Source organism: Pseudomonas sp. OE 28.3 (genome assembly GCF_014268205.2).
Taxonomy (GTDB): Bacteria; Pseudomonadota; Gammaproteobacteria; order Pseudomonadales; family Pseudomonadaceae; genus Aquipseudomonas; species Aquipseudomonas edaphica.
Genome location: NZ_CP077082.1, coordinates 3,316,086 through 3,546,771 on the forward strand (window position 1 = coordinate 3,316,086; position 230,686 = coordinate 3,546,771).

The 230,686-nt window shown below is 58.9% G+C and carries 198 protein-coding genes, 1 tRNA gene and 4 pseudogenes (2 of these 203 only partly in view); 109 read left to right on the forward strand and 94 right to left on the reverse strand.

The genetic code is table 11. From position 1 onward, the window contains the following. Together HU759_RS14905 and HU759_RS14910 are read left to right on the forward strand one after the other, a co-directional pair. Positions 1–620: the 3' portion of a glycerate kinase gene (locus tag HU759_RS14905; protein WP_186616903.1), read on the forward strand. It extends 526 nt beyond the left edge of the window; only the last 620 of its 1,146 coding nucleotides appear in the window; its start codon lies beyond the left edge, outside the window; the stop codon is at positions 618–620. A gap of 81 nt (positions 621–701) precedes the next feature. After that, complete coding sequence (locus HU759_RS14910) at positions 702–1,214, forward strand: GNAT family N-acetyltransferase (RefSeq protein WP_017135604.1); 513 nt, start codon at positions 702–704, stop codon at positions 1,212–1,214. On the opposite strand, the gene HU759_RS14915 is transcribed toward HU759_RS14910, so the two are convergent. Next, positions 1,211–1,903: an aspartate/glutamate racemase family protein gene (locus HU759_RS14915; protein ID WP_017135605.1), complete on the reverse strand. Its 693-nt coding sequence runs from the start codon at positions 1,901–1,903 to the stop codon at positions 1,211–1,213. The genes HU759_RS14910 and HU759_RS14915 overlap by 4 nt on opposite strands. 171 nt (positions 1,904–2,074) lie before the next feature. Between HU759_RS14915 and HU759_RS14920 the strand changes: the two genes are divergently transcribed. The 6 genes from HU759_RS14920 to xylB all read left to right on the forward strand — a co-directional run bounded on the left by HU759_RS14920 (position 2,075) and on the right by xylB (position 8,735). Then, positions 2,075–2,569, forward strand: a complete 495-nt coding sequence (locus HU759_RS14920; protein WP_169985987.1) for a hypothetical protein — start codon at positions 2,075–2,077, stop codon at positions 2,567–2,569. A 215-nt stretch (positions 2,570–2,784) separates the two neighbouring features. After that, entirely contained in the window at positions 2,785–4,317 is a 1,533-nt protein-coding gene (locus HU759_RS14925; RefSeq protein ID WP_138449494.1) for a sugar ABC transporter ATP-binding protein, read from the forward strand. Then, the gene (locus tag HU759_RS14930) at positions 4,310–5,287 is read left to right on the forward strand and encodes a sugar ABC transporter permease (RefSeq protein WP_017135608.1); all 978 of its coding nucleotides are present in this window, start codon (positions 4,310–4,312) and stop codon (positions 5,285–5,287) included. The genes HU759_RS14925 and HU759_RS14930 overlap by 8 nt, the downstream gene beginning before the upstream one ends. A gap of 33 nt (positions 5,288–5,320) precedes the next feature. Then, positions 5,321–6,253, forward strand: coding sequence for an ABC transporter substrate-binding protein (locus tag HU759_RS14935; RefSeq protein WP_186616902.1), 933 nt, complete (start codon positions 5,321–5,323; stop codon positions 6,251–6,253). Positions 6,254–6,271: 18 nt separating this feature from the next. Further along, positions 6,272–7,273 carry a LacI family DNA-binding transcriptional regulator gene (locus HU759_RS14940; RefSeq protein WP_186616901.1) on the forward strand — a complete coding sequence of 334 codons (1,002 nt, stop codon included), beginning with the start codon at positions 6,272–6,274 and terminating at the stop codon, positions 7,271–7,273. A 7-nt stretch (positions 7,274–7,280) separates the two neighbouring features. Further along, positions 7,281–8,735 (forward strand): xylulokinase, encoded by a 1,455-nt coding sequence (xylB, locus tag HU759_RS14945; RefSeq protein ID WP_186616900.1) that lies wholly within the window; start codon positions 7,281–7,283, stop codon positions 8,733–8,735. 214 nt (positions 8,736–8,949) lie between these two features. On the opposite strand, the gene HU759_RS14950 is transcribed toward xylB, so the two are convergent. The 3 genes from HU759_RS14950 to HU759_RS14960 all read right to left on the reverse strand — a co-directional run bounded on the left by HU759_RS14950 (position 8,950) and on the right by HU759_RS14960 (position 11,078). Then, the gene (locus HU759_RS14950) at positions 8,950–9,408 is read right to left on the reverse strand and encodes a transposase (protein ID WP_170037187.1); all 459 of its coding nucleotides are present in this window, start codon (positions 9,406–9,408) and stop codon (positions 8,950–8,952) included. Between the two features lie 270 nt (positions 9,409–9,678). After that, positions 9,679–10,536 carry an NmrA family NAD(P)-binding protein gene (locus HU759_RS14955; RefSeq protein WP_186616899.1) on the reverse strand — a complete coding sequence of 286 codons (858 nt, stop codon included), beginning with the start codon at positions 10,534–10,536 and terminating at the stop codon, positions 9,679–9,681. Positions 10,537–10,637: 101 nt separating this feature from the next. Further along, positions 10,638–11,078 (reverse strand): Lrp/AsnC family transcriptional regulator, encoded by a 441-nt coding sequence (locus tag HU759_RS14960; RefSeq protein ID WP_186616898.1) that lies wholly within the window; start codon positions 11,076–11,078, stop codon positions 10,638–10,640. Between the two features lie 109 nt (positions 11,079–11,187). On the opposite strand from HU759_RS14960, the gene HU759_RS14965 reads away from it, so the two are divergent. Further along, complete coding sequence (locus HU759_RS14965) at positions 11,188–12,093, forward strand: DMT family transporter (protein WP_138449487.1); 906 nt, start codon at positions 11,188–11,190, stop codon at positions 12,091–12,093. Here HU759_RS14965 and HU759_RS14970 read toward each other — a convergent pair. Next, a complete protein-coding gene (locus HU759_RS14970; protein ID WP_186616897.1) occupies positions 12,071–14,050 on the reverse strand; it encodes a U32 family peptidase in 1,980 nt (659 codons plus the stop codon). The genes HU759_RS14965 and HU759_RS14970 overlap by 23 nt on opposite strands. A 195-nt stretch (positions 14,051–14,245) precedes the next feature. Beyond that, complete coding sequence (locus tag HU759_RS14975) at positions 14,246–14,626, reverse strand: RidA family protein (protein WP_017135617.1); 381 nt, start codon at positions 14,624–14,626, stop codon at positions 14,246–14,248. Between the two features lie 148 nt (positions 14,627–14,774). On the opposite strand from HU759_RS14975, the gene HU759_RS14980 reads away from it, so the two are divergent. After that, positions 14,775–15,572: a hypothetical protein gene (locus tag HU759_RS14980; RefSeq protein ID WP_186616896.1), complete on the forward strand. Its 798-nt coding sequence runs from the start codon at positions 14,775–14,777 to the stop codon at positions 15,570–15,572. Between the two features lie 78 nt (positions 15,573–15,650). Here the strand turns inward: HU759_RS14980 and HU759_RS14985 are convergent, their stop codons facing one another. Then, entirely contained in the window at positions 15,651–16,973 is a 1,323-nt protein-coding gene (locus tag HU759_RS14985; protein WP_176992218.1) for an OprD family porin, read from the reverse strand. A 702-nt stretch (positions 16,974–17,675) separates the two neighbouring features. On the opposite strand from HU759_RS14985, the gene HU759_RS14990 reads away from it, so the two are divergent. After that, positions 17,676–18,311 carry a hypothetical protein gene (locus tag HU759_RS14990; RefSeq protein ID WP_138453387.1) on the forward strand — a complete coding sequence of 212 codons (636 nt, stop codon included), beginning with the start codon at positions 17,676–17,678 and terminating at the stop codon, positions 18,309–18,311. Positions 18,312–18,369: 58 nt separating this feature from the next. Here the strand turns inward: HU759_RS14990 and HU759_RS14995 are convergent, their stop codons facing one another. Next, a complete protein-coding gene (locus tag HU759_RS14995; RefSeq protein WP_017135623.1) occupies positions 18,370–19,239 on the reverse strand; it encodes an oxaloacetate decarboxylase in 870 nt (289 codons plus the stop codon). A 280-nt stretch (positions 19,240–19,519) separates the two neighbouring features. On the opposite strand from HU759_RS14995, the gene HU759_RS15000 reads away from it, so the two are divergent. Next, positions 19,520–20,461, forward strand: coding sequence for a cupin (locus HU759_RS15000; protein WP_169986001.1), 942 nt, complete (start codon positions 19,520–19,522; stop codon positions 20,459–20,461). A gap of 137 nt (positions 20,462–20,598) precedes the next feature. Here HU759_RS15000 and HU759_RS15005 read toward each other — a convergent pair whose 3' ends face one another. The 4 genes from HU759_RS15005 to HU759_RS15020 all read right to left on the reverse strand — a co-directional run bounded on the left by HU759_RS15005 (position 20,599) and on the right by HU759_RS15020 (position 27,404). Beyond that, a complete protein-coding gene (locus tag HU759_RS15005; protein WP_186616895.1) occupies positions 20,599–21,495 on the reverse strand; it encodes a LysR family transcriptional regulator in 897 nt (298 codons plus the stop codon). 37 nt (positions 21,496–21,532) lie between these two features. Further along, a complete protein-coding gene (locus HU759_RS15010) occupies positions 21,533–24,607 on the reverse strand; it encodes an efflux RND transporter permease subunit (RefSeq protein ID WP_099549768.1) in 3,075 nt (1,024 codons plus the stop codon). Between the two features lie 9 nt (positions 24,608–24,616). Then, on the reverse strand, positions 24,617–25,729 hold the full coding sequence (locus HU759_RS15015; protein WP_170037736.1) for an efflux RND transporter periplasmic adaptor subunit: 1,113 nt from the start codon (positions 25,727–25,729) through the stop codon (positions 24,617–24,619). A gap of 94 nt (positions 25,730–25,823) precedes the next feature. Next, positions 25,824–27,404, reverse strand: coding sequence for an efflux transporter outer membrane subunit (locus HU759_RS15020; RefSeq protein WP_186616894.1), 1,581 nt, complete (start codon positions 27,402–27,404; stop codon positions 25,824–25,826). Between the two features lie 257 nt (positions 27,405–27,661). Between HU759_RS15020 and HU759_RS15025 the strand changes: the two genes are divergently transcribed. From HU759_RS15025 to HU759_RS15055, 7 genes are all read left to right on the forward strand, one after another. Then, positions 27,662–28,633, forward strand: a complete 972-nt coding sequence (locus HU759_RS15025) for an ABC transporter substrate-binding protein (protein ID WP_170037214.1) — start codon at positions 27,662–27,664, stop codon at positions 28,631–28,633. Further along, on the forward strand, positions 28,630–29,937 hold the full coding sequence (locus HU759_RS15030; protein WP_186616893.1) for an LLM class flavin-dependent oxidoreductase: 1,308 nt from the start codon (positions 28,630–28,632) through the stop codon (positions 29,935–29,937). The genes HU759_RS15025 and HU759_RS15030 overlap by 4 nt, the downstream gene beginning before the upstream one ends. A 172-nt stretch (positions 29,938–30,109) precedes the next feature. After that, entirely contained in the window at positions 30,110–30,508 is a 399-nt protein-coding gene (locus HU759_RS15035) for a cytidine deaminase (RefSeq protein ID WP_026013575.1), read from the forward strand. 54 nt (positions 30,509–30,562) lie between these two features. Further along, positions 30,563–31,828: a NupC/NupG family nucleoside CNT transporter gene (locus HU759_RS15040; RefSeq protein WP_186616892.1), complete on the forward strand. Its 1,266-nt coding sequence runs from the start codon at positions 30,563–30,565 to the stop codon at positions 31,826–31,828. A 10-nt stretch (positions 31,829–31,838) separates the two neighbouring features. Next, positions 31,839–33,146 carry a thymidine phosphorylase gene (gene deoA, locus HU759_RS15045; protein ID WP_017135631.1) on the forward strand — a complete coding sequence of 436 codons (1,308 nt, stop codon included), beginning with the start codon at positions 31,839–31,841 and terminating at the stop codon, positions 33,144–33,146. After that, positions 33,143–34,372, forward strand: coding sequence for a phosphopentomutase (locus tag HU759_RS15050; RefSeq protein ID WP_170037220.1), 1,230 nt, complete (start codon positions 33,143–33,145; stop codon positions 34,370–34,372). The genes deoA and HU759_RS15050 overlap by 4 nt, the downstream gene beginning before the upstream one ends. A 68-nt stretch (positions 34,373–34,440) precedes the next feature. Continuing rightward, the gene (locus tag HU759_RS15055; protein ID WP_170037223.1) at positions 34,441–35,049 is read left to right on the forward strand and encodes a dTMP kinase; all 609 of its coding nucleotides are present in this window, start codon (positions 34,441–34,443) and stop codon (positions 35,047–35,049) included. A 97-nt stretch (positions 35,050–35,146) separates the two neighbouring features. On the opposite strand, the gene HU759_RS15060 is transcribed toward HU759_RS15055, so the two are convergent. The 5 genes and pseudogenes from HU759_RS15060 to HU759_RS15080 form a co-directional block, all read right to left on the reverse strand. Then, positions 35,147–36,190 carry a hypothetical protein gene (locus tag HU759_RS15060; protein ID WP_346274608.1) on the reverse strand — a complete coding sequence of 348 codons (1,044 nt, stop codon included), beginning with the start codon at positions 36,188–36,190 and terminating at the stop codon, positions 35,147–35,149. Positions 36,191–36,356: 166 nt separating this feature from the next. Next, positions 36,357–37,244, reverse strand: a complete 888-nt coding sequence (locus tag HU759_RS15065; RefSeq protein WP_138453791.1) for a nitrilase family protein — start codon at positions 37,242–37,244, stop codon at positions 36,357–36,359. Positions 37,245–37,339: 95 nt separating this feature from the next. Then, the gene (locus tag HU759_RS15070; protein WP_170037229.1) at positions 37,340–39,301 is read right to left on the reverse strand and encodes an FAD-dependent oxidoreductase; all 1,962 of its coding nucleotides are present in this window, start codon (positions 39,299–39,301) and stop codon (positions 37,340–37,342) included. A 513-nt stretch (positions 39,302–39,814) separates the two neighbouring features. Then, positions 39,815–40,516: a VIT family protein gene (locus HU759_RS15075; protein WP_138453478.1), complete on the reverse strand. Its 702-nt coding sequence runs from the start codon at positions 40,514–40,516 to the stop codon at positions 39,815–39,817. Next, a pseudogene (locus tag HU759_RS15080) lies at positions 40,513–40,935 on the reverse strand (FAD:protein FMN transferase); the annotation flags it as partial. The gene HU759_RS15075 and the pseudogene HU759_RS15080, both read right to left, overlap by 4 nt. Positions 40,936–41,010: 75 nt before the next feature. On the opposite strand from HU759_RS15080, the gene HU759_RS15085 reads away from it, so the two are divergent. Continuing rightward, complete coding sequence (locus tag HU759_RS15085) at positions 41,011–41,622, forward strand: hypothetical protein (RefSeq protein WP_225932986.1); 612 nt, start codon at positions 41,011–41,013, stop codon at positions 41,620–41,622. Positions 41,623–41,718: 96 nt separating this feature from the next. Beyond that, entirely contained in the window at positions 41,719–42,642 is a 924-nt protein-coding gene (locus tag HU759_RS15090) for a universal stress protein (protein ID WP_186616890.1), read from the forward strand. A 117-nt stretch (positions 42,643–42,759) separates the two neighbouring features. Here HU759_RS15090 and HU759_RS15095 read toward each other — a convergent pair whose 3' ends face one another. Next, positions 42,760–43,329, reverse strand: coding sequence for a GNAT family N-acetyltransferase (locus HU759_RS15095; RefSeq protein WP_128589179.1), 570 nt, complete (start codon positions 43,327–43,329; stop codon positions 42,760–42,762). A gap of 194 nt (positions 43,330–43,523) precedes the next feature. On the opposite strand from HU759_RS15095, the gene HU759_RS15100 reads away from it, so the two are divergent. Further along, entirely contained in the window at positions 43,524–44,732 is a 1,209-nt protein-coding gene (locus HU759_RS15100) for an acetate/propionate family kinase (protein WP_170037232.1), read from the forward strand. 948 nt (positions 44,733–45,680) lie between these two features. Here the strand turns inward: HU759_RS15100 and HU759_RS15105 are convergent. Continuing rightward, a complete protein-coding gene (locus HU759_RS15105) occupies positions 45,681–46,331 on the reverse strand; it encodes a response regulator transcription factor (RefSeq protein ID WP_170037235.1) in 651 nt (216 codons plus the stop codon). Positions 46,332–46,642: 311 nt separating this feature from the next. Here HU759_RS15105 and HU759_RS15110 point away from each other — a divergent pair, with 311 nt between their 5' ends. The 7 genes from HU759_RS15110 (at position 46,643) to HU759_RS15140 (ending at position 57,417) form a co-directional block, all read left to right on the forward strand. Continuing rightward, positions 46,643–47,203, forward strand: a complete 561-nt coding sequence (locus HU759_RS15110; RefSeq protein ID WP_133714348.1) for a fimbrial protein — start codon at positions 46,643–46,645, stop codon at positions 47,201–47,203. 25 nt (positions 47,204–47,228) lie between these two features. Beyond that, a complete protein-coding gene (locus tag HU759_RS15115; protein ID WP_138451070.1) occupies positions 47,229–47,975 on the forward strand; it encodes a fimbria/pilus periplasmic chaperone in 747 nt (248 codons plus the stop codon). A gap of 260 nt (positions 47,976–48,235) precedes the next feature. Next, positions 48,236–50,728 (forward strand): fimbria/pilus outer membrane usher protein, encoded by a 2,493-nt coding sequence (locus tag HU759_RS15120; RefSeq protein ID WP_225932987.1) that lies wholly within the window; start codon positions 48,236–48,238, stop codon positions 50,726–50,728. Then, positions 50,725–51,426 carry a fimbria/pilus periplasmic chaperone gene (locus HU759_RS15125; protein WP_138451073.1) on the forward strand — a complete coding sequence of 234 codons (702 nt, stop codon included), beginning with the start codon at positions 50,725–50,727 and terminating at the stop codon, positions 51,424–51,426. Before HU759_RS15120 ends, HU759_RS15125 begins: the two co-directional genes overlap by 4 nt. A 97-nt stretch (positions 51,427–51,523) precedes the next feature. After that, a complete protein-coding gene (locus HU759_RS15130) occupies positions 51,524–53,095 on the forward strand; it encodes a ShlB/FhaC/HecB family hemolysin secretion/activation protein (protein ID WP_225933060.1) in 1,572 nt (523 codons plus the stop codon). A 72-nt stretch (positions 53,096–53,167) separates the two neighbouring features. Further along, the gene (locus HU759_RS15135) at positions 53,168–56,185 is read left to right on the forward strand and encodes a filamentous hemagglutinin N-terminal domain-containing protein (protein WP_170037244.1); all 3,018 of its coding nucleotides are present in this window, start codon (positions 53,168–53,170) and stop codon (positions 56,183–56,185) included. Positions 56,186–56,424: 239 nt separating this feature from the next. After that, positions 56,425–57,417: a fimbrial protein gene (locus HU759_RS15140; RefSeq protein ID WP_225933061.1), complete on the forward strand. Its 993-nt coding sequence runs from the start codon at positions 56,425–56,427 to the stop codon at positions 57,415–57,417. A gap of 69 nt (positions 57,418–57,486) precedes the next feature. On the opposite strand, the gene HU759_RS15145 is transcribed toward HU759_RS15140, so the two are convergent. Continuing rightward, positions 57,487–58,248 carry a hypothetical protein gene (locus tag HU759_RS15145; RefSeq protein WP_170037247.1) on the reverse strand — a complete coding sequence of 254 codons (762 nt, stop codon included), beginning with the start codon at positions 58,246–58,248 and terminating at the stop codon, positions 57,487–57,489. A 236-nt stretch (positions 58,249–58,484) separates the two neighbouring features. Between HU759_RS15145 and HU759_RS15150 the strand changes: the two genes are divergently transcribed. The 4 genes from HU759_RS15150 (at position 58,485) to HU759_RS15165 (ending at position 62,823) form a co-directional block, all read left to right on the forward strand. Beyond that, positions 58,485–59,408, forward strand: a complete 924-nt coding sequence (locus tag HU759_RS15150) for an ABC transporter ATP-binding protein (RefSeq protein ID WP_170037250.1) — start codon at positions 58,485–58,487, stop codon at positions 59,406–59,408. Continuing rightward, positions 59,405–60,139, forward strand: a complete 735-nt coding sequence (locus HU759_RS15155; protein WP_170037253.1) for an ABC transporter permease subunit — start codon at positions 59,405–59,407, stop codon at positions 60,137–60,139. The genes HU759_RS15150 and HU759_RS15155 overlap by 4 nt, the downstream gene beginning before the upstream one ends. Before the next feature lie 4 nt (positions 60,140–60,143). After that, complete coding sequence (locus tag HU759_RS15160) at positions 60,144–61,961, forward strand: Gldg family protein (protein ID WP_186616886.1); 1,818 nt, start codon at positions 60,144–60,146, stop codon at positions 61,959–61,961. A gap of 112 nt (positions 61,962–62,073) precedes the next feature. Continuing rightward, positions 62,074–62,823, forward strand: coding sequence for a glucose 1-dehydrogenase (locus tag HU759_RS15165; RefSeq protein ID WP_104912356.1), 750 nt, complete (start codon positions 62,074–62,076; stop codon positions 62,821–62,823). Here HU759_RS15165 and HU759_RS15170 read toward each other — a convergent pair. Next, the gene (locus HU759_RS15170; RefSeq protein ID WP_138450855.1) at positions 62,820–63,740 is read right to left on the reverse strand and encodes an AraC family transcriptional regulator; all 921 of its coding nucleotides are present in this window, start codon (positions 63,738–63,740) and stop codon (positions 62,820–62,822) included. The two genes, HU759_RS15165 and HU759_RS15170, sit on opposite strands and share 4 nt — an antisense overlap. A gap of 86 nt (positions 63,741–63,826) precedes the next feature. On the opposite strand from HU759_RS15170, the gene HU759_RS15175 reads away from it, so the two are divergent. Further along, a complete protein-coding gene (locus tag HU759_RS15175) occupies positions 63,827–65,302 on the forward strand; it encodes an aldehyde dehydrogenase family protein (protein ID WP_138450857.1) in 1,476 nt (491 codons plus the stop codon). 449 nt (positions 65,303–65,751) lie between these two features. Then, complete coding sequence (locus HU759_RS15180) at positions 65,752–66,381, forward strand: response regulator transcription factor (protein WP_186354667.1); 630 nt, start codon at positions 65,752–65,754, stop codon at positions 66,379–66,381. 11 nt (positions 66,382–66,392) lie between these two features. On the opposite strand, the gene HU759_RS15185 is transcribed toward HU759_RS15180, so the two are convergent. After that, positions 66,393–70,025 (reverse strand): transporter substrate-binding domain-containing protein, encoded by a 3,633-nt coding sequence (locus tag HU759_RS15185; RefSeq protein WP_170037259.1) that lies wholly within the window; start codon positions 70,023–70,025, stop codon positions 66,393–66,395. Between the two features lie 101 nt (positions 70,026–70,126). Then, positions 70,127–70,972 carry an EAL domain-containing protein gene (locus tag HU759_RS15190; RefSeq protein WP_138453511.1) on the reverse strand — a complete coding sequence of 282 codons (846 nt, stop codon included), beginning with the start codon at positions 70,970–70,972 and terminating at the stop codon, positions 70,127–70,129. A 294-nt stretch (positions 70,973–71,266) separates the two neighbouring features. On the opposite strand from HU759_RS15190, the gene HU759_RS15195 reads away from it, so the two are divergent. Together HU759_RS15195 and HU759_RS15200 are read left to right on the forward strand one after the other, a co-directional pair. Continuing rightward, positions 71,267–74,404 carry a hybrid sensor histidine kinase/response regulator gene (locus tag HU759_RS15195; RefSeq protein WP_225933062.1) on the forward strand — a complete coding sequence of 1,046 codons (3,138 nt, stop codon included), beginning with the start codon at positions 71,267–71,269 and terminating at the stop codon, positions 74,402–74,404. A gap of 1,487 nt (positions 74,405–75,891) precedes the next feature. Further along, a complete protein-coding gene (locus HU759_RS15200) occupies positions 75,892–76,770 on the forward strand; it encodes a fimbrial protein (RefSeq protein WP_170037265.1) in 879 nt (292 codons plus the stop codon). Between the two features lie 151 nt (positions 76,771–76,921). On the opposite strand, the gene HU759_RS15205 is transcribed toward HU759_RS15200, so the two are convergent. From HU759_RS15205 to HU759_RS15230, 6 genes are all read right to left on the reverse strand, one after another. Continuing rightward, positions 76,922–78,355, reverse strand: a complete 1,434-nt coding sequence (locus tag HU759_RS15205; RefSeq protein WP_170037268.1) for an efflux transporter outer membrane subunit — start codon at positions 78,353–78,355, stop codon at positions 76,922–76,924. Positions 78,356–78,374: 19 nt separating this feature from the next. Continuing rightward, positions 78,375–81,467, reverse strand: coding sequence for a MexW/MexI family multidrug efflux RND transporter permease subunit (locus HU759_RS15210; RefSeq protein ID WP_186616884.1), 3,093 nt, complete (start codon positions 81,465–81,467; stop codon positions 78,375–78,377). An 18-nt stretch (positions 81,468–81,485) separates the two neighbouring features. Next, positions 81,486–82,601: an efflux RND transporter periplasmic adaptor subunit gene (locus tag HU759_RS15215; RefSeq protein WP_170037275.1), complete on the reverse strand. Its 1,116-nt coding sequence runs from the start codon at positions 82,599–82,601 to the stop codon at positions 81,486–81,488. Positions 82,602–82,663: 62 nt separating this feature from the next. Next, positions 82,664–83,881 (reverse strand): MFS transporter, encoded by a 1,218-nt coding sequence (locus HU759_RS15220; RefSeq protein WP_170037278.1) that lies wholly within the window; start codon positions 83,879–83,881, stop codon positions 82,664–82,666. 223 nt (positions 83,882–84,104) lie between these two features. Further along, positions 84,105–85,397, reverse strand: a complete 1,293-nt coding sequence (locus HU759_RS15225; protein ID WP_186616883.1) for a filamentous hemagglutinin N-terminal domain-containing protein — start codon at positions 85,395–85,397, stop codon at positions 84,105–84,107. A gap of 111 nt (positions 85,398–85,508) precedes the next feature. Beyond that, positions 85,509–87,218: a ShlB/FhaC/HecB family hemolysin secretion/activation protein gene (locus HU759_RS15230; RefSeq protein ID WP_170037284.1), complete on the reverse strand. Its 1,710-nt coding sequence runs from the start codon at positions 87,216–87,218 to the stop codon at positions 85,509–85,511. Positions 87,219–87,309: 91 nt separating this feature from the next. Here HU759_RS15230 and HU759_RS15235 point away from each other — a divergent pair, with 91 nt between their 5' ends. Together HU759_RS15235 and HU759_RS29975 are read left to right on the forward strand one after the other, a co-directional pair. Beyond that, on the forward strand, positions 87,310–87,711 hold the full coding sequence (locus tag HU759_RS15235; RefSeq protein WP_262378164.1) for a P1 family peptidase: 402 nt from the start codon (positions 87,310–87,312) through the stop codon (positions 87,709–87,711). Next, positions 87,665–87,910 carry a P1 family peptidase gene (locus HU759_RS29975; RefSeq protein WP_253201687.1) on the forward strand — a complete coding sequence of 82 codons (246 nt, stop codon included), beginning with the start codon at positions 87,665–87,667 and terminating at the stop codon, positions 87,908–87,910. Before HU759_RS15235 ends, HU759_RS29975 begins: the two co-directional genes overlap by 47 nt. A 34-nt stretch (positions 87,911–87,944) precedes the next feature. Here HU759_RS29975 and HU759_RS15240 read toward each other — a convergent pair whose 3' ends face one another. After that, positions 87,945–88,157 carry a hypothetical protein gene (locus tag HU759_RS15240; RefSeq protein WP_170037287.1) on the reverse strand — a complete coding sequence of 71 codons (213 nt, stop codon included), beginning with the start codon at positions 88,155–88,157 and terminating at the stop codon, positions 87,945–87,947. A 222-nt stretch (positions 88,158–88,379) separates the two neighbouring features. Beyond that, positions 88,380–88,691 carry a hypothetical protein gene (locus HU759_RS15245; protein WP_170037290.1) on the reverse strand — a complete coding sequence of 104 codons (312 nt, stop codon included), beginning with the start codon at positions 88,689–88,691 and terminating at the stop codon, positions 88,380–88,382. Positions 88,692–89,569: 878 nt separating this feature from the next. Between HU759_RS15245 and HU759_RS15250 the strand changes: the two genes are divergently transcribed. The 10 genes and pseudogenes from HU759_RS15250 to HU759_RS15295 all read left to right on the forward strand — a co-directional run bounded on the left by HU759_RS15250 (position 89,570) and on the right by HU759_RS15295 (position 98,398). Next, entirely contained in the window at positions 89,570–89,866 is a 297-nt protein-coding gene (locus HU759_RS15250; RefSeq protein WP_170037293.1) for a response regulator, read from the forward strand. 30 nt (positions 89,867–89,896) lie between these two features. Continuing rightward, entirely contained in the window at positions 89,897–90,892 is a 996-nt protein-coding gene (locus HU759_RS15255; RefSeq protein WP_170037296.1) for a fimbrial protein, read from the forward strand. A 278-nt stretch (positions 90,893–91,170) separates the two neighbouring features. Beyond that, a complete protein-coding gene (locus tag HU759_RS15260) occupies positions 91,171–91,707 on the forward strand; it encodes a CS1 type fimbrial major subunit (RefSeq protein ID WP_170037299.1) in 537 nt (178 codons plus the stop codon). Between the two features lie 155 nt (positions 91,708–91,862). Continuing rightward, on the forward strand, positions 91,863–94,040 hold the full coding sequence (locus tag HU759_RS15265; protein ID WP_202884312.1) for a TcfC E-set like domain-containing protein: 2,178 nt from the start codon (positions 91,863–91,865) through the stop codon (positions 94,038–94,040). A gap of 25 nt (positions 94,041–94,065) precedes the next feature. Further along, positions 94,066–94,740 (forward strand): pilus assembly protein, encoded by a 675-nt coding sequence (locus HU759_RS15270; protein WP_170037302.1) that lies wholly within the window; start codon positions 94,066–94,068, stop codon positions 94,738–94,740. Continuing rightward, positions 94,740–95,789 (forward strand): hypothetical protein, encoded by a 1,050-nt coding sequence (locus HU759_RS15275; protein WP_170037305.1) that lies wholly within the window; start codon positions 94,740–94,742, stop codon positions 95,787–95,789. Before HU759_RS15270 ends, HU759_RS15275 begins: the two co-directional genes overlap by 1 nt. Positions 95,790–95,802: 13 nt before the next feature. Continuing rightward, positions 95,803–96,291 (forward strand): hypothetical protein, encoded by a 489-nt coding sequence (locus HU759_RS15280; protein ID WP_170037308.1) that lies wholly within the window; start codon positions 95,803–95,805, stop codon positions 96,289–96,291. 3 nt (positions 96,292–96,294) lie between these two features. Further along, the gene (locus HU759_RS15285; RefSeq protein ID WP_170037311.1) at positions 96,295–96,840 is read left to right on the forward strand and encodes a hypothetical protein; all 546 of its coding nucleotides are present in this window, start codon (positions 96,295–96,297) and stop codon (positions 96,838–96,840) included. A 10-nt stretch (positions 96,841–96,850) separates the two neighbouring features. Continuing rightward, a complete protein-coding gene (locus tag HU759_RS15290) occupies positions 96,851–97,573 on the forward strand; it encodes a hypothetical protein (RefSeq protein ID WP_202884311.1) in 723 nt (240 codons plus the stop codon). Between the two features lie 107 nt (positions 97,574–97,680). Continuing rightward, positions 97,681–98,398, forward strand: a pseudogene (locus HU759_RS15295) (SDR family oxidoreductase). Here HU759_RS15295 and HU759_RS30035 read toward each other — a convergent pair. The 3 genes from HU759_RS30035 to HU759_RS15305 form a co-directional block, all read right to left on the reverse strand. Continuing rightward, positions 98,395–98,634: a helix-turn-helix domain-containing protein gene (locus HU759_RS30035; protein ID WP_346274579.1), complete on the reverse strand. Its 240-nt coding sequence runs from the start codon at positions 98,632–98,634 to the stop codon at positions 98,395–98,397. The pseudogene HU759_RS15295 and the gene HU759_RS30035 overlap by 4 nt on opposite strands. Then, positions 98,595–99,224 carry a cupin domain-containing protein gene (locus HU759_RS15300; RefSeq protein ID WP_346274580.1) on the reverse strand — a complete coding sequence of 210 codons (630 nt, stop codon included), beginning with the start codon at positions 99,222–99,224 and terminating at the stop codon, positions 98,595–98,597. The genes HU759_RS30035 and HU759_RS15300 overlap by 40 nt, the downstream gene beginning before the upstream one ends. Positions 99,225–99,285: 61 nt before the next feature. Beyond that, positions 99,286–99,612: a hypothetical protein gene (locus HU759_RS15305; protein WP_170037314.1), complete on the reverse strand. Its 327-nt coding sequence runs from the start codon at positions 99,610–99,612 to the stop codon at positions 99,286–99,288. A gap of 123 nt (positions 99,613–99,735) precedes the next feature. On the opposite strand from HU759_RS15305, the gene HU759_RS15310 reads away from it, so the two are divergent. Next, positions 99,736–100,845: a P1 family peptidase gene (locus tag HU759_RS15310; protein WP_170037317.1), complete on the forward strand. Its 1,110-nt coding sequence runs from the start codon at positions 99,736–99,738 to the stop codon at positions 100,843–100,845. On the opposite strand, the gene HU759_RS15315 is transcribed toward HU759_RS15310, so the two are convergent. Further along, the gene (locus tag HU759_RS15315; protein ID WP_186616983.1) at positions 100,836–101,618 is read right to left on the reverse strand and encodes a helix-turn-helix transcriptional regulator; all 783 of its coding nucleotides are present in this window, start codon (positions 101,616–101,618) and stop codon (positions 100,836–100,838) included. The genes HU759_RS15310 and HU759_RS15315 overlap by 10 nt on opposite strands. Before the next feature lie 307 nt (positions 101,619–101,925). On the opposite strand from HU759_RS15315, the gene HU759_RS15320 reads away from it, so the two are divergent. The 6 genes from HU759_RS15320 to HU759_RS15345 all read left to right on the forward strand — a co-directional run bounded on the left by HU759_RS15320 (position 101,926) and on the right by HU759_RS15345 (position 109,254). Further along, positions 101,926–102,519, forward strand: coding sequence for a fimbrial protein (locus HU759_RS15320; protein ID WP_170037320.1), 594 nt, complete (start codon positions 101,926–101,928; stop codon positions 102,517–102,519). A gap of 54 nt (positions 102,520–102,573) precedes the next feature. Next, positions 102,574–103,293, forward strand: coding sequence for a molecular chaperone (locus tag HU759_RS15325; RefSeq protein ID WP_170037323.1), 720 nt, complete (start codon positions 102,574–102,576; stop codon positions 103,291–103,293). Between the two features lie 189 nt (positions 103,294–103,482). Continuing rightward, positions 103,483–105,873 carry a fimbria/pilus outer membrane usher protein gene (locus HU759_RS15330; protein WP_225932988.1) on the forward strand — a complete coding sequence of 797 codons (2,391 nt, stop codon included), beginning with the start codon at positions 103,483–103,485 and terminating at the stop codon, positions 105,871–105,873. 3 nt (positions 105,874–105,876) lie between these two features. Beyond that, complete coding sequence (locus tag HU759_RS15335; protein ID WP_170037329.1) at positions 105,877–106,902, forward strand: fimbrial protein; 1,026 nt, start codon at positions 105,877–105,879, stop codon at positions 106,900–106,902. 372 nt (positions 106,903–107,274) lie between these two features. Beyond that, complete coding sequence (locus HU759_RS15340; protein WP_170037332.1) at positions 107,275–108,090, forward strand: carbon-nitrogen hydrolase family protein; 816 nt, start codon at positions 107,275–107,277, stop codon at positions 108,088–108,090. A 63-nt stretch (positions 108,091–108,153) separates the two neighbouring features. Next, entirely contained in the window at positions 108,154–109,254 is a 1,101-nt protein-coding gene (locus tag HU759_RS15345; RefSeq protein WP_170037335.1) for a polyamine ABC transporter substrate-binding protein, read from the forward strand. A 134-nt stretch (positions 109,255–109,388) separates the two neighbouring features. Here HU759_RS15345 and HU759_RS15350 read toward each other — a convergent pair whose 3' ends face one another. Further along, a complete protein-coding gene (locus HU759_RS15350; protein ID WP_186616882.1) occupies positions 109,389–110,387 on the reverse strand; it encodes a fimbrial protein in 999 nt (332 codons plus the stop codon). 1,498 nt (positions 110,388–111,885) lie between these two features. Here HU759_RS15350 and HU759_RS15355 point away from each other — a divergent pair. Next, positions 111,886–112,047, forward strand: a complete 162-nt coding sequence (locus tag HU759_RS15355) for a hypothetical protein (RefSeq protein WP_170037375.1) — start codon at positions 111,886–111,888, stop codon at positions 112,045–112,047. Positions 112,048–112,358: 311 nt separating this feature from the next. Here HU759_RS15355 and HU759_RS15360 read toward each other — a convergent pair whose 3' ends face one another. The 3 genes from HU759_RS15360 to deoC all read right to left on the reverse strand — a co-directional run bounded on the left by HU759_RS15360 (position 112,359) and on the right by deoC (position 114,129). Beyond that, a complete protein-coding gene (locus tag HU759_RS15360) occupies positions 112,359–112,613 on the reverse strand; it encodes a hypothetical protein (protein ID WP_170037378.1) in 255 nt (84 codons plus the stop codon). A gap of 238 nt (positions 112,614–112,851) precedes the next feature. After that, positions 112,852–113,367, reverse strand: coding sequence for a cupin domain-containing protein (locus HU759_RS15365; RefSeq protein WP_170037381.1), 516 nt, complete (start codon positions 113,365–113,367; stop codon positions 112,852–112,854). A 78-nt stretch (positions 113,368–113,445) separates the two neighbouring features. Next, positions 113,446–114,129 (reverse strand): deoxyribose-phosphate aldolase, encoded by a 684-nt coding sequence (deoC, locus tag HU759_RS15370; RefSeq protein ID WP_186616881.1) that lies wholly within the window; start codon positions 114,127–114,129, stop codon positions 113,446–113,448. A 127-nt stretch (positions 114,130–114,256) separates the two neighbouring features. Here deoC and deoR point away from each other — a divergent pair, with 127 nt between their 5' ends. Further along, positions 114,257–115,015: a DNA-binding transcriptional repressor DeoR gene (gene deoR / locus HU759_RS15375; protein ID WP_017135707.1), complete on the forward strand. Its 759-nt coding sequence runs from the start codon at positions 114,257–114,259 to the stop codon at positions 115,013–115,015. Here the strand turns inward: deoR and HU759_RS15380 are convergent. The 3 genes from HU759_RS15380 to rbsK are packed head-to-tail and all read right to left on the reverse strand — an operon-like array spanning position 115,012 to position 118,332. Beyond that, positions 115,012–116,058, reverse strand: coding sequence for an aldose 1-epimerase family protein (locus tag HU759_RS15380; RefSeq protein WP_169986100.1), 1,047 nt, complete (start codon positions 116,056–116,058; stop codon positions 115,012–115,014). The two genes, deoR and HU759_RS15380, sit on opposite strands and share 4 nt — an antisense overlap. After that, positions 116,055–117,383: an L-fucose:H+ symporter permease gene (gene fucP, locus HU759_RS15385; RefSeq protein ID WP_099549755.1), complete on the reverse strand. Its 1,329-nt coding sequence runs from the start codon at positions 117,381–117,383 to the stop codon at positions 116,055–116,057. Before fucP ends, HU759_RS15380 begins: the two co-directional genes overlap by 4 nt. A 28-nt stretch (positions 117,384–117,411) precedes the next feature. Then, positions 117,412–118,332: a ribokinase gene (rbsK, locus tag HU759_RS15390; protein WP_186616880.1), complete on the reverse strand. Its 921-nt coding sequence runs from the start codon at positions 118,330–118,332 to the stop codon at positions 117,412–117,414. Between the two features lie 207 nt (positions 118,333–118,539). Here rbsK and HU759_RS15395 point away from each other — a divergent pair, with 207 nt between their 5' ends. Both HU759_RS15395 and HU759_RS15400 read left to right on the forward strand, forming a co-directional pair. Beyond that, positions 118,540–119,736, forward strand: a complete 1,197-nt coding sequence (locus HU759_RS15395; protein WP_017135711.1) for a multidrug effflux MFS transporter — start codon at positions 118,540–118,542, stop codon at positions 119,734–119,736. A 94-nt stretch (positions 119,737–119,830) separates the two neighbouring features. After that, entirely contained in the window at positions 119,831–120,688 is an 858-nt protein-coding gene (locus tag HU759_RS15400) for a glucose 1-dehydrogenase (protein ID WP_099549754.1), read from the forward strand. Positions 120,689–120,884: 196 nt separating this feature from the next. Here the strand turns inward: HU759_RS15400 and HU759_RS15405 are convergent, their stop codons facing one another. Both HU759_RS15405 and HU759_RS15410 read right to left on the reverse strand, forming a co-directional pair. Then, a complete protein-coding gene (locus HU759_RS15405; RefSeq protein ID WP_186616879.1) occupies positions 120,885–121,799 on the reverse strand; it encodes a tyrosine-type recombinase/integrase in 915 nt (304 codons plus the stop codon). Between the two features lie 121 nt (positions 121,800–121,920). After that, positions 121,921–122,739: a hypothetical protein gene (locus HU759_RS15410; protein WP_186616878.1), complete on the reverse strand. Its 819-nt coding sequence runs from the start codon at positions 122,737–122,739 to the stop codon at positions 121,921–121,923. 468 nt (positions 122,740–123,207) lie between these two features. Here HU759_RS15410 and arnC point away from each other — a divergent pair, with 468 nt between their 5' ends. The 13 genes and pseudogenes from arnC to HU759_RS15475 all read left to right on the forward strand — a co-directional run. Beyond that, on the forward strand, positions 123,208–124,242 hold the full coding sequence (gene arnC / locus HU759_RS15415) for an undecaprenyl-phosphate 4-deoxy-4-formamido-L-arabinose transferase (protein WP_099549751.1): 1,035 nt from the start codon (positions 123,208–123,210) through the stop codon (positions 124,240–124,242). Beyond that, complete coding sequence (gene arnA / locus HU759_RS15420) at positions 124,239–126,230, forward strand: bifunctional UDP-4-amino-4-deoxy-L-arabinose formyltransferase/UDP-glucuronic acid oxidase ArnA (RefSeq protein WP_017135715.1); 1,992 nt, start codon at positions 124,239–124,241, stop codon at positions 126,228–126,230. The genes arnC and arnA overlap by 4 nt, the downstream gene beginning before the upstream one ends. Continuing rightward, the gene (gene arnD / locus HU759_RS15425) at positions 126,230–127,114 is read left to right on the forward strand and encodes a 4-deoxy-4-formamido-L-arabinose-phosphoundecaprenol deformylase (protein WP_099549750.1); all 885 of its coding nucleotides are present in this window, start codon (positions 126,230–126,232) and stop codon (positions 127,112–127,114) included. Before arnA ends, arnD begins: the two co-directional genes overlap by 1 nt. Next, positions 127,111–128,766, forward strand: coding sequence for a lipid IV(A) 4-amino-4-deoxy-L-arabinosyltransferase (arnT, locus tag HU759_RS15430; protein WP_017135716.1), 1,656 nt, complete (start codon positions 127,111–127,113; stop codon positions 128,764–128,766). The genes arnD and arnT overlap by 4 nt, the downstream gene beginning before the upstream one ends. Then, a complete protein-coding gene (gene arnE, locus HU759_RS15435) occupies positions 128,763–129,110 on the forward strand; it encodes a 4-amino-4-deoxy-L-arabinose-phosphoundecaprenol flippase subunit ArnE (protein WP_017135717.1) in 348 nt (115 codons plus the stop codon). Before arnT ends, arnE begins: the two co-directional genes overlap by 4 nt. Next, positions 129,107–129,520 (forward strand): 4-amino-4-deoxy-L-arabinose-phosphoundecaprenol flippase subunit ArnF, encoded by a 414-nt coding sequence (gene arnF, locus HU759_RS15440; protein ID WP_017135718.1) that lies wholly within the window; start codon positions 129,107–129,109, stop codon positions 129,518–129,520. Before arnE ends, arnF begins: the two co-directional genes overlap by 4 nt. Further along, positions 129,517–130,896 (forward strand): UDP-glucose/GDP-mannose dehydrogenase family protein, encoded by a 1,380-nt coding sequence (locus HU759_RS15445; RefSeq protein ID WP_017135719.1) that lies wholly within the window; start codon positions 129,517–129,519, stop codon positions 130,894–130,896. Before arnF ends, HU759_RS15445 begins: the two co-directional genes overlap by 4 nt. A gap of 4 nt (positions 130,897–130,900) precedes the next feature. After that, positions 130,901–132,523, forward strand: coding sequence for a phospholipid carrier-dependent glycosyltransferase (locus tag HU759_RS15450; protein ID WP_186616876.1), 1,623 nt, complete (start codon positions 130,901–130,903; stop codon positions 132,521–132,523). Between the two features lie 267 nt (positions 132,524–132,790). Next, entirely contained in the window at positions 132,791–132,979 is a 189-nt protein-coding gene (locus HU759_RS15455) for a type VI secretion system contractile sheath small subunit (RefSeq protein WP_256349256.1), read from the forward strand. 164 nt (positions 132,980–133,143) lie between these two features. Continuing rightward, complete coding sequence (locus HU759_RS15460; RefSeq protein ID WP_186616874.1) at positions 133,144–133,857, forward strand: HPP family protein; 714 nt, start codon at positions 133,144–133,146, stop codon at positions 133,855–133,857. 117 nt (positions 133,858–133,974) lie between these two features. Then, positions 133,975–135,078, forward strand: coding sequence for an enoyl-CoA hydratase/isomerase family protein (locus HU759_RS15465; protein WP_170037419.1), 1,104 nt, complete (start codon positions 133,975–133,977; stop codon positions 135,076–135,078). Between the two features lie 3 nt (positions 135,079–135,081). Beyond that, complete coding sequence (locus HU759_RS15470) at positions 135,082–136,233, forward strand: acyl-CoA dehydrogenase family protein (RefSeq protein ID WP_099549746.1); 1,152 nt, start codon at positions 135,082–135,084, stop codon at positions 136,231–136,233. Between the two features lie 107 nt (positions 136,234–136,340). Next, positions 136,341–136,682: pseudogene (locus HU759_RS15475) on the forward strand (acyl-CoA dehydrogenase family protein); the annotation flags it as partial. Between the two features lie 146 nt (positions 136,683–136,828). Here HU759_RS15475 and HU759_RS15480 read toward each other — a convergent pair. From HU759_RS15480 to HU759_RS15500, 5 genes are read right to left on the reverse strand one after another with little or no spacing between them, the layout of a single operon-like run. Then, positions 136,829–137,602: an enoyl-CoA hydratase gene (locus HU759_RS15480; RefSeq protein ID WP_017138783.1), complete on the reverse strand. Its 774-nt coding sequence runs from the start codon at positions 137,600–137,602 to the stop codon at positions 136,829–136,831. 11 nt (positions 137,603–137,613) lie between these two features. After that, complete coding sequence (locus tag HU759_RS15485; protein WP_017138784.1) at positions 137,614–138,741, reverse strand: acyl-CoA dehydrogenase; 1,128 nt, start codon at positions 138,739–138,741, stop codon at positions 137,614–137,616. A 9-nt stretch (positions 138,742–138,750) separates the two neighbouring features. After that, positions 138,751–139,935: an acetyl-CoA C-acyltransferase gene (locus HU759_RS15490; protein WP_186616873.1), complete on the reverse strand. Its 1,185-nt coding sequence runs from the start codon at positions 139,933–139,935 to the stop codon at positions 138,751–138,753. A gap of 12 nt (positions 139,936–139,947) precedes the next feature. Next, on the reverse strand, positions 139,948–140,715 hold the full coding sequence (locus HU759_RS15495) for an SDR family NAD(P)-dependent oxidoreductase (protein WP_099549743.1): 768 nt from the start codon (positions 140,713–140,715) through the stop codon (positions 139,948–139,950). A 21-nt stretch (positions 140,716–140,736) separates the two neighbouring features. Beyond that, entirely contained in the window at positions 140,737–142,383 is a 1,647-nt protein-coding gene (locus HU759_RS15500; protein ID WP_017138788.1) for an AMP-binding protein, read from the reverse strand. Positions 142,384–142,610: 227 nt separating this feature from the next. Between HU759_RS15500 and HU759_RS15505 the strand changes: the two genes are divergently transcribed. From HU759_RS15505 to HU759_RS15520, 4 genes are all read left to right on the forward strand, one after another. Further along, complete coding sequence (locus HU759_RS15505; RefSeq protein WP_099549742.1) at positions 142,611–143,504, forward strand: bestrophin family protein; 894 nt, start codon at positions 142,611–142,613, stop codon at positions 143,502–143,504. A 78-nt stretch (positions 143,505–143,582) separates the two neighbouring features. Then, positions 143,583–144,641 (forward strand): HEAT repeat domain-containing protein, encoded by a 1,059-nt coding sequence (locus tag HU759_RS15510; RefSeq protein WP_017138790.1) that lies wholly within the window; start codon positions 143,583–143,585, stop codon positions 144,639–144,641. 243 nt (positions 144,642–144,884) lie between these two features. Beyond that, positions 144,885–146,387: an ATPase domain-containing protein gene (locus HU759_RS15515; RefSeq protein ID WP_017138791.1), complete on the forward strand. Its 1,503-nt coding sequence runs from the start codon at positions 144,885–144,887 to the stop codon at positions 146,385–146,387. Beyond that, positions 146,384–148,054 carry an ATP-binding protein gene (locus HU759_RS15520; protein ID WP_170037425.1) on the forward strand — a complete coding sequence of 557 codons (1,671 nt, stop codon included), beginning with the start codon at positions 146,384–146,386 and terminating at the stop codon, positions 148,052–148,054. The genes HU759_RS15515 and HU759_RS15520 overlap by 4 nt, the downstream gene beginning before the upstream one ends. 26 nt (positions 148,055–148,080) lie before the next feature. On the opposite strand, the gene HU759_RS15525 is transcribed toward HU759_RS15520, so the two are convergent. From HU759_RS15525 to HU759_RS15545, 5 genes are all read right to left on the reverse strand, one after another. Then, positions 148,081–148,458 carry a response regulator gene (locus HU759_RS15525; protein ID WP_003217591.1) on the reverse strand — a complete coding sequence of 126 codons (378 nt, stop codon included), beginning with the start codon at positions 148,456–148,458 and terminating at the stop codon, positions 148,081–148,083. A gap of 78 nt (positions 148,459–148,536) precedes the next feature. Next, entirely contained in the window at positions 148,537–149,730 is a 1,194-nt protein-coding gene (locus tag HU759_RS15530) for a hybrid sensor histidine kinase/response regulator (protein WP_017138793.1), read from the reverse strand. Beyond that, complete coding sequence (locus HU759_RS15535; RefSeq protein WP_017138794.1) at positions 149,724–150,323, reverse strand: chemotaxis protein CheB; 600 nt, start codon at positions 150,321–150,323, stop codon at positions 149,724–149,726. Before HU759_RS15535 ends, HU759_RS15530 begins: the two co-directional genes overlap by 7 nt. Next, complete coding sequence (locus tag HU759_RS15540; RefSeq protein WP_026013819.1) at positions 150,320–151,135, reverse strand: protein-glutamate O-methyltransferase CheR; 816 nt, start codon at positions 151,133–151,135, stop codon at positions 150,320–150,322. The genes HU759_RS15535 and HU759_RS15540 overlap by 4 nt, the downstream gene beginning before the upstream one ends. A 15-nt stretch (positions 151,136–151,150) precedes the next feature. Next, entirely contained in the window at positions 151,151–154,648 is a 3,498-nt protein-coding gene (locus tag HU759_RS15545) for a response regulator (protein WP_176992196.1), read from the reverse strand. Positions 154,649–154,913: 265 nt separating this feature from the next. Between HU759_RS15545 and HU759_RS15550 the strand changes: the two genes are divergently transcribed. The 3 genes from HU759_RS15550 to HU759_RS15560 all read left to right on the forward strand — a co-directional run bounded on the left by HU759_RS15550 (position 154,914) and on the right by HU759_RS15560 (position 160,692). Continuing rightward, on the forward strand, positions 154,914–158,429 hold the full coding sequence (locus tag HU759_RS15550) for a hypothetical protein (RefSeq protein WP_186616872.1): 3,516 nt from the start codon (positions 154,914–154,916) through the stop codon (positions 158,427–158,429). A 212-nt stretch (positions 158,430–158,641) separates the two neighbouring features. After that, positions 158,642–159,007: a response regulator gene (locus tag HU759_RS15555; RefSeq protein ID WP_170037434.1), complete on the forward strand. Its 366-nt coding sequence runs from the start codon at positions 158,642–158,644 to the stop codon at positions 159,005–159,007. A gap of 284 nt (positions 159,008–159,291) precedes the next feature. Then, positions 159,292–160,692: a DUF1254 domain-containing protein gene (locus tag HU759_RS15560; RefSeq protein WP_099549738.1), complete on the forward strand. Its 1,401-nt coding sequence runs from the start codon at positions 159,292–159,294 to the stop codon at positions 160,690–160,692. Between the two features lie 97 nt (positions 160,693–160,789). On the opposite strand, the gene HU759_RS15565 is transcribed toward HU759_RS15560, so the two are convergent. Both HU759_RS15565 and HU759_RS15570 read right to left on the reverse strand, forming a co-directional pair. Then, positions 160,790–161,458: a DUF3313 domain-containing protein gene (locus HU759_RS15565; protein ID WP_099549737.1), complete on the reverse strand. Its 669-nt coding sequence runs from the start codon at positions 161,456–161,458 to the stop codon at positions 160,790–160,792. Positions 161,459–161,674: 216 nt separating this feature from the next. Next, entirely contained in the window at positions 161,675–162,673 is a 999-nt protein-coding gene (locus HU759_RS15570) for a succinylglutamate desuccinylase/aspartoacylase family protein (RefSeq protein WP_176992192.1), read from the reverse strand. A gap of 84 nt (positions 162,674–162,757) precedes the next feature. Between HU759_RS15570 and HU759_RS15575 the strand changes: the two are divergent. Further along, positions 162,758–163,303, forward strand: a pseudogene (locus tag HU759_RS15575) (TetR family transcriptional regulator C-terminal domain-containing protein); the annotation flags it as partial. Here HU759_RS15575 and HU759_RS29860 read toward each other — a convergent pair. From HU759_RS29860 to lpxO, 6 genes are all read right to left on the reverse strand, one after another. Next, entirely contained in the window at positions 163,259–164,257 is a 999-nt protein-coding gene (locus HU759_RS29860; RefSeq protein WP_186616871.1) for a DMT family transporter, read from the reverse strand. The pseudogene HU759_RS15575 and the gene HU759_RS29860 sit on opposite strands and share 45 nt — an antisense overlap. Beyond that, positions 164,254–164,952 carry an ABC transporter permease subunit gene (locus HU759_RS15580; protein ID WP_017138806.1) on the reverse strand — a complete coding sequence of 233 codons (699 nt, stop codon included), beginning with the start codon at positions 164,950–164,952 and terminating at the stop codon, positions 164,254–164,256. The genes HU759_RS29860 and HU759_RS15580 overlap by 4 nt, the downstream gene beginning before the upstream one ends. A 7-nt stretch (positions 164,953–164,959) precedes the next feature. Continuing rightward, positions 164,960–165,664: an ABC transporter permease subunit gene (locus tag HU759_RS15585; RefSeq protein WP_017138807.1), complete on the reverse strand. Its 705-nt coding sequence runs from the start codon at positions 165,662–165,664 to the stop codon at positions 164,960–164,962. Further along, entirely contained in the window at positions 165,664–166,518 is an 855-nt protein-coding gene (locus HU759_RS15590; protein ID WP_177033117.1) for a transporter substrate-binding domain-containing protein, read from the reverse strand. Before HU759_RS15590 ends, HU759_RS15585 begins: the two co-directional genes overlap by 1 nt. A 24-nt stretch (positions 166,519–166,542) precedes the next feature. Continuing rightward, positions 166,543–168,537, reverse strand: a complete 1,995-nt coding sequence (locus HU759_RS30010) for an aminotransferase class I/II-fold pyridoxal phosphate-dependent enzyme (RefSeq protein WP_186616870.1) — start codon at positions 168,535–168,537, stop codon at positions 166,543–166,545. A gap of 322 nt (positions 168,538–168,859) precedes the next feature. Next, positions 168,860–169,759, reverse strand: coding sequence for a lipid A hydroxylase LpxO (gene lpxO, locus HU759_RS15600; protein WP_017138809.1), 900 nt, complete (start codon positions 169,757–169,759; stop codon positions 168,860–168,862). A 363-nt stretch (positions 169,760–170,122) separates the two neighbouring features. Here lpxO and HU759_RS15605 point away from each other — a divergent pair, with 363 nt between their 5' ends. Beyond that, positions 170,123–170,509 (forward strand): TIGR03067 domain-containing protein, encoded by a 387-nt coding sequence (locus HU759_RS15605; protein WP_017138810.1) that lies wholly within the window; start codon positions 170,123–170,125, stop codon positions 170,507–170,509. A gap of 141 nt (positions 170,510–170,650) precedes the next feature. Here the strand turns inward: HU759_RS15605 and HU759_RS15610 are convergent, their stop codons facing one another. Further along, positions 170,651–171,463, reverse strand: a complete 813-nt coding sequence (locus tag HU759_RS15610) for a class I SAM-dependent methyltransferase (protein WP_017138811.1) — start codon at positions 171,461–171,463, stop codon at positions 170,651–170,653. Positions 171,464–171,617: 154 nt separating this feature from the next. Between HU759_RS15610 and HU759_RS15615 the strand changes: the two genes are divergently transcribed. The 3 genes from HU759_RS15615 to HU759_RS15625 all read left to right on the forward strand — a co-directional run bounded on the left by HU759_RS15615 (position 171,618) and on the right by HU759_RS15625 (position 176,083). Next, positions 171,618–172,856, forward strand: a complete 1,239-nt coding sequence (locus HU759_RS15615) for an MFS transporter (protein ID WP_186616982.1) — start codon at positions 171,618–171,620, stop codon at positions 172,854–172,856. Positions 172,857–172,998: 142 nt separating this feature from the next. Further along, positions 172,999–174,585 (forward strand): ABC-F family ATPase, encoded by a 1,587-nt coding sequence (locus HU759_RS15620; protein WP_074854431.1) that lies wholly within the window; start codon positions 172,999–173,001, stop codon positions 174,583–174,585. Between the two features lie 322 nt (positions 174,586–174,907). Further along, positions 174,908–176,083: an MFS transporter gene (locus HU759_RS15625; protein WP_186616869.1), complete on the forward strand. Its 1,176-nt coding sequence runs from the start codon at positions 174,908–174,910 to the stop codon at positions 176,081–176,083. Here the strand turns inward: HU759_RS15625 and HU759_RS15630 are convergent. The 3 genes from HU759_RS15630 to HU759_RS15640 form a co-directional block, all read right to left on the reverse strand. Then, the gene (locus HU759_RS15630) at positions 176,077–177,114 is read right to left on the reverse strand and encodes a dienelactone hydrolase (protein WP_017138815.1); all 1,038 of its coding nucleotides are present in this window, start codon (positions 177,112–177,114) and stop codon (positions 176,077–176,079) included. The two genes, HU759_RS15625 and HU759_RS15630, sit on opposite strands and share 7 nt — an antisense overlap. Before the next feature lie 241 nt (positions 177,115–177,355). Continuing rightward, positions 177,356–177,967 carry an FMN-dependent NADH-azoreductase gene (locus tag HU759_RS15635; protein WP_017138816.1) on the reverse strand — a complete coding sequence of 204 codons (612 nt, stop codon included), beginning with the start codon at positions 177,965–177,967 and terminating at the stop codon, positions 177,356–177,358. Positions 177,968–178,096: 129 nt separating this feature from the next. Further along, entirely contained in the window at positions 178,097–179,023 is a 927-nt protein-coding gene (locus HU759_RS15640; RefSeq protein WP_169986125.1) for an AraC family transcriptional regulator, read from the reverse strand. Between the two features lie 157 nt (positions 179,024–179,180). Between HU759_RS15640 and HU759_RS15645 the strand changes: the two genes are divergently transcribed. The 3 genes from HU759_RS15645 (at position 179,181) to HU759_RS15655 (ending at position 181,932) form a co-directional block, all read left to right on the forward strand. Continuing rightward, the gene (locus HU759_RS15645) at positions 179,181–180,560 is read left to right on the forward strand and encodes an NAD-dependent succinate-semialdehyde dehydrogenase (RefSeq protein WP_186616868.1); all 1,380 of its coding nucleotides are present in this window, start codon (positions 179,181–179,183) and stop codon (positions 180,558–180,560) included. Between the two features lie 113 nt (positions 180,561–180,673). Next, positions 180,674–181,582 carry a LysR substrate-binding domain-containing protein gene (locus tag HU759_RS15650; protein ID WP_017138819.1) on the forward strand — a complete coding sequence of 303 codons (909 nt, stop codon included), beginning with the start codon at positions 180,674–180,676 and terminating at the stop codon, positions 181,580–181,582. Beyond that, a complete protein-coding gene (locus HU759_RS15655) occupies positions 181,579–181,932 on the forward strand; it encodes an MmcQ/YjbR family DNA-binding protein (protein WP_017138820.1) in 354 nt (117 codons plus the stop codon). Before HU759_RS15650 ends, HU759_RS15655 begins: the two co-directional genes overlap by 4 nt. Before the next feature lie 4 nt (positions 181,933–181,936). On the opposite strand, the gene HU759_RS15660 is transcribed toward HU759_RS15655, so the two are convergent. The 3 genes from HU759_RS15660 to HU759_RS15670 all read right to left on the reverse strand — a co-directional run bounded on the left by HU759_RS15660 (position 181,937) and on the right by HU759_RS15670 (position 184,555). Next, positions 181,937–183,223, reverse strand: a complete 1,287-nt coding sequence (locus tag HU759_RS15660) for an amidase (protein WP_186616866.1) — start codon at positions 183,221–183,223, stop codon at positions 181,937–181,939. 121 nt (positions 183,224–183,344) lie between these two features. Continuing rightward, complete coding sequence (locus HU759_RS15665) at positions 183,345–183,728, reverse strand: DUF1294 domain-containing protein (protein ID WP_017138822.1); 384 nt, start codon at positions 183,726–183,728, stop codon at positions 183,345–183,347. Beyond that, positions 183,725–184,555 carry an undecaprenyl-diphosphate phosphatase gene (locus HU759_RS15670; protein WP_169986132.1) on the reverse strand — a complete coding sequence of 277 codons (831 nt, stop codon included), beginning with the start codon at positions 184,553–184,555 and terminating at the stop codon, positions 183,725–183,727. The genes HU759_RS15665 and HU759_RS15670 overlap by 4 nt, the downstream gene beginning before the upstream one ends. A gap of 224 nt (positions 184,556–184,779) precedes the next feature. Between HU759_RS15670 and HU759_RS15675 the strand changes: the two genes are divergently transcribed. The 3 genes from HU759_RS15675 to HU759_RS15685 all read left to right on the forward strand — a co-directional run bounded on the left by HU759_RS15675 (position 184,780) and on the right by HU759_RS15685 (position 187,695). Further along, positions 184,780–186,414 carry a methyl-accepting chemotaxis protein gene (locus tag HU759_RS15675; protein WP_099549726.1) on the forward strand — a complete coding sequence of 545 codons (1,635 nt, stop codon included), beginning with the start codon at positions 184,780–184,782 and terminating at the stop codon, positions 186,412–186,414. 175 nt (positions 186,415–186,589) lie between these two features. Beyond that, positions 186,590–187,153, forward strand: coding sequence for a nicotinamide riboside transporter PnuC (gene pnuC / locus HU759_RS15680; RefSeq protein WP_017138825.1), 564 nt, complete (start codon positions 186,590–186,592; stop codon positions 187,151–187,153). Continuing rightward, positions 187,150–187,695: an AAA family ATPase gene (locus HU759_RS15685; protein ID WP_186616981.1), complete on the forward strand. Its 546-nt coding sequence runs from the start codon at positions 187,150–187,152 to the stop codon at positions 187,693–187,695. The genes pnuC and HU759_RS15685 overlap by 4 nt, the downstream gene beginning before the upstream one ends. Positions 187,696–187,707: 12 nt before the next feature. On the opposite strand, the gene ggt is transcribed toward HU759_RS15685, so the two are convergent. Further along, positions 187,708–189,432, reverse strand: coding sequence for a gamma-glutamyltransferase (ggt, locus tag HU759_RS15690; RefSeq protein ID WP_170037464.1), 1,725 nt, complete (start codon positions 189,430–189,432; stop codon positions 187,708–187,710). 159 nt (positions 189,433–189,591) lie between these two features. On the opposite strand from ggt, the gene HU759_RS15695 reads away from it, so the two are divergent. Continuing rightward, positions 189,592–190,239 (forward strand): TetR/AcrR family transcriptional regulator, encoded by a 648-nt coding sequence (locus HU759_RS15695; protein ID WP_170037467.1) that lies wholly within the window; start codon positions 189,592–189,594, stop codon positions 190,237–190,239. Between the two features lie 349 nt (positions 190,240–190,588). Here the strand turns inward: HU759_RS15695 and HU759_RS15700 are convergent, their stop codons facing one another. The 3 genes from HU759_RS15700 to HU759_RS15710 all read right to left on the reverse strand — a co-directional run bounded on the left by HU759_RS15700 (position 190,589) and on the right by HU759_RS15710 (position 191,883). Then, on the reverse strand, positions 190,589–190,900 hold the full coding sequence (locus HU759_RS15700; RefSeq protein WP_017138829.1) for an AzlD domain-containing protein: 312 nt from the start codon (positions 190,898–190,900) through the stop codon (positions 190,589–190,591). Continuing rightward, positions 190,897–191,592 (reverse strand): AzlC family ABC transporter permease, encoded by a 696-nt coding sequence (locus HU759_RS15705; RefSeq protein WP_017138830.1) that lies wholly within the window; start codon positions 191,590–191,592, stop codon positions 190,897–190,899. Before HU759_RS15705 ends, HU759_RS15700 begins: the two co-directional genes overlap by 4 nt. A 75-nt stretch (positions 191,593–191,667) precedes the next feature. Next, complete coding sequence (locus HU759_RS15710) at positions 191,668–191,883, reverse strand: hypothetical protein (protein WP_017138831.1); 216 nt, start codon at positions 191,881–191,883, stop codon at positions 191,668–191,670. A 179-nt stretch (positions 191,884–192,062) separates the two neighbouring features. On the opposite strand from HU759_RS15710, the gene HU759_RS15715 reads away from it, so the two are divergent. The 10 genes from HU759_RS15715 (at position 192,063) to HU759_RS15760 (ending at position 201,262) form a co-directional block, all read left to right on the forward strand. Then, positions 192,063–192,419: a metalloregulator ArsR/SmtB family transcription factor gene (locus tag HU759_RS15715; RefSeq protein ID WP_138454111.1), complete on the forward strand. Its 357-nt coding sequence runs from the start codon at positions 192,063–192,065 to the stop codon at positions 192,417–192,419. Positions 192,420–192,438: 19 nt separating this feature from the next. Further along, positions 192,439–193,722, forward strand: a complete 1,284-nt coding sequence (locus HU759_RS15720) for an arsenic transporter (RefSeq protein WP_170037470.1) — start codon at positions 192,439–192,441, stop codon at positions 193,720–193,722. A gap of 13 nt (positions 193,723–193,735) precedes the next feature. Further along, the gene (locus HU759_RS15725) at positions 193,736–194,206 is read left to right on the forward strand and encodes an arsenate reductase ArsC (RefSeq protein WP_170037474.1); all 471 of its coding nucleotides are present in this window, start codon (positions 193,736–193,738) and stop codon (positions 194,204–194,206) included. 12 nt (positions 194,207–194,218) lie between these two features. After that, complete coding sequence (gene arsH, locus HU759_RS15730; RefSeq protein ID WP_170037494.1) at positions 194,219–194,905, forward strand: arsenical resistance protein ArsH; 687 nt, start codon at positions 194,219–194,221, stop codon at positions 194,903–194,905. A 48-nt stretch (positions 194,906–194,953) separates the two neighbouring features. Then, entirely contained in the window at positions 194,954–195,748 is a 795-nt protein-coding gene (locus HU759_RS15735) for an AraC family transcriptional regulator (RefSeq protein ID WP_170037497.1), read from the forward strand. 72 nt (positions 195,749–195,820) lie between these two features. Beyond that, a complete protein-coding gene (locus HU759_RS15740; protein WP_170037500.1) occupies positions 195,821–196,432 on the forward strand; it encodes a LysE family transporter in 612 nt (203 codons plus the stop codon). Positions 196,433–196,750: 318 nt separating this feature from the next. Continuing rightward, a complete protein-coding gene (locus HU759_RS15745; protein WP_099549718.1) occupies positions 196,751–197,059 on the forward strand; it encodes a hypothetical protein in 309 nt (102 codons plus the stop codon). Positions 197,060–197,294: 235 nt separating this feature from the next. Continuing rightward, a complete protein-coding gene (mgtA, locus tag HU759_RS15750; protein WP_170037503.1) occupies positions 197,295–200,009 on the forward strand; it encodes a magnesium-translocating P-type ATPase in 2,715 nt (904 codons plus the stop codon). Positions 200,010–200,074: 65 nt separating this feature from the next. After that, entirely contained in the window at positions 200,075–200,422 is a 348-nt protein-coding gene (locus HU759_RS15755) for a DUF2493 domain-containing protein (protein WP_026013827.1), read from the forward strand. An 18-nt stretch (positions 200,423–200,440) separates the two neighbouring features. Further along, a complete protein-coding gene (locus HU759_RS15760) occupies positions 200,441–201,262 on the forward strand; it encodes a hypothetical protein (protein WP_170037506.1) in 822 nt (273 codons plus the stop codon). Here HU759_RS15760 and HU759_RS15765 read toward each other — a convergent pair. Next, positions 201,259–201,975, reverse strand: a complete 717-nt coding sequence (locus HU759_RS15765) for a tellurite resistance TerB family protein (RefSeq protein WP_186616864.1) — start codon at positions 201,973–201,975, stop codon at positions 201,259–201,261. The two genes, HU759_RS15760 and HU759_RS15765, sit on opposite strands and share 4 nt — an antisense overlap. 122 nt (positions 201,976–202,097) lie before the next feature. On the opposite strand from HU759_RS15765, the gene HU759_RS15770 reads away from it, so the two are divergent. Next, positions 202,098–202,625, forward strand: a complete 528-nt coding sequence (locus tag HU759_RS15770) for a DinB family protein (RefSeq protein WP_170037512.1) — start codon at positions 202,098–202,100, stop codon at positions 202,623–202,625. Between the two features lie 2 nt (positions 202,626–202,627). Here the strand turns inward: HU759_RS15770 and HU759_RS15775 are convergent, their stop codons facing one another. Further along, positions 202,628–203,086, reverse strand: a complete 459-nt coding sequence (locus tag HU759_RS15775; RefSeq protein WP_017138845.1) for a GFA family protein — start codon at positions 203,084–203,086, stop codon at positions 202,628–202,630. Between the two features lie 184 nt (positions 203,087–203,270). Between HU759_RS15775 and HU759_RS15780 the strand changes: the two genes are divergently transcribed. Then, positions 203,271–203,552, forward strand: coding sequence for a hypothetical protein (locus tag HU759_RS15780; RefSeq protein ID WP_017138846.1), 282 nt, complete (start codon positions 203,271–203,273; stop codon positions 203,550–203,552). A 65-nt stretch (positions 203,553–203,617) separates the two neighbouring features. Here HU759_RS15780 and HU759_RS15785 read toward each other — a convergent pair whose 3' ends face one another. The 4 genes from HU759_RS15785 to HU759_RS15800 form a co-directional block, all read right to left on the reverse strand. Further along, on the reverse strand, positions 203,618–204,853 hold the full coding sequence (locus tag HU759_RS15785; RefSeq protein ID WP_170037515.1) for a cytochrome c: 1,236 nt from the start codon (positions 204,851–204,853) through the stop codon (positions 203,618–203,620). Positions 204,854–204,855: 2 nt separating this feature from the next. Further along, positions 204,856–205,395, reverse strand: coding sequence for a (2Fe-2S)-binding protein (locus tag HU759_RS15790; protein ID WP_017138848.1), 540 nt, complete (start codon positions 205,393–205,395; stop codon positions 204,856–204,858). Beyond that, positions 205,388–208,219 (reverse strand): xanthine dehydrogenase family protein molybdopterin-binding subunit, encoded by a 2,832-nt coding sequence (locus tag HU759_RS15795; RefSeq protein WP_186616862.1) that lies wholly within the window; start codon positions 208,217–208,219, stop codon positions 205,388–205,390. The genes HU759_RS15790 and HU759_RS15795 overlap by 8 nt, the downstream gene beginning before the upstream one ends. A gap of 376 nt (positions 208,220–208,595) precedes the next feature. After that, a tRNA-Leu gene (locus HU759_RS15800) sits at positions 208,596–208,682 on the reverse strand. 263 nt (positions 208,683–208,945) lie between these two features. Between HU759_RS15800 and HU759_RS15805 the strand changes: the two genes are divergently transcribed. Continuing rightward, positions 208,946–209,356 carry a VOC family protein gene (locus HU759_RS15805; protein ID WP_017138850.1) on the forward strand — a complete coding sequence of 137 codons (411 nt, stop codon included), beginning with the start codon at positions 208,946–208,948 and terminating at the stop codon, positions 209,354–209,356. A 20-nt stretch (positions 209,357–209,376) separates the two neighbouring features. Here HU759_RS15805 and HU759_RS15810 read toward each other — a convergent pair whose 3' ends face one another. The 12 genes from HU759_RS15810 to HU759_RS15865 form a co-directional block, all read right to left on the reverse strand. Then, entirely contained in the window at positions 209,377–209,922 is a 546-nt protein-coding gene (locus tag HU759_RS15810) for a GNAT family N-acetyltransferase (RefSeq protein ID WP_170037522.1), read from the reverse strand. Positions 209,923–210,003: 81 nt separating this feature from the next. Continuing rightward, entirely contained in the window at positions 210,004–210,423 is a 420-nt protein-coding gene (locus tag HU759_RS15815; RefSeq protein ID WP_017138852.1) for a hypothetical protein, read from the reverse strand. 35 nt (positions 210,424–210,458) lie between these two features. After that, entirely contained in the window at positions 210,459–211,583 is a 1,125-nt protein-coding gene (locus HU759_RS15820) for a fimbrial protein (RefSeq protein WP_099549708.1), read from the reverse strand. Next, on the reverse strand, positions 211,580–214,165 hold the full coding sequence (locus HU759_RS15825; RefSeq protein ID WP_225932990.1) for a fimbria/pilus outer membrane usher protein: 2,586 nt from the start codon (positions 214,163–214,165) through the stop codon (positions 211,580–211,582). Before HU759_RS15825 ends, HU759_RS15820 begins: the two co-directional genes overlap by 4 nt. A 33-nt stretch (positions 214,166–214,198) precedes the next feature. Beyond that, entirely contained in the window at positions 214,199–214,945 is a 747-nt protein-coding gene (locus tag HU759_RS15830) for a fimbria/pilus periplasmic chaperone (RefSeq protein WP_017138855.1), read from the reverse strand. A gap of 74 nt (positions 214,946–215,019) precedes the next feature. Continuing rightward, complete coding sequence (locus HU759_RS15835; protein WP_017138856.1) at positions 215,020–215,568, reverse strand: fimbrial protein; 549 nt, start codon at positions 215,566–215,568, stop codon at positions 215,020–215,022. 285 nt (positions 215,569–215,853) lie between these two features. After that, positions 215,854–218,145, reverse strand: a complete 2,292-nt coding sequence (locus HU759_RS15840) for a transporter substrate-binding domain-containing protein (RefSeq protein WP_169986157.1) — start codon at positions 218,143–218,145, stop codon at positions 215,854–215,856. Continuing rightward, complete coding sequence (locus HU759_RS15845; protein WP_225932991.1) at positions 218,145–220,511, reverse strand: ATP-binding protein; 2,367 nt, start codon at positions 220,509–220,511, stop codon at positions 218,145–218,147. The genes HU759_RS15840 and HU759_RS15845 overlap by 1 nt, the downstream gene beginning before the upstream one ends. Before the next feature lie 20 nt (positions 220,512–220,531). Beyond that, positions 220,532–221,197 carry a response regulator transcription factor gene (locus tag HU759_RS15850; RefSeq protein ID WP_017138859.1) on the reverse strand — a complete coding sequence of 222 codons (666 nt, stop codon included), beginning with the start codon at positions 221,195–221,197 and terminating at the stop codon, positions 220,532–220,534. Between the two features lie 134 nt (positions 221,198–221,331). Continuing rightward, positions 221,332–221,997: a response regulator transcription factor gene (locus tag HU759_RS15855; protein WP_170037525.1), complete on the reverse strand. Its 666-nt coding sequence runs from the start codon at positions 221,995–221,997 to the stop codon at positions 221,332–221,334. A gap of 234 nt (positions 221,998–222,231) precedes the next feature. Further along, positions 222,232–223,569: an EAL domain-containing protein gene (locus HU759_RS15860; protein ID WP_017138861.1), complete on the reverse strand. Its 1,338-nt coding sequence runs from the start codon at positions 223,567–223,569 to the stop codon at positions 222,232–222,234. Between the two features lie 90 nt (positions 223,570–223,659). Continuing rightward, complete coding sequence (locus HU759_RS15865) at positions 223,660–225,378, reverse strand: hydrogenase maturation protein (protein WP_170037527.1); 1,719 nt, start codon at positions 225,376–225,378, stop codon at positions 223,660–223,662. A gap of 211 nt (positions 225,379–225,589) precedes the next feature. Between HU759_RS15865 and HU759_RS15870 the strand changes: the two genes are divergently transcribed. Genes HU759_RS15870 through HU759_RS15880 form a run of 3 tightly spaced genes read left to right on the forward strand, consistent with a single transcriptional unit; the run spans position 225,590 to position 227,164 of the window. Continuing rightward, entirely contained in the window at positions 225,590–226,204 is a 615-nt protein-coding gene (locus tag HU759_RS15870) for a 2OG-Fe(II) oxygenase (protein WP_170037530.1), read from the forward strand. Continuing rightward, positions 226,197–226,466, forward strand: a complete 270-nt coding sequence (locus HU759_RS15875) for a metal-binding protein (protein ID WP_099549701.1) — start codon at positions 226,197–226,199, stop codon at positions 226,464–226,466. The genes HU759_RS15870 and HU759_RS15875 overlap by 8 nt, the downstream gene beginning before the upstream one ends. Next, complete coding sequence (locus tag HU759_RS15880) at positions 226,463–227,164, forward strand: 2OG-Fe(II) oxygenase (protein WP_170037533.1); 702 nt, start codon at positions 226,463–226,465, stop codon at positions 227,162–227,164. Before HU759_RS15875 ends, HU759_RS15880 begins: the two co-directional genes overlap by 4 nt. Positions 227,165–227,170: 6 nt before the next feature. On the opposite strand, the gene HU759_RS15885 is transcribed toward HU759_RS15880, so the two are convergent. Then, positions 227,171–228,040, reverse strand: a complete 870-nt coding sequence (locus tag HU759_RS15885; RefSeq protein ID WP_170037536.1) for an alpha/beta fold hydrolase — start codon at positions 228,038–228,040, stop codon at positions 227,171–227,173. Between the two features lie 228 nt (positions 228,041–228,268). Between HU759_RS15885 and HU759_RS15890 the strand changes: the two genes are divergently transcribed. Further along, entirely contained in the window at positions 228,269–228,874 is a 606-nt protein-coding gene (locus HU759_RS15890) for a cysteine hydrolase (RefSeq protein WP_170037539.1), read from the forward strand. Between the two features lie 48 nt (positions 228,875–228,922). On the opposite strand, the gene HU759_RS15895 is transcribed toward HU759_RS15890, so the two are convergent. Both HU759_RS15895 and treS read right to left on the reverse strand, forming a co-directional pair. Further along, a complete protein-coding gene (locus HU759_RS15895) occupies positions 228,923–229,315 on the reverse strand; it encodes a tautomerase family protein (RefSeq protein ID WP_169986173.1) in 393 nt (130 codons plus the stop codon). Positions 229,316–229,500: 185 nt separating this feature from the next. After that, positions 229,501–230,686, reverse strand: partial view of a maltose alpha-D-glucosyltransferase gene (gene treS, locus HU759_RS15900; protein WP_170037542.1) — the 3' portion only. It continues 881 nt past the right edge of the window; the window shows 1,186 of its 2,067 coding nt (coding positions 882–2,067); its start codon lies beyond the right edge, outside the window — the gene reads right to left on this strand; the stop codon is at positions 229,501–229,503.

Genomic DNA, 230,686 nt, shown 5'->3' on the forward strand with positions numbered 1-230,686 from the left:
TGGAACACCTAGACCCACGTTTGGCCCAGGTGCGTTTTGAAATCGCGGCCGACGTCAACAATCCACTGTGCGGGCCGCAGGGCGCCTCTGCCATTTTCGGCCCACAAAAAGGCGCCAACCCACAGCAAGTCGAACAGCTTGACGCGGCGCTTGGGCACTTTGCCGATCACTGCGCCCAGGTGCTGCCCAAAGACGTGCGCGATGAACCGGGCAGCGGCGCGGCAGGCGGTTTGGGGTTTGCCGCCAAGGCCTTTCTCGGCGCACAGTTTCGTGCAGGCGTGGAGGTGGTCGCCGAGCTGGTCGGCCTGGACTCGGCCGTGCGTGGTGCGGACCTGGTCATCACTGGCGAAGGCCGCTTCGACGCCCAGACCTTGCGCGGCAAAACACCTTTTGGTGTGGCACGGATTGCTCAACGTCATGGCGTGCCGGTCATCGTGATTGCCGGCACCTTGGGCGAAGGCTATGAGCAAATGTACGCCCATGGTGTTGACGCCGCCTTCGCCTTGCCGTCAGGCCCGATGAGCCTGGAACAGGCTTGCAGCGAGGCGCCGCGTCTGTTGCGCGAGCGCGCGGCGGACATAGCGCGGGTATGGCGCACAGCGTTCAGCCAGCGCAGTTAACAAGCCAGCTCCCACCCTAGCCAGCATGCAACCTTGCCGCCTACACTGGCCGGCCACTTGTCTTTCATAGGATGAAACGCAATGCACACACCTGAACCCCATATCGTGATCCAGCGGTTTACCGAAGCCCACCTCGAAGGCGTCGCTGCGCTCTATAACGAACCGGCCGTGTGCCGTCAGGTGCTGCAAATGCCTTACCAATCGGTGGAGGCCTGGCGCAACAAGCTGGCGTTGGATAATGAGCGGCGGCTACAGCTGGTGGCGGTGCATGGCGGCGAGGTCATCGGCCAGCTTGGCCTGGAGCAGACCCTGCGGGTGCGGCGCAGCCATGTCGGCTCGTTCGGCATGGGCGTGGCCACGGCCTGGCAGGGCAAGGGTGTAGGTTCCAGGTTGTTGGCGGCCGCGCTGGACGTGGCGGACAACTGGATGAACCTGCACCGCGTGGAACTCACGGTGTACGCCGACAATCAAGCCGCGCAAGGCCTGTACCGAAAGTTCGGCTTCGAAGTCGAAGGCCTGTTGCGCGATTACGCTTTGCGTGATGGCAAGTTTGTCGACACCGTCAGCATGGCACGCCTGCGCCAATCGGCCTAATCCGCCAGTGCAAACGCCACCGCAGCCTGCGCATGCAGCTCGGTGGTGTCCAGCAACGGCAGGTGGCTGTGTTGTGGCTTGATCAGCAGGCCGATTTCCGTACAGCCAAGAATGATCGCCTGGGCACCCTGTGCCGCCAATGACTCGATCACGCGTTGATAAACCTGGCGCGAAGCCTCGCTGATCACCCCGACACACAACTCCTCATAAATGATCCGGTGCACGGCCTCACGCTCGCGCGCGTCGGGCACGAGTACGGTCAAGCCCTGCGCGGCCAGGCGGGCCTTGAGAAAGTCCTGCTCCATGGTGAACGCGGTGCCCAGCAGGCCGACCGTCAGGGTGCCGGCTTCGACCGCTGCCGCTCCCGCTGCATCGGCAATATGCAGGAACGGAATCGATACGGCCGCCTCGATACGCGGCGCCACCAAATGCATGGTGTTGGTACACAGCACCACACAGTCGGCGCCACCCGCTTGCAGGCGGCGCGCGGCGTCTTCGAGGATCAGCGCGGTGTCATCCCAGCGCCCGGCGTGCTGGGCTTGTTCCACCGGACCGAAGTCCACGCTGTACATCAACAGTTGCGCCGAGCGCAGCGGCCCGAGCTGGTCGCGCACCCGCTGGTTGATGATGCGGTAATACTCGGCGCTGGACTCCCAGCTCATGCCGCCGATAAGGCCGATGGTGCGCATGCGATGCTCCGGAACAGAAATGTTACCTCACCTTACCCACAGGCCACGGATTAGTCATACGCAGTTGCCGGCGAAATTACCGGTGCAGTTGCGCAGGCGTTAATCAAACGGTCAGCCGCCGCATCTGCCATGATCACCGCTCGCAACCTGGTTAACCCAAGGAAAATGGCAATGGACGATGTACAGCAACTGGGCGAGATGCTTCGTCATTACGCCGACAGCGAAGCGCATAAAAAACAGCAATTTGACCTGCAGTCAGCGCGCTGGGCACAAAAGCTCGGTGAGTTGTTCGGGCAGATCGAACAGTGGCTGGAACCGGTCAAGCGCGTTGGTTTGCTCGAGGTTCAGCGTGAAGCCTACGTCGCCAGCGGCCCGGGCCTGCCGGCCGAGAGTTCGACCTTCAAGACCGAAAAACTCACCGTGCATATCACCGGCAAGCCCGTGGAGTTTGTCCCGGAAGTGATGGGGGCCGGTGGTTTGATATCGGTGTCGGTGATGGGCCTTACCGCTGCTCGGCACGGCAGTGTGTCGCTGGTGTTGCCGGCCGATAAAAACGATTGGCTGTGGAAGAAAACCAATGGTTTGAAAGACCCGGACACCTTTGCCTTCGATGCCAACTTCCTGGCCACGCAACTGCAGAGCCTGATCCCGCGTGAGCGCGGCTGAAGGCTATTGGCTCGACCCGGTCAAATGTGGGCGTGGAGCGTCGGCGTGATCGGGTAATCATTTTCGGGCGCGCAGGGCGAATTTCTTCGTTTTGCGCTTGATGAAACGTTTAATCAAACAAAAAAATGCACGCGCAAGCGCTTGCGTACGGAAATGCATCTGGCATAGAGTCGGCAACACTCGATTACAAAAATAATAAATCCAGGAGCTCATCCATGAGCCTTGAACCCTTGCTTGAGATGCAGGGCATCAGCAAAACCTTTAATGGTTTGCGCGTGCTCAAGAATGTCGGCCTGAAGGTTTACCCCGGTGAAATCCACGCCTTGATGGGTGAGAACGGCGCCGGTAAGTCAACCTTGATGAAAATCCTTTCCGGCGCTTACCAGGCCGACCCCGGCGGCGAAATCCGCATCGACGGCCAGCCCGTCGCCACCTTCGACCCCGCCACAGCCAAGACCCTCGGCATCGCCGTGATCTACCAGGAACTGAGCCTGTGCCCAAACCTCAGCGTGGCCGAGAACATCTACCTGGGCCGCGAACTGCGGCGTGGCTGGACCATCGACCGCAAAGGTATGCAGGAAGGTTGCATCGAAGTGTTGCAACGCCTGGGCGCCGAGTTCAAACCCGCCACGCCCGTCAGCAACCTGTCGATTGCCGAGCGCCAATTGGTTGAAATCGCCCGCGCCCTGCATGCCCACGCACGCATTCTGGTGATGGACGAGCCGACCACGCCGCTGTCATCGCGCGAAACCGACCGCCTGTTTGCCTTGATCAAACAACTGCGCAGCCAGGGTCTGGCGATCATCTATATCAGCCACCGCATGGCCGAGATCTACGAGCTGTCGGACCGGGTGTCGGTGCTGCGCGACGGCCAGTACATCGGCGAACTGACCCGCGATGCGCTGTCGGCCGAAGTGCTGGTGAAGATGATGGTCGGCCGCGATCTGTCAGGCTTCTACAAGAAGGAACACGCCGCGTACAACCCCGGCAACGTGGTGATGCGTGTGCGCGACATGGCCGACGGCAAACGCGTGCGCCAGTGCAGTTTTGACCTGCATGCCGGTGAAGTGCTGGGCATTGCCGGGCTGGTCGGGGCAGGGCGCACGGAACTGGCACGGCTGATCTTCGGCGCCGACCCGCGCACTTGCGGCACCCTGGAAGTGGTCGGCAAGACCGTCACCCAACTGCGAAACCCGGCGGATGCGATTCGCGCAGGTGTCGTCTACCTCACCGAAGACCGCAAGGCTCAAGGCCTGTTCCTGGACATGAGCGTGGCCGACAACATCAACGTGTGCGCCTGTGTGCCGGATGCGCATGCCGGTGGCGTGCTGGACCGTGGGCACGCGGCGCAACGTGCCAATGATGCGATCAAGTCACTGTCGATTCGCGTGGCGTCGGGCAAGGTCAATGTCGGCGCACTGTCCGGCGGCAATCAACAAAAGGTGCTGTTGGCGCGGCTGCTGGAGGTCAAGCCGCATGTGCTGATCCTCGACGAGCCGACTCGCGGCGTGGACATCGGCTCCAAGTCCGAGATCTACCGCATCATCAATCAACTGGCGCTGGCCGGTGTGGGCATTGTGGTGATCTCCAGCGAGCTGCCGGAAATCATCGGCACCTGCGACCGTGTGCTGATCATGCGCGAAGGCCAGTTAGTGGCCGAAGTCGGCGGGGCTTCGGGCCACGTCATTTCCCAGGAACGAATTATCGACCTCGCCACTGGTGGCGATCAGGTGGCTGCCCATGGCTGATTCAATGATTGCAACAACTGGCAAGGCCGAACGCGTGCGTGAGCTGATGCGCACCGTCGGCATGCTGCCCGTGCTGGTCTTGCTGTTGGTGGGCTTTGCCCTGGCCAGCGAAAACTTCCTTACGGTGCAGAACCTGTCGATCATCACCCAGCAAGCCTCGGTGAATGTGGTGTTGGCGGCGGGCATGACCTTTGTGATCCTGACGGCGGGTATTGACCTGTCGGTGGGCGCGATTCTGGCGGCGTCTGCAGTGGTGGCCTTGCAGGCATCGATGTCGCCGCAGTTCGGGATGTTCGGGATTGCGGCGGGCATTGGTTTTGGCCTGTTGCTGGGCTTGGTCAACGGCGGGCTGATCGCTTTCATGCGGCTGCCGCCGTTTATCGTCACCCTGGGTGCGCTGACCGCCATGCGTGGCCTGGCGCGGTTATTGGCCGATGACAAGACCGTGTTCAACCCCGACCTGCCGTTTGCGTTTATCGGCAATGACTCCGTGCTCGGCGTGCCGTGGCTGGTGATCATCGCCGTGGCTGTGGTGCTGCTGTCCTGGTTCATATTGCGCCGCACCGTGATGGGCGTGCAGATCTATTCGGTGGGCGGCAACCCGGAGGCGGCGCGGCTGTCGGGCATCAAGGTGTGGAAAGTGCTGTTGTTTGTGTATGCCATGTCCGGCGCGCTGGCTGGGCTTGGCGCCGTGATGAGCGCCTCGCGGCTGTTCGCCGCCAACGGCCTGCAACTGGGGCAATCCTATGAGCTGGATGCCATTGCCGCGGTGATCCTGGGTGGCACCAGTTTTACCGGCGGCGTGGGCACCATCGGCGGCACGCTGATCGGCGCACTGATTATCGCGGTACTCACCAACGGCCTGGTGCTGCTGGGGGTATCGGATATCTGGCAGTACATCATCAAGGGCATCGTGATCATCGGCGCGGTGGCGCTGGATCGCTATCGCCAGTCCGGCGCACGAACCTGATACACCTCAACAACAATCACAAGAGAGACCGGTATGAACTTCAAACGTATCTTTCCCGTTATGGCCTTGGCTGCCCTGATGTCCCATGGCGTAGAGGCCCGCGAACTCAAAGCCCTGGGCATCAGCATGGGCTCGCTCGGCAACCCGTATTTCGTGACCCTGGCCGACGGCGCCACTGCGCGGGCCAAAGAGCTGAACCCTGCTGTGAAGGTCACCTCGGTGTCGGCCGACTATGACTTGAGCAAGCAGTTTTCCCAGATCGACAACTTCATCTCATCCAAGGTTGACCTGATCCTGCTCAATGCCGTCGACCCATCGGCCATGGCCTCGGCGATCAAGAAAGCCAGGGATGCGGGCATTGTGGTAGTGGCGGTGGATGTCGACGCCAAAGGCGTAAACGCCACGGTGCAAACTGACAATGTCGAAGCTGGCAAGCTGGCCTGCCAGTTCCTGGTGGACAAGCTGGCGGGCAAGGGCAATGTGATTATCCAGAACGGCCCGCAAGTGACCGCCGTGACCGACCGCGTCAAAGGCTGCAAAGCGGCATTGGCCGCTGCACCGGACATCAAGGTGCTGTCCGATGACCAGGACGGCAAAGGCTCACGCGAAGGTGGCTTGAATGTGATGCAGGGTTACCTCACGCGTTTCCCGAAAATCGACGGCTTGTTCGCGATCAATGACCCACAAGCCATCGGCAGCGACCTGGCGGCCAAACAGCTCAAGCGCAGCGGCATCATTATTACTTCGGTGGACGGTGCGCCGGATATCGAAAACGCGCTGAAGACCGACACCCAAATCCAGGCCTCTGCCAGCCAGGACCCTTGGGCCATGGCCCAGACTGCCGTCAACGTCGGCAATGACATTCTCAATGACAAAGCCCCGGCCGAAGCGGTTACCCTGCTCACGCCAAAACTGATCACCCGCGACAACGTTGCGACGTACAGCGGCTGGTCGAGTAAACATTGAGTTAAAGGGGAAAGCGTTGTGGTCACCATGGATGACGTGGCAAGCCGGGCCGGGGTGTCCACCTCGACCGTGTCCCACGTGTTGAACGGCACTCGCAAGGTCAGCCCGGCCACGGTGCAGGCGGTGCAGCGTGCGATCCAGGCGTTGGGCTATATCCCCAATACCCTGGCGCGCTCGCTGGCGCGTTCGAGCACCAATACCATTGGCGTGGCGATCTCGGCGCTGTCCAACCATTACTTCAGCGAAACCGTGCAAGCGATTGAAACCGAGTGCGTGCGCCACGGCTACATGATGCTGTTTGCCGACCCGCACGACGACCCGGAGCAGGAATTGCGGGTGGTCACGGCGCTGCATCACCGGCGGGTCGACGGGATTTTATTGGCGCCGTCGACCGGCTCCAGCGCGTTGGAATATCTGCAGGCCAACGAGATGCCGACGGTGCTGGTGGACCGCATGATGAGCGAGCAGTTTGATCAGGTTGGGGTGGAGAACACCCAGTCCACCCAGGCGCTGGTCGCACACTTGATTGAACATGGGCACCGGCGCATCGGCTTTATTGCCGGGCGCGAAGGGCTGAGCACTACCGATGAACGCGTGGCCGGTTACCGTGCGGCTTTACAAGCAGCGGGGCTGGTGTTCGACCCACAGTTACTGGTCAACGGTGGTTCCAACAGCGCGCCTGCGCGACAAGCAACCGCGCAGTTGTTGGCGTTACCGGTGCCACCCACGGCAATCATGGCCGGCAATAACCTGATGACGCTGGGCGCCATGCACGCTCTGCGTGACGCGCGCATCGAGGTGCCAGGCCAGATGGCCCTGGTGGGCTTTGATGATTTTGACTGGGCGGACTTCTTCGTGCCACGCCTGACCCTGATCGCCCAGCCGGTCAAGGAACTGGGCGCCCGCGCGGTGCATATGCTGCTGCAACGCATGGCCACGCCCGGCGCACCCACCCAAAGCGTGCGCCTGGCGCCGAGCCTGCAACGGCGTGACTCCTGTGGCTGTATTGAAGTGGAATAATCTACGTATGCGCAACCCTGTTTCCCTCGGCATAGACCTCGGCACGTCAGAGCTCAAGGCGATTTTGATGGACGTCGACGGCAGCGTGCTGGCCCACGTCGGTGTGCGCCTTGGCGTTTCACGGCGCCACAGCGGCTGGTCCGAACAGGCCCCCGAAGAGTGGTGGCAAGCCTGTTTGCAAGCGCTGGCGCAGCTGCGCGAGCATGCGGCGTTTGCCCGTGTGGCGTGCATCGGCCTGTCCGGGCAGATGCATGGCGCGGTATTGCTGGGCAAGGATGATCGTGTGCTGTACCCGGCTATCCTGTGGGATGACGCACGCGCGGTGGCCCAGGCCGCGCAACTGGGCAGCGGGTTTGCCGAACCCACCGGCAGCCTGCCAATGGCCGGGCTGACGGCGCCCAAACTGCTGTGGCTGCAACAGCATGAACCCGAGGTATTCAAGGCGATTGAGTGTGTGCTGTCGCCCAAGGATTACCTGCGGCTACGCCTGACAGGCGAGCGCATCAGCGATATGTCGGATGCCGCCGGCACCCTGTGGCTGGACGTCGCGCAGCGCGAATGGTTTGCGCCGATGCTCCACGCCACCGGCCTGACGTTGGCACACATGCCCCGGCTGGTGGAGGGCGGTGCGGCGAGCGGTGTACTGAATGTAAGCGGGTTGGGCCTGTCGCCCGAGGTGGTGATTGCCGGTGGTGGCGGCGATAACCCGGTGGCGGCGGTCGGCATCGGTGCGGTCAATGCCGGTGACGGCTTTATCACCTTGGGCACCAGCGCGGCCATCGTCGCCATCACCGACCACGCCGCCGGCAACCCGGCCAGTGCCGTGCACAGTTTCTGCCACGCCTTGCCCAACCGCTGGTACACCATGGGCGCCATGCTCGCCGGGGCCAGTTGCTTGCGCTGGGTGACGCGCTTGACCGGCCAGCCGGATGAACAAACATTGCTGGATCAGGTGCAGGCGCAGTTGCCCATCGAGCAGCCGGTGCCGCTGTCGACGCCGTTGTTTCTGCCGTACCTGGCCGGTGAACGCACGCCGCACAACGACCCGTTATTGCGCGGTGGGTTTATGAACCTGGGGCATGACTGCACCCCGGCGATGCTCGGTTATGCGGTGATGGAGGGCGTAGGTTTCGGCTTGCTCGATGCGCTGCGTGCGGTGCAATCGACCGGTGCCGACGTGACCGCCTGCGCCTTGGTCGGCGGCGGGGCCCGGAGTGCGTATTGGGCGCAGTTGCTGGCCAATATCCTCCAGCGGGAGATCTTCACGCTGCACGGCAGTGAATTGAGCGCGTCTGTGGGGGCGGCGAAGCTGGGGTTTATGGCGATTGGCATAGACCTGTTGGCGGCAGGGATGAGGGTGAAAATGCGCTACATCCCGGATATCCGGCAACAAATGACGCTGAAGGCCCGATACTGCAAATTCCAAGGCTTGCTGACTGCTGCAAAAGCGTTGCACGACTAACACTGCGAACACAGCTCTTGTGGCGAGCAGGCTTGCCCTGCGCTGGGGCGCGAAGCGGCCCCTATACCTGACGATGCAATACACCTGGAAATACGCGGTGACTGTTTTGGGGCTGCTGCGCAGCCCAACGCAGGGCAAGCCTGCTCGCCACAACAAGCCTGCTCGCCACAGGGAGCCTGTTTGCTAGAACAGGTCGGTGCATCCAGTAAGCTTTTTATAACCAGGCCGCATCCCATAACGGATAATCGCCAATGTGTTCCACCAGCCCGGCTCTTAGCGGGTTAGCAATGATATAGCGGGCCATTTTCAGAACATCTTCATCGGCTCGAACGGCGCGGTCATGGTAACCACGCTGCCAGAACCTTTCTCGACTGCCTCGGGCTCGATTGATGCTGAGTGTGCTGCGCGACTTGGTCTGGCGCATCACATCGCGCAGAGTTGAGTTGTTCAGGTCGAACAACCAATGAAAATGATCCGGCATCACCACCCACGCCAGTGAGTTGACCTGGCCCGCTTCGTGAGTTCGTTTAAATTCTGCGACCAACAAACGGCCTAGCTGGAAATCTCGAAACAAGGGCAGACGCTGATGTACCACGGCAGTGACCAAATAAGCACGACCGGTTTCTGAATAGCGGCCACGACGTAACAGATGGGAGTTGGGTTGAGGAGACACGCCGTTGTTCCTTGCATGAATAAGAGACTTTGACGCTAGCAGCGCAATTGGCCCAGCCCGGGAGACTTGCGTGTCCCGATATTTCTACCCCCATCCCCCTGTGTTGAATTGGCGTGTTGTGGCGAGCAGGCTTGCCCTGCGTTGGGGCGCGAAGCGGCCCCTGCATCTGACGATGCAATACACCTGGAAATACGCGGTGACTGTTTTAGGGCTGCTGCGCAGCCCAACGCAGGGCAAGCCTGCTCGCCACGGGAAGCCTGTTTGCAATACTCAGTGGGTGTTATCCACCAGCTCGCGCAGTACGGTCAGCAACGATGTTTCCCCCTTAAGCACCTGCTCATGCTCAAAACAGATCCAGCCTTCATTGAATCCATCGACCATGCGCATACGTGGCAGTGGGTTCTGAGCGCCCTGGGCGCGCAACAAGGCTTCCCAGGTGTCACGCGCCACCCCTTCAGCGTGCACGTCGCGGCCGAGCACCTGTGACAAGCCTTGGGCGATGTCGTTGGGGCTGACCCATTGGCCTTCCAGTTCAACCACCCGATGGCCGGCCCACGCCTGTTGCAGCAACTGCGCGGCGAGGGTGCCGATATCCGCCGTGGCGATCATCGGCACCGACTTGTCCAGAGGTTGCAGAAAGCTGTGGATCACGCCGGTTTCCCGCGCAGCAATCAGGTCGTACGCCGCATTTTCCATAAACCACGCGGGGCGCAGGAAGGTGACCGGGAGGTCCAGCGCGCTCAGGGCCTGTTCCATCAGGGTGCGTTGGGTCAGCAAGTTGACCTCAGTAGCCTGGGCACCGATGGTCGAGAGGCACAGCACCTTGTTCGGCGCAGCTGCCTGCAACGCCTGGCTGACTGCGGCAATCACCGCACGGGCTTCGGGAAAACCCGGCTGCGGATCAAACCCGGGAGGCGGCAGGATAAACACGCCGGTTGCGCCCATGAACGCTTCGGTTAATGCCTGTGCGTCGTCCATCTGCGCAAACACTACTTCGCAACCTTGATCGGCCCAAAAAGCTGCTTTGCCCGCATCGCGAATCACCGCGCGCACCGGCTGGCCAGCTTTGATGAGGTTACGCGCGAGTGCGCCGCCGACTTTGCCGGTAATACCCGTAATCACATACATGAGCTTTATACCTGTGGTTTCCATTGAGTGGAGCCCAGCATAAAGATCGGCCAGTGATGACAGAATAGCGATTGCGTCACTGCTTTAATGACGCAAAATCACTAATCGGCGAGAGGCGGCAAACGGCGTTTTACCGGGGTTTTCTTGACGATGGCCGTGTTGGTTTCGGCATAGGCGTTGAGGCGGTCGAGCAAGCTGTCGAGCTGGTCCATGGTGCGCACATGCAGGCGCGCGATAAAGCAGTCGTCACCGGTGACCTTGTCGCATTCGGTGAACTCGGGTATCGCCTGGATCTGGCGCTCCACCTCCTGCAACTTGCCGGGCAGGGGGCGGATACGCACGATGGCTTGCAGCAGGTAGCCGAAGTGTTTGGGGTCAATATCAACCGTGTAGTGGGTGAGCACGCCGCGCTCTTCAAGGCGTCGCAAGCGCTCGCCGACACTGGGCGATGACAGCCCGGTAATGCCCGCCAAGGTCTTGAGCGACAGGCGCGAGTCGTCCATCAAGGCGCTGATCAGTTGCTGGTCGATGGTGTCAATCATGCTGCCTGCCTAATAACAAAAGGTGAATAAAGGGTTTTGCCTTTTTTAGTCGCTGGAGCCGCTGACCAGCAGATTGCCATAATTGCGCCTCACTTGAGGAGCTTTCATCGTGGACACATCTATCCGTCGCGGGTCGTGGGAAATGGTCGCCGCCATGCTGATCTCGGGCACCATTGGCTGGTTTGTATTGGTCTCTGGTGTATCGGTGATCGAGGTGGTGTTCTGGCGCTGCGTGATCGGCGCACTGGCCTTGTTGCTGGTCTGCGCATTGTTGGGTTATCTGCGCCTGGAATTGCTCACCTGGGCCAAGTTCGGCTTGGCGATGCTCAGTGGCGTGGCCATCGTCGGCAACTGGCTGCTGTTGTTCGAATCCTATTCCCACGCCTCAATTGCCATCAGCACGGCGGTCTACAACGTGCAGCCGTTTATGTTGGTGATGCTGGCCGCGGTATTTCTCGGTGAGAAAATCACCGTGCAGAAAATGGCGTGGTTGAGCGTCGCGTTCCTCGGCATGTTGGCGATTGTCACCGCCCATGGTGAGCAGCAAAGCGGTGGCGAGGCTTACCTTGCGGGTATTGCGCTGGCCTTGGGGGCGGCATTTTTGTATGCGATTGCCGCGCTGATCATCAAGCGCCTGAAGGAAGTGCCGCCGCATTTGATGGCGTTGATCCAGGTGACAACCGGCGCACTGTTACTCGCGCCGCTGGTGCCCTGGAACAGCCTGCCGGTGTCAACCAATGCGTGGGCTGCACTGGTGACGCTTGGGGTGGTACACACCGGTTTGATGTACGTGTTGTTGTACGGCGCGATCCAGAAACTGCCCACCGCCATCACCGGGGCACTGTCGTTTATCTATCCGATTGCGGCGATTTTTGTTGACTGGATTGCGTTCGGCCATCGCCTGGGCTGGCTGCAATGGCTGGGCGTGGCCGCAATCCTGCTGGCGGCAGCGGGGTTGCAGCGGGGCTGGTGGTGGCCCCGCGCCCCAAGGGCTAGTGCGTGCCCTGAAAGATGATGTTTTCCGGGTTGAAATGCTCCACCTTACTGCCCGGCTGCGGCAGCCCAAGGATATGCCCCTTGATCTTGCCCACCACGTGCATCTCGCATGGCTTGCAGTCGAACTTGAGGGTCAGCACTTCGTCGCCGTGAATCAACTGCATCGGCGCCACCTTGGTTTTCACGCCGGTCACACCCTTGGCCTGTTTAGGGCACAGGTTGAACGAGAAACGCAGGCAGTGCTTGGTGATCATCACCGGCACCTCGCCGGTTTCTTCGTGGGCTTCGAAGGCCGCGTCGATCAGCTTGACGCCGTGACGGTGATAAAAATCACGGGCCTTCTGGTTGTAGACGTTGGCCAGGAACGACAGGTGCGCTTCCGGGTAGACCGGCGGCGGTGAGGTTTCAGCTTTGCGCCCGCCACGCGGGTGCGCGGCAACGCGTGCGGCAGTCAGTGCTTCGATCACTTCACGGCGCAAGGCCTTGAGCTGCGAGTTGGGGATGAAGAACGCCTGCGGCGCATCCAGCTCGATGTGCGTGGCGTGGTACTCGGTGGTGCCGAGTTGGCCAAGCAGGTCGCGCAGGGTGTCGAGCGCCTGTTCCGGCTTGTTGGCCACGCCAAACGGGCCGGGCAGGGTGACGCTGGCGCTGATGCCTTCTTCGCTGGTGGCGGTGACTTCAAGCTGGTCTTCACGCAGACGTGCCACCCAGGCCAGGCCGATGCGGCGCTCGGCGGAGGTTTTGAGCAGCGCTTGTTGCCAGTTATGGTCGAGGTTGCGGTTCAGCGGATGGTTCGGGCGCAGTTGATGCAATCCGGCCGGCATTTCATTCGGCTCGACGCGGTAGCGATAGCGCTTCTCACCGTCCTCCTCAAATTCGCCTTTAGGCTCGGCGATATTGGCGCGGAACCCCACGACCTCGCGTTTGACCAGCACATTGAGGCCGTCGCCATTGGACAGCGGCTCATAGGTGACCACCTGCAAGTCGCGCTTGCCGGCTTTTTCCACCACACCCACCGGCAGGCCGGTAAAGGTTGGGGTATCGAAGGCGCCGATGTCGACCTTGCGGTCGGTGACAAAATAGTCGGTGCTGCCACGGTGGAAGGTTTTTTCCGGGTCGGGCAGGAAGAAGTGCGCGGTACGGCCGCTGGAGGCACGGGCCAGGTCCGTGCGGTCTTCGAGCACATCATCAAGGCGCTGGCGGTAATAGGCGGTGATGTTCTTCACATAGCCCATGTCCTTGTAGCGACCTTCGATCTTGAACGAACGCACGCCGGCTTCGACCAGGGCGCGGATGTTGGCGCTCTGGTTATTGTCTTTCATCGACAGCAGGTGCTTTTCAAAGGCCACGACGCGGCCCTGGTCATCTTTCAAGGTGTATGGCAGGCGGCAGGCCTGGGAGCAGTCGCCACGGTTGGCGCTGCGGCCATTTTGTGCGTGGGAGATATTGCACTGCCCGGAGAACGCCACGCACAACGCACCGTGAATGAAGAACTCGATGGCGGCATCGGTCTCGTCGGCGATGGCGCGGATCTCTTGCAGGTTCAGCTCACGGGCCAATACCAACTGCGAGAAACCGGCCTGGTCGAGAAACTTGGCGCGGGCCAGGGTGCGGATATCGGTCTGGGTGCTGGCATGCAGCTCGATGGGCGGAATATCCAGCTCCATCACGCCCAGGTCTTGCACGATCAAGGCATCGACCCCGGCGTCGTAGAGCTGATGGATCAGCTTGCGCGCAGGCTCCAGCTCGTTGTCATGCAGGATGGTGTTGATGGTGGTGAACACGCGGGCGTGGTAACGGCGGGCGAATTCGACCAATTGAGCGATATCGCTCACCTCATTACACGCATTATGGCGTGCGCCGAAGCTTGGGCCGCCGATGTAGATGGCGTCGGCGCCATGCAAGATAGCCTCGCGCGCGATGGCGACATCACGGGCAGGGCTGAGCAATTCCAGGTGGTGCTTGGGCAAGGACATAGTTTTTTTAGTCAGGCTTGTCACGGTTGAGGCGCGCATTGTAGCTGTGAAATGACTGACCGGCATCTACCGCAGGGCTGTCATGTAGGAACTGGCTTGCCTGCGATGCAGGCAACCCGGTACATCAGGCATACCGAGGTGATGCCATCGCAGGCAAGCCAGCTCCCACAGTGGATGTGTGCTGAGGCTTGGAACTCAGGCTTTGGCGGCCATCGCGGTGACTTCCACACGCATGCCTTCTACCGCCAAGGCAGCCACGCCAACGGCGGCACGAACAGGCCAGGGCTTGGCGAAAAAGCGTTTGTAGACTTCGTTGAATGCCGCGCGGTCAGCCATGTCGGTGAGGTAGATGGTCAGGTGCATCACCCGGTCCATGGAGCTGCCGGCTTTCTCCAGCGCGACCTTCAGCGCTTGCAGGGTGCATTCGCTTTGCAGGGTGATATCGCCCAGTTCCAGGCTGCCGTCGGCGTGCGTCGGGATTTGGGTGGAAACCAGGATGCCATTGAAGCCGATGACGTCGCTGGAGATGGAGTCGGCATCCGGGTCGGGGGTGAAGGACAGGTCGTGGTTGGCCATGGGCGCCTCATAAAAGTTTGAACGAACGTTGGCGCGCAGTTTAAACACAGGGGACGGCAAGGTCACGGCGTCCGTTGCGGTGGTCGTTCACAACGTTGATGGGTAAGCTGGTGTGCTAAACAACGTTAAGTGAACGGAAGCACACCTAATGGCAAAAGAACTGATGACGGTGGCAGTGTGTTGGGACATGGATGCGAAGGTGTCAGCCAGCTTTGCCCATAGCGACAGAGAACTCTTCTATTTTTGCGATTGTTGCCTCGAAGAAGTTGTAGCTTCAATTTCGAAAAGGAATAACTTTTTTTTCAAAGCCCTGAATTCACACGAGCCGGGCTGCGCCCACGAAAAGGAGAAAACTCAAGCGTCCGACGTTCCTGTGCAACTCACTCCAAGACCTGCCCATATAGCGCCGCCGTTGATTCCCAGTCATCTGGGCAAACTGGCCAAGCGACGTAAAGGAGCCAAGCCTTCGCAGATGCAAAAGCAGGCTTTGGTAGCGCAGGTAAGTAAGGCGCCTGCCATGCACCCGGGCACATTGGCCGAAGTGGTCGACGCATGGTCCGCAATGTCAGTGAGTAAACATCAGCAAGTGCCGTTATCGATCGCCGGGCAACAACTGACTTACTTCGATGCTTTCGCTCAGATGAACGCATCCCAAAAGAACATTGCGCTGCTGGGATGTGATCAGAAGGTCATGTATGCCCAAGCGACTGCCACTGCCCTGGACAAAGCCATCTTGGTCGTGACTTGGCTGAAGTTCGAGACAGCCAATAAGCCCGTGCCCATCCGTGTGAAAATCAAACCCAATGACCCTGTGGCTGAAGGCTGGACCAGTGGCCAGCACGTGAGATTATTCCTGCATGGTCCTGTTCCTACGCTCAATGCTCAGCAGACTTACTATGAAATGCAGCCGTCCACCGATTACAGCGGGTTCATTGTCAGGTCGTGAGACGTTTGAAAACGTGCTGCACAGCCCCAGACCGGTCTGCGCGGGCCACGAAACCATCGGCCCGCGCATCCAAGTCACTTACAACAGAGTAAACGGATAGTCGACGATCACCCGCAGCTCATTCAACTTGCCGTCGCGTTGGTCGGCGTTGGATGAAACCATGGCGTCACGCACACGAAACGACAGGTTCTTCGCCGGGCCGCTTTGCAGTACGTATTTGGCTTCCACATCGGTCTCGTGGTGGTCGCCGTCGGCGCCATAGTCGCCGGCGTAGGCACTGTTGGTCGGGGTGTGGGTGCCGTTGATGTCCGAGCCGTTGACGTAGCGGGTCATGAAGCTCAGGCCCGGTACGCCGTAGCTGGCCATGTTCAGGTCATAACGAATGCCCCACGACTGTTCACCCGGCCCGTTGAAGTCGCCCCACTGGATCGAGTTGGCCAGGAACACCGAGTCGCCGCCTTCGCCCGCGCCGTTGTTGCCGGTACCGATGTAGTCGAACGGCGTGTCGCCGTGGACTTTCTGGAACGACAGCGTCAGGGTATGCGCCGCCAGGAACGAGTAGGCCGCCGCCACCGAGTAGGTGGTGTTGTTGATGGCCCCGGCCTTGGCGCTGCCGGTGTCGAGGGTGCGGTACAGGTTGCCGTCCAGCGCGAGTGACTGGTCATGCCCCAGTGGGATCACGTAGTTGAGGTTGGTGTAGTACTGGCGCCAGATGTCTTCCAGCTCACCGGCATACAGGGTCGCGCTCAACGATGGGGTAAAGGTGTATTTGCCGCCGACAAAACTTGCGCTGTTGGCCGCTACGTTGGCGTAGGTCGCGTAGATATCGTGGTCATGGTTGCTGGTCATGCCGCTGTTGGTGCTGGTGAAGTGCCCGGCTTCCAGGTCCAGGCCTGCGATTTCGCTGCTGGTCAGGTCAAACCCGGTCGCGGTCTGCGGCAGAATGCGCGTGCCGCCGGTGGCGAATACCGGCGCGGTGGGTTGCATGTCACCGAATTTAAGCTGGGTTTTGGAAACCTTGATCTTTACCGCAGCGCCCACTGAGCCATAGCCATTTTCCGGGTCGCCATTGCGGTTGGTCGGTAATTCACCGGTGCCGGCATCGGCGTGGGTGGCGTCGAGTTTCATCGCGCCGTAGGCGTAGGCATCCACGCCAAAACCGATGGTGCCCTGGGTAAAGCCCGAGGCGTAGTTGAGCATCGCGCCTTGGGTCCAGTCGCGGTTGTCGGCCTTACCACTTTGGCGGTCGCGGTCAAAGTAATAGTTGCGCAACAGCCCGGTAATGCTACTGCCGTCGATAAAGCCTTTGGAATCGGCCTGGTCGCTGACCGACTCGGCGAGGGCCGCTTGGCTGATACTGGCGCACACCGCCAGCGTTAACAGGCTCCACTGTTTGATCATGTTGTTAGTTCCCCGGAATAATTAACGCGTGCACAGAAACACCGCATGCTTGGATAGCGCTTAAGGTTGTATGGCAGATGTTTCAGGTGAGCGTAATGCTGTTTTTATTGTGCTCGACGTGGTTGTCGAAGCTGATTTTTATCATATTTTTCGAGGGCTGCAGCGGTGCCGAGGATTAAACTCGATTAATTAAACTTCACCTCTTTTAATGTCCCATGGGTGTAGCGTTGACAGGGTCTTAGCCGCTCTGCTTCGACAAAACCTTTGGTTTGCCGCCGCAGGCTCTGCGGCGGATTTTTTAAGCTGATATCAATAAATATATATCCATGTTGATACTTCTAAGTCGCCATCAGTAGTGGCGATATGCTTGCGCGCGCCTAATTATTTTGTTTGTAACAAGACTGTTGCACTTACGCTCCAATAATCCTTCCCAGAGTGGCGTGAAAGACACACTGCGAGAAGGTGGACGTGGGAAATCCCAACGCCAATTACTGACGCAAGGCGCAACACCATCACTGTGGCGAGGGAGCTTGCTCCCGCTGGACTGCGCAGCAGGCCCGTTTTTCAGGGACGCTTCGCGCCCCAGCGGGAGCAAGCTCCCTCGCCACAATGGTTGCCTGTTTTACTTGGGTTGCAGTTGCGGCGCAGAACCCATGCCCTATCATGGCGCCCATCATCCTCTCTGAAAGGACCAGAGGCCTCATGAAAAAAGCGTCATGTATCCTGCTCGCTACCGTTTTATTGGGGCTTAGTGCCTCAGCGCTGGCGGCCGAAGGTTTTATTGGCACCGGCATCAATACAGGGAACGGTTATGAGCCGGACGGCCACGGCGGCCTTAGAGGTACCGGGGGAAACCTGGGCGGTGACTACGCGCTGCAAGAAGATGGATCACTCAGGGGCACCGGTAAAAATATGGGCAAAGGCTATATTCCCGCCGATGACGGTGGCCTCAAAGGCATCGGCTACAACAATGGCCGCGGGTTCAGCCCGGACGGTTCGGGCGGGTACAAGGGCACAGGTTTTAACTCAGGTGAGGATTACCGGTCTGACGGCAAAGGCTATTTCCGTGGCGACGGCAAGGCCTCAGGCGCCAGCTGGCGCTCCGATGGCAACGGCGGGTATGAGGGCACCGGCGAGTACCGCAAGCGTGGGTACAAGTCCGATGGTCGGGGCGGCTATGTAGGCACCGGCAAGAACGAGGGCAGGGGGCTTGAGTCCGATGGTCGCGGTGGCTTTATCGGCACCGGCTTGAATGCGGGGGGCGGCTGGGAGCCGGATGGAGACGGTGGCTACAAAGGCACGGGCAATAATCGCGGGGAACGCTGGAGGATTGATTGAAGCAGCCCTCACCGTGAGTATCCGGTGCTGATTGCAACAATCAGCACCGTTGCGGCAATTACTCTTTAACGTCCATGAACTCTTCAGCCCACGCCACATAACTTTCCGGCAACGTGTAGGTATGGGTCAGCTCCGTAGCGCTGAGGTTGGACGTGCTGCTGGTCAGCTTGCGCTGGGCGCGCAGGCTGTCGTAAGTGGCCTTGATCGACGCAAAGTAGGCGCCGTGGCCGGCCACCACGATGCGCACGCCCAGGGCCGCCAGACGCTCACTGTCATTGAGCTGCGGGTTGCCGTAGGTCACCAGCATCAACGGCACCGTCAGGTTGGCGGCGATCTGCTCAAGGTGGTCGAAGTCTTTGACGCCAACCATGCAGATGCCGTCGGCGCCGGCTTTCTCATAGGCCTTGGTGCGTGCGATCACATCTTCGGTCGGCAGCACACCGGCGTTGGTGCGCGCGATGATCGACAGTTCAGGGTCGACACGCGCTTCAAGCGCCGCCTTCACTTTGCCGATCCCTTCTTCGACGGAAATCAGGTCGGTGGATTTGCGCCCGAACTGCGCCGGCAACAGTGTGTCTTCAATGGTCAGCGCGGCCACACCGGCACGCTCAAGCTCTTCGACGGTGCGCATCACGTTCAAGGCGTTGCCGTAACCGTGGTCGGCGTCAGCAATAAACGGCAGTTGGGCGACGCGGCCGATGCGGGTGGCCTGTTCAACGAACTCACTCAGTGTGATCAACGCAAAATCGGGGGCTGCAAGTACCTGCAACGAGGCGACCGAACCACCGAGGATACCGACTTCAAACCCCAGGTCGGCGGCGATGCGCGCGGACATGGGGTCGAAGACGGAGGCGGTTTCAACGCAGATTTGTTTTGCAAGCAGTTCACGGAAGTTGCGGCGCAACGCTGAGTGAGAAATCTTTGGCATGTTCTTTCCTGGCTTTGGTCATCGTCATGTGACGATCAATGTCTATTCGTGGTGGCGCCAAGATTACCACGCAGAGGAACCTGGGATTATGACGTTTGAGCATGAGACAGGCGCCGAACACATGGATCATCGGTTCACGCTCAGGCGCTGGACAGGCCGATTGCACCGTCGCGGGGCAAAGCCGCCCCATCCTGCACAACTGCTGTGCCGGCGGAGTGCTTAATCTCTACAAACGCGATGCCTATAGTGGATTCAAACCCGCCCAAGCCTGAGGTGAACCATGAACAGCGAGTTCAAACCCGACCTGACCGATACAGTGCCAAACGAGCAAGTGGACGCCGAGTACTTCGAGTACAGCAAGGCGGCCAACCCGATCAGCGCCAACCTGATTACCCGGATTCCCTACCACAGCTTCCCGGCCTCGCTCTACGACAGCGGCGCCTCGCGGGTGGTCGCGCTGGACCTCAGCCAAGCGCTGGGCTGTGAAGGCCCGGCGACCGGGCCAGGGTTGTGCGCCAATTTTATCCGGTTGAACGCCGGTGACGCCCTGGACCTGCACCCCAATGCGACCTCACAGGTGTTTTATGTCATCGCAGGCGAAGGCCGCGTGGTGCAGGGCGAACATGAGATCCAATGGTCGAGCGGTTGCTTTATCGCGCTGCCTGGCCTGCAGCCTGCGCGTTTCAGTGCGTCACAGGATGCACGCCTGTACTACGTGCATGATGAACCGCTGTTGCGCTACCTGGGCGTGACCCGCAGCACTGATCGCTTCGTGCCGACGCTGTACCCCGCCGCGCTGGCCAACCAGAAGCTGCGGGAAGCCGCGGATGACCCCCGCGCCCAGGACCGCAGCCGCATCAGCATTTTGCTGGGCAACCGCAATTTCCCCCAGACCCGAACCGTCACGCATGTGCTCTGGGCCATGTACGGCATTCTGCCGGCGGGCTCGATCCAGAAGCCGCACCGGCACCAGTCGATTGCGCTGGACTTCATTATCGACTGCCCCAAGGGCTGTTACTCATTGGTGGGCACTGAGCTGGACGCTGATGGCCAGATACGTAATCCGGTGCGGGTGGACTGGTCGCCGGGGCTGGCGTTCGTGACACCGCCGGGTTACTGGCATGCGCACTTCAATGAGTCAGACACCGAGGCATTCCTGATCCCTATCCAGGATGCAGGGCTGCAAACCTACCTGCGGGCGCTGGATATCCGCTTCAGCTGACAGTACTCGGTCAAAATGTGGGAGCTGGCTTGCCTGCGATTGCATCAACTCGGTATGCCTGATGTACCGAGGTGCTAGCATCGCAGGCAAGCCAGCTCCCACAGGTTTTGCTTTAGTGCCAGCCGCTCAGGTCGGCCTTATTTCCAATAGGGCGTTTCACCCAGCTGCTCGACGACAAAGTCGATAAAACAGCGCACCTTGGACGACACGATCCGCTTGGGCGGGTAGACAAACCACACCGCAAACGCCTGTTCAGCCCCCAGAATGCTCCAGTGCGGCAACCAGACCTGCAACTCACCCGCCTCAACGCTTTTGCTCACCAGCCAATCAGGCAGCAAGGCAAAGCCCAGGCCTTGGCGTGCAGCGAGCAACTGCGCGTCCAGGTCGTTGATGCGGATACAGTCGCCGTATACCAGCGGCAAGACTTCACCACCGGCCTCGAAGGCAACATCATGCGTGCTCAGGATGGCGGGCAGGCCGGACAGGTCTGCCGGAGTCGCTGGGGCCGCGTACTGCTCACAAAACCCCGGGCTGGCCACCAGCAGGTACTTTCCCGCGCAGATCTTGCGCGCCTTGAGCGTGGAGTCGGGCAGGGCGCCAATCCGAATGGCCAGGTCAACGCCTGAATGAATCAGGTTGACTTGGGCGTTATCCAGCACCAATTCCAGCTTGATTTGCGGGTAGCGCGCCAGGAACACGTTCAAGACCGGCAGGATATGGTGCCGGGCAAACGCCGGTGGCAAATTGAGCTTGAGCACCCCACGGGGTTGCTGGTTGAGCGCCGAGGTCGCCGCCTTGGCTTGCTCCAGCTCATCCAGCACACGGCGGGCGTGCAGCAGAAACGTCTGGCCGCCTTCGGTCAGGTGCAGCGTGCGTGTCGAGCGGTTGAACAGGGCGATGCCCAAGTCCTGCTCAAGATCCTTCACATAGCGCGAGACGGTAGACGCCTTGATGCCCAGTCGCTCAGCCGCCCGGGAGAAATTATTGCCTTCGGCGGCCTCGACAAAGGCGGTTAGCGCAGCGAAATAATCCAAGTGCCGCCTCGGTGGTCAGCGTGGGTGAGCGCTCAGGTTACCGGCTGTGGTCAGGCACCGCCACGGGCACGGATCCCGGTTGTTCGACGTCCTTATGATGGGTTTCACCAATAAACATATACATCGCCGGCACCATAAACAGCGTCAGCAACGTGCCGATCGACAGCCCGCTGAAGATCACCAGGCCCATATCATGCCGCCCCGCAGCGCCAGCGCCCGACGCCCACACCAAGGGCACCACGCCCAACACCATGGCGGCGGTGGTCATCAGGATCGGCCGCAGCCGCACCGCCGCCGCTTCTTCAATCGCCTCACGCTTGCTGTGACCAGCGCGCTGCAATTCGTTGGCAAACTGCACGATCAGGATGCCGTGCTTGGTGATCAGCCCCAGCAACGTCACCAAACCGACCTGGGTGTACACGTTGATCGAGGCGTAGCCCATGGTGATAAAGGCCAGGGCGCCGAACAGGGCAGGCGGCACCGAGAACAGAATCACCACCGGGTCGCGAAAGCTCTCGAACTGGAACGCCAGCGCCAGGTAAACGATCAGGATCGAAAACAACAACAGCCCGACGAAGCCGCCAGACTCCTGAATGAACTGGCGCGACTCGCCGGAGAAATCCGAGGTGTAGCCCGACGGTGCCACGTTGGTGAGGATGGTATTGAGCTTGGCCAGCAACTCGCCCTGGGCCACGCCGCTGACGCCCGATAGCGTTGCCGAGTTGAGTTGCTGGAAGTGGTTGATCGATTCCGGCTGGGTCGAGGTCTCGATGTGCGCCACCGTGCGCGCCTGGATCATGCTGCCCGATGGCGTGCGGATGTAGTAATCGAGAATCTGGTCCGGGTTGAGGCGGTCGACTTGCAGCACCTGGGGAATGACTTTGTAGGAGCGCCCGGCGGTGGAGAAGTAGTTCACATAATTGCCGCCGAGTGCCGCCGACAGCGCGGCACCTACATCGGCTTGGGTCATGCCCAGCGCGGCGATTTTTTCGCGGTCCACCACCAGCTTGGCTTGAGGTTTGTCGAGTTTCAAATCCATGTCGGAGAACCAGAACAGCTGCTGTTTCTGTGCCTCGGCCATCACCGCCTGCGCCACTTCGTTGAGGTTTTCCACCGAATCGGTGGTGGTGATCACAAACTGCACCGGCAGCCCTTGGGCGCCCGGCAGCGACGGCAGCGGGAAGGCGGCAATGGTGGCGCCCGGCACCTGGTTCCACTTTTGCTGCAAATCCAGAATCAGTTGGGCCTGGGAGCGTGTGCGCTCATCCCAGGTTTTAAGCAGCACGCCGCCCAGGCCCTGGTTGAGCGCGGGCAGGCCGGTGAGCTGGAACATCTGCGCGTATTCCGGCTCTTTATTGGCGATCTGGAAGGCCTGGTCGGCAATCCGCTCCATCTGCTGCGGTGAGGCGGTGGGTGGGCCTTTGATCTGCATAAACACCAGCCCTTGGTCCTCGGTGGGCGACAGTTCACTCTTGGCCGTCATGCCACTGGCGGCCACCAGCAAGAACAGCACAAAACCAAAGGTCACCAGCACCGGCCAGATATTCAGGCCGCCCGCCAGCACGCGGTGGTAACGCTTGCGCAACCAATCAAAATAGTCATCGAGCTTGCGCGCGAAACGACCTTCCTCCTGCCCTGGTTTGAACAACTTGGAGGTCATCATCGGTGAAAGGGTCAACGCCACCACGGCCGACACGGTCACAGCGCCCGCCAGCGAGAAACAGAACTCCTTGAACAATGCGCCCGTCAGCCCGCTGCGCAGCCCGATCGGCACATAGGCGGCAATCAGCACCACAGTCATCGCGATGATCGGCCCGCCCAACTCCCGCGCCGCCACCAGCGCGGCCTCCAGCACGCCTTTGCCTTCTTCCTTGATGTGCCGGTCGACGTTTTCCACCACGATAATCGCGTCGTCCACCACCAGGCCGATGGCCAATACCAGTGCGAGCAAGGTCAGCAGGTTGATCGAATAGCCCAGCAGGTACATCACAAAGAAGGTGCCGACCAACGACAACGGGATCGCCACCAACGGCACGATCACCGCGCGGAACGAGCCGAGGAACAGGTAGATCACCACCGACACAATGATCATGGCTTCGACCAGGGTCTTCACCACCTCGTAAATCGAGGTGTTAATAAACGCGGTGGAGTCATACACAATTTCGCCGCGCACGCCGGCCGGCAGTTGCGATTGCAACTCGGGGAAGGCTTCGCGCACGCTGCTGGCGACGGTGAGGATATTCGCGGTGGGCGCCGCCTTGATGCCAATAAACACCGAGCGCTTGCCGGAAAACGCCACGCTGCTGTCATAGTTCTCGGCGCCAAGGGTGACGGTGGCCACATCCTCCAGGTACACCAGCGCATCGCCTTTCTGCTTGATCACCAGCCGCTTGAACTCATCCACTGTGTGCAAATCGGTGCCGGCGGTGAGGTCGACCGTCACGGTTTGCCCGCGTGTCGAACCAACGGCCGACAGGTAGTTATTGTTGGCCAGCGCCGTGGACACGTCCTGCGCGGTGACGTTATGCGCCGCCAGTTTGTCCGGGTCCAGCCAGGCGCGCAGGGCGAACTGGCGCCCGCCGAGGATCTCGGCGGTTTGCACGCCCTGGATCGAGTCCAGCTTGGGCTTGACCACCCGCACCAGGTAGTCGGTGATGTTATTGGTCGGCAGCGTGTCGCTGTAAAAACCCAGGTACATGGCGTCGGTGGTCTGCCCCACGGCAATGGTCAGCACCGGCTCCTGGGCTTGCGCCGGCAACTGGTTCTTGACCGAGTTGACCTGTGTGTTGATCTCGGTAAGGGCTTTGCTGGCGTCGTAGTTCAGCCGCAGCGTGGCGGTGATGGTGGAGATGCCGGTGATGCTCGACGAAGCCAGGTAGTCGATGCCCTGGGCCTGGGCAATCGCCGATTCCAGCGGTTGGGTAATAAAACCGGCGACCGTGGAGGCGTCGGCGCCGTAGTAGGAGGTGGTGATGGTGACCACGGTATTTTCGGTGCGCGGCCATTGATTCACCGGCAGTTCAAAAATCGAGCGCAGCCCCAGGATCAGAATGAACAGCGACACGACGATGGCCCACACCGGTCGCTGGATAAAGGTATCGGTAAGCTTCATGGGACACCTTTAATGTTCTTGGGGCGTCGGCGCCGGGTCGTTCAGCGGCGCGGCGCTGTTGTCGACCTTCACCGGCGAGCCGTTCTTGAGCTTCATCTGGCCGCTGGTGATCAACAGATCGCCTTCCTTGACGCCGGACAGGATCGCGACCTGATCGCCGCGAGTCGGCCCGGTCTTGATAAAGGTCTGTTGCGCGGTGAGCACCTCGTCACCCTTGTCATTCTTGCTCGAGGTGGCAATGAACACCGTGGTGCCATACGGGTTGTAGGTCACCGACGTTTGCGGGACGGTGAGGTAGCGTTGGGTGGCGCCCGAGCTGACCACGGCACGGGCAAACATGCCGGGCACCAGGTTTTGCTTGGGGTTCTCCACGGTTGCTTCAACGGTAATGTTGCGCGTGGTGGCATCGAACTGGGTGTCGATGGTGCTGATGCGGCCCTTGAACGTCTGGTTGGACAGGCCGTCAGCCGTTACCGCGACGCTTTGGCCAATGGCGATGGCTTCCATCTGCGTCTGCGGTACGCTGAAGTCGATATAGACAGGATCAAACGTCTGCAACGTGGCGATCTTGTCGCCGGGGTTGAGGTATTGGCCGGGGTTGACGCTGGTGATACCGATGCGCCCGGCAAACGGTGCGCGAATGGTCTTTTTCGCCACCAGCGCACGCTGCTGCTCGGCGGCGGCAAGCTTGGCCTTCAAGTCGGCGGTGTCGCTGTCGACCTGGGCCTGGGAGATTGCGTTGACCGCCAGTTGCGCCTTGTCGCGCTTGAGCACGATGACGGCGAGGTCGGCTGTGGCCTCGAGCGAGTGCAGTTGCGCGATGTCGGAGTCGGCATTCAACTGCACCAGCAGTGCCTGGGCTTCGACATCCTGGCCGGGTTTGAACCCGATGGTGCGCACGATGCCGCCCACTTCCGTGGTCACATCTACGCCGCGCACTGCCTTCATCGAGCCCACCGCCGAGACGCTGGGTTGCCAATCGCTGAATGGCACCTGCATCGCCGTCACCACCGCTGCAGGCAAGGGCTGTTTGGACTGGGCGATCAGCGCCGAGATCTGCACGAACTTCACCCCGGCAATGATCGCGACAATCACCAGCACCACCACGATCATGATCAGCATCGGCCGCCACAGTCGCCGCTTGCGCGGGCCATTGGGGGCCGGTGGCGGGGCAGAGACAGGGGTGACTTCAGCCATGGGGTTTCTCGCTGTTGATTCAGTTGAGCCGCGCGGCATCGGCCGGCGCGGCTTTGCTCTTGGCCGGCATGATTTCCTGCCACGACGGCAGGCCGAAGCGATCCGGGCTGCCCTTGGTATCCGGGTTCACATCCGTACGGTTCCACCAACCGCCACCCAGGGCCTGGAAGAGGGCGGTGGTGTCGCTGTAGCGGGCGGCCTGGGCCTTGACGCGTGACAGTGCTGTGTTTTGATAGGTCTGCTGGGCCGTGAGCAGGTTGATATAGGCCACCGCGCCGAGACGGAACTGGGCCTGGACCAGATCCAGGTTGGCCTGCGCGGAGCGCTCGGCCACGACCTGCTGGTTGAGCGCGTCGGCGTCGGCTTCCAGCGCCCGCAGTGCGTTGGCCACGTCCTGGAAGGCGGTTACCACCGTGCCGCGATAACGCGCCGCCGACTCGTCGTAAGCGGCCACGGCTGCGCGTTTGCGGTGTTCGAGTGCGCCAGCGTCAAAGATCGGCTGGGTGATTGAACCCGCCAGGCTCCACACGCCAGAGCCCGATGAAAACAGCTTGGTCCCGCTTGCCACCGTGGAACCCAGCGAGCCGGTAATGCTGAACTGCGGCAACTGGTTGGCGACAGCCACGCCGATATTGGCACTGGCCTGATGCAGTTGAGCCTCGGCTGAACGCACATCCGGGCGCTGGCCCACAATGGCCGACGGCAGGCTCACCGGCATTTCTTCGGGCAGCTGCAAGGACGCCAGGTTGAAGCGTTCGCCCTGGTCCTGATTCGGGAAGCGCCCCAGGTAGGCCATCAACTGATTGCGTGTCTGCGCCAATTGCTTTTGCAACGGCGGCAAGGTCGCACGGGTTTGCGCCAGTGCGGTTTGCTGGGTCAGCACGTCGGAATCGCCAATCGCCCCCAAACGCCGCTGGGCTTGCAGCAGGTCAAGCTGGCCGCCCTGCAGGCGGATGATTTCCTCGGTAGACGCGATTTGATCACGCACAGACGCGAGGCTGATGGCGGTATTGACCACATTGGCAGTCAGGGTCAGGTAAGTCGCCTCCAGCTGGAAGCGCTGGTATTCGGCCTGCGCCGTGGTCGACTCGATTTGCCGGCGCGTACCGCCGAATACATCCGGGGCATAGGAGACGCTCAGCGACGCAGAACTGACGGTGAGTATCGGCGATTCCGGCACACCGGAGGTGACCCCCGAGACTTTCTCACGGGCCTTCTGCACATTGCCGCTCACCGACGGGAACAAGGAGGCCTGGTCGGCGTAGACCAACTCGTTGGCCTGGCGCAACGCGGCTTGCGCGGCGCTCACATCCGGGCTGGCCTTCAAGGCTTCTTCGACCAATGCGTTCAAGGCGGGCGAACGAAACAGCGTCCACCACTGGCCAGGAATATCCATCCCGGCGATCAGCCGCTGCGCGGCGCCACCGGTGTCGATATCGGCCTGGGCGGTGGTGGTGAGTTTTTCTTTTGAATAGTCGGCGTTCGCGGCCACATCGGGTCGGGCGAAATCCGGCCCGACGGTGCAGCCGGCGAGGGCCAGGCACAGGAGGCTAAGCGGAGCGAGAACGTGTGATACACGCTGCCGAGGCTGCTCTTTCATGTTGACTCTATTAATCAGTTGGCTAACTGTTTTTTGTTGAGCAATGACTGCAGGTGCATCAGGGACGCTGGACTCAAACCAGTGTAGGTGGTGCCGGGCGCTATGCAATGTCGGTACCTGAGTTTCGGCGGAACCGATGGCTATAAAATGCATATTCCGCATTCTTGTAGAATTAGGATATGCATAATCAGTATTTTACACTGGATGATCAGTCCCTCATCTTCTCCCTCCCTATAAACAGGCTTCTGGAGAAAAACGTGCGTTACCTGACAACACTGACGGCCGGGATGACCGCCGCCTTGCTATGCCTGACTGCGCACGCGCAAACGCTGGTGGTAGGCGACCAAAGCTACAACGCCCAGGCCGTGATGGAAGCAGCGGGGGTGCTCAACGACCTGCCCTACACCCTGGAATGGAAACAATTCACCGCCGGCTCGCCCGTCGCCGAAGCGCTGAATGCCAACAGCCTGGACATCGGCCTGCTGGGGGATGCGCCGGTGTTGTTCCTGGGGGCACTCGGCGCGCCGATCAAAGTGATTGGCATCAGCCGACAGAACCTCGAAGGCGTGGCGATTCTGGTTAGAAAAGACTCCTCGATCCACAGCCTTGCCGACCTTGCCGGCAAGCGCGCGGCCATCTGGAAAGGCTCCTGGAGCCAGCAACTGCTGCTGACGGCGCTGGACAAAGCCGGCGTGCCACATGACTCGCTGGAGCTGCGGTACCTCAGCGCGCTGGATGCTTCCCATGCGTTGGAAGGCGGCTCGGTTGATGTGATCGCCACCTGGGAACCCTACGTTACCCAACAGGAACGCCAAGGCGCACGGGTGCTGGCAACGGCTGAGGGGTTGATACCTGCGCAGAGCTTTATTGCCGCCAACACCAAGGCCTTGGAGAGCAAACGCGCACCCATCAGCGACTTTCTGCAGCGCTTGAAGAAGGCCCGCGACTGGACACGCCAAAGCCCGGCCAATGCCGATGCGTATGCGGATGCCTGGGCCAAACGTACCCGCGCCGATGCCGACATCGCCCGCGCCTGGTTTGCCCGCGCGCGCACCACGGTTGAGCCGGTCACGGCCCAGTCACCGGTGGAAGCGCAAAAGACCGTGGACTTTTTTGCCAGCCAAGGCCTGGTCAAGTCCTATTCGGCGGCCAGCCTGTTCGACGATTCATTCGCGGCCGCCTTGCAACCCGCCGTGGCCAAAACGCTTCAAGGAACACTGAACAAATGACTAAAAGACAGCTGAAACTTGGCGCCCTGACGATGGGCTGCGGCGGCCCCGGCCGCCATAACCTATGGCTTGACCCCGAGTTACCGGCCGATGCCAGCGTCAACGTCGACTGGTACATCGACATTGCCCGCCAGGCGGAGGCCGCACTGTTCGACTTGATGTTCATCGTCGACAGCCAGTTCATCACGCCCGGCTCGCCGTCCCACTACCTCAATCGCCTGGAGCCGCTGACCCTGTTATCGGCATTGGCCGTCAGCACACGGCATATCGGTTTGGTCGGCACACTGACAACGTCCTACAACTCGCCCTACAACGTGGCACGGCGCTTGGCCTCCCTGGACCTGATCAGCAAAGGCCGCGCCGGCTGGAACGTGGTCACCAGCGGTGACGCTGGCACCGCCGGCAACTACAGCCGTGACGAGCATTACGACTACGACACCCGCTACGGCCGCGCCGCCGAACATGTCCAGGTGGTACAGGGCTTGTGGAATTCCTATGAGGATGACGCCTTCGTGCGCGACCGTGCGACGGGCCAGTTTCTCGACCCCAGCAAACTGCACAGCCTGAACCACAAGGGCGAGCACTTTTCAGTGGTCGGCCCGCTGAATATCCAGCGCTCGCCCCAAGGCCAGCCGGTGATCTTCCAGGCCGGTGACTCGGAACAAGGCCGCGACCTGGGCGCCGCCACCGCCGATGTGATCTTCACTCACGCCGCCAGCATCGAGCAGGGCCGGGCGTTTTACCGGGATATAAAGGGCAGGGCGCTGCAACACGGGCGCGACCCGGAGCAGTTACTGGTGATGCCCGGCGCGGAAATCTATGTAGGCGATACCGACGAGCATGCGCGTGAAATCGAGCAGTATTACCATCAGGCTGACCATAGTTTTGAGCTGGCACTGAAGGAGTTTGGGCGTAATTTCGGCTGGCATGATTTCAGCCAATACGATTTGGATGCGCCGTTTCCCCAGGAGAGCCTGGAAGCTGCACGCAGCAGCTTTTTTACCAATGCCAAGCGCATTGCTGATCAGGCGCGGGAGAAGGGGTTTACCTTGCGTCAGGCGGTGGAATTTGGTCGGCAACTGCGGCCGGGGGCGTTTGTGGGGACGGCGGATACTGTCGCGCAGAAAATGGCCGATTGGCTGGAGGCGCGGGCGGTGGATGGGTTCAATATTTACATTGGGCATCCGGGGCAGTTCACGCGGTTTACGCAGGAAGTCATACCGTTGCTGCAAGAGCGCGGGGTTTATCGCACGGCGTATGAAGGCACGACGTTGCGCGAGAGTTTGGGGTTGGGAGTTGCATAGAGGGCGTTTGGCGCGTGTGGCCTGTTGCAACTATCGGCGCAGGCCAAGCCCACTTTCGCTCACGGCTAAAAATAAAGATTGAGTATTCACATCAAATGTTATTTTAATAACACCCATAAGAGCGTCACGACCTTCCTGGACGTGCTCGCAAGAAAATGGGATGCCCCTGTAAATGACAATTGAACAGCGTTTGATGGAAGAGGCCAAGCGGGCGGCCGAGCGTACGTATTCACCTTATTCCAGGTTTCCGGTCGGCGCGGCATTGCTGACCGCCGATGGTGAGGTCGTACTGGGCTGCAACGTGGAGAACATCTCCTACGGGCTGACCAATTGTGCCGAACGCAGCGCCTTGTTCAGTGCCATCAGCCAGGGCCATGCGCCGGGCAGTTTCAGGGCCATCGCGGTTTACGCACCCAACGTTTCACTGATAAGCCCTTGCGGTGCCTGCCGCCAGGTGATGCTGGAGTTGATGGCCAAGGATGCAGTGGTGATTTGCCAGGGCAGTGACCCTGCCACCACGCGTACCTGGACCCTGGCGCAATTGTTGCCGGGCGCCTTCGACGCTTTCTAACCCTGGGCAGGCCAATTGGCCTGTGTCCGCTCGGTCCATTATTGAGACGCCTGCATGATCAGTCTTGTCGGAATAGCGACCCTTATTGTCATTGCCATTGCTTTATCCCACCAGCGACGCTCGATCAACTGGCGCACGGTTTCGGTCGCCTTTGTGATCCAGGTCCTGATCGGCGCTTTTGCGCTGTACGTGCCCTGGGGCCAGACGGTGCTCGCCGCGCTGTCGGGCGCGGTAGCCTCCCTGCAGCTCTACGCCAACAAAGGCATCGAGTTTCTGTTCGGCGGTTTGAGTTCTCCGCATATGTTTGAAGTGTTCGGAAATGGCGGGTTTGTATTCGCTATCCGGGTGTTGCCGATGATTGTGTTCTTCGGCAGCTTTATCTCGGTGCTGTATTACATCGGCGTGATGGGCTGGATTATCCGGTTGGTGGGCGGCGGCCTGCGTCTGCTGCTGGGCACCAGTCGCGTCGAGTCGATGGTGGTGACGTCGGCGATTTTCATCGGCCAGTCGGAGGTGCCGCTGGTGGTACGGCCGTTCATTGCCAAGCTGACGCGCTCTGAGTTGTTCGCGGTGATGGTCGGCGGTTTTGCCGCGGTAGCAGGTTCGGTGCTGCTCGGTTACGCCGGGCTTGGGGTGGAACTCAAATACCTGATCGCCGCATGTTTCATGTCGGCGCCGGGGGCGTTGTTGATGGCCAAGCTTATGGAGCCTGAAACCGAAGCGGCGCGCACCGACGAGGTGATTGAAGAGCTGGGGCAGGCCGAGAATCGGCCGACCAATATCATCGACGCGGCTGCCGAGGGCGCGCAGGTCGGCTTGCGCCTGGCGTTGGCGGTGGGCGCGATGCTGCTTTCGTTTATCGCGCTGATCGCCTTGTTCAACGGGCTGCTCGGTTGGGCGGGCAACTGGTTTGGCTACCCGCAGCTGACCTTGCAACTGGTGCTCGGGCACGTGTTGGCGCCGATCGCTTTTCTGCTCGGGGTGCCGTGGCATGAGGCAGTGCTGGCCGGCGGTTTTATCGGGGAAAAACTGGTGCTCAACGAGTTCGTCGCCTATGCCGACCTGGCCAACTACCTGACCGCGGACAAGGCCGCCGCAGCCGGGGTGCCGCTGTTGTCGGCACACGCCCAAGTGATCGTCACCTTCGCCCTGTGCGGTTTTGCCAACCTGTCCTCGATTGCCATCCAACTGGGCGGCCTCACGGGTATCGCCCCGCAAAGGCGTCAAGAACTGGCGCGGCTGGGCCTGCGGGCCATGATCGGCGGTACGCTTTCGAACCTGATGAGCGCGGCGATTGTCGGCTTTTTCATTTCGCTGTAAGGAGCACAGTATGTGGTTGCCACAAGAAGTGATTCGCCGTAAGCGCGACGGGCATGCCCTGGCCGCTATCGACATTCAACGGTTCGTCGCCGGCATTGCCGACGGTAGCCTTAGCGATGGGCAAGTGGCGGCGTTCGCCATGGCGGTGTTCATCAAGGGCATGGACGTGAGCGAACGCATCGCCTTGACCGAGGCAATGCGCGATTCCGGCCAAATACTGAAGTGGGAGCTGCCAGGGCCGATTGTCGACAAGCATTCCACCGGCGGCGTCGGCGACATGATCAGCTTGTTGCTCGCGCCCTTGCTGGCGGCCTGTGGCTGTTACGTGCCGATGATCTCCGGGCGCGGCCTGGGGCATACCGGCGGCACCCTAGACAAGCTCGAAAGCATCCCCGGCTACGACTGCCAACCCAGCACCGAACGCCTGCGCGCGGTGGTGGCTGAAGTCGGCTGCGCGATCATCGGCCAGACCGCCAACCTGGCACCCGCGGACAAGCGCTTGTACGTGATCCGCGATGTGACTGGCTCGGTGGAGTCGATAGACCTGATCACCGCGTCGATCCTCGGCAAGAAGCTCGCCGCCGGCCTCGATGTGTTGATCATGGATGTAAAGACCGGCAACGGCGCCTTTATGGCTGAACCTGAGCAGGCGCGAGCTCTGGCCGCCAGCATCGTCGCAGTGGCCAACGGCGCCGGAGTCAACACCCGTGCCCTGATCACCGACATGGACCAGCCGCTGGCCCGCAGTGCCGGCAATGCCCTGGAAGTGGCTGAAGCGGTGGCTCTGCTCAAAGGCGAAGTGCGCAGTGAACGCCTGTGGGCGGTGACGTTGGCGCTGGCCACACAGGCACTGACGATGGCCGGCCTGGCGAGGGACGAGGCCCAGGCCCGTGATCAATTGCTTCAAGCCTGGCAGAGCGGCGCGGCCTTGCAGCGATTTGAGCAGATGGTTGTTGCGCTGGGCGGCCCGCAGGGTTTTACCGACAAACCCGATGAACATTTACCCAAGGCGGTCGTGTCGGTGCCGGTGTGGGCCGAGGAGGAGGGCTGTGTCACCGAGATCGACACCCGCGCCGTGGGGTTGGCGGTGGTGACATTGGGCGGTGGACGCAGCCATCCGGACGACGTGCTGGACCTGTCCGTGGGCTTCAGCGAGTTGGCCTTCGTCGGCGAACAGGTGAATGCAAAACGGCCCCTGGGCTGGGTTCACGCGCGCACCCAAGAGCAGGCCGGGCAGGGCGCATCCGCCTTGCGCGCAGCGTATCGGCTGGGCGGTGAACGCCTGGCCTCGCGCGAATTGATCCAGGCAATCCTATGAGCAAGGCCATCGTATTAGTGCTGGATTCATTGGGCATCGGCGCGAGTGCCGACGCCGCGCTGTTTGGCGATACCGGCGCCGACACCTTGCGCCATATCGCCGAAGCCTGTGCCCGTGGTGAGGCCGATGGGCCATTGCGACGGGGACCTTTGAACCTGCCGAACCTGGGCCAGCTGGGATTGGGCGCCGCAGCGGCGGCCAGTGGTAATGGCCCGCTGCCAGGCAACTGGGGCGACGCGACACCGATCGGCGCCTTTGGCCATGCGCGCGAGCAATCATCCGGCAAGGACACGCCGTCCGGGCATTGGGAAATGATGGGCGTGCCAGTGTTGTTTGACTGGGGTTATTTCGAGCAGCCGACCGAGTCCTTTCCACCCCAACTGCTGGCCGACCTGATCGAGCGGGCAGGGTTGCCGGGCATCCTGGGCAATTGCCATGCCTCGGGCACCACGGTGCTGGACGATTTGGGTGAATTACACATCCGCAGCCAGCAGCCGATTTGCTACACCTCGGCCGACAGCGTGATGCAGATCGCCGCCCATGAAAGCCACTTCGGCCTTGAAGCACTGTATCGAGTGTGTGAAATCGCCCGTACTTTATGTGATGAATACACGGTCGGCAGGATCATTGCCCGACCGTTCACCGGCGAGCACGCGGGCCAGTTCCGGCGCACCGGCAATCGCCGCGACTACACCGTGCCGCCACCGTCAGCAACGCTGCTTGATCGCCTCTGCGACGTCGGCGGCACCGTGCACGCGGTGGGCAAGATTGGCGATATTTTCGCTCACCGAGGCATCAGCCGGTTGTACAAGGCCGATGGCAACGACGCGCTGTTCGATGCCACACTCAACGCCTACCGGGAAGCACCCGACAACAGCCTGGTGTTTGCCAACTTCGTCGACTTCGACATGCTCTACGGGCACCGCCGAGACCTGGCCGGCTACGCTGCCGCGCTGGAAGCCTTCGACCGCAGGCTGCCGGAATTACTGGCATTGATGGACCCGCAAACGTTGTTGATCATCAGCGCCGACCACGGCTGCGACCCCTCGCGCCCGGGCAGCGACCATACCCGTGAGCATGTGCCCGTACTGGCTTATGGTGCAGGCGTGGCGGCGGGGTGGTTGGGCGAGCGAGCCAGCTTTGCCGATATCGGCCAGAGCCTGGCGGTGCACCTGGGGTTGGAGCCGTTGGCATGGGGCACGTCTTTTTTGCTGCGTGAGCCATAGCATCGACAAGCGTCATCGGCTTCAAACTACGTTAAGGTGCTCATCACTTATCCATCATTACGTGAAGCATGAATCGTCCATTATTTGTCTCCCTGGATGGGCCTAAAGGCACGGGGAAAACCACGCTGTTGGAAGCCGTTACCCAAGCACTGCGGGCAGACAACAAAAAGGTGATCCGTCTTTGCGAGAGAAAAAGCGATCCCTACAGGGCTGAAACCATGGCCCTGGTCAACGCACACGCCAGAAACCCCACCGATGATTCGGAGTGGAGAGTGTGTGAGCGCTTTGCGGATAGTCGGCTCTGGATTTCCCGCCACGTGCTGACTAAACAGCCGCCCGACAGCATTATCCTGATAGACCGTTGGTACCCCTCAGATGCCGCGTTTCGCCGGACAGTCCCGTTCGCAGACATACTGCAGTTAAACCTGGACCGACACGTACGAGTGCCAGACCTGCATGTGGGCGTTATCACTGACCCCGAGATTTCATGGTCAAGGGCAGCGCAACGACGGCGCGGGTTGGGCAGTACGTTGATCCATACGCTGCAGGAGCATGTCGAATGTACCCAGGCGTTTTTGCGAGCGGCGGGTGATCAGGGCTGGGTTTTGTGCCGTAATGAAGGGGCGATTGAACAGGCGACGGGGCAGGTGGTTGCTGAGATTTATGCTGTTCTTTGAGGTGTTTTTTTGTGGCGATCCGGTTGGTTGATGCCTCTGTTTCCACCAGAGATGCAGATGGGCGAGCCTCACTAAGATACTCGCCCATCTGCATGGATTAATCCGCGATCAGTAAGCCGATGGCAGGAACAATCAACGCCGTACTGATCGCCATCGACAGCACATTACCAATATACGGATGCAGGTAACTCGGCAACCGGCCCGCAATCGCGCACGCCAACGGCGGCGCAATCAGCGCGCCCAGCACCGCGCTGAGCACAATGACCGTCATGCTACCGCCATAGGTCAACACAGCAGCAGGCACCACCGACACCAAGGGCACATAGGTCGGATACCAACCGCGCTTACGCCATTGCTGTCGCCACAGCAGGATGCCCAGCAGTGAGGTCAGCGCCTGGCCTGCCACCAGATGCAGTACCCAGCCCGACCCATAGGCGGGGCTTAGCGGATTTAAGGAGTAGGCCAGCAGCACCCCAGCGAGCAACCCCAGACTGGCCCACTCATTGCCGAAAAAAGGCGCTTCGGAAAAGTCTGCCAGTACACGACGTAACGTCCAGCGTAGGCCGTAATCGGGTGTTTTCAGAGGTGCAGCGGGAGGAACGCCGGCCTTGGCCTCAGGTGCACGACTAACCAGCACCGGTACTGCACGACACAGTAAAAACGCCACGACGCTACCTAGGGCCATGCCCAATACATTGCCAATCACCACCGGCAAGCCCAACGGGATGCATAAGAAGTTGACCATCAACAGGCAGCTTGGCGTCACCAGGAGCGCGCCGAGCAGGGCACCATTGAGCGTGACCTTCCAACCCCCGCCAAACAACAGCACCATGGCCGCCGGCAGTGATACAAAGGCGGCGAACGTCGGTTGCCAAGCGTCGGCCGTCAGGGTCCAGCCCCAGAGTGCATTGCTCAACAACAGCCCCAGCAATGAGCTGGTCACCAACCAAGGCCAAAGCCCCGTGCCGTAGGCGATGCCGAAACCTTGCCAACCTTGGGCATAACGACTGGTCCAGTAACCGAAAGCGCCACCGAGCAACAAGCCGATTGACGCAAACTCGTGTTTGTAAAACGCCACTTCACTGATATCGCCGACCACCCAGCGCAACCACGCGGTCGGTGCGGGCAGGCTGGCCATCATGTCGTTGTAACTGGGCCAGAGTACTGGCGCCGAAGTGGAGTAAGCCACTGACAATCCCGTGAGCGACACGACCAGGGTGAGTGAGGCCAGGATCAGGATGAAAAGGTGGCGAACCGATGAGTCAGACGACGTTTTTGTTGGTTTGACGTCCATATTCCCACCCCCGTCAGCGTGGCAGGCACGGGTGATGGCGATAGCCGAGCATGCTGTCATAGAGGTCCGCCCGACGATCGCGCTGCAGGTCGTTCAGGCTGTTCCAGATCGGTGCGCTGCGGGCGCTGGAGAGGTCGATGTCCGCGTAAATAATCGCTTGCTCGTTGGGTGAGGCGACCTTGCCGATAGGCCAGCCATTGGTGCCGGCAATCAACGAGCAGCCGAGGTAACGCGCGTCCTGTTCTTCACCGATGCGGTTGGCGGCCGCAATAAACACGTTGTTGACGTGGGCGGCAGTCATGGTCAAGTACGAGGCCATGCATTTGCCGGCTTCGTCGAACAACGGCGGCGGCGTCCACACCCAGTTGTTCAGGCTGCAAATAATATCGGCGCCTTGCTGGGTCAATATGCGTGGCACTTCGGGGAACCAGATGTCCCAGCAGATCAGCAAGCCAATGCGGCCGATGGGTGTTTCGAACACTGGGAAACCGAGGTTGCCGGGAGTGAACCAAAGCTTTTCCTTGTTCCACAGGTGGGCCTTGCGGTACTTACCGATCAGGCCCTCTGGCCCCAGCAGCACAGCCGTATCGAACAGTTGCATGCCGTCACGTTCAGCCAGACCGGCCACCAGATACACCTGGTGAAACTGTGCAAAATCCATCCAGGCCTGGATGCTGGGGCCGTCTGGAACGGATTCGGAATGGAGATACGCATCCTGGCGACTGTTGAATAAATACCCGGTGTTGGCCAACTCGGGTAGCACTATCAGGTTGGCGCCATTGTTCACCGCTTGCAGCGCAAGGCTGAGGCTGGTCTCCAGGTTGGTGGGGCGGTTTTGTGTGCCAACTTGCGGATCGAATTGCACAACGGCGACGCGTACGGGACTTGTAGAGTCGTTCATGTTTTAGACCTCTTTTTATTGTTATGAGCCCACCTGTAGGGGTGGGCGTTTAATAGGAAGTCTTTTTTGCTTGTGCGTCAGTAGGTTGTTTCCGTTTAAAACGTAGGCCGTTGCTGTATTGGCGATTGCCCCTGATAGCGTGGGTAATCGTCCAGGCTAAACCCTCCATTGAAGGCTGCTTGGGTGGTGTGGCAGAGGTTGATCACCGCATCGACGGCGCCACGCAGGCAAGGTTCGGTCCAGCCGGCATCCACCGAGAAGGATTCTCCCGCCAGATACAGCCCGGAAACAGGGCTGTAGTCGCGGTTGTACTGCATCAAGCTGACCGCGTCGTAATAAGTGCCTGCGCGATACAGCTTTGCGCAGCCCAGCGCGTTCTTGTCAGTCATCCAGCGTTGAACGACGGCGTTTTTTGTGTCGATGTAAGGCGATATCGGCGTTTTGATATTGGCGCTGCGCAACAAGATACGGTCCAGTTCCGTGATGCATTTCTTGATCAGCGTTTGATCGTCAAAGGCGGCCAGTTTGGTGGCGTCATCCTCCCAGGTGTAACTGAGCAAAATGCAGTCATAGGGATAGGTGTCGTGGTAGCGGTAGGTGTACACATCGTGGATAAAACTGTCGGTGACCATGATCTGCGGGATCTTTTTGTTTTTCGACAGAAAGCTCTTTTTCAACGGCGCGTAGACCTTGCAGCTGGTTTCCCAGTGAGCGGTTTTGTAAGCGTTGGTGACGGTGTACGGCAGCATGGCCTGATTGAAGTTCTCCAGTTGAATATGGGTTTCGATGATCCAGGACGGCAGCGTCATGATCACGGCGTCGAAGTCTTCATGGCGTTCGGTTTTGCCGGTGGCACTGCTGGCGCGCCAGTCGTAAGTCACACGGATTTGGCCGTTTTCCAGCTTGGTCAGTCGTGTCACCGAGCTGTCGGTGAGAAAACCTGCGCCGCGTTGCCGGCTGTGATCATAAAAGGACTGGCCGTTGACGTTGGTTTCCATAAACAGCAGACACTCATCCAGCGCAGCCAGGCCAAGGTAACGCGGCGCTTCGAACGTCAAGTCACTGCAGTCTTTGAGAGTGGTTTCCCCCAAATACGGTGACGGCGCGGGGTTGCCGTTAACGCCAACACGCCCATGCACCAGCTGCAGTTGACTGCTGAAACCAAAGATCGCCGTGCGTAAAGGGTAGAGGCAGCACACGTCATAAAACGCGCCCCAACTGCCATCGCCGATACCGATTGAATAGAAAAGGGTGGACTCTTCCGGGGTCATGCCGAGCCCGCCGAAATCGCCGGGAGTCGATGGCTTCCACGCAATACTTGCCAGTGTCACCAAGTCACGAAAGGACAGCTTCTGGTAGCGAGTGACGATGGCGGACCATAGGGATTCCCACTGCGGTGTGCCATAGCTCTGCGCGACTTGTCGGGTCATCTGATCAGCGAATTGGCGCCATTTGGCATACACCTGCTGCAATTGTTCTGTGGGGGGCGGTGTGTGGCCTTGAGGGTTTTTCCAGATCAGCATTTGCGGCTCAGGCTGCCCCTCAAGCAACCCTTCACGCAGGTAAATACCGGTGCTGCGCACATGCGGTGTGCCTGGGTTGGGGAAATCGGATAGCCGCAGTTCAAAGAGTTTGCAGTAGTAGGCCAGCAGGGATTGGCCGTCTAAAGGCGATTCACCGACCTGATTGAAAAGTGGCATGCGCATGGCACCCATCTCAAAAGGTGTCTGCCCCAGCAGGGGTGATTGGCCTAAGTTGAGCACCGATAGATGGCGCCCACCAATGCGATGGGACTGTTCCAGTAAGGTGACGTTAGTGAACCCGCAGCGAAGCAACTCACGCGCAGCAGTTAACCCGGTGACGCCAGCGCCGACGATGCAGATCTTGTAGTCGGGTTGGGTCGCTTTGGCGATGCCAAATTCCTGCTCGACCAATTTCCGATAGTTGAAGCACAAGTCTGGCGGACTGGGGAAACGGCCTCGCCAAGAGGATGTGTCATGTGTCGGAAGGTGCTTGGCGGCGAAGGCGGGGTAGTCGTAGGTGGATCCGATGGTCATGGCTCACGCTCCAGAGTCTGCTCGGTCGGGTGAAGGGACCGTTGGCAATGGCGGGTGAATGTAGTGAAGCGAGGAGGCGGTGGGGTGGTAGATCTTTGTGGTGACCGCTAGTTGGGTTAATGATGAAGGCCGAGTAGCTCTCGAAGTCGGTTCGCGTCCAATCAAGCAAACAGCGATTGTTCGCGAAGCTCCAGTTGTGTATGTGTGACTCATAGTTTAGATCGATAAACGTGCAGCGTGACGACTTTTGTTGTCGGCGAGTATTTATTTTAGGTTTCTGTTAATCAGATTAAGTATTGCTTTAATGTGCCTGAATAAAACCAAGTGACGAAGTCAAAAAATGGAATAAGTAATGGAGTCGCGATGGCTTTTTTACCGTACTGCTGGCATTGATTTGGGGGATGTTCGTCGTTCGGGTGGCGCTGAAGTTTTTAGGCTGAGAAATGCCTTCAAGGCGGCACGTCGCAGCGCTGGAACTCCAGGCCCCGTCTTCGCGCCCAAAAAACGCGCTAACTAAACTACCGCCCCGAACAGCGCCCCCACGGCTGCCGTAATGCCCATGGCCAACGCCCCCCAAAGGGTTACCCGCCAAGCGCCGATCCCTATTTTTGCCCCCCCGGCTTTGGCTGCAATGGCGCCAAGGCCAGCAAGAAATACCAGCGACATGCCGGATATCCACGGCACAACACTGTGGGACGGGGCGACGAAAATGACCGCCAGTGGCAGGGCGGCGCCGAGCACGAAACTGGCGGCCGAGGCGAGGGCGGCTTGCAGCGGTTTGGCCGTGAGTGCTTCGCTGATGCCTAGCTCGTCTCGGGCGTGTGCACCCAGTGCATCGCGTGCCATTAATTGATCGGCCACCTGATGGGCCAGTTCGGGGGATACCCCCCGTCGCATGTAAATGTGGGCAAGCTCGCTGTGTTCGGCTTTCGGGTTGCTAGCCAGTTCGGCCCGTTCCCGCGACAAGTCAGCCTGTTCGGTATCGGCCTGGGAGTGCACGGAAACGTATTCACCCGCCGCCATGGACATGGCTCCTGCCACCAGCCCGGCCATGCCGGTGACGATCAGCGTGGAGTGGGTGGCGTTGGCAGCGGCGACGCCGATCAACAAGCTGGCGGTGGAGACGATCCCGTCATTGGCGCCCAGTACCGCGGCGCGAAGCCAGCCGATACGGTCGCTGCGGTGTAGCTCGGTGTGCCTGTGCATGAATTTCATGGGTTAGCGCGACTCAGGTTATTGACGGGGTTGGATCCTTCGGCTTCAGCCTGCGCTTGCAGTTTGCCGCCGACAATCGATATTTCCTTTAGCTCTTCACCGTTGCGCACCACGAACAGTGCGTCCATCCCGCGCTCCTGCGCCAAGCGTGGGCCTTCTATTTCTCCCAGCACCATCAATGCCGTGGCCCAGGCATCGGCGAGCATGCACGAACCCGCCACGACGGTGACCGCTGCAAGTGCGTTGCGCAACGGTGCACCGGTAACGGGGTTCATGGTGTGGGCGCAGAATTGCCCATGCACCTCCACCCAGTGGCGGTAATCCCCGGACGTGGCGATGGCGGCATCGATGAGTTCCATTGCGGCCATGACTTCCCGTACGCCCCGGCAGGGTTTTTCAATGGCCACGACCCAGGGTTGGGCAGGATCGAGCGGGGTGGGGCACCTATTCCCATTGGTTTGGAAACCAAACTCCAGCGCATGGACGTACTGCACATGGTCGGATTGCACAGTGCCATCGAAAAGGCCAGTGGGCTGTTGGGTAAAATCGCCCGGCCCAGCACGGCAACCGATTTGTTAACCCTGTCGTTGGGGATGATACTTGGCTTGCTGATCGGTCTGATTCAGGTACTCGCGTATGGCGCATCGGTGGGGTTAGGCAACGCAGGTGGCCTGTTGGTCTCGGGCATTATTGTGTCGTCACTGGTCTCGCGGGTTCGATTTTTCGGCAATACACCCAATGCTGCTCGCAACATTCTTGAAGACATGGGGCTGATCTTTTTTGTCGCCATCGTCGGCGTCAACGCGGGAGCAAACCTGGTCTCGCAACTAAACGGAATGATTGCGTTGAAAATCTTTCTGTTGGGGTTTGTCGCTTGCACGATTCCGCCCTTTATCGTCTGGGCTGTCGGTTTCCATATATTCAAGATCAACCCGGCGATCCTGATGGGCGGTGTTGCAGGCGCACGCAGCCATTCGGGCCCTGCGCGCGAGGCCGCCAAGGAAGTGCAGAGCAGCGTTCCCTGGATCGGCTTTCCTGTGGCTTATGCCGTGTCGGGCATATTGCTGACGGTCTTTGGTTACTTTGCGATGGTACTGGCTCACTAGCGGTTCGACTCCTGCGCCCGGATAACTGACAAGGATCAAGTTATCCGGGCCAGAAACGCTCAGTCTGGAGTCTTATTCATGCAGCCGAGGTGCACCATGTCCTATACACAGCGCTTACTGTTGATTGCCCCGGCTGCCATCATCCGAACGGCAGCGTTCGACCGGGCGAATGCGTTGGCTAAAGCCATGCAGCTACCGTTGCATATCGTCGCATTTGATTATCTACAAGCCTTGGCGGTAGCGGGACTGTTCGCTCCCGAACAAATAAACCAGGCAAGGGATGGGTATCTGCAGACCCGTGGCCAGTGGCTGGAGAAGCAAGCCGAGCAGGCACGCCAGCAGGGCATTCATGCCACAAGTGAAGTGATCTGGATTAAACACCCATACGAAGAAATCCTGCAATTTGTCAACGAGACACAACTGGCCCTGATTATCAAAGATGCCGAGGAAGAGTCTGTGTTGAAGCGCATCTTCTTCACACCGCTGGACTGGCAGCTGCTGCGCAATTGCCCCGCGCCGGTTCATCTGGTGACCAACAGTCTCAACCCACTCCCACGCAATGTGCTTGCTATCGTTGATCTGTTGCGCAGCGAAGAACAAGACATTGTGTTTAACGACCAGATCGTCGACGCCGCCGTGAAGTTGGCCGACCAGTGTGATGCCAGACTTGAGTTGGTCCACGTGTATGACTGGACGGCTGTATACGCCCAAGACATGGGCTATGGCGCGCTACCGTTGGCCACCGGGATTTATGAAGCGTTGGGCGTGGCCCAGCGTGAGGCGTTCGCGGCCCTGTGCGAGCGGCATGGTGTACCTGTGGAATGTCGCCACTTCATCGAGGGCATGCCACTGATGAACATCTGTGAGTTCGCCACCGACCATCATACCGACGTCATCGTGATGGGAACCGTGCAGCATAGAGGGCTGAAAAAACTCTTGGGAACCACCGCCGAACAGCTCTTGCATCAGGCGCCGTGCAGTGTGCTGGCGGTAAAGCCCGGGCGAGTATTGCAGTCATGAATGCTACTTGACCCGGGGCGTCGTTGTGCTGGACGGTGCCATGGACGATGCAATCACCTTGGCCGGCAAGGACTTGCCGACCAACCCGCTCTTTGCAGCGACGACCGGCTTGAATGCTCAGTTCAGCGCTAATCGATACACGACTTGCGTCGCATCCAGCGGGTCGCGATGACTGTCAAAGCCCAGTTCTTGCGCCAAACCGCGCATGTGAGTGTTCACGGCTGAGTCCATCGACATCATGGACTCAAAACCATTGAGGCGTGCCGCATCGATCAAGTGTTGCATCAGCCGTTTGCCCAGGCCTTTGTTTTGCCATTGATCGGCAACTACTACCGCCGATTCGCACTGAGTGTCGCCCTCGGCCGAGGCATAACGCGCGACGCCGATCTCGATCAAGTGCCCACCGTCCATGAACAGTGCGACATACGCCATCTGTTGCGGGCTGTTGACGGCCATCAATTGATTCATGAGGGCGTTACCCGGCTCAGTGATGCTGCATAGAAAGCGAAAATGCCGTGACTCGGGAGAAAGGTTCTTGATGAAGGCGAATTCGCGCTCTCGATCTTTGGCTTCCAACGGGCGAATGAGTACATGGGTACCGTCCTTCAAAGGATCGATCCAGTGATCGGTTTGAACGTCCGACACGGTGGGGGTGCTGTTTGAGGCGTTATGGGGTAGGGCGGTCATGGTGAGATTCCTCGTCAATCGTAAATACCACTGAAGCGAAGCTGCCTCTCTTGTGTACCCCTCGGATGTCGGGTGTTTCTGATCCAGGTCAAGACTGCCAGCTTATTGGCGATCAGACTGACCATTGGTTGTTCGAGCGTGCCGTTGTCAGGCGTTGGCGGCTTGGGTAAGAGGGTTCATTCACGAGGTGCTTCATGACTGACGATTCACACCATGTGCTGCTGGTCCTGAATGCGGGGTCGTCGGGTATCAAATTTTCGCTTTACCAGACGGACATTGTTACCTGGCGCGGACCTGAATGCCTGGGCAGCGGGAGTTTCAACGTTCATCAGGATACCGAGCACCTGATCTTCAAGCGCACGGGCGCCCAAACCCGAAAGGAAGAACAGTGGCCACGCAACGCCGCCACGCCGCCAGGCGGAACCTTGTTCAATCTGATGGACTGGATTGAGCGTCATTACGCTTGGCAAATCTGTGCAGCGGCCCATCGTGTGGTTCATGGCGGAGATCGTATTGAGGTGGCGCAACGGGTCGACGACTCGGTGATGGCTGAACTCCAAGCGCTTATCCCGATGGCGCCCCTTCATCAGGCCCAGTGCCTGGCGCCAATCATCTACCTGGCGCATGAGCACCCAGGCCTGGCGCAGTTCGTGTGTTTCGACACTGCATTCCACCACACCCTCGACACGGTGGAAGTGACCTACGGACTGCCCCGGGCGTTGACCGCGCAAGGCCTGCGCCGCTATGGCTTTCATGGTTTGTCCTACGAATACATCGCCAGTATTCTGCCCCGATACGACAAACGAGCGGCGAAGGGCAAGACCATCGTCGCCCACCTGGGCAACGGTGCCAGCCTGTGCGCGATGCATAACTGTGTCAGTCAGGCAACGAGCATGGGCTTCTCCACACTGGACGGGGTACTCATGGGCACTCGGCCTGGGCATCTCGACCCGGGCATCCTGCTCTACTTGATGCGTGAACGCGGCATGAGCGTATCGTCCCTGGAACACCTGCTGTATCACGAATGCGGGCTCCTGGGTGTGTCAGGGGGAATCTCCAGCGACATGCATGTATTGCAGGCCAGTGAAGCGCCTGAAGCCAAAGAGGCGGTTGCTTTGTTCGTACGCAGCGTTGTGCGTGAGATTGGAGCGTATGCGGCCGTATTGGGCGGGGTAGATGCGTTGGTATTTACGGGAGGCGTCGGTGAAAACGCCACCCCGGTGCGCACCTCGATTCTTGACGGTTGCCAATGGCTGGGGGTGCAGCGCGATAAGAGTGAGGCAAATAAGTTATCAGGCTGCCTGTCGATGCCTGGCAGCCCTGTGTCGGCCTGGGTCATACCCACTGACGAAAATCTGATCATGGCCCGACATGCCTTGCGACGGCTGCACAACCTTTCCTGAATCCTTACCAGGAATTGCTTCCGAGGACTAATGTGTTGTCCTTAAGGAGTGGACGTAATGGATATGGATAGCCTGATACATAATTTTACAAGTGGGCGATGTCATTTGTTCATGGGCGATCCTTACATCAATCAATGCCTGAGTTTTTCTACGAGTTGTGGAGCCTGATGTTCACAGATTTATGTTCATGAGGGCCTCTGGCTTATCTGTAGAAGACTCCTAGGGATTGTCGGCCGCCTCAAGCACCGAGGTGCTGACAGCAGCGCTTTGCACGATGGAATCAAGAAGGTGTTTTGGCTGGACGGATACGATCAATCCGCTGGAACACCTGGCCTTTCTCGATCCCGGCAACTGTTATCCGGTTGATGATGGTGAGTGCAGGCGTGTGGAACGTGGTTGCTTCGTGTCTTGATGGTCGATGTTCATTGACCCTCGGTATCAGGCTCACGCATGTTGAAGGTCACCCGATAAAGTATGCGAGCGCTAGCCTTAAATCGCCTGAACAGCGAAATTCTCTTACGTTGCGTACGGAGGGCACTATGGCTGTGTTTACGTTTGGTCATCCACCGCACGTCTTTTGATATTTGAAAATGCGAAAAAACGAATACGTTCTCGGTTTATTCTTGCGTAAGCGCAATAAGATATAAATCTATATACAGTCAGGGTAAAGACGCCCGATGCACTTCCCGTTTTCTTCTAAAAAAATTAAAGCAAAAGCCACAGTAACGAGTGGCTTTGTCTTTTCTGTGATGTAAAAAATAGGCACTTTGGCGTTTTTCTTTGTTTTGCGAGATTTTAATTGCGGCAACACTTGAAAACGCGTTGGCCGGTACGGCCTTCACATCAGTAATCGCTTGGAGCTATTATTTGCACATCGTGAAATGAGCTGCGGATCCAAATTGCAGATGCGCGGTTTAAAATTGATAAATACTGATCATGGACTCGCTGTTAGAGTATCGTTAAAGTCTTCGCGATATGGCCGCCTCTGCGCGCCGCGTCAATCATACCAAGCAGATTGGAAGTATTGAACTTATATAATAGTCTGAGTTTGTAAGCGCTCGCAGTCTTATGGCTGATCATTAAAAGCTTAGCTATCTCCTGATTGTTCATTCCCTTTGCCAAAAGTGCCAGGATATCGGTTTCGCGCCTTGTCAGCGTTACTGGCTTTGTTGAGTGCGATGAGTAGTTGTGATTAATGGCCTGTTGCATTTTTTGTGTGATATATGGGAAGTGACTCTTGCCTCTTAGCAAGTCTTTGATAGCACATTGTATTTCACTCAGTTCAGCAGTTTTTGAGACAAAGCCGGAGGCGCCGGCTTTCAAACAGCGGATTAAATAATTCTCGGCATCATAGGCAGTGAATGCGAGTATTTTGCTTGAGCAATTACCCAAGGTCAGTAAAGAGATCACGTCCAACCCGTGTATTTTTGGCAGGTCGAGTTCCAGGATGAGCATGTGCGGCTCAAGCCTGTACACCATGTGCAGAGCTTCTTGCCCATTTTCAGTTTCGGCGACGACAGTGTGGCCACTCTGTTCCAGAAGTCTCTTGACCGAATAACGCATCAACGCATGGCGGTCTGCGATAACAATGGTGCTCATTCGTAAAGTCCTTTTCCGAGTAACGTGCCCGATGCTATAGGGGGCGAGCCCATCGCAAGTAAGGCAGGCCTCATTCGATGATGGCAGCACTTAGTTAAATATGGTTTTGGAGGTGCTGGCAAAAAAATTATCGTCAGTGCGAAATGTCTTTAGCCATTGTAGGAAAGATCTATAAATAAACCGCAAGAAAGTCCTGTATCGTCGTTTCGGTCTTCTGGTAGTTATATTGGAAGGTGCATGTCGAGATAGTTGCGCCTTAATGGGGTGTCTGCTAGTTGAGCGGTGGCAAACTTAATTAATAAGGATATGGTATGAAAAGTGTTTCTTTGAAGAAACTGATTGCATCTAGTTTTCTTTGCGCATTGGTTGCGCCTTCGCTGGCCTATGCGGCGGATGGGATTGTAAACTTCTCGGGCAGCATCACAGATGTGACCTGTGACATTAACGGCCAGGGGCCAGGCGACGGCAACGTGACCAATGTGGAACTTGGCCGGATCGCGCCAGGTACATTTGCCGCGATTGGCAACGCGTCACCGTTTGTGCCGTTCAAGCTGCAATTGTCGGGTGCGCAATGCACTAACGACGCCAAGGTTTCGATCGATTTCGATCAAGTTGAGAACATCGATTCGGTCACCGGTAATCTCAAGCTGATTGGCAGTGCACCTGCAACAGGCGTGCAGATTCAAGTATTCAACGATACGGCCAATGGCAAGAAAATCCAGCTGGGCCAAAGAGAAACAACGCCTCAGGTGGCAGTGGTCAAAGGCAATACTGCGACCTTGTCCTACAAAGCGTCTTACGTATCGACCGCGCCTGCTGTCACTCCGGGTTCTGGCATTTCGTTCGTACGCTACACGCTGGCCTATCAATAACCGCTGACGATGCAGGAGGTGGTTCATGGCGCCGATAGCGCGTACGTATTCTCTCGCCATCGGCGCTGTGTTCCTCGGGCTGTTTGTGCAAGCGTCCCAGGCAGCCATTGTGGTGCAAGGCACTCGAGTCATTTTCCCTGCCGGTGTGGATGACGTGACGGTCAGGTTGGCAAATACCAGTAGTGAGCCAGTACTGGTGCAAAGCTGGGTGGATGATGGACATGCAGAAATGGCCCCTGAGGATGTTCAGGTTCCCTTTGTTGTCGCGCCTGCGGTCAGCCGGATTGACCCCAGTGGTGGCGCGGTGTTGAGGATCAGTCGAACCCAATCCATTGCTGTCACCGACCGCGAATCGCTGTTCTGGCTCAATGTGCTGGAAACTCCGCCGCGCAGGGCTTCGGATGATGCGGTGTTGCAGTTTGCCTTCAGGACGCGACTCAAGCTGCTTTACCGCCCGACCGCGCTTGCATCGGGCGTAGACGCTGCTCCCGAGCAGCTCAAATGGACGGTTGTAGCGACGCCCAAAAGCACGGGTGCGACGAACCTGGAGGTGGCGAATCCGACGCCGTATTACGTGTCCTTCGGCCATGTCGAAGTTGACTGCGATGGCCAGGCGTTTCCCGTCAAAACCGGGATGGTTGCACCGTTCGGCAAGACAGTGCTCACAACCTCAACCCGCTTTAACTGCCACGCTAGTGGGCCAAAAGTGCGTTACGAAGCCATCAATGACTATGGCGCAAGGCGGATGTTCGAGCAGCCCGTAGACAAATAACGCCACAGGCCTCGCGCTTCTTTCCGGTTCCGGCACACAGCCGTGGCATGGGACTGACTATGTTTTTACCTGTTCGATTTCGACCGAGAGCATTCGGTGGTCTGGCTATGCCATGGGCGAATGAAAGTCGTCCTTGGGCACTGTTTTTATTCATTGCCGTCCTGTTGGGAGGGCAACTTCAGGCATGGGCTCAGGATGTGCCAACGGCAACGCCTGTCACGCCCAGCCAGCTTGATGAACCGATCATTTTCGATTCACAGATGTTAATGCAAGGAGCGTCCGGCATGGCCATTGATACCACCCGTTTTGAACAGCCGGACCGCAATGTTCCTGGGACTTATCGCTTGGATATCCTGATCAACGGCCAATGGCGTGCGATCCAGGAGGTCGAGTTACGGGCAGTCGCCGGGCTTGCGGATGCACAACCATGCTATAGCGCCGAACTACTCATGCGTGTTGGCATAGACCTTGAGCGTAGTCGCAGAGGACGTGGCAGCGATCAACAGAGCGCGGTCGTCCCGCAAGGACTGACCTGCGACAAGCTTGAGCGTTTCGTGCCGGGCGCTGCCATCAGTGTTGACCTGCCCGAACAGAAACTGCGCATCACCGTTGCGCAGTACTACCTGCAACGGCCCGCCACCAGCACCTATGTCGACCCGTCCAGTTGGGACAGTGGCGTAACAGCCGGCTTGCTGAACTACGACGCCAACCTGTTCAGCGCTCAGAGCCAAGGGCGCCGAGACACGCATGCTTATTCAGGGTTGAACATGGGCCTGAACCTGGGGGGTATCAGGCTGCGGCATAACGCCAGCCTGACCTGGTCGCCCACATTGGGTGGGCGTTACCAGCGCGGTTACGCCTATGGTCAGGTCGACCTCACGGGCTGGAAGTCGCAGTTGCTGTTCGGCGAGAGCACTACCAGTGGTGAGTTGTTCGATGCGGTGTCGTTTCGCGGCGTCCAGCTCGAAAGCGACGACCGCATGTTGCCTGATACGCAGCGCTACTACGCCCCAGTGGTACGTGGCACCGCGACCTCCAATGCCAAGGTTTCGATCTATCAGCGTGGGTACCTGGTCTACGAAACAACTGTAGCGCCCGGCTCCTTTGAAATCGCCGACTTGCAAGCAGCGAGTTTTGGTGGCGACCTGCGGGTAACAGTCACCGAAGCCGATGGTCGCGAACACGGGTTCGTCGTGCCATTTGCTACGACGGTGCAATTACTCCGCCCAGGCTCAACGCGCTACAGCCTGGTGGCCGGTCAGTTGGTGGATCCCGGTTTGCACGGCCGACCTCCGCTTGTCTTGCAAGGCACCCTGCAACGCGGCCTGGACAACAACCTGACCGGTTACGGCGGCACCGCACTGACCCCCGGCTATGTATCCGGCTTGGCAGGCATGGCGCTTAATACCCGGTTCGGCGGTTTCGCCGCCGACCTTACTGCAGCCAGCACCGAACTCCCCGCAGGGCAGACCCAGCAGGGTTCCAGTTTGCGCCTGTCGTACAGCAAGAACCTGCCCAATAGCCGCACGAATTTCTCGTTACTCGCCTATCGCTATTCAACCTCAGGGTACTTGGGGCTTCACGATGCGGTAGCGCTTCAGGATCGGATGCGCAACGAGTCCGGGCGCGCCACCGACTTCGCCCGTGTACGCGCTCGGTTCGACGCCAATATCAGCCAGGGGCTGGGCACCGATGGAGGCAACGTATATCTCAACACTTCCTCAAGCCAGTACTGGCAGCAAGCGGGGCGGACCCTCAGTTTCTCCATGGGCTACAGCAATCAGTGGCGCGGTAATTTCTACTCGATCGCGGCCCAGCGTAGTCATAGCGCATCGCCAGGTGGGCTGCGACATGCAAGGGATCAAGACGACACGCAGCTCACCTTCACGCTGTCGATTCCCTTGGGCCGCGATGGGCATGGCGGTGCGGTGATCAACAGTTATGCCAGCCATGACCGTCGCTCAGGCCGGCAGATGTCTACCGGTATATCCGGCGCCTTCAGTGAGCGCGGCGATGCGTCCTATGCCGTTTCGGTCGCCCATGCCGACCGGCAGCGCGGTGCCTCCAGCAATGCCAGCGTCAACTACCGCCTGCCTCAAGGTGCGTTCGGTGCAAGTCTTTCTCAGGGGGCGGATTATCACCAGCAGTCACTCAGTGCATCGGGCGCCGTAGTCCTGCACCCGGGCGGCATGACGCTTGCGCAAACCCTTGGCGAAACGGTAGGTGTGGTCAAGGCGCTTGACGCTGAAGGCGCAAGGGTCGGTTACACAGGGGCGAGCGTTGGTAAAGATGGCTACGCGATCGTCTCTAGCCTGAGCCCTTATCAACTCAACCAGGTTGATGTCGACCCGCAAGGCGTACCCAATGACATAGAGCTACAGGTCAGTTCACGCAGCGTTGCGCCTCGCGCAGGCGCCGTGGTGATGCTGGATTTTCCGACGCGTAGATCCCGCCCGCTGTTGATCGACAGCCGACGCAGCAATGGCCAACGCCTACCGTTTGCTGCCTCAGCCATTGATGTGCAGAGCGGCCAAGTGATTGGTGCGGTGGGGCAGGGCAGCCGGCTGGTGGTACGCAGTGACAAGGATCGTGGCTCGATTCGCGTGGAGTGGGGCAGCGATGCCGACCAGCAATGCCAAGTGGATTATGCGTTGCCCGAGCGCCACGCCCGCGAAGGCAGCGCGTTCGAGTTGCTCAATCTGGTGTGTCACGACATAGACGCCCGGCCTGCAGGTAAGGAGCGCGGGTTGTGAGGTCGCTTTATGCCGTGTGCCTGCTGATTTGCGCGCATGCCAGTAGCAGCCAGGCAGCGTTGACGGTGACGGGAACTCGCTTCGTCTACGCAGCCGATGCACGTGCGCTGACGGTACGAATCAGTAATGGCGGCGAAGCGCCGATCCTGGCCCAGAGCTGGTTGGACCGTGGCCAGATCAATCAAGACCCCTCAGGCCTGTCCGTGCCGTTCGTAGTCAGCCGTCCGTTGTTGCGCTTGGACCCTGGGCAGCGCAGTGCGCTTGAAGTCCGCTACACCGGCGAAGCGCTGCCCGCCGACCGCGAGTCGCTGTTTTGGCTGAACTTCCTTGAAGTGTCACCGCTGCCGCCACGCAGTACGCATCTGCTGCGGCTTTCGTATCGGTTGCGCATGAAGCTGCTGTTCAGGCCGGTGGGGCTGGCGGGTAGCGCGGAAGAGGCGGGCCGACAGTTGACTTGGCGCGCACACCGCAAGGTCCTTGAGGCCTGCAATAAGGCACCGTTTTTTGTCTCGCTCACTGCGCAGCGACTGGAGCCGGGAGCCGCTGACGAGGTTCAGCGCAGCGCCACGATTGCGCCATTTACCTGCGCGGATTTCCCCCTTACAGGGGCGTCGGCGACACCCACTTTTATCCATTACCAATTTGTTGCAGACAGGGGAGGAATGATCGATGCACGGGCGCCGGTTCACCATGATTAACGGTTTCGCGACGAGGCCTTTGCTCGCCGTCGGTGTCGCGCTGGCGCTCTCTGGCGTGCCCTCGGTGTGGGCACAAGTACCCAGTGCGGGGCAGGTGATGCGTGACATTGAATCTCTGGCACCGGCACCCCTGCCTTCTGCGCCGGTGCAGGTGGATATGCCCCCGCCTTCAGCACCGTCTCAGGCAACGCCTGGCGGCGGTATGCAGTTGCAAGTGAAAGGTTTCGAGATCGACGGCAACCGGGTCTTCAATCGCGAGCAATTGCTTGAACTGCTGGCCGATTTGCCGGGCCAGTCGTTGGACCTCGCCGGGCTACGCGCCGCTGCACAACGCATCACACAGTATTACCAGGGCCACGGGTATGCACTGGCGCGGGCTTTTTTGCCCGCCCAGGACATCGATCAAGGCATCGTGCTTATCCAGGTGCTGGAGGGGTATTACGGCCGCATCGAGTTGAACAATCGCTCCCGCGTGATCGATGCTGTGTTGCAGCAACCTTTGTCGGCATTGCGTCCGGGTGGAGCGGTCTACGACTCAGATCTGGAGCAAAGCCTGTTGTTGCTCAGCGATCTTCCAGGCGTGGCAGTAAAGGGCACCTTGCGCCCCGGATCGCTGCCCGGCAGCACCGACTTGGTGGTCGATGCCGAACCTGGCCCCTTGTACGCCGGCACCTTGGAAGCCGACAACTACGGCGACCGCTACACCGGCGAATATCGCCTTGGCGCCAGCCTGGTTTTAAACAACCCGCTGCGCCTGGGTGATGCCCTCACCATGCGCCTGCTGCAAAGCGATCAGCACCAACGTTACTACCGCTTCGGCTACAGCCTGCCCGTGGGCCCGTGGTCGACCACCCTTGGCACCTCTTATTCGCGCATGAGCTACCAACTGGGCAAGGACGTAGAAGTGCTAGAAGCAAAAGGCCAAGCCACCGTGCGCAGCCTCTTTGCTTTGCAACCCTTGATTCGCAGCCGCACCTTCAACCTCAGCGCGCAATTGCAGTTCGACGACAAGCAACTGCAAGACGATATCGACCTGTTCGACCTGCGCAGCCCCAAGCATGTGGAATTGTGGACCCTGGGTATCAATGCCAGTGGCCAGGACCGCTGGCTGGGCGGTGGGCAAAGTTTTGCCTCGCTCAGCTACAGCGCCGGGCGCCTGGGTATCGGCGAAGCCATCGATCGCACCATGGATAGGCTAAGCGCCGGCGCCGCGGGGCATTTCACACGCGCAAATCTGAGCCTCGGCCGATTGCAGTACCTGAGCCCGCGCTGGCAGCTGTACAGCCAATTGAATGCGCAGTGGGCGGGTAACAACCTCGACAGCTCCGAGAAGTTTGGCCTTGGTGGCCCCAATGGTGTTCGTGCCTACGCGTTGGGTGCCGGCAGTGGTGACCAGGGCTGGCAGGCCAGCACCGAGCTGCGCTATCTGGCGGCGCCGGGCGTGCAGTTGAGCGGCTTCGCCGACCGGGGCGTGATCACGGTCAGCAAGCAACCCTGGACCGCGCAAAGCAATCAGCGATCACTCACGGCCGCAGGGGTTAGCGCCAGTTGGCGCGGCGCCGGGCAACAGCTCAGCGTCACCGCAGCATGGCCCGTCCACGGCACTGAGCAGAACGACGCACCGCATCAGGACCCGCGCGTGTGGTTCAGCGCCATTCAGTATTTCTAAGCACATTCGTGCCTGGAAGCAGTACCGCCTTGCAACGCTATGCAAGGCGTCATTAAGGAAGAGGAAATTCATGTGAACAAGGTTTACTCACTGGTCTGGAACCACGCGATGAGCTGCTGGAAGGTTGCTCACGAAGGAGCTCGCCGGCATTGCAAGACTGGCGCCAAATGTTCGGCCATCGGCACGCTGGCGTTGTTGGGCGCTGCACCGGCATTCGCTTTGCCGTTAGGCGGTACGGTAGTCTCCGGCAAGGGCGACATATTGGGATTCGAATCCAACTCGCAAATGTCGATCAACCAGCACAGCGACAAGTTGATTACCAACTGGACGGACTTCAGCGTTGCCGCAGGACAAAAGGTGGTATTCAACCAACCGAGCGCCACTTCCATTGCGCTCAACAGGGTAATCGGTACTAACGTCAGTAGCATCAAGGGGCAAGTGGACGCCAATGGTCGCGTGTTTCTGGTCAACCCCAACGGGATCGTGGTCGGTCAAGGCGCACAGATCAATGTCGGAAGCTTGATTGCTACCACCAAGGACATCAAAGACGCGGATTTCCTCGCTGGCAAATACACCTTCAGCGGTGTTTCCAATGCAGAAATCAGCAACAGCGGCACGATCAACGCGCAGCAGGGCGGCAGTATTGCGCTACTTGGCAACCAGGTGCGCAACGATGGCGTTATCCAGGCCCAGATGGGCCAGGTTGCGTTGGGCGCTGGGAATGATTTCACGGTCAATTTCGACGGCAACCAACTGCTCAATCTTCAGGTCACCGGTGATGCGATCAACGCCCTGGCGCAAAACGGCGGCTTGCTCAAGGCCGACGGTGGCCAGGTGCTGATGACCGGTAAAAGCGCCAATGCGATGTTGCAAACGGTGGTGAATAACCAGGGCGCCATCGAAGCCAAAACCTTGAGCGGCAAAGCTGGCCGTATCACGCTGGATGGCGGCGATGCAGGTACGGTCAAGGTCGGCGGTTCGCTGCAGGCTCACGCCCAAAATACCTATGGCAGCGGTGGCATGATCGAGGCCAAGGGCGCCACGGTCGAGACCCAACTGGGAACCCAGGTCAATACACTGGCCACCAATGGTCAGACCGGTACGTTTAAAGTCAGCGCCAAGACAGTCCAGATTCAGCCAACTGCAGCATCAGCGGGGAAGACCGCCTACTCCGACACGTTGTCGCGCAACTTGATCAGCACCAATATTGAGCTGGTCAGTACCGACGGTGATTTGAACCTGGCTGGGCCGATAGCCTGGAACAGCGCCAATGGTCTGACCTTGAGCGCGACCGGGAACGTCAACCTCGACGGTAACGTGGATGCGACCGGTAGCGGTGCGCGTGTAGCGCTCAACGCCGGTGGTGATGTGAACGTAAACAGTAAGGTTTCACTGACCGGGCTCTTCAGCGACCTCACATTGAATCACGTAGGGGATTCGGTATTAGGCACGGGCGGTCAGTTGACCTTGTCTGGCGCAGGGGCGACGTACGCCTCCAATGGTGATCGATACACCGTGATCCAGAACCTTGCGCAGTTACAGAACATCAACGCGAACCTCAACGGCCATTACGTGCTGGGTAATAACATCGTTGGCCGCGAGGCTCAATTCAAGGCGATTGGCGATAAATCCGTCTTCGGAGGTGTTTTCGATGGTTTGGGCAACACAGTGAGCAACTTGTGGGTCTCCAGCACCGGCAGTAACAGCGGGCTGTTTGCGGTCTCCTCAGGCACGATCAGCAACCTGACACTGGCGAGTGCGACTATCAATAATGGTGGGTCGCAAGCCTATGGGTTTGCAGCGATCGGAGGGCTGGTGGGGCTGAACGTCGGTACATTGTCCAACGTGACTGCCCGCAACCTCTTGGTCAACGCTGGCAGCAGCGGGGCGAACAGCGTCGGTGGGGTTGTTGGGCAAAACTACGGTGGCACAATCAAAAATGCCGTGTCCAGTGGGCGCGTGGCGGGCAACGCGTATACGCACGCCATCGGCGGTATAGCCGGTGAAAACGTTACGACCTCAGCCGGTACGGCACGGTTAGACCATGTGGTTTCAAATACCGTGGTGGGCGGCGCCATGCAGCGAGACGCCATGGGTGGCGTTGGCGGGCTGGTGGGTGCCAACCAGGGTGGCGTCATCACTGATGCCATCAGTACCGGTTCGACAAATGGCAACGGCGCCGGCGTCAATGTTGGCGGCCTGGTGGGTTTCAACTCCAGCGGTTTGCTTGAGCGCACGGAGTCATCGGGTGAGGTACGCGGCACCGGTGCCGGTAATGTGGGCGGTCTGGTAGGCTTCAGCAAAAACGGCGACATCATCCAGTCAACCTCTACCAGCAAAGTTACAGGGTCCGGCGCCATCGGTACCGGAGGCTTGGTGGGAACTAGCCAGAATAGCAGGCTCAAAGAGGTCAAGGCTGGCGGCGATGTATGGGATAGCGCTGGGGAGAATGTTGGTGGTTTGGTGGGGAATAATATTTCCGGCACCATTGATACAGCACAAGCCTTGGGCACTGTCACAGGCGGGCGCAATGCTCGGGTTGGCGGTCTGGTGGGGAACAACTATGAGGGCACCATCAGTCATTCTGTGGCTCGCGGAAAAACCAGCGGGTCGATTTCAAGTCAGGTGGGAGGCCTGATAGGGGCCAATGCTGGCGAGTTGCAATCGGTTGAAGCCAGTGGCGCGGTGGTGGGTGGGGAAAGCAGCTATGTCGGCGGCCTTGTCGGCACCCACGGCAGCAACTTCAGCAGCCATATTGAATCGGCCATGGCCAGTGGCACCGTTCAGGGGGGCGTGCGTGCAATTGTGGGCGGCTTGGTCGGTTTAAACCAGAGCTCTATCACCAACTCATCGGCAACTGGCGGGGTCAGTGGTGGCACCAATGCCACCCTGGGGGGCTTGGTCGGCATGAACGCCGGAAACGTTCGCCTGTCTGTCGCCACTGGGAAGCTCACCGTGTTATCGCCTTATTATGGCCAGACCTTTGGTGGCTTGGTCGGGGCTAACTTCGGTGATATGGCATTCAATGGCGTCTCCGGAGAGGCTGCGCTTGTGCCTTTGTATGGCATAAATTTTGGCTCCATTCGTTGATCGTTAACCTTTCCTTCTAATCCCAGACGGCCTGACGCAGGTGATGCGTCAGGCCGTCTGTTGACTCTGCGATGCCTGATATGAATTCAATACTAAATGTTCGGCGTTCAAGGTCGGCCATAGCGTGCGTCGGCATATGGCTGTTTATATATGGCGTGGCGGCTGAAGCCGGGACGTTGGTCGACAGTGTTGCGACGTCTTGCACATTCAGCAACGGTATGGGCAGGCCGTGGTCACAAGTGACACCTTTGACGAGTAATACGCCCATTGGCTCGGTGTTATGGGAGCGCGCTGTAGCGCTGAATGCCAACTACAACTTTGCCCCGGCTGCCGGCATTGCCCATGAGTTGGTTTCTATGGCCTATTGGGGACCCGGTACACCGCTGACAGACGGAATTGCCCCCACCAACATTGACGGCATTGGCCTGAAAATATATGTGAACTCATCGGACGGTCAACGTCGACCGCTGCTGCAAACGCCACTGCCGATCGCGATGGAGAAAGAGCGCGTTCAATATGATTCGTCCGCAGCGCAAACGCGTGGTTCAACGATGGTTACCAACTACATGCAACAGTTGATTCTAACGGTCGCATCCAGCCAACTTCCTGCCGGAAAACTGATCGTCGATCGCGTTGCCGGCAGTTCTCAACTCATGCTTTATGCGGTGGATCTACCCAGGGGCAAAGCTGCTTTTGGCAGTAGTGTGGAGGTACCTACAGACAACATACCGATTGGCATCTGTCGCGCGCCTTACCTGCTGATGGGGCCCGCTGCTATCAATATGGGGAATGGTGGCCCGATTGAAATTCCAAATACCTGTGACGTGCAAACCTACCAGACGATACCGGTGCAACTGGGGCGCATGAGCCTGAACGATTTTCCTCAGGTGGGTGCGACTTCAATGCCTGTGCACTTCGCCATCGAGTTGAGCCAATGCGCGGCCAACGCCAAGCCAGAGATTACATTCACTGACAAGTACGGGCCGCCTGCGGACCCCACGATACTGACTCTTGAACCCTCTGCGACCAGTGCCCAGGGTTTTGGGATAGTCATGATCAATGAGTTGACGCATCAGGTGGTTCGTTATGACGGCGCTGCTTATCCGATGAAACGGGCTGGTGATGGAGCCAAAATACCGTTGAGCGCACATTACGTTCGCCAGGGGCATGATGAGACGTTGAAAGCGGGCGCCGCGAATGGAGCGGCGGAGTTTACCTTTACTTTTCCTTGATGGAATACAGCAGGTGACGGATGTCGATTCTTTAAATAACCAATACGCTTTGTTGTCTTGCTGGAATTTTCATCTGTCGAGAAGTGCATCGAGTTGTTCTTCTGCTGCCTGTAAGGAACTGATGCTGGCCAGTAATTCATCCTCACGCTGGTTTAGTGCCTGTTCGCGGATGAGTAATTGCTGCTCTCGTTGTTCGAGTTCGCGTTGAAGCTCATCGAGCTTTACATATTTGCCCAGTAATATTTCCTTGTGGTGGGTGATGCTGGCGACAAGTGATTTTATGTTCGCGTCAATCTTTGACGAAGTTGTCTGTACGTTGCATGTTGCTACCGACTCAACCGTCACACTGCTCGCCTCGCGGATTGCCAGGGGCGCGCAACTGCTCGTGTCTTTCGACTGCAGGGGCAGGGCACTGGCCTCGGACGGTGGGTCGTAATGCAAGAGATTCATGAGCCACGCGTCACTGATCTTGAGGCTGTAGTGAGTATTTACAGCGCTGCACTCAATGTCGGTGTCGGTCAGGTCCATCAATGCATAAGTATTTTCGGTTTGTCTTGGAACGGTCGCGCAGGCATCGCGCAAAACATCCTTCAGTACTTGAGCCGCCGCCGTAAGTATCTCAGGCGGGGCATCGCACATGCGCAGCGTTTGGTCCTCGCCTTCAAGATACGTCAGGTAAATCTTCACCAGTTCGTCGCCCGATTTTTCATTGAGGCTATAAACCAGAAACTGTCGATGGAGACCGGTGGCGGTGAAACCGCACAGGACCACGGCGTTGAGCAATTGACCATGGGCATCGGGTATTTCAAGCGTTCGCAATAACATGAGCAATCCGGCTCCGTGAGGCTGAAGGGGGTAGCGGTGAGGTGAGCAGAATAGCCAGCTGGACCTAATAGCGTTGTCAGATAAATCCTACTCGCCAATGGACAGTTCGATTCGCGCCAAGGAACAATCGGATTCACCGCTGATGAGGTTTCAGGATCCGTACCCTATCGATAAGGTGCGTCGCGAAACGAAGCGTGCACTCTCAGACGCTTCGCCGCGTCTGAGCAGGTAACTGGGAAACCATGATCGATATAACGCATTTGACCAAACGTTTCGGCAAAGCCCTGGCAGTAAACGATGTGTCTTTCAAGGCCACCTCGGGTGAGGTGCTGGGGATGCTCGGCCCCAACGGCGCGGGAAAGTCCACCACCCTGCGTATGCTCACCGGGTTCATGTCGCCCACCTCAGGCACCGCCAACTTTTTCGGTTTTGATATACGCCGTCAGACGCGCCACGCTCAACGTCTGATCGGCTACGTTCCTGAAACAGCGGCTTGCTATAACGAAATGTCCGTCGCGAGTTTTTTAGGTTTTATTGCTCAAGTGCGCGGCTTGCGTGGGCGCGAAAAGACGGCGCGGGTCACGTCCATGCTTGAGCAATTCGAGCTGATGGAAGTACGTGGCCAGACCATCGATACCCTGTCCAAGGGGTTCCAGCGCCGCGTCGGATTGGCGCAAGCGATCCTGCATGATCCCAAGATACTGATCCTCGATGAGCCCACCGATGGTCTGGACCCGAATCAGAAGTACCGCGTGCGCGAGCAAATCAAGGAGTTGGCCCGCGACAAAATCGTCATCATTTCTACCCACATCCTCGAAGAGGTCACCGCATTGTGCAGCCGCGTGCTGGTTATGGATAAAGGTCGGCTGTTGGTCGACAGCACCCCGCTGGAATTGGAAAGTCGTTCGCGCTATCACCAGGCAGTGACGTTGTACGCCACCCGGCCTCTGGATGTAATGACACTGGGCATGCTGCCAGGCGTTTCAGGCATAGAGGCGGGGCCTGAACCCTATAGCGTGCGGGTGCTGGCACGCGCTGGAGCGGTGATATTACCGGCTATCAATTCGCTGATTGTGAGTCGCGGCTGGGATGTGCCACGCCAGGAAGTCGAGCGAGGCTCTCTGGGGGAGGTCTTCCGGCTGCTGACCCGGGAGCAACAACCATGAGGACGTTCTGGCCGGTGTTCAAGCGCGAACTGTGCAGTTATTTCCTCACTCCCGTCGCGTATGTGTTTACCCTCTTGCTACTGCTGCTCAGCGGTATCAGCACTTTTTACCTGGGCGACTTCTACCAGCGTAACCAGGCCGACCTGGCACCGTTCTTCGACTATCTGCCGTGGCTATATGCGTTGCTGCTGCCGACCCTTGCCATGCGCATGTGGTCCATCGAGCGGCAGAGCGGATCAATCGAGTTGTTGATGTGCCTGGCCGTGGGTACGGCTGAGGCGGTTGTGGCCAAGTTCCTCGCTGCCTGGGCGGTCAGCGGGTTGGCGCTGGCGTTGACGTTTCCACTGGTGATTACAGTCAACTACCTGGGGGCGCCGGACAACGGCGTCATCCTTTGTGGCTATCTGGCCAGTTGGTTACTGGCTGGCAGTTGCCTGGCCATTGGCGGGTGCCTGTCGGCATTGACCAAGAACCCACTGATTGCCTTCCTTACCGCAATGGCGCTATGTCTGGCATTCATGGCCTGTGGCTTCCCGGTGGTATTGGATGTCTTGCATGGTTGGTCAAGTTTGCCCTGGCTCGATGGCGTGGCTTCGTTGAGTTTCCTCACACATTTCGAGGGACTATGCCGAGGTGTGATCGACCCACAGGACGTGTTGTATTTTTTCAGCCAGATCATAGGCTGGCTCGCCGCTACCGTGATTGCGGTTGAATTGAAAAAGGCAGTGTGACGCCATGTCATTCAAATCGATGACACGTACCTGCTTGCGCCTCGTGGTCATTATCGCTGGGTTCGTGGCGGTCAACTTCGAGTTGGCACCACGTATGGCGTCCATGCGGTTGGACCTTACCGAGCAGCAGCTTTACACCCTCAGCCCGGGGTCGCGTCAGATCATTCAGGCCGTGTTGGAACCCACCGATCTGTACTTCTACTTTTCCAGCCAGGCCGCCAGGGACCTTACGGTCATGCGCGGTTACGCGGTGCGTATCAAAGCATTGCTGCGTGAATATGAGCGTGTGTCAAATGGCCGACTACGGGTGCACATTATTGACCCTGCTCCGTTTTCAGCAGACGAAGCCCGCGCAGTCGAACTTGGTTTGCAACCAGCCCCCATCGGCAAGGCGGGTGCGGCGGTTTACTTTGGTTTGACCATCGTCGACGCACAGGCGCACCACGCCAGCATCGGTTTCTTTGCGCTTGAACAACAAACGTTCCTTGAGTACGACATCAGCCGCACATTGCAGACGTTGACTCGGTCTGCGCGGCCAGTGATTGGCCTGATGTCTTCGTTGCCGTTGGCAGGTGGCTTCGATGTGCAGTCGGGGCGAACGCGACAGCCTTGGCGGATCATGCAGGAGATCGACAATGCGTTTGAAGTGCGCGAGCTGGCGTCCGATGTCGACACCATCGACAGTGCACTCAATGTCCTGATGCTCGTGCATCCCAAGCACTTATCTGCGCCCACGCTGCGCGCCATTGATCAGTTTGTGCTGCGCGGCGGGCGTTTGCTGGTGTTCGTCGACCCCTATAGTGAGCAGGATCGCGGCGATTATTATTTTGGGATACCCAGCAAAGACAAGTCTTCCGACCTCGCGCTTTTGTTCAAGGCGTGGGGCATCAAGCTTCTACCTGATCGCATGTTGGGCGACGGCCGCTACGGTCAGTTTGTGGCAATGGCCCAAGGCGCAGAGCCGGTCTGGCAACCGACCGCCCTGGGGCTGTCACCCTCTGCGATGAATGAAAAGGATGTGATTACTGCTGGTATTGGCAGCCTTAACCTCACAACCGCCGGTATCTTGAGCGCCGTGCCGGGTGCAACAACTACTCTGACACCGCTGCTGCACAGTTCGGAGCAGGCCATGCCCTACAAGACGGCGCTTCTGAATCATCTGGAAAGTCCCGACGCGCTGTCCAAGAGCTTCAAGGCTACAGGCGAGCGTTATCTGATTGCGGTACGCCTGCAGGGGGCGGCACGCTCGGCTTTTCTGGACTCTCCCGGAGCGCTTACCTACGCGCAGAATATCAACGTCGTGGTGGTGGCAGACACAGACGTATTGAGCGACAACCTGTGGGCGGATGTGCAGCAGCAAGGGGATCGTGCAGTCACGGTGCCATGGGCTGACAATGCGGTGCTGGTGCTCAATGCGCTGGACAGCCTGTCCGGGTCGGATGCCTTGATCAGCTTACGCTCACGGGGACATTACAGCCGAACGTTCACTGTGGTCGAAGAGTTGCAGCAGCAATTCCGCGAGCGTTATCGCAGCATGAGCGGTGAGCTGCAGGGAAAGCTCGATGAAGCTGAAAAACATCTCGCGCCTTTGGCCGCAGAGCAGGGGCGAGATATGCCTCTGACGGCGGAACAGCAAACCGCCCTTGCACAATTTAACGCTGAAAAAGCGGGCGTTGAAATGCAGATGCGCCTTGTAGCGCGAGAACTGACCCTTCATGTTGAGCATCTAGGCCTGCTGCTCAAGGCGCTCAACATCCTGGCAATCCCATTGCTGCTTTCACTGATCTGCTTTTGCATATTCTTATGGCGCGGGCGATCGTGATGAAGGCAGGACGATTACTAAGCTTTTCTGGAGCATTGGCTATTAACCGGTTCACGGCATCCCCTTAAGCTGGATTCACTGAGTTTCAACCAGCAATAGAAAGGAAGTGAACATGAAAAGGTTGCACAAGAAAGTCGCGCTGGTGACCGGCGCTTCCAAGGGCATTGGCGCGGCCATTGCCAAACAATTGGCCCAGGATGGCGCCACCGTCATCGTTAACTACGCCAACAGCCGCGAGGACGCTGACCGGGTGGTTGAACATATCCTGCAAACCGGCGCCAGGGCACATGCAGTGCAGGCAGATGTCTCCAACAGCGCCGACCTCAAGGTGCTGTTCAAGACCATCGTGCATGAGCATGGTCACCTCGATATTTTGGTCAACAATGCCGGTGTCTACTCGACCAGCGCCTTGGCCGACATTACTGAGGCGGAGTTTCATCGCCAGTTCAACCTCAACGTCCTGGGACTGATCCAGTGTACCCAGGCAGCAGTTGAAGTGTTCAACCCTAAGGGCGGCAGCATCGTCAACATCAGCTCCAGCGTCACCTCGTTCACACCGGCCAATTCGGCGGTGTACACCGCCTCCAAGGCTGCGGTTGACGCCATCACCCGTACCCTGGCCAATGAATTGGGGCCCAGAAATATCCGTGTCAACTCAGTGAATCCCGGACTGGTTGTCACCGAGGGTGTGCACGCCAGTGGCTTTTTCGAAGAGGCGTTCCGGCAAAAAATTGAAGCTATTACACCGCTGGGGCGCATCGGTCAGCCCGAGGATATTGCACCCGCCGTCGCCTTCCTGGCGTCGTCGGATGCAGGCTGGATCACCGGTGAAACCCTGATAATCGGCGGCGGCCTGCACTAAACCTGGGCGGCGTGCTCGCGCACATAGTGGCGGGGCGACTGCAACATGACGCGCTTGAATGCCGTGCTGAATGCGCTTTCGGACTCATAACCCAATGAGAACGCGATGGTGGACACCGAGTCATCGGAGTTCTTCAACCGATCACTGGCCAGCAACATGCGCCAGTACGTCAGATACTCCATGGGTGCTGCGCCGACCACCTGTTTGAAGCGCAGCGCGAAGGCCGAGCGCGACATGGTTGCCAGTTGCGCCAGTTCCTGGACGCTCCAGCGATGGGCCGGGTCGGCGTGCATCGCGCTAAGGGCAACACTGAGGTTGCGGTCGGCCAGGCCGTAAAACCAGCCGATGCCGCTGCTTTCCAGGGTCGCCAAGTGAGTGCGCAAAACTTCGACCAGCATCAGGTGCGCCAAGTGTTCGTTCATCAGCGAGCGGCCTGGGCGCTTCTGCTGCAGCTCCGAGGTGAAGCGCTCAAGAGCCCAGCGTAGGAGCGATGCCTGGGGCTCATTGGCCTGCACGTGAACCAGCGAGGGCAGGCTGCTGAGCAGTAACTGGGTAGGCACGCCGCTGAAGTCAAAGCGGCCACCGACCAACTGCGTGTCATTGCCGCCGTAATGCAAGGCCAGTTCGTCCGCCGCGAGGGTTTGAAAGTGACCGTCGGAGTTCATCACCGGCTGGGACATATCACTGTAGAGCGAAAAAGGCATGCCACGGGTCATCAGGAAACAATCACCCTGGTGCAGGCGCTGCGGCTGCTGTTCGCCATCCACTTGCAACCAGCAACTGCCCTTGACCACCGCGGTGAACTTGATGCCCTCACGTTCAGGGAAAGTGAAGGCCCAATCACCGCCCAAGGAGAGCGTGGCTGAGTGGTAATTACGGATTCTCAGCAAGGAAAGAACGTCGGACAGAGGATCCATATATCACCTGGGTGGACGGAAAATAAAGTAATCGGGATTTTATAACAGAGCTCATCCAGATTTCACGTTTAAATATGAGGTACACCATGCAAATCAATTTCGATAAGTCTTATGGCCCACTGATAAATGGGGTGTTTGAAACTGACGATAAAGCGCGCTCTTTTGCTGCGGTCGACCCTGCCACGGGCAGGCACTTAGCCTACATCCGCTATTGTGACGCCAAGGATGTCGATCGCGCTGTAAAGGCTGCGCATGCAGCGTTTCCCGCCTGGCGTGCCCTGGGTCAGCAAATGCGCGCGCGCCTGATGAACCTGCTGGCTGACGAGATCGAAGAGCACAGCGAACGCCTGGCCATGATCGATGCCCATGACGTGGGGCGCTGCATCAGCGAAGTACGCAAGGATTACCTGACCGCCGTCCGACACTATCGCTATTTCGCCTCGGTGATCATGGCTCATGAAGACACTGGTCGGGAAATCGACGGTGGTTACGCCATCGCCAAGCGTGAGCCTTTGGGCGTATGCGGGCAGATCATTCCCTGGAACGCGCCGGCGATCATGGCCGCGTTCAAGCTCGCACCGGCACTGGTCGCCGGTAATACCGTCGTGCTCAAGCCTGATGAAAATGCTTCGTTGTCGACGCTGGAGTTGGGCAAGCTGATCCAGAAGATCTTTCCCGCCGGTGTGGTGAACATGGTCACTGGGCGGGGTGACATCGTCGGTGCAGCGTTGAGCGAGCATCCTTTGATCAGGAAGCTATCGTTCACCGGCAGTACCGAAGTCGGCCGTACGGTAGCAGGTGTCGCAGCCCGACGTCTTGTGCCCTCAACACTCGAACTGGGTGGCAAGAGCGCCAATATCGTGTTTCCGGACATCGACGACATCGATGCGGTGGTCGACAACACCACCTTCGCCGCCATTCATAACAATGGGCAGTCGTGCCTGGCGGGCACGCGTTTGTTCGTGCATGCATCGATTGCCGAACAGTTTCAGGAAAAACTGATAGCCGCGTTCAAGCGCGTGAGAGTCGGATCACCCTTGGCTGAAGAATCACGGGTCAGTTGCTTGGTCAATGCGCAACAAGGTGAGCGCGTGTTGAGCTACATCATCATGGGCCTGGAGGAGGGCGCCAAACTGCTCGCAGGTGGTGGTCGAGCATCGGTTCCAGGTTGCGAGCACGGTTACTTCATACAACCAACGTTATTACTGGCACGTAACGATATGAGCATCTGTCAGGAAGAGATTTTTGGCCCGGTGCTTTCGCTGATCGTGTGGGACGACTATGAAACGATGATCGCCCAGGCCAATGGAACTGAATACGGTTTGGCCGCCGGGATCTACACAAGCAACCTGCAGCACGCTATGGAGACCGCTGCGCGGCTGGAGGCAGGGTCGGTGTGGATCAATCGCTACTCGAACATTACCGATGGGACGGCGTTTGGCGGGTATAAAAACAGTGGTATAGGCCGTGAGTTTTGTCGGGAGACGCTGAATGCTTATACACAGATAAAAACCATCACGATGCAGGCGCGTGCACCGCTGAGCTGGTTTACAGGCGTGTAGATAAACGGGGGCCGCGTGCAGTCAGATGGTGCGCGCGGACCCGATAGCATGATTTTACCGATTATCTTTGGTTCGATTGGTTGGAAGATGTGTTCAGTAGAGAGAGGGCACAAACAGCGTCTGACGCCAAGAAAGCTTTCTGGTCAACTATACTGTTGTAGGAATTATCCTGCCTGCGCAAAGGATATATCTATGGTGGCATAGAGATTCTTGCGGTTTGCGCTGCGAATAAGTTGAGTATGATTGCCGCCTCTTGCTAGCGTCCTCGGCGACGGCGCCTCAACAGCAGGTTGCCGAGTGTTCGCAATAACTTATGCGTTTCTCGGTACGTCATGCCGCAAAACGCAGATTGCTTCGAATACTTTGGGTTGCGATTAGCTGCTCAGTTGTTCCCTTGCATAGACTATACCGTCATCGCTACTCAAATCGAACTTCAGGAATAATTAATCATGGGCACCATAGTCATCGTCGACGACCACCCCCTGATGCGCATGGCTGTGCGCGTGATGCTCGAGCAGGAAGGGCATTCGATTGTCGCCGAGGTCGACAACGGTGTAGATGCGGTAGAAGCCATCCGCAAACTGCTCCCGGACATGATCGTTCTTGACTTGAGCATCCCGAGAATGGACGGCCTGTCAGTCATTGCGCACCTCAAAGCTATCGGTATTTCTACCCGAGTGCTGATCCTTACCTCCGGCGACACTCGAAACTTCGCTATGCGTTCGTTGCAGGCTGGTGCAGCGGGTTTTGTCTGCAAGGATGACAACCTGGACGAACTGGTCGGTGCGGTGAAGGCCGTGTTGTCGGGTTACAGCTATTTTCCGGCCAACACCATTCACCAGTTACGCGACAATACCCAGGCCGCCAGCGAGGAAAGCCTGCTGATTGCACAATTGTCCGATCGTGAGATCACCGTGTTGAAGCTGCTGGCTCGCGGCATGGGCAATCAGGCCATCGCCGATGAGTTGATGATCAATCACAAGACTGTGAGCACGTACAAAATTCGACTTCAACGCAAGCTGAGTGTAGAAAACCTGATTGCTCTGGGTGAGCTGGCCAAGCGCAATGGCTTGGCGTAGTCGCTTTCTGCCTAGGGTTCGAGCATGTGTTGAATACGCCGTAACTCCTTCTTCACCTGCCTGACCTGCGCCGGTACGTCCTCGGCGCCGGTTCGGCAGCCATGCTCCAGTTCCTTGCACAACTCAAGCAGATAATCATTGCACATTAATGCCGCGCTACCCCTCAAACGGTGAGCCAGCTGCGCAATGCCAGCGAGGTCCCGTGTCTCACTAAAGTCACGCAATTGCTCGATATCCTGTTGATTGCTGCGCATCAATTCAGCTTGCAGTTGTTGAATGATTGCCGGGTTGCCACCGGTAATCGGCTTGAGCAGGTTCATGTCGAATTCAGGCCGATGCTGCGCCGGTTTGCTGACTTTGTAGCCTGGCTTATCCGCAGGCTCCAGTAATGCCAGGCGCTGTTCGAGGATGGCCAGGCTGATCGGTTTGATCAGGCAGTCGCCCATGCCGGCGTTAAGACAACGGTCCATTTCTTCCTGCTGGGCGTCGGCTGTCAGCCCCAGAATCGTCAATGCACCGCTGTCGCGTTGCTGTTCTTCCTTGCGGATTGCCAGTGTCAGTTCTACTCCGTCCATGACCGGCATGTGGTAATCCGTGATAAGCCAGTCAACCGCAAACGCACGCCACGCCTCCAATGCCTCCAGTCCATTGCTGGCTTCAATCACTTTGCAGCCCAGGTACTCCAGCTGTGCGCGCAACATTTGACGGTTCAAGGTGTTGTCGTCTGCGATCAGCACTCGCATGGCCCAGCTTGGAGTGGCCTCGGAGGACGCGGGCAGCGGCAGTTTTTCTTCAGGCAGCGGTTCCAGAAGCTTGAGCTTGAGGGTTACGTTGACCGTTGTGCCTTGCCCCAGCGTGCTGGTCAGATCCAGACGGCCACCCATCATTTCACACAGCGAACGCGACACCACCAACCCGAGCCCGCTGCCGCCATGGACCGAGAGGTCTGACTGAGTCACTTGCGCGAAGGGGCGAAACAGCGTTTGCCGATCTGCCTCACTGATGCCTATACCCGTGTCATGCACTTGCAGATGCATGTTGAGTGTTTGCCCATTCACCACGCGGCATACCAAGCGGATGACGATACGGCCGCGTTCCGTGAACTTGATCGCATTGCTCACCAGATTGGACAGTACTTGTTTGAAGCGCAGAGGGTCGATGGAGACGTCCAGGGTGGTGCCGGCGTCGATTTCCAGAATCAGGTCCAGTTTCTTCTTTCTCGCCAGCCCTTCGAATACCCGCGCCACCATCTCCACCAGATTCTTGAGGTTGGCCCGGCGTGGGGAGAAGCTCAAATGCCCGGATTCAATGCGTACGATATCCAGCGTATTGCCCAACAGCTCAAGCAGGTTCTTGGCGGCCGTGTAGGCCACGTCGATGTTCACTCGATCCAGTACGCCGTGGTCGGCGCGTTTGAGCGCCAACTCCAATGTGCCGATTACCGCGCTCATGGGCGTGCGGATCTCGTGGCTCATGGTCGCAAGAAATTGGGTTTTGGCGCGGCTGGCCTCGTCGGCCTGGGTTTTGGCCTGCTGCAGTTGTTCGATCAGGTGATGATGTTGCGAGACGTCTTGCCAGCCGCAGATCACCCCTGCGATCGTGCCATTAGAATCACGAAACGGCTGAATCCAATGCTCGATGAAGTGGGATTGTCCCTCGATGGTGATCTGCAGTTGCTGTTCGATGGCATTGCCATCCTCCATGGCTTGCAGGTAACTCTGGTGGAGCGAGGGCGCCAGTTCGATATCGCCATGGTTCGTTTGCAAAGCAGTTTTACCCAGCACCTGGGATTGGCACAGTTTCATGACGTGCTCATAGCTGCGGCTGCATGACAGCAGGCGTCCTTCGCGGTCGCGTACATACACGGGAACGGGCATGGCATGGTTCAAGGTTTGCAGAAACTCCAGCTGATCATTCAGGGCTTTTTCAGCTGCGACCCGGCGCCGGATCTGACGGCGCAGTTGCACGATTCGGATGATCGAAATCAGCAGCACCAGCAATGCGCAGCAGATGATCTGCAGGATGACCAGTTTGTAGTCGCGCCAGTTCTGGCCACTCATGGCCGCATTAGCGCGCCAGCGAATGGTGATTGCATTAAGCTCGTCAGGTGGGATGCTCAGCAGAGCTTTATCCATGATCGACTGCAGCTCGGTTTCGCCACGGCGCATGGCGAAGTTGGCGGTGGCCGCCTGGCCGTCGACGACACCGGCCACGCGCAGTTCTTTTTCATAGAGGCGCGCGGTGTAGTAACGAGCCATGGACAGGGTCATCAACACAGCGTCGGCGTCGCCATTGACCACCATGCGCATGGCCTCAAGGTTGTTTGTTGGGGTAATCAACTGCACCGTGGGAAAGCCTTTGCGAATGCTGTCGATCAATACATGCCCCTGGACAATGGCCAGGCGCTTGCCGGCCAAAGCATTGAGACTCGAACGCTCTCGGCCCGATTCAGCAGTCGACGCGACCAGCGCAAACGAGCTGGTTGCGAATGGATGGCTGAAACGGAAATGGTTCAGCCGCTCCGGGCTGGCCGTCAACACGGCTAAATCAGTATCGCCGTCGCGTAAAGCGTCCTGAATGCCTTCAAAACTGGAGGCGCGTTGAATCTCGAACTTGAGCCCGGTGCGTTGGGTGATGATCTCGAACAAATCGGATATCACACCGTTGAAGCGGCCCTTGGCGTCGAAAAATGCCGAGGGTGCCATGTCATCGTTAATCATGAAGCGCGCCACTGGGTGCTGGGCCAGCCAGCGTTTTTCCTGGGCGTTCAGATGCACATTATCGTCCGGCATTACCGTGCCGCCGCCGGTCCAGCGCTTGATCAGGTAGCTCATGCGCAGTTGGCCGAATGTGGTCAGCGAGGCATTTAGAATGCGTAGCAGGCGTTGATCTTCCTGCTTGAGCAGAAACCCATAGCCGCCTGCGTCGACTTTCACAAACTGGATAAATTTGAGATAGCTGAAAAAGCTATGGTTGACCAGGTAGTGGGTGGTTACCGAGTCGCCCAAAAACACGTCGATGTTCTGGAACGCGACGGCGGCCAAGGCTTGCGCGGTGGTGTCGTAGGTAAAAAACTGTGCATGAGGATAGCGGTCGGTCAGTAGCGCGTATGGCAGGTAGTCCTTGGAGACTGCTACGGTTAGCCCATTGAGATCTGAGGGAACCGCAATGTCGCTGTCCTGGCGTTGATAGAGTACGGGGGCATTGACGCTGTACGGCAGCGTCACCACCGTGTCAGAAGAGTCGCGATCATAGTCGCTGGACCGGCTGATCAAGTCGATTTCGCCGGCTCGCAAGGCGGCCATCGCTTGCCCACGGTCAGCAAACCCGACGACTTTGATATCCAGGCCCAGTTGTTGCTTGAGCATTGTCGCCACGTCAGCGCTGATGCCCTCGTAATCACCGTTGCCGTAGACCATGTCGAAGGGCAGGGTGAACGGTGCGACCACGCCCAGGCTGAGGGCACGCCGTTGGCGCAACCAGGCCCAGTCGGCTTCCGGTAATTGCAGCTTTTGTGGTTCCTGACTCACTTGGCTAAGCAAGTGCAGGGGCTGTTGCGGCATGGGTATCGTTGCGGCAGCGCCGTACGATACCGCCGGCAGCAGTACGGTGAAGAAAGCCACGAAGGCTTTGAGCGTGGACATGAAACGTATACCTGACTGCAAAATGCAAAGTACGCCGCGCTGGCCGGCTCAAGGTCGGCCACGGACGTGGCGGGTGGGGGAGTAAACGCTGTGAATGGGGTTCAGACTGACGTCAGCACTACCTGTGAGTCCGCAATGTATTCAAGGATGTAAGGCAGCAGCGCGGTATCCGCCATCGGCGGGGCGATGGCATATCCCTGCACAATGGATACGCCCAGGGTTTTGAGCCGCTTGAGCTGGGCCGGGGTCTCGACACCCTCGATCACCAGCGACACACCCAGGCTGGCTGCCAGGCTGACGGTATGGGCGACAATGGCGGTGCAGGCCGAGTGCGTGTCGAGTTTGTGTACGAAACCGGCGTCGAGTTTGAGCTCGGTGAAAGGCACATCACACAAGCGCTCCAGTGACGAGAAACCGGTGCCAAAGTCATCCATGGACAAACCGCAGCCCAGCAGCTTGAGTTGCAACAGGTTGTTCATGGCGACACTGCACGGATTGAGCGTGCCGGTTTCGGTGATCTCGAGGATGATGCTTTGGGCAGGGCACTCATGTGCACGCAGCAGCACTTTAATCGCCTGGCTCAGTATGGGGTTGCTGAGTTGAGACGGCTGAAGGTTGAATGACATCGTCAATGGCAGGTTCAGGCTGGCCAGTTTCTGGCGCAGGATCAGCCCTTGCTCGAAGAGGCGCAGGAACAGCTCATCCATCAGGTCGTGATGCTCCAGTGCTTGCAGGAAATACCCGGGCGTCAGAAGGCCTTTCTCGGGGTGCCGCCAGCGCGCGAGCACTTCCAAGCCGCAAATCGTGCCCGTTTTCAGCGAAAGCTGAGGTTGGTAGAAACCCACAAACGCGTGATCCGCCAACCCTTGGCGCAGCGCCTGTGCGTCTGGCTCTAGAAACTTTGGGGGGGCTGCCTGACTGAGGCTGAGTACGGCTGAGGTTTTCATGTAATGCCCTGCAAGGGATGACCATGAGTCAATTTTGCAGGATGTGAGTAACCATAAACGTCAGCTCTTTCGAGCGGATACGTAGGACTAATCTTACTGACTAATGAAAAGCCTATAGACTCACCCGAGTAGACGGTTGTTCGGTAACCGCACCTGAACTTTCAAAGGCCAGAAGTCCGCTTATGAACACTGCAAATGGCATCGCTTATGCGCTATAGGCAATCGAGCGTTGGCAAGCTTGAAAAAGTCTCGCTTCGGTTGGGTTTCGGCTTGTTGGTGTCTTTTTTGTTACTAGTGTTCTTCGCCGTGGCCGGGTATTGGGTGACCTACAAGGTCATTCGCGGGGAAGTGCTCAAAGTCGATTATCACTTTATGCGTTTTGTGGGCCGAGCCTACGACCATGAAATATTTCTGCTACGGGCCATCAAAGCCAGCAGCCAATTGGAATACAAGCCGGTATTTAGCCCTGGAGCCTATGTGGTCAACCAGACCATCCAGGGCAACATGCGTATTTATGAAGGCCAGGCATCCCAGGTAGCGACGACGTTTTCCGCGGCACTACCCATCAAAGCCGCTGATGCGAATGATGGGGTGCGGGATCAACAACTGCAACTTGGGGTTGCGCTGGCGAATGTGTATGGCGACTTCTGGAGCGGTTCAACCTTCGCGTCGCCGCAAATGTTCGTGTTTGATCTGTCGAGCGATTTCGACATCGCGATTCCTGCGATCAGCCCCCAGTCTCAACCAGGCCAGCGGAATTTTTCCCAGGTATTGGATGAGGTCAAGCAATCCGCGCGTCAGCTACCGCCCTTGAGCAGTGACTTGTTGGTGCGCTGGCGGCCTAGTCATTTCTTTTTGGGCGGTGAAGACATTCAACAAATACTGGGCTATGTCTCAGGTCGCATCGAAGAGGATCAGTGGGCGCGAAAGGGCCCACCCAGGGAATTGATTGCCGCTACCTTGCTGTATTGGGACGAATTTGACGCACCCGGGGTAAGGATAGAAAAGCAGTTTTTTGATCTGCCGTTGTACAGCAACGTCGACATCGCCGCGCCGGACGGCACGCGTGTAGTGGGGGGCAAGTCGCCACAGATCTACCAGTATGAAAGCGGCTTCCATTTCACTACCTCAGGGCTACTGATCAAGCGCAGTGCCGGGGACATGGGCGCTTGGCAGGCCCTGTATCGTATCCCCTACAAACAACTGATCCTGGATGCACGTTGGCAGTTGCTAGGACTGCTCGGCTTGCTGGGCTTATGCATCATCAGTGGCTGGTCGGTCATCCGATGGTATCGACGGCGCATCGTGGTGCCAGCGAGTAATGACTTTCGGGAGTTATTGGTCAACCATGACTTCAACCTGTCTTTGTTGCAAACGGTGCCGCTGGCTTTGTGTGTGGTCAAGGGGCCGCAGATCGAACTGGTGACGCAGAACAGTTTGTATACGCAATGGTTGGGCGAGCCGACCGAGTTTGCACAAATGATGGCGCTATGGCCGCTGTTTGAGCAGGATAAACCCCTTACCGGTGAAGGCTGCCTGCTGCTCGATCAGCGGGTCTTGCATGTGCGCTATACACCCACCGAGTATCTTGGCGACAGCGTGTTGCTGTGTACCTTCACTGATATTTCTTCCCACCGCGAAGCATCCGCATCGTTGCTACTCGCCCGCCAGGCGGCGGATGCGGCGAATGAGCAGAAAAGCAACTTCGTCGCCACCCTGAGCCATGAACTACGCACGCCGTTGTACGGTGTGCTGGGCACGCTTGAACTGCTGGGCATGACCTCTCTGGATGAACGCCAACGTGGTTATCTGCGTACAATCGATAGCTCATCCGCGGTATTGATGCATTTGATCAGCGATGTGCTCGACCTGTCCAAGATCGAAGCGGGCCAGCTGGTTCTGGAGTCCGTGGCGTTCCAGCCTCTGGAAATGCTTGAAGAAACCGTGCGCGGGTTCTCGGCGGTGGCGGCGAACAAAGGGCTGGCGCTTTACTGCTGCGTTGACCCGCGCGTGCCGAACCTTGTGCAGGGTGACCGCCTGCGTATCCAGCAGATCGTAGGCAACCTGCTCAATAACGCGATCAAGTTCACCCAGAGCGGGCATGTCGCAGTCTTCCTGTCGCCTATCGGAGTCTGCGCAGGCGAAGTGAGCCTGCAATGGTGCGTGATCGATAGCGGCCCAGGGATGTCCGAAGCGGTGCAGGCGCAACTGTTCGAGCGCTTTTACCAGGCTGACAGCAAGCATCACACCGTCGCCGGCACCGGGCTCGGGCTGCCTATCTGCTCCCATCTCAGCCAGATGATGGGGGGCGCATTGAGCGTGAACAGTGTGCTAGGCGAGGGCAGTACCTTCATATTCGAGTTGGCCCTGGAAATTCTAGAGGCCCGTCAATCTTCACTGCCGCAGTTATTAGGCAAGTGCATCGATGTTCGCACCCCCTATGCAACCTTGTCCGATAACCTTTGCGCCTGGCTGGAGTGGCACGGGGCACACACTACCGTGATGGGCGATGATGCTCGCGGAGCGCCTGATGCCGTGTTGACGGTCATGCCGCAAGAGGTTGAGGTGGCAAGCTCAGGCGCGATTAATGTCTTCGCCCAGCATGATTTCAGTAGTACGCCCCAGTTTATCGGCCAGGACGTGGTGGTGAACCAGAACAGCGTCGGGTCCATTTGCCGTGCGTTGGTGATGGCGATCACTGGCGAATCGGAGGCACCGTTACCGCAACCACCGGTGACGCATCTGCAACTGGAGCTGAATGTGCTGGTGGCCGAAGACAACCCGGTCAACCAGGTGCTGATGAAAGAGCAACTGGAACGTATCGGCTGTACGGTGGATGTCGTGCCCGATGGCGTCCAGGCGTTGCTGCAGTTGGAGTTGAAGGCTTACGACGTACTGCTGACGGATGTGAACATGCCGCTCATTGACGGCTATGAACTTGCCGATACATTGCGCCAGCGCGATGTGGATATGCCGATTATCGGCGTCACCGCCAATGCGCTGCGCGAGGAGGGCGAGCATTGCATCCGCGTGGGCATGAACAGTTGGTTATCCAAACCGATGGATATCCAAGGGCTTTATCTGTGTTTGCGCAGTGTGCTTGATCCTACGTTGGTCCAGGCTTCCAAGGGTGCTGCACAGGTAAACGATCTAGACGAGATAAATGTGCCGGAGCGCATGCTAGAGCTATTTCTTGAGACCATTTCCCAGGATTTGGGCGAGCTTAAGAGGCTGGGGCCGGGGCAGCGCAGTCATCAGGTAACCCTGTTACTGCACCGGATCCGGGGAGCGTTGGCTGTAGGCAAGGCGAAAACCCTGATTCGGCTGTGCCGCGACTTGGAGGCACTGGTCACCCGGAATGGGTTGACCCACACACATGAAGATGTCGCGGTATTTGTTCGGCGGGTCGAAGTAGCCATCGCTGGTTTATAAGCGTGCCATGTCGTTATGGATAAAAGGGAATAGAGGGGATAATGCTCGCCAACTTTTCTAAGCGATAACTCAGCGTAAAGTTGGCCTGGCCGGTAACCGTGCCTGGAGTGACCTTTGGTCCTGTTTGAATATATCTTGCACGAAGAGGGATTTTAAATGTGGGCACCCCAGGTCGTATGTCGCCAGATTTCCACTGGTTAGCACTGCGGTAGAGTCAGGGCCGAATTTGACGATGCCCTTTTCATTACTCATCTGAATGCCGAGTCCCGATGTACTCGATTGCGGACGCAATGATAATATGTCAGAGAAATTTCCGGGAGTTGAAACGTCCGTCAATGTGACATACGAACCGACGCCAACCCCTGGATCTCCTCCTGAGCAAGTCAGGTTTATGGAAAATAATACGGGGGCGGAACGGGCATCAACTCCGTTGAAAGCGGTGGTAGATATTTACCCAGATCTATCCGAGGTACGGGGTTAGAGAGTGAGCACTTGGGTACAGCTGCTGCCGAACTGACGCCAGCGACCGATACGGCCTATTGGTTGGAGCACGGACAGTAGTACACGACTTCGACATTTGATGCGATCGACAACTTGCCTTGCTGGATCGAGCCTGTCTTTATAAGCTCCACCCAAATGGTTTGGGTGTCAGCAAAGCTAGTAATATACTTGCCCAGTTCAGCGCGATTGCCAGGTTCTATGATTTCGGTGTAACCGTTTGGAATGGTTGGCCCTTCCAGATCGCCCACCACCTTATACCAATGCTAGGAATATTGGTTGAGTAAGTACCTTGCCCATAGGAAGATAGGGTGCTGTTATTCATATTCACATATATATTGATCTGCCCTGATAGGGTTGCCGTAACATCGGCAGATGTGATGATGGGGGGGGCGATTTTCATATGGTTTGCCCTATTTGAATGTTGCTTGATACATTCGGCGTCGTTGGTAGTTGAATGGCGGAGCTTGCGGGTATGTACACTCCGTCCGCTGTTGCTCTAGTTGAAAGTGTTAATTGCTGTAGGAAAATAATAGTACGTGTCATTAGGTTGGTCTATAAGTCTCGATAGTTTTAATTGTTCGGCCTTTAAATGGGTTGGGGATGTGGGGATATTCACTTTCCGGTGTAAGATATTTCTACGAATCTTAAGGGGTTTTCGCGTTTATGCAAAGGATAGAAGATGCTATCAAAGCTTATAAATAAGAACTTCTCCCGCGGCGCTGGCTTGTAGGATAAGTCGCGCAAATCAAGAGATTTGTCGTAGCCTGGAGGTGGCTTTTACTGATTGAGCAGGTGATTGATCGTGTTAGGCTAGCTAATGATTAATTTTTAACCCGGGTAGGCTAAATTTGAATTTTCAGTCGAGATATAAACTAGGTGGGGTTTCGAAAAAACAATTCGCCTATGCGGCTCTTGCGGTGTTGACTGCTGTTTGTAGTAGAGAGTGCAGTGCGGTTACATGCGATGCAACGGGGGACTCTACAAATATGGCTATTGTCAGCCCTGCAGCGATTCCTAGTGTCATGGCACAAAATAGTGATGTTTGGAGGCCGGCGAACCCGACAACCATCACCCTGAGATGTTGGGCAGAAAGGACCACATATTCTGATGAATATATATACTTTTATTTAAACCCAAAGGCGGTGGAACTAGGGTCTGAGGTGGGCTTGGGTATAGAGTTTATGGGGCAATATTATAGATATCCAGAAACCAAAAAAATCAAAACAGACCTAATGGTCCCCAGGTGTTTCAGAGCTACCGGATGTCCAGAAAGTACTTACTCTGCGGTCCTGACCTATTCGGTATTCTTATATAAGAAAACGCTACCTGCAACGCTGAAAACAGGAAATCTATCCACGACTAATAATGTGATTGCATTTCAATTCGACGGTGCTGGTGGCCTAGGCTCCCCTAGGACAGTGGCGCCAACACTGAGCGGAATTAGCGGGCTCAAATACGAGCCCTGTGAGTCAAGGCTGTCAATCAGTCCTAATAATATTGACTTCGGGAAAGTATATCTTAATAACTCAAAGCAGGGTGAGGTGGTTAAAAGTGTTGCATTTACTATCACTGAAAATCGCGCGTGCAGTTCAGCCTATGGTGTGAACTTGTCGATAAATGCTATTGATGGCGTTGTGCAGGATTTGAATGTGTTAGTGCCGGATAGCAATAAGTCGGTTGGGATAAGTGTTTTTGATGTTTCGGCGAATAAGCTAATAAATTATGGTTCCCCATTTATTTTTTCGAATAAAGAAAGTGCTTTGTCCAGCTCTAAAGAGTATGAGGCTCAGTTGAAGTGGGTCTCGCCTGCAGCCAAGGTCGGGAAGTTTGCTGCAGGTGTAGTGGTTAATATCATCTATAATTAGCTTTCCGGTATCACTTGAAAAATGTCTGTAGGTGACTAACTCGTATGCTTCTCTATCAGTATTTTTCCTAAAGCTAATAACGTACGGTTAATACGACTATTCGCTCACCAGGATGAAAGCTGCCAACCAGGATGGGTGGCAGCAGATTCTCTCAGTTCGATACGCTTGATTGAGGTGCAAGCCAGCCGCCACCCAGCGCTTTATAAAGCTGCACTACATCGAGATACGACGCGGTCTCCGCCTGCGTCAGCGCGTCCTGAGCATTCAGTTGCGTACGCTGCGCGTCCAGCTCTACCAGATACGCCGCACTACCTGCTTCATAACGCGCATGTGCCAGTCGAGCCGCACGCTCACTTTGCGCGGTAGCCTCAGCCAGGCTGCGAACCCGTTGCTGCGACAGGCTATAGGTCGTAAGCGCGCCCTCGGTTTCCTCAATCGCATTCAGCACCACTTGCTCATAACGCGCCTGACTACCCACCTCTCGCGCCTGCGCCCCGCGCTGCCTTGCCTTGACACTGGCCAGGTGCAGCGCCGGCCAACTGACCGAAGGCATCACGCTGAACGCGCGGCTGCCGCTGTCGCCCAAATCCCCACCGCGCAAGGCCACAAAGCCGAGAAAGCCGCCCAGGTCGATCCGTGGGTAAAGCTCGGCCGTCACCGCGCCAATGTCCGCATTCGACGCCGCCAAAGCGCGTTCGGCGCTGGCGACATCGGGACGCTGGCGCAGCAAGTCGCTTATCTGGCCAATCGGCAAGCGTGTGACCAGTGCCGGCAAGGGTTTCAGGTCGGTCAGCGCTTGCAGCTCATTGGGACGCGAGCCCGTGAGTACGGCGAGTCGATAACGGCTGAGCGCTTGACGGGTTTCCAGACTCGGCAATGTGGCTTGCACCCGTGCGCGCTCGGCCAGGGCGCTGGCCAACTCGTCGGCGGTGCCGCGCCCGGCATTCACGCGGCCCTGGACCAGCGCCACGGTTTTTTCCTGATTACTCAGGTTGGCCTGGGCCACCGCTAACTGCCGTTGCGCGCCGCGCAGTTCAAAGTAGTGACGCGCCACGTCGGCGGTCACTACGATGCGGGTTTGTGCCAGGTCCGCCGCGACGGCCTCGGCGCGTGCCGAAGAGGCCTGCGACAGGCGCTGCAGCCGGCCGAACAGGTCCAGCTCCCACTGCGCATCCAGGCCGGCCTGATAGGTCTTGGCCAGGTTGCGCTCACCGCTCGGGCCGGGGTTGGCTTGGGACAGGCTACGGGAATAAGCCCCGCTGGCGGTCACCGTTGGCAGTTGGTCCAACTGACGCTGATCCAGCACCGCGCGCGCCTCCAGCAAACGGGCCTGGGCGATGCGCAGGTCATGGTTACGCGCCAGCGCTTGATCGATCAGCGCATCCAGTTGTGGGTCCTGGAATTGTCGCCACCAATCCTGTTGCACGCGGGTGCTGCTATACAGCGCGGTATCGGGGCTTTGAGTCAGCTCTACTACGGGCTCGTTACTGGCCCGGTAGTCCGGGCCAACGGTACAGCCCGTCATCCAGGCCGAGCAAACCAGCAGCGCGAGCGGGCGAATCACGAAGGTATTGATAGGATGCATGTGTGTCTCCTTACACCGACTAAGCCGTGGCGGCGTCGGCTGCATCGGCAGCGGCCAGCGCACGGGCGCGCGGTGTGGTGGCCGCCATACGATGGTCGACGGCAATGAATGAATACATGGTCGGCAAAACCAGCAAAGTGAACAGCGTACCCACCAACATGCCCACCACGATCACCAGGCCCAGGTCATAACGGCTATGGGCACCGGCACCGGAGGCGAACAGCAGGGGAATCAAGCCCGCCACCATCGCCGCCGTGGTCATCAGGATCGGCCGCAAGCGCATCTTCGCCGAGTGCAGAATCGCCTCACGCCGGTCCAGGCCCTGCTTGACCTGCATCTCATTGGCGAACTCCACCATCAGGATGCCGTGCTTGCTGATCAGGCCGATCAGGGTCACCAGGCCGATCTGCGTGTAGATATTGATGGTCGCCATGCCCAGGGCCAGTGGAATCAATGCACCGCAAATCGACATCGGCACGCTGATCAGAATGATCAACGGGTCACGCAGGCTTTCATACTGCGCAGCGAGTACCAGGTAGATCACGATGATCGCGAACAGGAACGCCATGACCAGCGCGCCGCTTTCCTGATGGTATTGGCGTGCATCCGAGAGCCAGTCGTAGGTGAAACCCGGCGGCAGCAGTTTGGCTCGCGCCTCGAGGAACTTCACTGCATCGCCCATGGCCACGCCTGGGTTGGGGATCGCCTGGAAGATCGCCGAATTGAGCTGGTCGAACTGGGTCAATTGATTGGGCTCGACTCCGGTGGAGACGCTGACCAGATTGGACAGCGGTACTTGCCCACCCGTGGCGCTGGTCACATAAAAGCGCGACAGCGCTTCGGGCGTTAGCCGTTCACCGCGCAGGCTCTGCGGGATCACATCGTAGGAGCGGCCGTCCATGGCAAAGCGGTTGACGTAGTTTTCGCCTACCAGCACCGCCAGGGTGTCGCCCAGATCCTTCATGGTCACGCCCAGGCTATTGGCCTTGGTGCGGTCGACTTTGATTTTGATCACCGAGTTGTTGTAGTCCAGGTCGCTGTCGACCACCATGAACAAGCCGCTTTCACGTGCGGCGTGCTTGAGTGCTTCCATCGCCTCATAGACCAGGCTGTAGTCACCGGCACTCTTGATCACCATCTGCACCGGTAATCCACCGGTCGAGCCCGGCAATGAAGGTAGCTGGAAGGCAAAGACGCTGCTGCCCTCGATGGTGTTGGCGCGACTTTGCATATCGTTCTGAATCTGGTCGGCATTACGCTCGCGTTTTTCCCAATCGACGAAGTTGACCCCGCCGATGCTGTTGGATACGCCGTTGCTGCCGTTGATCAACCACAGGTTGCTCTGCTCCGGCAAGGTCACCATGACGTCGTTCCATTGCTTGCCGAACTTCTCGACGTAGTCGATGTTGGCATTCTGCGGCGATTTGATGGCCGTCAGGACGGTGGACTGGTCTTCGGTGGGCGCCAGTTCGGTTTGGGCAAGGCTGTACAGCCACGGCACGCTGATCAACACAATGACCGCAATCGTGAACGTGACCCAACGGTGATGCAGCGACAGATCCAACACGCGTCCGTAAGCGCTGCCGAGGCGATGGAAGAAGCTCTCGGCCTTGCGGGCCATCCAGCCTTCGTTCATCTGGCTGTTGAGCAGCAGTGAGCTCATCACCGGCGACAGCGTCAGCGCGATGATGCCGGAGACCACCACCGAGCCGGCCAAGGTGAAGGCGAACTCTTTGAACAGCGAGCCGGTCAGCCCACCCATGAGGCCGATGGGGGCATACACCGCCGCCAGTGTCAGGGTCATCGCAATCACCGGCGCTGCCACCTCACGTGCGCCCAGCAGGGCTGCATAAGTGGGAGACTTGCCTTCTTCGATATGACGGTGAACGTTCTCCACCACAATGATCGCGTCATCCACCACCAGGCCGATGGCCAATACCATCGCCAGCAAGGTCAGCAAGTTAATACTGAACCCGAACATCGACATGAACGCGGCTGCACCCAGCATCGAGAGGGGAATGGTGACCACCGGAATAATCACCGCCCGCGCCGAACCCAGGCTTAGGAATATCACCAGCACCACGATGGCGATGGCTTCGCCCAGCGTACCGAGTACTTCATCAATCGATGCGCTGATAAAACGTGCCAGCTCAAACGGCACAGCGACTTTCACGTCTGGCGGCAGGTTGGCGCGGATGCCCGGCAGCAGTTCGTTGAGTTTCTTGACGATCACCAGTGGGTTGGCATTGGGGGCGGCATTCAAACCGAAAAACACCGCTTGCACGCCGTCCATGGTGGCGCTGGTGTCGGTCGACGCCGCGCCCAGTTCCACCGTGGCGATATCGTTCAGGTGTACCACCCCGGCAGGGCTGGACTTGACCACCAACTGGCGAAACTCGGCGACATCGACCAGGTCGGTGTTGATCTGGATATCCGATACCACATACAAACCCTTGGCCTGACCGGGCGCAGCCTGCACGTTGTTATTCAACAGGGCTTGGGCCACATCGCTGCCGGAAATCCCGTGGGCGGCCATGCGATTGGCATCCAGCCAAATGCGCATGGCCATTTTCTGCCCGCCGTTGAGGTCAATGCTGCCGACCCCTTCGATGGAAGACAGTTGCGGTTGCACCACGCGCTGCAAGTAGTCCGAGAGGGCTGCAGTGGACAGGGTCGGGCTGGAAAAACCCACATAGGCCACGGCTGTGGCTTCACCGGAGGATTTCACAATCACCGGGTCGTAAGCCTGCTCCGGCAAGCGGTATTTGACCTCGTTGACCTTGGCCATCACCTGGGTCATGGCCTTGTTGGAGTCGGCGTTGAGCTTCATGCGCACAGTGATCACGCTTTTGCCCTGGGTCGACGTAGAACTCATGTAGTCGACGTCTTCCACCGTAGCGACAGATTGCGCGATGGCCTGGGTGACGAAGCCCTGCATCAGTTGCGGCGAAGCACCGGGGTACTGGGTGGTGATCGTCAGCGTGGAGCTTTCCGTCAGGGGGTACTGACGAATCGGCAGGTTGTTTATGGCCAGCAGCCCCATCAATAAAATCAGGGTGCTGACCACCAGCGCCAACACCGGGCGCCGCACGAACAAGTCGGTGAATTTCATTTTCAGATCCTTGGTGTATCAGCGGCTCGAGGCCTGGTCGAGCCCTACGGTGTCCTTGAGCGCGATGCGTACCAGGGCGCCGCTGCTCAAGCGCAACTGACCGGAGGTGACCACGCGATCACCGGCCTTCACGCCGTCAAGCAGCACGACCCGGCCTTCGGAGCGTTCGCCGGTCTTCACGTAGACCTGGCGTACCGTGTTGGTCAGCTGCGTATCGGCGCCCTCGAGCACGTAGACAAAGTCACCGTAGGCGCTGTAGCTCACAGCCGTTTCGGGCACGCTGATGACATCTTTTTTGGCTGGCAGATGGATTTCGCCATTGGCGTACATGCCGGGTGACAGCAGGTTGTCCGGATTCGCTAGCGTGGCCTGGACCAGCACCGTGCGGGTGCCCGGGTCGATACGTGGTTCGAGGGTACTGACGTGGCCCTTGAACAAGCGCTGGGGGTACGCGTCTACGCTGACGCTCATCTCCTGGCCCGTTTTGAGCTGTGCCAGGGCACGTTCGGGCAGGGTGATATTGGCGTACAGCGTCTGTGCGTCGGTCAGCGACACCATGGCATCGCCGGCCTGCACGAACTGGCCCAGGTTGACCTTGCGCACACCCAGCACGCCGGTGAAGGGCGCCTTGATGCGTTTTTGATCGATCAGCGCCTTGATCCGCACGATATCGGCCAGCGCCTGGGAGTAGGCGGACTGCACTTGATCCAGTTCCTCTTGCGTCGCCGCCTGCTGAGGCAGCAAACGCTGGGTTCGCAGTAACTGGGCCTTGGCGTTGGCGGCCTGGGCCTGAAGCCTGGCCAGTTCGCCTTGTTCCGGCGCATCGTTGAGCTGCACCAGGGTTTGCCCGGCTTTCACCCGCTCGCCGGGTTGGAATGCAATGGCACGTACCAGGCCGCCGCTTTCGGCGGTGACCATGACTTGGCGGGTGGCTTCCAGTTCACCGATACCCGCCAGCGAGTTAGGCATATCGGCTTGCGTGGCGGTGGCGACGGCCACCTGGATGGCCGGCGCAGCCGTTCCGGCCGACGTTTGGGTAGGTTGGGCAGAGGTGGACTGCCGGTACAGGCCGACGGCGCCGCCAATGGCGAGCACCGCAGCAATCGTGACGCACACTTTAAGTTTTTTATTCATGATTCCGGTACTGACGTAAGGCAAAAAATTAAGAACCCTGAGGGTTCAACGGTGACGAGCGCTCAACCGGGTTGTTGATGCGCATGAGGGAATCGGACCCGCGTAGCCAGAATCGCCAGCACGGCACCGAGCCCCTGAAAGAGGACCAAGGCGGCGAGCACGCTCGGGGCAAGCCCAATCGAGTCCACCAGCAGCCCAAGTGGAATAGGCACAGCGTTGAACAGGTAGATGGTCATATAGAAATACGCCACCAACTTGGCGTGGCAGTTGGCGGGAGCCAGCTGATTGATCAGCCGCGCACTGCCGACAAAAATGGCGCCATAGGCGTAGCCGCCGATTACCAGGGCCAGCGCCGCGAGCGTCAGCGAATGGACCGAGAAGGCCGTCAGCAGGAGCAGGAAGGCTGCACACTGGGCGAGCAACCCAGAACGCAATGCACGCGCTGCATCCAGGCGTTTGCAATACAGTTGGCTGGCCCCGGCGATCAACAGGTACACCGCCATGCTGTAGCCAAACATCCCGCGGTCACTCAAGCCCAGTTGCTGTTCGGCTGCGCCAGGGCCAATCACGAAAACGCAGGCCGTGAACGACCAGCTGAAAAACACCGACCATGCGCACAAGTGGAAGGGCCGACCAATACCCCGCAGGCCTTCACGTAGCGACGCTTGTACTGTATGAGCGGCGGTTTGGGCCTGGAGGGTATGGCGCGGCCAGAGCGCCAGTACGCCGAGGGCGGCGACAGCGACCAGGGCCATGATCGACCAGAAGGGCAGGCTGGCCGGGTACAGATTCAGTTGCAGTGCCATGCCACTGAGTACCGGGCCGAAAGCCAACCCCAGGATCATTGCCAAGGTGGCCAGCGTCGCCGCCAACTTGCCGTTGTCGAGTGGGCCGAACCGTACCAGCGTCACGTTCACCGCGGTGGTCATGATCCCTGCGCCAAGCCCCGAGATGGCACGGGCTACACACAGCGCCCACAGCGAATCACATTCAGCGCACAGCCAGGCGCCGATCAGCACCAATGCAATGGCTGGGAGCAGCAAAAAACGCTGGTCTTTGACATGGCCGGCGATGCGCGCCAGAGTCGTCAAAGCCAGCAAAACCCCGGCACCGTAGGCGCCGAATATAAACGTCAGGTCCACAGCTTTGATCTGCAGATGTTCTTGGTAAAACGGGTACAGCGGCGTGGGTGCGCTGCTGTTCATGAGCGCTGCGGTCAGTGACAGCGCGAGAAAAAACATCAAGCCTTTTGAGCCGTGTTTAGTGATATCGACGGACATGAGTCTCCCAGCCCAGTGCTCAGGGCTTTTGCCGAGTGAATGTTTGCAAGCGGGATGTGGATGCGGTTTCGAGGGCTTTGCCCATTGGCAAATGATACGGACCGGGGCGATTGGCACCATGCCCGAAACCCCAGGCTTCATTCGTCATCGTCCAGGGAGCAGTAACAGCGGCGCTTACGGGATGACCGGGCGGGTATGACCCACCGCGCCCGGCTAAAGCGCTTTACCAGTAGCGTGGTTGAGGAAGGATGCGGGTCGGTTGTTTCAGGCCTGTCGCAGTGTTAAAGGCAAACGACGGATAGGCGCTCCAGTTGAACGCTGGGTAGCTCACCACCGGCTTGCTCCATACAGGCGGCGCGACGACATAGGAAGGGCGTGACCCGACCGGGCGATTGATCACCACACCTATACCATTTTGAGCGCCTGTGGAGGCGGCTCCGCCCGTCACTATAGTGCCAGGCTTGAGATTGTTAACCGACCCAGCCGTGCCGCCGAAGTGAATCGGACCCTGGATGTCGATGTTGCCGACCAAACTCAACGGGCCGCCATTGCGCAGCACGCCCTGATTGCTCAGATCGCCAGCGATCGACAGCGCCTGCCTGGCGTCCAACACGCCCGTGGAAGCGATCTGTACCTTGCCATCGGCGGTGACCTTCAAGTCGCCGGTCAGGGCCTTGACGTTGCCTTGAACGTTCACGCCTACGCCGGCTGACTTGCCGAGCAGGCGAATCGAGTCTGCGTGCATGCTGCCCAATTGGGCCACATCAATAGCGATGTCGGCTTGGCCGTCGGCGCCAAGGTGCTTGAGCACAGTGGTTGGGTTCATCGCGTCGACTTCGCCTTTCAAGGCCACGGCGTTGAGCTTGTTGGCTTGCAACTGCGCATTGATCTGCAGGGTACGTGCGACGAGGTCGACCTCGTTGGCACCGGACGCGTCAAGGCCAGCACCTTCCACGCGGATCTGGCCGTGGTCGGTTTGCAATCGAGCCACCTGGCCGTTGGCGTCCAATACCGCCATGCCCGCTACCAACGACACGCGATTGGCGTTGATAAAGCCAGCACCGCTGGCGGTGATGCCATTGGGGTTGGCGATAATCACGCGGGCGCTCGGCCCTGCGACTTCAATCGTGCCATTGAGACTTGAGGCGGTTTTACCGGTGACTTCATTGAGAATGACGCCGGCAGAGGTTCCGTTGAGCAGGCTGTTACCGGCAATGGCGCCGCCCAGGGTGGTTTGGGCGCCTGCGGTGCTGTTGTTGAGGATCAGCCCGGACGCGCCGACATTGAACTCGGTGAAGCGGTTGTGGGATACACCTGCGGCGTTCGCAGCGACGATGTTGACCACGGGCGTGTCGTTGATCTGCGACAACGCGGCGTTTTGGGCTGCGCTTGGATCCAGCGTCAGTGCGGGTTGCGCTTGGGCATTGTGTTGCAACAGCGGCAGGCTGCCCATTAATGCGAGGGCCAGCAGCGTGCGCTTGGATGGGCGCCGAGTTGGTTGGATCATTGGGTTCATACAGACCTCGAGAGTTGAAGGTTAAAGAGGCGTCCCGCAGTAGCGACTGCGGGCGCCGGGTGAGTGCACTGGGTGGCACTCGGATTCCCATCCCTGGGAAAAAGTGTTCGCCTAGAAGCGGCTGCTCAGGGAGAAATCGAGGGTTGGCGTGGTGGTGTTCATCTCGTCGTTGCTCTTGATCGGCATGCCCAGGGCCAGGTCGTAACCAAAGCGGCTGACATTGCCGCGCAAACCGACAGCTGCGCCGATCAATGGCTGTCGACCTTGCTGCTGGCCGCCCACCGGCGACGCCGCACCGGCATCGAGTGCCGCATACGCCTGGCTGCCACTGAAGGCGGTGATGGACAGCTCATTGCGCAGGGTCCAGCCGGTGGGGCCGGCGAGGGTGGTGTTACCGTCAAAGCCGCGCACGCTGTAGCGGCCGCCGATCTGCATGTATTCGGTCGACGGCACCGGCACCGGCGCATATTGGTAGACCAGCGCGTTGCGATAGCCCAAACGCATTGCGCCCAGGTCAAACGGAATCTCAAACGCCGCCTTGGCAGTGAACAGGTGATAGCGACCGTTCCAGTCCTGTTGCTCATAGAGCGCGCCGGGCGTCTTGCTGAGTCCGGGCAGTGAGCCGCGCGCACCAGCCTGCGCCGTTAGTTTGCCAAAGCGCAGGTTGGCGCGGTGGGTCAGGCCAAGTTCATAGCTGGTGATCTGCCGGTGCAATTGCTGCAGTTCGGTGGAGGCAACCCAGGCGCGATCCTCACGATTGACCAGGCGAGCGTTGAGCACACTTTTGCTGCGATTGGAGCGACTCACCACGTAATCAAGCCCGGCATCGACGCGTCGGGTGCGCGAGCTGAACGCAATGCTGCTCCCCCCGAAGTCTTCGAATAAGGCTTGCTTGCTGGTCCACTCGCTGGCGCTGAACGACAGCAGGGCATAGCCTGCGGGCACGTTCCAGGCCAGGCTTTTAGCCGAAGACCCACGGGTGTGGTTATTGAAGTCGGTGTCGGTGCTGTAGGTCAGCAGCAGTTGGTCGTAAAGCCCGGCCGGCGAGTCGATGGCGACAATCCCACCGAGTTGGTGACGGCCCGTGGCGTCGATACCGCTGTTATCGACGGTCAGCAAGCCGAACACCCGACGTGCCTGCGGCGGTTGCTGGATGATCACATCGCTTTCACCCAGGTCGGCGCCCGGAATCAGATTCAGCGCCGTCGCTGCCTGGCCTGGCAGACGGCGCACATTTTCCAACGCCTGGTCCAGGTCACGTACGTTCAGTAGTTCGCCTTTGGCTGCGGGAAAGGCCATGCCTGGCCAGCCAAGCGATTCCGGTTGCTGATCAATCTTGCCCATGCGCCCAGGGATAAGTTGGACGATCAAGTGCCCGCTGCTCAGGTCTTGAGCCGGTATCAACACCTGGGTAGTGATGTATCCGCGCGCCATCAGTTGTGCTGCTAACCAACGGCGATAAACCGTCAACCCTTCGCCACCCACACAGTGCCCCAGGATCGCTGGCGCGCGCTCCAGCCAGTCGAAATCATCTGCACCTTTCCACTCCACAGTGCGGATAACGAAACAGGGTGATTCTTCCGGCAGCTTAAGCGCATTGGCGAAGGGCAGGGGCGTTGCGGTCAGTGCATCCGGCTTTCCAAGTGCCTGGGATTGCAAGCTTTTCAGTTGGAGGTCTTGCTGGCGTTGAGTGCTGGTGACGGTATCGATCGGACTGGCCGCTCGCGCGACCTGAATCGCCGTAAACAGCCATAGTGTCGTTACATACAGGGTGGTCGTGATACAGGCGTGGAAGCCGAGCGTGCCGGGCGTTGATTTCATCCGCCTATGCTAAGAAGGCCGAGCGCAAGAAAAAATAAGATGAAGCTCGGCGACCCAAGGACGTTACTGACGATGGGGAGGTCGCTGTCGTATGGGTGCTGCGATAAATCGTACGACCATCATCGAGCCGCGCCCGGTCGCGGCCCATCTGGCGCCGTGTTTCGCTGGCGTGCACGTACTGAACGGCAATGGCGACGCCACCGGCCTGGAGTGGATTTGCGAAGCAGGTTTGCTGACCACGCCCATTGCCTATACCAACACCCATAGCGTTGGCGTGGTACGTGATGCACTGGTGGCCGCCGAGCGTGAAACGGGCAAGCAGCACACCTACTGGTGCATGCCGGTGGTGCTGGAAACCTACGACGGCATCTTGAGCGATATCTGGGACCAGCACGTCACATGCCAAGCATGTGCATGCAGCATTGGCGGATGCACACAGCGGGCCGGTGCAGGAAGGCTGCATGGGCGGTGGCAACGGCATGATTTGCCATGAGTTCAAAAGTGGAATTGGTACATCGTCTCGCGTGCTGAGCGCCGAAGAGGGCGGCTGGACGGTGGGCGCATTGGTGCAGGCCAACTACGGCGTGCGCAGCGCCTTGCGCGTTACCCGGTTGGCAGCGTATTGCAATACACGCCTTCGCCTTATGACGGGTCGGTTAATGTCGGCGTACCTGGCATGGGTTCTATCGTGATCACCATCGCCACCGATGCACCCTTGCTGCCCCATCAATTTCGGTGGGTTTTTGCCAGTTGAAGGTGAAGTCCAGGCGCACGCCAGCGCAGCGCCCAGGGCGGAGCCAACCCCTGGCGGCAATCGAGCTTGGTCAGTTTATACAGGCGCGGGGAGTGGTGCGGTTGCCATTCAAAGCCAAAGCCTAAAAACACCTGCTCCGGTGCCGGGCACCACTGCGCCAGTTGCTGCGTGTTCAGTTGCTGCATGGCATGACCGGCCAATGAAGCGCGCAGCGTTAGCACTCGCAGCGCCTGACTTAAGCGGCACACGGCCATGAGCAGACCGACCGCATTGAGCGGCCAGGCCAGGGGGCCGGTAAAACGCCCGCCAGATGGGCTCCCAGCAATCACAGCAGTGCGCCGCCCCAGGCCATGGCCGCGTACAGTCCATAGGCGCGACGCCAGGGCATTTCATAGGGACGCAACATGTCATGAGCCCGCTTGCACTGCGGTCATCGGCGTCAGTCCCGCGATAAACCGTGGGTCGAGGATCACGCCAGTGGTGGTATGGCCATCGACTTCGCGCGTATGAGTGGGCATTTGGTGCTGCGTCGAGCGAATCAGCATCGACACCTCACTCAGGGCGCGGATAGCGGTGGCGGCCTTTATGCCCTGGCTTTTGAGTACGTGCAATGGCACAAACAGGCCTTCGGCGACGGGGCAGGCCTGAGCAGTGTAGAGGGTGTTGATCACGGCATGCTGCACGGCCGGGTTAAGGCGCAGTGGGGCATGTAGCGTCAACGGTGCTGGGCTTTCAGCCTGTTGTTCGGGGGGGAGTGAATGGTGCTTCGGTTTCCAGCGGCAACACCAGTTGCGGGGCCGAGGTGGCGGGAGAAGTCGTTATTGCCAAACTCAGGTTGAGGGACTTGCTGTTAGCCGCAAGCAGGTCAAGCACGCATGGCGAGTCGAGCAGTATGAGGGCGCTGAAGGTTTTTGTCTGGCTCGGCGGGTTGATGGTCCACAGGGCATTCGCCTCTGGGTGTACCTGCACCCATTCCGCCTTCGGCCTTGCGCGATCACGTGAACCATCTCCGCCGGCAGGGCAATACTGATTTTCTCGGCTGTGCTCATGGCATAATCTCCAGATATTCCTACTGCGACCATAATCCGCCTTCACTTGGCTGTAATGCGCCCAGCCGCGGGTGGCGCAAGTTAAAACCATATATGTCGTTCCACGAGACAGCCGATTGTACTGCTTCGGCCCTAAGCAGGTAGCGGTCAATACTCAAGCCACTTCGCCATTGCCGCATACGCACATTACTGAAAGCGATCCGGTGCAAGCCACCCTGAGCGCATTATGTGTGCCGTGGTATCGGGGGGAACTGTCGGTGTTAACGGGATAGAGCCCACATACAGCATGAGCTGCTGATGTCTGCGGGTCTGCGCGTGTTTTGAGTGGGATTAATCCTACGCTGATTATGGTTATATCTGATGCACTACTAAGATTCCTGCGGTGGTAGCAGTCGCTGATCCGGGTAGACTTTTCGAACTCTTTGAGCGATGGTTTTTTATTATCTTTTTACACAGTACAAGGGAATGCAATATTCCGCCGCGCAGCATGTTTGGTGGCGGGGTATCAAGTTTAGATTGTTATCGGCATCTCTTTGAAAGGTAAAGTAATGGGTAGCATAGTAGTTGATCGACGATCATCCGTTGATGCGCATGGCGGTAAGGGTAATGCTCGAGGGGAAGGGTACAGCATCCTGGCTGAAGCCGATAACGGTGTTAACGCGCTGGAGGTCATTCGTAAATTACTGCCTGACCTTGTCGTACTGGATTTAAGTATTCCCAAAATGGACGGTTTGTCGGTCATCTCTAATCTGAAATTGATTGGTATTTCCAGCAAAGTGCTGATTCTGACCTCTGGTGACTCACGTAATGAAATGGTCTTGTGTGAATTTGTAACGTTCGTCTGAGGGCTGCCAAATTTAATAAGGAGTTTCCTCGTGAGAATTCTACAACTGTGTATCGGCCTGGCTTTAATTATGTTCGGCTGGCAAGTCAAGGCGGCTACGAGCTGCACTTACAGTAGCTTGAGTTTGAAGTTGCCCGTCAGCTTCGCTCATGATTCCGGCCAGCCGGGGATGATCTCGTCGAGCTGGCACGAAGCAAGTAGTCCAGCGCTTATGACTTGCGATTTGACGAGCTCCGGGCAGTACTCCGTCACGGCTAGCAGTGCTCTGCCGGTGAGCGGTATGTTTTCCTTTGAAAATACCTTCTATGCGCTACTTAATACTTCAGTCCCGGGTATTTCATTGATTATGGCGGTGGCGGATACCAAAGGGCAGTGGCTGCCTTATCAGGGCATAGAGTTGACTACGTATAAGGGCGATGCCCCTGTATACAGCTCATATGGAATTAAAGTCAGGGTCCGCCTGGTAGCGACAACAAGGCTGGACTCGGGTTCGTATAATGTCTCTGCCGAGACGCTGCTGAGTACCGGCATTACTAAGGATGCAGTGTATACAGGGTCGGCATTTACATCGCTAACTGGAACAGTTGTCACTGCAAAAAGCCCAGCGTGCAAGTTGTATCTATCCGTCACGACGATTGCACTTCCTAAAATAAAACTCGCTGATATTCCTGTGGCTGGCGCGATTGCCGGCACAACGCCGGTGGTGTTTGCTGCCGTGTGCGAGGGTGCTGCCTCTGCTTACAATGTAAAATATGCTCTCCTTGATATGAATGACTGGTCGGCAACCGACAAGTATGTCGCGCTCCGTCCTGCATCGGGTGGCGGCAATATCGGTTCAGTTGCTCTACAGATTGCCGAGGGTTCGACGGTTATGAATATGGGTACTTTTTATTCCCTGGGGCTGATTCAATCCCAGGGTGGCTTTTTTTCAAAGACCCTGGACGTAAGCTATGTACGCCGCTCCATGGTAGCCCTTAACCCTGGAAAGTTTGTAGGCGCAGTATCGATTCTTCTATCTTATGATTGATGTTGAGTAGATGTGCAATCTGAGCGTTGTGCTCGAATCTTTTGATTTTTCGTGCGTGGCATTTCTGTCAGTTTCAGTCATGTGTATGGGGTTGTTGAGTTGTAAATGGTGGTGCGCCAGATAAGTCGTCGTGGTTGTAGGATATATCTTATTGTGGGTTGTTTGTGTGCGGCGCATTATATGGGCAGACAGTAAGTCTGTCTGTTTCCTCTCTCTTTCAGTCGTGCCGCCTGATCAGGGGTGGGTACGTTTGATAAATACTAGTCGTGGATCTGGTTATGAACTTTAAAGTTGCTTTAATTGCTGTTGGTCTGAGTAGTGTGTTGGCGGGTATGGCTCAAGCTGCTACGGTGCCTGACAGCACCGTTTCGAAAAAAATAACCCTGACAGCGCAAATCAACGATGCGATGTTTGTGTCCAAGTCAGATGGTTCTACCTGGTACGGCACTGAGGACTTGGAGCCTCTCGATTACACCCAGAAAGCCTTCACCAAGGTACTGCCTGTTCGTGTCTGGACCAAAGGCAGCGAGTTCAATGTGTCGCTGGCACAGCCTTTGAAGTTGTCCAATGGTACTTATGAAATGACCGGGGCAAAAGTCACTATCGCTCACTCCGGTGGGGACAGTGCGGTGACATTTGGGGCGCCTCTGAAAGTTACCCAGACGATCACGGGTAATGGTGGCTATGACGAAATTCATAACTTGAAAATCGATGTCAATGCGCCGGTTAAAACAGCAACCGGGCCGAGCACCAACGGCAGCTACAGCGGTGATCTGGTCATGCTGTTCGAGCCTGTTGCTGCTGTCGGGCCGTAATCGGACTGTTGTCAGTAACTGGTGTCAGAGCCCCGTGAGGGGCTCTTCTTGGTCATTAACGGATACTCAGGATGTGCCCGCATAAGATTCCTTTTCCGGTTTGCATGCTCGCGGCCTGCCTTGTTGCAGTTGTTTCATCCCGGACGCTCGCTCAAGTGAAGATCTCCTACGGAACCCCTGAGGGTTTCAGTGCGGTTGAAATGGATAACACGGCGCGTTATGTCGCTACTTATAACGGGAAGACTTTGCCGGGTTTTATCAGTTATTCGTTGGTGCAGAACGGTCTTGTGTTTGATGCGACCCTGTACCGCAAAAATGATGTTGCGCTTGCAGACAGGCAGTCTATTGAAAAGGTGTTATCGCGTATTGATTATAAACAATGCAAAGGTGGCTGTGATTTGCGTGTAGCCGATCACTATGTCACCCTCGATAAAGCCCGCCGCACACTCAGTATTCGCAACACCCGGGATGATTATCTGGCACCTAATACTTCGTGGGGGCTTATCAATAATCAGTCTGTGGATATACGCGGCTCTTCGGACAGTTACCGTGCCATGAATATCAACGGCAATACCTGGTTCGGGCTGCCCGGTCGCAGTTTTGCTTATATGAACTGGTATGCCAACCAGAGCCGAAGTATGGGGCAGAGCAGCAAGGATCAAGGGATCTCATCCTATTACCTGCAAAAGAACTTTGCTGACACCTATGTGCGCGCCGGCAAGCAAAACAGCATCGACTTTGGTTCCGGCTCGGTGAGCACGGTGTTATCCCCCAGTTTTGACCAGTTTATAACCCTGGGCAGTCAGGGCTATTTGCGTGCGAACCGTGATGCGGGGTCGCTGGTGCTGTTTTCCACGGCTGAAGGTAACTATGAGTTTTACCGTAACGGTCGACTGATTTTGAAGCGACCGGCGATGTTGGGCCGTAATGAAATCAGCTTTATGGATCTTCCGGGTGGTTATTACCCCATCGAGATTCGTTTGGTGGACCGTAACGGCAACCTGGTGAACCAGAAAACCCGCGACGTCAATAACCTCAACTTTACCGGTGAAGCGGCCAACTCCTGGCGCGTGACTGCGGGCCAGGATATGGACGAAGGCGGTCAGCTATTTGAAGCGGCCATGGGCCGCAACTTGAGCAACCTCTATTTGAATGCGGCAATGGTCAGCAGCGACAACTCCAGCTGGGCTTCTGAAGTGAATATGTCCCGGCCTTCCACATTAGGCACCTTGCATTTGTCACCGACGGTGGGGGTGTTGAGCGGCGAGGACGGTACCGGGGGCTACTTCAACCTGAATATGGATGATCCGCGATTGGGTAATCTTATGCTCAGCCGCTACGAAAATACGTCTGTGTCGCGTTTTTATTATGGAACACCCAGTACCAGCCTTTCCTATAGCAAGAACGTGGGCGGGGTGATGCTTTCCTATAACTATCGAAACTTCAGCCGCAGTGAATCGCAACAGGTTGAAGTGCGCTGGAACTATCGGCCCAACGGCCTGTGGTCGGCGGTATCGGCCGGTGTGCAAAAAGGTGGCTCGATGCCGGGCAGCAGTGATTACACGTTCTACGTGAATATGAGCTGGACCCTGGACAAGTCGCAAGCGAGCCTGCGTGCTGCACAGTATGGCGGCCAGACCCAGCTGAGCGGTGATTACCGCAAAGACTTCCAGGACAGTTATGGCACTTCATCCAGTGGTGTAACGGTCAACCGTATTGATGGGCAAAACAGCCTCAATGTTTATGGCAGCCGCTCCGGAACACGTGGCGATGCCTCGCTGAACGTAGGGCATAGCGATTTTGCCGATAACGCCGACTTCAACTACCGCGGCATGCTCGCGGCCAATGCCGACGGTATTGCCATGGGGCGTTACAGCAATGGTGGCAGCGCCATGTTGCTGGAGACTCCCGCGATTGAGGGTAGCCCCTACGGTTTCAGCGTTGAAGGCCAGCCAGTAGCCGGTGGCAGTACTTACGCCGTGCCGCTTGAGGCATACGGGGATGTGCCATTTGCACGCGTTATCAGCGAAAGCGAAAACATGGACATGAATATTGAAGTGCCGGCCAACATCATCCGGGCCCACCCTGGGCAGGTCTACAGCGCCAGTGCCAAGGTGGATATCAACATGATTTACAGCGGTCTGCTGGTGGACGCCCATGGCGCGCCTGTGGGCGGGAAAATCATCGAAACTGGCGATGTTGCCTACCCTAATGGCCTGTTTTCGATCGCGAGCAAGGCAGTACTTGCCCGTATCTCGGTGCAGGATGCAGGCCGCCAATACATCTGCGACCTGACTCGCACCGTCAAACCCAGCCAATACCAGTGCCAGTAAGTGCATGCCCGATCAGGAACCCGCTATGAGATTACCTACGTTGTTATTGAGCTTGATATTTCTTGGCTCAAGCCTTGCCCGGGCCGAAGGCGAATTGATGGTCATGCCGGCCAGTCTCAAGGTGTACAACAATCACGAGCATATGGTTAACGTGAGAAATGTCGGTGATGAGTCGATGTACTTGTCCATCACTCTGCAGAAAGTGATAAACCCAGGCATCGAACCGGAAGAGAAGCTGGCAATGAGCCAGATCGATCATCCGACCCTGCTGGCCAGCCCCGACAAGCTGACCCTGGGGCCGGGGCAGAGTCGCTCCATCAGCCTCAAATCACTTGTCGAGCCGTCCGTCGAAGCCTTGTACCGCCTGTATATCGTGCCTGTGAGAGCCATGCAGGTGGAAAATGCCCCGAAGGACAAGATTACGGCTCCGATGTCGGTATCGGTGGGGTACGGTGTACTGATCCGCCATATGCCGCCGCCTGAGCTGCAGCGTACAGGCTGGACGCATCATTGCGCTGGCGGGGGCGTTAGCCTGGAGAACACCGGTAATGTTCGCATGGTGCTGTCGGACGTTGCTGTAGGTAGTCATTTGCCGATAAGGAGCAAAGTTGCCCTGTTTCCAGGGACGCCCCAGTTGTTTGCAGGAAAACATGTAAGTTTATCAATTAATGATGTTCAGCAGACGCTGGATTGTAATTAATGAACATTCAGTGTGGGGTGTTTGAAAGGATTAAAAAGATAGCTGGCGTATTCAGCGGGTGTGTCCTGAAACAACTGTGCGGACTGTTTTTGGTCGGTTTATCACTTGCCGCTGGCGAGGCGTCGGCCTATGTAATGCGCTATAGTGATTTAAGTAATGGTTACAGTAATTGTAGTTTAAAAGATAACGGTAATGGTACCTCTACGGCGCGAGTGGACTTTGACTATAAAGCAGCAGCTGGGCATCATCCGACGGCTAATTTTCAATCCAGAGGCGTGATTGTTTATACCTATGGGGCCGCTGGCCAGCTTAATGAAAGTTCTAGTGTTGGCATCAACTCGGTAACCCTTGGGGGGTTTGAAAAGGAAACTATTTTTGGTGGATATCGGTACGCTATGTTCTCTAATCGTTATAATAGTCAATGGATTAATCGATCTCCATTTAGGGCTGCTGTGGTCGTGCAGTTTAATAATTCAATTATTGCTAAATGGCCTGCGATTGGTATTCGTGCGGGTATTTTTACATCGGGCGATGATTATGGTGATAGCGCCGGTCTTGCCTATATAAGCCCCGCCACCCAAAACGGCATTTGCACGTTGCTTGTAAATCCGGAGCAGCCACCGCCGCCGATGGATGTCACCTTGACCATGAACGCGCCAGACTGGGATATTGGCGAACTGTCAAGGGGGGAGGAGACACTGAAAACCTTAAGCGCTGCTAATGATCAGCTTTGCTTTACTTATGAAGGCTCCAAGTTTGTTACTTTTCAGAAGTACATCATCAATGCAACCAATTTGAATGGTCTGTCAAGCAATGGTCGTTATCTGCTCAAGAGTCTGGAAGACAGTTCGAAAACAGTGCCGTATAGCCTGACGCTACAAAATGCCAACGCCACGATGTTGTTGCCCAACGCCAAGAACACGGGCTTCAACCTCAATGAGAATGGGCGGACATGCTTTACGCCCACGTTCACGGCGCTTGCGGAAAAGAAATCTCCAGGCGGGGCTTACAGTGATGTACTGACCTTTACCGTTGTGGCCAAACCCTAGGCCGAGGTGCCCGATGAATTATCCGCTGTTTATGGTTATGGGCTGGTTGTTGCTGTGGTCGTGCCCCGGTATGGCCAGCGGGGTATTGAAATTGTCAAGCATCGAGTTGCGATTGGCTCCCGATGAGCGCCAGGGCGAACTGTATGCGCAAAACACCGGGGACAGCACCTTGTTTCTGGATGTGCAGCAAGCGCTTGTGCTCAATCCCGGAGACAGGCCTGAGCGGTTGCTGCCGATTGGCGAGGTGATGCACCCCGCCTTGCTGGTGACTCCTGCGCGGCTGGTGCTGGCACCCGGGCAAAAATACCGGATGAACTTGCAGCAGCTGACGCCGCCGCGCAGCAACCAGGTCTGGCGCGTGACCTTTCGGCCCAGAGAGCATTTGATCGTGCAGGCCAGCGATGCAGATAGCCTGCCGGCTCCGCTGTCGGTCAGTGTCGGCTACGGCATGGTGATTTATCAGAAGGCCGCCAATGCGAGCGTTTTTACCGAAAAGGAGTAGCACATGAACAAGGTAGCATTTGCTTGCCTCCTTACTGCCGTAGCGACTCTACCGGCGCTGGCGATGGCGGATCTGATTCTCGAAGGCAAAGTCAGCAGCAATGTCAGCGCCTACGTGAAGCCCAATAACAATTTGTTCGTGACTGACGACAAGGGCAGCTGGTTCGATCAGGGCCTGGAAATGTCGCAGTTGGGTGGTTGGGACATGCCTTATGAGGTGCAGGCACGGCTGAGGGTTGTTTCCAGCACCGGAGTATTTCAGGTGCGCCTGGATGAGCCGCTGCAGATTCGTAATGCAGGTAATGTTACCCAGGTGTTTCAGCGTCCGAAAGTGGATTTCATGGCCGAAGGTGAAGCGCCCAAAACCCTGATGGTGGGCCAGGGGACGGAGTTTAAAAACCCTCCCCGGACTGTGCCGGGTGAGGACACTTCTGGCTATTACGGACTGACCGTTGCAGCCTATCCGCCGGAGGGGGATTTCAAGCAAACCGCGGGGGCGTACAGCGGTGTGCTGTCGCTGACCTTTGAACCGGTGATTACCGATCCTTGATTGCGCCCACGTGTTGCACGGCTACCTGCCGCTCGTTGGCATACCCCAGAACTGCTACAGGAAACCTATGAAACCTTTTGCCTGCCTGGTGTTTTGCGCGGTGTGCGGTGTTGCGCCGATATCATCCGCATTTGCGCTGATCAATATTCAGCCGATGGTGTCTGAGGTGAGGGACAAAGCCGTCACGGTTGAAATCTCCAACACTGGCGACCGTGCGGAGTATGTGTCCATTGCCTTGTCGCGGGTGCTCAACCCCGGCGTGGAGTTGGCAGATGAAAGCCTGGAGTCCATCGGCAAAACCCTTCAGCCAAAGCTCTACGTCGCGCCTTTCAAGTTGCAGCTTGCTCCGGGCCAGAGCAAGACCATTACCTTGAAGCCCCTGGTGAAGATAGAACAGGAGCAGGTGTATCGATTGGACATAAAGCCGGTTGTGAGTCTGCTGGACCCCAAGCTCAAGACCATTGCTGGCAATGTGGTGGTCAACCTTGCCTTCAGCGCACTGGTACGCCATATACCGGTTCAGGAAACATCCACGCTGACGATCAAATGCGAAGCCGGGGGTGGCCGTTTTTTTGCTACCGGTAACACCCGAGCCCATGTAGAAGGAGTAACCGTTAACGGTGAACCTATTGATCCATTCAATGTGTACCCCGGTGTCCCGCTGTTGCTGAAGGGAGCCCGGATCAGTGTTCCGGATCAGCCGGAGTGTATTGCCGCTGGCCCGGCGCGCTGAAGGCTGGACGATGGCGAAGCTTTTCTGGCGGGCTGATTATTAACGGGCCGCAGCGTTCCTCCTAAGCTGGCTCTACTGATTTGAGCCAGCAATAGTAGGAAGCGAGCATGAAAAAGCTGCAAAACAAAGTTGCACTGGTTACCGGTGCGTCAAAGGGCATTGGGGCGGCGATTGCCAGGCAATTATGTCCGTAGCCGCGAGGATGCCGACCGGGTGGTCTCGGACATTGTGTAAAACGGGGGCGTGGCCTTTGCGCTGCAGGCGGATGTCTGCAATAGCGTCGACGTCAAGATGCTGTTCAAGATCATTGCTCTGGAGCATGGCGCTCTCGATATTCTGGTCAACAACGCCGGTGTCTACTCGACTGACGCACTGGCTGACATCACCAAGCATGAGTTTTACCGCCAGTTCAACCTCAATGTCCTGGGAGGGATCCAATGCACCCAGGCGGCGGTCGAGGTGTTTAACCCAGCGGGTGGCAGCATCATCAATATCAGCTCCAGCGTCACCTCTTTCACGCCTGTCAACTCTACGGTCTATACCGCTTCCAAGGGCGCAGTGGACGCTATCACCCGCACCCTTGCCAATGAGCTGGGGCCGAAAAAAATCCGCATCAACTCAGTCAACCCAGGGCTGGTGGTGACCGAAGGTGTACACGCCAGCAGTTTTTTTGAAGACGCATTTCGCCAGAAAATCGAAGCGATTACGCCATTGGGCCGTATCGGCCAGCCTGAGGATATGGCGCCAGCGGTCGCTTTCCTGGCGTCTGCAGACGCTGGCTGGATTACCGGCGAAATACTAGTGATCGGCGGTGGCCTTCATTAACCACAGGTGGCGTGCTCGCGGACATAATGGCGGGGGAATTGCGCCATGAAACGTTTGAAGGCCATGCTGAATGCGCTCTCTGACTCGTAGCACAATGAAAACGCGATGGTTGAAACCGTATCCGCAGGATGCTTTAGGCGATCACTTGCCAGCAACATACGCCAGTGCGTCAGGTATTCCAATGGTGCTGCACCGATCACCTGTTTGAAGTGCAAGGCAAACGCCGAGCGTGACATGGCAGCCAGCCAGGCCAGCAAACCAGCCGCTGGCGCTGTTGTCTAGGGTAGCCAGATGGGGGCACAGAACTTCCACCAGCAAGGTGTTCATTGAACTGTGATCGGCCAGGGCGTTGATGCTGCAGTTCCGCTGTAAATCGCTGCCGAGCCCAGCGCAGGATCGACGCCTGCGGCTCATCGCCCCGCACATGGACGAGCGAGGGCAGTGTGCCGAGCAATAACTGCGCGGGAATGCCGGTGAGGTCAAAACGGCCACCGACCAGTTGTGTGTCGTCGCCGCCATAACGCAGAACCAGTTCGTCCGCCGCCAGCATTTCAAAGTAAGCGTCTGAATCCATGACCGGCTGGGACATATCACTGTAGAGCGTGAATGGCATGCCTAGGGTCATCAGAAAACAATCGCCTTGATGCTGTTGTCTTAGCTGTGGCTCTCCACTCACTTGCAACCAGCAACTGCCCTTGATGACGGCGGTGAACTTGATGCCTTCGAGCTTCGGAAAGTTGAACGCCCAGTCGCCTCTTAACGTAAGCGCGGCCGAATGGTAATTACCAATTCTCAACAATGACAGGATATCGGACAGAGGATCCATGTGTCGAAACTCCGGGCAGCTATTGTCACGGCGGGCTTTCAGCAGGTTTGAGGTTTGATTTTTAGGCATTTTTTAGCATTGCGTTGAGTCGCGCTTGCGCTGCATCCAGCGCATCAATACCCGCGAGCAGTTCGTCTTCGCGCCTGGCGACGCAAAGTTCTCGAATTGCCAGCGCATGCTTCCGTTGTTCGAGTTCACGCAGGCGCTCATCGAGTTTGACGAATTTCTCCAGCAACATTTCCTTGTGGCGGGTCATGTTTGCAGTCAGTGACTTGAGGTTGGACTCGATTCTTTGGGCGGCAGTGGCTTTATTTGGCGGTGTTTCATGCCCAGGCACATAGTGAGTTTGCGTGTTCAGGCCAGGTGGTGTGAATCGCCCCGGCTTCATTTGCCATCGTCCAAAGCGGGGCCGACCTAACTCATCGGGGGTAACAACTGTGGGTTATCGTCAACGGCTGGCAGTCTACCTAGACTTGGGCCAATTCTTCACGGGCTTATCGAGAGTAAAAACATGCGCTTACGAGACCTGGGCATCACCATTGGCACGGGCACACCCGGGGCGTTCAACGCCATCACCGACGTGCCTGGCGTACGCGTCGGCCATCACACCCTCACTGCCGAAAGCTTGGAGGGTTCAACGCATACTGGCGTGACCATCATCGAGCCGCGCCCGGTCGCGGCCCATCTGGCGCCGTGTTTTGCCGGCGTTCACGTACTGAACGGCAATGGCGATGCCACCGGCCTTGAGTGGATTCGCGAAGCCGGTTTACTGACCACGCCCATTGCCTACACCAACACCCATAGCGTTGGTGTGGTGCGTGATGCACTGGTGGCCGCCGAGCGCGAGATGGGTAAGCAACACACCTATTGGTGCATGCCGGTGGTCCTGGAAACCTACGATGGCATTTTGAGCGATATCTGGGACCAGCACGTCACCGCCGAGCATGTGCACGCCGCATTGGCGGATGCACGCAGCGGCCCGGTGCAGGAAGGCTGTGTGGGCGGCGGCAACGGCATGATTTGCCATGAATTCAAAGGTGGGATTGGTACGTCGTCTCGCGTGCTGAGCGCCGAAGAGGGCGGCTGGACCGTAGGTGCATTGGTGCAGGCCAACTACGGCGTACGCAGCGCCTTGCGCGTGGCGGGTTACCCGGTGGGCAGCGTATTGAAGGACACGCCTTCGCCTTATGACGGGCCGGTGAATGTCGGCGTGCCAGGCATGGGTTCCATCGTGATCACCATCGCCACCGATGCGCCTTTGCTGCCCCATCAATGCACCCGCCTGGCACAGCGTGCGAGTATCGGCTTGGCGCGGGTCGGTGGCGGCACAGAGGACGACAGCGGCGACATCTTCATTGCGTTCTCGGTGGGCAATACCGGCTTGCCGGTTGCCAACCTCGGGCAACCCGGCCCGCCGACCACGGCCTTGCAGATGGTAAACAACGACTACATCTCCGCGTTATTTGTGGCCGCGGCAGACGCCGTCGAAGAGGCAATCCTCAACGCTCTGTTGGCCGCCAACGATCTTAAGGGCCGCGGCCGGCAAGCGCTGGCGCTCAAGCCGGAACAACTGCTGGCAGCGATGGCGAAGGTGGGCTGGACGGCCACGGTTCACTCCTGAGCCTGAAGGAACAACAGGAACAGCTCGGACTGGGATTTGATCCCCAGCTTGTTGTACATATGCTTGCGGTGAACCTTGACCGTTTCGGCAGAGATCGCCAGCTTGCGGGCGATCTCTTTGTTTGAGCAGCCGCTGCGCATCAGTTGGCCCACTTCCATTTCACGGGCAGATAATGAAGCGCTGATCTGTCGCGTGGTTGCGTGGAGGCGCTCCTGCCAGTCAGGAGCCTGCTCCGGTGCGTCCTTCAAACTCTGTTCGAACGAGCACCGTTGGCGCATCAAGCCCGCGACCCATGGCTGTACCAGGCCCAGCAACGCGATCTGCTGCTGGCTGAAGCGGCTACTACTGCCTAGCGACAAGCTCAAAGTGCGGCTAGTATCCAGTTGCACATTGATATGAATCTCGTCGGCGACGACATTCAATCGAAAGTAGCGCTGGTAATACTCTGTCTGCTCAAAGCACTCTGGGGCGACGTCGCCTAACTGGAACAGGCCGCTTTGTGGTAACTCGCGGTTGGCCAGGTAGAACGGGTCTAGCAGGTACAGGCCTCTGAGGTAATCCTGGAAGAGTGAGTCGGACTCGTTACCCTCTGCGGCAGACTCAGCAAGTACCTGCGGCCTGCCCGTGCTGAATATCAGCACCACCCAGTTATCCACCGGTACGTAGCGCCCCAGCAAACGCGTCAACGAACGCCAGAAGTCAGGACGGTCCAGGGCTTCGATCAGCTTGCCGACCGCGTCATGCCAAGCTACATCCTGCAGCGTCAGGTTCATTTCACTGCCCATCGATGCTCCCTTTGACATTATTGCTTGCCCTTGGTCGTGCGCCACTGGCTCGTGTCACGCGTGCACATCCCGTGTAATACAGGTCAGTCTACAGACCGTATTCGCCGTTGTATCAAACGTTATGTGAGTAACGGTTAATTTTGTAGGATCTATCTGATGCCTTGTTAGGATTTTTCCAGGGCTAGGCATGGATTCTTGCGGTTGTTGCTGAGGGTGTACTGGGTAAACTTAGCCGACTCTTTTATAGGGTCGATTACAAGTATTAACCTCCTGTACAACCTAAAGGAAATTGATTGTGGCTATCCAAAAAAGGCATATTCTGGCAGCGGCTATCACCGCATTGATTACAACTTCCGCTTTGGCGGCAGACGGGACTATCAATTTTACCGGTGAAATTACTGCCGCTTCCTGCAAAGCCTCTTCCGGCGCCGGTACCAGTGTGGGTGGAGGCGCTGGTGCGCAGGTAATTGAAGTGCCGATGGGCAAGGTCAGTATTGACTCCCTGAGCACCAAAAATCCTGGGATTGTTTCGGGCACGGCGATTAATATCAATCTGGACTGTGGTAATACCGCTGCTGGGTTGACCACTGTTAAGGTAATGTTCGACCCTAACTCGGGTTCCGGTGTGGATGGGTCGAATAATAACTTGCTCAAAACCACCGGTGCTGCGAAGGGCGTGGGTATTGGTATCTTCGATAGCAGTAATAACTTGATCAACCTGGCAGGTAACGGCTCTTTTGATGCGCCGTTAGTCAAGGCTGGTACTGATCCAGCTTTCACGTATACCGCAAACTTGAACATGCGCGCCTCCTATGTGGCCAATGGTGTTACGCCCATCGTGCCTGGCCAAGCCAATGGCACATTGCCATTTACTCTGACTTACCAATAAGTCTTTCATTAGAGAAGCATATTCATGCTTCTCTACTTTACCGCAGGTAATTAAATGAAGAACGTGTACTCCAGGTACTGTCTGGCGGGGATTATTTTGCTCTTCAGTGGTATCGCACAGGCCGGTATTACATTGGGCGGCACGCGAGTTATTTACCCGCAAAAGCTCAAGGAAGCGTCGATCATGGTCAAGAATGACGCCGACAGGGACATCATGATTCAGTCTTGGTTGGAGCCGGACTCTAAAAAAACTGATCAGGATGTACCGTTTGCGTTAACCCCTTCGCTGAGTCGCCTGGGCGGCAATAAGCAACAAAGCCTGCGCATTTTTTATGCGGGGAAAGGTTTGCCCTCAGACAAAGAGTCGGTGTTCTGGCTCAGCGTGCAGGAGATTCCCCAAAAGTCCGAGACCGATAACACTTTGCAGATTGCAGTGCGCCAACGGATCAAGCTGTTTTATCGGCCGACGGGTTTGTCCGGTACGCCTGAAGGGGCTGTCAAGTTGTTGAAGTGGCAGTTGGTGAGTGAAGGCGGAAAACGCTGGCTGTTGGTCTCCAATAACTCTGTTTATTACGCATCCTTTGGCGCTGTGTTCCTTGAGTATAAGGGCGCTCGTCACCCGGTCAACGTAGAGATGGTAGCGCCCGGTGCGACCGGTAAGTTTCTGGTGGAAGGCGCAGGTGCAATACCTGCTAATGCTCAAATTGTCGTTGAGTTTAATGCCATTAATGATTATGGCGTCCCGGTTAAGAATCTCGCCAATATTTCAAGCTGACGGGCTTTTTAAAAGAAGGCAGGCAGCTCTGCATCTGAAGTAAGTCAAGCAGTAACGATTGAGTAATGAGGCAAGATTCTTATGTGGGCATTTTGTTTTGGGAGTTATTCTGGTACCCGTCCGTTTGGTCGTTTTGGCGCCTCTAGTCTAGTGCTGGCAAGTGCTTCCCTGCCACTTGCGGCCCATGCTGTGGAATTCAATGATGCTTTTTTGAACAAGCATGGCACCACGGCCGAATTGAAGTACTTTGAGCAAGGAAGCACGATCGCCCCTGGTAAGTACAATGTCGATATTTACCTCAATCAATTTTTGATACTGCGTGAGTCCATCAAGTTTGTCGTGCAGGACGGATCGGAGGTCAAGCCGATCATACACCTGGGCCTACTCAAGGCGATTGGGGTGAACACTGCACGGCTTGAACAAGAGGGTGTCATCACTGCGGGCAGTGCCGACGATACCGTGATTGATCTGTCGGCGCTGGTGCCAGGTGCCGATATCGAATTCGATGTAACCGCGCTGGCGTTGCAGATCAGCATGCCTCAAGCTTACATAAAGCGACAGTCCAGTGGTTATGTCGATCCGTCTTTATGGGATAACGGCATCACCGCCCTGTACACCAATTATCAGACTAACTTCAGCCGCAATATCAGCCGTGGTTACAGTAGCGACTACCGCTATATAGGTCTGCGTAACGGCTTCAACCTCGGTGCCTGGCGCTTTCGCAATGAGTCGTCGATCTCCGGGGGCACCGGTATGCGCGACACATTCAACAGCAACCGTACCTATGCCGAGCGTGACGTCGTCAGCCTAAAGAGCAAACTGGCGGGGGGCGAGTTGTACACCCAGGGCGATATCTTCGACAGTGTGCGTTTTCGCGGCGCTCAATTGACGTCGGAGCTCGGCATGCTGACCGATGATGAAGTCGGTTTCGCACCAGTGGTGCGCGGTATCGCTGAAACCAATGCAACGGTGGAGATCAGCCAGAACAACTACGTGATCTATTCGGCCAGCGTTCCTGCGGGTGCTTTCGAGATCAGCGACATTTACCCCAGCGGCTCCAACGGTGACTTGAGTATCAAGATCATCGAGGCCGATGGGCGCGAGCGTCAATACTCCCAGGCCTACTCCTACTTGCCGGTAATGACACGTCGAGGCAGTACCCGCTACAGCCTGGCCGCCGGCCAATACCAGACTGAAGGGCAGGCGGCGCCCAAGTTTACCCAAGGCACGCTGGTGTATGGCGTGACCGACAACTTCACCGGCTACGGCGGGTTACTCGCTTCCCAGGCCTACAACGCGTTGAACCTGGGCATCGGGGTTAACTCGCCGTGGGGCGGTGTATCGTTTGACGTCACCAACAGCAACTCCAAGGATGCGTCCGGGCGCAAGAACGTGGGCCAGAGTGCGCGTTTTTTGTATTCCAAGACGCTAAGCAGCACCGATACCACCTTCACCATGGTCGGCTATCGCTATTCCACCGAGTCTTTCCGCACGTTCAGCCAACATGTGGATGAACAGGATCGCTTCGCCACCCCTTATTACGGCCGACAAAAAAGCCGTTTTGACATGAACGTCAACCAGTCCCTGGAAGGGCGTGGGTCGCTGTTTCTGAGTTTGGGCGAAACCAGTTACTGGAACGGCCAGGGCAGCACGCGGCGTTGGCAGTTCGGCTACAACGGCAGCTATGCCGACACCAGCTACAGCTTTGCCGTGTCCCGTACAGAGGGGCAGGGTGGCAGTCAACGAATCGATAATCAGGTGTCTGCGTCCTTCAGTATTCCGTTCGGTGACAATCGTCGCGCGCAACGGCTTTACACCAGCGCTACTTCATCGTCCCAAGGTGAGACGTCGATTCAAACGGGCCTGTCAGGCAACATCGACGAACAGAACACCTTGAGTTATTCGGTACAGGGCAGCAAAAGCAAAACCAGCGGTGCCTCCGGCAGCGTCGGTATGAATTGGGACACGCCTAATGCGAAAGTCAGTGGCAACTATGGGCAGGGTCGGGATAACAAGCATTTTGACGTCGGGGCGAGTGGGTCGGTGGTGGTACACCGCGACGGGGTGACGTTGGGGCAACCGGTCGGTGAAACCTTCGCATTGGTTGAAGTGCCCGATACCAAGGGCGTCGGCGTCGAAAGTGGGACTGCTGTGCGTACCGATAAAAAAGGCTATGCGGTCGTGCCCTATGCGCAACCCTATCGTTACAACTGGATCAACTTGGATACCAATACCTTTGGTAGTGATGTCGAAGTCGCAGAAAGTTCGCAGCGGGTGGTGCCGACGCGTGGCGCTGTGGTGAAGCGTCGGTTTGAGGTTGAGTCGGGGCGCAGGTTGCAGTTTTCGTTGAAGTTGAACGATGGTGAAAAAGTTCCATTTGGTGCTCAAGTTTATGGTGAGAGCGGAAGTATGCTTGGCGTGGTTGATAATGTATCAAGATTGCTGGTTTTTGGAGTCAAGGATAAAGGCGTGTTCGATGTTGTGTGGGGCGGTGGGAAATGTAGTTTTAGTTATGATGTGCCGCCTGCAAAAAAAGAGCTCATGTATGAGAGCTTTGATGCTGTCTGTGTGAGGGGGTGACGTATGATCGTATTTTTTAAAAGCGTGTGTCTGTTCATTCTTTTTTCTGTAAGTGGTCTTGTTTGGGCGTCTAGTAACTGTCAACTTGCTTATGTGGATTCAGGAGCGAGTGTGACTTTAAAGGTGCAGCAAGCCAAGGGGCAGACTGGGGTACAGATGATTTCAGATGTGTGGCATGAAAGATCTATACCTAATTTTATGAATTGCTCATATACTACTCTAAACGTGCCTCTTTATATCGTTTTCTTTTTTTTTAAGTCTAGAGTTGGTGTGTATGATTTTAATGGGAGGCAGTATGATTTGCAGTCTACAAGCAATCCCAATATTGGTGTGATTTACGAGCATGCTTTTTTAGATGGAGATTACATTCCCATATTCGATCCTGGTTATGGGAAAATTGATTTTTTAGGTGTTGGTGGGTTTTTGAAAAAAGGTTACAAATATCGATTTCGTTATGTTTCTCTTGCTCGACTGCCGGTTGGTCAGCTAGTAGTGCCTAGTCAAGCTTTATTTTTTTATAATCGAGTATTTGAGGGGTCGACTCAAGCGGGAGCATCTAATGGAGGCTCGCCTTCAGTTAGTCTTTCCGTGAATAATACGTCCTGCACGCTAAGCGCGCCGTCCGAGGTGAGTCTAAAAAAGACTAACTTGTCGTTGCTCTCGTTAGTCGGTGATACGACCGGAAGAGTAAATTTTTCGCTTGGCGTAACGTGCGCGGCATCCTATGCGCCATACAAAATTCTTTATTCATTGGAGGATGTGAACGCCCCGGGCAATACGACTTCAAATCTAACGCTGAATTCGGCAGTCAACTCGGCCTCAGGTGTGTCGCTGCAAGTGCTTGATGGCGAGACGCCTGTGGTCTTTGGATCTCAAACTTCGGCTTCTACACTCAAAGGAAAGTTGGGGGATATGGGGGTTCAGGGCGGAACTATCAGTAAACCCTTTGGTGTTCACTATATTCGTACCGGGAAAATGACACCAGGAACAGTAAACGCTGGAGTCACCGTAACGCTCTCTTATGAATAATTTTTATCTGCAGTTCGCATTGGCGAGAATAACCGAGCAGGCCTCAGGCGTGTGGTTGCAGATCATGGTGGGGGGTAATGGCCGTGACGATCGGAGGCTGCTTCCCCGCGCACGTTAGGCGCTATGCCTAAAGGCGCTGGGTCGATCAGTAAGCCCCTAAGCGTGCGCTACATTTGCACGGCCGTGAACGCACACTCAGGGCGCGGTGAGCGCGGGTGTAACGATGATATTGTCTTATGAGCGGTCTGCTTTGATCTGAGTGTTATTTGATCTCACTACCCCCACGGGGGTACCCCTTCGACGTGATGTTTCGCTTCGTTAGCGCCGCCCATACTCTTTCAGAACTTGCTGAACTGCGCGGAAGGATCACTGATGAAGATTGAATTGATGCAGTTAGCCGGCCGCGACGGCGATACGGCGTACAACCTTGCACGTGCTTTGGCGGCCATCACCAACTGCAACGCGGACACCGACCTGCTGGTATTCCCGGAAACCCATTTGATGGGCTTCGTCAGTGATGAACAACTGGCCAACGTCGCCGAGCCCCTGGACGGCCCGACACTGCGAGCCGTGCAACAGGCGGTGCGCGAGCGCGATGTGTCGGTTGTTATCGGCCTGGTCGAATGTGATGCCAGCGCCTACTACAACACTTCGGTCTTGATCACCCCCGACGGCATCGCCCTGCGCTATCGCAAAACCCATCTGTGGCCCTCCGAGCGCGCCGACATCACGCCAGGCGATCGCTTTGTCACCACGCTGTGGAACGGCGTGCGTGTCGGCCTGCTGATCTGTTACGACATCGAGCTGCCGGAAACGGCGCGGGCACTGGCGCAGTTGGGGGCTGAGTTAATCATCGTTACCAACGGCAACATGGACCCCTACGGTCCGGTGCACCGCACCGCGATCATGGCCAGGGCCCAGGAAAACCAGCTGTTCAGCGTGATGGTCAATCGCGCAGGGCAGGGCGACGACGGCCTGGTGTTTGCGGGCGGCAGTGCGGTGGTCGACACGTTTGGTCGCGTGCTGTACGAAGCCGGGCGCGAAGAAACCCGCCATGTGATCAGTCTGGACCTTGCTCAAATCAAGGCGGCCCGCAGGGATTATCACTACCTCAATGATCGTCGACTGCAACTGCAAGAAGAGGCTGTCGAGCACCCCGACGGCCGCCGTGAACTGCTGATTCGCTGACTGCGCTTATACCCTCCATAACAATAATCAGCTGGCGCGCAGGTGCCGGCCCAGGAGTTCGTGATGATCACTATTCGATGCATGCAATGGGGGCTGGCTGCCGTTATCAGCGGCGCAATGGCATGTGCTCAGGCCGCGGAGCCGAAGGTCAATATCTATAACTGGTATGACTTCATCGCACCCAACACGCTGAAGGATTTCCAGGCGCAGACCGGCATTCAATCGGCCTACGACGTGTTCGACAACAGCGAGGTCATGCAAAGCAAACTCATGGCCGGGCGTAGCGGCTATGACGTGGTAGTCGCTACCGGCGACCTGTTGCCGAACCTGATCAAGGCCGGTGTACTCAAGGAACTGGATCGCTCGCAACTGCCCAACCTGTCCCATCTGGACCCGGACATCCTCGCCAAGGTCAACAACAACGATCCCGGTAATCGCTTTGCGGTGCCGTATTTGTGGGGCACCACCGGCATCGGCTACGACGTGGCCAAAGTCCACGCGCTTCTGGGTAACGACGCACCGGTGGATTCCTGGGATCTGATTTTCAAGCAGGAAAATCTCGCCAAGCTGGGCGAGTGCGGCGTGGCCATGCTGGATGCGCCCGCTGAAATTATCCCGATTGCCTTGCACTATCTGGGATTGCCCTACAACAGCCAGAACCCGGACGACTATGTGAAGGCCCAGGCCCTGCTGTTGAAACTGCGCCCACACATCCGCTACTTCGACTCCTCGCGCTTTATCACCGATCTGGCGAACGGTGATATCTGCGCCGTCGTCGGCTGGGCGGGTGGCGTGATGGACGCTCGCAAAGCGGCCGACGCAGCCGGTAATGGTCGCCGGATTCAGTACAGCATTCCCAAGGAAGGCGCGCCGATCTGGGTGGAAAACCTGGTACTGCTCAACGATGCACCGAATCTCCAACAGGGTTTGGCGTTTATCGATTACATGCTTCGCCCGCCGGTGATCGCCGCATCGTCCAACTACCTCAGCTATGCCAATGCCAACAAGGATGCCACGGGGCTGGTGGATGCGAAGGTGCGCGATAATCCGGGGGTTTATCCTTCCAAAGCAGTGCTGGATACGCTGTTTGCGCTGGAGCCGCTGCCCTTGAAACTGGAGCGGGTGCGCACGCGGGTCTGGAGTAAGGTCAAGAGTGGGACCTGATGACGATGACTGGAAGCGTTTCTGTCTGGCCAGCCACCTAGAGCCTAGGGAATGCCCTCCGGTGAGCTGCAAATAGTGTCGTGGTCAGGAAGGTGGGTTGGCCGGACGCTTGCGTGTGATAGTCCAGAAAGCAATCAGTCATAAGTAAAGGTCACGGTGACAGCCGCGTTGGCTTTTCCAGGCGTCGCGATCTTACCGTTCCGTATGTATTGCACGGTCATAGGCTGACTGATCGTACCGCTCCTCAAGTTGCCCATTATGGTATTGGCTGAAGGGGCGAAACTGATGGCGTTAGTCCCATTCAACACTTGTAATGCGATACCCGCCGCTCTCGTGGGCTCATCGGCCAGGCTCAGATAGGAAGAAAGGTTCGAAGGGTGGTTGTACACGTCCGACATGGAATAACTCACTTGAAATGCAGGTGCATCCGTGCTGCATTTCAGGCCCAGTACAAATGCACCGCCGGCGATGCTGGACCCGACTGAAGGCATATCGACCATGCTCACTTGCTTAAGCTTAATATTGGCCGGCGTGGTTAAGGTGCAGGAGGTACCCTTGGCCACGAACGTGAATTTATCAGTGCGCATCGTCCATATACCGTTGTAGACCCCGGGTTTAGTATGGGTAATTTTGCCCGTGATGACGTCCAATGTATTGATGGTGCGCAGGCCTGAGGTCATGCTCTTTTTGGGGCTGTAAAACCTTATTTTGACCGTCGAACGCATTGTAAAGTCGAAGACGCGGCCGCTGCTGCCGCTGAAGCCTATCTCTCGCACGGTTTCGTAGACGTTGGAACTCAATCCGTGCTCCGCCCCACCATCGACAGAAGAAGTCCCAAAGTAAAATACGTCACTCTCGTTCGTCTGGTAGAGGTTGTAGGACGCACCATCAAACTCGACGGATGCTCCGGCAGGCACGCCTGTAGCACCCATCGTATTCGTATAGGTGCCTGAGGGCATCTTCGTGCAGATGAGCGACATGGTTGCCGAGTGCCAAACGGACGAGATCATCCCTCCGCTGTCAGTGGGCACATCCGAAATCGACGGCACGATTTTATTGCCGCTCGCCGCGCAGCCCGCCAGGGCACTGGCTGGTAATGCTAGCAGACCGCTAACTACACAGACAGTGGCCATGACCTCCCGATACCTGCGGGTGCGTCTGCGCCAGAGCCCGCTAAGGGCGAACAACGAAAGAGGCAAACAGCGCATCATGCGATATTGACCATTTGTACCTGTATAGCCAATAGCTCAGCCTTCATATTCAATGGGCGCGCAACAAGGCGTATGTCCTTTTTTAGGGCTGGCTTTTCAGCGCTGAACTGTTCAAAGTTCATATATTGCTCTGTCGTCATACGATTTATCTCAATCCGTGATTTTCGACTTTTGCATTTTACGTTACACCGAAACCGCAGTCTGCATGCCATGAGGCATCAATCATAGCGAATCAGATTCGTCCTTCTAGCGTGTGGAAATAACAGATAAAAAGCGCGAATTATCTGATAGGGTTTTGTGAGGACATACTTACTCCTCGCTGAATATATTCTCACGAGGCAAGACGTTTCAGCCGCTACATAGCGGAAGAACGCTTTTACCGGCCCTCAGATTTTTGCAGGCTTATTAAGTAGTTAACGGCGGGAGGCGATTTCGGAAATTACGATGTATATAGCGAGCCCCCTGACTTTTCGGCGCAGATAGACCTCCCCATTTCCGCCAATTCTGATAGGAGGAAATCGGGATCAAAGAGGAGGGCGGTCATCCCCTTTAAAAGATGCATGAAATTGGCCCCCCTCCGAAGCGTTTAACACGTATTCGACTGCTGACACCCGATGATAGGATTATCAAAATCCTGCTTCCCGCGTGAAGGAGTAGAACCATTGAGCACTTCAGCACCTGAGCGGCGCCAAAATGGAAAGCATGAGAGGTTGCGTAACTTAGGGAACGAGGAGTTTTGGGCCTTCAGTTCCGGTCGCTTCGCACTGAGGGGTTCTGAACGACTGGCCCAGATCAAGAACGGATTTCCAGCCCATCTTTTTCAGGCCATGCGCCGAACCTTTGACCTTCAAGAACGCGCCTTGAGTGTTCTCCTCATACCTCGATGACAACGCTTGAACGACGAGTTCGTGAGCACCGAGCCCTTGATGCCGCCGTGTCCGAGCGCATAGGAAGTGAAAAGTTGGTCTCGAGTTCGAGGAGAAGTAAGAAACCAATCGGCATGAACTTTGGAAGAGAAAAATCGACACGGTGTGAGCTACGACATTTTGGCCCGATGTGCGCTCAAGGCTCCGAAGCAATTCGTTGGTCCCGTGTAAAACGCGTCAGTTCTCACGATATAGTTTCAAATTCGCGGAGTCACAAGAAAGCAGCGGTGCACGCTGCCAAGAAGAGAAACGGCATTTCTGACGTGGCGCACGATTTAACATAATATACATTATACGTAACACGATGTTACTTAATCAGGAGCAGTACGCGTCAGATTTTGAGTCAGCGTCTCCAGGCTTTTCCTCCTCTCACTGATCATCACCACTCAGTTGCCAGTACGCCGCAACCTCATCGTTTTCACCCACCACATGGCAACGCCCTCAGGTTTGATCTTTACTCGTCCCAACGCCACCCGTGCTCAAGGAAGATCTGCATGAAGCTCTATGCCGCCGTATTGCTCACTGCTGCGTTGCTCGGCGGCTGCGACGTCAGTAAGCGCTGCGTCTCGATCTGGGTTCTTTACAGGCGCGAAAACCCGAAAGCATTGGCTTTATTGTTGATCTGCCAGATGCATCTGCGGGACTCCAAGCAGTGATCAAATTCGCCTCGACGATACTGCAGGCCGGTACGGGATTCCGTACTAAAGTGGGGGTGTAACAGCACCCCCCCCCCACTCCAATCACCAAGAATGCGAATCCAGTTTGTAGGTTTGATTGACCGCGCCTGTGAAAGACGCTTTGGGGAAATCAGAGGCTCAAGGTGAGATAACATCTCTAGCATTCGTCTCGCGAAGAAAAACCCCAGAGTTCTGGTGATCTCTGGAGTTTTCCGTCTGGGTTGAGATCAGCCGGCTTAGCCGGTTACCGGCGCGGATGTTGATTTTCCTGACTGTCAATCAGGTGGCGGCTATTGCTTTGCGGGCAGGTCGAGGTTTTCTGAAAAGTTCAGGTCCTCATCTGATTGGTACATCTCCTCTATTTCTTTGGCGTACTTCTGTGAGACCGTTATAACCTCATCCATGGTGCTCCAATCGACGGGATTAGTTTCCCGTTCTCGCTGCTCGCGCAGTAATTCGTCTCGCTTTTTCAATTGCTGTGATGTCAGATTTATCAGTTTTTCTTTAGGAAGATCTAAGAGTTGTTGTTCCGTGTAATCGGGCATGGGAGTTCTCCTTGTGTAGAAAATACAGCATTCCAACAATCCCCATACTTCGGTAATCAACTCTATTTTTGTACTGTTAGAAATAACAGGGTTTTAGACTTTTTTACGTTAATCGTCATTCAGAAAAATCATAAAAAATCCTCTGATATGGACGTTCTGGATAAATCTTCACCGGAACTTCATCATTTTCCCGACTACGCTTTCCCTCCAACCTGATAATCCATTGAATCCGCATCCCTCAATCCTCATCCCGCGTCAGCTTTTCAATCAACGCTCGATGCTGTGGAAACGCTGTCGTGAGCTTATGGCGATTTCCCATCTCCATGTCGGCAAAATCAAATCCTGGCGAAACCGCTTCACTGATCAATCCAAATCCGTTTGTCCCGTCCAGCAATCGTGATGATTTCCAGATGCCACCCGGTACGTGCAATTGCAAACACTGTTCTGCGAGAACATCGTTGCCCATGATGACTGTCTGCAATGAACCGTCCGCATGGATCAGGCTGTATTCGAGTGCGTCGCCCAAGTGGAAATAATGCAGGATGTCAGACTGATTGAAATGAAACTGGCCCACCGCTGATTGCTCGGTCAGCAGATAGTAGATCGACGTCATCAGGTAACGCGGTCCTGCAGCGGTTTCGAGCCAGTCGCGATGGTCCGCCTGATAGGTTCTGCGAAAGTAGCCGCCTTCGAGATGCGGTTCGAGATCCAGCGCATTGATTACGTCTTGTGCGCTTGCTTTACGTTGAATCATCGCCCGCTCCCTTGATTTTATGGTGGTTTTTTATAGCTCAACTAAATGTCTATTTAGTTGAGTTATATAAGCAGCGTTTTAATAACCACCCACCGCCGCCATTTCCCCACCCACAATCGCAACCCCCGAACTGCTGCCCAAACGCGTAGCCCCGGCCTCAATCATCTTCAGCGCCGTCGCATAATCACGTACGCCACCGGAGGCCTTGACCCCAACCTTGGCACCCACGGTTTTACGCATCAGTGCCACGTCCTCAACTGTGGCACCACTGCGGCTGAACCCCGTGGACGTCTTGACGAATGCCACGCCCAAATTCCGGCAGATTTCGCAGGCCTGGACCTTTTGTTCGTCGCTGAGCAGGCAGGTTTCCAGGATCACCTTCAATGGCACGGCGCCGCAGGCTTTATGCACCAAGGCTATGTCTTCGCGCACGGCTTCAAGCAGGCCTTCCTTCAGCCAGCCGATATTGAGCACCATGTCGATCTCCCCTGCCCCGGCGGCTATCGCCCGTTCGGCTTCGAAGGCCTTGGTGTCGCTCAGGCCGGCGCCCAATGGGAAGCCCACCACCGCACAGATCACCACGCGATCGTCGGTCAGGCAGGACGCGGCGTAAGGCACCTGCCCCGAGTTCAGGCATACGGAATAAAAGCCGTGCGCCTGTGCTTCTTTGCACAAGGTGCGAATCTGTTCACGGGTGGCATCGGGGGCCAGCAAGGTGTGATCGATGTACTTGGCCAATGCTGCGGGTTGAAGCGTATTCATATAACGTGCCCTTGCCTGTATGTTGCCAATGGTGGTGTGCCGCGTGTTGCGGCGCTCACATTAACCGTTACAATATTCACAATTAATGTTACTTAGTTAACACAAACAATCAAGCCCTGGAATGCCCGTGGACAGTAAAAAAGCCGAGCGACTCAAGCTTATCCAGCAAGCCCTGCAGGACCAGAGCGCCATTCACCTGCGGGAAATGGCGGCGCTGCTGGATGTTTCCGAGATGACCCTGCGCCGCGACCTCAGCCACTTCAGCGAGCATTTGCGCCTGCTCGGTGGCTACATCACACGGGTCGGCAGTGAGGCCGGTGATTACCGGGTCGCCGACCAAGGCACGCGTCACGTCGAAGAAAAACGCCGCATCGGCAAACTCGCTGCGCGGTTGATACAGCCCGGCGACACGGTATTTTTTGACTGCGGTACCACCTCGCCGTTTGTGATTGATTTCATCCCCGACGAGTTGGAGTTCACCGCGGTGTGCAGCTCGTTGAACGTGTTGCTCAAGCTGCAGAACAAGCCCAACTGCCATATCGTGCTGTGCGGCGGCACCTTTCACCGCAAGAACCAGGTGTTTGAAAGCAGCGCCGAAAGCAGCATTCTCGACAGCGTGCGCCTCACGTGGGCCTTTGTGACGGCGGCGGGCGTCAGCCAGGAATTTGGCGTGACCTGCTTCAACTTCAATGAAGTCGAGGTCAAGCAAAAGGTCCTGCGCCAAGCCCAGCAGCGCGTGCTGCTGGCGGACTTCAGCAAGTTCGACACGGTGCGCACTGCGCACTTTGCCAGCCTTGCAGACTTTCAATACGTGGTCAGCGACAAGAAAATCCCCCAAGCGTACAAAGAAGCCATCCAGGCCAGCGGCGCGCAATTGCTGGTTTAACCCAGCAACGTTTGGCGCTCCCGCGCATTCAAGTAGCCGGTGGTCACGCTGAACGAAGCGCTGGCCCCGGCCGCCAGCACACGCACGTGACCTTTGGCTTTTTCGGCGTTATAACCTTCGGGTTCACAGGTTGACGGCAGTACGAACGCCGCCACTTGCTGGTCCGGTGAGTGCAGGATCCAGCGTGCGGCGTGCTCGAACTCCTTGGGGCGATAACGGGTGTAAAACGCCGCACCATTCGGGTGGTCCAGCAGAAAATGTGCATGGCCGCTGGCGTCTGCGCCCACGTCGTCGAAGAAAAACACGATTTCAGGGTCGTACAACGCCGGTGTGTCGAGACACGCCAACTGCGCCGGATGCTCGGCCAGTTGCGCCATATAGGCGCTCCAGTCAGGCGTGGGCTTGACGTGGTCCGGCACGCTGGTGCGCAGGCGCAGGCGCTGCATGCCCAGCGGCTCGACAAACCGCGCGCCGGCCACATAGGCGTAGTTCATATGGGCCATGTACATCAGTTCCATGGGTTTGCCGGCCAGGTTGGTGACGTCCATATCGATATCGAACAGGGCTGAATCCGCGCGCAGTGTCACGCTCGGGGTTGCCCTGTATCGATCGCCAAAGCCCTTGGCATATTGGTAAGTGCCACCCAGGCTCACAACGCCCTCGCCTATTTCCAGCCAAGCTGTGTCCATGGGCGCGCAGGGCATTTCGCCGTGCAAGGCATGGGTGTCATCCGGCGCCGGGCAACCGTTGCGCAGCAGGCCACTGTGAAACATAAAGCAGCCATAAGTATCAATGACGGTCGGGCTGGGCCTTGGCTGCTCGAACAGGTTGGTCATGGTCAGGTCGCAGCCGTCGAACACCGCCGACCAGATCATCTGCCCTTGATAAGGCAACACCACCAGGCGTCCACGGCTGTTCTCCAGGCCCACGGCCAGCACGCCGGAGGGGTAAACCCAGGCGCTGACCTTAAAGTCTTCGGACTGTAGCAAGACCTTTTCCTGCTCGCTGAACAGCACCGGATACAACGGGATACGCGTGTTCATGAGGCCACCGCCGCCGCACCCGACGGCACGCTGTCCGACTGGCGCATGCACTTGAGCGCATACATCACAATCACGATAAAGCACAACAACGGCACACTGTAGGCCAACTGCATGTTGCCACCGCTGGCGTCAGACAACAGGCCCTGGAAGATCGGAATGACCCCGCCGCCAACAATGCTCATCACCAGTAATGAACCGCCGACACCGGTGTCTTCACCCAGGCCATCGATGGTCAGGCCGTAGATGGTTGGCCAGCACGGGCCGAGAAAAATGCTCACGCCAACTGCCGCATATACCGCGGAAATGTTCGGCACCAGGATGGTGTAGGCCAGCAGCACAATGCACAGCACGCCATAAATCGCCAATACCCGGGCCGGGTGCAGGCGGCGCATCAGCAGGTTGGCGATCATCTTGCCGACAAAGTAGGCGGCAAACGTGGTCAGCAAAAACCATGAAGCGCTGCGCTCATTCATGCCGCCCATCTGCATGGCCAGGCGAATGGTGAAACTCCATACGCCGACTTGCGCACCCACATACAGAAACTGCGCGAGTACACCAAAGGTAAAACGCGGGTTGCGCCACAGGCGGCCCAGGCTTTGGCGCAGGCTGCCGGATTTATTGTCGACGGGGTTATTGCCCTTGCAGGCCGGAAACCGGGTAATGGCGATCAGGATGAACATCAGCACCAGTACGGCGATCATCCATTTGTAGGGCAACAGCGTGGACTGGATCATCTGCAACTGCTGCACCGCCGCCTCGGAGGCGCTCATCTGCGTCAGTTGCTCGGTGGTGGCATCGGTGTCCTTGAACATCACAAAGCTGCCCACGTACACCCCGGCCATGGCGCCGAACGGGTGAAAGGTTTGCGAGATATTCAAGCGCCGCGTCCCGGTTTCCCGTGGACCCATCAGGGTTGAATAGGTATTGCACGCTGTTTCCAGGAACGACAGACCGGCGGCAATCACAAACAGGGCCAGCAGGAACATGCCGTACTTGGCGGTGGACGCCGCAGGAAAAAACAACAGGCAGCCCAGCATGTACAGCAACAGGCCGATCAGAATGGTGCTTTTGTAGCTTAAGCGGCGCACCACCATCGCGGCCGGAATCGCCACGAAAAAGTACCCCAGGTAAAACGCCGACTGCACAAAGGCGGTTTGGAAATCGCTGAGCAGGAAGGCTTTCTTGAAGTGCGCGATCAGCACGTCGTTCATGCTCGCCGCTGCAGCCCACAATGCAAAAATGCTGCACAGCAGGATAAACGCGAACCAGGGCGTGCGGTTCAGATAGAAGCCATCGGGTGTCTGTTGCAGCGCAGGTTTGTTCATTATTGTTCTCCGGGCTGGGTTGAGAGTCTTACCGCTGTTGCTGGAAACGGGCGAACGCTTCGGCGTCGGGATAGGAGGTCTGTGTACCCAGCGCTGTGACCGAACAGGCGGAATACGCCACCGCTTGCTCCATGGCCTGGCGAATAGCGCCGTCGCGGCTCCAGTGCTGGATGAAACAACCGATAAACGCATCACCGGCGCCGGTAGTGTCGCGGGCCACCACCCGCTGGCCGGGCACCTGGAATTCGCCCTCCTCGCCCACGTACAGCGCGCCGTGCTCGCCGAGGGTGACGATCACGTGGCGAATGCCGCTGGCCACCAACGTACGCGCGGCGCTGCGGGCCGAGTCCGGCGAGTCCACGACGCGACCGGTGATCAACGCCAGTTCCGATTCGTTGGGAATCAGGAAATCCAACTGCGCCAAGTGCTCGGCACTCAAGTCGGCCAGGGCCGGCGCCGGGTTGAGCAGCACCGTAATGCCATGACGACGGGCAAATTCGATGGCGTAGTAGACCGTGTCCAGGTTGATCTCCAGTTGCAGCACGATCAGCGTGCATTCACGCAGGTCGGCAGCGGCCGTCTCGATGTCCGCTGGCAACAAATGCGCATTGGCGCCTTTGACGATCAAAATGCTGTTATGGGAATCGGCCCGCACAAAAATCGGCGCCACGCCGCTGGAGACGCCCGGCACACGCTGCACGTAACGGGTGTCGATACCAAAACGCTGGAAGTTGGCCAGGGTGTTGTCGGCAAACATGTCGTCACCGACTTTGCTCACCATCAGCACCTGCGCCCCAAGCTTGGCCGCCGCCACCGCCTGGTTGGCGCCTTTGCCGCCACACCCCAGGGCAAAGCCCGGCGCTTCCAGGGTTTCGCCCTGGTCCGGCATGCGGTCGATGTAGGTAATCAAATCCACCATGTTGCTGCCGATGACTGCGATCTTGCCCATTGCTATCTCACCTTGTTGCGGCACGACCAGGCAGGTCGTAGCGCTCTTGTTTTGTTATTTAAATAACATTAAGTGTGATTATTCAATCTTTATTTTATGAAGATCAGTCAAGCCGCAGGAAAATGTAGCGTCTGTGTAAGCATCATCTTGTGTGCCCAGGTACAGCTCACTAAGCTGGCCGATCTTTTGCTGTGACCCGGAACCCCCATGTCTCGAAGTATTGCCCACCTCGCCTTGTTGCTCGGGTTGATCACCGCCATCGGCCCTTTCGCCATCGACAGCTATCTGCCTGCGCTACCCACCCTGGGTGCCAGCCTGCAGGCGTCGCCGGCGGCCGTGCAGATGAGCCTGACGGTGTTCTTCATGATCATTGGCGTGTGCCAGTTGTTTTACGGGCCGATCAGCGATGTGTACGGTCGCAAGCCGCCGATTTACGCGGGCCTGGCGATTTTTGCGGTGGCCAGCGTCGGCTGTGCGCTGGCGCCGACGATTGAAGTGCTGATTGGTTTTCGTGCCCTGCAAGCCTTTGGCGCCTGCGCCGGCATGGTGATCCCGCGGGCGGTGGTGCGTGACCTGTACACCGGCCACGAAGCCGCACGGTTGATGGCCCTGCTGATGCTGGTGATGAGTGTTTCGCCGATCCTCGCGCCCTTGGCCGGCAGCGTGGTGATTTCACTCTGGAGCTGGCGTGAAGTGTTCGTGGTGCTCGCAGTGGTTTCGCTGTTGTGCCTGGTGATGACCTTTGTGCAACTGCCCGAAACCCATCCTGCCGAACGCCGCCTGGGCAAGACCCTGGGCAGTGCGATCGGCAGCTACGGCGCCTTGCTGCGCGACCCGGTATTCACCGGCCTGTCGGTGGTGTGCGGGTTTGGCTTGGCGACGTTCTTTGTGTTTATCGGCAGCGCGCCGTTCGTGTACATCGAGTATTTCGGCCTGACGCCTACGCAATTCAGCCTGTGTTTTGCAGTAAACGCCGCGTCCTTCTTCGCCATGAGCCAACTGACCGCACGCCTGAGCGCGCGTTTTGGCCTGGCGCCGCTGATTCGCGGGTCGGTGATCGGCGTGGCGGTGGTTATGAGCGCGCTGGCCGTCACCACCTTGTGGAGTGACAACCTCGCCTTGATGATGGCACTGCTGTTTATCGGTTTCGGTTTTCTCGGCCTGTTATTGCCAGCCGCGGGGGTGTTGTCCATGGAGGATCACGGCGCAGTGGCAGGTTCTGCCTCGGCGCTGCTCGGTGCTATCCAGATGATCACGGCGGCCGTGTCCATGACGCTGGTTGGCGTGTTTGCCGACCATACGCCTGCGCCCATGCTGGTCGGCATCGCGCTGTGTGCGGTGGCGGCGATGCTGGTGACTTTGTGGACCCTGCGTCGTTTGCCGGCTCACCTGGCGCGTGATTGACGCCATTCGTCGGGGGCGTGGCCCATCCATTACAACTATCGCGGGCGGCAAAACACCTAACTCCATAGCACCTTTGACGTTCTATGGAGTTGACATGACCGACTACCCTCGCCCACCCTTCGCGCCTCAAGCCCAGTCCGTACCCGGCACCCAGAAGAAAATGGACCCGTACCCCGACTGCGGCGAGAAGAGCTACAAAGGCTCCGGCCGGTTGGCCAACAAGATCGCCCTGATCACCGGCGCCGACAGCGGTATTGGCCGCGCGGTGGCGATCGCCTTTGCCCGTGAGGGCGCCGACGTAGCCATCGCGTACCTGGATGAGCATGAAGACGCCCAGGAAACCGCACGCTGGGTCGAAGAAGCGGGCCGTCAATGCCTGTTGTTGCCGGGCGATATCGCGCAAAAAACCAACTGCCAGGCGCTGGTGGACAAGACCGTCGAGCAGTTTGGCCGCATCGATGTGCTGGTCAACAACGCCGCGTTCCAGATGACCCACGAAACCCTCGAAGAGATCGAGGATGAAGAATGGGTCAAGACCTTCGATATCAACATCACCGCGATGTTTAGGATCTGCAAGGCGGCCCTGCCGCATATGAAAGCCGGCAGCTCGATCATCAACACCAGTTCGGTTAATTCCGATATGCCCAAGCCAACCCTGTTGGCCTACGCCGCCACCAAAGGCGCGATTGCCAACTTCACCGGTGGCCTGGCGCAGTTGCTGGGTGACAAGGGTATTCGCGTCAACAGTGTGGCACCAGGGCCGATCTGGACGCCGCTGATTGTAGCGACCATGCCCGACAAGGATGTGCAGAGCTTTGGCTGCGAAACACCGCTCGGGCGGCCAGGCCAGCCTGTAGAGGTGGCACCGATCTATGTGCTGCTGGCCTCGGACGAAGCCAGCTATATCTCCGGCTCGCGGTACGCGGTCACTGGCGGCAAACCGATTCTCTAACTCATTGCGACTGTGTGGCAACGGCATTCTTGTGGCGAGCAGGCTTGCCCTGCGTTGGGATGCGAAGCAGCCCCAAACTCAGAGACTGAGTTCTTTCAGGAGAAATTCAGTACCTTTACTGGGACTGCTTCGCAGTCCAACGCAGGGCAAGCCTGCTCGCCACAGAGGGGCTCCAAAATCTTTGCTGTGTTAAGAACTACAAATCAAACCTGTCCACCGCCCGGCGCCGCTCATTGTCATCGCGCACGTCATAACTGGCGGTGGTCTGGATATTGGTGTGATGCGCCAGTTTCTGCGCAATCGACAGGTCGTGTTCTTCAATCACCCGCGTGATGAACGAGCGTCGGAAGTCATGGGGCATGATCTTCACGCCCACCTGCTCACCGCGTTGACGGGCGATGTAGTAAATCGCGTGCTTGGTGATGCGTTCACGGGTGATATGGCTGCCACGGCGAATACGATTGAACAGGAAGCTATCGTCCTGCTCACCTTCCTTGAGCTGCTCGCGACGAAACGCCAGCCAGGCCTGCAATTTGTCGAACGCCCAGGCTGGGGCGTACTTGATCAGTTCTTTGTTGCCTTTGCCAATCACACGCAAGCTGCGTTCATCGAAGTTGATCTGCGCCAGGTCCAGGTTGACCGACTCCGACTTGCGCATGCCTGAACCATACAAAATGCCGATCACGGCGGCATCCCGCAGGCCTTGAGGGCGTGGGTCGGCGGCACAGACTTCCATCCTTTCGCGGATCAGGGTGCGGCGCAGGTTACGGCCCTGGCTGAGGCGTGTGCCCGGCGTGGCCTTGACCGAGCGCATCTTCAACAGGTGGTCCTGGCTGATCAGGCTCATTCGCCAGGCCTCGTTCATCACCCCGCGTACCGCATTCACATACAGCGAAGAAGTGTTCGGCGCGCAGCCGTCCTCGCGCAATGCGCCGACCAGCGCAATCACCTGTTCGGGTTGCAGCAGGTGCCAGTCGATCTCTTCCAGGTTGATATCTTCATAGCCCAGGCGGTCGGCGGCATCTTGCAGCACGTAGCGCATGGTCAGTTGGCTGGAGGGCGCCAAGCGGGTGAGGTAAAGGGTCAGTGGGTTGCGGATAGACTCAGTCAAGGTAGATCAGCCTTTGGATTAAATACCTCATTCAAGCCTTTGTTTAATCGAGGTATTTAGTGAATTGGCGGAGGTCGAGTCTAACTCAGGACCGGGCTTGGCACCAAATCACGGCACAACATCACGGCGCCGATTCGTCGTCCTCGGTCGGGTTTTCAGCCTGAGGTTGCGCCTGGGATTGGCTCCAGTCGGCATCCTGTTTGTGCATCAGTGCAAACCAGTGCTGACGCATGAACGCCAGGTAGCTGTCCGGCGCTTTGGCAAAGTCGCTTTCATCGCCATAACAGCCCGGCAGCGGCAACTCGGTGCCCTGCTCCTTGTACTGGCTGACCAGTGCCTGCTGTGCGGCAACGCTGCAGTCAGTAGGCAGCGGCATACCTCGCAGGGCACCGGCATCCTCGTCCCACCAGCTTGCACCGACGCGATCGACACCGCGCAGGCGGTACTTCTGGGACTTGCCGACATGCATGATCAGCTTGAACTCACGCGGGCTGACATCGCTGGTGCAGGTGCGCGAGTAACCCACCGTGGCCTGGGTAATGCCATCACCGGCAAGATCAGTGACCTTGGTTGCCGCCCTGTCAAAACGCAGCCCTGCATCGAATTCGCAATGCTGCACATCGTCATAGAGCATCCAGACACGCTTGGGGCGGTCGCCGCCGAGCAAATACTGGGCCGCGTAGACAAATGCCGACTGGGTACCGTCGTCATCACGCTCGCTGACTTGCTCGGCGAGTACCAGCAAGTTCTTGCCTTGGTGGTCGTCCCAGGTATAGGCCGCGACCTGTTTGCCGCGCACTTCCACGCCGTCCGGCACCTGCTCGATGCTGGTAAGCGCCACGCCATCGTCGGCTCGAACGGTAGTGACACAGGCCACCACCATCAACAAGCCCATCAATGCAGGCCGCAACTGGCCGTGCAAAATCCGCACACTATTCATCCGAGTACCCTGGCAAGAGATGGCTTACTTTACCGGCACTTGAGGGCCATTGCAGAGAAGTTTGTTGAATTACCTTGCGCGCCTGCGCAGCGGTGCAGAATCCGTCGCGGTTTTGCCTGCAGAACCAATCCCCAGGCGCTTCAGCGGTTTAGCTGAACCCTACCTGTCTACCTGTCAAATAAACGAGTTTTTCATCCGCCTTTCATATTCGTTCAACAATTTTCCGCTTAATCTTGACCGCAGGACTTGAGAACGAACCGCGTCTTCCCCGACTAACCTGTTGATTACGCTTTACCTTTCATAGTTTTCGTCTTTACTCTGCTAGCCCATGGAAGAAACCGTTGCCCGTCCTCAGGAAAGTCGAACGAATGCCGCACACCCACGCTACATTTAATCGGCCGGCGTTGTTGCCGACTGATTACTGCTGTTTTCACGCTCCAATTGTTCTAGCCCAGAGGTCATGAATCTTTGAAACCCTACCCTATTCATTGCGTGTCGATCGTTATCCCGGTCTACAACGAACAAGAGAGCCTGCCTGAATTGCTGCGTCGCACGACTGCAGCTTGCAAGCAATTGGCTTACGAATACGAAATCATCCTGGTGGATGACGGTAGCCGCGACAACTCGGCCCAATTGCTGGAAGACGCTGCCGCAGAAGACGGCAGCAACGTGGTGGCGGTGATTCTCAACCGCAACTATGGCCAGCATGCCGCGATCATGGCCGGCTTCGAGCAGTGCCGTGGCGAGGTGGTCATCACCCTTGACGCCGACCTGCAGAACCCGCCCGAAGAAATCCCGCGGCTGGTCGAGCAAGCCGCCCTGGGCTACGACGTCGTCGCCACTGTGCGTAACAACCGTCAGGATTCGGCCTTCCGCCGCTGGCCTTCGCGCCTGATCAACCTGGCCGTGCAACGCTCCACCGGCGTGGCCATGACCGATTACGGCTGCATGTTGCGTGCTTACCGACGCACCATCGTCGACGCCATGCTCGCCTGCCGTGAGCGCAGCACCTTCATCCCGATTCTGGCCAACGGCTTTGCCCGGCACACCACCGAGATCCTGGTGCACCACGCCGAGCGTGAGCATGGCGAGTCCAAATACAGCGCCATGCGCCTGATCAGCCTGATGTTCGACCTGCTGACCTGCATGACCACCACCCCGCTGCGTCTGCTGAGCATCGTCGGCTTCAGCCTCGCGGCACTGGGCATGCTGTTTGCCTTTGCGCTGGTGTTCCTGCGCTTGGTCTTCGGCGCCGAATGGGCCGGTTCAGGCATGTTCGTGCTGTTCGCGGTGCTGTTTGTGTTCACCGGCGGCCAATTCATCGGCATGGGCCTCTTGGGTGAATACCTGGGCCGCATGTACAGTGACGTGCGTGCCCGTCCACGGTTCTTTATTGAAAAGGTGCTGCGTAACCAACCCGCAGAGCCGGCTCCGGTCGTCGTGGTCGACGGCCTTACAACTTCCCACTCTCCTACTTCTCCTTCCGATCAGGTTTCGTCATGAATTCAAAAGCTGTTGTCTTCGCTTACCACGATATTGGCTGTGCAGGTATTGAAGCCCTGCTGACCGCCGGCTACGACATTGCTGCCGTGTTCACCCATGCCGACGACCCCAAGGAAAACAATTTCTACGGCTCCGTCGCCCAACTCTGCGCACGCAACGGCATCCCGGTACATGCTCCGGAAGACGCCAACCACCCGCTGTGGATCGAGCGTATTGCCAAGCTGAACCCGGATTTCATCTTCTCGTTCTACTACCGCAACCTGCTGAGCGAAGCCCTGCTGGCCACTGCCAAAAAAGGCGCGTTCAACCTGCACGGTTCCTTGCTGCCTAAATACCGTGGCCGCGCTCCGGCCAACTGGGTGCTGGTCAACGGCGAAACCGAAACCGGCGTGACCCTGCACCGCATGGTCAAGCGTGCCGATGCCGGCGCGATCCTGGCCCAGCAAAAAGTCATTATCGACCGCACCGACACCGGCCTGACCCTGCACGCCAAACTGCGTGATGCGGCCACCAACCTGCTGCGTGATGCCCTGCCACAGCTGGCCCAAGGCAAGTTGGCCGAAACGGCCCAGAACGAAAGCCAGGCCACCTACTTCGGTCGCCGCACTGCCGCTGACGGCAAGCTGGACTGGAAAAAACCGGCTGAAGAGCTGTTCAACCTGGTTCGTGCCGTGACCCAACCGTACCCAGGCGCATTCTGCGCTGTCGGCGAGCACAAACTCATCGTTTGGCAAGCTGAAGTGGTCAAGGGCAACGAAGGCCTGGCGCCAGGCCGTGTGATCAGCGTCAACCCGCTGCGCATCGCCTGCGGTGAAGATTCCCTGGTGGTCAAGTTCGGCCAGCGCAACGAAAACGGCCTGTACCTGGCCGGCCCTTCCCTGGCTGACGAACTGGGCCTGGTCGACGGTTCCGTGCTGCGCGGCGCCGAGTCCGGCCGCAAGCCACGTCGCACTCGTGTACTGATCCTGGGTGTGAACGGCTTTATCGGTAACCACCTGTCCGAGCGCCTGCTGCGTGACGACCGTTATGAAATCTACGGCCTGGACATCGGCTCCGACGCCATTGAGCGCCTGCGCAGCCACCCGAACTTCCACTACGTGGAAGGCGACATCAGCATCCACTCCGAGTGGATCGAGTACCACATCAAGAAGTGCGACGTGGTCCTGCCGCTGGTGGCCATCGCTACGCCAATCGAATACACCCGTAACCCGCTGCGCGTATTCGAACTCGACTTCGAAGAGAACCTGAAACTGGTTCGCTACTGCGTCAAGTACAACAAGCGCGTGATCTTCCCGTCGACCTCCGAAGTCTATGGCATGTGCCAGGACCAGTACTTCGACGAAGACACCTCCAATCTGGTGGTTGGCCCGGTCAACAAGCAGCGCTGGATCTACTCGGTCTCCAAGCAACTGCTGGACCGCGTGATCTGGGCTTACGGCGACAAGGGCCTGAACTTCACCCTGTTCCGTCCGTTCAACTGGATGGGCCCGCGCCTTGACCGTCTGGACTCGGCACGTATCGGCAGCTCCCGTGCCATCACCCAGTTGATCCTGAACCTGGTGGAAGGTACCCCGATCCGCCTGTTCGACGGTGGTGAGCAGAAGCGTTGCTTCACCGACATCGCCGACGGCATCGAAGCCCTGGCACGCATCATTGATAACGACAACGATATCTGCAACGGTCAGATCATCAACATCGGCAACCCGGAAAACGAAGCCAGCATCCGTCAGCTGGGCGAAGAACTGCTGCGTCAGTTCGAAGCTCACCCGCTGCGCAGCAACTTCCCTCCGTTCGCCGGTTTCCGCGACGTAGAAAGCAAGGCGTTCTACGGTACCGGTTACCAGGACGTGGCGCACCGCAAGCCAAGCATCGAAAACGCCAAGCGCCTGTTGAACTGGGAGCCAACCGTTGAGATGAGCGAGACCATTGGCAACACGTTGGACTTCTTCCTCAAAGAAGCCATGCTCGAAATCGCGGACAAGAAGTAATGCAGGCAGGCTTGCGAATCGACGTCGACACCTACCGTGGCACCCGTGAAGGTGTGCCGCGGTTGCTCGAATCCCTGGATGAAGCCGGGGTAAAAGCGACGTTCTTCTTCAGCGTCGGGCCGGACAACATGGGGCGCCACTTGTGGCGCCTTATCCGCCCGCAATTTCTGTGGAAGATGCTGCGTTCCAATGCTGCCGGCCTGTATGGCTGGGACATCTTACTGGCCGGCACCGCCTGGCCAGGCAAGCCGATCGGCCGTGACCTGGGGCACTTGATGCGCCAGGCCAAGGCCGCCGGCCATGAAGTCGGCCTGCACGCATGGGACCATCACGGTTGGCAAGCCAACACCGGGCGCTGGAGCGACGCACAGCTGGTCGAGCAGATCCGTCGTGGCGTGGACACCCTGAGCGACATCCTGGGTGAACGCATCGACTGTTCCGCAGCCGCCGGCTGGCGTGCCGATGAGCGCGTGGTGCAAGCCAAGCAAGGTTTCAACTTTCGCTACAACAGTGATTGCCGGGGCACCAGCCTGTTTCGACCAACCCTGGCCGATGGCAGTGCGGGCACCCCACAAATTCCGGTAGACCTGCCGACCTTCGACGAAGTCGTCGGGCCGGTGGTGGCTGCCAAAGATTTCAACGGCTTCATTCTTGACCGGTTCGCCGAGTCGAAGCTGAACGTCTATACGATCCACGCAGAAGTAGAAGGGATTCTGATGGCTGAAGATTTTCGCCAACTGCTCGCCCAGGCCGGGCAGCGCGGCATTGACTTCAAACCCTTGGGCGACCTGTTGCCCGCGGATGTGACCACCCTGCCCCAGCAACAGCTGGTACGCGGCGCGCTCAGCGGCCGCGAGGGTTGGCTCGGAGTACAGCAGGCATGATCCGGCGCTGGGCATTGCCCCTGCTCCTGTTGGCGTTTGCTGTGTTCTACCTGTTGCCACTGGCCAGCCATGGCCTGTGGATCCCGGATGAAACCCGTTACGCGCAGATCAGCCAGGAAATGCTGCTGACCGGCAAATGGGCCTCGCCGCACTTCATGGGTATCCGTTACTTCGAAAAACCCGCTGCCGGCTACTGGATGATCGCGCTGGGCCAGGCGATTTTCGGGCAGAACCTGTTCGGCGTGCGCTTTGCGTCGGCCTTGAGCACCGGGCTGAGTATCCTGCTGGTCTATCTGGTCTCGCGCCGGCTGTGGAACAACCCGCAAAAAAGCCTGGTCAGCAGCGTGCTGTACATGAGCTTTGTCAGCGTGGCGCTGCTTGGTGGTTACGCTAACCTGGACCCGCAGTTCACCTTCTGGGTCAACCTCACCGGCGTTGCGCTGTGGTTCTGCTTCGACAGCACCACGCGCAACGGCCGCTTGGGGTCTTGGGCCTTGCTCGGCTTTGCCTGCGGCATGGGCTTCATGACCAAAGGGTTTCTTGCCTGGCTGCTGCCAGTGTTGATCGCCCTGCCCTACGCTATTTGGCAGAAACGCTTTCGTGAATTGCTTGGCTATGGTGTGGTCGCTGTGGCCGTCGCAATTATCGTCAGCCTGCCGTGGGCACTCGCCGTGCACCTGCAAGAGCCGGACTACTGGAACTTCTTCTTCTGGCATGAGCACATCCAACGCTTTGCCGGCGATGACGCCCAGCATGCCGAGCCGTTCTGGTTCTACCTGCCGCTGATGGTTGCGTTCTCGTTGCCATGGATCGCCCTGCTGCCGTCCACGGTCAAACAGGCCTGGCTGGAAAAGCGCCTGCCCAAGACCGCGTTCCTGCTGCTGTGGCTGTTGATGCCTCTGGCGTTCTTCAGTTTGGCCAAAGGCAAGCTGCCGTCCTATGTGATGCCGTGCCTGCTGCCCTTGGCCCTGCTGATGGGGTCGACGCTCAGCGACAAGTTGGCCAAGGGCCATGGCCGCGCCTTGCGCATCAACGGCTGGTTGAACCTGGCTATCGGAATCGTGGCGTTGCTGGCCATCAGTTGGTTCCAATTGAAAAAACCGGTGTATGAGCCGGGTCAGGAGACTTTCAGCCTGGTGCTGGTGTTTACGTTCCTGTTCGGCTGGATCGTGGTCAACCTGCTGCAAGCTGCACGCCCATTGAAGCTATGGGCTGCGCCGGCCATCGGCAGTTGGTTGCTGGTGGCCCTGGTGCCGGCTGCGCTTCCGCATTCGGTGGTTTATAACAAGACCCCGGACCAGTTCATCATCGACCATTTGCCCGAACTGCAACCCACCGCGGCACTGCTCAGCAATGACCTTGGCGCTGCCTCGGCGCTGTCGTGGCGCCTGGGCCGCCCAGACGTTGCGCTGTACAACACGGTCGGTGAAGTGAAGTACGGCATTGCCTATCCAGACACTGCGTATCGCAAGATCGGCACCGCCGATGTCCAGCAATGGATGAGCGAGGCGCGTAAAAAAGGCTCGGTTGGCGTCGTCATGCGGGTCAAGGGCGACGATGAAGTGGCCGAAGTGAACCTGCTGCCCCAAGACGGCAAGCGCTATGAGCAAGGCAATATCGTCATCCTGATCTTCCCACAGGCTGCGCAATGATCACCTTGCTTCTCCTGTTGAGCGCCTGTCTGCTCACCTGCATGGGCCAGGTTTCGCAAAAGTTTGCGGTAGAAAGCTGGCGTGACCAGCCCGACGGTTGGGCGCCGAAACTGCGCTCGCCGTGGCTGTGGTCGGCGCTGGTGTGCCTGGGCCTTGGCCTGCTGGTATGGCTGCTGGTGTTGCAGCGCCTGGAAGTGGGCATCGCCTACCCCATGCTCAGCCTCAATTTTGTGCTGGTGACACTGATGGCGCGGTTTGTCTTCCATGAGCAGATCGATGGCCGTCATTGGCTGGGTGTCGCGCTGGTGATTGGCGGCGTTGTGCTGCTAGGGCGTCACGTATGAGCCGCACACAAGGGTTTGCCCTGGCCTTGGGCAGTGTTGGCCTGGTCAGTGCTGCTCAATTGGGCATGCGCTGGAGCATGACGCGCCTGCCGTTGCCCACTGAGTGGCTCAATGCGTTTAACAGTCAATCGATTGATCTTGGCGCCCTGGGCGTGGTGATCCTGGCGATCATCGCCTATGCGCTGTCGATGCTGTGCTGGCTCGGCGCGCTCAAGCACTTGCCCCTGGGCCGCGCCTATTCGCTGCTAAGCATCAGCTACGCGCTGGTGTACCTGCTGGCGGCCAGCCTGCCGGTGTTCAACGAACATTTTTCGCTTTCAAAAACCCTGGGGGTGGCCTTGGTCATTCTCGGTGTTCTGGTTATTAACTCTCGTCGTGCTAGCGTTGCAAGCCCCAGGAATGCCCCATGAAAATCAGTGTATTTGGTAGCGGTTACGTCGGTCTGGTACAGGCCACCGTATTGGCCGAAGTCGGTCACGATGTGATCTGCATGGACGTGGACAAGAGCAAAGTCGAGTCGCTGCAAAAAGGCCACGTGACCATCTTCGAGCCAGGCCTGGCGGCCATGGTCAAGGAAAACCTGGAAAGCGGGCGCCTGCACTTTACCTATGATGAAAAACTCGCCGTAGAACACGGTGAGGTGCTGTTTATCGCCGTGGGCACGCCGTCGGACGAAGACGGCTCGGCCGACCTCAAGTACGTGCTTTCGGTGGGCGATGCCGTATCCCGCCATCGCGTGGAACCGGTGATCCTGGTGGAAAAATCCACCGTGCCGGTCGGTACGGGCGACACCCTGCGTGCCCATATCGAAAAAAACCTGCACATTGCCGGTCGCCACCTGGAGTTCGATATCGTCTCCAACCCCGAATTCCTAAAGGAAGGCTCGGCCGTTGCCGACTGCCGCCGCCCGGACCGCATCATCATCGGCTGTGAACGCGAAGAAGTGCGCGAAGTGATGCGTGATTTGTACGCGCCGTTCAACCGCAACCATGACCGCATCATCTTCATGGACCTGCGCAGCGCCGAACTGACCAAGTACGCCGCCAACTGCATGCTGGCCACCAAGATCAGCTTCATCAACCAGATCGCCGAGTTGGCCGAACACTTGGGCGCCGACATCGAAGCCGTGCGTTTGGGCATTGGCGCCGACTCACGCATCGGCTACCACTTCATCTACCCGGGCTGCGGCTACGGCGGTTCGTGCTTCCCCAAAGACATGCGCGCCCTGATCCACAGCGCCAAGGAAGCCAACTGCTCCAGCGACCTGCTCGAAGCGGTCGAAGCGATCAACCAGCGCCAGAAGAGCAAGCTGTTCGAGCGTATCAATGCGTATTTCAAAGGCGAACTGCAAGGCAAGACCTTCGCCTTGTGGGGCCTGGCCTTCAAGCCCAACACCGATGACATGCGCGATGCCCCAAGCCGCGTGCTGATGGAAGCCCTGTGGGCGGCCGGCGCCAATGTCCGTGCGTTCGACCCCGAAGCCATGCAGGAAACCCAGCGCATCTACGGTGACGAGTCGCGTCTGACCCTGCTGGGCACGCCGGAATCAGCCTTGAGCGGCGCCGATGCGTTGATCGTGTGCACCGAGTGGCAGCAATTCAAGGCGCCGGATTTCGAACTGATCCACGCCCGCCTGAAAAACCCGGTGATCTTCGACGGTCGCAACCTGTACGACGGCGAGCGCCTGGCGCGCAAGGGCTTCAAATATTTCCCGATGGGCCGTGGCGACTCCTGCGAGCTGCCGATTCCACAGCAAAACTGGGTAGCGCCAGCCAAGGAAGACTAAAGACGTGAACAAAGCTCAATCGCCGCTGCTTACAGCAACGATCCGCAATCAGTCGCTGGGGCTCGGGCTCCTGGCGCTGGTGCTGTTTATTGTCGGCAACTGGCACCAGGCAATCATCGGCTTTGACTCGCGTTTCGTGGTGTTTGCCCAGGAAATGCTGCGCCATGGACCGAGTTTTTTCCCCACCACCTATGGCCAGCCTTACGCGGACTACCTGGCGACCTCGACCCTGCTGACCTGGCTGTTGTCCCTGCCGTTTGGCGAGGTCAGCAGCCTCACCGCGTGGTTGCCTACCTCCATCGCCTCGGCGGTGATCGTGGTGCTGGTGTATCGCCTTACGGCGCCCTACTCCACGCGCTGGGGTTTGCTCAGCATCGCGATGCTGCTGCTCAGCAGCACCTTCATCAGCGAAACCCGCGCGGTGTCGCTGGACCAGATGCTCGCGGCCATCGCCTTGACCGTGTTCTATCTGGGCTATGCCCATGACCACTTCGGGGCAGCCAAACGCTTGCATTGGCTGTTTTTGCTGCTGATCCTGGGCTTTGCGGTGCGTGGGCCAATCGGCCTGGTGATCCCCACTGGCGTGCTGTGCAGCTATTACCTGATCAACCGCCAATGGCGCCAACTGTTCACCTTCGGCTTTATCGCGCTGGCAGTGCTGGCGGCGTGTGTCGGCCTGTTGTTGCTGCTGGCCAAGCTCAGTGGTGGCGAGGACTTCATGCAGGACGTGATCCGCATGCAGTTCCTGGGGCGTATGGACGGCACCGAAGGTTCCAGCGGCGTGCTGTATTACTTCACCAGTTCCATGGGCAACTACGCGCTGGCTTATCCGCTGGCGTTGCTGGTGCTCCTGGCAATCGCCATCGGCGGTCGTCGGTCACCCGACCCGGCACTGAAACTGGTGCTGTATTGCGCGGCGGCAGGTTTGCTGGTGATGCTCGGCCTGTCGGTCCCTCAGGCCAAGAAGGCACGTTACATCCTGCCGATGCTGCCCATGGCGGCGATCATTGCAGCCTACCCGTTCCAGGTCAGCCAAGGGCGGCTGTTCGCCTGGCTGCGCGGCTTGATGCTGGGCATCTGGACACTGCTGCCGGCGCTGCTGATAGTCGGGCTGGTGGTGGCGCGCAAGCGTTACCCGGCACAGCTGGACAACCTGGGCGTGGTCTTCGGCGTGCTTGGCGTGCTTCAGGTCGTGTCGCTGCTGTCACTGCTCAAGGCGCGTCTACGCCCGCTGGGGTCGGCACTCGCGGCGGTGCTGGCGCTGTGGTCGACCTACATTGTGGTGGTCGAGCCATTGGAGCGTACGCTTTACGACACCCGCACATTCAGCCTTGGCGTCAAAGAACAGATCATGCAGCAACCGGCCCCCGTGGTGCTGCATGGTTTGGGCAAAGATGCAAAAGCCATCAAGTTCATGGTCAACTTCAACTGCGATAAGGTGCCGCTGTTTACCCAGTCGGCTGCAGACCTGGCGCCACTGCAAGGTCCGGCATGGCTGGTAATGAGCACGAAAGACTTCGAAAATCTGCAGGATCCGCGCTTGCGTTCGATCACCCCGACACTCACCGGGGAGTTCGACAAAGACCCGTATGTGTTGCTCCATCTAGAGAAAGTCAGCGCGCCGTAATTACGCTGACAGTGGTCTGACGGAAACAGCGCCCACTCCTTCAAGAGTGGGCGTTTTTCGTTATGACTGCCCGGAAAGCCCCTACATGGCTATGCGTAAACGCTGGCGCACTTTGCCTTTCGATGCCCGGAACCCAAATGTAGACTCCTTTGTCATGTGCGTTAACTATCTACTACCGGGCGCCGTCAGCCTTCCACGCACACAGACCTGCTTGATCAAAAGGGCAATGCCGTGCCAGAAGACCTGTTGCTTATCCCTGCGCCGAGGCTGGATCGATTGATGGCATTGCGCGATGCCTTGGTGGCATTGAAGGGGCCTTTGGCCGACGACCCTGCCTTGCGGGAGAACCTGCAAAGGCAGCTGTTCAACGAAGAGGCTGATAGCCGCGTGCTCGGACGCATCAGCACGCCGCTGCCGCAACCGACGCATCGCATCACCTATGACGAGGGACACTAACTGCATTATTTTTGCATTTAACCCTCATTAATATGCATTGGCGCCATAGCATCAAGCTCGGCACACTGCACAGGTTCCTCCCCCAAATGTTGGAACGTTCAAAGGGCTTATCCGGGCAACCAGGCGAGCCTTTTTTTTCGTCTGCTGCTTTATGGATCGTGTCGATGCTCGCTCGCTGGTTACCCGCTGCAATCAATACCCGCCCCGCCGAATGGAGCCGCGCCGCCATTGGCATGGCCTTGGGCACGCTATTGAGTGTCTGGGTGTGTGCCCAGGTATTCGGTATGGAAGTCGCCTTGCACCTGCTCGGCCCGCTGGGGGCATCGGCGGTTTTGCTGTTTGCCGTGTCCTCCGGTGCGTTGGCACAGCCCTGGTCGATTATCGGCAGCTACTTGTGCGCTGCCATTGTGGCTCTGCTGGTGGCGCGGGTGCTTGGCCGCACGCTGGGCAGCGCATGCCTGGCTGCGGGCATGACCGTCGTGTTGATTTGCTGGCTGCGCTGCCTGCACCCGCCCGCCGGTGGCTTGGCCATGACGCTGGTGCTCGCCGATCCGGCCTCTATCGCCCTGGGTTGGCAGGAAGTGGGGCCGGTGATGCTCGGGGCTGGCGCGCTGCTGGCCGGTGCGCTGGCCTATAACAACGTGACACGCACGCGTTACCCCAAAGGCGCGATCGAATCGCCCGCCGTGGTCCTGGGCAGCACAGCGCCGGTGACAGATGCCGCCATCACGGCAGCCGATCTGAAACTGGCCCTGGCCGAGATGGAGCGGTTCTTTGATGTGGAGCCGACGGAGTTGGAGCAACTGATACACGCGGCTGAAGGGCATGCCCGGCGCCGCAGCATCGGTGAAGTGCTGGGTGGCCGCAGCGCTGCATAAATGCAAAAACGACCTGCATGATTCCGGGTTGTACTGGGCAAATTTGCACTGGTACGATCGCGAGATAGTTCGTGCGCGAACATCTTGATAAAGAACAATAAAAGCAGGGAGTTAGTGATGACTGCTCAGGTTTCATCCGAAGCAAGCCACACCAGGATTCTTCAGGGCGAGGTGCTGGCCGAAGTCCGTAACCATATTGGCCACCTCACCCTCAACCGCCCCGCTGGCTTGAATGCCATCACTCTGGAGATGGTCCGCAGCCTGACCACACAACTGCTGGCTTGGGAGAGCGATCCGCAGGTGTATGCCGTGGTCCTGCGCGGTGCCGGTGAAAAAGCGTTCTGCGCCGGTGGCGACATTCGCTCTCTCTACGACAGCTTCAAGCAGGGCGACAGCCTGCACCAGGACTTCTTCGTCGAGGAATACGCCCTCGACCTGGCGATTCACCATTACCACAAGCCCGTGCTGGCCCTGATGGACGGCTTTGTCCTCGGCGGTGGCATGGGCCTGGTGCAAGGCGCCGACTTGCGTGTGGTGACCGAGCGCAGCCGCCTGGCGATGCCGGAAGTGGCCATTGGTTATTTCCCGGACGTAGGTGGCAGCTATTTCCTCTCGCGCATCCCTGGCGAGCTGGGGGTTTACCTGGGTGTCACCGGCGTGCAGATTCGCGCCGCCGATGCGCTGTACTGCGGGCTGGCGGACTGGTGTATCGACAGCGCGAAACTCGCCGAACTCGACCAGAAGCTCGACCACCTGCAATGGCAGGATTCGCCGCTCAAGGACCTGCAGGGCGTATTGGCAAAGCTCGCGGTACAACAATTGCCCGACGCCCCGCTGGCCGCGCTGCGCCCGGCGATCGACCACTTCTTTGCGTTGCCGGATGTGCCGAGCATGGTCGAGCAACTGCAGCAAGTCACTGTCGCCGACAGCCACGAATGGGCGCTCAGCACCGCCAGCCTGATGCAGACCCGCTCGCCGCTGGCAATGGCCGTGACCCTGCAGATGCTGCGCCGTGGCCGGCGCTTGTCGCTGGAGCAGTGCTTCGCGCTGGAATTGCACCTGGATCGCCAGTGGTTCGAACGCGGCGACCTGATCGAAGGCGTTCGCGCGTTGATTATCGACAAGGATAAAACCCCGCATTGGAACCCCGCGACGATCCATGAGTTGGACGCCAGCCATGTCGAGAGCTTCTTCAGTGACTTCAAGCAGAGTGGGAAATAAGCCATGCAAGATATTGAGTACACTGAAGAACAAGTGATGATTCGCGACATGGCGCGCGACTTTGCCCGTGGCGAAATCGCCCCGCATGCGCAAGCCTGGGAAAAAGCCGGCTGGATCGATGACGCCCTGGTCGCGAAGATGGGCGAACTCGGCTTGCTGGGCATGGTGGTGCCGGAAGAATGGGGCGGCACCTATGTCGACTACGTGGCGTATGCCCTGGCCGTCGAGGAGATTTCCGCCGGTGATGGCGCCACCGGCGCACTCATGAGTATCCATAATTCAGTCGGTTGCGGGCCAATCCTCAACTACGGCACCGATGCGCAGAAACACACCTGGCTGGCTGACCTGGCCAGCGGCCAGGCCATTGGTTGCTTCTGCCTCACCGAGCCTCAGGCCGGTTCCGAAGCCCATAACCTGCGCACCCGCGCCGAGCTGCGCGACGGCCAGTGGGTGATCACCGGTGCCAAGCAGTTCGTCAGCAATGGCAAGCGCGCCAAGTTGGCCATTGTGTTTGCGGTGACGGACCCGGAACTGGGCAAGAAAGGTATTTCTGCCTTCCTGGTGCCCACTGACACACCAGGCTTTGTGGTCGACCGTACCGAACACAAGATGGGCATTCGTGCCTCGGACACCTGCGCCGTCACGCTGAACCAGTGCACAGTACCCGAAGCCAACCTGTTGGGTGAACGCGGCAAGGGCCTGGCCATCGCCCTGTCCAACCTCGAGGGTGGACGCATCGGCATTGCCGCCCAAGCGTTGGGCATCGCCCGTGCAGCCTTTGAGGCGGCGCTGGCGTATGCGCGTGATCGGGTGCAATTCAACAAGGCGATTATCGAGCACCAAAGCATTGCCAACCTGCTGGCCGACATGCAGACCCAGCTCAATGCCGCCCGGTTGTTGATCCTGCATGCCGCACGCCTGCGCAGCGCAGGCAAGCCGTGCCTGTCGGAAGCCTCCCAGGCCAAGCTGTTTGCTTCGGAGATGGCCGAAAAGGTCTGCTCCTCGGCGATGCAGGTCCATGGCGGGTATGGGTATCTTGAGGACTACCCGGTGGAGCGCTACTACCGGGATGCGCGGATTACGCAGATTTACGAAGGCACCAGCGAGATTCAGCGGATGGTGATTGCCAGGGAGCTGAAGAACTACCAGCTCTGACTGCCAGTTGCTCGTTCCCACGCTCTGCGTGGGAACGCATCCGGTGACGCTCTGCGTCACGCCTCAAGCGCTGACGCAGAGCGTCAAGGGCGGCATTCCCACGCAGAGCGTGGGAACGAGCATTCATTGAGCACCAAAGCATTGCCAACCTGCTGGCCGACATGCAGACCCAGCTCAATGCCGCCCGCCTGCTGATCCTGCACGCCGCACGCCTGCACAGCGCCGGCAAGCCGTGCCTGTCGGAAGCCTCCCAGGCCAAGCTGTTTGCTTCGGAGATGGCCGAAAAGGTCTGCTCCTCGGCGATGCAGGTCCATGGCGGGTATGGGTATCTTGAGGACTACCCGGTGGAGCGCTACTACCGGGATGCGCGGATTACGCAGATTTACGAAGGCACCAGCGAGATTCAGCGGATGGTGATTGCCAGGGAGCTGAAGAACTACCAGCTCTAAAAGCCACACAAGACCAATGTGGGAGCTGGCTTGTCGAGTCGTCGCACCGCTGCGATAGCATCACCTCGGTCTAACCGATAAACCGAGGTGTCTGCATCGCAGGCAAGCCAGCTCCCACATTTTGATCTTCAGTGTTTACGGCCGGGTTACTGGTCCTTGAACTCCGGCGCGCGCTTGGCCACAAACGCCGCCATGCCTTCCTTCTGGTCCTGGGTGGCAAACGCGGCATGGAACACCCGCCGCTCAAAGCGCACGCCTTCAGACAGGCTCACCTCAAACGCACGGTTCACGCTTTCCTTGACCATCATGCTGATCGGCACGGACTTGCCGGCAATCAAGGTCGCGGTTTTCAGCGCTTCTTCAAGCAGGTCATCGGCCGGCACAATGCGCGCCACAATCCCGCAGCGCTCAGCTTCAACGGCATCAATAAAGCGCCCGGTCAGGCACATTTCCATGGCCTTGGCCTTGCCCACGGCGCGGGTCAGCCGTTGGGTGCCGCCCATGCCCGGCAGTACGCCGAGGTTGATTTCCGGCTGGCCGAACCTGGCGCCGTCACCGGCCAGGATAAAGTCGCACATCAAGGCCAGTTCACAGCCGCCGCCCAGGGCGAAACCGTTGACCGCAGCAATGATCGGCTTGCGGCGGTTGGCGACGCGGTCGCTGTCGCTGAACAGGTCGTCGAGGTAGATCTGCGGGTAGGTCAGCTCGGCCATCTCTTTGATGTCGGCGCCGGCGGCGAAGGCTTTTTTCGAGCCGGTCAGCACGATGCAGCCGATCTGCGGGTCGGCTTCCAGGCCGTCCAGTGCCTGGTTCAACTCGCTCACCAACTGGGCGTTCAAGGCGTTCAGGGCTTGCGGGCGATTGAGGGTAATCAGCCCGACGCGGCCCTGGACTTCGAGCAAAAGGGTTTCGTAACTCATGTATCGGCTCCTTAAAGGTTGCGTGAGATGACCATGCGCTGAATATCGCTGGTGCCTTCGTAAATCTGGCAGACCCGCACATCGCGGTAGATCCGCTCCAATGGGAAGTCGCTCAGGTAACCGTAACCGCCCAGGGTTTGCAAGGCGGCCGAGCAGACCTTTTCGGCCATTTCCGAAGCAAACAGCTTGGCCATCGACGCCTCGACCAAGGCCGGCTTGCCGCTGTCACGCAGGGCTGCGGCGTAATGCACCATCTGCCTGGCCACCGCGATTTGCGTGGCCATGTCGGCCAACCGGAAGGCCACGGCCTGGTGTTCGATCAGCGCCTTGCCGAAGCTTTCGCGCTCACGGGCATAGTCACGCGCGGCTTCGAAGGCGGCGCGGGCCATGCCCACCGATTGCGAGGCGATGCCGACGCGGCCGCCTTCGAGGTTGGCCAGGGCGATCCTGTAGCCTTCGCCCTCCTCGCCCAAACGGTTGGCGACTGGGACTTTTACGTCTTCGAAGAGGATCTGGCAGGTGTCGGACGCATGTTGGCCGAGTTTGTCTTCAACCCGCGCCACCGTGTAGCCCGGCGAGTCGGTCGGCACGATAAACGCGCTGATCCCACGCTTGCCTGCGGCCGGGTCGGTGACGGCAAACACAATCACGATCCCGGCGTTCTGCCCGGAGGTAATGAACTGTTTGCAGCCATTGAGCACGTAATGGTCGCCCTCAAGGCGTGCGCGGGTTTTCAGGCTGCTGGCATCGGAGCCTGCCTGCGGCTCGGTCAACGCAAAGGCACCGAGCATGGCGCCACTGGCCAGCGGCGTGAGGAACTGCTGTTTCTGCTGCTCGTTACCGAATTTGAGGATTGGCACGCAACCCACCGAGTTGTGCACGCTCATGATGGTCGAGCACGCGCCATCGCCGGCGGCAATTTCTTCCAGGGCCATGGCGTAGGCCAGGTAGCCCGTGTCGCAACCACCCCACTGTTCCGGCACCAGCATGCCGAAAAAGCCCAGCTCGGCCATTTCGCCAATGGCTTCCTTGGGGAAACGGTGCTCGCGGTCCCATTCGGCGGCGAACGGTTTCAGGCGTTCCTGGGCAAATTGCCGGGCCGCTTCGCTGATTTGCAGTTGTTCGTCATTGGGCAGCATGTTGAGTCCTTAATACAGGCATTCGACGGCCATGGCCGTGGCTTCACCGCCGCCGATACAAATGGCGGCAACCCCGCGCTTGAGGCCTTTCTGGCGCAGGGCCGAGAGCAACGTCACCAGGATGCGCGCACCGGAAGCACCAATTGGATGCCCCAAGGCACAGGCGCCGCCGTGAATATTGACCTTGCTGTGGGGGATTTCCAGCTTGCTCATGGTCACCAGGCTGACCACCGCGAAAGCTTCGTTGATTTCAAACAGGTCAACGTCGCCCAGGTTCCAGCCGGTCTTGCTCATGAGCTTGCGAATCGCACCCACGGGCGCCACCGGGAACAGCCCCGGCTCGTCGGCAAAGGCCGCATGCCCGTGGATCACCGCCAAGGGCTTGAGGCCACGCTGTTGCGCCTCGGACTGGCGCATCAACAGCAACGCCGCCGCACCATCGGAAATCGAGCTGGAGTTGGCCGCCGTCACCGTACCGCCCTCGCGGAACGCCGGTTTCAGGCTGGCGATCTTGTCCAGCTTGGCCTTGGGCGGTTGCTCGTCATGCAGGATGGTCTTTTGCTCTTTGCCGACGGTGACCTGCACCGGGACGATCTCAGCAGCAAAGCTGCCATGGGTGATGGCCTCTTGCGCGCGGGTCAGCGAGGCAATGGCGAAGGCGTCCTGGGCTTCACGGGTGAAGCCATTGTGCTCGGCGCAGTCTTCGGCAAAGGTGCCCATCAGGCGGCCCTTGTCGTAGGCGTCTTCGAGGCCGTCGAGGAACATATGGTCAAGCACCTTGCCATGGCCCATGCGGTAGCCGCTGCGCGCGCGGTCGAGCAGGTACGGCGCGTTGGACATGCTTTCCATGCCGCCGGCGACCACCACGTCGACACTGCCGGCCAGCAGCGAGTCGTGGGCGAGGATGGTCGCTTCCATGCCCGAGCCGCACATCTTGTTCAAGGTGGTGCAGCGCGTGGCCTTGTCCAGCCCGGCGCCCAGCGCCGCTTGACGCCCAGGCGCCTGGCCCAGGCCTGCGGGCAACACGCAGCCGAACAGCACTTCGTCCACGGCATCCGGGGCAATCCCGGCGCGTTCGACGGCGGCGCGGATCGCGGCAGCGCCCAGTTGCGGCGCGGTCAGACTCTTGAGGTCGCCCTGGAAGCCGCCCATGGGCGTGCGCACGGCGCTGACAATAACAATCGGATCGTTCATGGGGTGTTCTCCTTACTTGGCTGCCATACGCAAGGCACCGTCGAGACGGATCACCTCGCCATTGAGCATGCTGTTTTCAATGATGTGGCGTACCAGCGCGGCGTACTCGGACGGTTTGCCCAGGCGTGGCGGGAATGGCACACCCGCGGCCAGGGAATCGCGCACTTCGGGGGTCATGCCGGCCATCATCGGCGTTTCGAAAATGCCCGGGGCAATAGTCATCACGCGGATGCCAAAGCGCGCCAGTTCGCGGGCAGCGGGCAAGGTCAGGCTGGCGATGGCGCCTTTGGAGGCGGCATACGCCGCCTGGCCTATCTGCCCGTCAAAGGCGGCTACCGACGCGGTGTTGATGATCACGCCGCGCTCACCGTCGGCGTTCGCCGCGGTTTCAGCGATGGCGGCAGCCGCCAGGCGCAACAGGTTGAAGCTGCCGATCAGGTTGACGTTGATCACCTGGGCAAAGCTGGCCAAGGCGTGTGGGCCATTTTTGCCGAGGATTTTTTCGCCGCGTACCACCCCGGCGCAGTTCACCAGGCCGTGCAGGCCGCCAAAGGCTGCAACGGCGGCGTGTACGGCCGCTTCGGCGGCGGCTTCCTGGCTGATATCGGCCACAGCGCTGCGGGCGTTATCGCCCAGTTGCTTGGCTTTGGCCGCCACAGCGTCGGCGTTCAGGTCGACCAGCATCACCTTGGCACCAGCGGCAATCAACATCTCAGCGGTGGCCGCGCCGAGGCCCGAAGCACCGCCGCTGACCAGGAATACCTTGTTTTCAATCTGCATCATTGTTTCCTTAAAAGTGGATCAGGCGATGGCCTGTGCCTTCGCAATTTCCTGATTACGCAAAATAAAACGTTGCAGCTTGCCGCTAGGGGTCTTGGGCAAGTCGCTGACAAATTCGATTTCCCGTGGGTAGGCGTGGGCCGCCAAACGCTTGCGCACGTGCAGACGCAGCTCCTCGGCCAGCTCGGGCGTAGCGCGGTACTGTTCGTTGATCACCACAAAGGCTTTGACCAGCTCGGTGCGCTCCGGGCAGGGTTTGCCGACCACAGCGGCTTCGATCACGGCCGGGTGCTCGACCAGTGCGCTTTCGACATCGAATGGCCCTACGCGGTAGCCGGATGTGGTGATCACATCGTCACTGCGCCCGACAAAGCTGATGCTGCCGTCCGGGTTGAGCTCCACGGTGTCGCCACTGAGGTAGTACTTGCCGACAAACGCCTTGGTCTTTACGCCGTCGTAGCCGGCGAACCAGCACATCGGCGACTGTTCACGGTCGATGGCGAGAATACCGGGCTGGCCTGCCGGCAATTCCTGGTTCTGATCATCGAGCACCACAATGCGGTGGCCCGGTGAGGCAAAGCCTGCCGAGCCGACGTGCACGGGGTGTTCCAGGCCGTGGTGGTTGCACAGCACCATGCCCAGTTCGGTCTGGCCGTAATGGTCATGAATGGTCACGCCCAGGTTGTCGGCAAACCAGCGGATCACTTCCGGGTTCAGCGGCTCGCCGGCGCTGCTGACGATACGCAGCTTGCCCTTGATAGCGCGCGCGAACTGTTCGCCACCGGCAATCAGCAGGCGGTAAGCGGTGGGCGAACCGGTGAGGTTGGTAATCCCATATTTATTGATCACCCGGCAGGTGCTTTCCAGGGTGAACGGCCCATCGTAGAACGTAATCGGGTGGCCCATGGACAACGGCCCGGTCACGCCAAAATAGATGCCATAGGCCCAGCCCGGGTCGGCGACATTCCAAAACGCGTCTTCGGGGCGCAAATCCACCGCGTCGCGGGTGTAGCTCTGGAAGGCGACAATGGCCTTGAGCGGCACCGACAGGGCTTTTGACGGGCCGGTGGTGCCCGAGGTGAACATCAGCAGGAACGGGGCTTCTGCGCCCAGCAGCACCGGTTCGCAGGTATTCGAATAGTTCGGCAGTTCAGCCCAGAAGCTGTAGTCGCCGCGCACGATGCCTTCGCCCTTGTCCCCGGCCACCGTGACGATGGTCGGGCAGCCTTCGACTTCAGCCAGCTTGGGGCGGTTGACCGCATCCGTGACCACCAGTACGGCGCCGGAGCTGTTCAGCCGATGCTCGATGGCCTTGGGTCCGAAGGCGGTAAACAGCGGCTGATACACCGCGCCGATACGCCAGGTGGCGAACACCACCACCAATAACTCTGCCGTGCGTGGCAGCAGCCCCGCCACCTTGTCACCCTGTTGCACGCCTTGGGCCAGGAGGAAATTGGCAAAGCGCGCCGCCTGGTCCTGCAATTGGGTGAAGGTCACACTGGCGCTGCGCCCATCCTTACCTTCCCAAAACAACGCAATGCGCCCCGGCAGCGCGTGGCGATCGCAACACTCCACACAAGCATTCAGGGCTTGCAGGTTGCCGGACAGGGCGGCGTTGACGGTGTGCTGGTAGTCGAAGGCAGTGGTGGCAGCCAAATACTCACGCATGGTTCCAAATCCTTGTGTGTTTTTATTTTCAGGACATTTTTCACGACGAGAATCGCTGAAATAGTCGCTCTAGAGCGCTTTGGCGGCAATGGTCAAAGCCTTCAACTTGGCTGACTGGTTTGGCCAATCATTGATCCGGCTTATCAGCCGGTCAGCCGCAGTGATTGGACGCTCTGGGCGCAAACTCCTAATCTCCAGGCCTGCGCCGCCAAAGAAGCCGTGTCCCGATGATCGTCCGCCCCAAACCCAACCTAATGGGTATCCTGTTTTCCCTTAAAGGTTCGATTGCCAAGCGCATTGCCTTGCGCAGCCTGATGGTCACGTTGCTGGCTTCAGTGATCGTGCTGGTGGAGACCCTGCACCCGGCCTACTTCTCCAAGGTCAATGCCACGCCGTTCACCTTGCTCGGGTTGTCGTTGTCGATCTTCATGAGCTTTCGCAACAACGCCTGCTACGACCGTTGGTGGGAAGGCCGCAAGCAACTGGGGCAGATGATCATTGAGGTGCGCTCGCTGATTCGCGAAACCCAAGTGCTGGGCAACTCACCCGAGCGCGCCAGCCTGCTGCGTGGGGTGTGCGGGTTTGCCCACGGCCTGGTCGCGCACCTGCGTCGTGAAGACGAGGCCCGCGTTATCACACCCTGGATAACTGTTGACCGGGCGCATCCCAATCTCCCCGACAACGTGCTGCAACAACTGGGCGCGCGCTTTTCGCGGCTGGCCGAACAGGGTGTGATCAGTGAATGGCGCTACACCCAGCTGGAAACCCGGCTGGTCAGCCTCAGCCTGGTGCAGGCCGCCTGCGAGCGGATCAAGAGCACGCCACTGCCCTTCCCTTACACGCTGCTATTGCACCGCACCATCTACCTGTTCTGCATTTTGCTGCCGTTCGCCATGGCCGAACCGCTGGGCTGGTTGACGCCGGTGTTCACCGCCATCGTCAGCTACACGTTCTTCGGTTTGGATGAAATCGGTGATGATCTGGAAGACCCGTTCGGTTTTGATGAAAACGATCTGCCCTGCAATGCGATAGTGCGCACCCTGGAGCGCGAGATTCTCGCCGCCCTGGGCGAGATCGATCTGCCTCCTGCCCTGGAACCAGTGGAATACGTGCTCGGCTGATACGGGTTTGACACTCGTCGTGGTCTGACCGAAGCTTGAGGCTTTGCGATTAGCTGCCCCCAGCTTTTGGACGCCTGCATGTCAAAGTCACGCCGTTACTCCATCGTCGGCCTGTGCGCCCTGTTGTTGCTTGTCCTGGTCACCTGGTTTTTCTCCCGCTCCACTCCGGTGGCCGTGCCGCCGGCGATCGCCCATGGTTACGCCAAGGCGTTGAAGCAAGCACGTAACGGCGAACCCGGCGCCGCCCGTGTGCTGTATCAACAGCTGGGCCGCCCGGACTTGTCGCCTGAACGTCGCGCCGCATTGCACGCCGAACTGCCCAATTACCCAAGCCCTCAGGCGTTGAAGCTGGCGGATAAAGACCTGGCTGATGAGTCGCCGTTGGTTCGTGAAGCGGCGATTCACAGTATTGTTGGCCTGGTGCCCAGCGGCCAACGCACCTTACTGCTTGGCCCGGCACTGGACGATCCTGAACAAGCCGTGCGTTTTGCCGCCGCCAACGCCCTGCTCGGCCTGTCGCCGGATACCCTGGGCCTGTATTTCGGGCCTTTGCAGCAAGTGCTCGATGAGTTTGTGAAAAAGCTCAAGGCTGAGCCCGAAACCGCCGAAGGCTGGATTCAGCTCGCGCGCTTGTACATCCACAGCGCCCTGCTGCCGGACGCGCAACATGCACTGGAGCAGGCCATGCGCCTGCAACCGGACAACCTGCAAGCTGTGGTCGCACAAATCGAATTGCTCGATAAGCAGGGCAAGACCGATGAGTCCCGCCAGTTGCTGGCGCGGCAATTGGCGGCACATCCGGAGTCGGCCTACCTGCAACACGCCCTGGGCATGTGGCTGTTGCACCATGGGGAGCGGCCATACGCGTTGCTTGGCCTGTCCAAAGCCGTGGAGCTTGAGCCTGACAATCAGGATTACCGCTTCGACCTCGCCACCACGCTGCACGACCAGGAAGAGGTGGACGCCGCCCAGCGTCAGCTGGAAGAAATCGTCCAGCGCCACCCCGCCAATCGCAAGGCGCGTGTGTTGCTGGTCAGCTACTGGAAGGAAACCGGGCAGTTGCAGAATGTGCAGGTGTTACTGGCGCAGCTGGAGCAGCAGAATCCGGATGATCCGGCGTTGCAGCAAGGGCTTTAGTTTCGCGCGCTATGTGGGAGCTGGCTTGCCTGCGATGCAGACACCTCGGTCTGACAGATAAACCGAGGTGATGCTATCGCAGGCAAGCCAGCTCCCACACAAAAGCAGCGCTTTGGCGCAGGTCACAAATCCACCACGATTTATACGACAGGTTGAACCGCCACAACCCGCTACGGTCAAGTAAATATGGCGCGTCCAAGCCGACGCGCCTCCCTTTACTTGTACGTGACCCGAGGGCACTTCTTGTCTACATCCAAAGAGCTGTTCAGTGAAAAGGCGGCCACCGGCATCGAAGGTCTTGATGACATTCTTTCCGGGGGGCTATCACGCAGCCACCTGTTCCTGCTGGAAGGCGAACCCGGCACCGGGAAAACCACCGTAGCGCTGCACTTTCTGCAAGCCGGCGCGAAAAACGGTGAGCGATCCTTGTACATCACCCTGTCAGAAACCGAACGCGAGTTGCGTCAGGGCGCCAAGTCCCACGGCTGGGACCTGGACGACAACATTCACATCTTCGAGCTAACCCCGCCAGAAAGCCTGCTCAACGCCGAGCACCAGCAAAGCCTGCTGTATTCCTCCGACCTGGAGCTGGGTGAGGCAACCCGGCAGATTTTTGAAGTGGTGGAACGGATCAAGCCCACTCGCGTGGTGGTCGACAGCCTTTCGGAAATCCGCCTGCTGGCGCAAAGCTCGCTGCGCTATCGCCGCCAGATCCTGGCGATCAAACACTACTTTGTGCGCTACGACGCCACCGTACTGCTGCTTGACGACCTGACCACCGAATCCCTGGATAAAACCGTGCACAGCGTGGCCCACGGCGTGATTCGCCTGGAAGAGTTGACGCCCACCTACGGCGCTGAACGCCGCCGCATCCGCGTGGTGAAGTACCGTGGCCAGAAATACCGTGGTGGCTTTCACGACTTCACCATCATGCAAGACGGCATCCACGTGTTCCCGCGCCTTGTGGCCGCCGAGCATCGTGGTGGTTACGTGCGTCAGACTTTGAGCAGTGGCATCCGTGAAATGGACGCCTTGATGGGCGGCGGCGTAGAAACCGGCTCCAGCACGCTTATCCTCGGCCCGGCCGGAACCGGCAAATCCTTGATCTCGATGATATTTGCCGCCGCCGCAGTGTCGCGTGGCGAAAAAGCTGCGCTGTTTATTTTCGATGAAGAGCTGGGCCTGTTGTTCGAACGCATGAAAAATATGGGTATCGACCTCGCTGCGCTGCAAGACACCGGCAACCTGCTGATCGAGCAGGTGGATGCGGCAGAGCTGTCGCCAGGCGAGTTCTCCCACCGAGTCAGGCGTTGCGTCGATGAACGCGGGATCAAAACCGTGGTAATCGACAGTATCAACGGCTACCAGGCGGCGATGCCTGAGGAAAACTCTCTGATCCTGCATATGCATGAGTTGCTGCTGTACCTGAACCGTCGCGGCGCGGCGACGTTCATGACGGTGGCCCAACATGGGTTGGTAGGCGACATGCAGGCCCCCGTCGATATTACTTACCTGGCTGATACCGTGATCCTGTTGCGTTATTTCGAAGCACTCGGCAAGGTTCGCCGGGCCATTTCGATCATCAAGAAACGTACCGGCAGCCACGAGTCCACCATTCGTGAATACCGTATCGGCGGCAGTGGTTTGACAGTGGGCGAGCCGCTCGACAACTTCCAGGGCGTACTGCGCGGTATCCCGACTTATATGGGCGCCGGTTCCCCACTGCTCAAGGAAGAGGGCGTGTGACCGGCCTTTCTCCCCTCTCCGAGCGCGCAATTATTCTCGCGCCACTGGGCCGTGACGGCTCCCTGGCGCTGATGATGCTCAAGGAAGCCGGCTACACCGGCATGGTTGCCGGGAACCTGACTGAACTCTGCGAAGCACTTGGGCAAGGCGTCGGTATGTTGGTGATTGCCGCTGAAGCCCTGCGCGGTGTCGATCTGGAGCCCCTGCTGCATTACCTGCATGAGCAGCCGGCCTGGTCCGATTTGCCCATCGTGCTGATGACCCACCATGGCGGCCGTGAACAGAACGGCTCATCCCACCTGAGTGGCCTGCTGGGCAACGTGACCTTCCTGGAGCGCCCTTTCCATCCAGTAACCCTGATCAGTCTGGTGAGCGCGGCCCTGCGCGGCCGGCGCCGGCAATACGAAGCGCGTGACCGCCTGATCGACTTGAGCGAGAGCGAGTTGCGCCTGCAACGCACCCTGGAAACCCTTGAGCAGCAGGTTGAAGAGCGCACGGCGCAACTGCGCAACAACGAAGATGCGCTGCGCCAGTCACAGAAAATGGAGGCCGTCGGCCAGTTGACCGGCGGTATCGCCCATGACTTCAACAACATGCTCACCGGCATTATCGGCAGCCTGGAGCTGCTGCGCAGGCGGGTGGCCCGCGGCAAGTTGGACGACCTGGACAGCTTGATCGACTTGGGCGTGACCTCGGCCAACCGCGCTGCCGGCCTGACCCACCGCTTGCTGGCGTTTTCACGGCGCCAGTCGCTGGACCCCAAACCCGTGGAGATCAACCAGTTGGTCAGTTCCATGGGTGAACTGCTGCAACGCAGTATCAATGAAAGCATCGCCTTGGACATGCGTCTGACCGATGAACTCTGGACCGCCGAGGCCGACCCCAATCAGCTGGAAAGCGCCCTGCTCAACCTGGTGATCAATGCGCGCGATGCCATGCCCAGCGGCGGTAGCCTGACCGTTGAGACCACCAACCGCCACCTCGACAATGTGTTCACGGCCGCCTATGGCACCTTGCTGCCAGGCGATTACGTGGAACTGAGCGTCAGCGACACCGGCTGTGGTATTCCCGAAAGTCTGTTGGGCCGCGTCTTCGACCCGTTCTTCACGACCAAGCCGATCGGCCAGGGCACCGGCCTCGGCTTGTCGATGATCTACGGCTTTGCCCGCCAATCCCATGGCCATGTCACCATCCATAGTGAAGTCGGCAAGGGCACGACAGTCAGCCTGTTCCTGCCGCGTTTTATCGGTGAGCGCGTCGCGGACGCCGTCACCAACCCGGCACTGCTGCCATTCGCCAATGCCGGTGAGACAGTATTGATCGTCGAAGACGACGCCGCCGTACGCGTGCTGGTCAGCGCAGTGCTCAAGGAATTGGGCTATGCCTTTGTCGAGGCTGGCGATGCCAATACCGCCGTGCCGATCATCGAATCCGACCAACGCATTGACCTGTTGATCAGTGATGTGGGCTTGCCCGGCATGAACGGGCGACAGCTGGCAGAAATCGGGCGGCAATTGCGCCCGGAACTCAAGGTATTGTTTATCACTGGCTACGCCGAGCATGCGGCGGTGCGCGGCGGGTTCCTGGACCCGGGGATGCAACTGATCACCAAGCCGTTCACCTTCGACCTGCTGACGGCCAAGGTGCGTGAGATGATCAAGCAATAGGGCTGCTGCGAGGCAGCCCTATTGCTTCAGGCCAGCAGGCGCTGGATATGCTCTTGCAAGGTATCCAGATCAAACGGCTTGGCCAGGATTGGCGCGTTGCGCGTGATCGGGCTGTTGCAGTCGAGTATTTCTTGCGGGTAACCGCTGATAAAGATCACTTTCAATTCAGGTCGCAGCTTGATCGCAGGCTCAGCGATCTGCACCCCGGAAATCCCGCCCGGCAGGCGGTAATCCGTGACCATCAGGTCCAGGTGCGGCTTGGTCGCCAGAATCTCGAAGGCCTGCTCCCCATCGATCGCCTTCAGCACCCGGTAGCCCAGGCCTGCCAGGTATTCACCCAGCACAAACATAATGGATTCGTCGTCTTCGACGATCAGTACGACATCTTGTGCATCTTCACTCATGGGAAGCCTTTGTCCGGTCAGTTGCTGCAAGTACGACCATGGGGTCACGCAGAGGTTGCGTCGAGGCGACGATTGATTTCATTGCGGCTCGCCAAGTGGCAGGCACACCCTGAACAACGCGCCCTCGCCTATCTGGCTTTCCACCTCGATGGTGCCGCCATGGGCCGTCACGATCTGCTCGGAAATAAACAGCCCCAAGCCCAGGCCTGCCGCTACATGGCTGGCCGAAACGCGTTCGAATTGCTGGAAAATGCGCTTCTGGTTGTCTGCGCTGATGCCGATGCCACGGTCACGCACCTCGACGCGCGCCTCACCGTGCTCGGTGTACACACGCACATCCACTGGGCTTTTGGCACCGTAACGCAAAGCGTTGGTGAGCAGGTTGGTGACCACTTGCTCAATACGGAACTCATCCCAATTGCCCTCCACAGGTTCATCGGCAACCAGGTGCATCGAAGAACCGGCGGATGCCACTTGCGGGGCGAAGTTTTTCACCAGGTTGCGCACCAGTTGCGCCAGGTCGAAGCGCGCCGGACGAATCGACAATTTGCCGGTGCGGATGCGCGACACGTCGAGCATGTCCTCGATCAGACGGATAAGGCTCTGGATCTGACGCTCGTCGCGGTCAACCATGGCGTGCATCTTGTCCAGGGTAAACGCGGCGGCGTTATCCCGAGCCAGGTGCATCTTGCGCAGCTGCGTTTCCAGAATCAGCCCGTTAAGCGGTGTGCGCACTTCGTGAGCGACGATCGACATGAAGTCGTCACGCATGCGCACAGCCTGTTCAAGCTCCGCCTGGGTGGCCTGCAGGCGCGTCAGCAGCAGCTCCTGCTCGCGGCGGCTGCGCTCCAGGGCTTCGACCTGCTGTTTCATGGCCTTGCTCTGGCGGTACAGGTCGACGAACACATTGACCTTGCTCTTCACCGCATGGATATCCAGCGGCTTGTGCAAAAAATCCACCGCACCGCTTTCATAGCCTTTGAAGGCATAATTGAGTTCGCGGCCGGCGGCGCTGACGAACACAATCGGGATGTTCTTGGTCTTTTCGGTGCCGCGCATCAGTTCGGCCAGCTCGAAACCGTTCATGCCGGGCATCTGCACATCGAGAATCGCCATGGCGAACTCATGCTCCAGCAACAGTGACAAGGCCTCGTCAGCGCTCAAGGCCTTGAAAACCTGCCGATCTTCGCGCTTGATCAGCGCCTCAAGGGCCAGCAGGTTTTCCGGCAGATCGTCGACGATCAGCAGTTTGGCCTGGACAGTACTTAACATGGGGAAGATTCCAGGGAAGCCAGCAGTGAGCCAATCCGGCTCAAGGTGAGAATATGATCAGGTGTGTGCAAGGCCAGTGCCGCCAAGGGCATCACGGCGATACGTGCTTCTGTGGGCTCTTGGACGATGGTGGTGCCACCCGAGTCTTTGACGTGGGCAAGGCCACGCGCGCCATCCTGGTTGGCGCCGGTCAGCAGAATCGCCAGCAGGCTGTTGCCGTAGGTGTCGGCAGCCGAGGCGAACAGGTAATCGATGGCCGGCCGCGAATGGTGCACGCGGTCTTCCTGGCTCATCGACAGGCTACGGTCGCTTTCTACCGACAGGTGATAGCCGGGGCCGGCGAAATACAGGGTGCCTGGCGTAATCGTTTCCTTGTCGCGTGCTTCTTGCACCGGAATGCTCAGGCGCCGCGCAAAGACTTCGGCCAGCTGGCTGCGGCGCTCATCCGGCAGGTGCAACACGGCAATAATCGGCAAACTGAAGGTGTCAGGCAACGTACCAAAAATCGTCAGCAACGCCTCAACACCGCCGGCGGAGGCGCCGACGACGATGGCTTCAATCCCGCGTGGCGGGTTAGTTGCGGCCTCGCTCATGATTTTCGGTAGATCCGTTCCTGTTTGACCAAGGGTTCGAATTGCTTGCTGTAGGCGGAGAAATCCAGGGTTTCCTTACTGCCCAGCACCAGGAAGCCGCGATGGCACAGCGATTCATGAAACAACCCAAACGCTCGATCCTGTAACTTTTTATTGAAATAAATCAATACGTTACGGCATGAAATTAACTGAGTTTCTGAGAAGACGCTATCGGTTGCCAGGCTGTGATCGGCAAAGGTCACGTTCTCGCGCAGCGTCTTGTCGAAGATCGCGTAATCGTAAGCCGCTGTGTAGTAGTCGGCAAATGAACGTTGGCCGCCCGCCTGCTGATAATTGGCAGTGTACGCACGCACGTTCTCCAGGGAGAAAATCCCTTGCTTGGCTTTGTCCAGGGACGCCGGGTTGATGTCCGTGGCGTAAATGATGGTGCGCTCCAGCAAACCCTCTTCGCGCAGCAGGATCGCCATGGAGTACACCTCCTCGCCCGTGCTGCACCCGGCGATCCAGATTTTGATCGACGGGTAGGTCTTGAGCAGCGGCACCACTTCCCGGCGAATCGCCAGAAAGTGCGACGGGTCGCGAAACATCTCGCTCACCGGGATCGTCAGAAACTGCAGCAACTGCATGAACGCCGTCGGATCATGCAGCACCCGCTCCTGCAGCGCAGAAATGGTCGCGCAATCGAACTGGCGCAGTGCGTGGGCCACGCGGCGCTTGACGGACGCGCCGGAATAGTCGCGAAAGTCGTAGCTGTACTTGAGGTAAATCGCCTCAATCAGCAGGCGCAGCTCAATGTCGCTGCTTTTTTCCAAGAAAACTTGCTCCACTTAAATGCGTTCCATCTTTGGCAGCCATACGCGAATCAGCGAGAACAGCCGGTCCAGGTCGATCGGCTTGGCCAGGTAATCGTTGGAGCCCGCCGCGAGGCAGCGTTCCTGATCGTCCTTCATGGCTTTGGCCGTCACTGCAATAATCGGCAGTTTCTTCCAGCGTGGGTCCTGGCGGATCAAGGCAGTCGCCTCGTAACCGTCCATCTCCGGCATCATTACGTCCATCAGCACCAGGTCGATATCCTCGACTTCATTGAGTTTGTCGATGGCTTCATGACCGTTACGCCCGATCACCACCACCGCGCCTTTGTGCTCCAGGGCACTGGTCAGGGCGAAGATGTTGCGCACATCGTCGTCGACCAGCAGGATCTTGCGCCCCTCGAAGACCTTGTCGCGGCTGCGGGCGGTCTTGAGCATCTTCTGGCGGTCATGGGACAGCTGGGATTCGACTTTGTGCAGAAACAGTGTCACTTCGTCCAGCAAGCGTTCAGGTGAGCGCGCGCCTTTGATGATGATCGAGCGCGAATACTTGCGCAGCTCGGCTTCTTCGTCGCGGGTCAGGTTACGCCCGGTGTACACGATCACCGGCGGGAACGAGCAGATATCCTCGGTGGCCATGCGCTTGAGCAGCTCATTGCCGAGCATGTCCGGCAGCTTGAGGTCGATGATCATACAGTCGTAGACGTTAGTGCGCAGCAGGTCCAAGGCGGCCTGCGCGTAGCCGACGTCGGTGATTTCGATGTCATCGTCGCCGATCAGGCGGGCAATGCTGTCGCGCTGCAGGTCATCGTCCTCCACCAGCAACACGCGCTTGACCTTCTGGGTCAGCTTGGCTTCCAGGCGCGCAAACACGTCCTTGAGCTCTTCGCGGGTGGTCGGCTTCACCGCATAACCGATGGCGCCCATGTGCATGGCGGCTTCGACGCGGTCTTCAACGGAGATCACATGCACGGGAATGTGGCGGGTATTGGCGTGCTCCTTGAGGCGTTGCAACACGGTCAGCCCGGAATGGTCGGGCAGGCGCATGTCCAGCAGAATCGCGTCCGGGATGTACTCCTCGGCCAGACTGTAGCCTTCGTCTGCGCCGTGGGCGACCAGGCAGTTGTAGCCCAGTTCGTGGGCCAGGTCGTAAAGGATGCGGGCGAAATTGGGTTCATCTTCCACCACCAGGATGCAGCGGGTAGCGAACGGTGCCTTGTCGCGGTCGTCGGCAAAGCGCGGAATCTGCTTGGCATCGGCCACCGGCAGCGGCGAGATCGCGATGGGCTTGGGTGCAGGTGCCGCCACCACTTGGCGCGGCGGCTCGATCGGCGCGGCACCTTCCTCGCGCTCTACATATTGCTCCGGCAGTACCAGGGTGAATACGCTGCCCTTGCCCGGTTCGCTGGTCACGCTGATATAGCCGCCGAGCAAGGTCGCCAGATCACGGGAGATCGACAGGCCCAGCCCGGTGCCGCCGTAACGGCGGTTGGTGGTGCCATCGGCCTGGCGGAAGGCTTCGAAGATACTTTCCTGCTGGTCTGGCGCGATGCCAATGCCCGAGTCGCGTACGGTAAAGGCTACGCCCTCCCCTGGTGCACGGGATACCGACAGGCTGACATCACCCTGCTCGGTAAACTTGACCGCGTTGGACAGCAGGTTCTTGAGGATCTGCTCCAGGCGCTGGCGGTCGGTGAACAGCATCGGCGGCGCATCCGCTTGAATGTCCACCTGGAAGCCCAGCTTGCGGTCAGCCGCCAGCGGCTCGAACATCCCGCGCAGGCCATCGACCAGGCGCGCCACGCTGGAGTTTTCCGGGCGCATTTCCAGCTTGCCGGCTTCGACCTTGGAAATATCCAGAATATCGTTGATCAGGTTCAACAGGTCGTTGCCCGCCGAATAGATCGACTCGGCAAACTTGACCTGCTCGGTGCTGAGGTTTTCCTGCGGGTTCTCGGCGAGCAATTTGGCCAGAATCAACGAGCTGTTGAGCGGCGTGCGCAGCTCGTGGGACATGTTGGCGAGGAATTCGGACTTGTACTTGCTGGAGCGCTGCAGCTCGTCGGCACGGTCTTCCAGTTCCAGTTGAGCCTTGTTCAACTCGACGTTCTTGCGATCCATGGCGTCGCGCTGTTCGGCCAGGGTCTGGGTCTGTTCGGCCAGTTGCTCGTTGGTCTGCTCAAGCTCAGCCTGCTGGGTTTCCAGATGGGCCTGGGACTCCTTGAGGATACGTGACTGTTCTTCGAGCTCTTCGTTGGCGGTTTTGAGTTCTTCCTGCTGCACTTGCAGCTCTTCGTTGAGCTGCTGGGTTTCGGCGAGCACTTCCTGCAGGCGTTGGCGATAGCGCGCCGCTTCGATGGAGGTGCCGATATTGCCGGCAATCAGCTCCAGCAGCTCGACGTCACGATCATCCAACGGGCGCAGGAAGCCGAGTTCGATCACGCCGTTGACGCGATCATCGTCGCTGGTCGGTACCACCAGTACGCTGCGGGTCGAACCTTCGCCCAGGCCGGAACTGACCTTGAAGTAATCCACCGGCACATCATCCAGGCGAATCAGGCGATCAAGCTGGGCGGCCTGCCCGACGATGCCCTCGTCGCTATAGATCGCCTGCTCTTTTTGCTCCTGCTCACGGGAGAAGCCGTAGGTGGCCACGCGCTTGAGGCCGCCGTGCTCTTCGCGCACATACAGCGCCGCTACCGCCGAGCCCATGTATTGGGCGAAAAACTGCAGGATATTGCGCCCAAGCATGTTCAGCGTCAGTTGGCCGAGCACCTGTTCGGCCAGTTCGGTCTGGCCGTTACGCAGCCAGGCTTGTTGCTCCAGGCGCCGGGCGATCTTCTGTTGTGACGCGAGGTTTGCGCTGTAACTCTCTGATAATGCAATTAAATTCTTTCTACCGATGTAGGCCAGAAAACCGCTCAGTCCAAGCACGAAGGCCAGGTACAAGGTCACGCTGATGATCGTGGTGCGGGTGACATCGGCATTGCGCGTGACACGGAACGCTTGCTCCATCGCCACCGCATCCGTGTATTCGTTGCGAATCGCGTCGGTCAGGCTCTTGCCGCGGCCGGCCTGCACCGCCCCGCGGTAATCGCCACTGCTGCGCTGCAAGTCGATCATCGATTGGGCGTACTTGTTCCACTCGTATTGCATCGACTCCAGACGCTTGAGGCGGTCGACCTGCTGTGGGTTGTCCGCCACCAGCTCCTGCAGGTTGCGCAGGTCACCAATGATGCGGGGCTTGGCCACTTCGTAAGGGTCGAGGAAATGCTCGTCGCCAGTGATCAGAAAGCCACGCAGGCCGGTTTCCAGGTCCACCGTCAGCTTGGATGACTCATTGAGGTTATTGATAACCCGGTCGGTGTGCTCCACCCACTGGATAACCGACAGCAAATAAGTGATCAGGCAGACGAAAAACACCGCGCTGAGCACGCCGACGCCCAAGGGTAACGCGACGTTTCGGCTCAACAGGGTACGGAAGCTCTTTTCATCGACGGACGACGCGGGAGTCATGGGCATGCCTTGGCCAAGTGCGGAAAAAGGGGGAGTTTGCCCGAATATCAGGGGGCAAGGCTATGTTTGTGCGTTGTTTTGAAGCGCTGGCCTACAGGCTGCGAGTGAGTTACACGCCAATTCGGGCCGGTTTCGTCAGACCCCTTACATACGTGCATACAGATGCGGCGGAACGTAGGTGAAGGGTTGCGGCACTCAGGACAGCGCCTCACGAACACGGAAGATCTTTTGGAAGGCGTCTTTTTTGCCCCCCAAGGTACCCCCAATGAGCATAACCGCCCCTACCCGCACACTGGCAGACAACCCCAGCGCCTTTGTCGTCGAAGCTCCCGCGCCGGTTGCGCAAGACGCTTCACACACGTTCACTACGACCGCCTCGGATTCCCCGCGCGCGGTTCAAACACCTGCCCCCGCCACCTTGCGCACACAACTGGCAGACCAGCAGAACCTGCGCAACCTGGCCGAGCAACTGCGCGGCATTGATACCCGGACGTATGGCAAGCACGTTACCCCGGACAATGTCTCATTCGGGTTGAACAATAGTCGTCTGACGCCCCATAAAGACTCGGCGTACGCCCACGTGCAGCCGGCAGCGCAAACCCTGGCGACAGTGATCACGCACTTGGGTTTTGAACTGCCGCGCACGGTCGATGAGATGACGGCACTCGCGCAGAAACTGGAGCAAAAGGCCTTACAGCACCCCCTGGGTGATTTCGGTGGCGCTCTCACCTGGCCAATGCCCATGGCGAAGGCGGACCAGCACAGCATTCGCGCCTTCCTCAAATCCGACACAACAGGTTTGCCAGGTTTGCCGTTGCCACCCCATGGCAATGGCGTACTGACCTATCTGCTGAGCGGCAGTTCGGTCAGCCAAAGCGACTTGCAAGACCCGACCGTGTCGATACAAAAGCTGCTCGACTCGCCTAAGGCCCGAGCACTCGGCCTGGCTTTGCAGGCCCACTTGCAGGGCGCGGCCACGGACAACAGCCTCTACGACTACGTATTAGCGGCGATTCACCTGGGGCTCGACCGGGAGTCACTCAGGGCACCTGAGCGCAACAAAATCGCCGAATGGCCTTTGCATGCCCCTGATCACTGGGGGCAGCGACCCTCAGAGGTTACCGCGTGTTTGAGCCGTCATCTTGAGAAAAATGGCCGCGCCAATTCCAGCACGGTCAAACTCGCTACCCATCTGTTGCTGTCCAGGGTAGCGCCGCAGTTTCTGATTAAAGATATTCCCGACAGTGTAAAAATCGGCAGCGTGGCGTGGTTCAACCTGACGGTTGCGGCCGCGGCTATCGAAGCCGAGCGGCCAGGTACCGTCGCCAATATGACCTTTGCCGAGGTCATGTGCGATGCACAAAAATGTGCACCATCGGCTGCGAATGCGCACGCTCAGACCCGCGCACTGGTGGATTGGGGAGTCGCCAACGGTGTATTCGTTGCAAATGCAGAGGACAGCTATAGCCCCGAACGACTCAATACCCTCAAGGATGAATTCAACAGACAAGTCAGCAAGCGGTTGGTTGCCAGCCAGACATTGGACAAAGCACTACCCACGCGAGAAGGTATTGCGCGGACCAAGCTCATCGAGCGATTTGGCGACCTCGGAGCGCTTTTCGACTTGAAGGTGCTCGGTACAGACCCGTATCGCGGGGAGCCTGGTCAAGTCGGGCTGGGCGGCATGCATTCGCTATTGGACATCGCCATGATGGACATGCCGAATCCGCGCCCCTTTATGTCAACTGACCCGCGTATCCCATTGGAAGCCTTGAACAGTAACCCAAGGTTTGGCGTCCAGGAGGCGTTCGATCAGCAATTTGCACGCGCAATCGCTGATAAAAAGGACGCGGTCGCTACGACCGTTCAGCACATGATCTCCCAACTTCTCTTAGAGGACCGAGAAAAATTCGATTTCGGGAAGCTCGAGTTTTTTTATGAGCGCACATCCAGGCTGTCGACCGGCTTCTGGGGCAGCACGCCAGATAAAAATCAACCGGAACTGTTGGTCAAGGTTGAGCTGGAGGGGCAGATAACCACCTACGAAATCGACCTGAACCGCGGCACGATTGAAGAGGTGCCGCTGTCCAGGATCACGCAACCCAAGCCAATGATTGCCAACAGGGTATTTACCGTCAATCAGGTCAAGCTCGAGGGGGCAGACAGTCGTCTGAGCACGGAGCAACCGGTAAAGGACGGCCCCTTGGATAGCTTCAATAGCGAGCGCTCCCATCGCATAGGCACAGTATTTGCCGAACACCTTGAACTCGACGACCCCGCGATAAAAGAACTGGCGCGCGGCCAGACTACCCTGGATACATTGCAGGGCGGGCCAAAACCACTGAGTAATTTCCTGTTAAATCTGATTCCTTTCAGATCAGCCGTCATCAACTTCCAGAACGGCAACTATGGCGATGGAATATTCGACCTGACACTGGATATCTTCGGGTTCCTGAGTGCCGGTGCCGCCACCGCAGGAAAATTGATCAAGATAGGCGGCTCGGCTCTTTCCACGGGCGCCAAGGGGTTAAAGGCCGTCCAGATTATCGGCGCCTCCACGCTCGGCCTGCTCAACCCCGTGAGTGGTTTGGGTGATTTGGCGGTTGGAGGCCTCAAGCTATTGGGTAAAGGCGGCAATTACCTGTTGTCCAAAGGTGCCGATGCTATCAGCGCGCTCAAGGCAGCCAGTAATACCCACGGCATAGTGGCGACGGGGACCTTCAAACTTGCAGGGCGGACTGCTGAAGGGGCCGCGGTGTTTCAAAAGGGCAAGTGGTATAGCTATAACCCTGGCACGCAACAACCGTATGGTACCGGGCTCACCGATTTCAAACCTGTAACCGTCGCGGCCAATGGTGAAATAAACAACAACTTCATAGATTGGCTGGCCACTTATGTCGCTCCCGTACCAAATGCAACCGGAGATCAGTTCAGGCAAGCCTTACAGGCAGCGCAACAAAGCAACCCAGTTGCTTACGCTCGAGGTCTTTCCGGGGTTGTCGACGATATCCCGGGCTATCACTCGAGCATGAGGGTCTCGCAGATAAAAAGCTTGGCCGTCAGCAAGGCCGGGAATCCCGAAGCCATCGGCACATTGGCCAAAGAGATAGAAAAGCGCATGGCGATCCAGAGTCTTGAGAGCTTCAAGACGTTTGAAGCGGAAGTACTGGCCGAAGGTGGCAAGGCCTACATCATGCCGCAGAACTTCTATCTCAGCCAAACTGACCTGGCGTCCAATGGTGAGTGTGCAGCCCTGGTGAATACGATGGCGCTGGCCATTCTTAACAACCGCAGGGACGCCTTCATCAATAACTTTTTCAAAGCCGCCAGGAATGCTAACGACACCAAGGTTCGGGCCTTTCGCAAAGAGCTGAACGAAATGCATCAGGTGCTCCGCGAACAGTTTCACGGTATTCAACGCGTCAGCCAAGTGCCGTATACCGACGTTGCTGCGCGTTTAAGTACCGCAAGCCCTCCCACGCTCCTGAAGATCAGCACCCAGAACCATGGGCTTCTGGCGGGCGTCACGCTCGATAAAAACAACCAGAAGGAATGGTTTTTCTTTAATCCAAACTTCGGTCTTGCAACTTTTCCAAATGAAGCCTCAATGCGAAAAGGCTTGGAAGTCTCCTTGAACAGCGGGAAGACGGCGGGCACCCTTGATCCAGTGGCTGTGACCAAAGGTGTGCCGGAGTACCACATCAGCGAATTCAGTGATGGAGACTTTGTTATGACGGTGCCCTACAACAAACCGTATGCCCTGTTTAACACCACACTTTGACTTTCGCTTGCCCCCCTGGTGTCAATGGCCCGCTTGTAGCGTGTCATTGACGCATTGCCCGCTCAGCACACCGCCTCCATGCCACGCGACATTTGCCCCCTTTCCCTTCACAATGCCCCACCAATGGAACTTGCCGAGATGGCCGTGACTCAGTAGAGAACGGTCTTACAACCGACAGACACCTGCCCTTCCATTTTTCAGGAATTCCCCCTATGTGCGCTGCCCCCTCCACCATCCTTGTAGTCGAAGACGACGCCATCGTGCGCATGCTGATCGTCGATGTACTCGAAGAGTTGGAGTTCTCGGTGTTTGAGGCTGCAGACGCCGAAGAGGCCCTCAAGTTGGCTGAAGATGCCGACAAGCATATCGACCTGATGATGACCGATATGGGCCTGCCAGGCATGAGCGGCAAGGATCTGGCCACCCAAGTACGCGTGCTTCGCCCTAGCCTGCCGATCCTGTTCGCCAGCGGCTATGCCGAAAACATCGACGTACCCGCAGGTATGCAGGTAATTGCCAAGCCGTTCTCCATTGATCAACTGCGTGACAAGGTCAAATCGATGTTGCCTGCCGCTTGAGGGCACTGCCTCACAGGCAATGCCCACAACTGCGGCGCTCAAAACCGTGAACACCCCCACATCCACTGCATTCCCATCGACTGGGCACGGGCACGGCCTGGAAAGCCGGCAGTCATATCCTTGGCGCTTTTGACGAACCGCCATGGACAGTGGCACGCAAGGCCGACGGAGTCACTCAGTTCACGTTGTTTGCAGGGATTAACGTGACGTTCGGCCAATAAAACAGGAAACTCTGGGCTTTGATCCCACGCCCTCTAAAAAGCACTCAGGAAGGACGCAACAACATGATTGGAAAACCGACGCGCCTGCTGTTGGCGAGCCTCTCGATACTCATGAGCACCGGCGCCTGGGCCGATTTCACGGCGACCCCGACTGAAGCCCGGGCCATTGCCAAGGAAGCCTACCTGTATGGCTACCCGGTAGTGGAGATGTACAAGACGCTCTACACCCAGGCCGTTGATAAAGGCGGTGCCAACTACAAGGCACCGTTCAATCATATCGGCAACACCGCCCAGGTGTTCACACCCAGGGACACCGCATTCGTCACCCCGAACTCGGACACACCCTACTCTTTCGTGTGGATGGACCTGCGCAAAGAGCCGTTGGTGCTGACCCTGCCCAAGATTGAAGACAACCGTTACTACTCGGTGCAGTTGATCGATCTATACACCCAGAACATCGCCTACCTGGGCACCCGCAGCACCGGCAACAATGGTGGCCACTACATGATCGCCGGGCCGGACTGGAAAGGTCAGCAACCTGTCGACGTCGATCGCGTGATCTACAGCGAAAGCAACATTGCCTATGCGCTGTACCGCACGCAGCTGTTTGATGAAAAGGACTTGAACAAGGTCAAGCAGATCCAGAATGGCTACAAAGTGCAGCCGCTGAGTGCCTACGTGAAACAGCCTGCGCCGGCCAAAGTAGCGAAGATCGAATGGCCCAAACCCATGGCAACCATGACCGAAGGCCCGCAGCTGTTTCGCTACCTCAACTTCATGCTGGCCTTTGCCGCGCCTCAGGACAGCGAGAAAGACCTGATGACGCGCTTTGCCAGGATCGGTATCGCCCCCGGCGCGCCCTTCAAGGTCAAGGACCTGACCGCTGAACAGCGCAAAGCCCTGGAAGACGGGATTGCCGATGGCCGCGCTGAGTTCGCCGCGTTCAAGAAAGACAAAATCGACACTCACCAAGTCACCAGCAGCGACCTGTTCGGCAGCCGTGACCGCCTGAAAAACAACTACCTGTACCGCTATGCCGGCGCAAACATGGGGATTTTCGGCAACTCCACCGACGAAGCCATCTACATGAGCTACTTCGTCGACAGCGAAGGCAAACCGGCCAACGGCGCACGCCACAGCTACACCGTGCACTTTGCCAAGGACCAACTGCCACCGGCCGAAGCGTTCTGGTCGCTGACCATGTACGACGCCAAAACCAAGCTGCTGGCGCCCAACCTCAAGAAGCGCTACCTGATCAACTCAGCGATGCTGCCCAACCTCAAGCTGGACGCCGACGGTGGCCTGACCTTGGCCTTGCAGCATCACGAGCCGCCAAAGGCCGAACAGAGCAACTGGTTGCCGGCCCCGCCCGGTCCGTTTTACGCCGTACTGCGGATTTACCTGCCCAAGCCTGAGGTGGGGAATGGCCAATGGAAGCTGCCGCCACTGACCCCGCTTAAATAACGCTCGGGTGAAAGCAGCGTGCCCGTACGCAAGGGCGGGCACGCGCCTGAAGACATCAGGCCGACAAGGGTGCTTGCGCCCTTGCCACAGTTAGTAGTCAGGGCTTTTTGAGCTTCACAAAGGACTGATGCAAGTCCGACGCCCAGCCGTCAATCACGCTTTTTACATCATCGGCCTTCATCACCTGCGAGTCGTTGGACAACGGCTTGCCGGTGCCTTTGCGCACCACCTGGGCAATTACTTTGCCGCTGCCACCGTCGAGGAACTGCGCTTCAGTGCCCAGGGTGGTTTCCTGGTCACGAATGCCGGTGCCGGTGCTCACTGCAGCAGCCACCAGCGCCACAGGGACATACTCGTAGGGCTTGAGACTTTCGGTCTTGCTGCTGACGGCGGTAATGGCCGCGCGCACCACGATCACACCTGGGCCTGGCGCGTTGGCCAGCGGCAGCGATTTGGCCAGCTCGCGCTTGAGCGCCTGGTTGTAATAGGTGTTGATGCCGTTGAGGGTGCTGTCGGGAATTTTCGCGGTAGCTTGGGGTTTGGGGTAAAACTGCGTCGGTTCGATGAACACCGCCGTGAAGTTATTCAGACTCAGCTCGGGATCAACCCAGCGCATCACCTCGGCCCCTGAAGGCGACTTCGCCTCTTTGAGGTGGCTGTAATCCGCGAGAAAGCCTGAATATTCGTCCGGTTGCGTTACCTTGCTGGCACAGCCGAGCATTGCGATTGCAACGCACAGCGTGCTGATCATTAGCCTTGATTTCATCATTGAACTCCCTGGCAGTCATCGTCGATGGCCCTGAACTGTAGGTATAGCCCACTTATCCATTGATCGAAGGCGACCTGATTGCCGATTACGAGGGTAAATTGTGGGAGCGGGTTTGCTCGCGAATGCGGTGGGTCAGTCTACACGTCCTTCTCTAGATACTCCGCTTTCGCGAGCAAGCCCGCGCCCACAAGGGTTATGTGTAGGTCTGGGGATCTAAGGGTCCAGCACACCGCCGCTGTAGCTGTCCGACAACCGTGTGCCGGTGAATTTGGCCACCACCGCCCCCTGGGCCACCCGGCGCTCACGGTGGCGTGTCACCATGCGGCCGGTTTGCGCTGCCTGCAAAAACACTTCCGAAGACGGGTCGCCAGGGCAGCCTATAATGCGCGCGAAACGCTCGCCCTCTTCAACCAGGTCACCCAGGCTTTTTTCAAACACCAGCACACCGGCACAGGGCGCGAGGACGGTTTCCATGCAACCCATGTCCACCACTTCGCCCTGCCATTCGCTGATCGTGGCGACTTCATCAATCACGCCATTGATGCACAGCCACGCCCACAGCCCGTCGGCGTCTTGTTGCGCGAGCGCATCGCTGACATCGGCCTGCCCGCGCAATTCGACAGTCGCGGCCAAGCGCGGCGCGCCATGGTTGATGATGGTTTCTTCAAAAGAGCCGTCACCGCCTTCATCCCAGACAATCACCACCTCGACCTGCAACGCGGCCGCCAGTGCCAGGCCTTGTTCAGGCCAGAAACTGCGATGAATGTAAAGGTACGGCAAGGCCTCATCGTCGGTATGCAGGTCCAGCACCAGGTCGGCGTCGGACGCCAACTGCACTAAACTTTTTTGCCAGTGCGCCAGGTTGCTCGCCGGGCGTTCCATGGCCAGGGAATGATCGAAAGCACGGTTGAAATTCTGCCCGGTGGCCTCATGAAAACGCCCGAGCAATTTGCCCTGGCGAAACTGGCCAATGCCAAAGGGGTTGGCCTGGGGCACCACGGTCACACTGCCGCGCAGGCGGCCCTGGGCCTGGCATGCCTGCAAGCGCGGCAGCAGTTGGTGCAGCACCAGCATTCCGGCGATTTCATCGGCGTGTACACCCGCTTGCAGGTGCACCTTGGGGCCACTGCCGTCGCCTTCAAAGCGCCAGGCGCCGATGTGCAGTGTGTTGCCGGCATCGCCTGGCACCTGCCACGAAAGGTCTTTTGCCATGCCTTGCCCTCCTCTGATCATTTAATCGCTAGAGATTGAACACACGTTCAATTAACCTGAGCACCCTGGTCTTTTATCAAAGGCATGCCCGTGACCATCGACCCTCCCAAACTGCGCCGCGCCGACCCCGATGAACGCCGCGACTTATTGGTTGCCGCGACCCTTACCTGCCTGGCCCGTGACGGCCACGCCGGGATTTCCGTGCGCCGCATTGCCGCCGAAGCCGGCGTTTCGGTGGGTTTGCTCAACCACCATTTCGGCAGCATCGACGCATTGATCGCCGAGACTTACCACAAGCTCGCCAATGAGCTGACCAGCGCGTTATGGGCGCAAGTCGAGCTGGCCGAAGGCGCCGCTGCGCGCCTGGACGCGTTTCTTAGCGCGTCGTTTTCGCCACGGGTGATGGACCCCGACCTGCTCGGCGTGTGGGTGGTGTTCTGGAGCCTGATCCGCCACTCGCCCCACGTAAACCAGTCCCACGAAAACAGCTACCGCGCCTACCTGGCGCTGATCCAACAGCTGCTGGACGACCTGGCCCGCAGCGAAAACCTGCTGATCCACGACAGCCACCTGGCCGCCATTGGCCTATCGGCGATGCTCGACGGGCTCTGGCTCGAGGGGTGTCTGAACCCCGGTACTTTCAGCCCCGCCAACGGGCTGCACATCTGTCGTTGCTGGGTACAGGGGTTGCGTTACGGAGCATTCGGCGCCGACCACATCTTGTGATTCCGAGTGGCGGGCGCTGAGCATGGCCAGGGTGCCGCTGACCGCGATCAACACGGCGCCGATGATCAGCGACACATCCATTGACGTGCCCCAGATCAGGCTCGAAAGCAAAAACGCCCAGATCAACCCGGTGTATTCGAACGGCGCCAGCAAGGTCGCCGTGGCCCGGCGGAAACTCGCAAACAACAGGAACTGACCTATGCCGCCGACCAGACCTGCGGCCAGCATCCCCAACCAGGCGGGGGTCGGCGCTGGCGTGTGGGTCCAGGGCAAGGTCAGCGCCATACAACCCACGAACACCACATTGGTGATCAGCATCTGCTCCAGCACCGAGGTTGCCGGGTCGACCTGGCGCAGCTGGATATAGGTGAACGCCCAGCACAACGCGGCCGCCAGGGTCAGCGCGATAGGCATTGGATCGAGCATGTTGCTGGGGCGACAGGCGATCACCACACCCACAAACCCGATGATCAGCGCCACCCATTGCCCACGGCTGGCGCGCTCCTTGAGGATCAGCGCAGCCAGCAGCGTGACCATGACCGGCGCGGAGAAATACAAGGTGGTCATTTCCGCCAGGGTCAGGTCCTTGGCGGCGGTGTAATACAGCAACCACGCCAGCAGCGAGAGCAGCCCACGAATGATCAGCAGCTTGCGGCTCACCGAGCTCCACGCCCGACGCAACAAGCCCATGCGCCCGGCGATCACGCACGCACCGACCACCACCAGGCTGCGCCAGAACAGAATGCTGAACACCGAATAATCGGCCACCAGCCATTTGATCACCGCGTCCTGCAACGCCAGAAACGCGTAGGCCAATGAGCACAGGGCAATCCCTTGCAGCGCGCGGTCCTGTTTCATCCCGCCGACCTGCGCAGCGGCGTGCCGCGCCGTTCGGCGATGGCGTAGACGCCCTCGATGAGGAAGGTCAGGCACAGGTAAACACCGGCCACCAACAATAAGGGTTGATAGATCTGCAAGGTCTGCGCACGTACGACGTTAGCCGCGCCCAGCAGGTCGACCACGGCAATGGTCGATGCCAGCGCGGTGGATTTGAGCAGCATCACCGTCTCACCGGCCAAGGTCGGCAACAGCAGGCGCATTGCCCGTGGCAAGCGCACCCGCAGCAGGGCCTGGCGCGGGGTCATACCAAATGCCGAAGCGGCTTCCATCTCGCCCTTGGGCACCGCCAGCAGGCCACCGCGAATCACTTCACCGACGTAGGCGCCCACCGACAACACCAGGGCGAACACGATGTACCAGTAGCCGTCACGCAGGAACGGCCACAAAAAACTGCCGCGGATCATCGGGAACTGGGCAAACAGGCTGCCCAGGCCGTAGTAGAAAATGTAGATCTGGATCAGCAGCGGCGTACCGCGCAGCACACTGGTGTAGGCCAGCGCACCGCGCGCCAGCCATTTGCGCCGTGATAACCGCGCCAGAGCCACCAGCACCGCGAGGGCAAAACCCAGCACCGCGCTGATCAACAGCAATGACAAGGTGGTCTGCAAGCCCTTGGCGATCAGCCCGGCGTAGTAACTTATCCACTCAGGCATGCGCGCCTCACTCGACAACCGGCATCCAGCGACGAATACGTCGTTCCAGGCGTCCGGACAGGTAGTTGGAAGCCAGCGTCACCAGGTAATACAAGGCGGCGGCCGTGAGGTAGAACAGTAAGTAATGACGGGTGGAACCCGCCGCCTGCTTGGCGGTGTACAGCAGCTCATTGGTACCGACCACGCTGATCAAGGCACTGTCCTTGATCAAGTTGATCCACAGGTTGGACATCCCCGCCAGCGCATACGGCGCCATGATCGGCAAGGTCACCCGGCGAAACAGGCCAAAGCCGCTCAAGCCGAAGGCCCGCGCCGCTTCGATCTGGCCGTGGGGAATGGCCAGGATTGCCGCGCGGAAAATCTCTGACGCATAGGCGCCCTGTACCAGCCCTAATACCAGGATCGCCACCAACGGCCCGCTGATGTTGACCTGGGTAACACCCAGCCACAGCATCACGGCGTTGAGGCCCATGGAGCCTGCGTAATACAGCAGCAGGATCAGCAGCAGTTCCGGCACCGCGCGAAACACCGTGGTGTAACCGCGCATCAGCAGCGCAATCGGGCGCGGCGCGCTGAGCTTGGCGCAGGCCACCACCAGGCCGATCAGCAAGCCCACGGCAAACGCGCCAACGGAGATTTGCAGGGTCATCCATAACCCTTTGAGCAGTGCGTTGCCCCATCCTTGGTCACCAAAGCTGAGGAGATCGAGCATTATTCGGTCTTCTGGGCGATTTGCTGATAGGGGCTGTCACAGGTCTTGCTCACAAAGGCCGGCGTGTCACCGCGCTTGCACGGGCTGACCGACAGGCCGAAATAGTGCTGGGACAAGTCGTCATAGTCCTTGCTCACCAGCAGTTCGCCGATGGCTTTGTCCAGGCGTGCCTTGAGCGCGGTGTCTTCCTTGCGCAAACCAGCGCCGACGCCACGCCCGATGATCGGGTCGTAGGGCACGCTGGCGATATGCGCCAGGCCGCTGGCTTCCGGGGTCTTGACCATCATGGCGATGGCGGTGTCGTCGGCCATCATGTAGTCGATACGCCCGGCGATCAGGTCGGCATTCGCCGATTCCTGGGTGTCGTAGTACTTGAGGTCAGCAATGTTCTCGTAGTACTTCTTCAGGTAGTTGGCGCTGACCGTGGAGATCTGCACGCCGATCAACTTGCCCTTGAGGCCTTCGGGGGTGATGTCCACCGTAGCGCCTTTGGGGCCTGCCACGCCCAGCAGTGAATCGTAATAGGCGCGGCTGAAGGCGATTTGTTTTTCACGTTCATCGGTGACCGACATCGAGGAGAAAATCACGTCGATTTTCTTCGCCAGCAACGACGGAATGATGCCGTCCCACGCCACTTCCTTGATCTGACATTCGGCTTTCATGCCTTCACACAGCTTGTGGATCAGGTCCACTTCAAAGCCCGACCACTGGCCGTTACCGCCTTTTACGGTGAACGGCGGATAGGGTTCGGCCGCCACCGCGAACACGATGGGTTTTTCTGCCGCCAGGGTAAAACCTGCGGTCAACGTCAACACTGCACTGCCCAACCACGTTGCCATGCGTTTGCATTTCATGATTTGCCCCGTCTTTTTCTGGAGTTAGCGAGTTTGATGCGCGTTGACGAACTGTCGGCAACGCTCACTGCGTGGGTCGAGGAACACCGCGTCCGGCGTGCCGGTTTCTTCGATCAAGCCTTGGTGCAGAAAAGCCACTTTGGAGGACACATCCCGGGCGAAGGCCATTTCATGGGTGACCAGGATCATGGTGCGGCCTTCTTCGGCCAGGGAGCGGATCACACGCAGCACTTCGCCCACCAGTTCGGGGTCGAGGGCTGAGGTGGGTTCGTCGAACAGCATGACTTTGGGGCGCATGGCCAACGCGCGGGCAATCGCCACACGCTGCTGTTGGCCTCCGGACAGGAACGCCGGGAATTCATTGCGTTTGGCGGCCAGGCCAACGCGGTCGAGCAAGGCTTCGGCGCGCTCGATGGCCTCGGCACGGCTTTCGCGCAGTACCTGGGTGGGCGCTTCGATAAGGTTTTCGAGGACGGTGCGGTGCGGCCACAGGTTGAAGTTCTGGAACACCATGCCCAGGGTCGAGCGGATGCGTACCAATTGCTTGGCATCGGCGACCAGCGGCGCGCCGGGCATGCCGTAGTTGAGCTTGATGCTTTCACCGTCGACATGGATGCTGCCCTGGTCGGGCACTTCAAGCATGTTGATGCAGCGCAGCAAGGTGCTTTTGCCTGAGCCGCTGGCGCCGATCAGCGAAATCACCTCACCTTCGTTGGCCGTGAGCGAGATGCCTTTGAGCACTTCGATATTGCCGAAGCGCTTGTGCAGGTCGATCACCTCAATCATCTTGCGCGCTTCGACAGGCGGCAGCACGTCGATCTCAGGCGTCGGCGCCACACGCGGCTCACCGGCCAGCTTGGCGACGAACCTGGCGATACGCTGGCAGGCTTCGGCCAGGCGTGCTTCGCCCAAGGTGAACGACAGCCGCACAAACCCTTGCGCTGGCTCGCCAAACGCCGCGGCATCCAGCACCGAAACACCCGCCTCGCGGAACAGGCGCCAGGCAAAATCCAACGACCCCAGGCCCGTGCCACGCACGTCTACCAGCACAAACATCCCGGCTTGCGGCGCTTGTACCTTGATGCCCGGGCACGCACTCAGGCCGGCCACGACCAAGTCACGGCGGCGCCGGTAGATGTCGCGCATGCCCACCGTCACGTCATCATGGGCCAGCACGGCTGCTGTGGCGGCTTCCATCACAAAACCCGGCAAGCCATAGAGCATGCTCAGCACCAGGGTTTCGGCGTGGCTGATCATTTCCGGTGAGGCGATCAGCCAGCCGGTTCGCCAGCCGGTCATGGCGTGGGATTTGGACAGGCTGCCAATCACGATGCAGCGCTCGGCCATGCCGGGTAACGCGGCGAGGCTGTGGTATTGGCCGTCAAACACCAGGCTTTCGTAGACCTCATCCACCACCACCCACAGGTCGTGGGCGGTGGCCAGGTCGGCTATCGCTTGCAGTTCCTGCGGGTTGAGCACCACGCCGGTGGGGTTATTGGGGTTGGAGAAGAAGATGGCGCGGCTGCGCGGGGTGATGGCGGCAGCCAGGCGTTGTGCATCCAGGCGAAACCCGGACTCCGGCGAGCACGGTACGCGCACCAGGGTGGCGCCGCTGGCTTTGAGCGTGGCTTCGTAGGTGACGTACATCGGGTCGAGCACCAGCACTTCATCACCGGCTTGCAGCAGGCACAGGGAACTGATGAACAACGCATTCTGTGCGCCGGGCACAATGATCACGTTGTCGGCGTTTAGCGAGCGTGCCAGGGTCTTGCTGTAGCGCGCCGCCACAGCCTCGCGCAGGGCGGCGCGGCCGGGGATTTCGGTGTAGTGCGTGTCACCGCTGTGCAATGCGCTGACTGCGGCTTCGGTGATGAAGGCCGGCGTGGCGAAATCGGGGTCGCCGACGCTGAGGATGATGATGTCTTCGCCCTGGCTGGCAGCCTGGAACGCGGCGTGGTGGATGTCCCAGGCGGCGACGCCCTGCCCTGCAATTCGTTCGACGAAGGGGGAAAACCGCATGCCAGAGCCTCTCGTTCAAGAAGAAAAAGCGCGAACCCGGTTGTGTGCAAACGGGTGGATGCGGTCAACATAGTGCAAACTGAACAGTCGTTCAATGGGTATGTTTGAGGGGGTGTCGTTTATCGAGTGAACAGGTCGTGAATAACATTTGCGGGGGAGTTTGAGTGTGGCGGATGAGTGCATACCCGTTATTGGGGTAACGGCGGCTAAGAGTTGCGCCCTGACGGCGGTTCACCTTGGCAACAGCAGAGCTGCACGCGATCAAATGTGGGGGCTGGCTTGTCGAGCCAGCACCCACACATGGAGCAGCAGGCAGATCAGATCAGATCAGGATAAAAATCAGCGCCAACCCAGCGAAAATCGCCCATTTTTCCAGGTAATACCGCGCACGATTACGCTTTTTCAGTTCCTTGCCACGCAAACGAATCTTGTACAACCGCGTAAACGCGCGGTTCAAACCACCGGTCTTATCCCCCTCATCATTAGGCGAACCCGCAGCCGCCATTACATTACGACTGAACCAACGGTTGAACGCCGCCGCCCAGCGGTACTTCATCGGGCGTTCAATGTCACAAAACAGAATGATGCGGTTCTGCTGCGTAGTGTTTTCCGCGTAGTGAATGTAAGTCTCGTCAAACATCACCGGCTCACCGTCCCGCCAGTAGTAACTCTCGCCATCCACATTGATGTAGCAACCCGGATCGTTCGGCGTATCCAAGCCCAGGTGGTAACGATAAGAGCCTGCATACGGGTCACGGTGGCGCACCAGCTTGGAGCCCGGCGGCAACTCTGCAAACATCGCCGCCTTGATCGAGCCAATGCCTTGCACCAGCTCAGTGGTACGCGGGCACAGCTTCATCGCCGACGGGTGACTGTCGCCGTACCACTTAAGGTAAAAGCGCTTCCAGCCCGACTTGAAAAACGAGTTGAAACCCACGTCATTGTATTGGTCCGAGCGCTTGATCTCGCCCGCGCGCATCAGGTTCTGACCTTCCTGGCGGATTTCCTCCCAGTGCTCCTGCAGCGGGCTCAGGTCCGGAAAGTCGCTGGGCGACAGAAACGGACGGCTTGGCTGCCTGGAAAACAAGTAGAGGAAACAGTTGATCGGCGCAAGGAACGTCGAGTGATCGCTAAGCTGGCGACCCAGCTTGTGTCGCACTCTGCCACGCAGGTGAACATACGCAATGGAGGCAACGTAGAGAACAACAATGATGAGTTTCAAGGGATTCGTCACAAGTTAGAAGAGAACAGGCTGCTCCTGCATGCCCACAACGGCCGAGGATAAATAAGCAGCACCTGAAATCACGATTACATAGTGGCGGCTGGCCGGACGAGTCACTTCCTAAACCACGCCTTAGACCTTTATTTAGCCACAGTTTGTAACCAAAGGTTAACTAAGAATTGTGAAAAGCTGTCTACGCAACGCGTAGGACTCACGTGCGCCTGCCTGGATGCAAGCCCAGAGTGAGGCTATTTACAGCGCAGGCGGTTGCGCTGGCAACCCACAAAAAACTCGGCACCCAACCAGGTTCAATCCCCTTTCAGTTATCATCGCGCCAATCAATCTCCAGCAAAAGGAACTTGCATGAAACTTCAACCAGACCCGGACTTCACCGCGCTTCAGGGCGCCTGGGAGCAGACTTCCCTGGAAGACAGCGGCGTACTCAACCCTGCGGACGCACACAGCGCGCCAGGCGCCATTACCACGATTGAGGGTGATCAGTTCGAAGTCCGAACCGTCGCTGGCAACGTATTGCTGGCTGGCCGGTTTTCCCTGGACAGCAGCACCACGCCCAAACGTATTACCTGGGTAGATTCCATGGGCGATGACGCCGGCAAAGCGTTACCCGCCAGTTATCGCCTCGAAGGCGATAATTTTGTGTTTATCGCAGCGGATGAAGGCATGCCCCGCCCAACGGTCTTCAGCACCGGGCCAGGGCAAACCATGCGCGCCTTCGTGCGCCGCACCTGAAAACCGCATGCCATCCGAAACGCCGACATGCTTTTCACACGGTGTTTACTTCCTGGCCTTTAGCGTAAGGCCACCTACTCCAGTGAATCACTTGGCCCGCCTCTTCTCTCGCGGGCCTTTTTTTGTGCGCGAAAAACCCGCTCAAACAGCGCGCTTGATGGCCGTCAGGGTGAAACACAACGGCAATTGGGCCGACTGGTGCTCGTACTGGTCATACAGCTCCTCGCGGTTGGAGTGCGGATACTCCTGCAGATGCTCGATCTGCAAGTGCGCCGCAATCGCCGCGGTGACGACGCTGCCCAGGGTATGCACATACCAGTAGGACGTCGGCCCAGGCACCTCTGTCAGCCCTTCATACACAATTGACGCCTGCAACACGAACGGATCGCGTTGAAAATACGAGCTGTCGGGCAAAAACGGGTTGCTGGCCTGAGGGTCGAAGACTTCCAGGAAAGGGTGAGTCTCGTAGATCACCAGGGTGCCGCCGGGCTTGAGGGTACTGGCCACGTGCTGCATGAACAGCGCCACATCCGGCATCCAGCCGAGTACGCCAATCGTCACCAAGGCAATATCGAACCGGCCAAGCAAACGCTCAGGCAGGTGATGGATATCGGCTTCGATGAATTGCGGGTTATGCGGGGAAATATCAGCCAACTCCCGAGCTTGCGCCAGAAAGGCTGTCGATTGATCGACACCCACCACCTCGCGCGCGCCCAGGCCAAACAGCGACAGGCTTTCACGCCCGTTGTTACAGCCGACTTGCACCACCGACTTGCCGGCAACGCCGACAGTTTGCAACAACGCGGTGATGGTGGGATCGAGGCAGGAAAAAGCCGGCTCAACGACTGATTGCAGCAAGGTATTCCAGGTCGCAGTATCTTTGTGCAGCGCGGCAGAGGCGTCCCAGGCGGCCTTATTATCGGCGATTGCCTGTTGGGCTGAGGGCATGTCCATTGCGTCTCCAGGGAGTCATTTCAGCGGGCTACGGAAAATAATCCAAACGCCCGTCAGATGAAACCCTCAGCGGCAGCGAAACTTCTGTTCAGGCCCACGGGTCACTAGCCCAATGAGTGTCCAGCCCCTGAACACCCTTTGCGAAGACAACGCCGTGGCCAATCACTCTGACTTGCGTAATACCTTGTCCCTGGACAGCCTCAATTTTTTCCTGGCCGATGTGCGCGACGGCCTCGGGCCTTACCTGGCGATTTACCTGCTGGCCGTGCACAAATGGGACCCGGCCAGCATCGGCGTGGTCATGACCCTGGCGGGCATCGCCGCACTGGTCACCCAAGGCCCGGCGGGCGCGCTGATCGACCGCACACGCAGCAAGCGCGCGGTGATTGCGGCGGCTGCCATCCTGGTGACCATCAGTTGCCTGATGCTGCCATTTGTCAGCGCCTTCAGTTGGGTGGCCTTGACCCAGGCCGCCAGTGCCGTGGCCGCCTCGGTGTTTGCACCGGCCATATCGGCCATTTCCCTCGGAATTACCGGGCCACGCGCCTTCACCCGCCGAACGGGGCGCAACGAAACCTTCAACCACGCCGGCAATGCTGTGGCAGCGCTGCTGGCCGGCGGCCTGGCGTACCTGTACGGCCCGGTGGTGGTGTTTTACTTGATGGCCTTTATGGCGCTGGCCAGTATCGTGGCCGTGAGCTGTGTGTCGGCCAAGGCGATTGACCATGAAGTCGCCAGGGGCTTTGACCCGGCCCACCAAAGCGATCACGAACAACCGTCCGGTGTGAAAGTCCTGCTGGCCAACCGGCCGCTGCTGGTATTCGCCATCTGCTGCGCCCTCTTCCACCTGGCCAATGCGGCGATGCTGCCGTTGGTCAGCCAGAAGCTTGCGCAGATCAACCTGCAAATGGCTACGCCGCTGACCTCGGCGTGCATCGTCGCCGCGCAGTTGGTGATGGTGCCGATGGCCTGGCTGGTGGGGTTCAAGGCCGATGTGTGGGGTCGCAAACCGTTGCTGCTCGCAGGTTTCCTGATCCTGCCACTGCGCGGCGTGCTCTACACCTTGTCCAGTGATCCTTACTGGCTGGTGGCGGTACAGATGCTCGACGGCATCGGCGCGGGGATCTTTGGCGCGCTGTTCCCGGTGATCGTCAAGGACCTGACCCAGGGCACCGGGCGTTTTAATGTGAGCCTTGGCGCGCTGTCCACGGTGTTTGGCCTGGGTGCGGCGTTGAGTAGCAGCCTGGCCGGTTTCGTGGTGCAACAGGCCGGCTACAACGCGGCATTCCTGACCCTGGCAGGCGTGGCGGCCGTGGCCTTGGCGCTGTTATGGCTGGCGATGCCGGAGACCTTGGAGAAACCATCGTTCGCCTGCCATACAACTGTCGCCTGACATATGCGACAATGCGCGCCAAATTCCAACACACAGCCAAAATTTTCTGCTCAGCGACCGGGTTTCGCGCCTTGATGTCGCTGTTGACGCATGCCTGAAGGCTCCTGCCGCCACGCTCGCAACTCATTGATAGGTAAAGTAATTGATCTCCACAGCTAACATCACCATGCAGTTCGGCGCCAAGCCGCTCTTCGAGAACGTCTCGGTCAAATTCGGCGCCGGCAACCGTTATGGTTTGATCGGTGCCAACGGTTGCGGCAAGTCGACCTTCATGAAAATCCTCGGCGGCGACCTCGAGCCGTCCGGCGGCCAGGTCATGCTGGAGCCAAACGTGCGCCTGGGTAAACTGCGCCAGGACCAGTTCGCCTACGAAGAATTCACCGTACTCGACACCGTGATCATGGGCCACGAAGAGCTGTGGCGGGTCAAGGCTGAGCGTGACCGCATCTACTCGCTGCCGGAAATGAGCGAAGAAGACGGCATGGCCGTTGCCGAGCTCGAAACCGAATTCGCCGAAATGGACGGCTACACCGCCGAATCCCGCGCCGGTGAACTGCTGCTGGGCCTGGGTATTCCGCTGGAGCAGCACTTTGGCCCGATGAGCGAAGTCTCACCAGGCTGGAAACTGCGCGTATTGCTGGCCCAGGCGCTGTTCTCCGACCCTGAAGTGCTGTTGCTCGACGAACCGACCAACCACTTGGACATCAACACCATCCGCTGGCTGGAAAACATCCTGACCCAGCGTTCCAGCCTGATGATCATCATCTCTCACGACCGTCACTTCCTGAACAGCGTGTGCACCCACATGGCTGACCTGGACTACGGCGAGCTGCGCCTGTTCCCGGGCAACTACGACGAGTACATGACCGTGGCGACCCAGTCCCGCGAGCAGCTGCTGTCGGACAACGCCAAGAAGAAGGCGCAGATCTCCGAACTGCAATCCTTCGTCAGCCGCTTCTCGGCCAACGCCTCTAAAGCCAAGCAAGCCACGTCCCGCGCCAAGGCGATCGACAAGATCCAGCTGGCCGAGGTCAAGCCGTCGAGCCGTGTGAGCCCGTTCATCCGTTTCGAGCAGAACAAGAAGCTGCACCGCCAGGCTGTGATGGTCGAAAAAATGGCCAAGGGCTTCGACGGCAAGCCGCTGTTCAAGGACTTCAGCTTCCAGGTTGAAGCCGGCGAGCGCGTGGCGATCATCGGCCCGAACGGTATCGGCAAGACCACCCTGCTGCGCACCCTGGTCAACGAACTGACCCCGGACGCCGGCAGCATCAAGTGGACCGACGCCGCAGAGCTGGGCTACTACGCCCAGGACCACGCCCATGACTTCGAAGACGACGTCACCCTGTTCGACTGGATGGGCCAGTGGACCCAAGGCGAACAAATGATCCGTGGCACCCTGGGCCGCATGCTGTTCTCCAACGACGAGATCCAGAAGTCGGTGAAGGTGATTTCCGGTGGTGAGCAAGGCCGCATGCTGTTCGGCAAGCTGATCCTGCAAAAGCCGAACGTGCTGATCATGGACGAACCCACCAACCACTTGGACATGGAATCCATTGAAGCGCTGAACCTGGCACTGGAAAACTACCCGGGCACGCTGATCTTCGTCAGCCACGACCGTGAGTTCGTATCGTCCCTGGCCACCCGCATCATCGAGTTGAGCGCCACCGGCGTGATCGACTTCAGCGGCACCTATGACGACTACCTGCGCAGCCAAGGCGTGGTGTTCTAAGCACCCGCGGCTAGCCGGCTTGCTGTGGCGAACCCGCTTGCTGTGGCGAGCAGGCTTGCCCTGCGCTGGGCTGCGAAGCAGCCCCAATAAAAAACACCGCGTTCTGCCAGGCAAAACGCGGTGTTTGGTTTTAGGGCCGCTGCGCAGCCCAGCGCAGGGCAAGCCTGCTCGCCACAACAAGCCTGCTCGCCACATCGAGCCTGTTCACCACAATAGAGCGGCTTATGATGACGGGCCTCTTCAGCAAAACCCGTTAGCCAGCTTCCTTTTCCCCCACGCCCTTGCCATCATGCCCTCACCGCCCGCCAGCGAATGAGTGACCATGCCTGCCGCCGCCCCCAACTCCCTGTCGATCACCCTGCAGATCGTCTCCATTGTCTTCTACACCTTTATCGCGTTTATCTGCATCGGCCTGCCAATTGCGGTGATCCCAGGCTATGTGCATGAACAACTGGGCTTCAGCGCCGTAGTCGCCGGGGTCACCATCGGCTCGCAATACCTGGCCACCCTGCTCAGCCGCCCGATGGCTGGGCGCATGTCGGATAACGTCGGCACCAAACGCGCCATTGTGTTGGGTTTGGCCGGCATCCTGGTCAGTGGCGTGCTGACATTTTTCGCAACCTTGCTTGAAAGCATCCCCGCCGTGAGCCTTGGGGTGTTGATCGTCGGCAGGCTGTTGCTCGGCGTGGCCCAAGGCCTGATCGGCGTTGGCACCATCAGTTGGTGCATGGGCGCGGTCGGTGCCGAACACACGGCGCGCTCGATCTCCTGGAATGGCATCGCGTCCTACGGCGCCATCGCGATTGGCGCGCCGCTGGGCGTGGTGATGGTGGCCGACTATGGCTACACCAGCCTGGGCGTCGCGCTGTCCGTGTTGGCCGCCTTGGGCCTGGTGCTGATCCGCAATAAACCGTCGGTGCCGGTGGTGCGTGGCGAGCGGCTGCCATTCTGGTCGGTGTTCGGGCGCATCGCGCCGTTTGGCGCCAGCCTGTGCCTGGCGTCTATCGGCTACGGCACGCTGACCACCTTTATCACCCTGTATTACCTCAACCGTGGCTGGGTCGGTGCGGCGTACTGCCTGACGGTGTTTGGCGTGTGTTTTATCTTGTCGCGCCTGGTGTTTATCTCCGCCATCAGCCGCTTCGGCGGGTTCAGCGCGGCGATTGCCTGCATGACCATCGAGACCGTCGGCCTGACCCTGTTGTGGCTGGCGCCCTCCACCGGTGTGGCGCTGATCGGCGCCGGGCTGACCGGCTTCGGTTTGTCGCTGGTGTACCCGGCGCTCGGCGTGGAGGCCATCAAGCAAGTGCCCAACAGCAGCCGTGGCGCGGGGCTGAGTGCGTATGCGGTGTTTTTTGATCTGGCCCTGGCGATTGCCGGGCCATTGATGGGCGCCGTGGCACTGAACCTCGGCTATGGCTGGATCTTCTTCTGCGCCGCGCTGCTGTCGGTCACGGCCCTGTGCCTGACCGTGCAGCTCAAGCGCCGCGCTTACTGATCAGCGGTCTGCAAACCGGCGCGGGTCGACTGACCCAGGGTATGCACGAAGAAGCGCCCCGCCTCCGAGATCAGGTCGCGGTGGATGCCTTCGCGGTCGACACCGTCGGCATCCGTGCAAATCGCCGGCATGGCCAGCAGTTGGTCGCTGTCACACGGCGCCATGAACACAAAGTGCCCGGCCCCGGCCAATAGTTTGAAATCCGGCGGCTGCGGCAGTTTGCGCGCCAGGGCAGCGGCGTTCTTGTCCACGGCCACCAGCTTGTCGCCGTCGCCACTGTAGAGCAGCACCGGCACGTGCACATCGGCCAGCGTGTGGCGGCCAAACATCAGGCTCAACGGCGCCATCAGCATCAAGGCGTGAATACGCGGGTCGGCTTGCGGCTGCAGGTCTTCACGGTCGACCACCAGCTCACCTTTGGTGGTGCAGGCGTCGCGGTCTTCCGGGCGCTCCTGGCAATAGCGGCGCAGGCGGTCGAAATCCGGCTTGGCACCGGCCAGGATCAGCGCGGTTTCGCCGCCGGCGGAATAACCGATGACCCCCACTTGGTCGACATTGACGAACGGCGACAGCATCGTGTCGCCCAGGGTCGCGGTAATGGCTGCGGAAATCTGAATCGGCCGCCCGTACAAGTTGCTCACCGTGCCCAGGCGGCTGTGATCCTTGTAGTTGTCGCCGGGATGCAAAACGGCCACCACCACAAACCCTTTGCGCGCCAGCGAAGTGGCCAGGTCGTGCAGCGCCAGCGGTGTACCGGTGTTGCCGTGGGACAACATCAGCATCGGGAAACGCCCGATGGCCACTTTGGAATCCTGGGTGGCAGCCACGTGGTAGGGACCCAACTGCGTGGAATGCTCGTCATCGGTGGACGGATAGAACGCGATGGCGTTCATCGGCTGCTGATCCAGCGGGTCGAGAAAACTCATGCGATGAAAGCCCACACTCCAATGCGGGTGCGGCGCCGGGGCGGCGTGCACTGAAATCAGGCCACCGAGCAGGGAAAGAACCAAAACAGCACAAAGACGCATCATGGGGATGTCCACCTTTGCTGCGTGACCACGTTCAACACCCGCGGCATGTCGGTTTGAAAAGTCCATGGGCCAAGGCACTCGCTCCGGGTGATAAACCCATGCGTGCATAACCTGGGCCAAAGTAATGACAGCGGGTAAACGAAAAAACTCCGTACTCCGGTCGCGTTCAGGCGATCAGAATACAGAGTTTAGGCGCCCCGGTTCAGATTGGAACCGAACAGAGGCGAACTTTACACAAGCCTTACGCGGCGGCGAACAATTGTTCGTTGATCACTACGTTGGCGTCGCTCAAGGCCTTGCTGCGAACTTCTTCACCGTACGCCAAGCCTTGGGCGCGGACAAATTCGATATCAGTGATGCCGAGGAAGCCAAACACCAGTTTCAAGTAATCCTCGTGCCCCACATTGCTCGCCTGGCCCGCATGCAGACCGCCAGCGGTGGAAACAATGATCAGCTTCTTGCCGCCGCACAGGCCTTCAGGGCCGGCTTCGGTGTAACGGAAGGTTTGGCCGGCCACGGCAATACGGTCGATCCATGCCTTGAGCTGGGACGGCACCGAGAAGTTGTACATCGGCGCACCGATGACTACAGCGTCGGCGGCGATGAATTCAGCCAGGGACGTAGCGCTCAGTTCGGCCTCGTGTTTTTGTACGGCGTCGCGCAATTCGGCAGCGGTACCCAGGGCGCCCAGGGTCAGGCCGGAAAAGTGGCTGATGCCTTCGGCAGCCAAGTCACGATAGGTCACTTCCACACCTGGCTCAGCCGCTTGCCAGGCCTTGACCACACCAGCGCTGAGCTGACGCGAAGCCGAGTTGTCGCCGAGGATGCTGGAATCGATATGCAACAGTTTCATGCGGGTTCTCCAAGTGAGGATCGCGGCTGGGCGATCGAATGAAGTTAATCCTACACATGAACCCAATAGTCGATTAGACGGCACAAATGTGATTGTTCGTCCTGCCAGCAGGACAATCAGCTCGCCAACTCAGTGCGAAGACACATAAATCGATGCCGACGTAGGCGCCGGCAGCGCATAGGTGCGTTTCATCCACTGAATCTCCTCCTGGGGCGTACGCCCGAACAAGCGCTTGAACTCTCGGCTGAACTGCGAGGCGCTTTCATAGCCCACCTGGGCACATGCCGTGGCGGCAGTGATGTCGTTGCGCAGCATCAACAAGCGCGCCTGGTGCAGGCGCGTGGACTTGAGGTATTGCATCGGTGAGGTGTCGGTGACCGTGCGAAAGTGCGCGTGAAAACTCGGCACGCTCATCATCGCCTCGCGCGCCAACGCTTCCACGTCCAGGTGCTGGTGGTAGTCCCCATGAATCTTGCGGATTGCGCGTGCCACCTTGCCGAACTGGCCTTGGCGGTTAAGCGCGGCGCGCATCGAACCGCCCTGCTCGCCTGTAAGGATGCGGTAGTAGATCTCGCGCATCAGCGCGGGGCCGAGAACCTGTGCCTCCATCGGCGCACTCATGGCTTCGAGAAACCGCAGCAGCGACTCACTGAGTTTGTCGTCCATGGGCGAGGAATACATGCCGCGCGGCTTGGCTTCGAGCAATTCGGGAAACGCATCCAGCGCCAACATCAATTCGGCGGCGAGGGTGAAATCCAGGCGCAAGTACACCGCCAGCATCGGCTCTGCTTCGCTGGCCTCGGTTTCCATGGTGAACGGCACCGGCACCGACACCACCAGGTAATGCTGGGCGTCGTACAGGTAAATCTCTTCACCCAGGTAACCGCGCTTGCGCCCCTGGCAGACGATCACGATGCCGGGGTCGTACAGCACCGACACCCGGTGCAGCGGCCGATTTGAGCGCAGGAAACGCACATCCTCCAGAGCGCTCAGGTTATAGCCTTCGACAGGCGCCAAGCGCCCCATCAGCTCGATGATTTTTTGGGTGCGGCCCATGGCGCATGGCTCCTGGCGAAAACAGCACGGTACTGCGCAAACACCGGTATGGCTATGCACTCATAGGAATAGGCAATCAGCACATTGGAATGGATATTCGCTCAAACCGCAGTGTTCCGTAGCCTGAAACAGCACTTTCAGCCTTCGGAGTTTGCCCATGCTTATCGTCTACAACCCTGCCACTGGCGAAGAAATCGGCCGTGTGACCAAGCACACCTCAGCCCAGGTCAAGGCCGCCGTTGACCGCACCTGCGCCGCCTTCCCCGAATGGTCCGGCAAACTCGCCAAGGAGCGCAGCGACATTCTGCGCCGCTGGCACGACAGCGTTAAGGCGGACAAGGAGGCCTTCGCCGAACTGCTGTGCCGCGAAAACGGCAAGTGCCTGAGCGAAGCCCGAGGTGAAATCGACTACGGTTTGGGCTTTATCGAGTGGTACGCCGAAGAGGCCAAACGCGTTTATGGCGACACCATTCCCACCCACGACCGCAATGCCAATGTCATGGTGACCAAAGAAGCCATCGGCCCCGTAGCGGCCATTACGCCGTGGAACTTCCCGTTCATGATGATCACCCGCAAAGTCGCCACGGCCCTGGCCGCCGGCTGCACCATGGTGATCAAGCCCGCCGAAGACACACCGCTCACCGCCCTCAAGCTGCTGGACTACGCACGCAAGGCCGGTATCGAAGCCGGTGTGCTTGAAGTGGTGGTGGGTGATCCCAAGGAGATCGGCCTGATCCTCACTGGCGACCCACGTATCCGCAAGATCTCGTTCACCGGCTCCACCGGTGTGGGCAAATTGCTCGCAGCGCAGTGCGCAGCGACTATCAAGAAGATGACCCTGGAGCTGGGCGGCAATGCGCCGTTTATTGTGTTTGAGGACGCCAACCTGGATGAAGCGGTAAAAGGACTGGTCGGCGCCAAACTGCGCAACTCGGGCCAGGTGTGCATCTCGCCGAACCGGATCTTTGTGCAGCACAGCATTCTCGAAGACTTTATCGAACGCATGAAGGCTGCCGTCGCCAACATCGAAGTGGACCAGGGCCTGCGCGAAGGCTTTGTGGTCGGGCCGCTGGTCAATCAACTGGGTTTTGACAAAGTCGTGCGTCTGGTCGAGGACGCCAAGGCGGCGGGCGCCAACGTGCTGATGGGCGGCAAACCCCACGCCAAGGGCGGGCTGTTCTATGAACCGACCGTATTGACAGGCTTGCAGGACGATTCACCGCTGGCGACCGAGGAGATCTTCGGCCCCGTGTTCGCCGTCTACTCGTTCAAGGACGAAGAAGAAGTCATCGCCCGCGCCAACCAGACCGAGTTCGGCCTGGTGGCCTATGCCTACACCAGCGCGCTGGGCCGGTCGTTGCGCCTGTCACGTCAACTGGAGGCCGGCATGGTGATCCTCAACTCGGGTTCTGTGGGCACGGCGTCGGTCCCGTTTGGTGGCATCAAGCAGTCCGGCTATGGGCGTGAAGGCAGCTATTACGGGATCGAGGAGTACGTGCACGTGAAGTATGTGTTGATGGCGGGGGCGCAGTTCTAAGCCCTCTCACCCTCCAAAAGCCAGTGCCTGCAAGGTGCTGGCTTTTTTTTAGGCTGGATTTGCGCACGCCACACGCGGATAGTTCGTCCCACTGACAGGACAATAGGTTGACCATGCAAGACCTCAACGACCTCTACTACTTCGCCAAAGTCGTCGAAGCCGGCGGCTTTGCGGCGGCCGGCCGGCTGCTGGGGATTCCCAAGTCACGGCTGTCGCGGCGCATCGCTGAACTGGAAGAACGCCTTGGCGCCCGCCTGTTGCAACGCACCACGCGGCAATTGACCCTCACTGCCGTCGGCGAGCGCTACCTGCGCCATTGCCAGGCGATGCTGCTGGAAGCGGAAATGGCCGACGAGGCCGTGGCCAGCATGTCCAGCGAACCCCGCGGGCGCCTGCGCGTGAGTTGTCCGGTGGGCATGGCGCAGCACATGTTGCCAGGCATCGTTGCCGGCTTTCTCGCCGCTCACCCACTGGTGCAGCTGGAGATGACCCTGGTCAACCGACGCGTCGACCTGGTGGCCGAAGGTATCGATGTGGCCCTGCGCGTGCGCGAGTTGGGCGATGAAGACCCGTTGCTGGTGACCAAGCGCCTGCGCCAGGCCCAGACAGTCTTGGTGGCCAGCCCGCAGTTCCTGCAAGGCCGCCAAATCAACACCCCGGACGATCTCAAGCAATTGCCGGTACTCGCTGCGCTTGAGGCCGATCGCCTGGTGCACTTGCGGTTGATCGACCCGCAGGGCAATACCGAAAACTTATCCATGGAAGCGCGCCTGGGCATCGACGACTTTATCGTGCGCAAAGCCTGCGCCTTGCAGGGCCTGGGCTTTACCCTGCTGCCAATGATGTATTGCGAAGAGGAGCTGGCCAGCGGCCAATTGGTGCAGTTGCTGCCGCAATGGTCTTCGCCGGGCGGCTGGTTGCAGGCGGTCTACCCGCACCGCCGTGGCGTGTTACCGGCGATTCGGGCCTGGATCGACTATCTGGAAGAAGCCTTCAAGGGTTGCGGAGACCGTTTGCTATGAAGATGAGCGAAGCACAAGTCGCGGCATTCTGCCTGGGCCTGCCCGGCGCGCGGGAAGACTACAAGTGGGGCGGCGTGCGCGTGTTCTCGATTGCCGGCAACAAGATGTTCGCCCTGCAGAACCTGCGCGGTGACTCGCTGGCGTTCAAGGTCGACAAGGAGCTGTTCCTCGGCCATGTGGACCGCCCTGGCATCCACCCCGCGCCGTACCTGGCGCGGGCGCAGTGGGTGATCATGAACACGCCCTACCCGCTGGGCGCCGAGGAACTGCGTGGCCTGTTGCAGCGCTCGCACCAGTTGGTGGTAAGCAAATTGCCCAAGCGCGCGCAGGTGGGACTGAAGCTGGATTGATGGTTCAACGCGCAAACGGCAGTGCGCGCTCAATGGCCATCGCCGCCGCCAGCGCCAAATGCTCGTGCCAGGGCCGTGCAACGATCTGTACACCCACCGGCAAACCCGAGTCAGCAGTACCGGCGCGCACCACCACACAGGGCCAGCCGGCCAGGCTGTATGGCAGCGTATGGCTGAACAACCCTGGCCGGGCGGTGCCCAGCAGCGGCGCCGGGGCCGCGTCAACCGGGCACAGGATAATGTCGTAGTCCGCCATGAACCCCAGCATGGCACTGCGAAACTGATCCCAATCCGAGAGCAACTGTATCGCCTGTGCCCCGGAGCCTTTGCCCATTGCCCAGTAGCGCTCGGTAATATCGCGAGCATTACGCAATGCCGAAGGGAACGCCTGACGGACCACGGCGCCCGCACCTGCCAGCAGGTCGGCAGCCACCTGCAGCGTGACCTGGGTACACGTGTCTACCGGTTCGATGCCGCCCTCGCTGTACCAGGCGACGCGCAAACCATTCAGTGCCTGTGGAGGCATATCCGGCAGCGGCATTGGAATCACCCCACAATCGTGCCCATCCTCACCGGCGATCACCCGGAACACCAGGTCCAAGTCTTCGACATGCCGGGCCATCGGGCCGATCTGGCTGCGGCTATCACTCAACCCACCAGGGTGATCGAAAACCCCGGTGTTGGGCACCCGGCCCGTGGTGGGCTTCAAGGTACTGACTCCGCAAAAATGCGCCGGTATGCGCAGGCTGCCACCGGAATCGCTGCCCAGTCCCAGCGGCGAAAGGCCGGCAGCCACCGCAGCAGCTTCGCCACCGCTGCTGCCGCCGGGGCCATGGGACAGCGCATGGGGGTTACGGGTAGCGCCGTAGACCGGGTTATCGGTCACTCCACCGCCACCGCCCGGCGGGCAGTTGCTTTTACCCAAAAGAATGGCGCCGGCCGCTTTCATGCGCGTCACTGCAACAGCATCGTGCTGAGGACAATAATGAGCCCGATCAACCAGACCCGCTGCCGACACTACCCCACGGGTATCGAAAACATCTTTGACCGTGAAGGGAACGCCCTGCAACACGCCGCCATACTCGCCTTGGGCGATAGCACGATCAACCGCCCAGGCATCGGCCAACGCCGTATCGGCACAGACCTGCACCAGCGCGTTGACCGAGGGGTTGAGCGCCTCGATACGCGCAAGGTAAAAGCTGACGATGGCGGTGGAAGTAAACTTGCGCTGTTGAATCAGCGCTGCAAGCTCAGTTGCCGAATGATGGAGCAATGAATCTGAAAAAGACATTCGTGTGGGCCCCGTGCGCTCAAGTGCCCGAAGCATAACGCGAGCCTGCTGCCGGTTTACAGGGCCGTCTGGGTAAGCTGCCTCCCGCAATCGCGTAGGAAATATCCCAGACACCTCAACACTATAAAACCGAGAGCAGCGTGCCGCCCAGGAACAGCTGGTCCAGCCAGAACACTTGGTGCAGCAACACAATCACCCAGAATAGCACCTGATACGACACCTTGCGCGTCTTGTGGCGAAACACCTGCTGGGCAATCAGCGCCCCCGGCCAACCGCCCGCCAGCTCCACGGCATGCAGGATATTTTCGCGCACGCGCGGGCCTTCGGCTTGGGCCTTGCGTTTGTCGCCCCAGTACAGGAAAAACGCCACCACGCTGACCACGCCATAGGCGGCCAGCGGGATCAGCGTCTCGCCGCGATGCCACAACAGTGCCGCGCCAGTCAGCGGCGCGGCGCATAGCAAAACAAAGATGAACGCCTTCAAGCGCGGGTGTTGAATGCTCATGGCTTGACCGCCGTCCAGTCGATCCAGCCAAACTGCCAGGTCGCCAGGATCACCAGGCCAAACGCAATCCGATACCAGGCAAACGCCGCGTAACTGTGGCTGGCGATGAACTTGAGCAACGCCTTGACCGCAATCATCGCGAAGATGAACGAGGTGACAAAGCCGATAGCAAACACCGGCACGTCATCGGGCTGGAACAGGTGACGGTACTTGTAGCCCGAATACACGGCAGCGCCGACCATGGTCGGCATGGCCAGGAAGAACGAGAACTCGGTGGCGGTCTTGCGCGACAGGCCGAACAACAGGCCGCCGATAATGGTCGCGCCGGAGCGCGAAGTGCCTGGAATCATTGCCAGGCACTGGGCCACACCGACCTTGAGCGCGTCTTTCCAGGTGATCTCATCCACCGTTTCAGCGTGCACTGCATGTTGGCGGCGCTCGGCCCACAGCATGATCACCCCGCCCACCACCAGCGCGGTGGCCACCGTGATCGGGTTAAACAGGTAATGCTTGATCAGGTCGGCAAAAATCACCCCCAACACCACCGCCGGCAGCACTGCGATAATCAGGTTGACGGTAAAGCGCTGGGCGTTGCGCTGGGTCGGCAAGCCGATCACCACGTCGAGGATCTTGCGCCGAAACTCCCAGACCACCGCGAGGATCGCGCCCAGTTGAATAATGATGTTGAACGCTTCAAAGCGTTCTCCGCCGAAGCCGATCAAGTCGGCGACGATAATCTGGTGCCCGGTGCTGGAGATCGGCAGGAACTCGGTCAGCCCCTCCACCACGCCAAGAATCAATGCCTGTATGGCGGTCCAAAAATCCATGTATCCCCCAAAGGTCATGCGCTGCGGCATGCCTTGTCTGTCTTTTTAATGTTCACTGACCACGTGCAATCGTGATGCGCTGCGGATTTTCACCAGCCGTGCGCAAAAATTTCGTGAAAAATCAGGGAGTACTCAGGTTTTTCGATTACAGGCCGAAAGCCTATCAGACAAGCTGGAATTGTCGATGCAGCACACAATTATAAAAAGCACGGAGTGACAGGACGATGAACAGTTTGCGCAGCATGTCGATCAGCCGCCGTCTTTGGCTGATCCTGATAGTCGCCGTGTTGATGCTGCTAACCTTGGGGCTGTTGATGCTAAAGCAGATCCATGGCGACCTCTACCAGGCCAAACGCCAGCAGACCCAGCACGTGGTGCAAACCGCCAGCGGCGTGCTGGCTTACTACCAGAACCTTGAAAAAACCGGCGTTCTCACCCGCGAGGCCGCGCAACAGCAAGCCCTCAGCGCAGTCCGTGGCTTGCGCTACGACCACGATGATTACTTCTGGATCAACGACCTGACGCCCGTGATGATCATGCACGCGGCCAACCCCAAGCTCGACGGCCAGAACCTCTCGGCCATCCGCGACCCGGACGGTTTTGCGGTGTTCAATGAATTTGTGCTCCTGGCCAAGGCCAAGGGCGCCGGCATCGTCAACTATCGCTGGCCCAAACCGGGCGCCGACGCGCCGGTGGAGAAGACCTCGTATATCCAACTGTTCGAGCCGTGGGGCTGGATTATCGGCTCGGGCGTGTACGTGGACGATGTGCAGGCCGAATTCACCGGCCAGGTGTGGAAAGCCTCGTTGATCGGCCTGGGCATTGCGCTGCTGATGGCGCTGTTGGTGATCCTGATCGCGCGCAGCATTGTGCATCCATTGCAGGCGGCAGTGAATGCCATGGGCAATATTGCCAGCGGCGAAAGCGACCTGACCCGCACCCTCGACACCCACGGGCGCGACGAGGTCACTCAATTGTCGCAGCACTTCAATAGCTTTACCGCCAAGCTGCGCCAGGTGGTCGGCCAGTTACAGGAGTGTGCCAACGCGCTGGGCCAATCTTCCACGGAACTGGGCACCAATGCCAGCCAGGCCCACGACCGTAGCCAGCAACAATCCCAGCAGATGGAGCTGGTGGCTACCGCGATCAACGAAGTGACCTATGGCGTGCAGGACGTGGCAAAAAATGCCGAGCATGCCGCCAGCGAAATGCGCGACGCCCAGGCCCAGGCGCAGCAGGGCCAGGTGAATATCGACGGCAGCCTGCAACAGATCGACCAGCTCTCCAGCACCATCAGCCAGGCCGTGGAGGTGATCCGCACGCTGTCCAGTGAAAGCACACAGATTGGTGGTGTGCTGGAAGTGATCCGTTCGATTGCCGACCAGACCAACTTGTTGGCCCTCAACGCCGCCATCGAGGCGGCGCGTGCCGGTGAACAGGGTCGCGGGTTTGCCGTGGTCGCCGATGAAGTGCGGCTGTTGGCCCAGCGCACGCAGAAATCCACCGCCGAAATCCAGGTGATGATTGAGCGCCTGCAAGGGCATTCGGAAGCGGCGGTCAAAGTGATCAGCGACAGCCACAGTGCCTCGCAACTGACCATTGAACAAGCTGGCCAGGCAGGTGCGAGCCTCACCGCCATTGGCCAGGCGTTGCGCAACCTCAATGGGCTGAATGCCTCGATCGCCAGCGCGACCTTGCAACAGGCGCACGTGGTGGAGGATATCAACCAGAACGTCACCCAGGCGGCGGGTTTGTCCCACAGCACGGCGCTGGCGGCGGAGCAGTCCAGTGTGGCGAGCGCGCATTTGCGTGGGTTGAGTGAGCAGCTTGGAGGGTTGTTGCGCCAGTTCAAGATCTAGCACTCATGCTCGTTCCCACGCTCCGCGTGGGAACGCCGCCACGGACGCTCTGCGTCCAGGCCTGACGCGGAGCGTCTGGGGATGCATTCCCACGCAGAGCGTGGGAACGAGCATTCCTCCGTCCCACCATCTTGGTTACAATCACCGCCCTCACCCACTCTCCCAAGGAACCGCCATGTCCGGGCTTGAATTGTTCGCCGCCGCCCTGGGGGTGATCGCTGTCTGGCTGACGGTCAAGCAAAACCCCTGGTGCTGGCCCATCGGCCTGGTGATGGTGCTGCTCTACACCTGGGTGTTCTTCGACGTAAAACTCTATTCCGACATGCTCCTGCAAGTGGTCTACGCCGCCCTGCAACTCTACGGCTGGTGGCAGTGGACCCGCGCCGGTGAGGTCGCGCAGGGTCGCCAGGTCACCAGCCTGGGCTGGTCCGCGATCATGGTCAGCCTCACCGTCGGTGCCGTGTTCAGTGGCCTGCTCGGCGCCGCCATGGCCCACTGGACCGATGCCGCGCAACCCTGGCTCGACGCCGCACTCACCGGTTTCAGCCTGGTGGCGCAAATGTGGATGGCGCAAAAACGCGTGCAATGCTGGCCGCTGTGGATCGCCGTGGACGTGATCTTCGTCGGCCTGTTCCTCTACAAAGGCCTCTACCTTACCGCCGCGCTGTATGCACTGTTCACCGCGATCGCCGTACAAGGCTGGCGTGAATGGCGCGCCGACCCGGCGTTGCACGCATGAAAGTGGTGGTACTGGCCGGCCCCGAATCCAGCGGCAAAAGCTGGCTGGCCGCGCAACTGCACGCCCGTTTCGGTGGGTTGATGGTGGGTGAATACGTGCGCTACTTCATCGACCATTACCAGCGCGACACTACCCTGGCGGACATCCCGGCCATCGCCCGTGGCCAACTGGCCTGGGAAGACGCTGCGCGCGCCGAGCAGCCTCGCCTGCTGATCCTCGACACCCACCTGCTGACCAACAAACTCTGGAGCCAGACCCTGTTCGGTGATTACCCGGCGTGGCTGGATGATGAGTTGCTGGCCCGCCATTACGACCTGCACCTGTTGCTGTCCCCCGAGGACGTGGAATGGAGCGCCGACGGCCAGCGCTGCCAGCCGGAACTGGCGGATCGCCGGGTGTTTTTCCAGGGCAGCCTGGACTGGATCGAACAGCATCAGCAACCCGCCCTGGTGATTCGTGGCGACTGGGAAGCACGCCGCGCCATAGCCTTTGAGGCGGTCGAGCAACTGCTTGCCCAGCCGTGCCAGGCACCACCTGTATAAATACCTCCCGCCTCAGTAACCGAGCGACAATCCGGTATTGCGGCGTGGGTCGTTAGCCCCGTAGAAACGGTTGTTGCCCACCGGCTTGCCGCCCAGCGAAGGCGCGCCCACCAGGATCGCCGCCAAGTGGTTGGCATCCTGGGGGCCGGCAAACTTGTGGCCCCAGCTTTCCAGAATCTTCTGGGTGTCAGGGCTTACCGCGAAGGTTTCCAGGTTGGTGGTTTCAGGCATCCACTGCTGGTGGAAGCGTGGCGCGTCCACGGCTTCCTGGATGTTCATCTTGTAGTCGATGACATTGAGGATGGTCAGCAAGGTCGCGGTGATGATCCGGCTGCCGCCCGGCGTACCGACCACCATCACCGCCTTGCCATCCTTGGTGACGATGGTCGGGCTCATCGACGACAGCGGCGCCTTGCCCGGTGCGATGGCGTTGGCTTCGCCCTGCACCAGCCCGTACATGTTCGGCACACCGACCTTGACGGTGAAGTCGTCCATTTCATCGTTGAGGATCACCCCGGTCTTGCTCGCCATCACGCCGGCACCGAACCAGTCGTTGAGGGTGTAGGTCACGGACACCGCGTTACCCCACTTGTCGACGATCGAATAGTGCGTGGTGTTGTTGCCTTCATGGGGCGACACACCCGGCTTGATCGCCTGGGAATCACCCGCCTTCTGCGGCTCAATGGCGGCACGCAGCTTGGCGGCGTAGTCCTTGTCCAACAGGTGCGCGATAGGGTTCTTGACGAAATCCGGGTCACCCAGGTAGCTGTTACGGTCCACGTAAGCGTGACGCATCGCTTCGATCTGGTAGTGCAGGCCTTGGGCCGAGTGATAGCCGAGGTCGGCCATCGGGTAACCTTCGAGGATGTTCATGATCTGGCAGATCACCACACCGCCGGAGCTTGGCGGCGGTGCCGAGACCACGTGGTAGCCACGGTAATCGCACTCGATGGGCGCCAGTTCGCGGGTCTTGTATTTGTCGAGGTCGGCCTGGGTGATGATGCCCTTGCCGGCCTGGCTGGAATCCACCAGCGCCTTGGCCACCCAGCCTTTATAAAAGCCGTCGGTGCCCTTGGCGGAGATTTCCTTGAGGGTCTTGGCCAGGTCTTTCTGCACCAGTTTCTGGCCGACCTGCATCGGTTGGCCGTTGTGCAGGAAGATCCCGCGCAGGTCTTTGTCTTTTTCGAACTCGCCGGTGGCGGTGTGCAGCAGGTCGATATCGCCCTGCTCCAGTTCAAAGCCGTTTTCGGCCAGTTTGATCGCCGGCGCAATCACCTGGGCGCGCTTGAGGGTGCCGTATTTGTTCAGCGCGGTTTCCATGCCGGACACGGTGCCGGGTACGCCGACGGCCAAGTGGCCCTTGGCGCTGAGGCCGTCGATCACCTTGCCGTCTTTGTCCAGGTACATGTCGGCAGTGGCCGCCAGCGGGGCTTTTTCACGGAAGTCCAGGAAAGTCTTGCGCCCATCTGCCAGCTGCACGGTCATAAAGCCGCCGCCACCGAGGTTGCCCGCTGCCGGGTACACCACGGCCAGCGCATAGCCCACGGCAACCGCCGCATCCACCGCGTTGCCGCCGGCCTTGAGTACATCCACGCCAACATGAGTGGCCAAATGCTGGGCGGTCACCACCATGCCGTTTTCACCGGCCACCGGGGCCTGTGAGGCGGCTTGCACGCCGTTGACCGTCAACACCAGCGCAGTGGCAATCAGGGTACGGCTGAAGGGTTGGTATTTCATCCATGGCTACTCTATTTATTGAGGTGCACCAAAATAGCCCGACTAGGATCCAATCCCCAGCGCAATGGCGTTTTTATTACAGAACTTGTCGGTCATAGAACGGGCACGAAAAAGCCCATGCTATATTTCGCGCCCAGACTGGCGGCAAGGCGCTTTGTGATGGCGATCAAGAAGACCGGAATTCGAGCGCAACAGGCCGACCAGACACGTGCGCGTATCTTGCAGGCGGCAGTCAAGGTGTTCACTCGCGACGGCTATTCCGGTGGGCGCGTCGACACTATTTCCAAGGCCGCCGACTCCAACGACCGCATGCTTTATTACTATTTCGGCAGCAAGGAACACCTGTTCGTCTGTGTGCTGGAACATGTCTATGAACAGTTCAATAAAGCCGAAAGCAAACTCAAGCTGGACCTGGGAGACCCCGTGCAAGCCTTGCGTGAACGGGTGGCATTTATCTGGAGCTACTACGTCAAGCACCCCGAGTTCGTGGCGATCCTGAGCATCGAGAATCTGCACCAGGGCAAGCATGCCCAGCAGTCCGGCGAAATGCGCAGGCTGTCGGGCGAAGCGGTTGGCGTGTTGCGCCCGATCATCGAAGCCGGCCAGGCCCAAGGTGTGTTTCGCCAGGACCTCGACCTCAAGCACGTGTATTTGATGATTGCCTCGCTCTGCTACTTCTACAACTCCAACCGCCACACGCTCAGTTCGTTCCTGGGTGAAGACTTGGGGGATAAGGAGCATCAGCAGGATTGGCTGGGGTTTATCAGTGACTTGGTGCTGCGTGGTGTAACGCCGATTCCACTGTAGCAACCGGCTCATCCTGTGGGAGCTGGCTTGCCTGCGATGGCCATAGGTATCTACACAACTTTTGAAGGCAGCCAATTTCTCCTGTGGCGAGCAGGCTTGTCGAATCGTCGCACCGCCTGCGTTGGGCTGCGAAGCAGCCCCAAACCCAGTCGCTGAGTTCTTTCAGGAAAATTGCAGTGCCTTTACTGGGGCCGCTTCGCAGCCCAACGCAGGGCAAGCCTGCTCGCCACAACAGCCCACTTACAACAGACTTCGTGTTAACCGGTTGTGTAGATGCCTACGCTGCGATGGCGGTCTTTTGGTGTACATATCCGTCACCGCAGCAACGGATATACACCCATAGCCCCTCTCAAAAGCACCACCGAAACAAATAAAACAATCCCATGCTCAACAGCACCGTAATCAACACGCTACGCGTCCAAAACATCAAGGCCACCGCGCAGACTCCCGCCAGCAAGTAAGGATTCGTCGGGCTCAAATTCAGCGTGTGATCAGCGAGAAAAATAATCGGCCCGCAGATCGCCGTCAGCATGCCCGGCACCGCAAACCCCAGGAACTCCCGCGCCCCCCGATTAAGCCGTACCGGCAGGCGCGGCTCGATAAACAGGTATCGGTTAAGGAAAACCACCAGCCCCATGGCCACAATCATGATGTAGATCACTTCTGCCCTACCCCCAGCCGCTTGCAGGCAAACCCCGCACTCATGCCCAACACCCCGGACACCACCACCGCCGACTCCCAGTGCAAAAAGCTCAACCACACCGAAAACAGCAACGACACCGCCACGCACACAACCGTCGGCACATCACGCACCACGGGTGTGATCAACGCGATAAAGGTGGCGGCAATCGAAAACTCCAACCCCAACTGGTCAAGCCCGGGAATGCTTTTGCCAAGCACGATGCCAGCCAGGGTGAAGAGGTTCCAGGCGATGTAGAACGTCAGGCCCACCCCCAGCGCATACCAGCGATTGAACGTCTCGCGGTCATAGTGGTTGACCAGCGCGAAGAACTCATCGGTCAGCAGAAAGCCCAGGCTCATGCGCCAGCGGGCGTTGAGTGACGAGAGTGTCGGGCGCATGTGCATGCCGTAGAGCAAATGTTGGGAAGTCAGCAGCAACGTGGTCAGCACGATCGAGATCAGGCTGGCGCCGCTCTTGACCATGCCGATGGCCACCAGCTGCGCGGCACCGGCAAACACGATGGCGGACAAGCCCTGGGCCTGCAGCGGGGTAAACTGCGCATCAATGGCCATGGAGCCGGCGAGCAGCCCCCACGGCGCACAGGCCAGGGATAACGGGATAACGGCGATAGCGCCGCGGGCGAAGGCGTAATGCGGTAAGGCAGTGGGCATGGAGACGGCTCATCGACAGACAGTCGACAAGCATGCCAGCGTTTAAAGCGGGTTGTCTTGAACGATCTTGCTCACTCAGGCGAGCTTGACCGATACCTGCTCCACCGAGTCGCGCGCCTCACGCAATTCATGGGCGTCCTGATTGAGCCGGTGAATGGTGTTGAGCAGGCGTTGGCGCAGCACTTCATCGCCGAGCTTTTCGACGGCGCGCATCAGGTCAAACGCCGCGGTTTCGTTATTGTCCGCGACGGAATCGAGGGTCTTGCGCAGGTTGCGAGTGGCACGGGTCACGCGGGTTCATCCTTCATCAGCAATGGGCAGGCACTTTAGGACATTCGTGTTTCATTTTAATTTCAGTCACTTGTGGTGGATTGAGCGGGGTTTGATCCACATCAATCGAATTCAGGAATTGACCTACATATATGTATATTCGTATATTCGGATAACCATATACAAAGAAGACCCTGATCATGTCGGCCCCCTTCTCACCGCCCACCCTGTTCAAATGCCTGGCTGACGCGACTCGCGCCCGCTTGACGTTATTGATCCTGCGCGAAGGCGAACTTTGCGTGTGCGAACTGATCCATGCTCTGGACGACAGCCAGCCAAAGATCTCCCGGCACCTGGCGCAACTGCGCAGTTGCGGGCTGCTGCTGGATCGTCGTCAGGGCCAATGGATCTACTACCGCATCAACCCGGCACTGCCCGCCTGGGTCACGCAAGTGCTGGACACTACCTTGCAAGCCAACCAACCCTGGTTGCACCACGACGCGCAGCGTCTTGATGCCATGGGTGACCGACCACAACGGGCCAGCACCTGCTGCTGAGCCATCGGAGCGTTTATTCATGCTTGTCGCAATTGGCATTTTTATCTTCACCATCGTTCTGGTCATCTGGCAGCCCAAAGGCCTTGGGGTCGGCTGGAGTGCAAGCATGGGCGCCATTCTGGCCCTGGCCTGCGGGGTGATCAGCCTGGCGGATATTCCGGTGGTGTGGCACATCATCTGGAACGCCACCGGCACCTTCGTTGCGCTGATCATCATCAGCCTGTTGCTCGACGAGGCCGGCTTCTTTGCCTGGACCGCTCTGCACGTGGCGCGCTGGGGCCGTGGGCGTGGCCGGCGGCTGTTTGCCTATATGGTGTTGCTGGGCGCGCTGGTCTCGGCGCTGTTTGCCAACGACGGCGCCGCGTTGATCCTCACGCCCATCGTCATGTCGATGCTGCTGGCCTTGCGCTTTTCCCCGGCGGCCACCCTGGCGTTTGTCATGGGCGCTGGGTTTATCGCGGATACCGCGAGCTTGCCGCTGGTGGTGTCGAACCTGGTGAATATCGTCTCGGCGGATTACTTCAAGATCGGCTTCAACGAGTACGCAGCAGTAATGGTGCCGGTGAACTTCGTCAGTGTCGCCGCCACCCTTGCGGTACTGCTGTGGTTCTTTCGCCGCGATATTCCCCAGGCCTACGACCCGGCCGACCTGGAAGACCCCGCCAGCGCCATCCATGATCGTGCGACCTTCCGCGCGGGCTGGTGGGTGCTGGGTATCTTGCTGGTGGGTTGTTTCGCGCTAGAGCCGCTGGGCATTCCCATCAGTGCAATTTCCGCCGTGTGCGCCGTATTGCTGCTGGTGATCGCCGCCAAGGGCCACAAGATCTCTACGCGCAAAGTATTGAAAGAAGCGCCGTGGCAGATCGTGATCTTTTCCCTGGGCATGTACCTGGTGGTCTACGGCCTGCGTAACGCCGGCCTGACCACCTACCTCGCGACCTGGCTCGACACTTTTGCCACCTACGGCGTGTGGGGCGCGGCCATGGGCACCGGCGTGCTGACGGCGCTGTTGTCGTCGGCGATGAACAACCTGCCGACGGTGCTGATCGGCGCGCTGTCGATCGAGTCCAGCCATGCCGTGGGCGTGGTCAAGGACGCGATGATCTACGCCAACGTGATCGGCAGCGACCTGGGCCCCAAAATCACCCCGATCGGCAGCCTGGCCACCTTGCTGTGGCTGCATATCCTGGCGCGCAAAGGCATCACCATCACTTGGGGTTATTACTTCAAGGTCGGCATCGTGCTGACCTTGCCGGTGCTGTTGATCACCCTCGCCGCCCTCGCCTTGCGCCTGAGTCTCTGAAGGAAATACCGCTATGAAAGTCCTGTTCATGTGTACCGCCAACAGCTGCCGCAGCATCTTGTCCGAGGCGATGTTCAACCACCTGGCGCCGGCAGGTTTCGAGGCGATCAGCTCCGGCAGTTTCCCCAAGGGCCAGGTACTGCCGCGCAGCCTGAGCACGTTGCAGGCAGCGGGCATCAGTACCGAAGGCTTGTACAGCAAGGGCAATGAGGCCTTTGAGGGCAGCCCGCCGGATGTGGTGATTACCGTGTGCGATAAAGCTGCGGGTGAAGCCTGCCCGGTGTATTTCGGGCCGGCGGTGAAGGCGCACTGGGGGTTGGAAGACCCGTCGGATGTTCAGGGTGACGAGGCCCGTGTAGACGCCGCCTTCAAGGCCACGCTCAGCACCATCGAAAGGCGTTGCAAGGCGTTCCTGGCCTTGCCCTTCGCCCAACTCAGCGCTGCCGAGTTGAAGGCAGAACTGGCCCGCATCGCAGCGCTTTAACCGGAGAATATAATGACCACCCTGCCCAACCTCAACAGCACCCTCGCAGGCCCGCTGCCTGTCGGGCCAGGCCACCCGCCGCGCATCCTGCTGCTTTACGGCTCCACACGCCCGCGCTCATTCAGCCGCTTGCTGGTGGAAGAAGCCGCGCGGCTGTTGCGCCACTTCGGAGCCGACACGCGAATTTTCAACCCTTCGGGCCTGCCGTTGCCCGACGATGCGCCCATCGATCACCCTAAAGTCCAGGAGCTGCTGGACCTGATGCAATGGTCCGAAGGCCAGGTGTGGTGCTCGCCCGAGCGCCACGGTTCGATGTCGGCAGTGTTCAAGGCCCAGCTCGATTGGGTGCCGCTGGCCCTCGGCGCCGTTCGCCCGACCCAGGGCAAAACGCTGGCGGTGATGCAGGTGTCCGGCGGCTCGCAATCGTTCAACACCGTCAACCAACTGCGCGTGCTGGGGCGCTGGATGCGCATGTTCACGATCCCCAACCAATCCTCGGTGCCCAAGGCGTTCATGGAGTTCGATGACCAGGACCGCATGAAACCATCGGCGCTTTACGATCGCGTGGTGGATGTGATGGAAGAGTTGGTGAAGTTCACCGTTTTGCTGCGTGATCGCCCGGAGCTGGTGGACCGCTATTCAGAGCGTAAGGAAAGCGCCGATGAGCTGTCGCAGCGTGTCAACCAACGGTCGATTTGAGCGGCCCTGCTGGCGTATGCTCGTGCCAACCGCATCCTGAGCTGAATCATGAGCACTCTGCACCACGCCTGGCTGGGCAACTACGAAGTCAGCAGCACCGACTGCACCGGCCTGACCTTTGCCCGCCATAGCCACGATGAATGCGTGATCGGCGTCAACCTGGTCGGTGAGGAAAAGGTCTGGCTCGACCGCCGCGAATTCAAAGCCGGGCCGGGCAGCATTACGCTGTACAACCCCGGTCAGATCCAGGGCGGTGGCGCGGCGCAAGGCGCGCCCTGGCAGTTTGTCAGCCTGTATGCCACAGCCGATCAATTGGCCGCTGACCTTGGTTTGGCGCAGCTGGAGTTCGATCGTTCGATGTGCTTTCAGCCTGATCTGGCGCAGCGCCTGGCTGCGGCGGTGAAAGGTGCCTTGAGTACCGATGCATTGGTCCGCGATCTCAATGAGGAAGCCTTGGTGTTGCTACTGGGTGAGGTGGTCGGCGTCAGTGGTGTGCGTGTACCCGGCAGCACAGCAACGGGCAAAAGCATGATCAGCCGCGCCCAGGAATTGCTCGCTGCGCACTTGCATCAAGTGTTGCCCCTGGACCACCTCGGCGATGAACTGGGATTGTCCAAATTTCACCTGCTGCGCGCCTTCCAGAAGGAAACCGGGCTCAGCCCGCGGCAATGGGCGATGCAACTGCGCACCCGCCGCGCCAAAGGCTTGTTGCGCAATGGCATAGCGGCCAGCGAAGTCGCCCATGACCTGGGCTTTGCTGACCAAAGCCACCTCAACCGGCATTTTCGCGCCGCCTATGGCATCACGCCCGGCCGCTATCAAAGCGTGTTGTTTAAACGCTGAAGCGCAATCTGGTTCAAGACGCCTGCCCCACCTGCCGCCACACTGCCCGCCCTCTCTTGAAGGAACGCGGGCATGTTGACGATCTTCTTTTACGCGCTAGCATTCGGTTTTGTGTTTTGCCTCTCGCCCGGCGCCGTGCTGGCAGAGACGCTGCGCCGGGGCCTGCTGCACGGTTTTACCCCGGCCTTGCTGGTGCAGATCGGCTCGCTGGTAGGCGATGCGGTGTGGGCAGTGATCGGCCTTACCGGCATCGCCCTGCTGATCCAGCATGACGCGGTGCGTGTGCCGCTCACGGTGGTCTGCGCGCTGTACCTGGCCTGGCTGGGTATCCGCAGCTTGATTGATGCCTGGCGCTTGCCCGAGGCGAGCGACGCGCCCGCCAGCTCCGGGAAAAATGCGCTGGCGGTGGGCGCGGCGATTTCACTGGCTAACCCGAAAAACATCGTCTATTGGGGCGCGCTGGGCAGCGCCTTGTCCGGCATCGTCGGGGCTGCGCCCAGCCATGGGCAAACGCTGATGTTTTTTGCAGGCTTTATGCTGGCCTCGGTGTTGTCCTGCTTTCTGATTGCAGCGTTGGTCAACCTGCTGCGCAAGAACGCCTCAGCGTTATGGCAACGCATCAGTTATGGCGCCTGTGGTGTGGTATTGATTTATCTGGCAGTTCTAGCCGCGCAAGGCATATGAAGTTATATAAGGTGAAACTTGTCTGCGCCTCTTATCTGAATGAACTCTGAACACAGGGTAATTTAACTCATCCTGCGTTGACATTTTGCAACCAGCTAAGTAGATTGCCCCTGCCCACAACTGGGGCCTTTTTTAAACCTCACAAAAGAAGCCAATGGACACAGTATCTAGTCGCTGTCCGAGCACCGTTCACGCGGGCATCGGGCGCCAAACCCAGAATATGACAGGACTCGCCTTCCAGGTCCGGTAAGCTGCGCTAGAGCTTGATGCTCCACCGTAACTGCCTCACCGGTCGCCCGTCCGGTCCCGAGGTGTGTTATGACCTTTCAACTGATTGTTTTGCCTGACATTCGCACGCTAGCCGCAGCCCTGCGCGCCAAGCTGTGCCGCGAGCCCGCTGGCTTTTCACCTACCCGCTCGGCCTTTGCTGCACCCTCTCCCCTAGCCAGTAAAGATCAGCTGCGCCCAGCTCCCCCGCTGGCGCACTGGCGTGTCTGCCCTGCCAGCGGCCAATTGCTGCAGCACTGGGACCACGCCGACCCTCAAGACCCGCAGAGACCTCAGGTTTCCACCCTGGCTCAAGCCAGCCTGTTGCTCGGTTTTTACCTGAGCAATCGCGCCGCTTAAACCAGCTGGGAACAGCAACTTCCTGATAATTATTCTGGAGTTCGTTATGAACACATCCAGTAGTAGCCCGCTGCGCGCCAGTTAACTAACGCGCACTTGGCGGGCGCTGTAGAAGTTATGTGAACACCCTATTTAAACCGATCGCGAAGTCCGCGGCTCGGCATGCTTTCGCTCGCCTGTATTCAGGTAAGTACCGGGTATGTTTTGTCGAGAATTGGCGACAGGAGTACAGATAATGAGCGCCGTAAAAAACACGCCTCTGCACAAAAAGAATGGCACCGACACCGACACCAAACTGTCGATGCGTGCCGCCCGTGAAGCCCAGAACGGCCTGTCGGCCACCCTCGCCAATGTGCGTGCCACCCAGGACGGCCTGACCGAACTGGACGCCTCGGCACGTCTGCAACGCGAAGGCTACAACGAAGTGGCCCACGACAAGCCGCCTCACGCCATCGTCCAGTTCCTGCAGGCACTGAACAACCCGTTTATCTATGTACTGCTGACGCTCGCCGGGATCAGCTTTGTCACTGACTACTGGTTACCATTGCAGGCCGGTGAAGAAGTGGATTTGACCAAGGTCATCATCATCATGACCATGGTGCTGCTCAGCAGCCTGCTGCGTTTCTGGCAGGAGCACCGCTCGGCCAAATCCGCCGAAGCCCTCAAAGCCATGGTGCGCACCACCGCCACCGTATTGCGCCGCGAGCAAGTCGGCAGCCAGCCGATCCTGCGCGAAGTGCCGATGCGCGACCTGGTCGCCGGTGACATCGTGCAGCTGTCTGCCGGCGACATGATTCCGGCCGATATCCGCCTGATCGAATCCCGCGACCTGTTTATCAGCCAGGCCGTGCTGACCGGCGAAGCCTTGCCGGTAGAGAAGTACGACACCCTGGGCGATGTCACGCAAAAATCCGCCTCTACACTGGCGGCCGACCAAGGCAACCTGCTGGACCTGCCGAACATCTGCTTCATGGGCACCAACGTGGTCAGCGGCCGCGCCAAGGCCGTGGTGGTCGCTACCGGGCCGCGCACTTACTTCGGCTCCCTGGCCAAGGCAATTGTCGGCTCCCGCGTGCAAACCGCCTTCGACCGTGGGGTGAACAGCGTCAGCTGGCTGTTGATCCGCTTCATGCTGGTGATGGTGCCGATCGTGTTCTTCCTCAATGGCTTCTCCAAGGGTGACTGGGGCGATGCGTTCCTGTTTGCCCTGGCGGTGGCCGTGGGCCTGACCCCGGAAATGCTGCCGATGATCGTCAGCGCCAACCTGGCCAAGGGGGCTACCGCCATGGCCAAGCGCAAAGTGGTGGTCAAGCGCCTCAATGCGATCCAGAACTTCGGTTCGATGGACGTGTTGTGCACCGACAAGACCGGCACGCTGACCCAGGACAAGATCATCCTCGAGCATCACGTCAACGCCTTCGGCCAGCGTGATGACGCGGTGCTGTCCCTGGCCTGGCTCAACAGCTTCCACCAGAGCGGCATGAAGAACCTGATGGACCAGGCCGTGGTGCAGTTCTCGGAGCAGAACCCCAAGTTCCAGTTGCCACTGGCCTACAGCAAGGTCGATGAACTGCCGTTCGACTTCGTACGCCGTCGCTTGTCGATTGTGGTACGCGACACGGCCGGCGACCAGTTGCTGGTGTGCAAGGGCGCCGTGGAAGAGATGTTGAGCATCTCCACGCACATGCTTGAAGGTGGCACCGCCGTGCCGCTGGATGATCAACGTCGTGAAGAACTGTTGGCATTGGCCAACGACTACAACGAAGACGGCTTCCGCGTCTTGGTGGTGGCGACGCGCAATATCCCTAAATCCATGGCGCGCCAGCAGTACACCACGGCCGATGAGCGCAACCTGGTGATCCAGGGTTTCCTGACCTTCCTTGATCCACCCAAGGAAACCGCAGGCCCGGCGATTGCCGCACTGCAACAAATCGGCGTAGCCGTAAAGGTACTGACCGGCGACAACGCCGTGGTCACCAGCAAGATCTGCCGCCAGGTCGGCCTCGAACCCGGCCAGCCGCTGCTGGGTGTGGAAATCGAAGCGATGGACGACGCCACCCTGCTGCGCCGCGTCGAAGAACGCACAGTGTTTGCCAAGCTCACGCCACTGCAGAAGTCCCGCGTACTCAAAGCCTTGCAAGCCAACGGCCACACCGTGGGCTTCCTCGGCGACGGCATCAACGATGCCCCGGCGCTGCGTGATGCCGACGTGGGTATCTCGGTGGACAGCGGCACCGATATCGCCAAGGAATCGGCCGATATCATCCTGCTGGAAAAGAGCCTGATGGTGCTCGAAGAAGGCGTGCTCAAGGGCCGCGAAACCTTCGGCAACATCATGAAGTACCTGAACATGACCGCCAGCTCCAACTTCGGCAACGTGTTCTCGGTGCTGGTGGCCAGTGCGTTTATCCCGTTCATGCCGATGCTGGCGATTCACCTGCTGCTGCAAAACCTGATGTACGACATCTCCCAGCTGGCCTTGCCGTGGGACAAGATGGACAAGGAATACCTGGCCAAACCGCGCAAGTGGGATGCGAAAAACATCGGCCGCTTCATGATCTGGATCGGGCCGACCTCGTCGATCTTCGACATCACCACCTTTGCGCTGATGTGGTACGTGTTCAGCGCCAACAGCGTAGAAATGCAGACGCTGTTCCAGTCCGGCTGGTTTATCGAGGGCCTGCTCTCGCAAACCCTGGTGGTGCATATGTTGCGCACCCGCAAGATCCCGTTCTTCCAGAGCACGGCTGCCTGGCCGGTGTTGATGATGACCACTATCGTCATCTGCCTGGGGATCTACGTGCCGTTCTCGCCGCTGGGCACCCTGGTCGGCCTGGAGCCGCTGCCGCTGGCGTACTTCCCATGGCTGGTCGGTACCCTGCTCGCCTACTGCTGCGTGGCCCAACTGATGAAAACGATCTACATCCGCCGCTTCAAGCAGTGGTACTGATCACCCCCGCCGTTTAAACGGTGGCGGTCGCCCGATCGCCACCGTGCATCACAAGGACCCTGACTATGCGCATCCTGATCTGTGCAGGTCGTCATTACGCCGACACCAAAAAGACCCGCCAAGTGCTGGACGCCTACCACCGCTTGCGCCCGGTGCAGGTATTGATACACGGCGGCAACCAGTTCCTGGGCAGCGACATCGAGGAATGGGCGCGGGAAATGAGCATCGACGTGGTGCGCTACCCGCCCAATTGGCAACGCCACGGCAAGCAGGCGGAACGCCAGCGCAACCATTTCATGCTCGCCGACAGCCGCCCCGACGTGATCATCGCCCTGCCGGGTGGTGACGACACCTCGGAGCTGGTCTGCCAGGCCAAAGCCAGCGGCATTTCGGTGCTGACCGTAGAAAGCTGAATTCAAGAGAGGTGCATCATGCACAAAAAACACAGCCCTGACCGTCACGACGGGTTTGCCAAATATCGCGCGCGCCATTATCGCGGCGCTCGCCACACCCTGCTGTTGCTGCCACCGGCCAAGCGCCGCGCGCTGCAACGTAACCTGATCTTTATCGGCACCACACTGGGCCTTATTTTACTGATCGCGCTGTTTTCAAAAGCCCAGGCGGCCGGCGGTTCCTATGTGGTCGACGACGGCGGGATCAACGATCCGGGCGAGTGCAGCGTCGACGCCTGGTACACCGCCAACCGGCATCAAGGCAACATTCATAACCAGACGCTTAACCCGGCGTGTACCTTCAGCGCGCTACCTGCCGTGGAATGGAGTGCAGCACTGTCGCGCGCCAGCAATGCGGGGGATGCCGAGACGCAAATCAGCCCGCAGGTAAAGGCCCAAGTGTGGTCGCAGGAGGCGTTGGGGCTGCAAATCGCGGTGTCTGCCACCAGCCACTTTGCCCTGGACCGCCAGCATGCATTCGACGGCGCGGACTTTAATGTACCGTTGACCTGGCAACCGGTGCAGGCATTGCGCCTGAGCCTCAATGGCGGCTGGACCCATGCCTACAACGGCGGTGAACAAAACCACCGCCTGACGTGGGGCGCAGGCTTTGAGTACCAGTTGGCAGACGCGCTCACGCTGATCGGGGAGCGCTACGGCCAGGAAGGCGGCGACCAGGCTTGGCAGGCCGGGCCGCGGTTCCATGTGGGCAAACTGGTGGATGTGGATGTGGTGGTCGGGCAGAGCCTCACCGGTGATCACAACCAATGGTTGACCACCGGCGCGACCGTGCGTTTTTAAGGTTTTTTAGCTTGCTGCTCCAGGTGTAGTTGCAACTCTGGTTCGAGTCGCAACTGCGCCGCCAGTTCGTCTAGATAGCTGCGCTCCTTCGGCGCCTGGTCATTAACCAGCATCACGCTGGCCAGGTAGACCTCGGCCGCCATCGCCCCGTCACCGGCATATTCGGCAAAATCGGCGGCGTTCAGCGGCTTGGCGACTTCTTCGTCGAGCCACTGCTGCAATTGAGGGTCGTCGGTATGGCGGCCTATCTCGGCTGAGATCATTTGCTTCTCGTTGTCATCGATACTGCCGTCGGCCTTCGCTGCCGCAATCAGAGCGCGTAACACCGCATGGCTATGAGCTTCAGCTTCCGGACCATCAAGCTGGTCAACCGTCTGGATGGCTCGCTGCGGTGCGCTGGCCTGCTGGCGTTGCCAGGCCTGGTACGCCTGGAAAGCCGCCATGCCCAAGGAGGCCAATGCTGCGTAGTTCATCCCACCGGAGCGCGTTTGGGGGGTGCCACCTGCAGGTGCACCGCCCAACAATCCGCCCAGGCCACCTAATAAACCACCCAGCCCACCGCCTGCCGAAGCGTTGGTGCCGCTGGCGGAGCTGTTCAACAGGCCGCCCAGCAAACCACCCAGGCCGCCGAGCCCACCGCCCTGCGCACCGCCTGAGCCGCCGCCTTGCTGGCTGGCACGCAGCAGTTGTTCCAGTAAATTGCCGGTATTCATGGTGTCACTCTCCCGCAGCGTAATATTGGCGTTCAACAACCATAGCCCGCCTGCGCAGGAACACCAAGACCGCCGAGCGGGCACGCCTTATGATGGCCTCACCACGTTGAAGGAGAAACCTTGTGAACCGTCTTGAGCACATAGTGTTGATGGCTGACTACAACCAGTGGATGAACCGCAAAGTCTATGCCGCCGCCAGCCAGCTTACCGACGCAGAGCTGACCACGGACCGGCAGGCGTTCTTCGGCTCGATCCTCGGCACACTCAATCACCTGACGCTGGGGGACACGGTGTGGCTCAAGCGATTTGCCGAGCATCCGACAGGCTTTGCCCGGCTGGCGCCATTAACGTCGATTGCCACGCCCTCTGACTTGAAGCAACTGGCTTTCGCCAACCTGCGCGAGCTGGCGGCCCGCCGCACCTGGCTGGACCAACTGATCATCGACTGGGCCAACAGCCTGCGCGAGCCCGATCTGGACCAGCGCCTGCAGTACCACAACATGCGCGGCGTGGCGAACCACAAGCCGTTCTTCGCGCTGCTGGTGCATTTTTTCAACCACCAGACCCACCACCGAGGCCAGGCAACCACGTTGCTGACCCAGGCGGGCGTGGACGTCGGTGATACCGACTTGCTGGCCCTGATTGATTGAACTCAGCGGGCACTGAAGGTGGCGTAAGCCTGCATCAAGCGCGGGAAGTCCTGCGGCTCGGGCAGTTGCGCGAAGCTTTCGAGCGCCGGCGTCGCGGCCCAAGGCAGTTTTTCGCTGGTCCAGGTTTCCATGAACGGCACATAGTCGCGGGCGTTATCCAGCAAGGTTGCGCGCACATTGACGAACTCATCGATGCCATGGGGGCGCGTAAACAGCCAGCTCATGCAGTGCGGGCAGCAATAATGGCGGTCCACGCCGTGCAAGCCACCTATCACCGGGCAACCCTGGGTCACGGTGAAGCCTGCGGCCGGAATCAACGCGCTAAGGGAAAACGCACTGGCGGTCATCTTCTGGCAGCCGTTGCAATGGCACGCCATGGTGATTACCGGCGGCAAACTCACACTGAAACGCACCCGGTTACAACGACAACTGCCTTCCAGCGGCAAGGTTTCGACGCTCATCACTCACTCCTTTTCATGATTGTTGGCACCGCAGGGTAACGTGAACTGCCCCCGGAATAAAACCGAACGCCGCGCCGCCTGCGAGGTCACAACCCTGAGGGTGCGGGGTTGTTTGCCCGCGCCCTGCCCACGCGCCGCCGCTGCTTTATGGCCGCGCGTACCCCCATAAGAAGGAGACGCTTACATGGTCACTCACTTCAAGGTCGCCGGGCATCTGGCTTGCGGCCATCACGGCACCAACCTCACCTCCAGCACCGAGCTGAACCGAGTCAAATGCCGCACCTGCCGCAATACCGACGCCTACAAAGAAGCGCGCCGCACCCAGCGCAACGCTGCCCGCCGCTCCGCGCGCAAAGCCAAAACCCATACTGCCGTTGACTGGCGCAGTGCCTGGACGCAACGCCTCACCGACTTGCCTGGGCTGCAGCGCCTGCCACGCGGTTTCAGTGGGCAGCCATTTGTCTGAGCTGTTCAGGCGTTGAAAACAGATTAACCCGGTTCCCATCGGGATCCTGCAGCAGATGCTAGATGTCAGTGCGCCTTGTGCTCGGCTGGCGGTGCATCGGCCTGCAACTTCTGCACGTCGCTGACCGCCAGCTCCCTCGACTGGCCACCCCAACCCTGGCGCAGATAGTTGAGCAGGTCGGTCAGCTGTTGGTGATTGAGCTTGTCGGCAAAGCCCGGCATCGGTTGCATGCGCTCGAACCCGGTGAATTGCTGCTCGCCGATGCCGTCCTCGATCACCCGCAGCAGGTTGCGCGGGTCTTCCAGGCGCAGCGTGGTGTTGCCGCGCATGGCCACCGCGATGTGCGGCTTGCCCTCGCCGTTCGGCGCGTGGCAACCGGCGCAGACGTTCAGATAGTCCTGGCGGCCGCGTTGGGCGCTTGGGCTCATGGCGTCCAGCGACGTCTCGCTCAGCACCTTGGCCACCGGCGGTTGATCGCCCAGCAGGAAAGTCGCCATGGCGGCCAGGTCCGGATCGCTCAGGCCCTGGGTGCTGTTGTGGAACACCGGGAACATCTCATTGAACATCGTGCCCTGGGCACTCATGCCGTGCTTGAGGAACGTGCTCAGGTCCTGATGATTCCAGCCGCGAGCGGCCAGGTCATTGGCCAACAGGCTGGGTGCCAGATAGCCATTGAGCAGGCCGCCGGTCAGGCGTTTATCCTGCTGCATTGCGCCGGGCAAGCCCCGAGGCGTGTGGCATTCGCCGCAGTGGCCGAGCACCTCGACCATGTATTGGCCACGCTGGAATGCTTCACTTTTGCCCTCGGTCGGGGCAAGTTTTACATCCTTGCCGTAGAGCATGTTCCAGCCCATCAGGCCCAGACGAACGTTGAACGGAAAGCTCAGGCGGGTAACCGGCGCCGCACGCTCGATAGGCTCGATGGTTTTCAGGTACGCATGGATCGCGTCCGAATCTGCACGGGGCATCAAGTGGTACGAGGTGTACGGCATCGCCGGGTACAGATTCGCGCCGTCCCGGCGTTTGCCTTCAGTGAGCGCGGCGAAGAATTCGTCATCGGTGTACAGGCCAATGCCGCGCTCTTTGCTCGGGGTGATGTTGGTGCCATAGATGGTGCCGAACGGCGAAATGATTGGCAGACCGCCCGCAAACGGTGCGCCACCCGGTGCGGTGTGGCAGGCCATGCAGTCAGCGGCGCGGGCGAGGTATTCGCCGCGTTTGACTTGATCGTCCGCGTGCGCCAACACCACCGGCGCGGCCAGGCCAACCGCCAGCGCAAGACGGGAAAGTAGTTGCTTCATGCTTAACCCTCCTTGACCAGGCCGAGATCGGTCAGCACGTTGCGGGTCGCGTTGTAGTAACGCACGTAGCCGGTGCAGCGGCAGATGTGGTGGCCGAGGCTGTCCTCAATGACTTTTTCCAGCTGGCTTTTGACGATGGGCTGACGCTGCAGCTTCTCGACCAGCACGGTCGCGGCATTCACGAACCCCGGCGCGCAGTAGCTGCACTGGAAGGCGAATTCATCGACAAAACGCTGCTGGATCGGGTTCAGCTCAGTGACTTTACCCTGATCGTCGCGGGTTGCGTGGCCTTCGATGGTGCGGACTTTTTTGCCTTCGAAATAGTGTGCCCCCGTGATGCAGGTGCGTACTTCTTCGCTGGTGCCGTCCGGGTTGTCGACGATCACCACACAGGCGTGGCAAATGCCCTGGCCGCAGCCGAGGCGCGAGCCGGTGAGATTTTTGTATTCGTGCAGGTAATCGATCATCGGCAGGTCATCAGGGATGTCCACCGGGCCGACGGATTGACCGTTGAGGGTCAGTTGAAACGGACGGTTAGCCATTGAGGGCCTCCTTGATGCGCGCAGAAGTGATGGGCAGGTCGCGGACACGTTTGCCGATGGCGTGGGCCACGGCGTTACCGATGGCGCCGACAATCGGGATCATCACCACTTCGGCAATGCCCTTGGACGGGTCGCTCGGCGACAGCGGCGCCAGGATTTCGGCCGTCTGGTTCCACACCGCAACGTGGCGGGCCATCGGCAAACGGTAACGGTTGAAATTCCAGTCACCCTCCCCCGGCCCGCCTTCGTACAGCGGCGTCTCTTCCATCAACGCATGGCCAATGCCCATGGCGATCCCGCCTTCGAGCTGACCCTTGACCAGCTCTTCCACCAGCACCCGACCGCACTCGACCCACGAGTGATGGTTGAGCACTTGCACGTCGGCGGAGCCCTTGTTCACTTTCAATTCCACCAGCGTCGCGACCGGGCTGTAGTAAGTCACCGCCGCGTTGTTCAACTGGGTGTCCGGGTAGTGGACGTTCTGGCGATCCAGCAGGTGGAAACCGTTGCTGGTCATTTGCGCCTGTTTCGCCTTCGGCGCGCCGTCGCCGTACTTCACGGCCAGGCCGTCGAGCGGCAGGCGTTCACGCACGCCGTCGATGCTGTAATCGGCCTCGGCCCAGCTCCAGCGGTTAAAGCCGTGCACGGTAGCGCCGGTCACCAGGCCTTTTTCATGGGCGTGTTTGGCCAATTGCGCAAAGCTCAGCGGCTGCATGCCGTTGGCGGTAAGTTTGCCGTCCACCCAATGCGCGTCTTCGCGGCGCACCACATACGGGTTGGCCTGGCCGCCGTAAGGGCCTTGGCCCCAGATCTGCAACGCCGCCGGCCACAGGCCGTGGTTGAACAGCACCCGAGAGGCTTCACGGGTGGCGTGGCTGAAGTAATACGCAGAATTGGTCGCCGACGAGGCCGACGCCAGTTTGCCGACCCAACGTGGGTTGCGCAAAAAACCATCCTGCTCGGCCTGGCTCATGACGTAAGGGTTGCCGCCCGTGATCAGTTGCAACTCTTCCCATTCGGTTTCGCCGGTCTTCACTTGCGTGGCCGGAATGCCGATGAAATCCGCCACCACCAGCGCTTGCGAGGTGGACATGCCGGTGCCGATTTCAATGCCGATATGGCGCAACGTCACGTGGCCTTCGGCGGTGAATTCGATGCTGGCCATCGGCGCCTCGGAACCGGTGCCGAAGTCTTTCTGGCAGATGGCAAAACCCACGCCATACCAGTTATCCGGGTCAGCGGCTTCGCGCGTCTTTTTGATTTGGTCGCGGTTTTTCCAGACGTCGTGGGCAGCCGCTTTGTCGAGAATCTCGTGTAAGCGCAACGCCCCGGCCGGCACCGCGCCCTGGGTGTTTTTCATGCCCGAGAGCATGGCGTTTTTCTTGCGCAGGTCGATGGCGTCGATGCCCAGACGCCCGGCGATTTCGTCGACCATCATCTCGGTCGAGGCCATGCTCTGCAGGGTGCCGTAACCGCGCATCGAACCCGCTTCAACCGCGCGGGAATGGTAGGCCGTGACCTGCAAATCGTTCTGCGGCATGTAGTAGATCGACTGCGCTGCCGTGGCGCCAACCGCCGCCACCGAAGGGCTGTAGTTGATCCGCCCGCCGCCATCGACGTTCATCTCGGCGCGAAAAATCTGGAAACTGTGATCGTTCTTGTCCACCGCCAATTGGTAGCGGATGTCGAACGGGTGACGCTTGATGCCACTCTGGAACTGCTCATAGCGGTCGTTGGCCAGGCGCACCGGGACACCGGCGCCATACAACGCGGCGAGGGCTGCGTAGTAGACAAAAATGTTGTGGTCCTTGGAACCGTAACCGACGGTGTAGCCCGGGTGCATGTTCAGGTTCGCCAGGCCGAAGCGCGATGGCGCGATCATTTTTGCGGTTTCGGTGGCGGCTTCCAGAGGGCACTGAGTCGCGACGACAAAGTGCAAGGTTTTGGTGGCCGGGTCGTACCAGCCGTTGCCGTTGTCCGGTTCCATCGCCGCCGGTTCGATTGACGGGGTTTTGTAGCGCTCGTCGAACACCAGCCAGTTGTCGGGCGGCGCGTCGATTTGCTGCTGCATCCGGTCGGCGTAAAACAGCCCGCGCTCGGTCAGGTTGCCGTGCAGGTCCGGCTGGGAATTCCACACCGGGCGACGGTTTTTCAGCATGGGGAACAGGATCGAATCCTTGAGGCTGGCGAATTCATCCTCGTCCGCCGAGGTCGCACCGCCGACGCGCACGTAGCGAAAGCTGCCGTATGGGTCACGTTCGTAGTACGGCACCTGGGCGCCGTAACGGATGGCTTTGTCATTGAATTTGAGTTTGGCCTTGGCCTGGCGGAAACGCTCGAAGTCGTTCCAGATCAGGATCGCCACAGGGTGACCGATGAACATCGGCACCTTGCCTTCCGGCAGCAGTGGATCCGGCGCGTGTTCTTCCGGGAAGACGATACCGTCCTTGTCCAGGTCGGCGGCGGTCACAATGCGGTCAGGCTGCAAGTCGGCACCGAGCCACGACAGATCGTAGCCGGCGTAGATGCGATCGGCCTTGGTTGTTTTCAGCAACATGGCGTGGCCCTGCTGCTGTGGCCAGCCCGGCATGTCCTTGGCGCGGATGTCGCGGGCAAAGACCTTGCTCCCGCAGACCTTGGACAAGGCGTCGTTACGCGAGCGCGCCTTGCCGTTGTTGCCCAGCCACTGCTCGGACGGCACGGTCACGCTGTTTTCCATCAAGGCAGCCAGCGCCTGGGTGCTGAGCGGTGTAAGCGTCACGCTCACACCCGCCACCAGCCCGCCCTGAAGGAACGAGCGCCGGGAAATATCACGGTTGGACATGGATCATCCTCTGGGCGGTTATGGGTCCGCCCTTTTAGTTATGTTCTGGGGGTCTCGATCCTTGCAGGAGCGCTTTCGCTGGAAACAAAAGGCTGGAGTTGACAGTGCAAAGCTGACCGAAAGGTTAACTTTATAGGTTTCTGCGCCTGCCGCAAACAATCTGTTACAAAAACCGAACAAAGAATCAACGCGTTGCCGCTTTGCTCTGAGTAAAAGCAAAGGTCGCGAAGGATCAGGGGAATGTCAGGAGGGATACACACGCAAAAGGATCGGCAAACAGGTCATGCCGACAAAACGAGCGGTGGAGTTTTCTAATTTGGGGGAGCACAAACGAAAAAGGGCTCGCATGAAAAATCATGCAAGCCCTTGATATCTATGGTGCCCGAACCCGGAATCGAACCGGGACGCCCTTACGAGCGGGGGATTTTAAGTCCCATGCGTCTACCAGTTTCGCCATTCGGGCGGTAGCGCGGTGTTGCAGGGTTGGGAATATATAGACCCCGGCGCTTGGATGCAAGGTCGAGGCGCACCTTTATCGTGCTCATCCTGAGCTGAAAAACCTTGTCAGATCAGTGATCTACGCAGCCAACCTGGCATTGCACCAAGCGGGTTGGCTGACTGTCCTGGGCCGATGCCACGGGTTAAATGCAGCACTCGTTTTCCAGAATCAGCTAAGTTGAAGACTTTGGCGACACCAAAACCAATGATCAAACAGGAATGATCGCAATGCGCACCTTTTCAATCCAACATATAGATCATGTCGTTTTACGCGTGAAAGACATCACCCGCAGCCTGGCGTTTTACACCTCGGTACTGGGCTGTGAGGTCAAAAAGCGCCGTGACGACCTCGGCATGATCCACCTGAGTGCCGGGACGTCCCTGATTGACCTGGTCGATGTGAACGGGTCGATCGGTCGTGAAGGTGGGGAGCCGGCGGGCAAGCAAAGGCATAATGTCGATCACGTCTGCCTGAGGGTTGAGCCTTTTGATGAATCCGCGATTCTCAACCACTTGGCTGAGGCGGGTGTGTTTGCGGAAAAGGCGCAGAAGCGCTATGGCGCAGACGGGACAGGTTGGTCGATCTATTTCAATGACCCGGATGATAATCGGATCGAGCTCAAAGGCCCTGCCATTTAGGCTGGCGTCAGGTTTTGGTTTCAGCTGCCTGTTTCGGCTCGCTCAAATGCAGCTCGCTCAACTTTATAAAAACGATTCTCTTGCGAACGCCCAGCGAACGTTTTTACCGAAGTATGCGAAAGCTGCCCGCCGATTTTCTCCATTGCCCGTTGCGAGCGAATGTTGTCGGTGCCGACGTGGAACCATACGGTATCGACCCACTGAAAGGCGTGCTTGAGCATCAGTTGCTTAAGCTCGCCATTGGCCCCGCCGCCCCATTTTTCACGGGCCAGAAACGTGTAACCGATGGCCACCTCAGTTTGCGGCTCACTGAAGTCGTAGTAACGAGAGCTGCCCACCACCCTGTTGCTCTCAAGGTCGATTACCACCAGTACGCTGGGGGATGCCAGCGCCTGCTCGAACCATTCGCGAAACACCGGTTCCTGGTAGCGCGTGGGGCTGGGGTGCTGGGCCCAGATCAACGGGTCGCAGGCGACGCCATACAGGGCCTCGAAATCCCCGGTTTCCAGCGGGCGCAGCTCAAGTAACACACCCTTGATGGAGAGCGGTATGGGTAGCGATTGCATCACTGTACTCCAGGCGCTGACAGTGCCAGATCATCGCGCATGGGCGATGGCATTCGCAACAACCGGTGAGCCACCGTGAAGCTACACCCCCACTTCTCTGTTGCGTGCAGTGGCCACAAGGCTGGGATCAACCCTGGCCATGAGCTGGGTGAGCGTGTCGAGGTCCGGCAACGGCAATGCACTGATCAATACCTTGTCCTGACGGCACACCAGAAACGCCGGGATACCCGATTGCCTTTCATCGTAGATCATTGCGTAACGCACGTACGGGTTGTCCATGCAGAACGAAAACAGATCAAATTTCACGCCTTTCACCAGTGAAGCGTTGATGATCAGCAGGTCCAAGGGTTCGCAGTCATACTCCAGCGCGCTTAATACCTCCTCCAGCCGGTGCATCGGCGCAATCCGGTAGTAACCCAGATGGTTCAGGGCACGCTCGATCCTCAACCGGGAGAAATGCTGGTCATCTGCGATCAGAATCCTGAGTGCTTTATTTGGCATCTTTCGCATCCTCGCGATTAGTCTTACGTACTCCATCACTGATAAATAATCGTAAACGTTGCCGACGCGTTGGCCGGCCCCGGCGTGACCTTGGACTGGGTTTGCAGATAACGTGCGCGCAACGGGATTGAATAGCTGCCCTCGGTCGCTCGCAGGGCCAGGCCACTGTTTTGATTCGTCGCTAAAGGCAAGCCGATTCCGTTAGGGGTTGCGACCTGCACACCTACGCCTGTGGCGGCAGGTGCACTGCCGCCCGTTGTAGAGTCGAGGCTCAGCACGCCATTGCCGCCGTTGATCGCAGTCCGCGACGGGTCGACGCGATATTGCAGGGTGTTATTGACCACGGTGCCAGGCGTGCTGCTGCCGGAGGGTGAATTGCCGCTCTGGGAAATCCAACCGGGACCTGTGGTCCTGAAGGTCCCCGTAAACGCCGGGCAATCATTTAATCGAATGGCAAAATCGACCCAGGCGCTGGCAGTGTTGACTCCCGTAAATGTCTTGGTCTGATGTGTACCCATAGGGACGTTCACATCCGGCGTGCTGCAGGTGCGCGAGACAATCTGGATAGTGCCGGAGATACCCATTTTGAAGCCCAGCATTCTGGCGTCGCCAAAACTGCCAAATAGGCTCACGGTCGGCAACGTATTACCCACCAATACACCCGGTGCCACATCGCCCAGTTTGATTAATATCAATTCAAAATTGGAAGGTCCGTCAAACGGGACCAGGCACCGCCAGCCCGGCGTACACGAGGTCCAAATTTTGCTCGTTGCCCTTGGCAGAGGGCCGCCCGTGCTAGTGAAGGCGACCCCTAGTCCTTGAATGCTGGTTCTGTAGACTTTGTTGGCATACACCCCGCTGGTGACGTTGGCCAGGCCATAGCCCGAATCAACCGTAAACTCGGTCGACTGTTCATATGGGGCATACAGGCACTCCAGCTTTACCGCCTGGCCCGCGGCCATGCTGAACTTCTGTCGATAAACTTCGGCGCCTACCGGCACATCGCGCCCGACGGTGATCGCCGATATTTGCAACGGCATGGAGCCATTCGCTGGCTGGATGCCATTCATGTAGGTGCAGGTTACCGCCATGGCCGTGTTGGCTGCAGCCCACAACGCCATAACTGCCAATCCCGAGTTGATCAAAGCCCTGATGTTCATAACGGTACCTTTTGCATAGTGTTGGGCCGCACGCGGTCAGCGACCTGTTTGCCTGCCGCACACACGGCGTCCAGCTGCTGCAACTGCTGGCCCTCGCCCGGGCCCGGTGGAATGACCAACGCACACTGCTGGTGCGCTTTGCTGCCCCAATTGATCAGCAACTGGCGGGTGTCCGGCTTGATGCGTGCGTAGAGCTGACCGCCCTGCCCGACCACGCCCACCGTGGCGCCTTCGCCGTCCGTTACGCCGGCACCGAACGGCAAACTGTTGCCATCGTCCAGGCGCACATTGAGCAGTACTGCCCGCCCCTGGTTGGTGGTGTATTTGAGGTGCACTACGGCGCCGGCACGCGGCGCGACCTGCTGGCTGGTTTCGTTGAATTCAACGTCCAGGGAACTGCCGATCGGGTCGATGGCGACCTCGTTCAATTCATAGGGGCGCAAATACGGCACCACGGCGTTACCGCTTGCATCAAGCCTCAGACCTGGATAGCCCGACACCTTGGCACCCTGCGCACCCGGCGCGCTGATCACCGCCATGGTCTCGCCACGATAAGGCGTCATGGTCATACCGTCGGCATGGGCCACCAGCGTGCCGCTGGCACCCACGGAAGCACTGGTGTAGCCGTCGCCACGCCCCAGTGCGGCACTGAGCATCGCCCTGGCACCGGTGTACTGCCCGTTGAGCGCTACACTTTTGCTATTGCTGCCACCGTCATGCCCGAAGGTTGCGCCGTAGCCGTACTGGCGATCGTCGCCCGCGGTGCCGCTGATGCCGGCCTGCTCGCTGTAGTTGCCGCGCGTGTCACGGCCAACCTGCGCCGTCACCTGTGGGCCATAACCAGACCCACCAAACTCCAGGGGCATGCTCATGGTCAGCAGGAAGCTGTTCTCCATATCGCCCAGGCCCATGCGGCTGCGATTGGCGTTCACGCTGAAACTCACGCGATTGAATTGCTTGCTGTAGCTGAACTGGTACTGCACATCACTGCCCGGCTGGTTCCAGTAATTCTGCGCATAGCCGCTAAGAGTCACTTGGCCCCAAGGCCCCAACGTCTGGTCTGCGGTGATGGACAGGCGGCTGCGCGGGCGTCCGAACATACGGGTGTCCCAACCATTTTTCTCGGCATCCACCAGTTGCACGGCATTGCTGAAATCCAGGTAGTCACCGGTAGAAAAACGGTAAGCCGCCACCGAGAAGTTGCTGCCGGTACTGAGTACATTCTTGCTATAGGACACACGCATGCTCTGCCCTTTGGCCGTCCCGGCAGCCAGCTCGGTCTGTGCGTGAGTCACGTCCACCGCCATGGCGCCGATGGGCGTGCCAAACGCCAGGCCCGTGAGCAGCGCCGTGTAGTGGTCGCTCGACTGCAGGCCACCGAAGCCTGTGAACGTGTTGTTCAGGCCATATTGCAGCGTGCCTTGCAGCACGCGTGCCTGTTGGTCGACAAAGTTGTTGCGGGTTTCACCGGCGGTGAAGCTGAACCGCGAGGTACCGGGGCGCAACAACTGGCTGACCGAGGCATAGGGCACGATAAAGTTTTGCTCGGTGCCGTCTGCCTCGGCAACGCTCACGTTAAGGTCTCCGCCGTAGCCGGTGGAGTACAGGTCATCGATCACGAAAGCACCCGGCGCTACGGTAGTCTCCAACAGGACGTTGCCGGCCTGGCGAATGGTCACGCGGGCGTTGGTGCGGGCAATGCCGCGGATGACCGGGGCATAACCGCGCATGGAATCAGGCAGCATGCGGTCATCGCTGGCCAACTGCACGCCGCGAAAGGACAAGGTGTCGAAGATCTCGCCGCTGGTGTTGGACTCCCCCACCGTCAACTGGCTTTTCAGCGCCGTCACATCACGTTGGGCGTAGGTGTCCAGAGCCTGGTACTTGTTGCCCTGGCGCGACTGCCAGCTCATCGACGCGTTGTGGCGCAGGCGCCAGTCACCCAGATTAAGGCCCGCATTAAGGCCCATGAACGCCGAGTCATAGTCGCCCGTGCGGGTGCGATTACGGTTGGCGTTGAAGGTATAACTGAGCATGCCGGCGGTCACACCGCGGTCCCATAACTCAGGGCTGACGTAACCCCGGGAATTACGCTTCAAGGCGGCCTGAGGAATGCTGAGGTCGAGCGCCTGGTTCTCCGGTGAAAAACTCGCACTGGCACCTTGGATCAAACTGCCCAAAGACACGCAGCCTGTGGTGTCCAGCGGTTCGGACAGCTTGGACATGTCCACGCCCTGACGTTCAAGCAAGCCATGGTCCATGCACACCACCGGTTTGCTGCCGTCGGGCTGGGCCTCAATGCGAATGTCCTGGCGGCTGTTCAACTGGCCGTTGAGCAACACATCGGCGCGGTATTGCCCCGGCGTCACCGGGTTGCCGGTCTGGTATTTACCCAGGTCGAGGTTACGCGAGTCCTCAGGCAGGAATGCGTCGTTGAACTGCACCTCTTGCGCCAATGCGCCCTGTATTCCCCATGCACCAGGCGCGATGGCCAGCACCTTGAGCACCAAGGCTGTAAGCGGATTCAAGGCAAAGCGAGGCTGCGCCCGCAGGGCAAGCCTGGAGCTGGAAGAGGTTTGCATAATTAACTCGCGTGTAAAGACGTCAGGAGTTGATCAAGGCTTGAGTGCTTTCCGAGTCGGGATCAGCGCGCCGTAATCGTTGATGGCGTTGAACTCCACTTGGGCATCGGCGGCAGGCCGAGTCTTGAGAGTCGGCAGCGGGAACTGTCGGGTTTCACCCGGAGCGACCATGCCGTCCTCACTGCGAGCACGTACTGAGCCCGACACCAGTTCCAGTTCAACCAGCGACACGTAAAAGGCCGACGGGTTGAACGCCTGCAAAGCCAGGCCCAAGCCATCACGGCTGGAAACCACTTGCCATTGCACCTGTTCAATCGCTTCAGTGGCGGTTCCGGGCAACTCGGTGGGGCGATAGAACAGCTTGATCCGCGAGCGAAATGCCATTTGCAGGGTGTTAAGGTCCTCACCCGCCTCGGGCTTGGGCGGAATTTCCAGCACGTTCAGCCAGAACACCGACTCCTTGTCCGAGGCCAACGCCGCCCCCGTGAACAATACCCGCAGGCTTTGGCCTTTGGCCGGGTCGATACGTGCCACCGGCGGCGAAAGCAGAAACGGTGCCTTGGAGCTGGTGGGCGTGGACTCGACACTGCCAGTATCGATCCAGGCTTGCATCAGTGCAGGCTGCGTGCCGTTGTTATTGAGTTTGACGGTGACTTCCTTCTGGCCAGCCGGGTAGATCACCCGCGTGCCGGTAATCACCACGCCCGCAATGGCTTGGGCGCTTGCCAGGGCCAGAAGGCTTGCCAGCAGCAACTGTTTGAGTGGAAGTTTGCAAGGCATGACAGTGTCCCATCGCCGCCAGAAAACACGCCCTTTTATCGACCACACAGGGCGTGTGTTCATTGGCGAGCGACTTACTGATAATTAATGGAGTACGTCACGTTACTGATAACGGTGCCCGGCGTAGTTGCGGCCTGGGCGTAGTACTGGACGGCGTAAGGCAGGTCGGCACTCAGTGTTGTTGTATCGATGCTGATACGGCTGGTAGACGCCACTTGCCCGGTGTCACCGGCTTTGATGGCTTTACCATTTGAGGCGTCAACCAATTGCAGTTGCGCCTTGGTGGCGGTGCCGCTCAAGTTCTTCAAGTTGCCGCTGGCCGGGTCCACCGAGCCACCTGCTTCAAAGAACGCAGAGGCGGTTTTAAGCGCCGCAGAGCACTTGCTCAGTTGAATGCTGAACCCGGTCTGGCCCGCCACTTGGCCCTGTGCAGCCAGCGAAGCGGTCGAAATCGTCGGCAGCGTGACGGTGCTGCCTGCTGAGCCTGCCGCGCCATTGACTGCGACTTGGCAAGTTTCGGCTTTCAGTTCACCGTTGAAGTTGATAGTACCGTCCGACGCCATGGCGGCGGAGGTGGCAGTGGCGGCGACCAGTACAGCGAGGACGCGGGCTTTGTAATCCATGAGTAACTCCAAGAGCGCAAGATGCTGAGTAGAGAGTGAGTTCCCTGTTGCAGGAGAACTGCTGTGTTGTTGCGGAGTTAAGTGTAAGGAAGTCACCGAACTGTCCAAATAGGACTGCTCCGAAAAAGCAACTAAGCCCCGCAGATTTTAATTAATTAACTTGGCGATGGCCGCGCAAAAAAAATTCAATCTACCGAGGAGGGTTTTTATTCTGCAGACAACTTTATGGTCAATAGGAGTGCTCCTAAAAACAACGCCGTCACCCCAATAATTCAAGGGCAACACTCAAGCGCTTAATGCTGCCCACTGTTCAACCATACGGCTGAGATGACCGGCAATAACGACAGTTGGCCAGGCTGTTTTATCCTGCAAGGCCGCATCGATCAGGTCAGCCGTGGTCGCGATGTCTATCCACCCCGCCACTAGCGCGGCAGCCTGCAGGTTATGCGCGGCGAGCAACGCCAGGCTGCGATCACGCAGGGCTGCCGCCTCAAGCAAGCCGCCAAGCTGTTTGCGCAGTATTTCAGGCCCGGAAGTACTCGGCGCCGATGAGGGTTGCAGCAAGTTGACCTCGCACCACAGTTCAATGGTTTCGCGTAGAAGGCCCTCGCCAATGGGTTTGCTCAGCGCGCCATCCATACCCGCTTCAAAGCAGCATTCCAGCATGTCATTGCCGGTAAGCTGTGAGACCGCGATGATCGGGCAGTGTGTACGCTGTCGCTGGCTCTGCACCTGCCTGAATTCACCGGCCAGTTTATAGCCAGCGCCTGCTGGCAGGTCGCAGTCGATAAGTATCAAATCAACCTGGTGTGCATTGAAAAACCTTAAACCCTGGTTGGCATCGTCCATTGGTAAGGGATGGCAACCTAACGCGCGCAGCTGCGTCACCAGCCCTTGCTGGTCGACATTGGTGCCCCCCACCACCAACACCGTCAAGCCCACAGGTTCGTCGGGCGAAGGCATCACCTGCGCAGGTGAATCAAGCGGCGCAGCCCATTCAACCGGCAACCTCACACCCACGCGGGTGCCTTTGCCCTGGAGGCTGCTGAGCGTCAACTCGCCCCCCATCAACTGCACTAACCGCTGGCAGATCACCAACCCCAGCCCGTTACTGCCACTGGCACGCGCGGATGAACTCAGCAATGAGGCGTGTGCCTGGTCGGACAACCCGATCCCATTGTCGATGACCTCAATCATCAGGTGGTGATCGCCCTCAAGCACCTGAAGCCGAATCTCTACATGGCCCCTGTCGGAGAACTTGATGGCATTGACGATCAGGTTGCGCAAGACCTGCGCCACGCGCAGTTCATCCAGCAATAACGGGGCGTGCAGGTGCTCACCCGTTACCGTCAGTTCAAGGCCTTTTGCCTCGGCAGACGCGCGCTGGCTGTCCACCACGCGCTGGACCAGCACACCCAGGTCCACGGCTTCCACATTCAGCGTCAATTGCCCGGCCTCCATCCTGGAGATATCCAGCACATCGTCCACCAACCGCAACAGGGTATTGGCGCCGTTGTTCGCAAGGGCCGCAAAGTGATGTTGCTGTTCGTCAAGTGCGGTGTGCTCCAGCAACTCAACAGCGGCCAGTATTGCGTTCATGGGCGAACGGACTTCGTGGCTCATAACCGCCAGGAACATCGCCTTCTCCCGTTCGTTATGGATGGCGCGCCGGCGTTGCACGCGGCTTTGCCACACCAGCGTGATGAGTATCAGCACGCTGCTGAGCAGCAACCACAACTCACTTTTGTAGTGATCAAGGATGGCCTTGATGGGCGGGATATCGAGGTTCATGTCCGCGAACCAGGCATCGTAGATCGCCTGGCGCTCATCGCCCGAAATGGACCCCAGTACCTTCTGCAGAATCGATAGCAAAATCACGTCGTTGTCGCGCACCGCCATGCTTACCCCAGTACGCTGCTCGGGCACCACACCGGAAACCTGCAGCACGCCCTGGTACTGGCGAGACAGATACGGGATCAGCAACCACTCCGAAGCAATGGCGGCGTCCGCATCGCCGTCCTTGACCATTGCCATCATGTCGATCGCGTTCTGGGCCGAAATGATCGTGATGCCCGGCGCCCGCTCACGCAAAAACGCCGAATAGCCTTCACGCCCCAGCATCACCAGGCGTTTGCCGGCGAGCTGGCCCAGTTCGGCAAACGGCTGGTCGTCAAAACGGCTGATAAGGATGGTCGAGCTGGTGTTGTAAGGCGCGGTATAGAGAACGCCGCGATCTTCAGCAGGGTCGTCCGACCGGCGCCGGGTGGACAAGATATCCACCTCACCACTGAGCAGCATGTCTTTGCGCGCACTGCGTGAGGTAGTCGGCACAGACTTGAAACGCAGCCCCGTACGCCGTGCGATCAAGTCCAGGTACTTGGCCGACAGCCCTCGCAGTTCGCCACCGCTGATGTACTCAAAGGGCAACAGGTTATCGAACACCCCCACACGCAATACCGGGTGGGCTGCAATCCAATCGAGTTCCTGTGGTGTCAACGCCAACGCCGGCGCGTTGGCTTGCGCAACACACAGACCAATCTGGCCCATCAGCGCCAACACCGCCAACAAGCGCCACATCAAGGCAGCATCCGGTGCGAACGAGTGGCAGGCAGTGCATCAACCTGCCGATCGCCGCCCAGGTCACGCCATTGCTGGAGCAGCAACCGCAAAGCCTGCGCATACGCCGGGTCATCCCATCCCGACTGCGCGCGCAGCAGGTTCTGCAGGTTTTCGGCAGCCTGACCCATCGCCGACCATTCCATGATCAGCGCTGCGCCGTGCAAACGGTGGGTCACGTGCAGAGCGGAGGAGCGATCACACAGCGCAAGCGCTTTGGTCAGGCTGCCCAGGTCAGCGGCCACTTCGCGATTGATCCCGGCCTGGTCCAGCACAGGGGCCATCAGGTTTAACCGAGGGTCTGCCAGTGTGACGTCGCACCAACGCTCAATCACCCCGCGCAATGGCTCCAGGCGAATAGGCTTGCTCAACACCGCGTCCATTCCCGCCGCCAGGCAGCGCTGAAGATGTTGCTCACCGGTCAAGGCAGAGATGGCAATGATCGGGCAACGCAGTCGGCCCACCTGCTGTTCGAATCCGCGCAGTTCGCGGGTCAGGCTGTAGCCATCCTGGTCCGGCAGATCACAGTCCATCAGGACCAGGTCGTAACGGGTATGCACAAACAAGGCGCGGGCTTGGGCGGCATCGCCGGCTATCACCGGCAGGCTGCCGAAGCTGTTGATTTGCGCGCCCAACACCTGCTGGTTCGCCCGGGTGTCCTCCACCACAAGGATCTGCAATGCTTTGCCAGCGTTTGCCGTTAATGGCGCCTCTGCCGGTTGCGATGCAAGGGGTTGCGGGGCGTTTATCACGGGCAAGCAGATCGTCACCGTGGTGCCCGCGCCCGGCGCGCTCTTGAGCGTCAACGTCCCGTGCATCAAGTTGACCAACTGCTGGCAGATCACCAGCCCCAAGCCTGAGCCGCCCGCGCGTTTGTATGACTGGCTATGCTGCGCGTAGGGTCGAAACAACGACGCCTGAACCGCCGCCGAAATGCCGATGCCGGTGTCGCGGACCTCGATCTGCAAGCGGCCGTTGCTCGCGTCCAGGCCAACCTGGCGCACGTCGATATCAATACTGCCCGCATCGGTAAACTTGATCGCATTCGAGAGCAGGTTATGCAGGATTTGCGTCAGGCGCGCACTGTCGAGCATCAACAGGGGCAACGCCTCTTGGATATGCGCATTGAGCTCCAGGCGTTTTTCCCTGGCCCGCAGGCGATGCAGCCCGACGACTGCCTGCACCAACGCTGTCACATCGGTCGACTCGACCTTCAGGCGTTTCGGCTTGACCTGCGACCCGGAGGTTTCAAGGACATCGTCCAGCAAATGCAGCATCGCGTCGGCGCCACTATTTGCCAGCTGGGCAAAGTGGCGTTGTTGCTGATTGAGCCGTGTGTGCCCCAGTAACTCCATCGCCGCCAGCACTGCGTTCATGGGCGAACGTATTTGATGGTTCATGACCGCCAGGAACATGGATTTTTCTTGTTCATTGCGCAACGCCCGCCGGCGCAACCGATGACCGCGATAGACCAGCGCGCAAAGGCTGGCCAACGCCAACACGCCGAGGATGAACACATGCGCATAATGATTGACGATGTTTGACAGGGACGGCACGTCCACTTCCAGGTCGTGATACCAATTCTCATAGATATCATTGCGCTGCTCCGCCGTTATGGAGCCCAGTACCTTTTCAAGTATGGAGCGCAACATGAGGTCATCAGCGCGCACGGCCATGCTCACATCCAGCATCTGGCTGCCGACCACGCCGGAAACTTCCAGCACGCCCTGGAATTGTCGATACAGGTAAGGCATTAAAAAGGTTTCCGAGGCCACTACCGCATCGGCCTTGCCCTCCTTCACCATGGTCAGCATCTGCAGGGCCGAGGTGCTTCTGATCAGATGGGACTTGGTCGCCTTGTCCCGGAATATCGTCTCGTAATATTCCACATCGGGAATCATCACGTTTTTGCCCTGTAGTTGTTCAAGGTCGAAGACACCCGGGCTGTCGACACGCGTGACGATGATGGGCGAAGTGGTGTGGTAAACCAGCGCAACAATGCCCTGGGTCGCAGGCTCAGAGCGAAAGCGCAAGTATGAGGACAGCAGGTCCACCTGCCCTGCCAGCAGCATGTTTTCGCGTGCGGCCATTGTATTTCCGGGCACGTAGCTGAAACGAAGGCCCGTAGCGGCCGTCACGAACTGCAAATACTGCATGGACCGCCCGCGCAGTTCTCCACCGCTCATGTATTCGAAGGGAATCAAGCCCTCCACCACCCCGACGCGCAACACCGGGTGCAGTGCTATCCACTGCAGTTGCTCGTCGCTCAACGCGACGGCACCCGCACAGACGAGCGGCGAGCCCAGCACAATCAGCGCCAATAGCACTGCCCTCCACAACCCGATTGTCATGGCGTGCCGATGAGTTTATTCAGCTTGAACAGCTCATTGTTCGAGGTGACCCCAAGCTTGCGAAACGCTGCGGTTTTCTGGGTGCTGATGGTTTTGATGCTGCGGTTGAATTTCTCGGCAATCTCACTCACCGTCATGCCCGCCAGGTAACAGCGAATGACTTCCTGCTCACGGCTGGTCAACTCCGCCTGGACCAACGCGTCAGGCGCATCGCCACGGCCTTGGCCAGTATCGCTGGTCACCGTCTCCGCCAGGCGGTAGGTCATGTCGGTACTCAGGTACACCGCACCCGCCGCCACCTTGCGGATGGCCTTGACCAACTGCGCCATTTCTTCACCCTTGCCGACAAAGCCACGGGCACCGACACGCATGGCCAGGCTGACCGTCGCCGGGTCGTGATGCGTGGACAAAACAAGGATATGACAGCTGGGAAATTTGACCCGCAAGGCGCGGATCAGTGAGACCCCGTCCAGCTCGTCAGGGTTCAGGGAGAAGTCCAGCAGCAGCAGGTCTGCTGGCGCCGAGGCGAGGCCGGCGATCAGGTCGCGGCTGCGCGCATAAATGCCAACCACTTCAAAGTTCGCCTCGGCCGCCAACGTGGCGGCTAGCCCGTGTCGAACAACTGCGTGATCATCCAGCAAAGCAATACGTATTGGTTTCATCGTGATCGACCCACTCGGCACAACGCTGTCGGAATACTGGGATACCCCACCGCTACAACGTTCAACCCGTCTTTGAGTATAAGCAAGGATCGGTAAATCACACCCCGCTCGTTCCCGGGTGTCGGAAACCAGGATCAAATACCATCAATAATGTGTTTGATCCTGAACAACTCATTGTTCGATACCACGCCCAACTTGCGAAACGCCGAGGCTTTTTGTGAGCTGATGGTCTTGATGCTGCGATTGAATTTTTCGGCGATATCGGTAATGGTCATACCCGTCAAGTAACACCGAATCACGTCCTGTTCACGCGCGGAAAGGCTGACAAAACGCAAGGCTTCATCGCGGTTCTGCTCGTCACCGATATGGTTCACCGCCGTCGCTTCGGCTACCCGGTAGGCCATGTCCGGGCTCAGGTAGACCTCCCCGGATGCCACCAACCGAACCGCACTGATCAACTGGTTGATATCTTCACCCTTGCCAAGAAACCCGCGCGCGCCGACACGCAGGGCCAGGATCACGGTGGCGGCATCGTGATGCGTGGAGAACATCAGAATGCGGCATTGCGGGTACTTCACTCGCAACGCACGAATCAACAAGATGCCGTCCAGTTCACTGGGCCCGAGCACGAAATCCAGCAACAGCACATCGGCGGGCAGCAACGCGAGCCCGGCCATCGCTTCACGGCTGCGGGCGTAGACACCCACCACTTCAAAATCAGGTTCCTGCTGCAATCGATTGATTAACCCGTGCCGCACGATTGCATGATCATCGAGCAAAGCAATTCTTAAGCATTTCATAACGTGGAAGGCACTCTTTATAACGAGCAAAAGGATGAGGCCTGCAACATTCTCATCTTTAGTAAGTTCTCGTCATCGCAGACGAACCTATAAAATCAACGGCATCCGTGATATTGAACAATCGCACATAACACACATAACAACAGCCAAACCAACTCAGCAACCGATAGTTCTTAAACAGTGAGCGGATGCGAAAGTTAATGCACGGGCACTCATTCGGGTATCAGATCACTCCTAAAAGCGCTCAGCACCCGCACTATTTTCCCGCTGAATAACAAAGTTCAAGAAATCGTCCATTTCCATTGGGCGAGCCAACGCGTAACCCTGCCCCACTCGGCAACCCAAACGATAGAGCAACGCAATCGTCGACTCGTCTTCGATGCCCTCAGCCACCAAATTCAAACTGAGCAGTCGCGCCCAATTGACAATACCGGCAATGACTTTGCGTGAAGACGAGTGCTGTTCAACCCCACGCACAAACGATCCGTCGATTTTCATCTCATCAAACGACAGGTTCGCCAACAGGTTCAACGTAGCAGCGCCCGTGCCGAAGTCGTCCATCGATACCTGGAACCCCTTGGCCCGAATCGCCGTCAACGAGGCGGATAGGTAGAGCTCATCCGGTTCGGGTACATCTTCAGTAAGCTCGATTTTCAGCAGCCGGTTCGGCAGGCCGGCCTGGCGCATCCGCGCAGCCAGGCGCTCGGAGAAATCGGGGGTGCAAATGGTTTTAGCCGACGCGTTTACAGCAATGGGAATCCCGATATGTTCGCGTTTGAGCGCGAGCATGGCCTTGATCGTCCACATCTCCACCAGGCTGAACAGCAGCAGGTCCAGGCCCAAGCGGTTGACCAAGGGCATCAATACCGAAGGGGGGATTTCCCCAAATCGTGGATGCTTCCAACGCACCAGCGCTTCGGCCCCCACGATACGCCGGCTCAGCAGCTCAAATTGCGGTTGGAACACAAAACGCAAGCCCTCGCCTGTGGTCAGCGCGTTGATCACCTCATCTTCGGCCAAGTCATCAAAAGTGTTCATATTCAGCCTTGCATCCGGCTGCGCGCGCGTCAGCACGACCGCGCGCAAGGCGTCGCCCAGCGCCAGGGTTGCGCCTTCGCGCAGGATTTGCACGGAGATCCCCGCCGTTCGCGCCAACCGCGCATGGGACTCCAGCGCACTGACCGCAACCCCGCCCATGTACTTGATCCAGAGCGGGCTTGCAGGCGTTTTACGGGTCACGTCGACCTCGCCCGCGGGCGCGTCCAAGGCCGTCTCTCCGGTCCAGAAGATGCAGGGCAACCGGGCCAGTGTGCCTGCTTCGTGCAGCCCCCTGAGCAGGCTCGGCAACATCAGCCCATCACCGCACTCTGGGCGAATTTCGCAGACAATGACGTCGATCGGGGACTCGCGCAGCCAAGCCTCAACGGCGCTCAAGGTGCCAATATTGGCAATCGGAGTTACCCCCATGCTGCTCAAGGCGAAGGCGAGCCGATGCGCACAGGCAGCATCGGATGCCAACGTGACGACACGTAGCGCGCTGAACTCGTTGGGCACGACGGCATTTTGGATCATGACAAAAATTTCCCGAGATTGTTTCAGGAAAAAAGCTTATCAGCGCCAAAACAGAAACAAATAGGACTGGGACTAAAACCGCAGTACCGCTCAGTCGACCAGTTCGCCCTTACGCGCCAACGCCCACGGCGCAATCAACCGTTGCGGCGTCTGGCAGGCTTTACGCTTGAACACAAAGTTGCGGCACTTCTCGGCAAACTGCTGGCGGTTGTGCACCATGTCCAGTTCCATCTGGGCCAACTCGTTTTGGCGGCAGCGATCCATTGGCTCAAGGTCGATAGTGGCTTTGCGCATGCGTTGCGCGGCGTATTTCTCATCGCTCAGCGCGCCTTGGGCCGCTTGCAGCAACCATGCACTGAACGCAGTCGGGCAACGTGGCCCAATGTCCTGCACCATGCCCCACTGCTGTGCCTGAATGGCGCTGATCGGCAGGCACTCTTCAGTGAGCTTATGGGCAATTTCACTGCCCACCGCACGCGGCAGGCTGTAGGTCCAGTATTCGGAGCCATACAGGCCCATGCTCTTGTAATGCGGGTTGAGCACTAAGCCGGCACGGGCGAAGACGATATCGGCCGCCATGGCCAGCATTACACCGCCGGCACCGGCACTGCCGGTCAGGCCGCTGACCACCAGTTGCCGGGCGGTCAGCAGTTCCTGGCACACATCATCGATCGCCTGGATATTTGCCCAAGCCTCCAGCCCCGGCACGGGTGCGGCCTGGATGACGTTGAGGTGTACGCCGTTGGAAAAGCTGCCGCGCCCGCCTTTGATCAGCAGCACCTGGGTGTTCCGTGCCTTGGCCCAGCGCAGTGCAGCGACCAGCCGCTGGCATTGTTCAGTGCTCATGGCGCCGTTGTAGAACTCGAAGGTCAATTCGCCGACATCGCCGCATTCACGGTAGCGAATCGGTTGATAGGCCTGTTCATTGAAGGCTTGGTGGGCAATTGAGCTGTCCAGCACGGGCACACGCGCCAGGCGCCCGGCCAACACGTGACGGGCCGGCAACTTGAAGGTTTCCTCGCCTGGCTGGGCCTTGCGTTTAAGTGAGCCGACCCACACGCTCTGATCGCCGGCTGCGACCAATACCGCATCATCCTGTACCGCGAGCATTTCACCCGGCAGGCCCCGGCGTGCATCCAGGTGCGCGTCGTACAAGTAGTACTGCTCGCCTTGGATGCTGGCCAACACACCCGGCTGGCCGTCGGCGGCGTCGATGCTGCGTTTGATGAAGCCCGCGCAGTCGTGCCAGCTGAAAGCACGGTCTACCTGCTTCATGTTCGGCTGCAAGCGCCCGATAACGTTGGGCTGCGTGTAATCCAGTGGCGCAGGGAGCACACCACGGGTGAATTTTTCCACCACGTCGCGAATACAGGTGATCGCAGCGTCACTCACCAGGCCGTTGTACAACTCGGACTTTCGCACCTCGGCGGGCATGTCGAACTCACAGCTCGACCAGACCGGCCCTGCGTCCATCTCCTCCACCGCCTGCAACGCGGTGACGCCCCAGCGACGGGCCTGCTGGGTGATGGCCCAGTCCAACGCGCTGGCGCCACGGTCACCGACAATACCCGGATGAATGATCACCACCGGGCGGTCGAGGTTGCTCCACAACTGCTGCGGCACGCGGTCCTTGAGAAACGGGCAGATCACCAGGTCGGCGTCCGCCGCCTCGATTTGCCGGCACACCGTGGCTTCATCGGTGAACAGCACCACGCTGGGGTCGAAACCAGACTGGCGCAAATCCAGCCAGGCCCGTTGGGTCAAACCGTTGAATGCAGAGGACAACAAGATGATCTTCAGTGATCGCATGGCAGACTCTTCCTTGAGGTGCACGGCCACAGGCTCGCATTGAGCCGTCCCTGGCCTTTGATGGAAGCGCAAGGTTAAAAGGCCTGTCAGGCGGGGCACCTGACCGAGATCAATCTTCGGTCAGCCAGGGAGAATTGCGTCGCAAGAACCGGAGTTTCAGTGATTTGGCGCCTGCCTACACTGGCGCAAATGCACAGTGACCGAGGCTTTCATGACTCCCCTTGCCGCCACCCTGGTACACCTGGACTGGCAAACCATCGGCCTGGAACTCGACCGCGAAGGTTTCGTCGTGCTGCCCGGCATGTTCGGGCTTGAGGTCCCAGGCTTGTTCACCCACCTACTGAACGGCTTTTATCCGCCATTGGCACAGCTTTCCAACCGGTGGAACGACATCCTGCAACTGCCCTACCGCTACCCTCCCCAACTCACCGACTTTCATGCGCAGTGCCGCGCCGTCGGCCAGCAGCAAGCACTGCCCCAACTGACATGCCTGCGCAAAGACGAGCACCAGGCGCTGGGGCAGGACGCCGAGGGCGAGCACGTATTTCCATTTCAGTTGGCCGGCGTGCTGTCTGCGCCCGGCGAGGATTTCACCGGCGGCGAATGTGTCCTTACCGAGCAACGCCCCAGAATGCAATCGCGGCCGATGGTGGTGCCGTTGCAGCGCGGCGATCTGGCCGTGATCACCACGGCACACCGCCCGTTCAAGGGCAGTAAGGGTTACTACCGGGTGAATATGAAACACGCGATCAGCAGCGTCCGAAGCGGCGAACGGCGCGGTTTTTTGCTCAGTTTTCACTTATGCCCTGGGGCGGCGCATGACTGACGAGCGCATGTGGCGGCTATTGGGCAGCGATGGCCAAGCCTACTCAAGCGCCGAACCGGGCACATTGGCTGGTCATCGACGCGGTAAACGCTACGGCACGCTGGATTGCCGTGCGGCACTGCACGCCATCGCCCGTGGCTGCTATGTGCAGCACAGGGTGTTTTTCCTCAATCAATCCAGCGCCATCGCAGCGGGCTATCGCCCTTGCGCCGTGTGCATGCCGGCCGAGTATCGCCAATGGAAACTTCAGCAGCCTTTATGAACACTCACTTGGAAAATCTCGACTGGCCAATGATCGAAGCGGCCTTGATGAACGACGGCTTCGCCCTGCTGCCAAGGCTGCTGACGCGGCAAACCTGTCAGCAACTGGCAGCACTCTATGCCGATGAAAGCCACTTTCGCAGCCGCATCGCCATGCAGCGCTACGCCTTCGGGCGTGGCGAATACCAGTACTTTCGCTACCCGCTGCCGGCACTCGTCGACAGCCTGCGCTCGCATCTTTACGCGCGCCTCGCACCAGTCGCCAACCGCTGGCACGCGGCGCTGAAGATGAATCAACGATTCCCCGACACCCATGTGGAATTCAAAGCGCTATGTCACCAGGCCGGCCAATGCAGGCCCACGCCGCTGATGCTGCGCTATCGGCAAAATGACTACACCTGCCTGCATCAGGACTTGTATGGCGAGCAGGTGTTTCCGTTTCAGGCGGTGTTTCTGCTGGATCAGCCAGGTGTGGACTTCGAAGGGGGTGAGTTCGTCCTCACCCACTCCGGCTCCAGCAAACCCGCACGGGCTGAGGTAGTGCCCCTTGAACAAGGCCAGGCACTGATCTTTGCCGTCAACAGCCGCCCGGCACGTTCCGCGCGTGGTTTTTGCACAGTCAGCGTGCGTCATGGGGTGAGCCGCCTGCATCGCGGAGAGCGCCACACGCTGGGCATCATCTTTCACGATGCCAAATGAATGCTGTCAACGGGTTAGCTTCACGCCCTTGATCCACTTAACCGCATCATCAACCGACTGGCCTGCACCGCCGGGCGAGACGTTGTGCCCCAACTCGGGATACAGCCGGTACTCAAAGGGTTTGCCCTGGGCTTTAAGCGTACCCAGCCGTTCGATGGCCATGAACGCCGGGGTTTGCAGGTCCTGGCCGCCCAGCAACCAGAGCCCCGGCACCGAGATGCTGGCGAGTGCGTCGCGTGGGTCGGTAGCGGCAAAATCATAGCGGTCCGGGTCTTGCGCGATATGTTGGCGGGCATCGGCCTCGCTGTGGGTATGCCAGAAATCTGCCTTGCCCTGTGTCAGAAACTGGAACCGTAGCTGCTCAAGTGTCGTCAGCAGTGGGCCGCTGAATAGCACCATGAAGTTGATGCTCCGATTACGCTCGGCGGCAAGGGGAATGATCCAGCCCGCCTGGCTGAAACCCACCAGCCCAACGGGCACTGGGTTGGCCGCAAGCGTGGTGGATAACACCACGAGCGCCGCATTCGCATCACCCGCCAGCGCCGCCAGATTGGAAGCGTCGAGGTTATTGCCGCCGACTTCCGGGCCAGCGTACACACCGCCAGATTGCCCGACGCCGCGTTTGTCATAGGTCAACACCGCGATGCCACGTTGGGCCAGGGTTGTGGCAAAACTACTCATACGCGGCATCTGGCCGGAACCGTGTACCAGCACCACGCCGGCTACTGGATGCTCGGGCAGGTAAACCGTGCCGGCCAGTGCAACATCAGCGTTGGCAAATGTAATGTCCCGCGTCACAAAAGTGGCGGGGGCAGCCAGGGCCAACCCAGGCGTCAACATGAAAAGGCCCAGCCAAAAGCCGATGTTTCGCAGCATGATTCAATCCGCACAAAGGTACGTCCGAGTACCGGTGCGCCACTGTGCCTGGGCAGCGTTACTGTCTTATGACTGGCGGCTTTTATGTGGGATACGCTGTGTCAGACACCTGGGTTTTGACTGACCCACCGCATTCGCGGGCAAGCCCGCTCCCACACGAAGAGTGCGGCCCTTGGATTTGGCGCCTATAACTGCTGTAGTGAAAAAACCACCTGACGGAGCATCACTATGAACCCGACGAAAACCGCATTGGTCCTGATTGAATTCCAAAATGACTTCACCACTGCGGGTGGGGTGTTTCACGACGCGGTCAAAGGCGTCATGCACAGCACCGACATGCTGGCGAACACTGCAACCACCGTTGAGCAAGCCCGAAAACTCGGTGTGAAGATCATCCATATGCCGATTCAATTTGCCGACGGCTACCCCGAGCTGACGCACCGCTCCTACGGCATTCTCAAGGGTGTGGCAGACGGCAGTGCCTTCCGGGCCGGCAGCTGGGGCGCCGAAATCAGCGAGGCGCTCACCCGTGAGCCGGCTGACATCCTCATAGAAGGCAAACGCGGCCTGGATGCGTTTGCCACCACCGGCCTGGACCTGGTGCTGCGCAACAACGGCATCCAGAACCTGGTCGTCGCAGGCTTTTTGACCAATTGCTGCGTTGAAGGCACGGTTCGTTCGGGCTATGAGAAAGGCTACGACGTGGTGACGTTGACCGACTGCACCGCGACCTTCAGTAATGAGCAACAACACGCCGCCGAGAACTTCACCTTGCCGATGTTCTCGCAAACGCTGAAACACACCCAGTTTCTACAAGCGTTGAACGCCCAATAAAAACGGCGGCGACTCATCACTGAGTCGCCGCCTGCTTGCGGGCCTGCCTCACTCGTCGGGCACGTACTGCATCTCTCCGTTGCCAAACGACCAATCCTCGCGTTTCACATCCACCAGGTTGATCCACACATCTTCTTTGCGCAGCCCTGTTTTGGCGTGGATGCCCTCAGCGATACATTTATAAAAAGCCTTTTTCACTGCGATGCTACGCCCGGCGCTCCAGGTCACCTGGATAAACACGATGTTTGGCGTGTAGGTAACCCCCAGATAACCCGCCGCCGGATACACCAACTCATCCTTGGCGTGACGATTGATGATCTGGAATTTGTCGTGCTCAGGCACATTGGCCACGCTGGTCATGGCGGCGTAGACCACATCGCCAATTGCAGCGGCGGTTTCAGTGGAGGTGTCGGCGGCCAGGTCGATTCGAACTAAAGGCATGGGAAATTCCTCGGCAGGTCAGTGGCCGGTGCTCGAAAGTGGCCATTGGCACTACGCTAGCTCGAACAACAAAATTCATCAAGCGCATATTAATTTATTTAATAATGCGTAAATGGCATGTTATTCATTCTCCCGGCAAATGCATAATCAGCGCTGATCGACCAGGCGATCAGCGCTTCGCGCCCCTAAAGCATCGGCGACAGGCTGACCACCCGCAGCGCCAGCCCCTCATATGCGTCCAGCGTGATGGTGAACTCACCTTCAGCGGTGAGATCGCCCTCGACCCGCTCATTGATGATGTCCACCACCGGCCCCGGCGCAATGTCGGGCAGGTGCAGGGTTTCGGTCAGCGCCGTACTGCCGAAGTTGAGCGCAGTGATTTGCGTGCCCTTCCCGGCCGGCAACTCGTGAACCATGATCAGCAGCCCCGGGTGCTCCACATCCGGCACCAGGATCTGGCGGCTGGCGGCGATTCCATAGGCGTTGCGCACCGCGAGAATTTTCTGCAGCTGTGACGCGAACGAATCCGGGTTCTGCAACTGGCTGTTGAGGCTGCCGTAGAGGGTTTTCGCCCTTGGCATCTGGCCGGCGGACAGTTCGGCATCCGGGTTCAAATCCACCAGGTCATAGGCGCCGCGATGAATCCAGCGCGTGTCGCCATCGCCCATCAAATGGGCTACCGCATCGGCCGCCAACGGCAACGCGCCGACCAGGTCCCAGCCAGACAGGGCAAACACCCCAGGCTGCATGGCGTTGTACATCACCAGCAGCACATGGATCCGGCGGATCTGCTCGATATCGGCCGGCGTGATCGCCTCCAGGTCACGGATGCCCAGGGCCGCCGTGATAATGCTGGCGGTGGTGCAGGAAACCCCATTGGTGACGAACTTGAGGTTATACGGCGCATGCTCGCCGGCCAGGCGCTCGTACATCTGCTCGCGGATATGCTCACGCAGGCTGTTGCCGGGGAACGTCTGGCCTTGGTAGAGGTAACTGTCGTGGGCGTGCAGGGTCCAGAAATGCACCAGCTCCAGGGTCAGCTCATCGTGGTTTTGCAGCGCATGGATCAAAGAGCCTGGGTCAATGCCCTGGCTGTGCATCTCACGCAGCATCAGGCGCAGAAATTCGGTGTCGCCCAGCAGTAACGCATGCTGATACGCCGGGCGCGTGATGAAGTCATAGGACAGGTCGGCGCCGCCGTGGGACATGGCGGCAATATCGTCGACAGTGAGGTTCAACTCCTGAAAGCTGAACCCGCCCGCCTTGCGAATCGCCCCGCCCAGCAACTGGTTGCCGGTGATCGACAACGGGTGGCTTTCCGACCAGGCAGTGCCGTCCAGCTTGCGTTCCACGCCGAGGAAGCCGTTGGCG

Coding starts and splice junctions, on each gene's coding strand:
- HU759_RS14980 (WP_186616896.1), top strand. CDS start 14,775: ATGGCAAAAGAACTGATGACGGTGGCAGTGTGTTGGGACATGGATGCG.
- HU759_RS15410 (WP_186616878.1), bottom strand. CDS start 122,739: ATGAATAGTGTGCGGATTTTGCACGGCCAGTTGCGGCCTGCATTGATG.
- HU759_RS15070 (WP_170037229.1), bottom strand. CDS start 39,301: ATGACCATCGGATCCACCTACGACTACCCCGCCTTCGCCGCCAAGCAC.
- HU759_RS15180 (WP_186354667.1), top strand. CDS start 65,752: ATGGGCACCATAGTCATCGTCGACGACCACCCCCTGATGCGCATGGCT.
- pnuC (WP_017138825.1), top strand. CDS start 186,590: ATGTCCGGGCTTGAATTGTTCGCCGCCGCCCTGGGGGTGATCGCTGTC.
- HU759_RS15510 (WP_017138790.1), top strand. CDS start 143,583: ATGTCAAAGTCACGCCGTTACTCCATCGTCGGCCTGTGCGCCCTGTTG.
- rbsK (WP_186616880.1), bottom strand. CDS start 118,332: ATGGGCAAGATCGCAGTCATCGGCAGCAACATGGTGGATTTGATTACC.
- HU759_RS15830 (WP_017138855.1), bottom strand. CDS start 214,945: ATGCCTTGCAAACTTCCACTCAAACAGTTGCTGCTGGCAAGCCTTCTG.
- HU759_RS15870 (WP_170037530.1), top strand. CDS start 225,590: ATGACTCCCCTTGCCGCCACCCTGGTACACCTGGACTGGCAAACCATC.
- HU759_RS15740 (WP_170037500.1), top strand. CDS start 195,821: ATGTTGACGATCTTCTTTTACGCGCTAGCATTCGGTTTTGTGTTTTGC.
- HU759_RS15645 (WP_186616868.1), top strand. CDS start 179,181: ATGCTTATCGTCTACAACCCTGCCACTGGCGAAGAAATCGGCCGTGTG.
- HU759_RS15590 (WP_177033117.1), bottom strand. CDS start 166,518: ATGAAATGCAAACGCATGGCAACGTGGTTGGGCAGTGCAGTGTTGACG.
- HU759_RS15340 (WP_170037332.1), top strand. CDS start 107,275: ATGAAGATTGAATTGATGCAGTTAGCCGGCCGCGACGGCGATACGGCG.
- HU759_RS15470 (WP_099549746.1), top strand. CDS start 135,082: ATGCAAGATATTGAGTACACTGAAGAACAAGTGATGATTCGCGACATG.
- HU759_RS15760 (WP_170037506.1), top strand. CDS start 200,441: ATGCACAAAAAACACAGCCCTGACCGTCACGACGGGTTTGCCAAATAT.
- HU759_RS14990 (WP_138453387.1), top strand. CDS start 17,676: ATGAAAAAAGCGTCATGTATCCTGCTCGCTACCGTTTTATTGGGGCTT.
- HU759_RS15445 (WP_017135719.1), top strand. CDS start 129,517: ATGAAAATCAGTGTATTTGGTAGCGGTTACGTCGGTCTGGTACAGGCC.
- HU759_RS14925 (WP_138449494.1), top strand. CDS start 2,785: ATGAGCCTTGAACCCTTGCTTGAGATGCAGGGCATCAGCAAAACCTTT.
- HU759_RS15670 (WP_169986132.1), bottom strand. CDS start 184,555: ATGGATTTTTGGACCGCCATACAGGCATTGATTCTTGGCGTGGTGGAG.
- HU759_RS15060 (WP_346274608.1), bottom strand. CDS start 36,190: ATGATGGCCAGCCTGCCCGCACCGACCGCGTGGTTGCGCTGGGTGGTC.
- HU759_RS30035 (WP_346274579.1), bottom strand. CDS start 98,634: ATGTCACGCTCGGCGTTTGCCTTGCACTTCAAACAGGTGATCGGTGCA.
- HU759_RS15120 (WP_225932987.1), top strand. CDS start 48,236: ATGTTAATGCAAGGAGCGTCCGGCATGGCCATTGATACCACCCGTTTT.
- HU759_RS15250 (WP_170037293.1), top strand. CDS start 89,570: ATGGGTAGCATAGTAGTTGATCGACGATCATCCGTTGATGCGCATGGC.
- HU759_RS15745 (WP_099549718.1), top strand. CDS start 196,751: ATGACCTTTCAACTGATTGTTTTGCCTGACATTCGCACGCTAGCCGCA.
- HU759_RS15105 (WP_170037235.1), bottom strand. CDS start 46,331: ATGAGCACCATTGTTATCGCAGACCGCCATGCGTTGATGCGTTATTCG.
- HU759_RS15050 (WP_170037220.1), top strand. CDS start 33,143: ATGAGCAAGGCCATCGTATTAGTGCTGGATTCATTGGGCATCGGCGCG.
- HU759_RS15300 (WP_346274580.1), bottom strand. CDS start 99,224: ATGGATCCTCTGTCCGATATCCTGTCATTGTTGAGAATTGGTAATTAC.
- fucP (WP_099549755.1), bottom strand. CDS start 117,383: ATGAACAAACCTGCGCTGCAACAGACACCCGATGGCTTCTATCTGAAC.
- HU759_RS15795 (WP_186616862.1), bottom strand. CDS start 208,219: ATGTCCAACCGTGATATTTCCCGGCGCTCGTTCCTTCAGGGCGGGCTG.
- HU759_RS15055 (WP_170037223.1), top strand. CDS start 34,441: ATGAATCGTCCATTATTTGTCTCCCTGGATGGGCCTAAAGGCACGGGG.
- HU759_RS15095 (WP_128589179.1), bottom strand. CDS start 43,329: ATGACCGCCCTACCCCATAACGCCTCAAACAGCACCCCCACCGTGTCG.
- HU759_RS15310 (WP_170037317.1), top strand. CDS start 99,736: ATGCGCTTACGAGACCTGGGCATCACCATTGGCACGGGCACACCCGGG.
- HU759_RS15040 (WP_186616892.1), top strand. CDS start 30,563: ATGATCAGTCTTGTCGGAATAGCGACCCTTATTGTCATTGCCATTGCT.
- HU759_RS15695 (WP_170037467.1), top strand. CDS start 189,592: ATGGCGATCAAGAAGACCGGAATTCGAGCGCAACAGGCCGACCAGACA.
- HU759_RS15790 (WP_017138848.1), bottom strand. CDS start 205,395: ATGGCTAACCGTCCGTTTCAACTGACCCTCAACGGTCAATCCGTCGGC.
- HU759_RS15380 (WP_169986100.1), bottom strand. CDS start 116,058: ATGAACACGCGTATCCCGTTGTATCCGGTGCTGTTCAGCGAGCAGGAA.
- HU759_RS15495 (WP_099549743.1), bottom strand. CDS start 140,715: ATGCAGATTGAAAACAAGGTATTCCTGGTCAGCGGCGGTGCTTCGGGC.
- HU759_RS15725 (WP_170037474.1), top strand. CDS start 193,736: ATGAAAGTCCTGTTCATGTGTACCGCCAACAGCTGCCGCAGCATCTTG.
- HU759_RS14910 (WP_017135604.1), top strand. CDS start 702: ATGCACACACCTGAACCCCATATCGTGATCCAGCGGTTTACCGAAGCC.
- HU759_RS15285 (WP_170037311.1), top strand. CDS start 96,295: ATGAACAAGGTAGCATTTGCTTGCCTCCTTACTGCCGTAGCGACTCTA.
- HU759_RS15825 (WP_225932990.1), bottom strand. CDS start 214,165: ATGCAAACCTCTTCCAGCTCCAGGCTTGCCCTGCGGGCGCAGCCTCGC.
- HU759_RS14985 (WP_176992218.1), bottom strand. CDS start 16,973: ATGATCAAACAGTGGAGCCTGTTAACGCTGGCGGTGTGCGCCAGTATC.
- HU759_RS15545 (WP_176992196.1), bottom strand. CDS start 154,648: ATGACTCCCGCGTCGTCCGTCGATGAAAAGAGCTTCCGTACCCTGTTG.
- HU759_RS15220 (WP_170037278.1), bottom strand. CDS start 83,881: ATGTCCGTCGATATCACTAAACACGGCTCAAAAGGCTTGATGTTTTTT.
- HU759_RS15820 (WP_099549708.1), bottom strand. CDS start 211,583: ATGAACATCAGGGCTTTGATCAACTCGGGATTGGCAGTTATGGCGTTG.
- HU759_RS15035 (WP_026013575.1), top strand. CDS start 30,110: ATGACAATTGAACAGCGTTTGATGGAAGAGGCCAAGCGGGCGGCCGAG.
- HU759_RS15240 (WP_170037287.1), bottom strand. CDS start 88,157: ATGCAGCAACTGAACACGCAGCAACTGGCGCAGTGGTGCCCGGCACCG.
- HU759_RS15490 (WP_186616873.1), bottom strand. CDS start 139,935: ATGAACGATCCGATTGTTATTGTCAGCGCCGTGCGCACGCCCATGGGC.
- HU759_RS15580 (WP_017138806.1), bottom strand. CDS start 164,952: ATGCCTGAGTGGATAAGTTACTACGCCGGGCTGATCGCCAAGGGCTTG.
- HU759_RS15155 (WP_170037253.1), top strand. CDS start 59,405: ATGAGGACGTTCTGGCCGGTGTTCAAGCGCGAACTGTGCAGTTATTTC.
- HU759_RS15235 (WP_262378164.1), top strand. CDS start 87,310: ATGGGTGCTGCGATAAATCGTACGACCATCATCGAGCCGCGCCCGGTC.
- HU759_RS15525 (WP_003217591.1), bottom strand. CDS start 148,458: ATGAGTGAAGATGCACAAGATGTCGTACTGATCGTCGAAGACGACGAA.
- HU759_RS15865 (WP_170037527.1), bottom strand. CDS start 225,378: ATGCGATCACTGAAGATCATCTTGTTGTCCTCTGCATTCAACGGTTTG.
- HU759_RS15160 (WP_186616886.1), top strand. CDS start 60,144: ATGTCATTCAAATCGATGACACGTACCTGCTTGCGCCTCGTGGTCATT.
- HU759_RS15810 (WP_170037522.1), bottom strand. CDS start 209,922: ATGCAATCGCTACCCATACCGCTCTCCATCAAGGGTGTGTTACTTGAG.
- HU759_RS15230 (WP_170037284.1), bottom strand. CDS start 87,218: ATGAAATCAACGCCCGGCACGCTCGGCTTCCACGCCTGTATCACGACC.
- HU759_RS15020 (WP_186616894.1), bottom strand. CDS start 27,404: ATGAAAGAGCAGCCTCGGCAGCGTGTATCACACGTTCTCGCTCCGCTT.
- HU759_RS15355 (WP_170037375.1), top strand. CDS start 111,886: ATGAAGCTCTATGCCGCCGTATTGCTCACTGCTGCGTTGCTCGGCGGC.
- HU759_RS15560 (WP_099549738.1), top strand. CDS start 159,292: ATGATTGGAAAACCGACGCGCCTGCTGTTGGCGAGCCTCTCGATACTC.
- HU759_RS15130 (WP_225933060.1), top strand. CDS start 51,524: ATGCGTGACATTGAATCTCTGGCACCGGCACCCCTGCCTTCTGCGCCG.
- HU759_RS15585 (WP_017138807.1), bottom strand. CDS start 165,664: ATGCTCGATCTCCTCAGCTTTGGTGACCAAGGATGGGGCAACGCACTG.
- HU759_RS15550 (WP_186616872.1), top strand. CDS start 154,914: ATGAGCATAACCGCCCCTACCCGCACACTGGCAGACAACCCCAGCGCC.
- HU759_RS15360 (WP_170037378.1), bottom strand. CDS start 112,613: ATGCCCGATTACACGGAACAACAACTCTTAGATCTTCCTAAAGAAAAA.
- HU759_RS15175 (WP_138450857.1), top strand. CDS start 63,827: ATGCAAATCAATTTCGATAAGTCTTATGGCCCACTGATAAATGGGGTG.
- HU759_RS15555 (WP_170037434.1), top strand. CDS start 158,642: ATGTGCGCTGCCCCCTCCACCATCCTTGTAGTCGAAGACGACGCCATC.
- HU759_RS15860 (WP_017138861.1), bottom strand. CDS start 223,569: ATGATCCAAAATGCCGTCGTGCCCAACGAGTTCAGCGCGCTACGTGTC.
- HU759_RS15630 (WP_017138815.1), bottom strand. CDS start 177,114: ATGATGCGTCTTTGTGCTGTTTTGGTTCTTTCCCTGCTCGGTGGCCTG.
- HU759_RS15815 (WP_017138852.1), bottom strand. CDS start 210,423: ATGCCAAATAAAGCACTCAGGATTCTGATCGCAGATGACCAGCATTTC.
- HU759_RS15640 (WP_169986125.1), bottom strand. CDS start 179,023: ATGGGCCGCACCCAAAAAATCATCGAGCTGATGGGGCGCTTGGCGCCT.
- HU759_RS15765 (WP_186616864.1), bottom strand. CDS start 201,975: ATGAATACCGGCAATTTACTGGAACAACTGCTGCGTGCCAGCCAGCAA.
- HU759_RS15660 (WP_186616866.1), bottom strand. CDS start 183,223: ATGTCTTTTTCAGATTCATTGCTCCATCATTCGGCAACTGAGCTTGCA.
- arnF (WP_017135718.1), top strand. CDS start 129,107: ATGAGCCGCACACAAGGGTTTGCCCTGGCCTTGGGCAGTGTTGGCCTG.
- HU759_RS15030 (WP_186616893.1), top strand. CDS start 28,630: ATGACTAAAAGACAGCTGAAACTTGGCGCCCTGACGATGGGCTGCGGC.
- arnA (WP_017135715.1), top strand. CDS start 124,239: ATGAATTCAAAAGCTGTTGTCTTCGCTTACCACGATATTGGCTGTGCA.
- deoC (WP_186616881.1), bottom strand. CDS start 114,129: ATGAATACGCTTCAACCCGCAGCATTGGCCAAGTACATCGATCACACC.
- arnD (WP_099549750.1), top strand. CDS start 126,230: ATGCAGGCAGGCTTGCGAATCGACGTCGACACCTACCGTGGCACCCGT.
- HU759_RS15000 (WP_169986001.1), top strand. CDS start 19,520: ATGAACAGCGAGTTCAAACCCGACCTGACCGATACAGTGCCAAACGAG.
- HU759_RS15755 (WP_026013827.1), top strand. CDS start 200,075: ATGCGCATCCTGATCTGTGCAGGTCGTCATTACGCCGACACCAAAAAG.
- HU759_RS15350 (WP_186616882.1), bottom strand. CDS start 110,387: ATGGCCACTGTCTGTGTAGTTAGCGGTCTGCTAGCATTACCAGCCAGT.
- HU759_RS15850 (WP_017138859.1), bottom strand. CDS start 221,197: ATGAAACCAATACGTATTGCTTTGCTGGATGATCACGCAGTTGTTCGA.
- HU759_RS15805 (WP_017138850.1), top strand. CDS start 208,946: ATGCGCACCTTTTCAATCCAACATATAGATCATGTCGTTTTACGCGTG.
- deoA (WP_017135631.1), top strand. CDS start 31,839: ATGTGGTTGCCACAAGAAGTGATTCGCCGTAAGCGCGACGGGCATGCC.
- HU759_RS15305 (WP_170037314.1), bottom strand. CDS start 99,612: ATGAAGCCGGGGCGATTCACACCACCTGGCCTGAACACGCAAACTCAC.
- mgtA (WP_170037503.1), top strand. CDS start 197,295: ATGAGCGCCGTAAAAAACACGCCTCTGCACAAAAAGAATGGCACCGAC.
- HU759_RS15190 (WP_138453511.1), bottom strand. CDS start 70,972: ATGAAAACCTCAGCCGTACTCAGCCTCAGTCAGGCAGCCCCCCCAAAG.
- HU759_RS14920 (WP_169985987.1), top strand. CDS start 2,075: ATGGACGATGTACAGCAACTGGGCGAGATGCTTCGTCATTACGCCGAC.
- xylB (WP_186616900.1), top strand. CDS start 7,281: ATGCGCAACCCTGTTTCCCTCGGCATAGACCTCGGCACGTCAGAGCTC.
- arsH (WP_170037494.1), top strand. CDS start 194,219: ATGACCACCCTGCCCAACCTCAACAGCACCCTCGCAGGCCCGCTGCCT.
- HU759_RS14935 (WP_186616902.1), top strand. CDS start 5,321: ATGAACTTCAAACGTATCTTTCCCGTTATGGCCTTGGCTGCCCTGATG.
- HU759_RS15260 (WP_170037299.1), top strand. CDS start 91,171: ATGAACTTTAAAGTTGCTTTAATTGCTGTTGGTCTGAGTAGTGTGTTG.
- HU759_RS15100 (WP_170037232.1), top strand. CDS start 43,524: ATGACTGACGATTCACACCATGTGCTGCTGGTCCTGAATGCGGGGTCG.
- HU759_RS15225 (WP_186616883.1), bottom strand. CDS start 85,397: ATGAACCCAATGATCCAACCAACTCGGCGCCCATCCAAGCGCACGCTG.
- HU759_RS15605 (WP_017138810.1), top strand. CDS start 170,123: ATGAAACTTCAACCAGACCCGGACTTCACCGCGCTTCAGGGCGCCTGG.
- HU759_RS15325 (WP_170037323.1), top strand. CDS start 102,574: ATGAAGAACGTGTACTCCAGGTACTGTCTGGCGGGGATTATTTTGCTC.
- HU759_RS15565 (WP_099549737.1), bottom strand. CDS start 161,458: ATGAAATCAAGGCTAATGATCAGCACGCTGTGCGTTGCAATCGCAATG.
- HU759_RS15115 (WP_138451070.1), top strand. CDS start 47,229: ATGGCGCCGATAGCGCGTACGTATTCTCTCGCCATCGGCGCTGTGTTC.
- HU759_RS15890 (WP_170037539.1), top strand. CDS start 228,269: ATGAACCCGACGAAAACCGCATTGGTCCTGATTGAATTCCAAAATGAC.
- HU759_RS15015 (WP_170037736.1), bottom strand. CDS start 25,729: ATGCTGATCATGATCGTGGTGGTGCTGGTGATTGTCGCGATCATTGCC.
- HU759_RS14930 (WP_017135608.1), top strand. CDS start 4,310: ATGGCTGATTCAATGATTGCAACAACTGGCAAGGCCGAACGCGTGCGT.
- HU759_RS15215 (WP_170037275.1), bottom strand. CDS start 82,601: ATGAATAAAAAACTTAAAGTGTGCGTCACGATTGCTGCGGTGCTCGCC.
- HU759_RS14995 (WP_017135623.1), bottom strand. CDS start 19,239: ATGCCAAAGATTTCTCACTCAGCGTTGCGCCGCAACTTCCGTGAACTG.
- HU759_RS15345 (WP_170037335.1), top strand. CDS start 108,154: ATGATCACTATTCGATGCATGCAATGGGGGCTGGCTGCCGTTATCAGC.
- HU759_RS15165 (WP_104912356.1), top strand. CDS start 62,074: ATGAAAAGGTTGCACAAGAAAGTCGCGCTGGTGACCGGCGCTTCCAAG.
- HU759_RS15400 (WP_099549754.1), top strand. CDS start 119,831: ATGACCGACTACCCTCGCCCACCCTTCGCGCCTCAAGCCCAGTCCGTA.
- HU759_RS15570 (WP_176992192.1), bottom strand. CDS start 162,673: ATGGCAAAAGACCTTTCGTGGCAGGTGCCAGGCGATGCCGGCAACACA.
- HU759_RS15675 (WP_099549726.1), top strand. CDS start 184,780: ATGAACAGTTTGCGCAGCATGTCGATCAGCCGCCGTCTTTGGCTGATC.
- HU759_RS15365 (WP_170037381.1), bottom strand. CDS start 113,367: ATGATTCAACGTAAAGCAAGCGCACAAGACGTAATCAATGCGCTGGAT.
- HU759_RS15835 (WP_017138856.1), bottom strand. CDS start 215,568: ATGGATTACAAAGCCCGCGTCCTCGCTGTACTGGTCGCCGCCACTGCC.
- HU759_RS15110 (WP_133714348.1), top strand. CDS start 46,643: ATGAAAAGTGTTTCTTTGAAGAAACTGATTGCATCTAGTTTTCTTTGC.
- HU759_RS15210 (WP_186616884.1), bottom strand. CDS start 81,467: ATGAAATTCACCGACTTGTTCGTGCGGCGCCCGGTGTTGGCGCTGGTG.
- HU759_RS15460 (WP_186616874.1), top strand. CDS start 133,144: ATGCTCGCTCGCTGGTTACCCGCTGCAATCAATACCCGCCCCGCCGAA.
- HU759_RS15185 (WP_170037259.1), bottom strand. CDS start 70,025: ATGTCCACGCTCAAAGCCTTCGTGGCTTTCTTCACCGTACTGCTGCCG.
- HU759_RS14915 (WP_017135605.1), bottom strand. CDS start 1,903: ATGCGCACCATCGGCCTTATCGGCGGCATGAGCTGGGAGTCCAGCGCC.
- HU759_RS15665 (WP_017138822.1), bottom strand. CDS start 183,728: ATGAGCATTCAACACCCGCGCTTGAAGGCGTTCATCTTTGTTTTGCTA.
- HU759_RS15485 (WP_017138784.1), bottom strand. CDS start 138,741: ATGCTGCCCAATGACGAACAACTGCAAATCAGCGAAGCGGCCCGGCAA.
- HU759_RS15895 (WP_169986173.1), bottom strand. CDS start 229,315: ATGCCTTTAGTTCGAATCGACCTGGCCGCCGACACCTCCACTGAAACC.
- HU759_RS15395 (WP_017135711.1), top strand. CDS start 118,540: ATGTCTCGAAGTATTGCCCACCTCGCCTTGTTGCTCGGGTTGATCACC.
- HU759_RS15655 (WP_017138820.1), top strand. CDS start 181,579: ATGAAGATGAGCGAAGCACAAGTCGCGGCATTCTGCCTGGGCCTGCCC.
- HU759_RS15650 (WP_017138819.1), top strand. CDS start 180,674: ATGCAAGACCTCAACGACCTCTACTACTTCGCCAAAGTCGTCGAAGCC.
- arnE (WP_017135717.1), top strand. CDS start 128,763: ATGATCACCTTGCTTCTCCTGTTGAGCGCCTGTCTGCTCACCTGCATG.
- HU759_RS15880 (WP_170037533.1), top strand. CDS start 226,463: ATGAACACTCACTTGGAAAATCTCGACTGGCCAATGATCGAAGCGGCC.
- HU759_RS15335 (WP_170037329.1), top strand. CDS start 105,877: ATGATCGTATTTTTTAAAAGCGTGTGTCTGTTCATTCTTTTTTCTGTA.
- HU759_RS15855 (WP_170037525.1), bottom strand. CDS start 221,997: ATGAAATGCTTAAGAATTGCTTTGCTCGATGATCATGCAATCGTGCGG.
- HU759_RS15720 (WP_170037470.1), top strand. CDS start 192,439: ATGCTTGTCGCAATTGGCATTTTTATCTTCACCATCGTTCTGGTCATC.
- HU759_RS15785 (WP_170037515.1), bottom strand. CDS start 204,853: ATGAAGCAACTACTTTCCCGTCTTGCGCTGGCGGTTGGCCTGGCCGCG.
- HU759_RS15150 (WP_170037250.1), top strand. CDS start 58,485: ATGATCGATATAACGCATTTGACCAAACGTTTCGGCAAAGCCCTGGCA.
- HU759_RS15705 (WP_017138830.1), bottom strand. CDS start 191,592: ATGCCCACTGCCTTACCGCATTACGCCTTCGCCCGCGGCGCTATCGCC.
- HU759_RS15530 (WP_017138793.1), bottom strand. CDS start 149,730: ATGTTAAGTACTGTCCAGGCCAAACTGCTGATCGTCGACGATCTGCCG.
- HU759_RS15085 (WP_225932986.1), top strand. CDS start 41,011: ATGGTCGGATTGCACAGTGCCATCGAAAAGGCCAGTGGGCTGTTGGGT.
- HU759_RS15010 (WP_099549768.1), bottom strand. CDS start 24,607: ATGAAGCTTACCGATACCTTTATCCAGCGACCGGTGTGGGCCATCGTC.
- HU759_RS15775 (WP_017138845.1), bottom strand. CDS start 203,086: ATGAGCGTCGAAACCTTGCCGCTGGAAGGCAGTTGTCGTTGTAACCGG.
- HU759_RS14960 (WP_186616898.1), bottom strand. CDS start 11,078: ATGATTGACACCATCGACCAGCAACTGATCAGCGCCTTGATGGACGAC.
- HU759_RS15205 (WP_170037268.1), bottom strand. CDS start 78,355: ATGCATCCTATCAATACCTTCGTGATTCGCCCGCTCGCGCTGCTGGTT.
- HU759_RS15635 (WP_017138816.1), bottom strand. CDS start 177,967: ATGAAACTGTTGCATATCGATTCCAGCATCCTCGGCGACAACTCGGCT.
- HU759_RS15200 (WP_170037265.1), top strand. CDS start 75,892: ATGGCTATTGTCAGCCCTGCAGCGATTCCTAGTGTCATGGCACAAAAT.
- HU759_RS15075 (WP_138453478.1), bottom strand. CDS start 40,516: ATGAAATTCATGCACAGGCACACCGAGCTACACCGCAGCGACCGTATC.
- HU759_RS15065 (WP_138453791.1), bottom strand. CDS start 37,244: ATGAACGACTCTACAAGTCCCGTACGCGTCGCCGTTGTGCAATTCGAT.
- HU759_RS15885 (WP_170037536.1), bottom strand. CDS start 228,040: ATGCTGCGAAACATCGGCTTTTGGCTGGGCCTTTTCATGTTGACGCCT.
- HU759_RS14975 (WP_017135617.1), bottom strand. CDS start 14,626: ATGGCCAACCACGACCTGTCCTTCACCCCCGACCCGGATGCCGACTCC.
- HU759_RS30010 (WP_186616870.1), bottom strand. CDS start 168,537: ATGCGGTTTTCCCCCTTCGTCGAACGAATTGCAGGGCAGGGCGTCGCC.
- HU759_RS15170 (WP_138450855.1), bottom strand. CDS start 63,740: ATGGATCCTCTGTCCGACGTTCTTTCCTTGCTGAGAATCCGTAATTAC.
- HU759_RS15715 (WP_138454111.1), top strand. CDS start 192,063: ATGTCGGCCCCCTTCTCACCGCCCACCCTGTTCAAATGCCTGGCTGAC.
- HU759_RS15280 (WP_170037308.1), top strand. CDS start 95,803: ATGAATTATCCGCTGTTTATGGTTATGGGCTGGTTGTTGCTGTGGTCG.
- HU759_RS14955 (WP_186616899.1), bottom strand. CDS start 10,536: ATGTATGTGATTACGGGTATTACCGGCAAAGTCGGCGGCGCACTCGCG.
- HU759_RS15270 (WP_170037302.1), top strand. CDS start 94,066: ATGAGATTACCTACGTTGTTATTGAGCTTGATATTTCTTGGCTCAAGC.
- HU759_RS15685 (WP_186616981.1), top strand. CDS start 187,150: ATGAAAGTGGTGGTACTGGCCGGCCCCGAATCCAGCGGCAAAAGCTGG.
- HU759_RS15840 (WP_169986157.1), bottom strand. CDS start 218,145: ATGTGGCGCTTGTTGGCGGTGTTGGCGCTGATGGGCCAGATTGGTCTG.
- HU759_RS14970 (WP_186616897.1), bottom strand. CDS start 14,050: ATGTCCTTGCCCAAGCACCACCTGGAATTGCTCAGCCCTGCCCGTGAT.
- HU759_RS15625 (WP_186616869.1), top strand. CDS start 174,908: ATGCCTGCCGCCGCCCCCAACTCCCTGTCGATCACCCTGCAGATCGTC.
- HU759_RS15875 (WP_099549701.1), top strand. CDS start 226,197: ATGACTGACGAGCGCATGTGGCGGCTATTGGGCAGCGATGGCCAAGCC.
- HU759_RS15315 (WP_186616983.1), bottom strand. CDS start 101,618: ATGAACCTGACGCTGCAGGATGTAGCTTGGCATGACGCGGTCGGCAAG.
- HU759_RS15610 (WP_017138811.1), bottom strand. CDS start 171,463: ATGGACATGCCCTCAGCCCAACAGGCAATCGCCGATAATAAGGCCGCC.
- HU759_RS15735 (WP_170037497.1), top strand. CDS start 194,954: ATGAGCACTCTGCACCACGCCTGGCTGGGCAACTACGAAGTCAGCAGC.
- HU759_RS15480 (WP_017138783.1), bottom strand. CDS start 137,602: ATGAGTTACGAAACCCTTTTGCTCGAAGTCCAGGGCCGCGTCGGGCTG.
- HU759_RS15535 (WP_017138794.1), bottom strand. CDS start 150,323: ATGAGCGAGGCCGCAACTAACCCGCCACGCGGGATTGAAGCCATCGTC.
- HU759_RS29860 (WP_186616871.1), bottom strand. CDS start 164,257: ATGAAACAGGACCGCGCGCTGCAAGGGATTGCCCTGTGCTCATTGGCC.
- ggt (WP_170037464.1), bottom strand. CDS start 189,432: ATGAAATACCAACCCTTCAGCCGTACCCTGATTGCCACTGCGCTGGTG.
- HU759_RS15090 (WP_186616890.1), top strand. CDS start 41,719: ATGTCCTATACACAGCGCTTACTGTTGATTGCCCCGGCTGCCATCATC.
- HU759_RS15500 (WP_017138788.1), bottom strand. CDS start 142,383: ATGCGTGAGTATTTGGCTGCCACCACTGCCTTCGACTACCAGCACACC.
- HU759_RS15505 (WP_099549742.1), top strand. CDS start 142,611: ATGATCGTCCGCCCCAAACCCAACCTAATGGGTATCCTGTTTTCCCTT.
- HU759_RS15465 (WP_170037419.1), top strand. CDS start 133,975: ATGACTGCTCAGGTTTCATCCGAAGCAAGCCACACCAGGATTCTTCAG.
- HU759_RS15780 (WP_017138846.1), top strand. CDS start 203,271: ATGGTCACTCACTTCAAGGTCGCCGGGCATCTGGCTTGCGGCCATCAC.
- arnT (WP_017135716.1), top strand. CDS start 127,111: ATGATCCGGCGCTGGGCATTGCCCCTGCTCCTGTTGGCGTTTGCTGTG.
- HU759_RS15275 (WP_170037305.1), top strand. CDS start 94,740: ATGAACATTCAGTGTGGGGTGTTTGAAAGGATTAAAAAGATAGCTGGC.